At 34.4% G+C, this 188,339-nt stretch carries 180 protein-coding genes, 1 tRNA gene and 3 pseudogenes; 107 read left to right on the top strand and 77 right to left on the bottom strand.

The genetic code is table 11. The features are described 5' to 3' along the window. Nucleotides 1-581: 581 nt before the first annotated feature. Entirely contained in the window at nucleotides 582-1,970 is a 1,389-nt protein-coding gene (locus JJQ98_RS04650; protein WP_210670783.1) for a pentapeptide repeat-containing protein, read from the top strand. A gap of 51 nt (nucleotides 1,971-2,021) precedes the next feature. On the opposite strand, the gene moaC is transcribed toward JJQ98_RS04650, so the two are convergent. Beyond that, on the bottom strand, nucleotides 2,022-2,492 hold the full coding sequence (gene moaC / locus JJQ98_RS04645) for a cyclic pyranopterin monophosphate synthase MoaC (RefSeq protein WP_151104764.1): 471 nt from the start codon (nucleotides 2,490-2,492) through the stop codon (nucleotides 2,022-2,024). Between the two features lie 10 nt (nucleotides 2,493-2,502). Then, nucleotides 2,503-4,506, bottom strand: coding sequence for an STT3 domain-containing protein (locus tag JJQ98_RS04640; RefSeq protein ID WP_151104765.1), 2,004 nt, complete (start codon nucleotides 4,504-4,506; stop codon nucleotides 2,503-2,505). Between the two features lie 133 nt (nucleotides 4,507-4,639). On the opposite strand from JJQ98_RS04640, the gene JJQ98_RS04635 reads away from it, so the two are divergent. The 3 genes from JJQ98_RS04635 to JJQ98_RS04625 are packed head-to-tail and all read left to right on the top strand — an operon-like array spanning nucleotide 4,640 to nucleotide 10,079. Beyond that, nucleotides 4,640-5,704, top strand: coding sequence for an efflux RND transporter periplasmic adaptor subunit (locus JJQ98_RS04635; protein ID WP_151104766.1), 1,065 nt, complete (start codon nucleotides 4,640-4,642; stop codon nucleotides 5,702-5,704). Continuing rightward, nucleotides 5,705-8,830 (top strand): efflux RND transporter permease subunit, encoded by a 3,126-nt coding sequence (locus JJQ98_RS04630; RefSeq protein ID WP_151104767.1) that lies wholly within the window; start codon nucleotides 5,705-5,707, stop codon nucleotides 8,828-8,830. It abuts the gene before it with no gap. After that, nucleotides 8,820-10,079, top strand: a complete 1,260-nt coding sequence (locus JJQ98_RS04625) for a TolC family protein (RefSeq protein WP_005022901.1) — start codon at nucleotides 8,820-8,822, stop codon at nucleotides 10,077-10,079. The genes JJQ98_RS04630 and JJQ98_RS04625 overlap by 11 nt, the downstream gene beginning before the upstream one ends. Before the next feature lie 44 nt (nucleotides 10,080-10,123). Here JJQ98_RS04625 and kcuS read toward each other — a convergent pair whose 3' ends face one another. The 3 genes from kcuS to hemE form a co-directional block, all read right to left on the bottom strand. Then, nucleotides 10,124-10,330, bottom strand: coding sequence for a KCU-star family selenoprotein (gene kcuS / locus JJQ98_RS04620; RefSeq protein ID WP_005022896.1), 207 nt, complete (start codon nucleotides 10,328-10,330; stop codon nucleotides 10,124-10,126). Further along, a complete protein-coding gene (locus tag JJQ98_RS04615; RefSeq protein WP_151104768.1) occupies nucleotides 10,327-12,504 on the bottom strand; it encodes a carbon starvation CstA family protein in 2,178 nt (725 codons plus the stop codon). Before JJQ98_RS04615 ends, kcuS begins: the two co-directional genes overlap by 4 nt. A 236-nt stretch (nucleotides 12,505-12,740) precedes the next feature. After that, nucleotides 12,741-13,760, bottom strand: coding sequence for a uroporphyrinogen decarboxylase (hemE, locus tag JJQ98_RS04610; RefSeq protein WP_151104769.1), 1,020 nt, complete (start codon nucleotides 13,758-13,760; stop codon nucleotides 12,741-12,743). Nucleotides 13,761-13,879: 119 nt separating this feature from the next. Between hemE and secA the strand changes: the two genes are divergently transcribed. The 3 genes from secA to JJQ98_RS04595 are packed head-to-tail and all read left to right on the top strand — an operon-like array spanning nucleotide 13,880 to nucleotide 18,551. Next, a complete protein-coding gene (gene secA, locus JJQ98_RS04605; RefSeq protein WP_104719378.1) occupies nucleotides 13,880-16,444 on the top strand; it encodes a preprotein translocase subunit SecA in 2,565 nt (854 codons plus the stop codon). Then, complete coding sequence (locus tag JJQ98_RS04600) at nucleotides 16,441-17,676, top strand: ABC transporter permease (protein WP_151104770.1); 1,236 nt, start codon at nucleotides 16,441-16,443, stop codon at nucleotides 17,674-17,676. The genes secA and JJQ98_RS04600 overlap by 4 nt, the downstream gene beginning before the upstream one ends. A 2-nt stretch (nucleotides 17,677-17,678) precedes the next feature. Beyond that, the gene (locus JJQ98_RS04595; RefSeq protein ID WP_210670780.1) at nucleotides 17,679-18,551 is read left to right on the top strand and encodes a radical SAM/SPASM domain-containing protein; all 873 of its coding nucleotides are present in this window, start codon (nucleotides 17,679-17,681) and stop codon (nucleotides 18,549-18,551) included. Here the strand turns inward: JJQ98_RS04595 and purH are convergent. The 7 genes from purH to ppsA form a co-directional block, all read right to left on the bottom strand. Then, nucleotides 18,523-20,055 carry a bifunctional phosphoribosylaminoimidazolecarboxamide formyltransferase/IMP cyclohydrolase gene (purH, locus tag JJQ98_RS04590; protein ID WP_151104772.1) on the bottom strand — a complete coding sequence of 511 codons (1,533 nt, stop codon included), beginning with the start codon at nucleotides 20,053-20,055 and terminating at the stop codon, nucleotides 18,523-18,525. The two genes, JJQ98_RS04595 and purH, sit on opposite strands and share 29 nt — an antisense overlap. A 20-nt stretch (nucleotides 20,056-20,075) precedes the next feature. After that, nucleotides 20,076-21,143, bottom strand: coding sequence for an LptF/LptG family permease (locus tag JJQ98_RS04585; protein WP_065826509.1), 1,068 nt, complete (start codon nucleotides 21,141-21,143; stop codon nucleotides 20,076-20,078). Beyond that, complete coding sequence (pth, locus tag JJQ98_RS04580) at nucleotides 21,143-21,727, bottom strand: aminoacyl-tRNA hydrolase (protein ID WP_054198483.1); 585 nt, start codon at nucleotides 21,725-21,727, stop codon at nucleotides 21,143-21,145. Before pth ends, JJQ98_RS04585 begins: the two co-directional genes overlap by 1 nt. Nucleotides 21,728-21,731: 4 nt before the next feature. Then, nucleotides 21,732-22,268, bottom strand: a complete 537-nt coding sequence (locus JJQ98_RS04575; RefSeq protein WP_005022879.1) for a 50S ribosomal protein L25/general stress protein Ctc — start codon at nucleotides 22,266-22,268, stop codon at nucleotides 21,732-21,734. A gap of 67 nt (nucleotides 22,269-22,335) precedes the next feature. After that, the gene (locus JJQ98_RS04570) at nucleotides 22,336-23,340 is read right to left on the bottom strand and encodes a transaldolase (protein ID WP_065836689.1); all 1,005 of its coding nucleotides are present in this window, start codon (nucleotides 23,338-23,340) and stop codon (nucleotides 22,336-22,338) included. 11 nt (nucleotides 23,341-23,351) lie between these two features. After that, complete coding sequence (gene serB, locus JJQ98_RS04565; RefSeq protein ID WP_005022876.1) at nucleotides 23,352-23,972, bottom strand: phosphoserine phosphatase SerB; 621 nt, start codon at nucleotides 23,970-23,972, stop codon at nucleotides 23,352-23,354. Between the two features lie 138 nt (nucleotides 23,973-24,110). After that, nucleotides 24,111-26,534 carry a pyruvate, water dikinase gene (gene ppsA / locus JJQ98_RS04560; RefSeq protein ID WP_054195768.1) on the bottom strand — a complete coding sequence of 808 codons (2,424 nt, stop codon included), beginning with the start codon at nucleotides 26,532-26,534 and terminating at the stop codon, nucleotides 24,111-24,113. Nucleotides 26,535-26,714: 180 nt separating this feature from the next. Between ppsA and purL the strand changes: the two genes are divergently transcribed. Both purL and JJQ98_RS04550 read left to right on the top strand, forming a co-directional pair. Next, nucleotides 26,715-28,925, top strand: coding sequence for a phosphoribosylformylglycinamidine synthase subunit PurL (gene purL / locus JJQ98_RS04555; protein WP_151104773.1), 2,211 nt, complete (start codon nucleotides 26,715-26,717; stop codon nucleotides 28,923-28,925). After that, entirely contained in the window at nucleotides 28,891-29,313 is a 423-nt protein-coding gene (locus JJQ98_RS04550; protein ID WP_247596687.1) for a hypothetical protein, read from the top strand. Before purL ends, JJQ98_RS04550 begins: the two co-directional genes overlap by 35 nt. On the opposite strand, the gene JJQ98_RS04545 is transcribed toward JJQ98_RS04550, so the two are convergent. Further along, nucleotides 29,310-30,533, bottom strand: a complete 1,224-nt coding sequence (locus JJQ98_RS04545; RefSeq protein ID WP_151104774.1) for a glycosyltransferase — start codon at nucleotides 30,531-30,533, stop codon at nucleotides 29,310-29,312. The genes JJQ98_RS04550 and JJQ98_RS04545 overlap by 4 nt on opposite strands. Before the next feature lie 152 nt (nucleotides 30,534-30,685). Between JJQ98_RS04545 and JJQ98_RS04540 the strand changes: the two genes are divergently transcribed. The 9 genes from JJQ98_RS04540 (at nucleotide 30,686) to JJQ98_RS04500 (ending at nucleotide 37,122) form a co-directional block, all read left to right on the top strand. Beyond that, nucleotides 30,686-31,369, top strand: a complete 684-nt coding sequence (locus JJQ98_RS04540) for an AzlC family ABC transporter permease (protein ID WP_060663313.1) — start codon at nucleotides 30,686-30,688, stop codon at nucleotides 31,367-31,369. Next, complete coding sequence (locus tag JJQ98_RS04535; RefSeq protein ID WP_054195765.1) at nucleotides 31,359-31,688, top strand: AzlD domain-containing protein; 330 nt, start codon at nucleotides 31,359-31,361, stop codon at nucleotides 31,686-31,688. The genes JJQ98_RS04540 and JJQ98_RS04535 overlap by 11 nt, the downstream gene beginning before the upstream one ends. Further along, on the top strand, nucleotides 31,688-32,029 hold the full coding sequence (locus JJQ98_RS04530) for an arsenate reductase family protein (protein ID WP_151104775.1): 342 nt from the start codon (nucleotides 31,688-31,690) through the stop codon (nucleotides 32,027-32,029). The genes JJQ98_RS04535 and JJQ98_RS04530 overlap by 1 nt, the downstream gene beginning before the upstream one ends. Next, nucleotides 32,023-33,357, top strand: a complete 1,335-nt coding sequence (locus tag JJQ98_RS04525; protein WP_151104776.1) for an SH3 domain-containing C40 family peptidase — start codon at nucleotides 32,023-32,025, stop codon at nucleotides 33,355-33,357. Before JJQ98_RS04530 ends, JJQ98_RS04525 begins: the two co-directional genes overlap by 7 nt. Continuing rightward, nucleotides 33,344-34,075: a metal ABC transporter ATP-binding protein gene (locus tag JJQ98_RS04520; RefSeq protein ID WP_005022860.1), complete on the top strand. Its 732-nt coding sequence runs from the start codon at nucleotides 33,344-33,346 to the stop codon at nucleotides 34,073-34,075. The genes JJQ98_RS04525 and JJQ98_RS04520 overlap by 14 nt, the downstream gene beginning before the upstream one ends. A 10-nt stretch (nucleotides 34,076-34,085) precedes the next feature. Then, nucleotides 34,086-35,441, top strand: coding sequence for an FAD-dependent oxidoreductase (locus tag JJQ98_RS04515; RefSeq protein WP_151104777.1), 1,356 nt, complete (start codon nucleotides 34,086-34,088; stop codon nucleotides 35,439-35,441). After that, nucleotides 35,434-36,261: a metal ABC transporter permease gene (locus JJQ98_RS04510; RefSeq protein WP_151104845.1), complete on the top strand. Its 828-nt coding sequence runs from the start codon at nucleotides 35,434-35,436 to the stop codon at nucleotides 36,259-36,261. The genes JJQ98_RS04515 and JJQ98_RS04510 overlap by 8 nt, the downstream gene beginning before the upstream one ends. Continuing rightward, nucleotides 36,261-36,482, top strand: a complete 222-nt coding sequence (locus JJQ98_RS04505) for a DUF5408 family protein (protein WP_060661790.1) — start codon at nucleotides 36,261-36,263, stop codon at nucleotides 36,480-36,482. The genes JJQ98_RS04510 and JJQ98_RS04505 overlap by 1 nt, the downstream gene beginning before the upstream one ends. Nucleotides 36,483-36,549: 67 nt before the next feature. After that, nucleotides 36,550-37,122, top strand: coding sequence for a flagellar FLiS export co-chaperone (locus JJQ98_RS04500; RefSeq protein ID WP_060661789.1), 573 nt, complete (start codon nucleotides 36,550-36,552; stop codon nucleotides 37,120-37,122). 24 nt (nucleotides 37,123-37,146) lie between these two features. Here JJQ98_RS04500 and JJQ98_RS08965 read toward each other — a convergent pair whose 3' ends face one another. The 5 genes and pseudogenes from JJQ98_RS08965 to dnaG all read right to left on the bottom strand — a co-directional run bounded on the left by JJQ98_RS08965 (nucleotide 37,147) and on the right by dnaG (nucleotide 41,565). After that, nucleotides 37,147-37,575, bottom strand: a complete 429-nt coding sequence (locus JJQ98_RS08965; protein ID WP_224757591.1) for a CZB domain-containing protein — start codon at nucleotides 37,573-37,575, stop codon at nucleotides 37,147-37,149. A 66-nt stretch (nucleotides 37,576-37,641) separates the two neighbouring features. Beyond that, nucleotides 37,642-38,007 (bottom strand): annotated as a pseudogene (locus tag JJQ98_RS08960) (methyl-accepting chemotaxis protein); the annotation flags it as partial. A 315-nt stretch (nucleotides 38,008-38,322) separates the two neighbouring features. Next, nucleotides 38,323-38,937, bottom strand: a complete 615-nt coding sequence (locus JJQ98_RS04490; protein WP_151104779.1) for an NAD(P)H-dependent oxidoreductase — start codon at nucleotides 38,935-38,937, stop codon at nucleotides 38,323-38,325. A 14-nt stretch (nucleotides 38,938-38,951) separates the two neighbouring features. Continuing rightward, entirely contained in the window at nucleotides 38,952-39,929 is a 978-nt protein-coding gene (locus tag JJQ98_RS04485) for a 7-cyano-7-deazaguanine synthase (RefSeq protein WP_060661786.1), read from the bottom strand. Beyond that, a complete protein-coding gene (gene dnaG, locus JJQ98_RS04480) occupies nucleotides 39,907-41,565 on the bottom strand; it encodes a DNA primase (protein ID WP_151104780.1) in 1,659 nt (552 codons plus the stop codon). Before dnaG ends, JJQ98_RS04485 begins: the two co-directional genes overlap by 23 nt. Nucleotides 41,566-41,692: 127 nt before the next feature. Between dnaG and JJQ98_RS04475 the strand changes: the two genes are divergently transcribed. The 6 genes from JJQ98_RS04475 (at nucleotide 41,693) to JJQ98_RS04450 (ending at nucleotide 47,269) form a co-directional block, all read left to right on the top strand. Then, complete coding sequence (locus tag JJQ98_RS04475) at nucleotides 41,693-42,745, top strand: tetratricopeptide repeat protein (protein ID WP_060663322.1); 1,053 nt, start codon at nucleotides 41,693-41,695, stop codon at nucleotides 42,743-42,745. Then, the gene (gene rnhA, locus JJQ98_RS04470; RefSeq protein ID WP_054195755.1) at nucleotides 42,720-43,151 is read left to right on the top strand and encodes a ribonuclease HI; all 432 of its coding nucleotides are present in this window, start codon (nucleotides 42,720-42,722) and stop codon (nucleotides 43,149-43,151) included. The genes JJQ98_RS04475 and rnhA overlap by 26 nt, the downstream gene beginning before the upstream one ends. Nucleotides 43,152-43,153: 2 nt before the next feature. After that, a complete protein-coding gene (gene rnc, locus JJQ98_RS04465) occupies nucleotides 43,154-43,828 on the top strand; it encodes a ribonuclease III (protein WP_005022846.1) in 675 nt (224 codons plus the stop codon). Continuing rightward, the gene (gene aroC, locus JJQ98_RS04460) at nucleotides 43,825-44,898 is read left to right on the top strand and encodes a chorismate synthase (RefSeq protein ID WP_151104781.1); all 1,074 of its coding nucleotides are present in this window, start codon (nucleotides 43,825-43,827) and stop codon (nucleotides 44,896-44,898) included. The genes rnc and aroC overlap by 4 nt, the downstream gene beginning before the upstream one ends. Beyond that, nucleotides 44,899-45,825, top strand: coding sequence for a hypothetical protein (locus JJQ98_RS04455; protein ID WP_151104782.1), 927 nt, complete (start codon nucleotides 44,899-44,901; stop codon nucleotides 45,823-45,825). It abuts the gene before it with no gap. A gap of 73 nt (nucleotides 45,826-45,898) precedes the next feature. Continuing rightward, the gene (locus JJQ98_RS04450; protein WP_151104783.1) at nucleotides 45,899-47,269 is read left to right on the top strand and encodes a sodium-dependent transporter; all 1,371 of its coding nucleotides are present in this window, start codon (nucleotides 45,899-45,901) and stop codon (nucleotides 47,267-47,269) included. 13 nt (nucleotides 47,270-47,282) lie between these two features. Here the strand turns inward: JJQ98_RS04450 and fdhD are convergent, their stop codons facing one another. From fdhD to mltG, 13 genes are all read right to left on the bottom strand, one after another. Then, nucleotides 47,283-48,065 carry a formate dehydrogenase accessory sulfurtransferase FdhD gene (gene fdhD, locus JJQ98_RS04445; RefSeq protein WP_151104784.1) on the bottom strand — a complete coding sequence of 261 codons (783 nt, stop codon included), beginning with the start codon at nucleotides 48,063-48,065 and terminating at the stop codon, nucleotides 47,283-47,285. Then, nucleotides 48,065-49,012 carry a formate dehydrogenase subunit gamma gene (locus JJQ98_RS04440; protein ID WP_151104785.1) on the bottom strand — a complete coding sequence of 316 codons (948 nt, stop codon included), beginning with the start codon at nucleotides 49,010-49,012 and terminating at the stop codon, nucleotides 48,065-48,067. The genes fdhD and JJQ98_RS04440 overlap by 1 nt, the downstream gene beginning before the upstream one ends. Before the next feature lie 10 nt (nucleotides 49,013-49,022). Further along, nucleotides 49,023-49,652, bottom strand: a complete 630-nt coding sequence (gene fdh3B / locus JJQ98_RS04435; protein ID WP_005022840.1) for a formate dehydrogenase FDH3 subunit beta — start codon at nucleotides 49,650-49,652, stop codon at nucleotides 49,023-49,025. 10 nt (nucleotides 49,653-49,662) lie between these two features. After that, the gene (locus JJQ98_RS04430; RefSeq protein WP_077246836.1) at nucleotides 49,663-52,488 is read right to left on the bottom strand and encodes a molybdopterin-dependent oxidoreductase; all 2,826 of its coding nucleotides are present in this window, start codon (nucleotides 52,486-52,488) and stop codon (nucleotides 49,663-49,665) included. 18 nt (nucleotides 52,489-52,506) lie between these two features. Continuing rightward, nucleotides 52,507-52,701: a twin-arginine translocation signal domain-containing protein gene (locus tag JJQ98_RS04420; protein ID WP_005022838.1), complete on the bottom strand. Its 195-nt coding sequence runs from the start codon at nucleotides 52,699-52,701 to the stop codon at nucleotides 52,507-52,509. An 80-nt stretch (nucleotides 52,702-52,781) separates the two neighbouring features. Continuing rightward, entirely contained in the window at nucleotides 52,782-53,384 is a 603-nt protein-coding gene (locus JJQ98_RS04415; RefSeq protein ID WP_151104786.1) for a TorD/DmsD family molecular chaperone, read from the bottom strand. Nucleotide 53,385: 1 nt separating this feature from the next. Continuing rightward, nucleotides 53,386-54,924: a 4Fe-4S binding protein gene (locus JJQ98_RS04410; protein WP_151104787.1), complete on the bottom strand. Its 1,539-nt coding sequence runs from the start codon at nucleotides 54,922-54,924 to the stop codon at nucleotides 53,386-53,388. A 273-nt stretch (nucleotides 54,925-55,197) separates the two neighbouring features. Then, nucleotides 55,198-55,764: a 2-oxoglutarate:acceptor oxidoreductase subunit OorC gene (locus JJQ98_RS04405; RefSeq protein WP_005022835.1), complete on the bottom strand. Its 567-nt coding sequence runs from the start codon at nucleotides 55,762-55,764 to the stop codon at nucleotides 55,198-55,200. Continuing rightward, nucleotides 55,761-56,594, bottom strand: coding sequence for a 2-oxoglutarate ferredoxin oxidoreductase subunit beta (locus tag JJQ98_RS04400; protein ID WP_054195747.1), 834 nt, complete (start codon nucleotides 56,592-56,594; stop codon nucleotides 55,761-55,763). The genes JJQ98_RS04405 and JJQ98_RS04400 overlap by 4 nt, the downstream gene beginning before the upstream one ends. A gap of 1 nt (nucleotide 56,595) precedes the next feature. After that, the gene (locus tag JJQ98_RS04395) at nucleotides 56,596-57,723 is read right to left on the bottom strand and encodes a 2-oxoglutarate synthase subunit alpha (protein WP_115056703.1); all 1,128 of its coding nucleotides are present in this window, start codon (nucleotides 57,721-57,723) and stop codon (nucleotides 56,596-56,598) included. A 15-nt stretch (nucleotides 57,724-57,738) separates the two neighbouring features. Next, the gene (locus JJQ98_RS04390) at nucleotides 57,739-58,050 is read right to left on the bottom strand and encodes a 4Fe-4S binding protein (protein ID WP_005022832.1); all 312 of its coding nucleotides are present in this window, start codon (nucleotides 58,048-58,050) and stop codon (nucleotides 57,739-57,741) included. Nucleotides 58,051-58,133: 83 nt separating this feature from the next. Further along, complete coding sequence (locus tag JJQ98_RS04385) at nucleotides 58,134-59,075, bottom strand: malate dehydrogenase (RefSeq protein WP_005022831.1); 942 nt, start codon at nucleotides 59,073-59,075, stop codon at nucleotides 58,134-58,136. A gap of 157 nt (nucleotides 59,076-59,232) precedes the next feature. Beyond that, a complete protein-coding gene (mltG, locus tag JJQ98_RS04380; protein WP_005022830.1) occupies nucleotides 59,233-60,183 on the bottom strand; it encodes an endolytic transglycosylase MltG in 951 nt (316 codons plus the stop codon). Between the two features lies 1 nt (nucleotide 60,184). On the opposite strand from mltG, the gene JJQ98_RS04375 reads away from it, so the two are divergent. Continuing rightward, nucleotides 60,185-62,701, top strand: a complete 2,517-nt coding sequence (locus JJQ98_RS04375; RefSeq protein WP_151104788.1) for a YhdP family protein — start codon at nucleotides 60,185-60,187, stop codon at nucleotides 62,699-62,701. Between the two features lie 11 nt (nucleotides 62,702-62,712). Continuing rightward, the gene (nth, locus tag JJQ98_RS04370; protein ID WP_060663331.1) at nucleotides 62,713-63,357 is read left to right on the top strand and encodes an endonuclease III; all 645 of its coding nucleotides are present in this window, start codon (nucleotides 62,713-62,715) and stop codon (nucleotides 63,355-63,357) included. Nucleotide 63,358: 1 nt separating this feature from the next. Here the strand turns inward: nth and JJQ98_RS04365 are convergent, their stop codons facing one another. From JJQ98_RS04365 to JJQ98_RS04350, 4 genes are all read right to left on the bottom strand, one after another. Beyond that, a complete protein-coding gene (locus JJQ98_RS04365; RefSeq protein ID WP_005022826.1) occupies nucleotides 63,359-64,180 on the bottom strand; it encodes a cysteine ABC transporter substrate-binding protein in 822 nt (273 codons plus the stop codon). 173 nt (nucleotides 64,181-64,353) lie between these two features. Next, entirely contained in the window at nucleotides 64,354-65,106 is a 753-nt protein-coding gene (locus JJQ98_RS04360; RefSeq protein WP_065826530.1) for an amino acid ABC transporter ATP-binding protein, read from the bottom strand. A gap of 13 nt (nucleotides 65,107-65,119) precedes the next feature. Further along, complete coding sequence (locus JJQ98_RS04355; RefSeq protein ID WP_151104789.1) at nucleotides 65,120-65,773, bottom strand: amino acid ABC transporter permease; 654 nt, start codon at nucleotides 65,771-65,773, stop codon at nucleotides 65,120-65,122. After that, complete coding sequence (locus JJQ98_RS04350; RefSeq protein ID WP_005022822.1) at nucleotides 65,773-66,447, bottom strand: amino acid ABC transporter permease; 675 nt, start codon at nucleotides 66,445-66,447, stop codon at nucleotides 65,773-65,775. The genes JJQ98_RS04355 and JJQ98_RS04350 overlap by 1 nt, the downstream gene beginning before the upstream one ends. A 147-nt stretch (nucleotides 66,448-66,594) precedes the next feature. On the opposite strand from JJQ98_RS04350, the gene hemJ reads away from it, so the two are divergent. From hemJ to ubiE, 3 genes are read left to right on the top strand one after another with little or no spacing between them, the layout of a single operon-like run. Next, the gene (gene hemJ, locus JJQ98_RS04345; protein ID WP_005022820.1) at nucleotides 66,595-67,026 is read left to right on the top strand and encodes a protoporphyrinogen oxidase HemJ; all 432 of its coding nucleotides are present in this window, start codon (nucleotides 66,595-66,597) and stop codon (nucleotides 67,024-67,026) included. A 16-nt stretch (nucleotides 67,027-67,042) separates the two neighbouring features. Continuing rightward, complete coding sequence (gene argH, locus JJQ98_RS04340; protein ID WP_151104790.1) at nucleotides 67,043-68,461, top strand: argininosuccinate lyase; 1,419 nt, start codon at nucleotides 67,043-67,045, stop codon at nucleotides 68,459-68,461. Continuing rightward, entirely contained in the window at nucleotides 68,451-69,167 is a 717-nt protein-coding gene (gene ubiE / locus JJQ98_RS04335; protein ID WP_054198455.1) for a bifunctional demethylmenaquinone methyltransferase/2-methoxy-6-polyprenyl-1,4-benzoquinol methylase UbiE, read from the top strand. Before argH ends, ubiE begins: the two co-directional genes overlap by 11 nt. A gap of 18 nt (nucleotides 69,168-69,185) precedes the next feature. On the opposite strand, the gene JJQ98_RS04330 is transcribed toward ubiE, so the two are convergent. From JJQ98_RS04330 to JJQ98_RS04315, 4 genes are read right to left on the bottom strand one after another with little or no spacing between them, the layout of a single operon-like run. Continuing rightward, a complete protein-coding gene (locus JJQ98_RS04330; protein WP_345719228.1) occupies nucleotides 69,186-70,031 on the bottom strand; it encodes an ATP-grasp fold amidoligase family protein in 846 nt (281 codons plus the stop codon). Continuing rightward, nucleotides 70,012-70,344: a hypothetical protein gene (locus JJQ98_RS04325; RefSeq protein WP_247596686.1), complete on the bottom strand. Its 333-nt coding sequence runs from the start codon at nucleotides 70,342-70,344 to the stop codon at nucleotides 70,012-70,014. The genes JJQ98_RS04330 and JJQ98_RS04325 overlap by 20 nt, the downstream gene beginning before the upstream one ends. Nucleotides 70,345-70,359: 15 nt before the next feature. Beyond that, nucleotides 70,360-72,204, bottom strand: coding sequence for an excinuclease ABC subunit UvrC (gene uvrC / locus JJQ98_RS04320; RefSeq protein WP_151104791.1), 1,845 nt, complete (start codon nucleotides 72,202-72,204; stop codon nucleotides 70,360-70,362). Next, complete coding sequence (locus JJQ98_RS04315; RefSeq protein WP_151104792.1) at nucleotides 72,204-72,647, bottom strand: hypothetical protein; 444 nt, start codon at nucleotides 72,645-72,647, stop codon at nucleotides 72,204-72,206. The genes uvrC and JJQ98_RS04315 overlap by 1 nt, the downstream gene beginning before the upstream one ends. 101 nt (nucleotides 72,648-72,748) lie before the next feature. Between JJQ98_RS04315 and JJQ98_RS04310 the strand changes: the two genes are divergently transcribed. After that, nucleotides 72,749-74,215: an L-aspartate oxidase gene (locus JJQ98_RS04310; RefSeq protein WP_054195739.1), complete on the top strand. Its 1,467-nt coding sequence runs from the start codon at nucleotides 72,749-72,751 to the stop codon at nucleotides 74,213-74,215. Nucleotides 74,216-74,379: 164 nt separating this feature from the next. Next, nucleotides 74,380-75,228, top strand: coding sequence for an HpcH/HpaI aldolase/citrate lyase family protein (locus JJQ98_RS04305; RefSeq protein WP_151104793.1), 849 nt, complete (start codon nucleotides 74,380-74,382; stop codon nucleotides 75,226-75,228). A 23-nt stretch (nucleotides 75,229-75,251) separates the two neighbouring features. Here the strand turns inward: JJQ98_RS04305 and rrpB are convergent, their stop codons facing one another. Then, entirely contained in the window at nucleotides 75,252-75,593 is a 342-nt protein-coding gene (gene rrpB / locus JJQ98_RS04300; RefSeq protein WP_151104794.1) for a MarR family transcription factor RrpB, read from the bottom strand. Between the two features lie 226 nt (nucleotides 75,594-75,819). Between rrpB and JJQ98_RS04295 the strand changes: the two genes are divergently transcribed. Further along, entirely contained in the window at nucleotides 75,820-76,452 is a 633-nt protein-coding gene (locus tag JJQ98_RS04295; RefSeq protein ID WP_151104795.1) for an SDR family oxidoreductase, read from the top strand. 53 nt (nucleotides 76,453-76,505) lie between these two features. Here the strand turns inward: JJQ98_RS04295 and JJQ98_RS04290 are convergent, their stop codons facing one another. The 3 genes and pseudogenes from JJQ98_RS04290 to JJQ98_RS04280 form a co-directional block, all read right to left on the bottom strand. Further along, nucleotides 76,506-78,296 carry a sodium:solute symporter family transporter gene (locus tag JJQ98_RS04290; protein WP_151104796.1) on the bottom strand — a complete coding sequence of 597 codons (1,791 nt, stop codon included), beginning with the start codon at nucleotides 78,294-78,296 and terminating at the stop codon, nucleotides 76,506-76,508. 384 nt (nucleotides 78,297-78,680) lie between these two features. After that, nucleotides 78,681-79,205 carry a methylated-DNA--[protein]-cysteine S-methyltransferase gene (locus JJQ98_RS04285; RefSeq protein ID WP_151104797.1) on the bottom strand — a complete coding sequence of 175 codons (525 nt, stop codon included), beginning with the start codon at nucleotides 79,203-79,205 and terminating at the stop codon, nucleotides 78,681-78,683. Nucleotides 79,206-79,297: 92 nt separating this feature from the next. After that, nucleotides 79,298-79,537 (bottom strand): annotated as a pseudogene (locus tag JJQ98_RS04280) (hypothetical protein); the annotation flags it as partial. 174 nt (nucleotides 79,538-79,711) lie between these two features. Between JJQ98_RS04280 and JJQ98_RS04275 the strand changes: the two are divergent. Next, entirely contained in the window at nucleotides 79,712-79,936 is a 225-nt protein-coding gene (locus JJQ98_RS04275) for a FeoA family protein (RefSeq protein ID WP_005023158.1), read from the top strand. After that, nucleotides 79,936-82,047: a ferrous iron transport protein B gene (gene feoB / locus JJQ98_RS04270; RefSeq protein ID WP_151104798.1), complete on the top strand. Its 2,112-nt coding sequence runs from the start codon at nucleotides 79,936-79,938 to the stop codon at nucleotides 82,045-82,047. Before JJQ98_RS04275 ends, feoB begins: the two co-directional genes overlap by 1 nt. A 207-nt stretch (nucleotides 82,048-82,254) precedes the next feature. On the opposite strand, the gene JJQ98_RS04265 is transcribed toward feoB, so the two are convergent. Both JJQ98_RS04265 and JJQ98_RS04260 read right to left on the bottom strand, forming a co-directional pair. Further along, entirely contained in the window at nucleotides 82,255-83,883 is a 1,629-nt protein-coding gene (locus JJQ98_RS04265) for an N-6 DNA methylase (RefSeq protein ID WP_151104799.1), read from the bottom strand. Continuing rightward, on the bottom strand, nucleotides 83,883-85,127 hold the full coding sequence (locus tag JJQ98_RS04260; protein ID WP_151104800.1) for an aromatic amino acid transport family protein: 1,245 nt from the start codon (nucleotides 85,125-85,127) through the stop codon (nucleotides 83,883-83,885). Before JJQ98_RS04260 ends, JJQ98_RS04265 begins: the two co-directional genes overlap by 1 nt. A 115-nt stretch (nucleotides 85,128-85,242) precedes the next feature. Between JJQ98_RS04260 and JJQ98_RS04255 the strand changes: the two genes are divergently transcribed. The 13 genes from JJQ98_RS04255 (at nucleotide 85,243) to JJQ98_RS04195 (ending at nucleotide 95,300) form a co-directional block, all read left to right on the top strand. After that, entirely contained in the window at nucleotides 85,243-86,154 is a 912-nt protein-coding gene (locus JJQ98_RS04255) for a methylenetetrahydrofolate reductase (protein WP_151104801.1), read from the top strand. Continuing rightward, nucleotides 86,144-87,307 (top strand): FtsW/RodA/SpoVE family cell cycle protein, encoded by a 1,164-nt coding sequence (locus JJQ98_RS04250; RefSeq protein WP_040500136.1) that lies wholly within the window; start codon nucleotides 86,144-86,146, stop codon nucleotides 87,305-87,307. The genes JJQ98_RS04255 and JJQ98_RS04250 overlap by 11 nt, the downstream gene beginning before the upstream one ends. A 116-nt stretch (nucleotides 87,308-87,423) precedes the next feature. Then, nucleotides 87,424-88,626, top strand: coding sequence for a diaminopimelate decarboxylase (gene lysA / locus JJQ98_RS04245; protein WP_151104848.1), 1,203 nt, complete (start codon nucleotides 87,424-87,426; stop codon nucleotides 88,624-88,626). Then, nucleotides 88,626-89,690: a prephenate dehydratase gene (pheA, locus tag JJQ98_RS04240; protein ID WP_040500137.1), complete on the top strand. Its 1,065-nt coding sequence runs from the start codon at nucleotides 88,626-88,628 to the stop codon at nucleotides 89,688-89,690. Before lysA ends, pheA begins: the two co-directional genes overlap by 1 nt. A gap of 44 nt (nucleotides 89,691-89,734) precedes the next feature. Next, complete coding sequence (fliL, locus tag JJQ98_RS04235; protein ID WP_005023181.1) at nucleotides 89,735-90,268, top strand: flagellar basal body-associated protein FliL; 534 nt, start codon at nucleotides 89,735-89,737, stop codon at nucleotides 90,266-90,268. A 2-nt stretch (nucleotides 90,269-90,270) separates the two neighbouring features. Then, entirely contained in the window at nucleotides 90,271-90,630 is a 360-nt protein-coding gene (gene acpS / locus JJQ98_RS04230) for a holo-ACP synthase (RefSeq protein ID WP_065830601.1), read from the top strand. Between the two features lie 70 nt (nucleotides 90,631-90,700). Further along, nucleotides 90,701-91,252 (top strand): septum formation inhibitor Maf, encoded by a 552-nt coding sequence (gene maf / locus JJQ98_RS04225; protein WP_065827843.1) that lies wholly within the window; start codon nucleotides 90,701-90,703, stop codon nucleotides 91,250-91,252. Further along, complete coding sequence (gene ccoS / locus JJQ98_RS04220) at nucleotides 91,252-91,449, top strand: cbb3-type cytochrome oxidase assembly protein CcoS (protein ID WP_054195724.1); 198 nt, start codon at nucleotides 91,252-91,254, stop codon at nucleotides 91,447-91,449. The genes maf and ccoS overlap by 1 nt, the downstream gene beginning before the upstream one ends. Continuing rightward, complete coding sequence (locus JJQ98_RS04215; RefSeq protein WP_005023189.1) at nucleotides 91,446-92,402, top strand: NAD(P)-binding domain-containing protein; 957 nt, start codon at nucleotides 91,446-91,448, stop codon at nucleotides 92,400-92,402. Before ccoS ends, JJQ98_RS04215 begins: the two co-directional genes overlap by 4 nt. Nucleotides 92,403-92,479: 77 nt before the next feature. Next, nucleotides 92,480-92,668: a 50S ribosomal protein L28 gene (rpmB, locus tag JJQ98_RS04210; RefSeq protein WP_005023191.1), complete on the top strand. Its 189-nt coding sequence runs from the start codon at nucleotides 92,480-92,482 to the stop codon at nucleotides 92,666-92,668. Nucleotides 92,669-92,689: 21 nt separating this feature from the next. Then, entirely contained in the window at nucleotides 92,690-93,820 is a 1,131-nt protein-coding gene (locus JJQ98_RS04205) for a potassium channel family protein (protein ID WP_005023193.1), read from the top strand. Further along, complete coding sequence (argJ, locus tag JJQ98_RS04200; protein ID WP_054198554.1) at nucleotides 93,813-95,003, top strand: bifunctional glutamate N-acetyltransferase/amino-acid acetyltransferase ArgJ; 1,191 nt, start codon at nucleotides 93,813-93,815, stop codon at nucleotides 95,001-95,003. Before JJQ98_RS04205 ends, argJ begins: the two co-directional genes overlap by 8 nt. Nucleotides 95,004-95,075: 72 nt before the next feature. After that, nucleotides 95,076-95,300, top strand: coding sequence for an HP1242/YdcH family protein (locus JJQ98_RS04195; RefSeq protein WP_005023197.1), 225 nt, complete (start codon nucleotides 95,076-95,078; stop codon nucleotides 95,298-95,300). On the opposite strand, the gene cutA is transcribed toward JJQ98_RS04195, so the two are convergent. The 8 genes from cutA to groES all read right to left on the bottom strand — a co-directional run bounded on the left by cutA (nucleotide 95,301) and on the right by groES (nucleotide 101,755). Further along, on the bottom strand, nucleotides 95,301-95,618 hold the full coding sequence (cutA, locus tag JJQ98_RS04190; RefSeq protein WP_233711740.1) for a divalent cation tolerance protein CutA: 318 nt from the start codon (nucleotides 95,616-95,618) through the stop codon (nucleotides 95,301-95,303). A gap of 12 nt (nucleotides 95,619-95,630) precedes the next feature. Then, complete coding sequence (locus JJQ98_RS04185; RefSeq protein ID WP_060661838.1) at nucleotides 95,631-95,903, bottom strand: hypothetical protein; 273 nt, start codon at nucleotides 95,901-95,903, stop codon at nucleotides 95,631-95,633. Between the two features lies 1 nt (nucleotide 95,904). Continuing rightward, the gene (locus JJQ98_RS04180) at nucleotides 95,905-96,720 is read right to left on the bottom strand and encodes an HdrB C-terminal domain-containing protein (RefSeq protein WP_151104802.1); all 816 of its coding nucleotides are present in this window, start codon (nucleotides 96,718-96,720) and stop codon (nucleotides 95,905-95,907) included. Between the two features lie 9 nt (nucleotides 96,721-96,729). Next, nucleotides 96,730-97,395 (bottom strand): DUF5644 domain-containing protein, encoded by a 666-nt coding sequence (locus tag JJQ98_RS04175; protein WP_104719337.1) that lies wholly within the window; start codon nucleotides 97,393-97,395, stop codon nucleotides 96,730-96,732. Between the two features lie 31 nt (nucleotides 97,396-97,426). After that, nucleotides 97,427-97,906, bottom strand: coding sequence for a hypothetical protein (locus tag JJQ98_RS04170; protein WP_005023207.1), 480 nt, complete (start codon nucleotides 97,904-97,906; stop codon nucleotides 97,427-97,429). Between the two features lie 10 nt (nucleotides 97,907-97,916). Beyond that, on the bottom strand, nucleotides 97,917-99,635 hold the full coding sequence (locus JJQ98_RS04165; RefSeq protein ID WP_151104803.1) for a M3 family oligoendopeptidase: 1,719 nt from the start codon (nucleotides 99,633-99,635) through the stop codon (nucleotides 97,917-97,919). Nucleotides 99,636-99,827: 192 nt separating this feature from the next. Next, nucleotides 99,828-101,468: a chaperonin GroEL gene (gene groL / locus JJQ98_RS04160; protein ID WP_005023211.1), complete on the bottom strand. Its 1,641-nt coding sequence runs from the start codon at nucleotides 101,466-101,468 to the stop codon at nucleotides 99,828-99,830. Nucleotides 101,469-101,494: 26 nt separating this feature from the next. Then, nucleotides 101,495-101,755 (bottom strand): co-chaperone GroES, encoded by a 261-nt coding sequence (gene groES / locus JJQ98_RS04155; protein WP_005023213.1) that lies wholly within the window; start codon nucleotides 101,753-101,755, stop codon nucleotides 101,495-101,497. Between the two features lie 279 nt (nucleotides 101,756-102,034). On the opposite strand from groES, the gene JJQ98_RS04150 reads away from it, so the two are divergent. After that, the gene (locus JJQ98_RS04150; RefSeq protein WP_060663357.1) at nucleotides 102,035-103,213 is read left to right on the top strand and encodes a pyridoxal phosphate-dependent aminotransferase; all 1,179 of its coding nucleotides are present in this window, start codon (nucleotides 102,035-102,037) and stop codon (nucleotides 103,211-103,213) included. A gap of 185 nt (nucleotides 103,214-103,398) precedes the next feature. On the opposite strand, the gene JJQ98_RS04145 is transcribed toward JJQ98_RS04150, so the two are convergent. Together JJQ98_RS04145 and JJQ98_RS04140 are read right to left on the bottom strand one after the other, a co-directional pair. Next, the gene (locus JJQ98_RS04145) at nucleotides 103,399-103,713 is read right to left on the bottom strand and encodes an SMR family transporter (protein ID WP_345719230.1); all 315 of its coding nucleotides are present in this window, start codon (nucleotides 103,711-103,713) and stop codon (nucleotides 103,399-103,401) included. Nucleotide 103,714: 1 nt separating this feature from the next. Continuing rightward, on the bottom strand, nucleotides 103,715-104,074 hold the full coding sequence (locus tag JJQ98_RS04140; RefSeq protein ID WP_151104805.1) for a DMT family transporter: 360 nt from the start codon (nucleotides 104,072-104,074) through the stop codon (nucleotides 103,715-103,717). 212 nt (nucleotides 104,075-104,286) lie between these two features. Here JJQ98_RS04140 and aroB point away from each other — a divergent pair, with 212 nt between their 5' ends. From aroB to JJQ98_RS04115, 5 genes are read left to right on the top strand one after another with little or no spacing between them, the layout of a single operon-like run. Beyond that, a complete protein-coding gene (gene aroB / locus JJQ98_RS04135; RefSeq protein ID WP_065826883.1) occupies nucleotides 104,287-105,312 on the top strand; it encodes a 3-dehydroquinate synthase in 1,026 nt (341 codons plus the stop codon). Further along, complete coding sequence (locus JJQ98_RS04130) at nucleotides 105,309-106,967, top strand: mechanosensitive ion channel domain-containing protein (RefSeq protein WP_151104806.1); 1,659 nt, start codon at nucleotides 105,309-105,311, stop codon at nucleotides 106,965-106,967. Before aroB ends, JJQ98_RS04130 begins: the two co-directional genes overlap by 4 nt. Nucleotides 106,968-106,979: 12 nt before the next feature. After that, entirely contained in the window at nucleotides 106,980-108,254 is a 1,275-nt protein-coding gene (gene mtaB, locus JJQ98_RS04125) for a tRNA (N(6)-L-threonylcarbamoyladenosine(37)-C(2))-methylthiotransferase MtaB (RefSeq protein WP_210670782.1), read from the top strand. After that, nucleotides 108,241-109,926, top strand: a complete 1,686-nt coding sequence (locus JJQ98_RS04120; RefSeq protein WP_151104808.1) for an AAA family ATPase — start codon at nucleotides 108,241-108,243, stop codon at nucleotides 109,924-109,926. Before mtaB ends, JJQ98_RS04120 begins: the two co-directional genes overlap by 14 nt. Further along, nucleotides 109,913-110,221: a hypothetical protein gene (locus JJQ98_RS04115; RefSeq protein WP_151104809.1), complete on the top strand. Its 309-nt coding sequence runs from the start codon at nucleotides 109,913-109,915 to the stop codon at nucleotides 110,219-110,221. The genes JJQ98_RS04120 and JJQ98_RS04115 overlap by 14 nt, the downstream gene beginning before the upstream one ends. On the opposite strand, the gene JJQ98_RS04110 is transcribed toward JJQ98_RS04115, so the two are convergent. Next, nucleotides 110,222-110,557 (bottom strand): DUF5666 domain-containing protein, encoded by a 336-nt coding sequence (locus JJQ98_RS04110; RefSeq protein ID WP_005023236.1) that lies wholly within the window; start codon nucleotides 110,555-110,557, stop codon nucleotides 110,222-110,224. Between the two features lie 203 nt (nucleotides 110,558-110,760). Here JJQ98_RS04110 and JJQ98_RS04105 point away from each other — a divergent pair, with 203 nt between their 5' ends. Next, on the top strand, nucleotides 110,761-111,681 hold the full coding sequence (locus JJQ98_RS04105) for a tRNA dihydrouridine synthase (RefSeq protein ID WP_230845618.1): 921 nt from the start codon (nucleotides 110,761-110,763) through the stop codon (nucleotides 111,679-111,681). Here the strand turns inward: JJQ98_RS04105 and JJQ98_RS04100 are convergent. Together JJQ98_RS04100 and JJQ98_RS04095 are read right to left on the bottom strand one after the other, a co-directional pair. Beyond that, entirely contained in the window at nucleotides 111,678-113,267 is a 1,590-nt protein-coding gene (locus JJQ98_RS04100) for a methyl-accepting chemotaxis protein (protein ID WP_151104810.1), read from the bottom strand. The genes JJQ98_RS04105 and JJQ98_RS04100 overlap by 4 nt on opposite strands. Before the next feature lie 126 nt (nucleotides 113,268-113,393). Continuing rightward, nucleotides 113,394-114,596, bottom strand: coding sequence for an ATP-binding protein (locus JJQ98_RS04095; RefSeq protein ID WP_151104811.1), 1,203 nt, complete (start codon nucleotides 114,594-114,596; stop codon nucleotides 113,394-113,396). A 192-nt stretch (nucleotides 114,597-114,788) separates the two neighbouring features. On the opposite strand from JJQ98_RS04095, the gene glyS reads away from it, so the two are divergent. From glyS to JJQ98_RS04015, 16 genes are all read left to right on the top strand, one after another. Next, nucleotides 114,789-116,837, top strand: coding sequence for a glycine--tRNA ligase subunit beta (gene glyS, locus JJQ98_RS04090; protein WP_151104812.1), 2,049 nt, complete (start codon nucleotides 114,789-114,791; stop codon nucleotides 116,835-116,837). A gap of 9 nt (nucleotides 116,838-116,846) precedes the next feature. Next, on the top strand, nucleotides 116,847-117,449 hold the full coding sequence (locus JJQ98_RS04085) for a beta/alpha barrel domain-containing protein (protein ID WP_060661851.1): 603 nt from the start codon (nucleotides 116,847-116,849) through the stop codon (nucleotides 117,447-117,449). A gap of 88 nt (nucleotides 117,450-117,537) precedes the next feature. Beyond that, nucleotides 117,538-117,789 (top strand): YfhL family 4Fe-4S dicluster ferredoxin, encoded by a 252-nt coding sequence (locus JJQ98_RS04080; protein WP_054195704.1) that lies wholly within the window; start codon nucleotides 117,538-117,540, stop codon nucleotides 117,787-117,789. Continuing rightward, complete coding sequence (locus tag JJQ98_RS04075) at nucleotides 117,789-119,246, top strand: Ppx/GppA phosphatase family protein (RefSeq protein ID WP_151104813.1); 1,458 nt, start codon at nucleotides 117,789-117,791, stop codon at nucleotides 119,244-119,246. The genes JJQ98_RS04080 and JJQ98_RS04075 overlap by 1 nt, the downstream gene beginning before the upstream one ends. Next, complete coding sequence (waaC, locus tag JJQ98_RS04070) at nucleotides 119,240-120,253, top strand: lipopolysaccharide heptosyltransferase I (RefSeq protein WP_151104814.1); 1,014 nt, start codon at nucleotides 119,240-119,242, stop codon at nucleotides 120,251-120,253. Before JJQ98_RS04075 ends, waaC begins: the two co-directional genes overlap by 7 nt. Then, the gene (locus JJQ98_RS04065; protein ID WP_065829387.1) at nucleotides 120,250-121,164 is read left to right on the top strand and encodes a lipid A biosynthesis lauroyl acyltransferase; all 915 of its coding nucleotides are present in this window, start codon (nucleotides 120,250-120,252) and stop codon (nucleotides 121,162-121,164) included. Before waaC ends, JJQ98_RS04065 begins: the two co-directional genes overlap by 4 nt. Further along, a complete protein-coding gene (locus JJQ98_RS04060; protein ID WP_247596684.1) occupies nucleotides 121,157-121,930 on the top strand; it encodes a glycosyltransferase family 2 protein in 774 nt (257 codons plus the stop codon). The genes JJQ98_RS04065 and JJQ98_RS04060 overlap by 8 nt, the downstream gene beginning before the upstream one ends. Then, nucleotides 121,911-122,975 (top strand): glycosyltransferase family 9 protein, encoded by a 1,065-nt coding sequence (locus JJQ98_RS04055; protein WP_151104816.1) that lies wholly within the window; start codon nucleotides 121,911-121,913, stop codon nucleotides 122,973-122,975. Before JJQ98_RS04060 ends, JJQ98_RS04055 begins: the two co-directional genes overlap by 20 nt. A gap of 182 nt (nucleotides 122,976-123,157) precedes the next feature. Next, nucleotides 123,158-124,360 (top strand): amidohydrolase family protein, encoded by a 1,203-nt coding sequence (locus JJQ98_RS04050; protein ID WP_151104817.1) that lies wholly within the window; start codon nucleotides 123,158-123,160, stop codon nucleotides 124,358-124,360. A 9-nt stretch (nucleotides 124,361-124,369) separates the two neighbouring features. Next, the gene (locus JJQ98_RS04045; protein ID WP_151104818.1) at nucleotides 124,370-125,227 is read left to right on the top strand and encodes a mechanosensitive ion channel family protein; all 858 of its coding nucleotides are present in this window, start codon (nucleotides 124,370-124,372) and stop codon (nucleotides 125,225-125,227) included. Further along, nucleotides 125,227-126,450: an aminofutalosine deaminase family hydrolase gene (gene mqnF / locus JJQ98_RS04040; RefSeq protein WP_151104819.1), complete on the top strand. Its 1,224-nt coding sequence runs from the start codon at nucleotides 125,227-125,229 to the stop codon at nucleotides 126,448-126,450. The genes JJQ98_RS04045 and mqnF overlap by 1 nt, the downstream gene beginning before the upstream one ends. Nucleotides 126,451-126,458: 8 nt before the next feature. Continuing rightward, entirely contained in the window at nucleotides 126,459-127,826 is a 1,368-nt protein-coding gene (locus tag JJQ98_RS04035) for a phosphomannomutase/phosphoglucomutase (protein WP_151104820.1), read from the top strand. 3 nt (nucleotides 127,827-127,829) lie between these two features. Then, the gene (gene pyrC / locus JJQ98_RS04030) at nucleotides 127,830-128,834 is read left to right on the top strand and encodes a dihydroorotase (RefSeq protein WP_151104821.1); all 1,005 of its coding nucleotides are present in this window, start codon (nucleotides 127,830-127,832) and stop codon (nucleotides 128,832-128,834) included. Then, complete coding sequence (gene coaD, locus JJQ98_RS04025) at nucleotides 128,834-129,334, top strand: pantetheine-phosphate adenylyltransferase (RefSeq protein ID WP_005023275.1); 501 nt, start codon at nucleotides 128,834-128,836, stop codon at nucleotides 129,332-129,334. The genes pyrC and coaD overlap by 1 nt, the downstream gene beginning before the upstream one ends. After that, entirely contained in the window at nucleotides 129,318-129,887 is a 570-nt protein-coding gene (gene tmk, locus JJQ98_RS04020; protein ID WP_054195694.1) for a dTMP kinase, read from the top strand. Before coaD ends, tmk begins: the two co-directional genes overlap by 17 nt. A gap of 3 nt (nucleotides 129,888-129,890) precedes the next feature. Beyond that, the gene (locus tag JJQ98_RS04015; RefSeq protein ID WP_005023278.1) at nucleotides 129,891-130,463 is read left to right on the top strand and encodes a transformation protein; all 573 of its coding nucleotides are present in this window, start codon (nucleotides 129,891-129,893) and stop codon (nucleotides 130,461-130,463) included. On the opposite strand, the gene JJQ98_RS04010 is transcribed toward JJQ98_RS04015, so the two are convergent. The 3 genes from JJQ98_RS04010 to JJQ98_RS04000 all read right to left on the bottom strand — a co-directional run bounded on the left by JJQ98_RS04010 (nucleotide 130,460) and on the right by JJQ98_RS04000 (nucleotide 131,620). Beyond that, complete coding sequence (locus JJQ98_RS04010) at nucleotides 130,460-131,164, bottom strand: SIMPL domain-containing protein (protein WP_151104822.1); 705 nt, start codon at nucleotides 131,162-131,164, stop codon at nucleotides 130,460-130,462. The two genes, JJQ98_RS04015 and JJQ98_RS04010, sit on opposite strands and share 4 nt — an antisense overlap. A gap of 38 nt (nucleotides 131,165-131,202) precedes the next feature. Then, a tRNA-Arg gene (locus tag JJQ98_RS04005) sits at nucleotides 131,203-131,279 on the bottom strand. A 50-nt stretch (nucleotides 131,280-131,329) separates the two neighbouring features. Further along, on the bottom strand, nucleotides 131,330-131,620 hold the full coding sequence (locus tag JJQ98_RS04000; protein ID WP_005023280.1) for an HU family DNA-binding protein: 291 nt from the start codon (nucleotides 131,618-131,620) through the stop codon (nucleotides 131,330-131,332). A gap of 313 nt (nucleotides 131,621-131,933) precedes the next feature. Here JJQ98_RS04000 and gap point away from each other — a divergent pair, with 313 nt between their 5' ends. From gap to JJQ98_RS03980, 4 genes are all read left to right on the top strand, one after another. Further along, entirely contained in the window at nucleotides 131,934-132,932 is a 999-nt protein-coding gene (gene gap / locus JJQ98_RS03995) for a type I glyceraldehyde-3-phosphate dehydrogenase (RefSeq protein ID WP_151104823.1), read from the top strand. After that, nucleotides 132,929-134,197: a glucose-6-phosphate isomerase gene (locus tag JJQ98_RS03990; protein WP_151104824.1), complete on the top strand. Its 1,269-nt coding sequence runs from the start codon at nucleotides 132,929-132,931 to the stop codon at nucleotides 134,195-134,197. Before gap ends, JJQ98_RS03990 begins: the two co-directional genes overlap by 4 nt. Before the next feature lie 81 nt (nucleotides 134,198-134,278). Continuing rightward, entirely contained in the window at nucleotides 134,279-135,298 is a 1,020-nt protein-coding gene (gene pta / locus JJQ98_RS03985) for a phosphate acetyltransferase (RefSeq protein ID WP_060663379.1), read from the top strand. Beyond that, entirely contained in the window at nucleotides 135,299-136,510 is a 1,212-nt protein-coding gene (locus JJQ98_RS03980; protein ID WP_005023287.1) for an acetate/propionate family kinase, read from the top strand. It abuts the gene before it with no gap. A gap of 7 nt (nucleotides 136,511-136,517) precedes the next feature. On the opposite strand, the gene JJQ98_RS03975 is transcribed toward JJQ98_RS03980, so the two are convergent. Next, a complete protein-coding gene (locus JJQ98_RS03975) occupies nucleotides 136,518-137,285 on the bottom strand; it encodes a tRNA 2-thiocytidine biosynthesis TtcA family protein (RefSeq protein WP_115056667.1) in 768 nt (255 codons plus the stop codon). 5 nt (nucleotides 137,286-137,290) lie between these two features. Beyond that, a complete protein-coding gene (locus JJQ98_RS03970; RefSeq protein WP_065837163.1) occupies nucleotides 137,291-138,658 on the bottom strand; it encodes an MFS transporter in 1,368 nt (455 codons plus the stop codon). Between the two features lie 75 nt (nucleotides 138,659-138,733). Between JJQ98_RS03970 and rdgB the strand changes: the two genes are divergently transcribed. After that, on the top strand, nucleotides 138,734-139,360 hold the full coding sequence (rdgB, locus tag JJQ98_RS03965; protein ID WP_054195690.1) for an RdgB/HAM1 family non-canonical purine NTP pyrophosphatase: 627 nt from the start codon (nucleotides 138,734-138,736) through the stop codon (nucleotides 139,358-139,360). 8 nt (nucleotides 139,361-139,368) lie between these two features. Here the strand turns inward: rdgB and JJQ98_RS03960 are convergent, their stop codons facing one another. The 5 genes from JJQ98_RS03960 to rplI are packed head-to-tail and all read right to left on the bottom strand — an operon-like array spanning nucleotide 139,369 to nucleotide 143,609. Next, nucleotides 139,369-140,364 (bottom strand): L,D-transpeptidase family protein, encoded by a 996-nt coding sequence (locus JJQ98_RS03960; RefSeq protein ID WP_054195689.1) that lies wholly within the window; start codon nucleotides 140,362-140,364, stop codon nucleotides 139,369-139,371. A 14-nt stretch (nucleotides 140,365-140,378) separates the two neighbouring features. Continuing rightward, the gene (gene era, locus JJQ98_RS03955) at nucleotides 140,379-141,263 is read right to left on the bottom strand and encodes a GTPase Era (RefSeq protein WP_151104825.1); all 885 of its coding nucleotides are present in this window, start codon (nucleotides 141,261-141,263) and stop codon (nucleotides 140,379-140,381) included. A gap of 8 nt (nucleotides 141,264-141,271) precedes the next feature. Further along, nucleotides 141,272-142,594 (bottom strand): ATP-dependent protease ATPase subunit HslU, encoded by a 1,323-nt coding sequence (hslU, locus tag JJQ98_RS03950; RefSeq protein ID WP_151104849.1) that lies wholly within the window; start codon nucleotides 142,592-142,594, stop codon nucleotides 141,272-141,274. Between the two features lie 32 nt (nucleotides 142,595-142,626). Then, nucleotides 142,627-143,163, bottom strand: coding sequence for an ATP-dependent protease subunit HslV (gene hslV, locus JJQ98_RS03945; protein ID WP_005023302.1), 537 nt, complete (start codon nucleotides 143,161-143,163; stop codon nucleotides 142,627-142,629). Continuing rightward, nucleotides 143,163-143,609 carry a 50S ribosomal protein L9 gene (rplI, locus tag JJQ98_RS03940; protein WP_005023303.1) on the bottom strand — a complete coding sequence of 149 codons (447 nt, stop codon included), beginning with the start codon at nucleotides 143,607-143,609 and terminating at the stop codon, nucleotides 143,163-143,165. Before rplI ends, hslV begins: the two co-directional genes overlap by 1 nt. 196 nt (nucleotides 143,610-143,805) lie before the next feature. On the opposite strand from rplI, the gene JJQ98_RS03935 reads away from it, so the two are divergent. From JJQ98_RS03935 to JJQ98_RS03885, 11 genes are all read left to right on the top strand, one after another. Continuing rightward, nucleotides 143,806-144,951 (top strand): MFS transporter, encoded by a 1,146-nt coding sequence (locus JJQ98_RS03935; RefSeq protein ID WP_151104826.1) that lies wholly within the window; start codon nucleotides 143,806-143,808, stop codon nucleotides 144,949-144,951. Nucleotides 144,952-144,954: 3 nt separating this feature from the next. After that, complete coding sequence (locus tag JJQ98_RS03930; protein ID WP_151104827.1) at nucleotides 144,955-147,246, top strand: dynamin family protein; 2,292 nt, start codon at nucleotides 144,955-144,957, stop codon at nucleotides 147,244-147,246. Then, nucleotides 147,239-149,260: a dynamin family protein gene (locus tag JJQ98_RS03925; RefSeq protein ID WP_151104828.1), complete on the top strand. Its 2,022-nt coding sequence runs from the start codon at nucleotides 147,239-147,241 to the stop codon at nucleotides 149,258-149,260. Before JJQ98_RS03930 ends, JJQ98_RS03925 begins: the two co-directional genes overlap by 8 nt. Nucleotides 149,261-149,329: 69 nt before the next feature. Continuing rightward, the gene (locus JJQ98_RS03920; RefSeq protein ID WP_054195682.1) at nucleotides 149,330-150,145 is read left to right on the top strand and encodes a J domain-containing protein; all 816 of its coding nucleotides are present in this window, start codon (nucleotides 149,330-149,332) and stop codon (nucleotides 150,143-150,145) included. A 2-nt stretch (nucleotides 150,146-150,147) separates the two neighbouring features. Beyond that, the gene (locus tag JJQ98_RS03915; RefSeq protein ID WP_054198590.1) at nucleotides 150,148-150,864 is read left to right on the top strand and encodes a hypothetical protein; all 717 of its coding nucleotides are present in this window, start codon (nucleotides 150,148-150,150) and stop codon (nucleotides 150,862-150,864) included. Nucleotides 150,865-150,867: 3 nt separating this feature from the next. Further along, entirely contained in the window at nucleotides 150,868-151,722 is an 855-nt protein-coding gene (locus JJQ98_RS03910) for an NAD(+)/NADH kinase (RefSeq protein ID WP_151104829.1), read from the top strand. Continuing rightward, nucleotides 151,722-153,275: a DNA repair protein RecN gene (locus JJQ98_RS03905; RefSeq protein ID WP_151104830.1), complete on the top strand. Its 1,554-nt coding sequence runs from the start codon at nucleotides 151,722-151,724 to the stop codon at nucleotides 153,273-153,275. The genes JJQ98_RS03910 and JJQ98_RS03905 overlap by 1 nt, the downstream gene beginning before the upstream one ends. Then, nucleotides 153,254-154,588: an NFACT family protein gene (locus tag JJQ98_RS03900; RefSeq protein ID WP_065826906.1), complete on the top strand. Its 1,335-nt coding sequence runs from the start codon at nucleotides 153,254-153,256 to the stop codon at nucleotides 154,586-154,588. Before JJQ98_RS03905 ends, JJQ98_RS03900 begins: the two co-directional genes overlap by 22 nt. Before the next feature lie 9 nt (nucleotides 154,589-154,597). Then, nucleotides 154,598-154,918 (top strand): hypothetical protein, encoded by a 321-nt coding sequence (locus JJQ98_RS03895; protein WP_005023321.1) that lies wholly within the window; start codon nucleotides 154,598-154,600, stop codon nucleotides 154,916-154,918. Nucleotides 154,919-154,991: 73 nt separating this feature from the next. After that, the gene (locus JJQ98_RS03890; protein WP_151104831.1) at nucleotides 154,992-155,618 is read left to right on the top strand and encodes a superoxide dismutase; all 627 of its coding nucleotides are present in this window, start codon (nucleotides 154,992-154,994) and stop codon (nucleotides 155,616-155,618) included. A 238-nt stretch (nucleotides 155,619-155,856) separates the two neighbouring features. Beyond that, nucleotides 155,857-158,517 carry a calcium-translocating P-type ATPase, PMCA-type gene (locus JJQ98_RS03885; protein WP_060663391.1) on the top strand — a complete coding sequence of 887 codons (2,661 nt, stop codon included), beginning with the start codon at nucleotides 155,857-155,859 and terminating at the stop codon, nucleotides 158,515-158,517. A 120-nt stretch (nucleotides 158,518-158,637) separates the two neighbouring features. Here JJQ98_RS03885 and JJQ98_RS03880 read toward each other — a convergent pair whose 3' ends face one another. Both JJQ98_RS03880 and JJQ98_RS03875 read right to left on the bottom strand, forming a co-directional pair. Continuing rightward, nucleotides 158,638-159,333, bottom strand: coding sequence for a metallophosphoesterase family protein (locus JJQ98_RS03880; RefSeq protein WP_054195674.1), 696 nt, complete (start codon nucleotides 159,331-159,333; stop codon nucleotides 158,638-158,640). Beyond that, a complete protein-coding gene (locus JJQ98_RS03875; RefSeq protein WP_054195673.1) occupies nucleotides 159,334-160,917 on the bottom strand; it encodes an inorganic phosphate transporter in 1,584 nt (527 codons plus the stop codon). 143 nt (nucleotides 160,918-161,060) lie between these two features. On the opposite strand from JJQ98_RS03875, the gene flgH reads away from it, so the two are divergent. From flgH to pdxA, 12 genes are all read left to right on the top strand, one after another. Continuing rightward, complete coding sequence (flgH, locus tag JJQ98_RS03870; RefSeq protein WP_151104832.1) at nucleotides 161,061-161,795, top strand: flagellar basal body L-ring protein FlgH; 735 nt, start codon at nucleotides 161,061-161,063, stop codon at nucleotides 161,793-161,795. 57 nt (nucleotides 161,796-161,852) lie between these two features. Then, nucleotides 161,853-163,313 carry a threonine synthase gene (gene thrC, locus JJQ98_RS03865; protein ID WP_151104833.1) on the top strand — a complete coding sequence of 487 codons (1,461 nt, stop codon included), beginning with the start codon at nucleotides 161,853-161,855 and terminating at the stop codon, nucleotides 163,311-163,313. A gap of 10 nt (nucleotides 163,314-163,323) precedes the next feature. Further along, entirely contained in the window at nucleotides 163,324-164,208 is an 885-nt protein-coding gene (gene glyQ / locus JJQ98_RS03860) for a glycine--tRNA ligase subunit alpha (protein WP_005023336.1), read from the top strand. Beyond that, on the top strand, nucleotides 164,189-164,932 hold the full coding sequence (locus JJQ98_RS03855) for a Nif3-like dinuclear metal center hexameric protein (RefSeq protein ID WP_151104834.1): 744 nt from the start codon (nucleotides 164,189-164,191) through the stop codon (nucleotides 164,930-164,932). The genes glyQ and JJQ98_RS03855 overlap by 20 nt, the downstream gene beginning before the upstream one ends. A 25-nt stretch (nucleotides 164,933-164,957) precedes the next feature. After that, nucleotides 164,958-165,671, top strand: a complete 714-nt coding sequence (locus tag JJQ98_RS03850; RefSeq protein WP_151104835.1) for a zinc ribbon domain-containing protein — start codon at nucleotides 164,958-164,960, stop codon at nucleotides 165,669-165,671. Nucleotides 165,672-165,677: 6 nt separating this feature from the next. Further along, the gene (waaA, locus tag JJQ98_RS03845) at nucleotides 165,678-166,904 is read left to right on the top strand and encodes a lipid IV(A) 3-deoxy-D-manno-octulosonic acid transferase (RefSeq protein ID WP_151104836.1); all 1,227 of its coding nucleotides are present in this window, start codon (nucleotides 165,678-165,680) and stop codon (nucleotides 166,902-166,904) included. Continuing rightward, nucleotides 166,901-167,674, top strand: a complete 774-nt coding sequence (locus JJQ98_RS03840) for a pseudouridine synthase (RefSeq protein WP_005023346.1) — start codon at nucleotides 166,901-166,903, stop codon at nucleotides 167,672-167,674. Before waaA ends, JJQ98_RS03840 begins: the two co-directional genes overlap by 4 nt. Nucleotides 167,675-167,742: 68 nt before the next feature. Continuing rightward, nucleotides 167,743-168,660, top strand: a complete 918-nt coding sequence (locus JJQ98_RS03835) for a branched-chain amino acid transaminase (RefSeq protein ID WP_005023349.1) — start codon at nucleotides 167,743-167,745, stop codon at nucleotides 168,658-168,660. A 9-nt stretch (nucleotides 168,661-168,669) separates the two neighbouring features. Next, the gene (locus JJQ98_RS03830) at nucleotides 168,670-169,755 is read left to right on the top strand and encodes an SPFH domain-containing protein (protein WP_104719302.1); all 1,086 of its coding nucleotides are present in this window, start codon (nucleotides 168,670-168,672) and stop codon (nucleotides 169,753-169,755) included. After that, entirely contained in the window at nucleotides 169,755-170,450 is a 696-nt protein-coding gene (gene hisIE, locus JJQ98_RS03825; protein ID WP_151104837.1) for a bifunctional phosphoribosyl-AMP cyclohydrolase/phosphoribosyl-ATP diphosphatase HisIE, read from the top strand. Before JJQ98_RS03830 ends, hisIE begins: the two co-directional genes overlap by 1 nt. Beyond that, entirely contained in the window at nucleotides 170,450-170,998 is a 549-nt protein-coding gene (locus JJQ98_RS03820; RefSeq protein WP_065831089.1) for a DUF2393 family protein, read from the top strand. The genes hisIE and JJQ98_RS03820 overlap by 1 nt, the downstream gene beginning before the upstream one ends. Further along, the gene (gene pdxA, locus JJQ98_RS03815; protein WP_151104838.1) at nucleotides 170,998-171,906 is read left to right on the top strand and encodes a 4-hydroxythreonine-4-phosphate dehydrogenase; all 909 of its coding nucleotides are present in this window, start codon (nucleotides 170,998-171,000) and stop codon (nucleotides 171,904-171,906) included. Before JJQ98_RS03820 ends, pdxA begins: the two co-directional genes overlap by 1 nt. A gap of 3 nt (nucleotides 171,907-171,909) precedes the next feature. Here the strand turns inward: pdxA and trpB are convergent, their stop codons facing one another. After that, entirely contained in the window at nucleotides 171,910-173,112 is a 1,203-nt protein-coding gene (gene trpB, locus JJQ98_RS03810; RefSeq protein WP_151104839.1) for a tryptophan synthase subunit beta, read from the bottom strand. A 99-nt stretch (nucleotides 173,113-173,211) separates the two neighbouring features. Then, nucleotides 173,212-174,657: a glycosyltransferase gene (locus tag JJQ98_RS03805; RefSeq protein ID WP_151104840.1), complete on the bottom strand. Its 1,446-nt coding sequence runs from the start codon at nucleotides 174,655-174,657 to the stop codon at nucleotides 173,212-173,214. 234 nt (nucleotides 174,658-174,891) lie between these two features. Here JJQ98_RS03805 and purM point away from each other — a divergent pair, with 234 nt between their 5' ends. The 5 genes from purM to JJQ98_RS03780 are packed head-to-tail and all read left to right on the top strand — an operon-like array spanning nucleotide 174,892 to nucleotide 179,235. Beyond that, entirely contained in the window at nucleotides 174,892-175,884 is a 993-nt protein-coding gene (purM, locus tag JJQ98_RS03800; RefSeq protein WP_151104841.1) for a phosphoribosylformylglycinamidine cyclo-ligase, read from the top strand. A 58-nt stretch (nucleotides 175,885-175,942) separates the two neighbouring features. Then, the gene (locus JJQ98_RS03795) at nucleotides 175,943-176,659 is read left to right on the top strand and encodes an SH3 domain-containing protein (RefSeq protein WP_065827001.1); all 717 of its coding nucleotides are present in this window, start codon (nucleotides 175,943-175,945) and stop codon (nucleotides 176,657-176,659) included. Nucleotides 176,660-176,661: 2 nt separating this feature from the next. Beyond that, nucleotides 176,662-177,450 (top strand): shikimate dehydrogenase, encoded by a 789-nt coding sequence (locus tag JJQ98_RS03790; protein ID WP_065827643.1) that lies wholly within the window; start codon nucleotides 176,662-176,664, stop codon nucleotides 177,448-177,450. A gap of 38 nt (nucleotides 177,451-177,488) precedes the next feature. Continuing rightward, the gene (gene hpf / locus JJQ98_RS03785; protein WP_005023372.1) at nucleotides 177,489-178,037 is read left to right on the top strand and encodes a ribosome hibernation-promoting factor, HPF/YfiA family; all 549 of its coding nucleotides are present in this window, start codon (nucleotides 177,489-177,491) and stop codon (nucleotides 178,035-178,037) included. After that, the gene (locus JJQ98_RS03780) at nucleotides 178,015-179,235 is read left to right on the top strand and encodes a tRNA nucleotidyltransferase/poly(A) polymerase-related protein (protein WP_151104842.1); all 1,221 of its coding nucleotides are present in this window, start codon (nucleotides 178,015-178,017) and stop codon (nucleotides 179,233-179,235) included. Before hpf ends, JJQ98_RS03780 begins: the two co-directional genes overlap by 23 nt. A gap of 6 nt (nucleotides 179,236-179,241) precedes the next feature. Here the strand turns inward: JJQ98_RS03780 and JJQ98_RS03775 are convergent, their stop codons facing one another. Together JJQ98_RS03775 and JJQ98_RS03770 are read right to left on the bottom strand one after the other, a co-directional pair. Beyond that, on the bottom strand, nucleotides 179,242-180,519 hold the full coding sequence (locus JJQ98_RS03775; protein ID WP_005023377.1) for an ammonium transporter: 1,278 nt from the start codon (nucleotides 180,517-180,519) through the stop codon (nucleotides 179,242-179,244). Between the two features lie 26 nt (nucleotides 180,520-180,545). Continuing rightward, nucleotides 180,546-180,893 carry a P-II family nitrogen regulator gene (locus JJQ98_RS03770; RefSeq protein WP_005023379.1) on the bottom strand — a complete coding sequence of 116 codons (348 nt, stop codon included), beginning with the start codon at nucleotides 180,891-180,893 and terminating at the stop codon, nucleotides 180,546-180,548. A gap of 148 nt (nucleotides 180,894-181,041) precedes the next feature. On the opposite strand from JJQ98_RS03770, the gene mnmH reads away from it, so the two are divergent. Further along, nucleotides 181,042-182,049 carry a tRNA 2-selenouridine(34) synthase MnmH gene (gene mnmH / locus JJQ98_RS03765; RefSeq protein ID WP_151104843.1) on the top strand — a complete coding sequence of 336 codons (1,008 nt, stop codon included), beginning with the start codon at nucleotides 181,042-181,044 and terminating at the stop codon, nucleotides 182,047-182,049. Nucleotides 182,050-182,052: 3 nt separating this feature from the next. Then, complete coding sequence (gene prfB / locus JJQ98_RS03760) at nucleotides 182,053-183,147, top strand: peptide chain release factor 2 (RefSeq protein WP_065828554.1); 1,095 nt, start codon at nucleotides 182,053-182,055, stop codon at nucleotides 183,145-183,147. Nucleotides 183,148-183,170: 23 nt separating this feature from the next. On the opposite strand, the gene JJQ98_RS03755 is transcribed toward prfB, so the two are convergent. Then, on the bottom strand, nucleotides 183,171-183,665 hold the full coding sequence (locus JJQ98_RS03755) for a flavodoxin (RefSeq protein WP_005023386.1): 495 nt from the start codon (nucleotides 183,663-183,665) through the stop codon (nucleotides 183,171-183,173). Nucleotides 183,666-183,918: 253 nt separating this feature from the next. Between JJQ98_RS03755 and JJQ98_RS03750 the strand changes: the two genes are divergently transcribed. Next, entirely contained in the window at nucleotides 183,919-185,616 is a 1,698-nt protein-coding gene (locus JJQ98_RS03750; RefSeq protein ID WP_040500157.1) for a cation:proton antiporter domain-containing protein, read from the top strand. Here the strand turns inward: JJQ98_RS03750 and JJQ98_RS03745 are convergent. After that, on the bottom strand, nucleotides 185,613-186,335 hold the full coding sequence (locus JJQ98_RS03745; protein WP_345719227.1) for a sulfite exporter TauE/SafE family protein: 723 nt from the start codon (nucleotides 186,333-186,335) through the stop codon (nucleotides 185,613-185,615). The two genes, JJQ98_RS03750 and JJQ98_RS03745, sit on opposite strands and share 4 nt — an antisense overlap. Before the next feature lie 202 nt (nucleotides 186,336-186,537). Between JJQ98_RS03745 and selD the strand changes: the two are divergent. Beyond that, nucleotides 186,538-187,527: pseudogene (gene selD, locus JJQ98_RS03740) on the top strand (selenide, water dikinase SelD); the annotation flags it as partial. A 624-nt stretch (nucleotides 187,528-188,151) separates the two neighbouring features. On the opposite strand, the gene JJQ98_RS03735 reads toward selD, so the two are convergent. Continuing rightward, nucleotides 188,152-188,339 (bottom strand): hypothetical protein (locus JJQ98_RS03735; RefSeq protein ID WP_210670779.1); only part of this gene is annotated, 188 nt, incomplete at its 5' end.

Here is a 188,339-nt window from a genome sequence, read left to right as displayed (position 1 = left end):
ATGAGAAAAATATAGATGAGAAAAATATAGATGAGAAAAATATAGATGAGAAAAATATAGATGAGAAAAATATAGATGAGAAAAATATAGATATAACTGGTTTCCATATAGAAATAATTAAATTTAATATCCTACAGAAAAAAGGTGTAGAAAAGTTACATATCAAAAAAAGCCGTATTAAAAAAATTATTTTTTTAAAAGAGAATGATATAGATATGTGCTTTGATGAATGTTCAATTACAGATCCCATTGATGCTAAAGGATTATCATTTAAAAATAGCCTTAGTTTTATAACATGCACTTTTAATCAAAAGGTAGATTTTTCAAATAGTATTTTTAATGCAACATGTATTGAAAAGAATGTAGCATTTGAAAAAAGTACCTTTAAATCCTATGTTTCTTTCAATGAAGTGTGTTTTAAAACTCATGTAGATTTTTCAGAAACTACTTTTGAAAAAGGGGTTGTTTTTAATCGAGCTTCTTTTTTAATCGAAGAAACAGAAACAAATTATATAGAAGTAAATTTTATAGGTACAATATTTAAAGATAAAGCTAGATTTCCAAATATTACATTTGAAGCAATGGTTGATTTTTCATATGCTGTCTTTGAAAATGAGGTATATTTTTGGAATACTACATTTGCCTCAGTAGTGCATTTTTCTAAAGTAAATTTTAAAAATACATGCGACTTTTCAACAGCAAAATTTTTAGTAATCCAAAAAAAAGAAGAACCAGAAAGGATACTGTTTGAAGATATAACATTTGAAGGTGTTGTTAATTTTAATGATGTTGAATTCGAATCATGTATATTTATTCGTAATTCAGTATTTAAAAATAAAGTTGATTTTAATAATGCTAAATTTTCAGCATCGCCATATGCAAATAATTTTTACAATGTTGTTTTTGAAAGCGATATTTGGTTTAGTGATACCATTTTTGAAACTGTAGCGTTGTTTGAAAAATGCAAATACAAGGGGAAAGCTTACATGCAGAATACTATTTCAAAACAAAAAATTACTTTTTGTGAATCTCGATTTTTAGATAATGCATATTTTAACAACTCTACTTTTAAAGATTTTGTAAACTTTTTTCAATGTGAGTTTGAAAAAACTGCATGTTTTTATGGAGTGACATTTGACAAGACTCCAAACTTTTCTCAAGTTATGTTCAAAGGCAATTTAAATATAGTCAATGCAAATTTAAAGTTTGATTTTAATGATTTGAAATCCAAAATTAAACAAGAATATGAAGACTATAATCAAGATAGCGAGAAAAGCCAAAAATCCTTAGATAATTTTGCAAACGACTTTAGAGATTCATTTAGGATTTTTAAAAACGCTTTGATAAAAGACAATAATTTACTAGACGCTTCAGAATTCCATAGATTCGAACTCTATTGCAAAGAACTAGAGCTAGATTCTAAAGAAACCAAAACACTAAGAGATAAAGTAGATAAATTGCAATTATGGTTTTATCGCAACCTTTGTGATCATCACACAGATATTTTAAAAAGCTTTCATTCGCTAATGCTAGTCATAGGGCTTTTTGGCTTAGTGAGTTTGGGAGTGATTGTAGGCTTTGACTATTGCTTGGGATATAAACCGATATTGTCTCATCTCTATATGATAAAAGAGATTTATGACGCACATATACAATCCTTTATAAAGACTCATACTCTATACACATTCGCATTTAATATTTTCATACTAGCTTTTTATTTAGTCATTTTGGTTTGCCTAATAAGTGTAAAATATCTAAGAGAAGTCTTTATAGGCGTATCGTATTTTATCGTTATTAGTATCTTACTCATCTCACCCAAGATTCTTATACCAGCAATGGGAATCTTCACAGACAAAAGAGTGCTTTTAGACCCGCTAAGCACTCTTGGCGGAATCTACACGATAGTATTTGGTTTTGTTTTGTTTTCTTTCATAAAAACGATTAGAAAAAACTCCATAGTGCCAAGCTAACCCTCTCACTATAATCTTTTAGAATCGCACAAAATCAACAAATCCATACAATCATCGGACAAAATGTCCGCTTTTGCCCCCTTGTTTTTCTAGCAAACACACTTCGCTAATCACCATTCTTTTATCAATTGCCTTTACCATATCATAAATCGTCAAGAGTCCTATATTTACCCCCATTAATGCTTCCATTTCCACCCCTGTTTGTCCATTGCTTTTTGCCCTCACCTGCAACACAAAGGCATTTTCATTTTCGATTTCTTGAATCTCACATTTTACAGAACTAAGAAAAATCATATGGCACATTGGAATCAACTCTGAAGTTTTCTTTGCTCCCATAATCGCAGCAGTAATTGCAGTTTGAATCACCGCCCCTTTTTTGCCATTTTCATTGATTACAGCCAAAAATGCCTCCCTAGACATCGTAATTTTACCCATAGCTATTGCTTCTCTATTTGTCATTTCTTTGTTTGAAACATCTACCATAGTAGGATTTTTCTTTTCATCTAAATGTGTAAATTGCATTCTTTTTCCTTTATTGTTTGAGTTTATAAATCGCTATTTTCTCATTTTTTAGCACTTTTTCAAATAAATTTGAATCTAAATTATCCAAAAACATACCCCGAAAATAAAAAGTCTCCAAATATTCTTTATCGCACAAAATATAATCGCCACCACCAAGCATTAATACCACCAAAGAGCTATTTTTATCAAATTCTAAACTCTTGCTAGAATCTTTTAAATCAATCATTTTTGCAATATTCAAAGAAATCTCTTGATTCAAAATCCCAACTTTCCCCTTTTTGATATCCACAAATACATTATCTTGAAATATTATTTTATCTTTGCTTTTTGTTTTAGAAACCATCAATAAACCTTGATTTATTTCGCCTTTTGGCTGGCTAAACTGCATTATCGTAGAAAAGATTCTAACCATTCTTAAAGGCAAAATAATATACAAATCCTCGCTTCTTTTTCCTACACAATCAATGTCCCCTTTTAATGCCTCTAAAGCTTTGCTTTGTGAATACTGATGACTTTTAGCAAAATCTTCAAATTCAATGTGATTAAAAGTGAGCTTTGCCATATTGTAACTTTGCTTTTGGTTTTTAGCACTCAAAACAAAACTAATGGGATAATTTTGTTTCCCACTATGAATCCCACCATCTACAAAAGTATTTAATCGTGCAAAATAACGCACAAAATAGCCATAATCCCACCAAGCAAGCGCGTAATCTCCATATTTTGCAGGAATTTCTTGCAATGCTTTGGCTTCAGAATTTTCTAATATAGGGGGAATTATATAGTTTTTAATATGCCACAAATGCGGGAATACGCTACCACACACAAAAACAACACCAAAAATCACAGCCCATTTTATTTTTCTTTTAAAAATATCTAGCAAAAAGCACAGCAAATACCCTATTCCCAAAGCATAAACCACAACGGCATAAAAAGTAAATCGCAATCCACCAAAATAGCCAAAAAATCCCATTATCAAAAAAGGCAAAAATATCCAAAATTCCCTCTTTTTCAAAAACAAAAGAATAATCCCCACACTTCCCAAAACAAACCACAAAAGATTCCCGCTAATCCGATAAACAAAATTCCAAAAATCTATTTTTGATACTTCAGAAATTGTTCCCATTACAGAAGCATACCCAAATCCCACAATTTCTTTTGAATCTTGTGCCACATAAACACTTGCAAAAATTTCTGGCACTACCCTAAAGGCTAATATCCCACAAAAGATGACTAAAAGCAAACAATAAACAAAATCAAAGATTCTTCTATCAAGCCTTTGAATAAATTTTATCATTACACCACAAAAACATAAAAATAGCCAAAAAACAAAATGGGTAGAAAACAACAAAAATCCCAAAAGCACCGACAATAAACACCCATTAACCATCCTAATATTTCTATCAAAAATGCCAAATATTGTTAAAATCCCAACATACCCAACAAAAATATAACGCATTGAAGGATAATAAACAAGCCCAAACCCACTTAATAAAATCAGCAAAACTAGCCCAAAAAAGCTAATTTTACGCATTAATTCTACAATCACAACCCCCACACCAAAAGCCAAAACAATCACTAGCATATCTGTATCATAATACCCAAACATGGTGCGATTATAATAACTCACACTAATGGCACTTAAAATTCCACACAAAAAACTCGGAATACCTCCAAAATCCCTTGAAACAAAAACGACAAAAAATACAATCAAACTCCCAAAAAATCCGGGCATATAAAAAATAATTTGCTCCAAGCTAAAAGGCAAAATCAAAGCCAAAAAAGCACTTATTTGCGAAAGTATCTCATGCGTTGGAGAATAAAAAGTGGATTTAACCCCCGCTAAAATATCCCTTGCACCCTGCGCATAAAAATATCCATCATTAGTATTTAACAATAAAGCATTATGATAAAAATATTCCTCAAATTCACCCAACACAAAAGGATAATAAAAACGCAACAATATCGCTATTAAATAAACAAATACCGCTATCAACAACCAATTTTTATTTTGCAATCAATGCCCTTATTTTTTATCAAATTGTATCCAAAATCTTCTCTAAGCAAAAAATCCATAGCCATCAATTCACAAAAACTTAACACATTTATGCTACTATTTTGGGAATTATTTTCAAATTTTAAGGTTTGTTATGTATCGATTTCTATGCTTGCTTTTTATGCCTTTATTGGCTTTTTCTCAAAATCCAACTCTTGTTGTCTCACAACCTATCAAAAGTGGAATTTTAAATCAAAATCACACCTATGTTGGCTCACTTTATTTTAGCGAACGCGCTTCGCTTGCCTCTGAAGTTTCTGGAGTGATTGATGAAATTTATGTTTATGAGGGCGATAAAGTCAAGCAAGGGCAAGCTCTTGCCAAACTCAATGATGACTTGCTTACAAAAGAAATCAAAGCCAAAGATTCTCTCCTCAAACAAGCCAAAGCACTTTTGCAAAAAAGCACCAAAGATTTTGAAAGATACAAAAATCTTTATCAAAGCGATTCTATTGCTTACAAAGAATACGAAGATGCACTTTTTGATTTGCAAGCCCAAAAGGGCAATACAGATTCGATTGCAGCAGATTTAGAATACCTCAAAACGCAGCAAAAGAAAAAAACTCTCATTGCACCTTATGATGGCGTAATTTTGCAAAGACTACTCAAACAAGGCGAATGGGTGAGTAGCGGAGCGAGTATTTTTAACATCGCCAAACTTAGCCCCCTTGAAGCCAATATTGAAGTGCCTTTTGAGATTTTGCGTTCTTTGGAAATCGGTGAAGTTGTGCAAGTTGTGATTGCCAATAAAAACTATCCAGCCAAGATTCTAGCACTCATTCCATTAGGTGATGCAAAAGCTAGGACTTTCCCCATTAAACTGTCTATTGAAGACAAAAAGGGAGAATTAATCGAAGGGCTAGAAGTGCGAGCTAATCTCAATATCACTAAATCCAAAGAAAGCCTTTTGGTGCCAAGAGATTCTATTTTGCCTACCCAAAAAGGGGATTGTATTTTTATTATTGAAGATAATAAAGCCAAACAAATCTTCATCAAAGTCAATGGTTATAATGGTTTTGATGCTTCTATCACTCCGCTTAATAGCAAGCTCTCTAGTCAAGATAAAGTTATCACTCAAGGGCATGAACGGCTAAGAGATGGACAGCTTATCACAGAATCCGCAGATTCTACAAACCCCAAAGATTCTAAGGCAAAATAAATGATTGAAAAACTCATTAATCGCCCTGTTGTTATCATTGTGGGTATGATTCTTGTAACTTTGTTTGGAATTTTAAGTCTTTTAAGTATGCCCTATCAACTTACACCAAAAGTTACGCGTCCTGTGATTTCAATCTCAACTACATGGGATGGTGCAACCCCTTATGAAATTGAACGCGAAATTATCGAAAGACAAGAACAAGTCCTAAAAGGCATTGATAATCTCATTTCTTTGGAATCTCGTTCAAGAAACAATCGAGGTAATATTACTTTAGAGTTTAATATCGGCACAAATCTCACTGAAGCCCTCTTAGATGTCAGCAATAAGCTTGATGAAGTCAAAGGCTATCCTGATGATATGGATAGACCTATTATCCGAGCCACTGGAGATGATACTTCCCCTAGTGTGCGAATGGCACTTGTGAGCGATAGCAAAAATGTGCGAGAATATCGGACTTTTTTCAATGAAAAGGTGATTCAATATTTTGAACGAATCGAGGGCGTAGCAGAAGTAAATTTCCCAAGCGGCGATGATAGGCAAATGCACATTATTTTGGATTACCAAAAATTAGCCGCTTATGATTTGAGTATTGATACTATTATTAATGCACTTGAGAGAGAAAATATCAATATTTCTGCTGGAACAATGAATTATGGTAGAAAATCCTATCGTGTCCGCACTACCGCAGAATACAAAACTCCCCAAATGGTAGCAGAAACAATTATTTGGAGCGATGGAGTAAAACGAGTAAAAATCAAAGATATTGCACAAGTTAAGGAAGGATTTGAAAATAAAACCACTGCTTCTACTTATAATGGTCAAGAAGCACTCAATATTTTCATCAAGCCAACTGCTGATGCCAATGTGCTTGAATTAACCGATAAGGTAGAGCTTGTATTCCAAGAATTAAATGAAGGAATCCTCAAAAAAGAGGGTTTAAAATTAGAATGGGTTAATGATCAAAGAGGCTATATTACGCAAGCTATTGATTTGGTCAAAGGCAATATTATTGTTGGTGCATTTTTGGCTTGTGGGATTTTATTTATTTTTTTACGCTCACTGACTTCTACGCTAATTATTGCAGTTTCTATGCCTCTTAGCGTGTTTGGAACTTTCATTATTATGGCAGGACTTGATAGAACGCTAAATGTAGTTTCATTAGCAGGTATTTCCTTTGCAGTGGGTATGCTTGTGGATTCTGCAATTGTCGTTTTAGAAAACATTGACAGACATTTAAAAATGAAAAAATCTCCAATACAAGCTGTAAAAGATGGCACAACAGAAGTCATCGGGGGGCTTATTGCTTCGGTTTTAACCACTGTGGCAATCTTTATCCCTATTATCAATATGCAAGAAGAAGCGGGGCAACTCTTTAGAGATATTGCACTAGCTTCAAGTAGTGCTGTTGGGCTTTCTTTGTTTGTTTCTTTGATTGTTATTCCAACTCTTAGCTACCAAGTCCATAAAATCACTCCAAATCTCAAAATCAAACCCATTCCCATTTTCTCAAAAATTTCACAAAAAATGGTAGATTTAGGGAATCTTTGCGTCCAGTGGATAATGTATTTTGTCCAACTTTCTATGCAAAACACCAAAAACAAGATTCTAACTATTACTAGCCTAACTTGCATATCTATTGCTTTTAGTTATTTTTTATTCCCCAAAATGGAATACCTCCCACAAGGCAATCAAAATTTTGTTTTTAGCTCTCTTAATCCCCCACCGGGGCTTTCTTATAATGAACGCAAAAAAATCGGTGAAGAAATCTTTACTTGTCTTAGCCCATACTTTGCCTCTAATGGCTATAATGGAAGCTCTACTCTACCCCCAATTGACAATATGTTTTATCTAGGAAGTGAAACTGCTATGCAATTTGGTATGCGTTCCACGCAAGACACTCGCGCAAGTGAGTTAATCCCGCTTGCTAAGGAATGTATTTCCAAAATACCCGGAATCACAGGCAACTCTTCCCAACAAGGCATTTTTGAAAGACGCGGAGGGCAAGGAAGAAGCATAGATGTAGATGTTAGCGGGCAGGATTTAGAGAAAATTATCGTTACTGCATTAGAACTCCAACGCATCATCTTTGAAACCTTTGGCAATGGAGTGCAAATCTCCCCTCGCCCAAGCTTAGAAATGCTTTATCCAGAACTCAACTTATACCCCAATGCAGAACGGCTAAAAGCGGTGGGATTAGATGCAAAAAGCTTTGGAATCGCTGTTGATGTGCTAATGGATGGGCGAAAAATCTCCGAATACAAAGAAGAAGGAAGGGAAAAAATTGACTTGATTTTAAAAGCTCAAGAATCTCAAATTACCTCCCCAGAAGAACTTTATTTTGCCTCTATTTATACCCCAGATGGAGGGATTTTGCCTATCTCTTCCCTAGCTATCCAAAAACTCGAATATGGAATCAATGAAATCCGCCATTTAGAAAGAGATAGGACAATCTCTTTGCAAGTCAATCCCCCAAAAGATATTACTATCCAAGAAGCAATGGAAAAAATAGAGGGTGAAATCCTAGAAAAATTAAAAAGCAGTGGAGCTTTGGGAGAAAACAAAATCACATTAAGTGGGACTGCTGACCAGCTTACCAAGATTCGCACTGCCTTGCAAGGCGGATTTATCTTAGCAATTTTTATCACTTATCTTTTAATGGCTGCTTTATATGAGGATTTTATCTACCCTTTAATTATCCTTTTCACCATTCCTTTGGCTGTTGGAGGAGGAGTTTTGGGGCTGTGGCTAGTTGATACCCTTTTGACAGATCAACCCCTTGATGTTCTTACAATGTTGGGATTTATTATTTTAGTAGGAACGGTGGTAAATAATGCTATTTTGATTGTTTATCAATCATTACACAATATTCGTTTGTATAGAATGGATTATCATAATGCTATCATCAATGCCGTAGAAGTAAGAATCCGCCCTATTTATATGAGCACACTCACTTCTCTTTTTGGTATGTTGCCACTTGTCATAGCACCCGGAGCTGGAAGTGAAATTTATCGTGGGCTTGGGGCGGTTATTTTAGGGGGATTAGGATTATCAACTTTTTTAACCATTTTTCTAATCCCTTGTCTCTTATCATTTTTCATCAAAAAAGAGGTAAAAAATGCTGCGTAAATATTTTATTACATTATCATTAACTTTGGGCTTTGGCTATACACTTAGTTTGCAAGAGGCAATCAATCTAACCTTAAATGCAAATCACACCATTAAAGAACAAGAATTTTTACTCCAAGAAAGTCAATACATTCAAAAAACCTACCAAAGCCCATTTTACCCTTCACTTAATGCGGTTTATTCCACAGATAGAACCAATAGAATCTCTTCCCAAAGAAGCAAAAAAACTTCCGGAAACATAGGTGCAAATATACAATACAATCTTTTTAATGGTATGAGCGATTATTTTAATCTTGCTAGTTACAAATCACTCACCAAAGCCCAAGAACATCAATTGCAATCCACCAAAGAAGATATTATTTTGCTTGTAAAAACAGCTTATATTAATATCTTGCGTCAAAAACAAAATGTAATAGTTGCCGAACAATCTAAAGCACTTTTGGAAGAACAAAGAAGAGAGAGTGCAGAATTCTACAAAGTTGGCTTAATACCCAAAAATGACTTGCTAGAGGTTGAAGTTAATCTCAACAATGCTATTCAATCTCTACTTAGTGCCAAAAGCAACCTAGCCTACTACATAAGAAATCTCGAGCGTTACACAAGGACAAAGATTTCGGCTGAAAATCTAATAGAACTTGCCTTGCATAGACCTCTTTTAGAAGAGCAAAAACTCCGAACACTTATGCACCAAAAACGCTCTGAATTGCTTTATTTGGATTCTATTATCAAAAGCAAAGAATATCTCATACAAAGTGCCAAAGGAAATTTTTTGCCCAATGTCGATATTATAGGCGATTATACTTATTATGGAGAAGACTATAAACTCTCCAAAAGGGCAAATTCTTATTCTGATGAAACAACTTTGACCCTACAAGTCAATCTCAATTTATTCAATGGTTTTAGCGATAAATACACCTTAGAATCCACAAAGGTTAATAAGCTATCCTTTGAAAGTCAAAGAATAGATTTGATTGAAGAGCTTGATTTGCAACTTTTTGAAGCATTAGAAACTTATAATCTCTCGCTAAATGCCTACAAAGTCGCTCTTACCGCACTTAATCAAGCAGAAGAGAACTATCGTATCTCACAAAATAGATACAAAGAAAGGATTCAAAGCACCAGTGATTTTTTAGACGCAGAATATCTCTTAACCCAAGCAAGAAGCAATGTTGTCCTAAACCGCTATGCAATCTTACAAGCATTAGCAGAAATTGAAAGAATCACGCAAACACAGCAGGTTAATTATTAGCTTAAAGAAGTTTTGTATTCATAAACCTTATGATTGCCTTCTTATCAGCATTTGGTTCTTCCAGCCCCATATTTACTTTCCATTGCCTCTTTGAAAAATTCTTTTTGGCTTTTGGGAATTTTATCGGGGTGATTTTTGTGCATATGCTCCAAATACTTATCATAGCTTGGCATACCTACAAGCAAGTGCAAGAATCTATCAGAGCGTTGATAGATTCTCCGCACCTCTCTCCAAAATTTAGAAAATATCATTGATGCGTAGCGACTTTGTTATCAAAATCACTTGCTTTTACATAAGGAGTTTCGGCAAGTGGTATAGTTGGTTCTCCATTCACGCATTTTAAACATATTCTTACACATTGCACAAGGATTAAGAATGTAACAAACATAAAAAATCCACACAAGATAGCATTCAATAAGTTATTGCTTGCAATTAAGCTTAATTTTTCTGCTTGTGCTGTGAGATTTGCAATAATTTGAGGATCTGTTTGTGCTGCTGCCTCGGCAAGTTTAGAAGCGGCGGCTGCTTTGTTATTTTGCCATGTAGCAATATGGCTTACAGAATCATGAAGTTTATCGCCATTGGCAGGAAGTAGTTTTAAAATCCCCGCATACAATGTGCTTACAAGTACCCAAACAGCAGGCAAAATTGCGATCCACGCTTGTTTGCCTTTGCCCATTTTGAAAAGCACCACAATCACAGTGAGCAGAGCCATACCCGCTAGCATTTGGTTAGATACCCCAAAGAGTGTCCAAAGTGATTTTACCCCACCTTGTGGATCGGTAACACCTTGATAAAGGATATAGCCCCAGCCAATCACACATAGCAAAGTCGCCAAGATTCCATAAAAAATCGAGTGGATATTGCCAAATGGTTTATACACATTACCTAGCACATCTTGCACCATAAATCGCCCCGCTCTAGTCCCCGCATCGACAGCTGTAAGTATGAATAATGCTTCAAACAAAATCGCAAAATGATACCAAAATGCGATCGAGCCTTGTGAGAATAGCGGCACCTGTGAAATGATAGTCGCTAACCCAATAGCAAAGGTAGGCGCACCACCGGTTTTACTCAAAATACTATTTTCGCCAATCTCATTAGCTGTGTTTAGAATCTGCTCAGGTGTGATGACAAATCCCCAAGAGCTAATCGTCTGTGCCGCTGCTTGTGCTGCACCAATTGCATCTTTTAGCACACCACCTTCATAAAATGCCGCTGTTCCTAGTGCAGCAGGTGCGACATTGACAGAAAAATACAAGCCCGGCGTGAGGATCACTGCTGCGATAAGTGCCATAATCGCCACTGCAGATTCCATAAGCATCGAGCCATAACCTACCATTTGAGCATGAGATTCACGCTCCAGCATTTTGGGTGTCGTGCCACTTGAGATAAGCGCATGGAATCCGCTTATCGCACCACAAGCGATGGTTATAAACAAAAATGGAAAGAGCTTACCGCTAAATACAGGTCCGCTACCATCGATAAATTTCGTTACACTCTCAAACTGCACATCAGGTGCGACGATGAGGATTCCAGCTGCCATAAGCACAATCACACCGATTTTTAAGAATGTACTCAAATAATCCCTAGGTGCGAGCAAAAACCACACTGGCAAAATCGCTGCCACAAAGCCATAGCCAATCATCACATAAGTAAGCGTAACAGGGCTTAGCGTAAAAAGTGGTGCGAGTGTCTCACTCTCTGCCACAGCACGCCCATAATACAACGCCAAAATCAAAAGCACAAAGCCAATGATACTCGCCTCCCCGATCTTACCCGGACGCAAAAACCGCATATGAATCCCCATATAAATCGCAATAGGAATAGTCATCGCAATCGTGAAAAGCCCCCAAGGAGATTCTGCAAGGGCATTGACCACCACAAGTGCCAAAATAGCGATGATAAGCATCATAATGCCTAGTATCCCAAGCATTGCGATACTTCCCACGCCTTTGCCAAGCTCAAGTTTGATAATCTCTCCTAGACTTTTACCATCTCTACGCATAGAGATAAAAAGCACGGTAAAATCATGCACTGCACCCGCGAGCACCACGCCCACGACAATCCAAATCATACTGGGCAGATATCCCATTTGTGCTGCAAGGATAGGACCTACAAGAGGACCAGCTCCAGCGATAGCAGCGAAGTGATGCCCAAAAAGCACGATTTTGTTGGTAGGCACGAAATCATGCCCGTCATTATTAGCCACTGCTGGAGTGGCGCGATTGTCATCAAGTCCTAAGACCTTGTATGCGATGTATTTGGAATAATAGCGATAGGCAATAGCATAGATACACACTGCCGCTACGACGATCCAAATCGCACTAATACTCTCTCCTGTATGAAGCGCAAGCACTCCAAAACAATATGCACCTATAAAGGCCACCACTATCCACAACAAATGAATAAGCCACTTATTCAAAATAACCTCCTTCTCTTTAAGCATTACCAAATGGATTACTTCACATTATAAATCATTTATCCAAGAAATTAACTTTTCTACTTTATTTTATAAGGATATTTTATAATTTTGAGTTACTTTTTGAAATATTTTAGATGAATATTGCACATTATCCATACTCCACAAGCCCTTCCCCCTAATTATATCTCTAAGGCTTGTTAGTTGTGGTTGGTGTATTCTATAAAGAAAATATTTACTTATTTGCTACTATAATCATGGATGAATTTTACAAGCTTGATAGCATTTTCACGCGGTAAATCTGGAAGCATTCCATGCCCTAAATTAAAAATATGTCTCTCTCCTTGCATTAAATCCAAAATCTCTTTAGCCCCTTTAATCATTGAATCTTCATCATAGATTCTACAAGGCTCCAAATTCCCTTGTAACACATATTTTTTGCCTAATTTCTCTTTAGCAATTCTCAATGGAGTGCTCCAATCTACCCCAAAAACATCAAATTCCCCATCAATCCTATCTAAATAACCCGAAATTCCTTTGGGAAACAATATTACTGGAATGTGTGGATATTTTGCCTTAATCTTTGAAGCAATCTTTTTGCAATAGGCAAATCCAAATTCCAAATACGCCTCTTCTTCCAAAGCAGTAGCCCAAGAATCAAAAATCATCACTGCATTTACCCCTGCTTTGATTTGCTCTTCTAAATAATTCTCCAAATTATGTGCAATCAGTTCTAACAATGAATGCAAAAAAGCTGGATTGCTATAAAGAATTTTCTTAGTTTGTTGATAAGTTTTACTCCCTTCACCCTCCACCATATAAGTTGCCAAAGTCCAAGGTGCTCCACAAAAACCAATCAATGCTTTATCTTTGTGTAATTTTTCCCTTGTCAGAGAGATTGTATCATAGACATATTGAAGGGATTTATGCGAATCTTCCCTTAAGCCTTTTAAATCATTTTGTGTTTCTATCCTCTTTGCAAATTTAGGTCCTTCTCCTGCAAAAAATCCAAGCTCCATTCCCATTTCCATAGGAACTACCAAAATATCGCTAAAAAGTATCGCTGCATCAACATCCAAAATATCAACTGGTTGCAAAGTAACTTCTGAAGCCAACTTAGGATTCTTACAAAGGGACAAAAAATCCCCTGCTTGCGCCCTAACTTCCCTATATTCTTGCAAATATCTCCCTGCTTGCCTCATAAACCATACTGGCGTATAGGGGGTTTTTTTACCAAAACATGCATCCACAAAAAGCATTCTCTTTCCTTGTAATTTTCTATTTTTTAAAATATTTGCGACATTTTATCTAAGTAAAATAGCATTTATGCTAAAATTCGCTAATCTTTTTTAAAACTTTATATTTTAAGGCTTAAAGAATGCTAGTAAATTTTGTCAAAAAAATCTTTAGAAATAAAAATGATCGCCTAATTGGTCACTACAAAAAAGAAATTAAAAAAATTAACGCTCTTGAAGCCAAATATCAAGCCTTAAGCGATGAGAATCTTCAAAAAGTCTTTAATTCTATTAAGCAACAAGTTCAAGAAGCTAAGAATCCAGAAAGCGCTCTAATAAAAGCTCTTCCACATTCTTTTGCCATCACACGAGAAGCAAGCAAAAGAGTGCTTGGAATGCGTCATTTTGATGTGCAACTCATTGGTGGAATTGCCCTACATGAGGGGAAAATTGCCGAAATGAAAACCGGTGAAGGAAAAACTCTTGTCGCAACTCTACCTGTTTGCCTCAATGCAATGCTAGGAAAGGGAGTGCATATCGTTACAGTCAATGATTATCTTGCCCAAAGAGATGCTGAAACTATGCGTCCTTTGTATGAATTTTTGGGTTATAGTGTAGGAATTATTATTGGCGGAAATTATGATGATTCCAATAGATTAGCTCAATATTCTTGTGATATTGTGTATGGGACAAATAACGAATTTGGTTTTGATTATTTGCGTGACAATATGAAATACGATTACAATCAAAAAGTGCAAAAAAATCATCATTTTGCAATCGTTGATGAAGTGGATTCTATTTTGATTGATGAAGCAAGAACTCCGCTTATTATTTCAGGTCCTGCAAATAAAGTATTAGAAAACTACAAAATTGCTAATGAAGTAGCCCTCAAACTCAAAGAAGAAAAAGATTATACTATTGATGAAAAGAATCGTGTTATTTTGCTAACCGAAGAAGGTATCAGCCATGCCGAAAAGCTTTTTAACATTGACAATTTATATAGCATTGAAAATGCAATTTTAGCCCACCATTTAGATCAAGCCCTAAAGGCAAATAATCTCTTCAAAAAAGATAAAGATTATGTTTTGCGTGATGGAGAAGTGGTTATTGTTGATGAATTTACAGGGAGATTAAGCGAAGGAAGGCGATTTAGTGAAGGATTGCACCAAGCCTTAGAAGCCAAAGAGGGTGTCAAAATCAAAGAAGAATCCCAAACGCTAGCAGATATTACTTATCAAAACTATTTTAGACTTTATGATAAACTCGCAGGAATGACGGGAACAGCCCAAACAGAAGCAAGCGAATTCTTACAAATTTACAATTTGGAAGTTGTATCAATCCCGACTAATCTTCCCATTCAAAGAAAAGACTTAAACGACTTAATCTATAAAACCGAAAAAGAAAAATTTAAAGCCTTAGTAGAAAAAATCGTAGAACTCCACAAAAAAGGACAGCCTATTCTTGTAGGAACTGCCTCTATTGAAAAAAGTGAAAAAATCCACGAACTATTAAAATCACAAAGGATTCCGCATTCTGTTCTTAATGCCAAACATCACGCACAAGAAGCAGAAATCATCAAAGATGCAGGCAATAAAGGTGCTGTAACCATTGCTACAAATATGGCTGGACGCGGAGTGGATATTAAAATCAATGATGAAGTAAGGCAATTAGGCGGATTATATATCATTGGTACTGAAAGACACGAATCTCGCAGAATCGATAATCAATTAAGAGGAAGAAGTGGAAGACAAGGTGATCCCGGAACTAGTCAATTTTATTTAAGCTTAGAAGATCCTTTATTAAGAATCTTTGGAAGCGACAAAATCAAAAACATCATGGATAAACTGGGACTTGATGAGGGAGAACATATAGAATCCAAGCTTGTAACCCGCTCTGTAGAAAATGCCCAAAAGAAAGTCGAAAATATGCACTTTGAAGCAAGAAAGCATCTATTAGAATATGATGATGTTGCCAACGAACAAAGGAAGGCTATTTATCGCTTAAGAGATGAATTATTAAACCCTAATCAAGATATTTCTCATCGCATCATTGAAAATCGCCACGATTGCATTACTATGCTCTTGCAAAAGGCTGAAGTATTTAATGATGGAGATGACTTAGAATCTCTATGTGCTATGGCTGCAGAAGATTTCAATATAAGTTTAGACAAACAAGCTCTCAAAGATTCCTATAAAGAAAAAAATGAATTTGAAAGCTATATTGATGAAATTCTCACAAAAAGTTATGAAGAAAAAATGTCCATACTTGATAAACCCACTCGCATTGAGATAGAAAAGCTCGTTTATTTACAAACACTAGATAATCTTTGGAGAGATCATCTTTATATAATGGATAATCTAAAAACCGGGATTGGTCTTAGAGGATACAATCAAAAAGATCCTCTTGTGGAATACAAAAAAGAAAGTTACAATCTTTTCTTAGAGCTTGTAGAGCAAATCAAATACACCGCCATTAAAATGCTACACAAGGTGCAACTAAAAAATGCTACACAAGAAAATGAAGAGGAAGCTAGATTAACCCGCTTAAGACTCAATGAAGTAAATAAAAATGCACATACTAATCATCAAAACACTTCCCTTATCAAAAAAAAGCCCGTTAGAAATGAACCCTGCCCTTGTGGAAGTGGAAAAAAATATAAAAATTGTTGTGGTATGAGCGGTCCCAAAAAAGGTATCTTTGCAAAATGACACACAAAGGAATCATTCCTTTTTTAATCCGCCGCTATCTGCGTTTTAATAAGCACCAACCCTTCATTTCTATTACTGCTATTTTGGCTTTTTTGGGGGTTTGCATTGGTGTTATGGTTTTAATCGTTGCTATGGCACTAATGAATGGATTTGACAAAGAATTTGAACGCAAACTTTTTATTATGAACTATCCTCTCACAATGATTTCAGAAACTTTTGAAAAATTAGATAAAACAATTTTAGAAGATTTGCAAAAAAACTTCCCACACCTCAAATTTAGCCCTTTTATCCAAACTCAAGCCATTTCTAAAATGGGAAATCGCATGGAAGGCGCAATGGTTTTTGGAGTAGATTTTACACTTGAATCACAGATTAATCCTGTTTTTCATCAAGCTTACCAACAAATGCAAAATTTCTATATCCAAAACAATCAAACTTATACGCCAAACACCTTTGATATAATCATCGGAGAAAGTCTGCAAAATCTCTATGGATTAAAATACAATTCTAATTTGCTTCTCATTTTCACCCACATTACTCCAAATGCTACTAATTTAAGTCCAACCATTAAACGCTTTAATGTCAATGGCTTTTTTCATTCAGGATTAATTGCTTATGACAAAGGCTATATCTACACCTCTCTTGAAGCAATGCAAATCATCAAAAATATGCCAAAAAACACCTATGATGGAATCCACATCTACTCTAGCAATCCTCAAAAAGATATTCTTGCACTTCAAGAATCTTATCCCCAAATGCGAATAATTGGCTGGTGGGAGCAAAATGGTAATTTCTTTGCCGCACTTGCATTAGAAAAACGCGCGCTTTTTATTGTTTTAATGCTCATTATTTTAGTCGCTTCTTTGAATATTATTAGCTCTCTTTTGATGACTGTGATGAATAGACGCCGAGAAATTGCACTTTTATTGACTATGGGGGCTAGTCCAAAAGAAATCAAAAAAACCTTCCTCTATTTAGGAAACTTTATCGGCATTAGTGGAATTATCTGTGGAAGTGTTTTAGCGGCTATCATTCTTTTTGTGCTTGCTAACTTCCCTATTATTTCATTGCCTGCTGATGTGTATGGTAGCTCTAAACTTCCTTTAGAATTATCACTCAATGATTTGCTTGCCATTTTGATTGGTTCTTTTATGATTGTTTTTTTATCCTCATACTATCCCGCCAAAAAAGCCACACAAATTAACCCATTGGAAGTTTTGCGAAATGAATAATAATGAAATTTAATAAAATTTTTATTGAAGTTACAAATACTTGCGGACTTTCTTGCTCCTTTTGCACACCGCAAAAACTTCCAAAAAATATCATCGACACAGAAAATTTCTCCACAATATGCCAAAAAATCACCTCACATACCCATTTATGCGCTCTGCATATTTTGGGAGATCCACTAACTTTGGACAATTTGCTAGATTATCTCAATATCGCAACAGCTCACAATATCAAACTCGACATTACTACTAGCGGATTTTATCTAAACCCAACCAACATTACCCTTCTTTTAAAACACCCTAGCATTCATCAAATCAATATTTCTTTAACCAGCGTTCTTTATCAAAAAAATTATCAGAATTTAGAACAGTATTTAGAGAATGTATTCTTGCTTTGTTCCAAGCATCAGATTCTAAAAAGTCAGAAATTTATCAATCTTCGTTTATGGAATCTCGATAAAAATTTCAATCCCCCCTCTATCAATCAACCCATTTATCAGCTTTTAACGCAATATTTTAATACCCCTCTTAAAATACCTAAAACCCGCCTATCTTATAAAATCCATCTCATACAACAGCCCTTTTTTGAATGGCCAAATATAGATTCTACAAACTCCTATACACAAGGCTTTTGCTATGGAGGAAGCAAACAATTAGGAATTTTAAACAATGGCGATATTGTGCCTTGTTGTTTTGATACCAAAGGGGAAATAAAATTAGGAAATATTTTCAAACAATCGCTAGAAGAAATCTATAACACCCAACGCTACAAAATGCTACTCAAAAATTTTCAAAAAGGGGTATTAGCAGAGGAACTTTGCAAGCATTGTAGCTACCCCCTTTATCTTTCTAATGCAAGAAATGTCGAATCCCTGTAAAATACAACGCTATGCCATTTTGATTAGCACATTCAATCACTTCATCATCGCGAATACTTCCACCCGGCTCTATTACCGCACTCACTCCCACTTTATGTGCCTCCTCTATGCTATCTTTAAAAGGAAAAAACGCCTCACTAGCCAATACACTTCCTTTCAAATCCAAGCCCATTTCTTCTGCTTTTCTTAAAGCTGCCTTTGTAGCATCTACACGACTTGTCATTCCCATTCCAACAGCCACCATTGCACTATTTTTCACATAAACCACACAATTTGATTTTACCAAACTTGCTATTTTATAAGCAATCTCCAAATCCTGCATTTGCTCCATGGTAGCCTTTTTATTACTCACGCATTTTGCATTTCTCACTTCGTCTTCTTGCACCTTATCACTATCTTGCAAAACAAAGCCACCCTCAATATGCCTAAAATCCTGCATATCTCTTGGAAACTTCAACACTTTGCCACCACATACAAAAATTTTAATTTTTTTCTTATTTTCAAAAACCTTTAACGCCTCACTTGTAATACTTGGTGCCACTAAAACTTCAATAAAAATTTTATTAATTTCTTGTGCCAACTCAATATCTACTTCTCCATTTACTGCCACAACTCCACCATAAGCAGAAACATTATCGCACTTTAAAGCCTCGATATATGATTCTAAAACATTGTTTTTGATTGCAAATCCACATGGGTTTGCATGTTTTACAATACAAACACAAGGTTGCTCTCCAAAGCTTGAAGCAATTTTCACTGCATTATTAATATCAGTTAGATTATTAAAACTAATCTCGCCCTTTAGAGTTTTAAAATTATTTGAATAAAAATCCCCAAACTCATAATACGCACCTTTTTGGTGAGGATTCTCGCCATATCTAGTGGGCTTTACAATTTTCCCCGCTATAAAATGCTGCTCTCCAAATCCTCCATTAAAACGCCCATTCATATAATTTGCAATCATACAATCATAATTTGCTGTATGCTCAAATGCCTTAATCATCATTGTTTGGCGAAATTCTATTGTATTTTGATTGTTTTTTAGAGCCTCTAAAACCCGCATATAATCATTAGGGTTAGTTACAATCAAAACTGATTCAAAGTTCTTTGCTGCTGCCCTCACCATTGAAGGACCACCAATATCAATATTTTCTACAATCTCATCAAAATCATCTGTTCTTGCGATTGTTTCTTTAAAAGGATAAAGATTCACACACACCAAAGAAATATCCCTAATACCAAATTCTTTGGCTTTTTGCAAATCATCTAAATTCTTACGGCGATGCAAAATACCCCCATGAATCTTAGGGTGTAGAGTTTTCACTCTCCCATCAAACATTTCTGGGCTTTGTGTGTATTCACTCACTTCTATTGCCCTTATTCCTTCCTCTCTAAGCGTTTTTAATGTGCCACCCGTAGATAAAATCTCATAACCAAGCTCTATAAGCCCCCTAGCAAATTCCACAATATTAGTCTTATCACTTACACTCAAAAGTGCTGTCATTTTATCTCCTTTTTTAAATTTTAAGCCTTAAGCAAACGCACAAATAGCCAAGCACTTATCAAAGCCAATATTCCAATAGGCATAATAACGCTAAATTCTGGTTGCAAAAATCCACTCATAGAGAGCCTAGAAAAACTAAATAATATGCCCCAAACTACCAAGATTCCCAAAATCATTCCCAAAGTAATACCTCCTAAATTAGCATAGCGATTTGAATTTGGAGTAAAGCCCGATAAACAAACCATCATCAAAGGTGCAAAAAATGGAAAAAGCAGCAAAACATACAAGGAAGCTCGCAATTTTTGCGTATTAATATTTTGCCCCTCTAAAAGATTCATTGCCTCAAAAGCATCAACAATAGAAATGCTCCCTTGTTTTTCATAAATATTATCCAATATTTTTGGTTTAAAGCCCACTAGTGTTTTATAAACTTTCTGTTCCTCCACCCAAAGAGGATTCTTGCCAACTTCAAGTTGGGGTTGGATTGTCGTAATTTTTGCATTCTCCAAAATCCATTCCCCCTCATTAAAAGTTGCCTTTGGTGCCTCTATAATTCGCAAAACCTCTTCATCTTCTACCTCAAATACTTGAATCCCTTCTGCACTCTGTAACAAAGGAAAAATCTTAGCAAAATAAATATAATTATTATCGTATTTGATAAATAAATCACTTTTATAACTTCCCAAATAACCTCTCTCTACAATCAAATCAACCTTTTCCTTTGCGTAAGCAAAAGGTGTAGCATTCAACAACACAAATGCACTTGAAATCAAAAACGCAATAGAAAAAATAGGCAAAAAGATTCTAGATTTTGAATACCCAAGTGCCAAAAAGGCTGTAAATTGAGAATTTCTAAGCATAGAAATAACCAATACAATTTGAGCCAAAATCAAAGAAAGAGGCAAAATAAAATTACTTGCATAAATAAAATCATAAAATACCAGCAAAACCACCAAATTTGCAGAATTTGGCAATTCATCAAGGTATTTTACCAAATCAATTGCAACAAAAAAACATTCCAAAGAAACAAATAAAACAAACAAATATTTAAGATACAAACCTCCGATATATCGTGCAAACAAACTCATTATTTTTCTTTTGTCTCTCTTTTGAGATTTAATGTATAAAGGCTTGAAATTTTGCTAGATAATTCATCTGGATTCTGCAACTTTGCAATTTCCAAAGCCACTCTCATGCAATATTCAATCAGCTCTATATTATCGTTTTCTTCTTCTTTGCTAAAATCCCCCAAAACCCAATCAATCACTTGTTCTTTGGCAGAGGGCTTACCAATCCCATAACGCATACGATAGTATTCATTGCCACATAAATTATCGATAGATTTCAATCCATTATGCCCTCCACTTCCTCCGCCAAATTTAAATTTGATTACACCAAATGGCAAATCAAGCTCATCATGAATCACAAGCATATCTTTGATTTTATAAAAGTTTTTGACAGCACTAACAGATTTTCCAGATAAATTCATATAAGTAGAAGGTTTAAGAAGTAAAATTTGGGAAGACTTATAGAGTTCCCCTTCAAAATTTTTATCAGATTGCTTGATTGCATTAAGGTTGGAAATTAGAGCATCTACAACTCTAAATCCGATATTATGTCGATTATTTTTGTATTTATCCCCTATATTTCCTAACCCTACAATCAAAAACATTTTATTAACGTGATTTAATTACACCCACAATAGCTACATCATCTCTTTCTACAATTTTTACACCTTCATTTTGAGGTAAATCACGTACTAATACAACATCTCCTACATCCAAATCAGTTACATTGATTTCATAATCTTTGGGCAGTTTTTCAGGTGCTGCTTTTACTTTAATTCTCTTTTTAGAAACCATCAAAACACCCTTATTTTTAAGTCCTTTTGCGATTCCAACAATTCTAACTTTCACAGAATACTTTGCTTCTACTCCATTTTGTGCCAACATCAAATCTACATGGATAATTTCACTTGTAATAGGGTCTTTTTGATATTCTTGAATAACAACTGGATATTTTTGAGAACCCACTTCCACTTCAAAAATTAAGTCAGTTTTATTTTTAACTTCTCTAATGAAATCATTGCGTTTAAAAGCACAATGAATATTTTCTCTGCCTTTTCCATAAATATTGGCAATTAGATAACCATTTTTTCTTAAAGACTTAGTATCAGCCTTTGAAATACTCTCTCTAATTATTCCACTTAACATTTAAAATCCTTAAAAAATAAAATAAGAAACTGCAATTATAGCCTTTTTTCTTAAAACTTAATTTAAATTAAACCAAACTTTCCAAAATTTTTGCAAAAGCATTTTTAAAATCTTCTAAGCCTTGTGCTAATAATTCATCAGAAACTTTTTGAATATCAATACCAGCTTCTTTAACTGCATTAAAATATTCTTCTAATTCTTCAAAGCTTGGTAAATAGGATTCTTGCAACTCATCTACTTGCATAAAAGCTTCAATCGTTGCTAGAGGTGCGGTATTGATTGCATATTGATGGTATAACTCTTTGATATAATAAGTAGCTTCCAAACTATCATCTTTCACCCCTGTACTCGCAAAAAGAGCCCTCACGCAAGGCAAAGAATAATCATTGATGATACGATAAAGATATTGAGCATTTTTCACTCCCAAAGTTGCCGCTGGTATCCCATTTTCTTTTAAAATCGCATCACATTTTCTATCAAAGCGTGAAACAAAAATACTTACAACCGCTCGAGGATAATCTTTGGATTCTTTTTTGGTGTTTTTCTTTAAAACCTCATATCCCCTCTTAAACGCTTCCATACAACCAATAGTTTGTTCTTTTGTAAAGACCAAAGTTGCATTCACCGAGATTCCTTGAGAAATTAATTCTTCCATTGCAGAAAATCCTGCCTTAGTAGCCGGTATTTTAATCATCACATTAGGATAGCCAATCTCTTTAAACAACCGCACACCCTCTTCAATAGTTGCCTTTGCATCATCACACAAGTTAGGATCAACTTCGATACTCACATAACCATCATTAGGATTATTGCTATAAATAGGCATAAGCAATTCTGCAGCTCTTTGAATATCGCTTTTGGCTAGAGATTCGTAAATTTCTTTTGGCTTTTTATCTCTTAGAGTATCTTTTTGTTCTTGATAACTTTCCTCCATAAAAGATTTTTGAAAAATTGCTGGATTACTCGTAGCACCTTGAATGATCCCACCTTCAATCATTTTTATAAATTCATTCTCCAAAAAATCTCTTTCAATTAAATCACACCACAAAGAAAAAGAAATATTATTTGGCATGCTTTTCCTCCTTAAAGATAATTTTTAATCAACGACAAATCTTTGGTATCAATCACAATATTTGCTGCTTTTTTTAAAATTTCTTTTGCACAAAATGCTACTTTTTTTTGTGCGTATTGAAACATAGAAATATCATTTGCACCATCACCAACTACTATTGTATTTTCATAACTAACGCCTAATAAAGTTTGGATTTTTTCAAGCATTCTACCTTTTGAATAAGCAAACATCATCTCACCACCTACTTTTCCTGTTAATAAGCCATCTTTATGGTGCAAAGTATTGCTAAAATGGACATCATATCCAAGTGCCTTTTTCCCAGCACTTACACCTTCATCAAATCCTCCGCTAAATACCACAACTTTATAATCTTTTTCTTTTAAAATTTCAATGATTTCTTTTGCACCTTTATTGTAAGTTAGTCCCTCACAAACTTCACAAACCTGTTGCAAAGGCATTCCTTTTAGAGTTTTCACGCGTTTCTTTAAACTATGATAAAAATCAAGTTTTCCAGCCATCGCTTCTTTGGTAATATCGCTTACCTCTTGCGTGCTCCCATGTGCTCTTGCCAATAAATCTATCGTTTCCCCATCCATCAAAGTAGAATCAAAATCAAAAACAGCAAGCTTCAAAATAATCCTTCTTAAAAACTAATTTTGTCAAATTATACCTCTAAAAAAATATAAGAAAATTTCAATTAAAAATTTGATTTTATTTTTTTATATTTCTTTAAAGAAAGGAAAAATTTCCCATTCTTTAAAGGAAGCTATTTAGGAGATTCCAAGTCTTTTTTCGAGTTTTACAATTTTGTCCCAAGTCTCAATCACAGAATCAGGATTCAAAGAAATAGAAGTAATGCCATTTTCTACCAAAAATTCTGCAATTTCTGGATAATCACTAGGTGCTTGACCGCAGATTCCACAATATTTGTTATGTCTCTTACAAGCTTCAATTGACATTTTAAACATTTTAAGCAACGCAGGGTTTCTTTCATCAAATACATGGCTAACAAGCTCTCCATCTCTATCAACCCCCAAAGTAAGCTGCGTAAGATCATTAGAGCCGATAGAAAATCCATCAAAAAGTTGCAAAAATTCATCTGCCAAAATTACATTCACTGGCAATTCACACATTACATAAATTTCCAACCCATTCTCGCCCTGCACAAGCCCATTTTTACGCATAATCTCCAAGACTCTTCTTCCTTCTTCTGGAGTCCTAAGAAATGGAATCATAATTTTCATATTGCTAAAGCCCATTTCATTTCTTACCATTGCCAAAGCTTGACATTCCCACTCAAAGGCTTGTCGGTATTGCTCAGAATAATAACGGCTAGCCCCGCGATATCCTATCATAGGATTTTCTTCGTGTGGTTCATAATCCTTTCCACCAACCATTCGACAATATTCATTAGATTTAAAATCACTAGTTCTTACAATCACGGGCTTAGGATAAAATGCTGCCGCAATCATTCCCACACCTTCTGCAATTTTTTTAATAAAAAAATCTTTGGGATTAGCATACCCCGACATAATCTCTTTTACACCTTCAATTCCGTCAAATTCTTTATTTCCATTGTGTAAATCAATCAGTGCTAGAGGGTGTGCTTTAATATAATTATTGATAATAAACTCCATTCTAGCAAGCCCAACTCCATTATTTGGAATCATAGAAAACGCAAAAGCTTTTTCGGGATTTCCAATATTCATATAAATTTTTGTTTTGGGTTGTTCCAATGAATCCAAATCTACTTTTTCTACTTCAAATTCATAAATCCCATTATAAACAAATCCATCTTCCCCCTCTGCACAAGAAACTGTTACTTCCATTCCTGTTTCTAATTTTTCTGTTGCCCCAACAGCTCCAACAATTGCAGGCACTCCAATCTCTCTAGCGACAATTGCCGCATGACAAGTCCTACCGCCACGATTAGTGATGACAGCAGCAGCCTTTTTCATCGCAGGTTCCCAATCTGGGTCTGTATTGTCTGTTACGAGAATCTCACCCTTTTTAAGCTCTCCCATATTAGCAATATTATCAATTACGCGAATCTTTCCTATGCCTATTTTTCCACCTACTGCCTTTCCACTTAGAAGAATCTCTTTTTGACCTTTATCTTTAAAAAAGTATTTTTCTAAAGTATTGCTTTGTTTTTTCATTTTTTGACTTTGCACAGTTTCTGGGCGTGCTTGGACAATAAAAATCTCTCCACTATTCCCATCTTTTGCCCATTCCATATCCATAGGGCGATATTCACCAGCCTCTTTAGAATAATGCTTTTCAATCAAAATCGCATAACGCGCTAGAGTCAAAACTTCATCATCACTCAAAGAAAAACTCTTTAATTCCTCTTCAGTGGTTTCTATATTTTTGGTAGGATGCTTTGCTCCGGGTGCTGCATACACCATTTTGATATTTTTATATCCCAACTGCCTTTTTAGTATAGGACGCTTACCCAATTCCAAAGCCGGTTTAAAAACATAAAATTCATCAGGATTTACAGTGCCACCTACAACATTTTCACCAAGCCCCCACGCAGAAGTAATAAAAACCGCATCTTTAAAGCCGGTTTCTGTATCAATACTAAACATAACTCCAGAACTTCCCTTATCAGAACGCACCATTTTTTGCACCCCCACAGAAAGGGCTACTTTAAAATGATCAAAACCTCTTGATGCACGATAACTTACTGCCCTATCTGTGAAAAGTGAAGCCATACAAGATTTAATATAATGTATTAGCTCTGTTTGCCCTTGCACACTCAAATAAGTATCTTGCTGTCCTGCAAAAGAAGCATCCGGTAAATCCTCAGCAGTTGCAGAACTTCTCACTGCTACATCCGCTTCTTCCATATTATATTCTTGACTTAAAATCCTATAAGCTTCCAAAATCTCTTCGCGTAAATCAGTCGGCAAAGGTGTCCCAAAAATCATATCTCTAATCTTTTTAGAACGCACATTTAATACATCAATTTCAGTTACATCAATCCCTTCAAGCAATTCTTTAATTTTTTCTCGAATTCCTCCGCTATCTAATAAATACCAATATGCTTCACTTGTAATTGCAAAACCATTTGGCACCTTGATACCCATTGGCACAAGCTCTTGAAACATTTCTCCAATACTTGCATTTTTTCCACCCACAACGGGCACATCTTTATTATTTAATTCCTTGAAAAACTTGATGTATTTCATTTTTCTTTTTCTCCTTAGTAAAGCACATAGACTTAAATCTGTATTCTATTTAAAATAAGTTTATCTAAATCTTAAGTTTATAATACTTTCAAATGCAGTTTGCTAAACTTTCAAAAAAGAAAGTAATTTTTTGTAAAATTTACTCAAAAAATGAAGCTAAAAGTTGTAAGGAAAAATAAAATGCAAAACCTAGAACAAATACTCAAACAACACAAACTCACGACAGAGGATTATCAAAACATTCTCAAGATTCTAAAAAGAGAGCCAAATTTAGTAGAAATTGGTATTTTTTCTGCTATGTGGAGTGAGCATTGTAGCTACAAATCTAGTAAAATTTATCTTAATGGATTCCCCACTAGAGCACCTTGGGTTATTCAAGGACCCGGAGAAAATGCGGGAATTATTGATATTGGTGGAGGATATGGAGCGGTTTTTAAAATGGAATCCCATAATCACCCAAGCTTCATAGAACCTTATGCTGGAGCTGCCACTGGAGTAGGTGGAATTATGCGTGATGTTTTTACTATGGGAGCAAGACCGGTTGCAAGCCTCAATTCTATCCGCTTTGGCAATATAGCCAAAAAAGATTCTATGGGTGCAAAACACCGCTATTTATTGCGTGGAGTTGTAGCAGGAATCGGCGGCTATGGAAATTGTATGGGAGTGCCAACTATCGGTGGTGAGATGAGTTTTGAAGATTGCTATGAAGGCAATATTTTAGTCAATGCTTTTACCCTAGGAATTGTTAAAAATGATGAAATTTTTTATGGCAAAGCCGAAGGAATCGGAAATCCGGTAATCTATGTAGGCTCCAAAACTGGACGCGATGGATTGGGTGGTGCTGTAATGAGTTCTGATAGCTTTAATGAGGATTCTAAATCTTTGCGTCCAACCGTGCAAGTGGGGGATCCTTTTACAGAAAAATTGCTTTTGGAAGCTTGCTTGGAATTATTCAAAAAAGATTTAATTGTTGGAATTCAAGATATGGGTGCAGCAGGACTTACAAGCTCAAGCTTTGAGATGGCTGGACGCAGTGGAAGCGGTATGATTATGCATCTTGATAAAGTCCCTACCCGTGAAGCAAATATGACCCCTTATGAATTAATGCTTAGCGAATCGCAAGAAAGAATGTTGATTTGTGCCAAAAAAGGATGCGAAGAGGAAATTATTGAAATATTCAAAAAATGGGAGCTTGATTGTGCAGTAGTGGGAGAAGTTACAAATAGTGGAAAAATGGAGCTATTTTGGCACAATGAAAAATGTGCAGAGATTCCCATCGCACCTCTAAGTGAAAATTCCCCTATCTTAAAACGCCCTGTAAGTGATAATCCGCAATATCTCAATAAAGTTGAATCTCTAAATACAAAAACTTTAGAGCAACTAAACCCCAATGAAATCTTCACCACCCTTCTAAAAACTCCCGATATTAGCGATAAAGCATGGGTATATGAGCAATATGATAGCACGGTGCAAACCAACACTCTAATTAAAGCTGGAAGTGGTGGGGCAAGCGTGATACGCGTAAAAGAAAATGGAAAAGGATTGGCTATGAGTGTAGCCTGCCCTATTCGCTTATGCTATCTCAACCCAAAAGAAGGGGCTAAACAAGCTGTGGCAAAAGTAGGTAGAGATATTGCCCTAAGAGGCGGTAGAGCTTTGGCAATCACGGATTGTTTGAATTTTGGAAATCCTGAAAATCCTGAAGTAATGTGGCAATTCAAAGAATCTTGTGAAGGTATCAAAGAATCTTGCAAAGCCCTCAATACTCCTGTTGTAAGCGGAAATGTTAGCCTTTATAACCAAACCAATCAAAGTGATATTTACCCTACACCAAGCATTGCTGGAGTGGGCATTGTAGATGATATTTATAATATTTTATCTAATGATTTTAAAGAAAATAATCTTGAAATCTATCTTCTTAAATCCAAACATTCTACACCACAATTTGGCGGCAGTCTTGTTGCAAAATATTTTGGCAATAGCATCAAAGATGATATTTCAAAAATTGCTTTAGAAGATGAATTATTTTTGTGGAATGTTTTAGCGGTTGCAAATGAAAGAAAACTCATTGAAGGGGCGAGTGATATCTATCAAGGCGGATTAGCTATTTCACTCGCAAAAGCTTGCATTAGAGGTAATATCGGATGCAAAAGCGTGGAAAATCTCGATAACAAATCACTCTTTGGTGAAGCTCCAACACAAGTTCTTATTGCAATTAAACCACAACACATTCAAGATTTACACAATCTAATAACAAATTCTAATCTGCAACTAGAAAAAGTTGCCACACTTGGTGGAGAAAACATAGAAATTGGCAATATTTCAATCCCGCTACAAGAAGCAAAGAGAATCTACTTTGATAGTTTTAGAGAAATTATCCAAACACTTTAGAATTATCCTCTTTTTGGGGATTATTCCCCTCTATTCTATGGACTTAGATAGTTTTTATCAGCAAGTTCATAAGCAAAGCCTACAAAAAAATTACATACACTTTCGCCATCGCAAACTGCTAAGTTTGGAAGCTTACCACCTCCTAACTCCACAAGAAAAACTCTCTTTAAAATATTCTTTGATTCTTATTTCTAGCCAAATTGAAAGTTTTATTTATCTAAATACACTAAGCGGCGTTGGAATCTCCACGCAAAAAGGTTCTCATCTACAATTTGACATAAAATACTATGAAACCCTAAAAGATATAGGAATTGGAGGAAAATTTCACGCAATGTGCGTCCTACCCTATTTTGATAAATGTATTTTGCTTGGCTTTGAGGCATTTTAATTTTTAAATCTTAGTTGAGCTTCCTTTTTGATTGCGTTAATTTTCCTATATAATCTAAAAATATCAAATTTCCACCACTCCCTATAAAACTCCAATATCGCCTCCCCAAGCCTATAAGGAATGCTTTGCTTTTCTTGCAAAATCTGATTGTAATCATATGCACTAAGGGGAGGTAATTTCAAATGCGGAAATTCTTGAATCTTTTTGTGATACTCTCTAAGCTTCCTTTTGTGTTTGAGGGTAATTTTTATCATTATTAAAGGCAGCTTCAAATACTCCCATTTACTTTTAAGATTCCTTTGAATCTCGATAACTGCATATCCAATTTTATAAGTCAAATGAAACCGCACCCTTTCATAGCCATAAGTCGTATTTGCCACAAACCCACCTTTGTATGGGGAACCGCCAGCTTTTAGCCAAACATTATAATACTCTTCCCATTCTCTCCAAACTTGATGACAAAGGCGATTATTCCAAAAACGATTATCTCTTCCATAAGCATGGACAAAATACACTTCATCATTGCTTAGCCAATGCACACTGCCTACATATTCTTTCCCAAGATTTTGTGTTTTTAGATTTTTTTCATAAATCAGCAAAGATAAAATGCCTTGATCATTTAGCCCATAAGCTACATCCGCACTTTTTTGATACACAAAAGCATAGCATTCCTTAGGATCCAAAATTGTATCATTCACCAAAACACTTCCAGAACGATAGATTGGATTATTTGCAAACTCTCCATTATAGTGAGGATACACCTCATTTAAGCGTTTCTTGCCTCTCTCAGCAGCAATACTAATTCCTTGCTCTTTTAATTTTGCTAAATGCTCCATTCCTTTTAGTATTAAAATATCAAAATCCAAATACAAAATACTTTCGCATTCTTCCAAAAATCTAAACACCTCAAAGCAAGCATACACCATATGTGTCCAACGCCCCAAAAAGCCACTAGAAAAATTAAATTTTAAAGCATTGCCTCCAAACTTCCTAAAATTCCCCATAAAAGTCTCTTGTGTAAATTCAGAAAAAACAATCTCGCTATTTTTAGAAAGCTTTTTCATCGCTTCCATATCTTCTAAACTAAATCCATCATGAATAATATAAAAAATATCTACAAAATCCCCCATTTTGTCTTTGATATTTGCAATCATAGTCCCAAGTGTGAAACTTGAATCTTTTGTGGCGGCTAATAAAATACCAAATTTATACTTCTTCAATTTATTCTCCAAATGGATTTATGAACTCTTAAGAGTGGATTTTACTATATTTTAAGGACATTTTCAATGCAAAATTGTCGGTTTTACACCGCTTAATCCACATTAATTTTTCACATATTTTGTTATAATTGCAAATTTTAAAAGGATTTTAATTGTTCAAAAGAAGCTTTATCCAATCATTACCGGTTTTAATGGGATATTTACCCCTTGGAATGGCATTTGGAATCCTTTTTTCTAAACTCCAACTTGACTGGTTTTATGGGATTTTAATTTCTATTTTAATCTTTACAGGTGCAGGACAATTTTTGCTTGTCTCTCTCATTTCTACTTACACTGGATTCTTAGAGATTGCCATTGCTTCTTTTATTTTAAATATCCGACACATTTTTTATTCCCTTGCCATCACTGATGAAATTAAGAAATTTGGGATTGTTAAATATTATATTCTTTTTGGACTAACTGATGAAACTTTTGCTGTGCTAAAGGCTAATCATGCTTCATTGAATCTCAATCAAAAAGATTTAGAAAAAAACTATTTTTATATTACTTTTTTCAATCATTGTTACTGGGTTTTGGGTAGTGGTATTGGAATCTTTTTGGGAAGCGGTATAGGATTCCAACCAGATGGGGTAGAATTTGCCCTAACAGCCCTTTTTAGCGTACTTACCCTTTCTCTTTTGCAAAACTCTATCAATAAAAAGCCATTCTATATCGGCTTAGTATTAGGGGTGATAGGATTGATTATTTTTCCTAGCAAATATTTTTTGCTCCTTAGCATTTTTGTGGGAATTTTAATTTTATTATTTGGCAAAAAATGGATAGATTATGCAAAATAATTTTGATACCTTTTATCTCATAGGGGCAATTTTAGCTGCCTCATTTGGCACAGCAATGACAAGATTATTGCCCTTTTTTGTTTTCAAAAACATAGCTAACAACAATTTTCTAAAATATCTCCAAGAAACAATGCCACTTTTAATTATGACACTTTTAATCTTTTTTAGCCTATTAGGAACACCTTGGCATGAAACTTATGGAATCTATGAAATTAGCGGAATCTTTGCTGCAACTTTGTGTTTTTTATGGTTTAAAAATTCAGTTTTTAGTATATTTATAGGGATTATTTTTTATATTTTTATGATAAGGATATTTTAATGATAAAAGTTTATGGTATCAAAAATTGCGGGAGCGTCAAAAAAGCACTTAATTTTTTAGAAGAACACAAAATTCAATATGAATTCATTGATTTCAAAAAAACTCCCCCAAGTCAAGAAGAATTAGAATTATGGCTCAAAACAATTCCCCTTGCAACTCTTTGTAATAGCAAGGGAACAACTTACAAAAAATTAGGCTTAAAAGATAAAAACCTCTCCCAAGAAGAAATTAAAGACTATCTTTTAAAAGAACCCACCTTGATTAAAAGACCGGTAATTAGCACACCAAATGAAACTATTGTGGGATTTGATTTAGAAAAATATGAGAAAATGCAATGGTAAAATATTGCTTTTTTATACTTTATCTTATCCTTTTTTGTGCCTGCTCACAAAAACCCTCACAAATCCCAATCCATTTGCCAAACCAAAACCCAAAAGATTATATTTCCATTAATGCAACCCTCAAAACTTCCTCCACAAAAGCCTTAAAACAAGAATATCTCAAGCATTTTTTTGCCCCTTTTTCTAAAAATCCAAAACACACTTCCACAGAAGTCAAATGGGGATTACAACAAGCTTTAAGAAATTATGGTTTTGGCGAGAATCTCCAACCCTACACACTCCAAGAAATCCAATTCTTAGAAAAAGAAGCGGATTTTGATAATTTTCCAAATGCAAAAAAACCTGCTATTATCACACGCTCTTGTGATATTAGAGTTTTGCCAACCAATAAACCACGATTTTTAAATCCAAAACAAGCAGGCGAAGGCTATCCTTTTGATTATTGGCAAAATTCCTCCATCTATCTAGGCACACCTGTGCTTATCACACATTATTCCAAATCAAAAAAATGGGTTTTTATAGAAAGCGGCTTTGTTAGTGGATGGGTAGAATCTCTTAATGTGGCGATTTTGGACAATCATCAAATCCAAAAACTAAAAAATACAAAAGATTTCTTAGTTGTCAAAAAAGACTATACACCTCTTAGAAATACCCATAATGAATTTTTAGAATCTGCACGCATTGGTATGCTTTTGCCCCTCATTGGTAGCACCAAAAATCTTTATGAGAGCTTTATTTTTACTCGCACCCAAAGAGGCTTTGCAAAAGAAGTTCAAGTTCATCTATCTACAAAAAACTTTACAAAATTCCCTATGCGTTTTTCTAGCCAAAATTATGCCTCCCTTGCACAAAATATCATCGGAGAAAAATATGGCTGGGGAGGAATGCTTGGAAATAGAGATTGTTCTATGTTTTTGCGGGATACTTTAGGAAATTTTGGCTTTTATCTCCCTAGAAACTCTCAAGCACAAATTGGCAAAAATCAAGCCACTTTTATAGATTTAAGCCACCTAAATCCGCCAGAAAAGATTCTAGCTATCAAAAACCATGCCATTCCCTTTGCAACTTTGCTTGGAATGAAAGGACATATTATGCTTTATATTGGGGAGATAAATGGAGAAATTTTTGCTCTTCATGATATATGGGGACTAAAAACGCTACAAAATGAAACACAAGAAGGGAGAAAAATCATTGGAAAAATCGCCATAACTCCATTGAATATTGGAGAGAATATTCAAGGAATCAATCAAGATACCCTGCTAATTAAAGGCATTTATGGAATGCGAAATCTTTTTAATATAGATGAGTTAGAATATGCAAAACAATAATCCTAAAAAAATAATTGAATGTAAAAATGTTAATTTTTATTTTACCAAAGAACGAATTTTGTATAATGTGGATTGGACAATTTATGAAAATGATTTTTGGGCAATCATTGGACCAAATGGGGGCGGAAAAAGCACTCTAGCACGCCTATTAGTTGGACTATTAAAGCCAAGTAGCGGGAAGATTCTAAAAAGCCAAAACTTACGCATCGGCTATGTGCCACAAAACACTTTCTTAAATCGCCATTTTCCTATCTCTACACTTGAAGTTGTGATGATGGGATTCTTAAAACCAAAACTTTTTGGAGGTTTCTTGCCTAAAAATGCAAAAAAAAATGCTATGGAACTTTTAGAGCAGTTTCATCTTGAATCTTATGCCGATAAAAAAATTGGAAGTCTTTCAGGAGGACAAAGACAAAGGGTTCTAATTGCAAGAGCATTGTGTGGGAATCCAAATCTATTAATCTTAGATGAACCAACAGCAAGTATTGACCAAAAAAACCAAAAAGAAATTTACGATTTATTACAAACTTTAAATAAAGAAAAGACTATAATTATGATTAGCCATGATATTTCAGTGTTATTAGGCTATGCAAAAAAAGTTTTATATGTCAATCAGGAAGCAAAAGAACATGAACTTCCTCAAATCAATAATCAAATTGCTAAAGAACATTTTTGCGAAGTTGAAATGTTAATGCAATCGCAATATTTTAAAAATTAGGAGGTAATTTATGAATAATTCTTATGATGTAGCAATCATTGGGGCAGGTATTTCTGGAAGTGCGCTATTTTATGCACTAACACATTACACAGATATTAAAAAAGTTGCCTTACTAGAAAAGTATTCTCAACCTGCCACATTAAGCTCTAGTGGCAACAACAATTCACAAACAATTCATTCTGGCGATATAGAAACAAACTATACTTTTGAGAAAGCCAAAAAGGTCTCAAGAGCAGCCAAACTTCTTGTTTCTTATGCTTTTTACCACAATCTACAAAATAAAAGTATTTTTGAATACCAAAAAATGGCAATTGGTGTGGGGGAAAAAGAAGTAGATTTTATGACAAAACGCCATGAAGAGTTTAAAGAAATTTATCCTAATTTAGAATTTTTTGACAAAGAAACATTAAAGCAAATTGAACCAAATGTTGTAAAAATGTTGGATGGTAGCGACAGACCTGAAGCGATTATAGGTTCTGGAATGAGAAAAAGTTTCTGTGCGATGAATTTTTGTTCAACTGCAAACCATATGATAGAACAAAGTATTTTTGGGGAACACAAAGTATTTTTCAACCATAAAGTAACTAATATTATCCAACAAGGCGATGGTGGCTATACAATCCAATCTCAAGGGCAAGAGCCCATTAGTGCTTCTTTTGTTTTGGTAAATGCAGGAGCACATTCTCTACTTTTAGCACAAAATATGGGGTATGGGCTAGATTTAGGGTGTTTGCCTGTTTCTGGTAGTTTTTATTTTATTCCCGGGAATAAATTGCAAGGCAAAGTTTATACTGTGCAAAATCCAAAACTTCCATTTGCTGCTATCCATGGTGATCCTGATGTTGTCGCACAAGGCAAAACTAGACTAGGACCAACCGCACTTGCTTTGCCTAAATTAGAACGCTTCAAAAATGGGACTTATGCAGATTTTATGAAATCATTTGGATTTGGCAGTGCAACAACCAAAATTATGTGGGATTTGCTTTCTGATAGCGAAATTAGAAACTATATCTTTAGAAATTTTATTTATGAGATTCCAAGCATTGGCAAAAAATATTTTTGGGAAGAAGCCAAAAAAATTATTCCTTCAATACAACTCAATGAACTATCCTATGCCGATGGATTTGGCGGAATCCGCCCTCAAGTGCTAGATAAAACACAAAAAAAACTTATCTTAGGAGAGAAAAAAATCAAAAGCAACAAAGGAATTACCTTCAATATGACGCCAAGTCCGGGTGCTACAAGCTGTATGAAAAATGCCCTTGTGGATATGCTAGAAATCACTGAATATCTACAAGCAGATATCAAAATGGACAAAATCAAAGAGGAGCTAAACGAAGAAGATTTGGAGTGGCTTGTTGATTGAGATTTTAGAATACACCTTTGTCCAAAATGCCATTATTGGTGCTTTTTTTACAAGCATTATTTGCGGTATCATTGGCACCATTGCAGTTACCAACAGAATGGTTTTCATCGCTGGAGGGATTGCTCATAGCGTATATGGAGGAGTAGGGATTGCCGCCTTTTTTGGTCTCCCCATTATGCTTGGTTCAACAATTTTTAGCATTTTGTGTGCGATTATCTTAGCTTATATGCTTCTTTATGGCAAAGAGCGTTTAGATTCTCTAGTAGGATCGCTTTGGGCTTTTGGAATGGCATTGGGAATTATTTTAGTAGAACTCACGCCAGGATATAACAAAGATTTTATGGGATATTTGTTTGGAAGTATTCTTAGTATCACAGAAAACGATATTTATTATATGATTGTCTTCTCTATTTTATTAATTCTTTTTATAATTTTTAATTACCGCATTATTCTTGGAATCTCTTATGATAGCGAATTTACACAACTTCAAGGAATACGAACAAACTTTTTTAGTATGGCTCTAATGATACTCATTGCACTTGGAATTGTTATTTCTATGCGTTCAGTGGGAATAATTTTAATTGTCGCACTCTTAAGCATTCCCGCTTATTGCAGTGAAATTTTTACCAACTCTTTAGCCAAAATGATGTTTGCCTCTAGCCTTATTTCCTTTATCTGTATGCTTGGAGGGATTCTCGTTGCTTATTTTTATGACTTACAAGCAGGTGCTAGCATTGTTATCTTGCTTTCAATTTTTTCTTTTATATTGGCACTTATACATCATTTCACAACAACAAAATACTTTTCAAAGGACTATTAATGGAAAACTTACGCAAAGAACTCAAACAACAGCAAAAAACTTCCCTAAAAGCCATTAAAATAGCACTGATTTGTTGTGTAATTACTATTCTTTTCGCTGCCCTTAGCCTGTGGATTCTACTCAATCAAATCACTGCTACTGCCAATCTTAGCAAAAATCAAAAGAATCTCGAACAAAAAATAATGCAACTTGAACAAAATCAAAAAATGCCAACCCATTAAATCGCCCTAGTTTTCCAAAATGGAACACAAAATGCTTTAACTCTTTAAAAAATTAAAAGGAGTTTTTATGCTGTCATCAGTAAATCCCTATGGATTAGGAAATATTTATACACAAAATATACAACCCAACACCAAAGAATCGCAACCCTCTACCACACAAAATATTCAAGATTCTCAAGAACTGCCCAATCTCTCCAAAGAAACTTTAGAGATTCGCAAATTTAGCGATGGAGTTAAAGGCGCAAATGAAATGGTAGGAGCAATGCAAATTGCCGATATTACGCTTAATGCACTAAGCACTCAAGCAAAGGATATGGGAGAAATAAATCCAGAAAATCTTAATATCCTTGATAAAACTGCTAAAGCTGCACAATTCCGAAATGAAGCTTTATTTGGAAGAGAATTAAGTTTAAATTTAGCAGGAGAAAATGTTTCTTTATCTTTGCCACTTCCAAGCCAAATGGCACAAGATAATTCATCGCTAATAGAATCTTTATCACAAAAACACAATGAAATTAGTGACAAAATGAGCACAATAAGCACACTTATTGAAAAAGCTAGTTTGCCACTTAGCAACAACACTCAAAATTATGATTTTGAAAATTTTGATACAAATTCTTTTAAAAATCTATTCCAATAATTCATCTAAATAGAGCTTTAAGCTCTATTTATTTGCACTATTTTGTCTTTCAGATATTTTTTCTTTGAGTAGATTGTCCAATATAGCAACCACTCCATCTGAAGCTATCTCGCCTTGTTTGATATATTCTACAATTTCATCACCTTTTTGTATTCCTGTTTCTTTAAAAACTTCTAGCGCTCCTCTAAATGAATCATGCACCAAAGAATGTGGCGTTTCTAAGCCCGCATAGCTACTCAATTGACTAAAATGCTCCTTACCTATCCCAGAATCATACCATTTACCCAAACGACATTCATGGTGAGTAGCAAGCTGCATTTCTTTATTGTCTTCTATAATTGCTTTATAACTATTAATCTTAAACAATAAATGATCCAACTTTACCAATGCAATAAAAGTAGTATCCAGCACATTTGCCGAATCATTTCTAACAGATATAGAGGTTTGCCCCATTTCCATAAATTTCGCAACTTCATCATTTACGCTATCCATATCACCCACAATTTCTTCTGTGGAAGTTTGCACTTCAGAGAAATTTTGACGCAATACTTGAATATTCATCTCAATCTCTCTTGTAGCTTTTTGCGCTCTTTCAGCAAGCTTTCTTACCTCATCTGCAACAACAGCAAACCCCCTGCCATGCTCCCCCGCCCTTGCTGCTTCAATAGCCGCATTAAGAGCAAGTAGATTTGTCTGATCACTAACATCGGTAATAAGCTTAATAACATTTGTAATAGAATCCAAATCCTGATAAACCTGTGCAATCATGCCCTGAAAGCTAATCAACTTTTCTGTTACATTTGCTACAGTTCCCCCAATAGAAGTCTCTAAAGCCTGTATTTGCTCATAATTCTTTAAAGAAGTTTTCTTAGATTCTTGAAGCATATTTACAGAATTAGAAAAATCATCTTGCAATATTTTCAAATTCTTTGCACAAGATTGAGTCATCATCTCAAGCATACTATTAAATACACCTGTTTGTTTTTGGTGTAATTCAATCTGTGCAAAAGATTTTTGATAATCCTCATTTTGGACACTACAACTCTTTAGAGCATTTTCAAGCTGCTCAACCTTTTTCTTTAATTCCCTATTTTCAACGATAAGTTCCTCTTCTCTTTTGGAATTACGAAACACAATTCACCCCTCATAAATCAAAAATTAAAGGGCTTATCATAGCATAACTTTATTTAATTTTATAAATTAATTAATAAAAGTTATAATACTCTCTTTATCAAACCTCGCCTTTTTGGGAATATCTACCTCATTTCTTTCCCCAACTACCAACATTACAGAGCTTCTTTCTTTGGAGGTATCCAAGTTCAAATAATCATCTAATTTCTCTGCATTAAAACCGCCAATAATACAAGAACCAAGCCCGATTGCACAAGCAGCATTAGCAAGATTACCCAAAGCTAAGTAAGTCTGCTCTCTTGCATAATGCAATTTCTCTTGCCCATTCATCCCATCAATAAAAGGCTTATAAACATCTATCCGCTTTTGCATTTCCTCTTGACTTAAACCGCGTCCTTGCAATTTTGGGATAAAATACTCACCAAAATCCAATCTTGCAACCACCACAATAATTGCTCCACATTTTTCAACATGTTTTTGTCCATTAGCAATTTTAGCAATTTCGGCTTTTTTATTAGAATCTTGCACCACCAAAAATTTCCATGGCTCTAGCCCCAAAGAGCTAGGGGATAATCTCCCTGCTTCCAAAATATAATCCATCTCTTCTTGTGTGAGCATTCTTTCTTTAAAATTTCTACAAGAATAACGCTCACAAATAATTTCACTAAAAATCTCTTTTTTCATCACAACTCCTTATTTTATGAATTAAGCAAAAACTCTCTTGCTTTTTCTTTTGAGACAAAAGGCTTCATTTCTACCTCCCTCCCTTCAAAATGCACTTTATAAGATTTATCCATTTCGGTTTTACCATAAGTTAGAGTTAAAGCAATCGCCATTTCTTTATCCTCTTGACTTGAATCTTTTTCAACCAACCCCAAAGGTCCTAGACAATTTAACAACTCAATCTTGCTCATCTTAGGGTGTTTAAAAGAAAGCTTTTGATTTTCTTCTTCATTTCTTGCAATCACACATCTTCCACCATTTGGCAAAATAAAATATCTCCCATATTTCACCATTTCCATATCTTCAAACACAATTTCTCTATGAGATTGCAAATCTTTGATTTTATTTGCAATAGAAGTATCTGTCAAAAGGCAACCTCCACCGGGCTTGGCATAATTTTTGATTCCATATTCTTCCACCATTTTTAGCTGCCTCTCTCTACCCCTACCATGAATATCTAGCAATCTCTCTCTATCAATCCACCCCTTTTGTTCTGGGATAGTAATAGGAAGTAGTTTTGCACTCATAGGACGCACTACCAAACCTTGTGCGTTGCATAACTTTTCCACTTGCAAAAGTGCTTCTGCCCTTTGACTTTTTGGACGCTGTCCCAAAACTTCTCCACTAATTACAAAGCTAGCTCCCTCACTCTCTAGGAGCGAAAAAGCGTGTGAAAACATATTCCCATGACAATCAATGCAAGGGTTAAAATATTTTCCATAACCATATTTTGGTGCAAATAACACTTCATCAAAAAACTGCTTTCTAATATCAATAACTTTCAAAGGAACATCAATTTGTGCCAAAATTTCTTTTAGGGCTTCACTCTTATCATTTTTACCAACAAATCCAATATTAAAATGCAAAGCCAAAACATCAATTCCCATATCTTTGATAATTTTAATAGCAAGCAGACTATCTAAACCTCCACTAAAAAGCGCTAAAGCTTTCATAAATAATCAAATCTCCTTTTTTTAGATTTTCCAAATACTTTTGATATTTTCTTAATAAAAATGCTTTTTCTCTCAAAGAAAGATTCTTATCTTGAATAATTTTATTTTTTTGTTCTTCATAAAATTTGTGCAAAATCATAATCATTTGTTGCTTTAACTTCTCTTTGTTTTGCGGTTTTATCTTGCTATCCAACAAAATCCCAATCAAACTTTTATCTTGCAAATCTCCTTTTATGAGTTTCAAAAAAGATTCTTGTTGAGCAAAAAACATTGAAGGCTCCAAAAAATCCATAACATATTCCAAAAGGCTTGAATCTTCTAAAACACTTTTAATAATAATCTTTTCTGCTAAGTCATAAATATCACCTTGATTTTTTACAATCTTAGCTTCATTGTATTTTTGAGTTTTAATTAAATGCGAAGGAAGTTTTAACTTTTGTGCCAAAAATCCTTTGTATTCCTCTTGAATTACAGCAGAAAACTGATGAAGATATTCTAAGACTTCTTGCAAGCATTTATCTTTTTGGACTGGATTAGTTATATCATATTTTTTAATCATTTCCTCCAACACAAAATCAATGAGTGGAATAGGACTAACAAAAAGCTCTTTTAACCTCTCAATTTCTCCATTTTTCACCATATCAGCTGGATCCAATCCACCATCAAAAAGCACGACTCCACCCTCTTTTTTTGCCAATGACAATAGACTTGCTGCTTTAAAAGCCGCATTCATTCCTGCATTATCACCATCATATGCAACAATGATTTTTGGATTCCCTTTAGAGAGCAAGGGCAAATGTTCTTTTGTCAAAGCAGTGCCAAGAGTTGCAACAGCATTTGTAAATCCTGCTTGATGAAGCATAATTACATCTAAATACCCTTCAGTAATGATAATTTCTTCTTTTTTATAAATACTTTCTTTTGCCTGTGGATAACCATAAAGTATTTGGGATTTATTAAATAATTTTGTTTGGGGAGAATTGATATATTTTGCAGGGTGATTCCCAAGCGTCCTTCCACCAAAACCGATAATTTTATTTTGTGGAGAACGGATAGGAAAAATCAATCTTTGTGTTAATCTTGCATAATATCTTTTGACACCATTTTCATTATCTACACCCAAAATACCCAAATTTAACGCTTCTTGCATATCAACAGAATTTTTTTGCAAATATGCCATAATCTCATAGTTATGCCCTGCATAACCCAGCTCAAATTTCTCTTTTGTTGCATTTGAAATGCCGCGTGAGTGAATATAAGATTCTACTTCTTTGGTGATTCCATTTTGATAATAATCATTCATAAAATCCATAATTTTAGAATCTATATTTTGCTGTTTTTGATTATCATACACCAATGTTACATTATAAAATTGCGCTAATTTTTCCAAAGCTTCTTTGTAATTAATCTTTTCATATTCCATTACAAAAGTGATACTATCTCCACTTGCACCACACCCAAAACAATGATAAAAACCTTTGGAAGAATTCACCACAAAACTAGGAGTATTTTCCTGATGAAAAGGACAACAAGCCTTAAAGGTTGAGCCCATTTTTTTTAATTCTATATAATGCGAAACCACTTCTACAACATCAAGTTGATTTTTGAGTGCATCAATACTTTCTTGAGTTATCAAACTTTGAACTCCATTGATTGATATTTGGTAAATTATCAAATTTTACAAAAGTTTCTTATAAAATCCTCTTAGAAATTTTGCTATAATCTTTTAGAATAAATATCCATAAAAAATTACAAGGTTTATTTTGAATTTTTTAGAAAATATAGACTACCGCGATCCTCTTTTTGGGATTATGATTTTTATTTTTCTTGTGGGAATTATTAGCCTATTTGCTTATTATTGGAATTATATTGTAAGCAAAAAACGCCATCAATCTTTTATAAAATTTATGGAAAGCTTTGATTATATTGGTTTTGACAAAGAAATCAAAGAATTTTTAGCCCTAAGCCCAAATCCAACTCCCTCGATTCTTTTTATGGCAAATATGTATCAAAAAGGTGCAAACTACGAAAAGGCTATTCGCCTTTATGCAACCTTGCTTGATTATATCAAAAACCCGATTGATAAAATTCCTATTTTAGAATCTCTAGGCAATGTTTATTACAAGGCTGGTTTTCCATTGCGTTCAAAAGAAATCTATTTAGAAATTCTCCACCATTATCCCCGCTCTTGCAAAGTTTTAAAATCCCTCATTAGCATTTATGAGGAACTCAAACTCTATCAAGATGCCTTAAACGCTCTAGATTGTCTAGAAGAAATTGAAGGTGGGACGATTCTCCATCGCCACTATTTACAAACCAAAATCCTTATTTCCAATGCCGATAACAACCAAGAAAAATCAAAAAAGCTTTTAATGCTTTTACAAAAAGAGGTAAAATTATCCCGCATTATTCTTAAATACTTTAAGGATTTTTATCCTAGTTTATTTTGGGAATCTATTCAAAATCTCCACAAAGAACAAATCTTGAATGTTTTAGATATTTTATGGAATCTAAATCCCAATGAACTCCCAAATACTCCCCCAAACAACAAACTCTTGCAAGATATTTTTCAAGCCAAAGGCTTTTACAATCTTACTCCTGATTCAAAATCTACTTTTGAACTTGAAGTGCTTACACTCTTACACAAAAACCAAAATTACAAAGGTGATTTAAAATTTCAATACCTTTGCACCTCTTGCAAAGCAAATACTCCACTTCCCTTTGAAACTTGCCCTCATTGCAAAGAATTACTCACACTACAAACCCTTGTGTTTTTAAAGGAAAAACAAGATGAAACGCGTTACTCTCTTTTGTGATGGTTCATCTCTTGGGAATCCCGGATATGGCGGATGGTGTGGAATCTTGCGTTACAAAAATTATGAAAAAATTTTAAAAGGAAGTGCCAAAAATGTAACAAACAATCAAATGGAGCTCTCTGCATTGATTTTTAGCCTTGAAGCACTCAAAGAGCCTTGTGAAGTGCTAGTAGTTAGCGATTCAAAATATGTCTTAGATGGACTTTCTAAATGGCTTCCAAATTGGATTGCAAAAGATTTTAAAAATATCAAGAATCCAGATCTTTGGAAACATTATCTACAAGTATCCAAAAAACACCATATCACAACAGAATGGGTTAGAGGTCATAATGGTCACAAAGAAAATGAACTCTGTGATAAAATTGCCAAAGAAGAGGCATTAAAACTTAAAGAACAAAAGGAATAAAGGTGGATTTCAATCATTTTCAACAAACCTTAGGTTATCACTTCAAAAATCAAAATTTACTCAAAGAGGCACTTACGCATAAAAGTGCCAAAAAATCAACACACAATGAACGATTGGAGTTTTTAGGTGATGCTGTTTTGGATTTAATCATTGGAGAATTTTTATACAAAAAATTTCCCTCCTCGCCAGAAGGTGAGCTTTCAAAAATGCGAGCCTCTATGGTCAATGAAAAAGCTTTTGCAAAAATTGCGCGTTATTTGGGTATTGGAGAATATTTATTTATCTCTCATTCTGAAGAACAAAATCACGGAAGAGACAAAGATTCTATTCTCTCTAATGCTTTTGAAGCCATCATTGGTGCAATTTATTTAGAAAGTGGGCTTGAAAAGGTGCAAAAAATTGTCCTAAAAATCCTTGAGATTCTTTATCCCAAAATTGACATTCAACATCTTTTTTATGATCACAAAACTAGCCTGCAAGAACTCACTCAAGCTCTCTTTGGGGTAATCCCTGAATATGTGGTTTTGGATTCTAAAGGACCTGACCACAATAAAGAATTTCTAATTGGAGTTTTTATTCAAGGCAAAGAATACGCACATGCAAGCGGCAAAAGCAAAAAAGAAGCCCAACAAAATTGTGCAAAAATTGCACTTGAGATTCTAAAGGAGACAAAATGAATACTTTTGGCACACGGCTTAAACTCACGACTTTTGGGGAAAGTCATGGAGCTGGCATTGGTGGAGTGCTAGATGGACTTCCTGCTGGATTAGAAATTGATACAAATTTTCTTAATTTAGAAATGCAAAGAAGGCAAGGTGGCAGGAATCTTTTTTCCACACAAAGAAAAGAAGCCGATGAAGTAGAGATTCTAAGTGGAGTATTTGAGGGCAAAAGCACAGGAACTCCTTTGGGGTTTTTCATCCGCAATCATGCAACCAAAAGCAGTGATTATAACAATATCAAAGACATTTTTCGCCCCGGTCATTCAGATTTTACTTATTTTCACAAATATGGCATTAGGGATTATCGCGGAGGCGGAAGGTCAAGCGCTAGAGAAAGTGCAGCAAGAGTTGCTGCTGGAGCAATTGCAAAAATGCTATTAAAACATTTCAAAATTACCCTAAGAAGTGGAATCTTTAGTGTAGGTGGGATTGATTGTCAAGAGATTGATTTCAATTTCGCCAAAGAAAGTGAAATTTTTTCATTGGATAAAAGCACCGAACAAGCCCAAAAAAACAAAATAATGGAAGCTAGAAACTCACACAATAGTGTGGGTGGAACTGCTCTAATTAGTGCGATAAATATCCCCATTGGGCTTGGGGAGCCACTTTATTATAAGCTAGATTCGGCAATTGGGGAATTGATGCTTGGCTTAAATGGAGTAAAGGCAGTAGAAATCGGGAGTGGCATTGAATCGACAAAAATGTTTGGCTCAGAACATAACGATTCTATTACCCAAAAGGGTTTTCTAAGTAATCATAGTGGTGGGATTTTGGGCGGAATTAGCAATGGAGAGGAAATTTATTTCAAAGTGCATTTTAAGCCTACCCCGAGCATTTTTATCCCACAATCCACAATCACAACAAACAATCAAGAATGCACTTGTGAAATCAAAGGTCGCCATGATCCTTGTATTGCAATTCGAGGAAGCGTTGTGTGTGAATCTATGTTGGCTTTAATTTTGGCAGATATGCTCTTATTAAATGCCACTTCCAAACTAGAAAAACTCAAAAAAATCTACTCTTAGATGCACAAAAAAGCATTCATTTTTGCTGATATTCAAACAGGGGTTGGGCTTGGACATTTTAGTCGCTGCACAGCTCTTTTGCATATTTTAGAGCAAAACAATATTCAAGCCACACTTTTAGATTCAAGCTTATTGCTCTCTTCTTATATGGATATTGAACTCAAAAAATGTAATCTTGCTGTCATTGACTCTTATGTTTTAGAACTTGAATCTTACCAAAAAGTTGCAAACCTAGCTCCACATTGTATTTTTTTTGATGATACCTTGCGCCTTCCCTATCCCAAAGGAATCTTATTAAATAATTCACCAAGTGCCTCCAAAGCAATTTATCAAAAGCATTATCCAAACCACACTCTTTTTTTGGGTAGCAATTACCGATTATTGCAAAAACCTTTTTTGGAGCAATTAAAAACAAAACAAAAATTTATCCCAAAAACTATCTCAAAAATCCTTATCACATTAGGTGGAGAAGATATTTTAAATCTCACAAAATGGATTATTACTTTGCTCTTAATGCAAAATCCAAATTACCAAATCCACTACATTCACAAAGATACAAACCTCCATTCTAATGCAAAGGGATATTATGGATTAAACCCCAAACAAATGGCAAATTTATTCACACAAATGGATTTGTGTATTTGTGCTTGCGGGCAAACCCTAATAGAGATTCTATCCTGTAAGATTCCTTGTATTGCTCTTGAAATCGCCCCTAATCAACACGAAAATCTAAAAAGCTATCAAGAAGCTATTTTGGCTATCAAGGAAGTATGGAATATAGATAAAAATACACTTCAATCTTATCTCCTCCAACACCTCAATAACATCAAAAATCCAAACACACAAAATCAATTGATTCAAAAAGGGATAGAGATTTTAAACCAACCGCTAAAATGGGAAGAATCTCTGCAAAAATTACTTTTTTAAAGAGATTCTTTAAATTAAGCAAAAAACTATACAATTTCAAACAATAATTTCACAAAAGAGGCTTATTAGATTTATGCAAAGACAAACTTGGAGCAATCAAATTACTTATATTCTCACTGTTGCTGGGGCTACTATTGGTTTTGGAGCAACTTGGAGATTCCCTTATCTTGTTGGTGAAAATGGTGGTGGAGCTTATGTTTTGGTGTTTATTATTGCAATGCTTTTAGTTGGGATTCCTATTATTTTGGTAGAAAATGTTATTGGCAGAATGGCGCATAAAAACTCTATTGACGCCTTTGATACTCACTCTAAATACAATCTATGGAAAATAGTAGGTTATATGGGGGTTATTGGAGCATTTGGAATCTTAGCTTATTATATGGTGCTTGGGGGTTGGGTTATCTCATATATCATCAATATTTTTTTATCCCTTTTTTCATCGCTAGGGCTTGATCTCTCTAGCCCAATCACCAAAGAAATTACTTCTAACTTTTATACACAAAATATCGAAAATTCTCCTTTGTTGATTGGATTTTATACTTTTATTTTTGTTGTTATTAATTGGATTATTCTCAAAAAAGGTATCATTGAAGGTATCGAAAAATCCGTTAAATGGCTTATGCCTCTTTTGTTTTTATGTCTTATTGGAATGATTATTCGCAACCTTACATTAGATAATGCAATAGAGGGTATTAAATTTTATCTTATACCCGATTTTTCTGCTATCACGCCAAAATTATTTTTATATGTTCTAGGACAGGTGTTTTTTGCACTCTCACTTGGTTTTGGGGTGATGATTACCCTTTCTTCCCATCTCAAAAAAGAAGAAAATCTTGTAAAAACAGCCTATATCACAGGCGTCATCAACACGCTTGTAGCAATTTTGGCAGGCTTTATCATATTCCCTTCCCTTTTTAGCGTGGGATTAGCCCCAGATTCTGGTCCTTCTTTGGTATTCAAAAGCCTACCTATTGCATTTTCACATATGTTTTTTGGAAGCTTTTTTGCTATTGTCTTTTTTATTTTGCTATTAATTGCGGCTTTAACTACTTCTTTGACTATCTATCAAGTGATTATTAGCATTTTGGAAGAAAAATTTAAATTCTCTCACAACAAGGCAGTTAGCTTCACTCTCATTGTTGTCTTTATTTTTGGGAATCTCCCCTGCATCCTTACTTATGGACCTTGGAGAGAGATTATTTTTTGGGGAAGAAATATTTTTGATAATTTTGATTTTATTAGTGGCAATATTTTCTTTGTTCTAACTGCTTTAGGTTCTGTATTGTTTGTAGGGTGGGTTTTGGGAGAAAAATCCATCAAAGAAATCAATAACTACTCCCAAAAAACCTCTACTTTTAGTATTGTTTGGTTTTACTATATCAAATACATTGTTCCATTGATTATTATTGCAATCTTTATTGGAGGTTTTGTAATAAAAGTCTAATTTTATTTCCAACTTATCCTAAGATTCTACCACTATGCGTATAAACATTTGCCTTCTCTCCACGTGCAAAACCAATCAATGTAACTCCGGTTTCTTGTGCAGCTTTAATCCCCATAAAAGTTGCTGCTGCCTTAGAAACCACAATAGGGATATTATGCATCACTGCTTTTACAATCATCTCCAAAGATAATCTCCCACTTACAAAAAGCATAGAATCTTCAGTATCAAACCCTTGCATTCTTGCTTTACCCATCACTTTATCAATAGCATTATGTCTCCCAATATCTTCTGAAATGAGAGTTTTTTCTTTTAAGACCAACATTGCTTTATGAACGCAACCTGTTTTAGAAAACAATAGGCTATTTTCTTCAAACTCCCTCAAATGTTCAAAAATCTTTTTTGTTGTAACCTTATAAGGATTTGCAATAAACTTTTTAATCACATTTCCTTCTAAATTCCCAGCAACTCCGACACAACAACCCGAAGTAAGCGTTTTTTCTCTAAAAAGATTTTTGAGCATTTCTTGATGAATCTGTGCTTCCAACCATACAGATTTTCCATTTTCTGCAATTTTAATAGAATCAATCTGTGAGATATTGCTAATCACACCCTCACTCATCAAAAATCCAACAATATGATAATCTTGCTCCACAGGGACACTCATCACAGAAAGCAACTTCTCCCCATTAAGATAAAAGGCAATTCTCTCCTCATTAATGACAAAATCCTCTCTAGTAGAAATAAATCCACTAGGAGAAATTTGTTCAATCTGTAAATTTTGGCAGAATCTTTCCATTATGCTTTATTCAATTCTTGATAATAATAGCTATGCAAAATCGCAAGTTCTTCTTCACCCATATTGCCATCAATAATAGAGTTCAAAGCACCCTCAATCGCAAAAACAGCCATATAAATATGAGTAATCAGAAGTGCCACAATCAAAAATCCAATCACATTATGAGCTAATGCCATAATCCTCAAGGTTTCAATATCGCTAAATTGGAAAAACATAAATGCACCAGAGATAACCATCATAAAACCACCTATAGTGCAAACCCAAAACCACATTTTTTGACCGGCATTAAATTTGCCTGCAGGAATTGGACGCTTTTCTTTGCTCAAATATCCACCCATGATCATTAACCATTTAATATCATAGAGTTTAAAGAGAGCAGGTTTTACCCACATCAAAAACATTAAAACTCCAAAAATCGCAAAAAGTATCGTTGCAATTCCATGCACATCTCTAGCAAATCTAACAAAACCACCTCCACCAAGCTTATCACCAAAGATCATTATTAATCCACTCAAACACAAGATGACAAAGGGTATAGCAGCACACCAATGCACAACAATATTATAAGTAGAAAAAACCTTGATTTTCTTTCCATGGGAGAATTTCTTTTGTCCTACTATAACAAAATGTCCCAAAAACGCTAATGGCACCAACACAATGATAATAGCAAAAATTGTTGCAAAATAATGCCCTTGCAAAAGTGTAAAAATCTCACCCCAACCCACTGCATTTGGAGAATTTACTCCCCACGCCTTGATAGCCTCCACTTCAGGACCACCATAGAGTTTAGGATTCATAGGATTTTGCATCAGAGCATTATTGCCTTCTATCACTTCTGCATATTGTTTGCCACCTTCTTGTGGAACGCTAGGATTAGCTGCCCACAAAACAGCAGCAACCCCAAAGAAAATTACAAAGATTCTAAAGAAATTTTTACAAGTTTTCATAGAATCCCCCTTAATTTCCATAAGCAGTTTTCCACACATTTGGCACAGCATTTGGGATATTTTCACCTCTCACAGTCGCACGATGCGTAATGATATTAGATACTTCCTCGCTACTTCCAGCCAAAAGTGCTTTTGTAGAACACATACTTGCACACATTGGCACTTTCCCTTCAGCGATTCGATTTTGTCCATAAAGTCTATATTCTTCATCGCTATTAGTCTCTTCAGGACCGCCTGCACAAAATGTGCATTTATCCATTGCACCACGACTTTCAAAAACACCATTTTTAGGGAATTGTGGAGCACCAAAAGGACAAGCATACAAACAATATCCACAACCAATGCAAGTTTTCTTATCATGCAAAACAATCCCATCAGCACGGATATAGAAACAATCTACCGGACAAACTTGCGCACAAGGTGCATCAGCACAATGCATGCAAGCCACAGAAACAGCACTTTCTTTGCCTACTTGTCCTTCATTTAATACAACTACTCTACGGCGATTCACGCCCACAGGCAAATGATGAGCTTCTTTGCAAGCTACATCGCACCCATGGCATTCAATACAACGATTAGTATCGCAATAAAATTTGATTCTTGAAAAATTCGCTAAGATCTCTTGATTAGTATCACTCATTTTTCACTCCTTATTGCGCTTTTTCAATTCGGCATAAGCCGCATTTTGTTTCTGGACAAGCAGAGTTATAATCAAACCCATAGCTTGAAATCATATTAGCCGATTCTCCGATAGCATAAGGCTTAGTACCTTCTGGATAATTTTCAAGTCTAGATTCTCCTTGATCCATTCCTGAAAAATTCTGTGGCAACCAAATACTATTATAATCCACTCTAGTAGAAATTTTTGCAGGCACCAAGATTCTTGCTCCATTTGTCCCATAAATCCACAATTGATCACCATTGCGGATATTCATCTCTGCAGCTTTATCTGGGTGAATCTCTACAAACATTTCGCCTTCTACTTCAGCAAGGTATTTTGCGCTTCTAGTTTCAGCTCCCGTTCCCATATGTGCTACAAGCCTTCCACTTAGCATATTGACTGGATATTCTTTTACCCAATCTTTTTCATTTTGACGAGAAATATACTTAATATTTGCCCTAAAATGATTTTTCTTATCAGGGAAGTTTGGATATTTGCTAACCAAATCTCCACGAATGGAATGCAAAGGCTCTCTATGAAGCGGGATTTGATCATACCAATTCCACACTCTTGCCCTTGCCTTACCATTTCCATAAGGACAAAGTCCAGCTTCCAAAGCTTTTTCAACCAAAATATTATTTCCAATTCCCATTGCAAAAGTTGTTCCTGCTATTGCTTGCTTTTCTTCTTCAGTAAGTTTAATACCCAAAGATTCTGCATTTGCAGCACTAATAGGGGCATGTCCTCCTTGATATTTTGCATTTGGCAAAGTTCTATTTGTTAGCATGCTTTGTCCATCAGGGCTTGTTACTCCCCAATTTACACGGAATCCCATACCACCACGCATAACAGGAATGCTATCATTATACATTACAGGCGTTCCAGGGTGCTTATCACTCCAACAAGGCCATGGCAATCCATAATAATCGCCTTTAAAAGGTCCGCTCCCCTCTAAAGTCACCTTATCAAACATATGCCAATTCTCTTGATGTGCTTTTAGTCTCTCTGGGCTCATTCCTTGTAATCCGATACTTCGTATGCTCTGTGTCAATTCCGTAGTTGCATCATCTGGCCAAATAAATTTATCTCTACCTTTAGATTTTGCAATATCATATAATCTCCATTGATACTCTTTTAAAAAGCCCAATCTATCTGCCAAACCAAACAAGAACTCTTCATCAGGACGGCATTCAAAAAGTGGCTCCATTACTTTACTTCTCCACTGGTAGCTTCTATTAGTTGCAGCAACAGAACCTGCTGTTTCCATTTGTGAAGCTGCTGGGAGCATAAAGAGATTATCCTTTCTATCGCTATAAATAGCCAAATCATTCACATAAGGATCTACAAAAACCACTAAATCCAATGCATCCATTGCCTTTTTTTGCAAATCAAGCAAAGAAACTGTTGTCATACCAGAGCCAATAACAACTAATGCACGGAGTTTTGTCCCACCATTATTAGCCATATTTTCATCATCTAATACACCAAATTTCCAAGTAGAGTGTGCAAAACCGGTAGCTTCCATCATTTCTTTATTCTTAAAGCGTCCAAGCATCCATTCATATTCTACACCCCAATGCTTACAAAAATGCTTCCAAGCAGGCTCTCCTAGTCCATAATAACCCGGCAATGAATCTGCTAGGTTATTCATATCTGAAGCACCTTGCACATTATCATGCCCTCTTAGGATATTTACACCACCACCATTTTTACCAATATTTCCTAAAAACATTTGCAAAATAGGCATAATCCTTGTATTAGAAGTCCCTACTGTATGTTGCGTCAATCCTTGATTCCAAATTAAACTTGCAGGTTTAGCCGCAGCCATTTCCTCTGCAATATGTCTAATCTCATCAGCTGGGATTCCACAAATATCAGCTGCCACTTCTGGAGGGAATTTTTGTGCTTCTTTGATGATTTCTTCATAACCATATACACGCTCTTTTAGGTATTTTTCATCATAAAGGTTTTTTGCGATAATATGATTTAATAACCCATATGCAAATGCAATATCTGTCCCACTTCTAATTCTATGAAATTCATCACATTTTGCTGCAGTTTTGGTAAATCTCGGATCAATACAAACAAGTTTTGCCCCTTTTTCTTTAGCTCTTAAAATATGCACCATAGAAACAGGGTGATTAACCGCAGGATTTGCCCCAATGATTAAAATATATTTTGAAAACATCATATCGCCAAGATGGTTTGTCATTCCACCATACCCAAATGTATTTGCCACACCGGCAACTGTTGGTGAATGTCAAACTCTAGCGCAGTGATCTATGTTGTTTGTCCCAAAAAATGCTGCAAATTTTCTAATATAATAACTTTGCTCATTCGAACATTTTGCACTCCCCAAAAACATTACTGCATCAGGACCGCTTTCCTCTCGAATCTGCTTAAGTTGTGCGGCAATTTTGTCCATTGCTTCGTCATATTTTAATCTTGTCCATTTGCCATCTTTTTTTTCTAATGGATAACGCAGTCTAGTCTCACTTCTTGCTCTATCTATCAAGTCAGCACCCTTACAGCAATGCCCACCTTGAGATACTGGATGATCTTGTGCCACTTCTTGACGCACCCAAACACCATCAACAACTTCTGCAACAATACCGCAACCAACAGAACAATGGGTGCAAATTGTTTTGATTTTTTGAGAATTTGGATACTTTTCTTGTAATTCTTGTGCAGTTGCAGGACGCATTGTCTTTTGACTATCAGCACCAAGTGCTACACTAGCTCCTGCCAAACTTCCTAACGCAGTCATTTTCAAAAATGCACGCCTTGTTTGACGCCTTTTAATAGCTTCACTCATACTTTAACCTCCTTTCTTTTATTTAGCCACAGAATAATACATATCCCATTGCTTAGTTTTTTGATAAAGAATCTCTGTTTTGGGAGATTTCCCACGAACTAGATTCTCACTACTTCCTTTTTTGCTACAACCTGCTAGCGCAACACTAACACCAGCAACCGCTATTGAAGTTTTAGTAGCGTTTTTCAAAAATTCACGCCTACTTTTCTCCATTTAAGCTCCTTAAATTGAGATTTGGGATAATCCCAAAAAGACTCTCTAATCTTAGAAAGCCTTTGTGGAATCATTTCTCTTTAAGCATAAACCTCCCCTTCAAATTTCAAAAAACTCTCCAAAATTCTTGCTAATGCCAAATAATACTTAGAATCTCTCCTTTCTTTAATCTCGCTAACAAGCCCCAAAAAAGCCTTATTAGCATACAAAAACACTTCTTTTGCTAATTCTTCATTGTTTGTTTCTATTAAATATCTCATAAACCCAAACAAAAACCCCAAATGCTCTTCTGTTTCCTTAAAATCCTTGGAATTAATACGAATATCACTTTTTTTAACCAAAGCTTTGATTTGCAGCAAACTATTTCCACCTACGCAATTTTCATAAAAATGCGATAAATGGCTCCCAACTTGCTTTTCTCCAAAAGGCAATGCAAAAAGCCTTGAAAACTCATCTTTAATATTTACAATACCATTGTGAGAGATTTCATTTTCCAAAAGCAAAAAATCCGCTTCCACTTCTTCGCTCAAAGGTGCGTTTTTAAGAATTGCTAATTGTTTTTGAAAAATCTCTACTCTATCATCAAGCAGCTCAAAAACAAAAAAGCCATTAAAAAAATCATAATACAAAATTCTTGCATTGTTAAGATTCATTAATTCCTCTTTAGAAAGCTTCTCTAGCATTTTACACCCCGACTTTTTGATTGATTTGATCTTGAAACATTACTTTTACTTTACAATCTGGACAACATTGAATGGTTCTTAATTTTTTAGAATCTGCACTAAAAGATGGGCTTAATAAAGCAAAGATTTTGTCAATAGATTTTTTGGTAGAAAATGGCTTCCCACACTCTACACACAAAAAGGGCGTATCTTTGGCAATCTCTCTACTTTTAAAATAGCTCGCCTCCAATCTCATACCCTCGCGACTAACTTCCATTACCTTTTCAGGACAGGATTCCACGCAATATCCACAAGTGGTGCATAAAGAAGGATTAAACCGCAAAGAAAAATCATCGCTTTTTGCAAAAATTGCATTCACATTGCAAGCCCCCACACAAGAGAGACACAAAGTGCATTTTGAAGAATCCACCTTCAAATCTCCATAAAAAATAGGCGCAACACTCTTTGCAATGCCAAATTCTTTATCTTTTATCATATATTGTATTCTTTGTGCCAAAGATTCTCTATGAGGGCGGGAGTAGCGATTTTTATACAAATACGATTCAAATCCTTTTACCTCCAAAGCACACTTTTCAATCTCATCTAAAGAATCAGCAATCAAAATACACTCCCTTTGATAAATCTGCTTTGTGATATTATTTACAAATTCAATTTGCGAACTTTTATCGCCAAAAACTACAATATCATTTTGACTAACTTGCAACATCATCAGCCAATCATTTTCATTAAGCATTTTTAAATTAGGCAAAACAAGCGGAATAAGATTTGTAGGCAAAATAATATTTTTTTCAATCAACTGCTGGTAGCTAACTTCATCACACAAAAAGATTTGGCGATTCTTATAAATCTCAACAATCTCTTCCAAACCCTCTTTTGGAAGTTCACTATATTCCAAACAGCTTGTAGGGCAAACCCCAACACAAGCTCCACAGGAAATACAATCTATCGGAGAAAATACTAGCTCCATCAAGCTATCATTTGCCCCAACTCCGAAAGTAGGACAAGATTCCACGCATTTGGTGCAATGTTTCTCGCGTCTATGATGGTATTGACAAAAATCCTCTTTATAAGCAATCATCTCTTTATAAGAATACTCTCCAAGATTTGCTTCCAATGCTTTTAACAAATCTAATGGACTATCAAAATCTGCCACACTAAAAAATCCTTTGAATCTCAAAAGATTCTCATCATATACAAACATAACCGCTTGTGAAAAACCTACTTTTTTGCCATTCTCAGATTCTGCCTCAAAAGCACCAAATTTCCCATTGACCCTTTGGATATTATCTACATCTAAAATCTCTACTTCAAATTTGTCTTTTGCTTGTTGGCTAAAGCCACGCACTGCATTAGGGATTTCACCATTTTGGGCTTGATAGAAAATCGCAATTTTATTATCAATTTCTAGGCTTTTTTGAATATCAAGCCTAAAATCATCAAAAATTTCTTGCACTTGGTTTAAAATTTCTAATTTTTCATTATAAACTGCGTCTTTTTGGTCTAAAAGTAAATTTCCTAAAGGTAAATGTTCTAATTTCATTTCTTTTGATTCCACTTTTTTAGAGGTAAAATATTGTTTTAATTTTACTCTTATATCTCAAGCAAAGTCAATATTTTTTTAACATTTACGATATATATATTTATATATAAATATTATTATTTGTTATATTTTAGAAGTTACACAAAAACTTAAAAAATAATTTTAAAATATTTTTATACCCCATTTGCAAGAAAAACACAAGAAATTAAAAGATATTTTTTATGAAGATTGTCAGTAGATTTCATTCAATAAGCCTTTGTGGCTTATTGAAGTTTATTGCAATGCACCTTTTTCTAGGGCTTCTTTGGCGTATTTCTCACCCAGCTCAAAAGCCTTTTTATTTAGCTCAACCACTTTTGCAGGAACTTTGCTAATCATCGTTTCAAACACCAAATCCCTATCCACACATTTTGTTAAAGTAACTGTAATAGCTAATGCCACCACAGATTGTGTAACTACATTTCCCACTTCTTCTTTAGCGATGGTAATGATGGGAATAGGAAAGATTTGATATTTTTTCTTATCTTCTTGACTTGGAATCACCAAATTTGGCTCAACCACTATAGTAGCTCCTTCTTTTAATCCGCTTTTGAATTGATCATAGCTTATTTGTGCGGTTGAAAGCATAAATTCCACTTCCCCATCATTAGCATAAGGATACAAAATCTCCTCATTATCCAGCAAAATATCCACCTTTGTAGGTCCTCCACGCACTTGTGAAGTGTAAGTAGCAGCTTTTACACCATAGCCACCATTACGAATTTGTGCTTCAGCTAATATCTCTCCAGCCAACAAAACGCCCTGTCCTCCTACACCTGTGAAACGGAGTTGTCTTCTCATCGAATACCTCCTTTTTTTGCTTGAGCTTTTTCTTGCACTTCCCTATAAGCCTTGCAATACTCCACTTTATTTGTATCATGCAATAAAATACCAGTTGGGAATTTGCCTTTTCTTTCTTCCTCATTTAGTTCATCGTATTTTTTCTTAGGCACAATCATACTTTCAATCCATTTAAGCGTATCAACTGCTTCACCCATTTTATTTTTTCTACCCAAATTAACATGGCAATTACTAAAAATATCAAAAAAGCTAAAGCCTTCATTTTGAAACCCTTCCACTAAAACTTTTTCAATTTTTTTAGGATCAAGCACGGATTCTCTTGCCACAAAACTAGCCCCTGCTGCACTTGCTAATTTACAAGCATCGAAATTTGGATCAATATTTCCATATTGTGCAGTTACAGTCCACATTCCTTTGGGCGTTGTGGGAGAAGTTTGTGAGTTGGTTAATCCATAAATAAAATTATTTATCAAAATATAATTAATATCAATATTTCTTCTACAAGCGTGGATTGTATGATTCCCACCAATTGCCAATCCATCACCATCACCACCTACTACAATGACTTTCTTTGTAGGATTTGCAAGTTTAATACCTGTGGCATAAGCGAGCGTTCTACCATGTGTAGTATGCACTGTATTGCAATTCACATAAGAAGAAACGCGTCCGCTACAACCAATTCCGCTCACCAAACAAACATCATCCATATTCCAACCAAGCTTATCAATGGCTCTTACAATTGCTTTTAAAATCACCCCATCGCCACAACCCCAACACCAAAGCGTTGGCATTTTATCAACACGCAAATACTCATCATAATTAAAAGCCATTTTATAACTCCTTAATTTTATTCATAATCTCAATTGGGGAAAGAGGTCGCCCATTTGCTTTTGTCAATAAATTAACAGACTTTTTCATAGAATGTTCAATCTCTGAAACATATTGCCCCTTATTAAGCTCTGCAACAAGAATCTTATTAAATCTTTTTCCTAATTTTTCTAACTCTTCTTTTGGAGATGGCCATAGAGTGATAGGGCGAAATAATCCCACCTTAATCCCCTCGCCTCTTAAACGATCAATCGCTTCTTTTGCACTTCTTGAGGTAGAACCATAAGCAATTAATAAAATTTCCGCATCTTCTAATTGATATTCCTCATAAGAAATAATTTCATTTTTCTTGCTTAGAATCTTGTTAAATAGCCTGTCAATTAAATTTTGAGAAAGTGTTGCATCTTCTGTTGGGAATCCTGTTGGTCCATGGTGCAATCCCGTGATGTGATAGCGATAACCCCCAAAAAATGGATTAAGAATTGCTGGTTCATCTTGAGGCACACCATAAGGTTTATAATCTTTTTTGTCTCCATTATAAATACGGCGATTAATAATATTTTTTTGTATCTCTTCCAAATCTGGCACGATAGCCTTTCCATGCATATGTCCCAAAGTTTCATCCAAAAGCAAAAAAACAGGAGTCATAAACTTTTCTGCCAAATTGAAAGCCCGGATTGTTTCCATATAAGCTTCTTCCAAACTTCCCGGACACAATGCAATAGATTGATAATCCCCATGCGTTGGATGTGCGGCTTGAGCTACATCACCTTGTGCTACACGCGTTGGTAATCCCGTAGAAGGTCCTCCACGCATTACATTAACAATCACCAAAGGAATCTCTGCCATAAATCCATAGCCTATTTGTTCAGCCTTTAGAGAAATTCCCGGTCCAGAAGTAGCAGTCATCGCTTTTGTTCCACTCATAGAAGCACCAAGAGCTACTGAGATTCCGCCAATTTCATCTTCCATTTGAATAAAAGCTCCATTTTCTCTTGGCAAAAATACACTCATCTCGTGTGCAACTTCACTAGAAGGCGTGATAGGATAACCACCAAAAAACTTACAGCCTACATCAATTGCCGCATGAGCAACCAATTCATTTCCATTTGCAATAAATTCTCTACTCACTTTTTCTCCTTGAATTTATAACGCCATAAAACCATTACTTTTAATGGATTCTGCTCTCTGTCTTGCTTCATCTGTCAATTTTGCAAACTTAAACTCTTTTCTATCTGCAACCGCAATCGCAAAATCAGGACAATGCAACTCACACTCTCCACAACCAATACAAGATTCTGGATTAATTACCTTTACCATTTTCCCTAAAACCTTGTGTTCATCTAAGCACATAGCAAGTGTTCCACTTGGACAAACACTCACACACAAATCGCATGCTTTACAGCGACTTTCATTAACCCAAACGGGTGTATTATCAGGGGCTTTTAGTAATCCCATTTTATACTCCTCTTATAAATTTATTTTCTAACAATTTTTACCTAAATTATTGTTTGCGATAATGCTGCCTCCTTGATTGCGATTTAAAAATAACTAGTCTTTAATTCATCAATCAATCCTTTTACAGATTGAATAGATTTATCAAATTGTAGCTTTTCTTCTTCATTAAGTTTAAGCTCTACTATCCTCTCAACTCCATGAATCCCAAGCTCTACTGGAACTCCACCTACAACATCGCTATACCCATACTCACCTTGCAATAACACGGAGCAAGGTAAAATTTTATGGCTATCGCTCATAATAGCACGCACCATTTCTGCAGTGGCTCTTGCTGGTGCAAAATATGCCGATCCTTTTTTAAGGCAAGAAACAATTTCTGCTCCAGCATTTCTTGTTTTTTTGACAACCTCATCAATTTCCTTCTGCTCTAAAAGCTCACTTAGAGGCACTCCATTAACCATAGAAAATCGAGGAAGAGGTACCATATCATCACCATGACCGCCCATTACAGGTGCTACAATCTGACCGGGCGCACATTGCAATCTTTCATAAATAAAACTTGCCATTCTCGCACTATCCAAAATCCCCGCCATTCCCAAAACCTGCTTAGAATCAAATCCCGTTTCTCTAAGCATTGTATAAACCATAGCATCCAGTGGATTAGTTACTAAAATTACAATAGATTCTGGTGCATTTTCTCTAATATCTTTTGCAATTTCGCTAATCACCTTAGCATTAGCAAAAAGCAAATCATTTCTACTCATACCCGGCAACCTTGGAGAACCTGCTGCAATCACAATTACATCACAACCGCTTAAATCTTTTGGCGATGCAATTACATCAAGTTTGGCAAAATTCTCTCCCACACATGAAGCTTGAAACATATCTAATAGCATTCCTCTTGCTCTATCTTTATCTTTATCACGCAATACAATTTGATAAGGAGTTGTTGCAGATAGGATATAAGCCAAAGTAGAACCTACATTTCCAGCACCAATAATGCCTACTCTCTTTACTCTTTCCATATTTTTCCTTAGAATTAATCTCTCTTAAAAAACCATACATTATACACAAAATATTCTCAAATGTTAAAAAGCAAAATTTTATTTAACTTTTTATGTATATTTTTAATTATTTTTTCTTAAATAAATCTTATTTTAAATCTTTTTCTAATATTTTTTGCTATTTTGAAAAATTCCTTAAATGTTCTTGGTAATTTTTTGAAAAAGAATGCACGCCATTTTTGTTTCTTACAAAATACAAATAATCAACATTTGCGGGAAATACAGCTGCTTGAATTGCCTTAAAGCTTACACTCCCAACAGGTGCTTTTGGTATCCCACTATAACGATAGGTATTATAAGAGGTTGTATCATTTCGTATCATTTCTGGAGTAATCTTGGTGTGAGAATATTTACCATAATTCAAAGAACCATCCATTTGAAGACGCATTTTGAGCTTGAGGCGATTGTGTATCACTGCTGAAACTAATGGCATTTCTTCTTCATTAGCCGATTCTTTTTGAATAATTGAAGCAATCACAACATATTTAAACCATTGTTTTTGATCATATTCACCCAAAAATTTAATCGCCCACTTCCTATGTTCTTTCAAAGATGTATTTACCAAATAATACATCAAATGCGTCTCGCTAATTCCTTTTGGAATCTTATAAGTATTTGCCAAAATCACACCATCTTCATAAGGTGCATATTTCCTATAAGCAAAATACAATTTCTCTTCATCAAGATTCAACTTCAATGCTATCTCTTGAATGAAAAAATATAGTGTTTCTCCGGGTATTAGGATAATATCTTCTAAAGCCGCTTTTGAAGTCATCAACGCATATAGAAAATCTCCCTTTGCAAGATTAGTTTTTCCAATATCCAACCAACCACTTTGCAAATAGCCAAAAAAATGCAATAAATAGCCATCAATTTTATTCACATCAAAATTATTTTTCTTAAGGTATGCTATAATTTCATTAGTACCACCTTGAGGGATATACACAATCCTGCTAGAATGAATGGGTGTTTGCAGATAAAAACACAAGACAATTAATAATATGAAAAAACCATCAACTAAATTACTTAAAATTACTTTCTTTTTATCGTTTTTTATAGGAGCATTCATTTTGCTCTATACCTTTCTTTATAACGGAATTAGGATTCATCAATTCCAAATTGCTGGAATACAATTCCAAGAATTTTATCTAAGATTAGATAAAAAACTCATTTTAGAAATACAATCCCTTAATTTATCCAATCTAGAATATTCAACTTCATCTAGCAATATGGACATTCAAAGTCAAATCCAATATGCTAAAAATATCCATTTATTACTGCAATATTTTCAAAAAATCCAAATCCACCAAATTATTCTTGATGATTACAATGCTTCACTCAATTATGATGGAGATAATTTTACTATCAATTTACCATGGCTTTATACAAAACTCAATTTGATAGAAAAATCATCTCAAGTGCTTATCACAATCCATGATTTTTATCTAAAAGAAATGGGAATTTACTATCGTGGCGAAGGAAAATACAATCTCAAAAAACAAAATTTAGAAATGAATGGGAGGATAGATTTTTTAGATATCAAAGATTATAAGATTCTAACAAGCCTTCATCTCCAAATGAATGGAAACTCCGAAAATATTTATCTCAAAGGCTCTAGCAACACCTTTGAAAACATTAACTTTCTTCGCCCTCTTTTGCCTCCTTTTCACAACAAAATATTAGAAAGCTGGATTTTTGATAATTACACTCTTAGCTCTGCAAAAATCAACGACTTCTCTCTTACAATCCCTCTTAAATCCGATGATATCCTCGCAGAATCTCTTAATTCACTTTATGTATCAGGGGAAGTCAAAAACGCAAATGTTACTTTCAAAGAAAATTTACCGCCCATTTTCTCCCCCAATGTAAAAATGATTTTTGCAAAAAATGCTCTAGAATTCTACCCAGATACACCAAACTACCAAAATCATATTCTCTCAGGCAGTCAAGTTTCTATTGAAAATATTTTCACTAATCCTTCTTTAGAAATATTTATCAATACAAATTCCCCTTTAGATGATGAGATTGAAACTTTGCTAGAATCCTATCATATAACCCTCCCCATTCAAGCCCCAAATGCCAAAATAGAAACCAAACTACATCTCAAAGTTGATTTGCAAAACCATTCCATTGACTACAAAGGCATCTTTAAAAGCCATAATGCAGACATAATGGTAAATTCTATCCCTTTTTATTCAGAATATATTTCTGTCAATATGGATAACCATCTCATTAATGTAAATACCAAAAATTCTAGTTACAAAAACTATCTAAAGGGAGATTCTAACTTTATCCTTGATACTACTTCTAAAACTTTAAGTGGAGATTTACTCATTCATTCTTTTCTTATTTCTTCAGATTCTACAGAGATTCTCTCTATCCAAAATCACCTTTTGCCCTTTAAAGTAAATTTTCAAGAACACAATCAAACTTTGATTGAATTTCCTACACTCCAGCTCCTTAGCACTCTCAAAGACGATTACTATTTTGAATTTAATGACCTCAATGCTCTTTTGCCTTTTTCACAACTTCTCCAAGAATACAAAATCCAACAAGGTTATGCCAAAATAACCACTAAAGATTTTAATGAATTTTATGGGAATCTCTCTGTGCAAAGCACACAAAATATCCTTCTTGACAAAAGCAACAACCAACCTCTAAATTCCTTTGAATTGCAATTACACTACAATCCGACTTATTTTTCAATCCAATCTCAAGATGAAAACTTTATTTTTAGACAAAATGAACAATCCAAACAACTCACACTCAACAATCTTGGAATCTTAATTGATTTAGAACAATTAAAAACTTCTTCCAAACAAAATACCCCTTTTATTATCCAAGGCAAAAATAGTAATCTACATACCAAAAAATACACCATCTTAAGCGATTCTTTTTCTCTCTCACTCATCAATGATGAACTAAAAGCCACACTCACCCACAAAAATGGACGAGCAGATATCTACAAAAAGGGCGATTCTATAACTATTGATGCAAAAGAATTTGGAGATTTATTTTTTAATACCCTTATTGGACAAAATGCCTTCAGCAATGGGAGATTCTTTCTTAATGCCAACACCAATGAAAAAGGTGTCCTCATAGGCAAAATCAATCTCTTAAACACTTCCATTAACCAGCTCAATACTCTACAAAACCTTATGGCATTTATCGATACTATTCCTTCTTTGCTTAGCTTAAAAATGCCCGGTTTCAATGATCAAGGGTATTATCTCAAAGAAGGCAATATTATTTTTGGTTTAAACCAAGATTTTTTAGCCATTGAAAATTTAGATTTTATCGGTTCATCTATTGATATTAAAGGCAAAGGAATTATTGACATAAAAAACCAAAATATTGACTTTTATGCCCAACTTATCACCGCAAAATCATTAGGGGAAATTATCAATAAAATTCCTCTTGTCAATTATATTTTATTGGGCAAAGAAGGCACTATTTCTACTAGTTTTTCTATCAAGGGACCTCTAAAAGATCCAAATATCACAACTCAAACCACACAAGATATTTTACTTTCTCCCTTTAATATCTTAAAGCGAATTGTTACATCACCTCTTGAAATTTTCAATTAAAAGGAACAATAATGCCAAAAAAAGCAACCAAAAAAGAGATTCAAGAAATCAAAAATCTTTTTTTAAAACATTACAAAAATGCCAAAACAGAATTGATTTACAAAAACGATTATGAATTACTTATTGCTGTTATGCTATCTGCTCAATGCACAGATAAGCGTGTAAATCTCATCACACCTGCACTTTTTAAGCAATACCCAAATCCAAAAGCCTTACAAAATGCACCTTTAGATGAAATCAAAGAGTTCATCAAAACTTGCTCATTTTTCAACAACAAAGCAACAAACCTCAAAGCTATGGCACAAGTCGTTTGTGAAAAATTTAATGGAGAGATTCCATTAGATAGAGAAATATTAAAAACACTTCCGGGAGTTGGACAAAAAACAGCTAATGTAGTTTTAATAGAATCCAAAGAAGCCAACTTCATCGCAGTAGATACACATGTTTTTAGAGTTTCGCATCGACTTGGTTTAAGTAATGCAAAAACTCCTTTGCAAACAGAAGAAGAGCTAACTAAAATCTTTGTGGATAATCTAGCAACCCTTCATCAAGCAATGGTTTTATTTGGAAGATACACTTGCAAAGCACTCAATCCGCAATGCCAAGAATGCTTTTTAAGTCATCTTTGCAAGAGCAAAACTTCCTATAAATGCTAAATTATTTTACAAACAATACAGATTTTAGATTATCCTCTCCATAAATAGGAGCCAATGTTTCTTGATAGGCTTTATTCATAAATCCATTTTCTGTTAATGTTTGGATTTCTTGATTTAGCCATTCTAATAACTCTTTATCACCCTTTTTTACAGCAGGAGCAATCACATCTTCATTGCCCATTTTAGTAATTCCAACTTCAAACCCCGGATTTTCTTTTGCCCATGCAAAAACCAAGAGATTATCATGTGCCAATGCCACTCCTCTACCATCTTTGAGTGCCAAAAAACTTTCTGTATTTTGATCATATTTCAAAAGCTCAATTTCTGGATGATTTTTGCTAAAATAAAAGTCCGCTGTTGTGCCTTTATTGACAATTAGTTTTTTTCCTTTTAAATCCTCTATTGTCTTAATTTCTCCATTTTTAGAAACAACTCCTAATGCCACTTTCATATATGGTGCTGCAAAATCCACCACAGCTTCCCTCTCTGGAGTTTTTGTAAAATTTGCCATAATGATATCTACTTTTCCACTCTTAAGAAACTCAACTCGACTAGCAGCTTCCACAAGTTCAAATTTTACTTTATTTTCATCGCCCAATAAATCTTTTGCAATTTGTTTGGACAAATACACATCAAAACCATCATTTTTGCCATCTTTATTGATAAAACCAAAAGGTGGTTTATCGCTAAAAACTCCGATAGTAACAACTCCTTTTTGCTTAATAGCCTCAAGAGTATTATTTGAATTTGTTTGTGTCTGACCACAACCAACAAACCATAAACTCAATATTCCCAAAAACATAATAAACAATATTTTTCGCATGATTTTTCCTTAAAAATATTTATCATTTGATTTTTCTTAAATAAATATTAAGAAAGCCCTATTCTATTTAAGAAAAACTTTAATCCATATTTATAATGAAAAAATTTTATTCTATTTTTAACAAAGAGTATAAAAAAGTAACTTTCAAGTCCAACAATAAAATGGCAAAACCATCAAAATTCAAAAATGTTCAAAAACTTCTTTGCCCTTTGGCTTTTGGGATTAGTAAAAAATTCCTGTGGAGTTGCAATTTCTACAATTTTACCTTTATCAAAAAACACTATTTTATCAGCCACCTTTTGTGCAAATTTCATTTCATGGGTAACCAAAATCATCGTCATTCCTTGCATAGCCAATTCTTTGATTACTTCCAAAACCTCTTTTACCATCTCTGGATCTAAAGAAGCAGTAACCTCATCAAAAAGCATAATTTCTGGATTCATACACAAAGCCCTTACAATTGCCACCCTTTGTTTTTGTCCTCCACTAAGTTCTTTGGGATAAGCATCTTTTTTGTGTTCCAACCCCACACGATTTAAAAGCTTAATAGCCTGTGATATAGCTTCATCTTTGCTTCGTTTTTGCACCTTTGTAGGTGCCAAAATGATATTTTCTAACACACTTAAATGAGGGAAAAGCTCATAATTTTGAAATACCATTCCAATTTTTTGGCGAATATTCCTCCAATCTGTTTTATTTTGGTGAATATCCTTTTGCTTAAAAATAATTTTGCCTTCATTGATATTCTCTAATCCATTAATACAACGCAAAAAAGTGCTTTTTCCACAACCACTAGGACCCAAAATTGCACACACTTCCCCCTTTTTTATTTCCAAAGAAACGCCATCTAAAACCAAAGTATTACCAAACTTTTTTACAATCTCTTTAACTTCCAATAAAACTTCATTTTCAATATGATTTGACATAATATTTCCTTTTTTATGCAAGCTTTCTTTCTAAATGCTGACTAAAAAGTGATAAGGGATAACACAACATAAAATACAAAGCAAAAATTCCACCATAAACCCAAAAACTTGCTTGCGGGTAGCTAATGAGATTAACTTCTATGATTTGCTGCCCAACTTTCAACATATCACTTACCCCTATAAGTGCTGCTAGAGAGGTTGTTTTGATCATTCTTGTAAAAAGATTCACCAAAGGAGGCAATAAACGCCTAAAACTTTGTGGCAAAATAATAAAAATCTGTATTTGCATTTCACTCAACCCCAAAGCCCTTCCACTCTCGCTTTGATGCCTAGGCAAGCTTGAAATCGCTCCTCTTACCAAATCGCCCATTTCTGCAATACCCCACAAACTAAAAACCAAAATACATGCCCAGATTCCATTGAGATTCAAAAAAGATGAAAATCCAAAATACACAATAAAAAGCCAAGCCAAAATAGGAATAATGCGAATAGTCTCCAAATAAAAACGGCATATAAAATTTAAAATTTTATTTGGCAAAGTCATCAAATATCCCAAAACAAATCCAAAAATACAAGAGAAAAAAATCGCAATAAACGCGATTTGAAAAGTTACCAAAACCCCTTGTAATAAACGCATAATATTTTGCGTATCAAAGAGAATTTCCATTATACTATTTTCCTTTTATAGTATTTTTCCAAAAATAAAAAAAACAATGAAAGCGGCAAAAGCACCACCAAATAACACAAAACAAGCAACAAAAGAGTTTCACTTGTTTTATAATAGCTCCCAATTAAATCTTTAGTTACATACAAAATATCTGCCAATGCAATTGCACTTACTACTGAAGTTTCTTTTAATAAAAAAATAACATTTGCACCAATATAAGGAAGGCTTATCACCAAACTTTGTGGCAAAATCACATAAAATACCAATTGCATTTCGCTCAATCCCAAGCTTCTCCCTGATTCTAATTGAATCTTCCCCACAGATTCTAACCCTGCACGAAAAGATTCCGCCATATAACTTCCACCCAAAAACACCACTCCAATTAACGCACAAGTATAGCTCTCAAGGTGCAATCCCACTTGCGGTAATCCATAATATAAAAAAAAGAGTTGTATAAGCAAAGGGGTATTTCTGGATAACTCTATATAAGCTTGACACAAAGTGCTTAAAAATCGCAGTTTATAAAACTGCACCACCGCTATGCAAAACCCAAGCACGATAGAAAATAAGATTCCAAAAAAAGACAAATGCAAAGTTAGCCATAAAGCATCTATAAAAGTTGGGATAGCATTTTTAATAAATTCAATATCTAAACCAAAAAATAAAGAAGTCAATAAAATCCTTAAAAAATAACAAAATAAAATTTATTTCAATCAAAGATTATACAAAAAAGATAATTAATTTTTTCACATATTTAAGTCTGTTTTGCTACAATTTCACATTTAATTTTACATTCTATGAAATTTTTAGGGAGTGTTCTTATGGTTTATTATTATGTCAAGATTTTTCACATCATTTCTTTTGTAAGCTGGATGGCAATGCTTTTTTATCTACCACGTCTTTTTGTATATCATGCAGAACATAAGGATAATAAAGGCTTTTGCGAGGTTGTTAAGATTCAAGAAGAAAAGCTTTATAATTTTATTGGCTATCCTGCAATTATTTGCACTCTACTCTCAGGAATTTGGCTAATAGCTCTCCAACCAAGTTTGCTTACAGAAGGTGGCTGGTTACATGCTAAAATCTTATTAGTGATTATTTTAATAGCTTACCATTTTAGCCTTTTTTATTATCTAAAAGCTTTTAAAAATGATAATTGCCACAAAAATGGGAAATTCTTTAGAATCTACAATGAAGTTCCTACAATTGCTTTAATTCTCATTAGCATTTTAGTAATTCTAAAACCATTCTAATCCAAAGGTTTTCACAATGAAAAATAAAAAATTATGGGGTGGCAGATTCCAAGAAAATGCCTCTGAAATTTTAGAGCGTTTTAACGCCTCTTTGCCATTTGACAAAAAACTTTACAAACAAGATATTCTAGGCTCCAAAACTCACGCCAAAATGCTTAGCCATTGTGGTATCTTAACTCAAGAAGAATCCCAAAAAATCTGTGAAGGATTAGAGCAAATTCAAGAAGAAATAGAAAATGAAAAATTCATCTTTGATATTAGCGATGAAGATATTCATATGGCAATAGAAAAAAGACTAATAGAAATTATCGGAGAAGTAGGCAAAAAACTCCACACAGCAAGAAGCCGAAATGATCAAGTTGCATTAGATTTTAGACTTTTTGTGCTCAATTCAAACCAAAAAATTCGCTCCTTGCTTTTGACGCTTATCCAAACTCTACTTGAAATTGCGAAACTTCACACAAAAACAATATTACCCGGAATGACTCATCTCCAACATGCACAACCTGTGAATTTTGGATTTTTAATGTGTGCGTATATCTGTATGTTTATGCGCGATTTTGAACGCCTTGAAAGCTCTTTTAAGAGGAATAATTATTGCCCCCTAGGAAGTGCAGCATTAGCCGGAACACCTTATCAAACAGATAGGTTTTATACTTCAAAGGCTTTGGGATTCACTGCCCCCACACTCAATGCCACAGATAGCGTCAGTGATAGGGATTTTGCATTGGACTTTCTCTATGATTCAAGCCTCATTGCTATGCACATTTCAAGAATGGCAGAAGAGCTTGTTTTGTGGAGTAGCTATGAGTTTAGGTTTATTACTCTAAGTGATGCATATTCCACAGGAAGCTCTATTATGCCCCAAAAGAAAAATCCAGATGTCCCAGAACTACTTAGAGGCAAAAGCGGTAGAGTTTATGGGAATCTTTTTAGTCTTCTAACGACAATGAAGGGCTTACCTCTTGCTTACAATAAAGATACACAAGAGGATAAAGAGGGCGTTTTTGACAGCTTTGAGACTTTGGAGATTTCACTAAGAATCTTAAATGACTTGCTAAAAACCATGCAAATAAATCCCAAAGAAATGCAAAAAGCTTGCCAAAAAGGGCATTTAACTGCTACGGATTTGGCGGATTTTTTGGTGCAAAACTGCAATATTCCTTTTAGAGAAGCACACCATATTACCGGCAAAGCTGTCGCTTATGCAGAAAGCCTCAATAAAGACTTAAGTCAATTAAGCACACAAGAGCTTTGCAGTGTGGATTCCAAAATTCCACAAGAAGCCCATAAATCCCTTGATTTAATGGCTTCGATGAATAGTCGCAATTCCTATGGAGGCACTTCTACACAAGCTACACAAGCCCAGATTGAAAGCTTAGAAGCGTGGCTAGAACTTGCAAAATTATCCCTAAAGAGACAAAATGAACAATAAACAACAAAAAATCATCTCAATGTTTGATGAAATTGCTAGCAGTTATGATTTGGCAAATCGCGTAATGAGTTGTGGAATTGATATTTCTTGGCGAAAAAAAGCTTGCAATCTTGCATTCAAAAATCTACCAAAAGATTCTTTAAATTCCCTCAATATCCTTGATGTCGCTTGTGGGACAGGCGATATGATAAGCCATTGGCAAAAAAATGCTAATGGAGTTAAGATTCACAAAATCATTGGTGCAGACCCAAGCAGCGGAATGCTAGAAGTGGCTCAAAAAAAATTCCCCCATATCCATTTTATGCAATGTGAAGCAACCAACTTGCCATTCCAAAACAAAGAATTTGATATTCTCTCTATTGCCTATGGAATCCGCAATGTGGTAGAACGCAAAAAAGCACTAGAAGAGTTTGCAAGAGTGTTAAAAAAAGATGGGATTTTAGTAATTTTGGAATTTACAAAGTGTGAAAATCCCGGAATCTTAGAGCAATTTATGGGATTTTACACCAAAAACATTTTGCCCTTTGTGGGCGGAATCATCTCCAAAAACTATCGCGCTTACAAATATTTGCCCGATTCTATTGAAGAATTTTTGACTGCAAAGAAGCTCAATTTAGAACTTCAAGAAAGCGGCTTTGAACCCCTCTATACAAAATCTTTTTCGGCAAATGTCTGCACGCTTTTTGTGGCAAAATGCCTCAATTAAAAATTAAGATAAATCTTCTTATCTTAATTTCCACAAATCTCCAAATTTCTTATCCCATTCCCTAGGTGTAAAAATTCCTTTTCCAGCCTCTGGAGCAAAAGTCAATTCACCAATGATAAAACATTCTCTAAAATGATACATATCAATACGAATCATTGCGAAATCTTCACTCAATATTCTTGCAACCTCTTTCATTTCCTCAAAATGCTTTGGCTTTGGTATTTCCTCCAAACAATTTCTATAACAATAAGAAAAAGGCATTTTCTCCCACTTATCATTAAATATCGTTCGTGTATGATTAGTAAATCTATCCTTATCCACCTGCACAAAAATTTCTTTTCCAAAACAATGGAATTTATAATCATCAGGGATTTCAAAACTTTGCAATGTTTGTTTAAAATTATTCTTGCTACTCTTACTTGCATTATCTTTAAATCTACCCAACAATTCTTCTGCAAATAACCAAGGCTCTATATCTTTATAATGGTATTCCCTAAAACGGGAGTAATAATTTGTTTTTAAATGCTTGGTAAGTTTTTCCATAGCTTTTTTAAATACTTTGCTATCTTTCAAAAACTCATTTTTGTCTGGAACAATCACTACCCCACCACTATCATGATTAGTTTTCAATACAAAAGAATCAGGCAAAACACTAAAATCTATCTCATCAACATTTTTATAAATAGCATAAAGTTTTGGCAAAAAAGGGCAAGAACTTGTTTCAAAAAGCAATTGTTTCAAAGAATTAAGAGGTTGAAATAAAAGCGACGGATAAGCTTCTAAAAATATCTTAGATTGTGTTAAAACTTGAGGGACTTGTGAAAATGGATTATTATTTATAGAATTATTGCCCCCCCCCCCCACCAATTAAAGCTTTAGCTAGAGAATAATTGTGAAGTTTCATTGCAATATAAATTCTTGCTTTAAGTTTATCTGCCAATGCGGTATAGATAGGATTTCTATCATAAAGGATTCTATGAATCATTTTCTCATTGAAAGTTTGAGGATTTTTAAAATCTGGAGTATAGCCAAAAATGCGTTTATGTTGTTGCTTGAAAAACTCCTCATCTGATAACTTCGCATCTTTATACCTTCTATAATGCTTCAAAAAAAGATTATAATAAACTTTTCTATATAACCTTGCTTTCAAATGACTAAAAAATTCATCAAAAAACATCTTTATTTTTCTCCTTCATTCTAAATTGTGTTGCATTTTATCATAAACACTCTTTGCCAAGTCTTTAGATAAAACCTTCTCTAGCTCATCTAAACTTGCTTTTTTAATCCCTTCAAAACTCCCAAAATAAGCCAATAATCTTTTTTGTATTGCCTTGCCTACGCCCTTGACTTCCAAAACTTTACTTTGCTGCATTGTTTTTTGCTTTTGTTTTTGATGGAATGTGATAGCAAATCTATGGGCTTCATCTCTCAATTTCTGCAAAAACTGCAATCGCTTATCACTGCTCTTTAAGCGATATTCCTGCCCTTTTTCATCACGCAAAATATCTAATGCCGCTCCTTTTGCCCTATGGGCTTTAGAATCTAGCTTCTCTTTAGAGATTCCCACCACCTCCAAATTCACTCCCGCACTATTTAGCAAATCTTTTGCAAGATTAATTTGCCCAACTCCCCCATCAAGCACCCACAAATCCGGTGGAACTTCTTCTTTGAACTTCTCAATGCGTCTTTGCAGCATTTCCTTCATTTGCGAATATTCATCGCTCCCCTCTAGCAAATAATGCCGATAAGATTCTTTGATAAACCTCTCATCATAAACAACCATAGCCCCTACACACTGCTTGCCTCTATGGTGTGAAGTATCAAAAATCTCGATTCTATAAGGCATATTTTGTAGCCCAAAAAGTTTTTGAATATCAAGCAGTATTTCCTCGCTAGCAGTAAGGTTTAGATTCAAGCTTTCTTTAGCATTTTTCAAAGCAAGGTTACAAAGCTGCTTTTTATCTCCGCTTTTTGGACAATGAATTGGAATCTTTTTGTGCAATTTCTGATACAAAAATTGCTCCAACTCGTCTTTTTTTTCTTTTAAATCATAAGGAATAAGAATCTGTTTTGGTTTAATTAAAATTTCACCACTATAATAATTAATCAAACTTTGCGTATAAATTTCCTCAATATTTAATTCATATTGACTCTTAATCACATTACTTGCACTAGAAACCACCCTACCCCCACGCACAAAAAACTTAACCAAAACGCCCTTATTTCCCTCAATCTCCAATGCAAAAATATCCAAGTCCTCCATTCTTGCAAAATCCACGCCCGATAAAGGGCTAATTTGCTTGATTTTTGCGATTCTATCGCGTAGCACCATTGCTTCCTCAAACCGCAAATTTTCTGATAAAAATTGCATTTTTTTATCCAAAATGGCTAAAATTTTTTTGGGATTTTGGATACATTCTAGGGCTTGTTCTAAAATTTTCCTATAATCCTCTTTGCTTATTTTGCCCTCACAAGGAGCTAAACATCGTTTAATTTGATAAAAAAGACAAGCTTTTTTGCCTTTGAGACAACTTTCTTTTTGTGCTAAAGGAAAAGTTTCATAAAGAGAATCTAGCAAATCTCTTCCTCCACTTGAATAAGGTCCAAAATAATGAATACTTTGACTTTTAAAAACCTTCCTAGTCAATAAAATACGCGGGTAATCCTCTGAAATATCCACACACAAATAAGGATAAGTCTTATCATCACGCAAAAGAATATTGTATTTTGGCTTTAATTGCTTAATCAAAGAATTTTCCAAAATGAGTGCGTCATTTTCGTTTTCTACCACAATATAACGCATAGAAGCAATTTGCGAAACCATTTGCGAGATTCTAGCACTCAAATTTGGAGCCACACTAAGATTTGGAGTAAATCTAAAATAACTTTTTATGCGATTTTTGAGATTCTTAGCTTTGCCGATATAAAGCAATCTTCCTTCGCTATCAAAATAATGATACACACCACTTTTATTAGGAAGTTTTTTTAGCGTTGCTGCCAAAGCTTCATTTAATGGCAAAGGTTTGGCTTCTGTCATTATTGATTGCTTTTAATGAGCTTTTTAATTCTCTCAAAGATTCCATAAATCTCTTGATTCTTTGCTAGATTGATAAAATCTCCACTAGAAAGCTCCCCATACGAATACTGGGGAATCTCTTGTGAAATCTCTAAAGATTTTTCATAAATATTATGCCCCACAAAAGCCTTTAAATTTTGTATTTCTAAGAGTTTTTCTTTTTCTTTTTGGTATTGCTTTAATAACTGCTTTATAATTGTTAGTTTATAATCAAATTCTTGCTTAAAGCAGGGGTGTTTCAAAACAAAAAAAAGCGTGTGGTTTTTAAAATAAAAAAACTTAATCCCATTACGCACACTCAAAGGCAACATTGTGATAAAATGCTGAATTTGTTGATTTAAGTAAATTTTTTCATAACAAGGATCACTAAAGAGATGAGACAAAACTTCAGATACTTTTTTCATTTGGCAATTATAGCATATCTTGGAATTTTTACACTAACTGGCTGCGGATTTAAAGATGGCCCTTTCAATCCCAAAAGCGAGCAAACACAATAAGGATTCTTATGCAATATGATGTTATTATTGTAGGGGCTGGGATTGCTGGTTTGTATGCAGCATTGAATCTCCCCAAAAATCTCAAAGTTCTTATTCTTTGCAAAGATCAACCTTGGGAATGCAATACCTTCTATGCACAAGGCGGAATCGCTGTTGCAAAAGACAAAGCAGATATCCCTCTGCACATCAAAGATACACTAAAAGCTGGTGCAGGAATGTGTGATGAAAATGCTGTAACGACACTTAGCCAAGAAAGTTTAGAGGTTTTGGAAGATTTGATTGCCAAAAATACGCCTTTTGATAGAGACGAAAGCGGAAATTTGCTCTTCACCAAAGAAGCCGCACATAGCACTTCAAGAATAATTCATGCTGGTGGAGATTGCACAGGAAGAGTAATCCATAGCCACCTCATCTCGCAAATCACTCATACTTTGTGGAAAAATGCAACCGTTACAGAATTGTTAATCGATGATGATCATTGTTGCGGTGTAAGTGTGCTAACCAAAAGAGGAAATTACAACCTTTATGCAAAAAATGTTATTTTGGCAAGTGGCGGAGTAGGAGCACTTTTTGAATACCACACAAATGCTTATACCATCTCTAGTGAATTACATGGAATGATTTTAGAAAATGGGCTAAAACTCAAAGATATGGAAATGCTGCAATTTCATCCAACTGTATTTGTCAAAACTCCTCATGCTAGAAAAATGCTTCTTAGTGAGGCATTAAGGGGCGAAGGGGCTTATATTGTAGATTTTTGGGGGAAAAGATTTTTATTTGATTATGACGACAAAGGCGAGCTTGCACCTAGAGATAAGGTAGCGCGTTCTATTTTTGATTATAAACTCAAACTCCAAAAACAATACCCTAATGCAAAATCTGAAGAATTAGAAGTTTATTTGGATTTAAGTAATTTTTCAAAAGATTTTTTCTACCAAAGATTCCCAAATATCGCTAGGAATCTCAATCTTGTAGGCTATGAAGTTCCAAACAACAAAATCCCTATTTCTCCCGCTTTTCATTATTGTATGGGAGGAATTGAAACCAACAAAGATGGCAAAGTTTTGGGTATGCAAAACCTCTATGCTGTTGGCGAATGTGCTTGCACTGGCGTCCATGGAGCCAATCGACTTGCTTCTAATTCACTCTTAGAAGGGCTTGTATTCTCGCGTCGGGCTACACAAGATATTTTAAATAAAAACTTTGATTTTAAAGCAAGAGAATTTCCCCTCCACACACAACCTCTACACAAAGAACAAGATGAAAATCTCAAAGCACTTTTACGCAATCTTATGTGGAATAAAGTAGGCATTATCCGCAAAAAAAGTGGCTTAAATGAAGCTTTAGGCGGAGTAGAAGTAATGCTACAAAGTGGGATAGGCAGACTTTTGAAACTCCGCCTTTTAACCGCAAAAAACATCATACAATCTGCACTCAAAAGAGAAGAATCCATAGGGGCTCATTTCATCCAATGACCCCACTTTTCAAACTTGCAATATGATTTATTTCATTTTCACACTTTCACTTCAAAAATCAAAATAAAAACATCTAAATTTTTCAAAAACTCTAATTATTTTTTGTATTTTTGTTATAATCTTAGCTACTTTTAAACAAAATCTTTACTTCAAAGGAATACAAAATGCCTCATTCTACTTTGCCACATGACTTCCCAAGAGCCAAAAGCTTCCTCTTTGTCTCTGCCTCTAAAATCGAAAATTTTGAATCAGCTTTTCAAAGTGGTGCTGAAGCAATCATTTTTGACTTAGAAGATTCTGTTACTCCAGAACAAAAACCCACAGGACGCAAAAATATACTTTCATTTAGCAAAGCAAATCCAGACAAAAAATTCTTTATCCGCATTAATGATGCACAAAGCGATTTTTTTACAGAAGATATGGCTTTTTTAAACCAAATGGGGTTAGCCAATCTTTATGGGATAATGCTCCCAAAAGCCGAGCAAAAGGCACATATTGAAGCTGTGCTAAATGCTATTGGAGAAATCCCTTTGATACTTCTTATTGAAAGTGCTTGGGGAGTTCAAAATATCAATCTCACAGCTTCTATGCCTTGCGTAAAACAACTTGCATTTGGTGCATTTGATATGATTTTGGATTTGGGACTTCAAGATGGGGAAGGCAAAGATTTTGCACTCAACTATGTTCGCGTGCAAATCGCTCTAGCAAGTAGAATCTATAATCTTTTGTCTCCAATCAACCGAGTTTTTCCCAACACACGCGATATTTCCAAGCTAAAAGCAAATATGGAATCTGCTTATTCTATGGGTTTTGGAGGCTCTTTGACCTTTTATCCCAATCAAATTGCCACCATCAATGCAATCTTTGCACAAGGGGAAGAAAAAATTGAATGGGCAAAAGAAATTTTAAGATTAGCCAAAATTCACAAGGGAGAGCCTTTTAATTTCGAAGGAAATGTAATTGATCTCTCTATGGTTAAAAAAGCACAAGGAATCTTAGGGAGAAAATACTAATTTGCAATAAAATTCATTTTACTTTAGGCTAGATTTTCTTTATTTTTGTATTTTTCGCCCCACATAGCAAGAGATTCTAAAATCTCTTTCAAGCTCTCCCCTAGTGACGTTAGGGCATATTCCACCCTTGGTGGGACTTCTGCATAGACTTTGCGCGTGAGGATCTTTGCTTCCTCTAGCTCTCGCAAGTTCTGTGTCAAAACCGCTTGTGAAATGGTTTGATTTTTGGTTGCTGAAATACTTTTCTTTAATTCTCCAAAGCGTTTTGTCCCGCTTAATAAATCGCGGATAATGAGGAATTTCCATTTATTGCCGATGAGATTAAGCGTAGTCTCAACCGGACAGGACGAATGATATTTTGTCATAATGATTCCTTTATGAAGTTATGCTTAGATTCTAGCAAATTTTCGTAAAATCTCTACATAACACTCTAAAATTTTGAAAAATTTTTATCAACAAAACTCCATATTTACACAATAGTATTAAAAATACTACTACATTACAAAATTATTCCTACTTGAATTTTACAACTTACTCTATTATCATTCCAATGTGCTTTTTGAAAGCAAAATTTATTATAAAGGATAGACTATGAAAATAGCAGTTTTGTGCGCAAATGGCAAAGCAGGGAAGTTAATCGTAGAGGAAGCCATAAATAAGGGCTTAGAGGTTAGTGCCTTTGTGCGAGATTCTAGTAAAGCACGATTTGATAGCAAAGTGTGCGTGGTGCAAAAAGATATTTTTACCTTAGAATCTAGCGATTTGCAAGGCTTTGATGTGATAATCGATGCCTTTGGTGAATGGCAAAATCTTAGCTTACACAAAGCCCATATGGAGCATTTGGTGCAGATTCTATCAGGCAATAGTGCGAAATTCTTAGTAGTGGGCGGTGCAGGTAGTCTGTATATGGATACAAGTCATACCACAATGCTTATGGATACGCCAGATTTCCCAAAAGAATATCTGCCTGTGGCGAGGGCTACCACAGAGGCTTTTGATGTGATAAAAGCATCAAAGGGCATAAATTGGGTGTATGTCAGCCCACCAGAGGTATTTATCCCAGATGCACTAAAAAGTGGCAAATACAAAATCATCGGCGAAGAATTTGAGCTAAATAGCAAGGGCGAATCTAAAATAAGCTATGCAGATTATGCAATAGCGATGATAGAAATCGCACTAGATTCTACATACTCTAAGCAGAGGGTTGGCGTGATAGGGCTGTGATAGCCCTACTCAAAGCTAACAAGTGAGATTCTATAGCAAACTTACTCCAAATCTTAGAGATTTTCTAACATTTTGTTATAGGCAGCTTTGGTGCCATCTCGCACTTTGCTTGCAAGACTAAAAATAATAATCGCCAAAGATGCCACCACAAATCCCGGAATAATCTCATACACACCTGTATCGGCAAAAAGCTGTTTCCAAGCCACCACAACAACCGCACCGCTAATCATTCCAGCAATCGCACCTATTCTTGTCATTCTACTCCAAAAGAGCGAGAAAAGCATTACTGAACCAAAACTTGCTCCAAACCCAGCCCACGCATAAGCCACAATGCTTAGCACACTAGAATTTTTGTCCGTGGAGATAACAAAGGCAATAAGTGCCACTACAAGCACTCCGACTTTGCCCAGCCTTAACACCATTGCTTCTGAGGCTTCTTGCTTGAAAATCTTTTTGTAAAAATCTTCTGCAATCGTTGAGCTAGAGACAAGCAACTGCGAACTAGCCGTGCTCATAATCGCCGCCAAAATCGCACTAAGCAAGATTCCAGCAATCCAAGGGTTAAATAGCAGTTGGGACATCACGATAAAAATGCGCTCGGGATCTTGCAAAGAAAGATTAAATTTATTGACATACGCCACGCCAAGCATACCAATAAAACAAGCAGCAATAAGACAAATCGCCATCCAAGCTATGCCGATAAAAGTCGCTGCGGGAATATCTTTAGTCGAGCGAATTGACATAAATCGCACCAGAATATGAGGCTGCCCAAAATACCCAAGCCCCCACGCAAGTGCCGAAATAATCCCCGCAAGTGAAACGCCACTAAACCAACTTAAACGATCCTTTGCCACAAAAGGAATGTGTTGCCAAGCAGCAAGAAGATTTTCAAGCCTAGCAAAGTCATTAGCCCCCAAAGCCTCACTAAGCCTTTTTGCAAAATCCCTTGAAAATATTGCTGTGCTTAAATCATTGTTGAAAAATGCTTGAATCTGCAAATCCATTTTGAGCTTTTCATCAAGTTTAGCAGAGCTAATGCTTCTATCTTGTGTTTCATTAAGGCTTTCAATTAGCACTTGTATCTTTGCTTGAGATTCTACGCTTTTGATATTTTTTAAAATATTTGGAATATCATTTTGAATTTGAACGATTTTTTTGCTAGATTCATCAGAATGTGCAATATAAGAAGCCACTTCCTTAAAACTCCCAAGCTGCAAAAACATCACAATTGGCACCACCACAAGTGCCAATATCATCAACAAGCCTTGAATCATATCCGTCCAACAAACCGCCTTATATCCACCCAAAAAGGTGTAAGCCACAATGATAAAAGTCCCAGTAGTAAGGGCATAATCATACCTTATGCCAAAAACTTCTTCAAAAAGTTTCGCCCCACTCACAAGCCCAGATGAAACATAAAAGGTAAAGAAAATGAGAATAACTGCAGCACAAACCACACGCAAAATATGTTTATCATCACTAAATCGCGTCTCAAAATAATCTGGAATAGTTAGCGAATTTGACACCACGCTTGTGTAGATTCTAAGCCTCTTAGCGACAAAAATCCAATTCAAACTCGCCCCAATTGTCAATCCTATGGCAATATAGCTATCCATAAACCCACTCACATACAACGCCCCGGGCAAACCCATAAGTAGCCACCCACTCATATCCGAAGCTCCAGCACTTAGGGCAGAAACCACAGGACCCATAGAGCGACCACCAAGGAAATAATCCTCAGTGCTTTTATTTTGCCTATAAAAATAAAAACCAATAAATAGCATTAATGCAGAATAAGCAATAAACATCACAGCAATAGGTATATTTATACTCACAACTTCCATCTTTTACTCCTTTTAAGCCCTCTTGAATATATTTTTAGATTTCAATCTTTCTTGCAAATACACCAAGAAACTCAAACATTTTCCAAAGCAATTTCTTTCAACCTTCAAACCCCCTCTAAATTTCTTTTATCCTTTATTTCTTAAATCTTGCACCACAAAATCTTCTACATTTACAAAATCAATACAGCCTTTTTCTATCAAAACTAAAGCTTTATATATCCTGCAATCCTACGCAATGCCTTATTGCATAAATTTATCTTTTTATTTGCAAATTTTATCTCTAAAATAATACCCAAATATCTTAAAATTATTATTTTAAATTAGCCCAAAGTCTGATTTTACTCGCCAAACATTTATAAATTCTCAAAAATTATGCAAAATGGGTTATCTTTTGGTTTGCAGGGATTTAAGATTCACGCCTTCGTGTTGCAATAACTGTATTTTTCTCTCTATTCCTCCTGCATAACCCGTCATACTCCCATTTGTGCCTACAACCCTATGACAAGGGATAATAATAGAAATAGGATTATGCCCCACTGCCCCACCAACAGCTTGGGCTGACATTGTATCTTTGTGTGCTATTTGTGCTACTTTTTTTGCTATGTCTCCATATGTGATAACTTCTCCATAAGGAATTTGACGTAGTATATTCCACACATTTGTAGCAAATACACTTCCATTAGGTGCCAAGTCTAATTCAAAAGTATGAGGCTGTTCTCCATTAAAATACCTGTCTAACCATATTTTAGTTTGTAATAAGATAGGTTCATCGTCTTTTTCTTGTGGAGATTCCTTAAGATTTCCTAAATAATATTTCTGCCCTTCTATCCAAGAACCTATAAGCTTATTATCTTTGCTTGCTAAAAGTATTGTACCAATAGGACTTTTGTAAAAAGTAGTGTATACCATGATTTTTCCTTCAAATCTTAAAAAATATGTTTGAATCTTGTAGTGTGTTATACTCGCTTTTTATAGTCCATAAATAAAAATTATATGAGATAATAGCATAGCCTCCACTCTTTTGCAAGAAATCTTTTTGACATCTCTAGCCTACTTTTGCGTCTTGAAAGTCGCTTGCGAGTGCTTCTTGCCTCTCTACGCGGGAGGGCTAGAGAATCTCCTGTTTTGGGATTTTCTGCTTTGGTAAATATCCGCACCCCACAATCTTTTAATTCCCCATTTTCTACAAATGCCCAGCCAATTGAGGCAATCCCAATATCAAAGCCTAGAATCTTCATAATTTAAATAATCCTTTTTTATTTTTGATTTATTATACTTAAAAACACAAAGAATTTCGCCTAAATATCCAAAAAGTATCATAGAATCATTATTTTATAAATGATAATAAATTTTAATATTATTTCAAGCATACTAATCTTACAATACCAGATAAAATAATTCATAAAAGGATTTTTATGACCATTAATGACTTAAAAGATGGAGAATCTGCAATCATCAAGAGTTTAAAAGTGGATAAACAATTAAAAGATAGATTTTTTAGCTTTGGAATTGCAAAATCCAAGCCGATTAAAAAACTAGAAACTTCTTTGGGAGGCTCTACAATCCTCGTAGAATTAGATAGAAGTTGCATAATCTTAAGAACAGAAGAAGCAAAAGCAATTGAAGTGGAGAAACAATAATGGAAAAAATTATCAAAATTGCACTTGTGGGACAGCCAAATGTCGGCAAAAGTTTGCTTGTCAATGCACTTTGCCACTCCAATATGAAAGTAGGAAACTTCACAGGAGTAACCATAGAAAAGGCACAAGCAAAAACAATTTATAAAGGTTACGAATTTCAAATCATAGATCTTCCGGGGACTTATTCTTTGTATGGATATTCAGAAGAAGAAAAAATCACAAAAAACTTCATTGAAAGCGATGAGTATGATATTATTATCAATGTAGCGGATTCTACTAATTTAGAACGCAATCTACTTCTTAGTGCGCAACTTTTGGAATTACCCAAAAAAATAATCTTAGCTCTCAATATGAGCGATGAAGCCGAAAATGAAGGGGTGCATATCAACCAAAAAGAACTCAAAAATCTCATTGGCATTCCTTGTATTCAAATTTCAGCAAAAACCAAACAAAATCTCAATGAATTGCTAGATTTAGTCATACAAACACACAAACAAAATCTACTTCCAAACAAACGAATTTATAGCAATGAAATCGAAACAGAAATACTAAAACTTGAAGATTTCTTGAAATCCAAAAATGACAGAAATCTACAATCCCTCAACCTCTCTTACCGCAATATTGCTATTTTGCTACTCAAACAAGATGAAAAGCTATTTAGTTTCTTGCACGAAAAGCCCATTTGGATGGAACTCTCACCCATTTTGCAAGAATCCCTAAACAATCTCTATATCATCTACAATACAAAATCTAGTGAAGATATTTTCTTAGAAGATTTAAATGCCTTTGTAAATGGTCTAACCACCGAAACATTGCGTTATGAAAACAAAAAAAGAAACCACACACAAACCATAGATAAAATCCTCATCAACAAATACGCAGGAATCCCTATCTTTTTATTCCTTATGTGGCTTCTCTTTCAGCTTACTTTTACGCTCGGCGATATTCCAATGGGGTATATTGAGGAATTTTTTGCTTTTATCGGGGATGGAATCAAAGCCAATGTCTCTAATGAGCTCATTGCCTCGCTCTTAGCAGATGGAATCATCGGTGGTGTAGGTGCAGTTATTTTGTTTTTGCCTAATATTATTATTTTGTTTTTTGGTATTGCGCTTTTAGAAACTACCGGCTATATGTCTCGCGTGGCATTCTTGCTTGATGGCTTTTTTCACAAATTTGGCTTACATGGCAAAAGCTTTATTCCGCTTGTTACAGGATTTGGTTGCTCTGTGCCTGCATTTATGGCGACAAGAACCCTAAGAAGTCGCAAAGATAGATTATTAACACTTTTTATTATTAATTTTATGAGCTGTGGTGCTAGATTGCCTGTATATGTGCTTTTTGTTGGTGCGTTTTTTCCTGCAGAACAAGCAGGAAATTGGCTTTTTGGTATTTATATTTTGGGGGCTATTTTGGGACTTATTATGGCAAAAATATTACGCATAAGCGTTTTTAGAGGTGCTGATGAACCCTTTGTAATGGAAATGCCAAAATATCGTATTCCAAATTGGAATCTTGTATGGTTTTCTATCTACACAAAAGCAAAAATGTATCTCAAAAAAGCAGGGACTTTTATCTTGGCTGCCACGATTCTCATTTGGTTTGCAAGCACTTTTCCACTCCAAAAAGATTTACAAGAATCTTATGCACAAAAAATAGAATCCGCCACCACACAAGAAGCCAAAGAAAGCTTAGAATTTGAACTTCAAGAGCAATTAATAGAAAATAGCTACCTTGGCAAAACCGGACAATTCATAGAGCCGCTTTTCGCTCCACTTGGTTTTGACTGGAAAATGAGTGTAGCATTAGCGAGCGGACTTGCTGCTAAGGAAGTCGTCATATCCACAATGGGAGTTTTATATTCACTTGGTGGTGAAGTCGATGAAACAAGCTCGGCATTAATGGAAACTATCAAAAACACCATTCCTTTAAAAGTAGCTATCGGCTATATTTTGTTTATTATGATTTATAATCCTTGTCTTGCCGCCACTGTCGTATTTGGCAAAGAAGCTGGAGGGTTTAAATATATCGTATATCTTTTCTTGATGACAACTTTTGTTGCCTACATTGTCGCTTATATCGGGACTTTAATTGCTGATATGCTTCTTTAATCCATAAAGAGTCTTTTAGGCTCTTTATGGGATTTCTGTATTTTATAAACTCTTTTTTTAAGATTCTTATTTTAGGATTGTTTTATTTAGCCAAAAATCTTAAATTAATAGATTACAAGAAAAGCTGAGCTTTATTATTGCAACTAAATACAATAAACATATTCAATAAATACGATAATCATCCTCGCTTTAACCACATTTATTGCCCTAAAATCCTAATATTTTTCTAATCATCTGCCTATGTTTTCTAATCTGCTCCCCTTCTAACAATAATTTATTAAATTTTTCTTGATACTCCAAAAAATTTTGAGGAAGCAAAAAACTAGCAATTTCTCTCTCCCCTATTCTTTCTTGATTGTCCTGATAAATCTTACTCAATGCCAAAAATCCCTCTTTGGAGAGAAAATACACATACAAAGATTTTGCAATCTCTTTATTTTTGGGGCGTAACACCAAAATCCCTGCATTAGGCAAAATATTTTTATCCCCTATCCCCTCCCCTATAATTGCAACCTTTGGAGAGATTCCACGCATGGAGAGCAAAATATCATAGGGCTTGATTTTTAATTGTTCAATTCGTTTTTGATTGGATTTTGGAGAAAATTCATCAAATTCTTCACTCAAACCATATTCCAAAAAATCTTTAATTCCCGCATTATAGCAATCAATCAAAACCTCATCTTTTTTCACCTCAACCCTCTGTCCTCTATAAACACATTCCACAAACTCCGCAAGATTCAATGTTTTTTTATCATTTTGCCCTTTGATATAATAAGAGGTTTTAAAGTTTTCTAAATGGATATTTTCATATGCCACAAGCCTAGAAATATCTGTATTTTGCTTACTAAAGTACAAATCACAAATCATTTCTATATCAATTAATTTATTATATTTGCCTTCTTTGACAAAAAGATTCTGCGCATTGATAAAAAGGACTTTTTTGTTTTCTTGTTTGGACAAAATAAGCAAAGAAAAATCTTCCATCTGATGAGGAAAAATATTTCTAGGAAATTCTATAATTGCCTCTAGCAATTTTTGTTTTATAAGATACTTCCGCAAACGCTCTCCACAAGCCTTATACAACAACAAAGAACGAACAATAAAAACGGCTTTTTGATGAAAGTGCTTTAGGGTATAAGCCAAAAAAGGCACTTCTGAAAAACTCTTGATAAAAGGCTCTAGTGCTTCATCTCTAAATCCCCAAAGATTCAAATTTGCCTCTATGGGAAAATAACAAAAAGCTTTATTTGCTTCTAATTTACCAAAAGCAGAATCTTTAAAAATATCAGCCACTTCTAAATGAACATTTTTAAACCCCATAAAAACAGCCAATATCCTAGCAATATCAATTAATTTGCTATGAATATCCTCCCCATAATATTGAAAATTTTTACCCTTTAAACTAAAAAGCCAGCTCCCAAGACCACAACAAGGATTATACACACTCTCCCCATTTTTCAAATCCAAAAGCAAAGCAACAAGCCTATTAACCTCCATAGGCGTAGCATAATCATAAAGTTTCAAAATCGTTTTATGGAGTGTAATGGCTTGAATAAATCTCTCAACTTCTTCAATTGAAACTTCAATTTCCAATAAAGCTCTTAAAATCTTTTTGCGATTCATTTTGGCTTCAATTCTAGTCGCTTTTAGTCCATAGCTCAAAAGATGAGATTGTATTCTCTCATCTATTTGCTCTTTATCTTTAGCCAAAATCTCTTTGAGGTGATTTTTGTTTCTACCTATTAGCAAAAACTCCAATGTAATTTTCAAAGCCTCAAAATTATCTTTATGGAATTTTTGAATATATTGAAAAATCTGTAATATTTCTTTTAGCATTATTGATACATCGGCAAAAGTTCAAATACAAATAAAATATGGCATATTCCCACTACACAACCAAAGACTAAAAGCCCATAAACTGTAAAATTACCTCCCCATACTCGATAATTTTGCACTTGTTTATCATTTCTTTGACGAGCAGCCCTAAGCAACAATGCAGGAATAATAACAGACCATATTGTAGCAGCAAGTCCAGCCCACCCAATAGCCAATAAAAATCCATCAGGGTAGATCATTCCCGCTACAATAGGTGGTGCAAAAGTTACAAGCATTGTTTTGGTGCGTCCAAGCCTGCTATCATCAAAACCGCATAAATCTGCCATATAATCAAACAATCCAAGTCCAGCTCCCAAAAACGAAGTAGCTACTGCCAAAAAAGCAAATGCGTCCAACATTCTTAATAAAAAAGAACCATTTAAATTGCTACTTGCTGCCTCTATCAAGTCGCTCACATTACCACCTGCTGCAATAACTGATTTAAAATCACTACGCATAATATTGCCATCACAAGCAACAATCCATATAATATACGCAAAAAGCGCAATCAATGTCCCATACACAAGGCATTTATTAATTGACAAGGGATCTTTACCAAAATATTTTACCAAACTTGGGACAGAAGCATGAAAACAAAAGGAAGTGAGATAAGTCGAAAGTGCCACAAACACAAAGATTCCATAACTACTCCCATCATTTTGCACATCAAGAATAAAAGCACTCTTTATCTCCCCTAGCATCCCACTCATAGCAAAAACAAAAGTTATGACCATCCCTCCAATCATAATCACTGAAAATCTATCCACCAAATAAGTGCTCCACCAAACACAACCACTCAAAAACAAAGCAAATAGCAATCCTGATAGAAACTTTGGCGGCTCATAGCCAAAAACAGCATTAAAGGTATGCACCACCATAGAACCACCACCACTAACATAAGCATAAAGCAAAATATACAGCACAAAAGCTACACTCAATCCATTCACAAGATTCCAAAATTTACCCAAATTATCACGCACAAGGGTATGGAAACTCGCACCGGGCTTATAATTAAGATTTACTTCCAAAATTGCTTGTGAAGAAAACAACATCATCAGCCAAGTAAGCACCATAAGTGCCAATGACCACCAAATCCACATACCAGCTGAAATTGTCGGCAAAGCAAGCATACCAGCTCCAATTGCTGTCCCTGCAATAATCATTGTCCCACCTAAAACACTAGGCTTGTTACCAATCCCAAACATATCTACCTACCTAAAATAATCTCTAAAAACTCCTAAGATTATAGCAAAATTTAATACCAAAAAAATATGAATATGCTATAATTCTAAGCAAAAATAAGGGCGAAAATCACACAAAATGAATAAAATTGAAAATTTTATACAAATCCTAAAAAGCAATGAAAAATGTTTTACATATGAATTTTCTGCACCACCTAGCTTTTCTTTAGACTCTTTTTTTGATGCATTACAGCAAGAAAATCTTGTTTCAAAAATTCACGCTTTTATTTGCACCGATTCACCCCTTGCCAAACTCAAGCACAATGCAATTTTAGCAAGCCTTAAACTACAAAATGCTTTTAATATCCCAAGTATTGCTACAATCTCTATGCGTGATAGAAACACTCTTGCCATTCAAAGTGAGCTTATTGGCATGAATAGTCTTGATTTGCGACTTATTTTGGCACTCACAGGCGATCCAATAAGGCATGGCAACCAACCACAAGCAAAAGGTGTTTTTGAAGGAAATAGTCTTTTATTGCTCAAAATTATTCAACAATTAAATCAAGCAAAAGATATCAACAATCACCCCATACAAGGCGATTTTAAACCTTTTTATGCTTTTAGTGTTTTAAATTCCTACTCTAATAAAAAAGAAAATCTTTATAAAAAAATGCAAGAAAAGATTCAAAATGGTGCTTCTGCGATTATCACGCAGCCCATTTATGATTTGGACATTGCACAAGAATTATTACAATGGTGCGATAAAATCAATCAAGAATCTTCTACAAACTGCACTTTGATTTTTGGCTTTTTTCCTATCACTTCTTACAAAACCGCTCTTTTTTTACACAATAAACTTCCGGGAGTTTTTATCCCGCAATCTTGGCTAGAAACTATGGAAAAAGCCTCCCACAACAACACTGAGTTAGAAATAGGATTAGAAAAGAGTCAAAGGCTTTTTGAAAATCTATGTAAGATTCAAGCAAAAATTCACCTAATGAGTTCTAATAAAGTCGATATTATCGGAAAAATTCTCAATGGTCGATAAACCTTTATTTTTATTAAGTGCTAGCCTCATTACAATTAGCATTATCTTTTCTTATTCTCTTTCTTCTTTTGCTATTCTTTATTATGATTACAATGAATTTCATTTTATGTTAAGGCAGCTTATTGCTGGAATATTAGGCATTTTACTCATGTGGGGAATCTCAAGATGCAACCCCGATGATTTTATTTTGAAACTTGGATTTTTTCTATTTTTTGGTGGAATTGTTATTATGTTTATTATGCATTTCTTGCCAGAAAGTCTCGCAACAAGTGCTGGAGGTGCGAAACGCTGGATTCGATTGCCTTTTTTCTCATTAGCACCTGTGGAATTTTTCAAAATAGGTTTTATTGTATTTTTGGCTTGGAGTTTCTCTCGCAAATTCTCTCTCATTGAAACTAAATCCCTAAAAGAAGAATTCATTACCTTTTTGCCCTATGCTTTTGTATTTTTAATTGCAGTTTATTTAATTGCCATTTTACAAAACGATTTGGGACAAATTGTCTTACTTGGAGCCACTTTGGCATTAATGATGATTTTTGCTGGCTCTTCTTTTAAGCTCTTTGTAAATCTTTTAGCTATTGCTTTTGTTTTGTTTATTTCTGTTATTATCACAAGTGCGCACCGAATAACACGCATTAAAGCGTGGTGGGCTGGAACACAAGATATGATACTTTCCTTTTTTCCACAATCTATTGCCAATTCTTTACGCATCGAAAATCTCCCTGAACCTTATCAAATCCAACATTCCCTTAATGCTATTTCAAATGGTGGAATCTTTGGGGAAGGTTTAGGGAATGGTTTAATCAAACTCGGATTTTTAAGTGAAGTGCATACAGATGTGATTCTAGCGGGAATTACCGAAGAAATAGGATTTATTGGTTTATTTTGCATAAGCCTTTTGTTTATGGCAATGATTTTTAGAATCCTAAAAATTGCCAACCGCTGCCAAAATACAATGTATTATCTTTTTTGTTCTGGAGCGGGAATTATTTTGGGCTTTTCATTTTTAATCAATGCCTTTGGGATTTCTGGCTTAATTCCCATTAAAGGAATTGCCGTCCCATTTCTAAGCTATGGAGGAAGCTCTATACTTGCCTCAAGCATTTTAGTAGGTATGGTATTATCCATTAGCAAAAGAGCAAAAATGTCCTAATTTAAGATTTTTTTTATTACAATTCCTAAAAATTTTTACCAAAAGTGAGTATTATGAAAAATATCTTAACACCCAATATTCCAGCCCTTCAAGGAAACTTTGATAAAAATATCCTATTGCAGATAACCAAAGAATACCAAACCCCTATTTTTGCTTACGATTTTGACAAAATTGAAGAATATTATCATCAATTCAAAAGTGCATTTAGTGGCAGAAAAACACTCATTTGTTACGCGCTAAAGGCTAATTCCAACTTAAGCGTTGTCAAAAAACTTGCTTCTTTAGAAAGCGGTGCAGATTGTGTCTCTTTGGGAGAAATTAAGCGTGCAATTTTAGCAGGAATCCCACCTTATAAAATCATTTATAGTGGCGTAGGCAAACAAGAAGAAGAAATCAAAGAAGCTATCAAACTTGGGATTCTCTTTATCAATATCGAAAGCAAAGCAGAGCTTTTTAAAGTCGAATCTATCGCAAAAAGCTTAAATACAAAGGCAAGAATCTCTATACGCGTCAATCCAGATATTGACCCACAAACACACCCTTACATTTCTACTGGCTTAAAAGAAAATAAGTTTGGTATTGAAATCCAAGAAGCAAAAAGCCTGTATTTACACGCTCATAAATCTGAATTTTTAGAGCCAATAGGAATCCATTTTCACATTGGAAGTCAGCTTACCAAACTCCAACCCATTTATGAATCAGCACAAAAAATTGCCAAACTTGTGCATAGCCTTTTGGCTTTAAAAATTGATATTAAATTTTTTGATATTGGGGGAGGATTAGGCATTACTTATAGTGATGAAACTACTATTAATCCCTATGATTATGCACAAAGTATCTTAGAATGTCTTAGAGGCTTAGATTTGACTATTATCTGTGAGCCCGGTAGATTTATTATCGGAAATGCCGGTGTTTTTTTAGTCAAAGTCCTTTATGAAAAAATTTCTCAAAATAAGCGTTTTGTCATCGTTGATGGTGCCATGAATGACTTAATACGCCCTAGTCTTTATAATGCCTACCACCAAATTATTCCTCTAATCCAATCACAAGGTGAAAAAAGTCCTGCAGATATCGTAGGTCCAATTTGTGAGAGTGGAGATTATTTAGGCAAAAACATAGAGCTTCCTCCACTTAAAGAAGGTGATATTTTGGCTATCTTAAGCAGCGGTGCTTATGGATTTAGTATGTCAAGTAATTATAATACGCGTCCAAGATGTGCTGAAGTAGCTATCTCACAAGGCAAAATAAAACTCATTAGAAAAAGAGAGACTTTCGAAGATTTAATTGCATTAGAAAAAGATTTAATGGGAGATTTTTGATGAAACTGCAACAATTTCGCGAAGAAATCAACAAAATTGATGATAAAATTTTAGAACTTTTAGAAAAACGCATGGAAATTGTCAAACAAATAGGCAAAATCAAAATGCAGGGCAATACCCCAATTTACCGCCCAGAAAGAGAAAAAGAAATTATTGATAGACTAATAAGCAAAAAACCCCTACTTCTTACCAAAAATGCCATTGAATCTATTTATTTAGAAATTTTTGCGGTTAGTCGCAACCTTGAATTACCCGAACGCGTAGCCTATCTTGGTCCTATTGGAAGCTACACACACCAAGCAGCAGAAAGCCGTTTTGGGGCAATGTGTGAGTATTTTTCTCACAATACTATCACTTCTGCTATTAAAAGCGTAGAAGAATCTAGAGCAAGTTATGCTGTTATCCCTATTGAAAACAATCAAAATGGAGCCGTTGGCGAAACACTAGATTTATTGAAAGATACTAATCTCAAAATAGTAGCAGAAATTTATATGCCAATCCATCACTGCTTTGCAAGCATTTCCCAAAAACTTCAAGATATAAAAATTATCTATTCTAAAGATATCGCTTTTGGGCAATGTTATAATTTCTTAAACGAGCACAGCCTAGATCATATCCAAAGAATCCCCGTAGATTCTACTGCAAAAGCAGCACAACTTGCATCACAAAACCCACAATGTGCGGCAATTTGTTCTCATATTGCAGCAAAACTTTATAATGTCCCTGTTTTATTTGAAAATATCGAAGATAGTGCTGGAAATAAAACGCGTTTTATCATCGTGAGCAATTTTAAAAACCAAAGTTGTGGAAAAGATAAAACTTCTATCTTTGCAAATCTTACCAACACAGGCAAACCCGGAGCGCTTTATAATTTACTTTATGATATTAGAGATTTAAATATCAATATGACTTCAATCCAATCTCGTCCAACTCACACCGATGATGATTTTAGATATTGTTTTTTTATTGACATTGATGGGCATATTGATGATAATAATGTAAGCGAATTATTCAAACGCTACCCCAATGAATTAAAATGGCTGGGTAGCTACTTGAAAAATTAATTCAATAAATAATATAATAAAACTTTAAAAACCAAGGAGTAAAAATGGCTGAAGAAGCACAAAAAGATTCTAAATTATCTAATCTCAAACAAAATAAAATGATTTTATTTATTATTATTGGCGTTGTTGCACTACTTCTGATTATTCTTATAATCGTTGGAATTTTAATCTTTAGTGGCGACAAAGAAGAATCTCAACCACAATCCAATCAACCACTTCAAAGTGCAGCCTCCAAAAGTAGCACAGCAAATCCAAATAGCTCACTTTTAAGCGTTGGACCAATGTATCCACTTGAGCAATTCATTGTTAATTTAGTCTCAACAGGCGGAGGGAAACGCTATCTTAAAACTTCCATTGCTTTAGAAATGAGTATCGCAGAAATGCAACCCGAATTAGATAGCAAGGTAGATATTTTACGCGATACGATTATTACTATTTTAAGCGATAAAACTTTTGAAGAAATTCAAACCACTAGAGGCAAACAAAAACTAAAAGAAGAGATTCTAGCTCGCATTAATGAATTTTTAGTGGATGGTAGAATCGTTAATGTATTTTTCACTGACTTTGTGGTGCAATAGGCTTGATTGAAATTGGCATAGATTTAGTCGCGATTGCTCGCTTTGAATCTTTTATTCAAAAATTTGGAGAAAAAGGGCTTTTAAAATTTCTCAATCCCCAAGAAATTACATTTATCAAAACCGCTCAAAATGCCGCTGGCTTTTGGGCTGCCAAAGAAGCTTGCTCAAAAGCCCTCAAATGCGGTATTTCCAAAGAACTCGGCTTCCATGATATTCTTATTTCCAAATCCCCAAAAGGTGCCCCTCTTTTAACCCTCAAAGAAGAAAAAATGCTTTATTTTAATGTTTCTTATTTAAGCCTCTCCATTTCCCATGATAGCGGATTTGCAATCGCAGCAGTGGTTGCAAATTTTAATAACTAATCAAAACTTATATTTTTATAATCTTTAAAATACTATAATTAAAAGTTTAATCAAAATTTTAAGGATTTTTGTGCTTAGGTTATGTTCCTCTTCTCTTAGCAGACAGCAGATTCTAAAAGAACATAAAATACCTTTTATACAATGCGATAATAACTTTGATGAAGAGACTTTAACACACACTAATCCAAAAAATTTTGTTTATAATGCAACACTCAAAAAGTATAAAAACGCCCTCCATTCCTATGGACTTGAAATGCCGCTTTTGGTTGCAGATACCGTCATTGATTGTATGGGAAACCTGCAAAGGAAAGCAAAAAATAAAGATGAAGCGAGACTTTTTTTGCATGCACAAAGTGGCAATTCCATCGAGATTCTTACCTGTATGATTCTCCACTCTAGGGATTTTTATTTTCTCAATCTTAGTCAAACTCACTATGATTTTGTAGCATTTGATGCTCAAGATGTAGAAAATTACCTCCAAAGCAATCAATGGCAAAATAAAGCCGGTGCTGTAATGGTAGAAGGATTCCATCAAAAATACATCAAAAAGCAAATCGGAAATACTTCTAATGCCATGGGATTGCATTTTGAAGCACTTAAGCCTTTTTTGGAGAATCTTTGATGAATATTACAATGGTTGGAGTTATGCTGGCTACTTCACTTGTTATAGGGCTTTTAGGACTTATTGCATTTCTTTGGGGTCTCAAAAATGGACAATTTGATGATGAAAAGAAAATGATGCAAGGCGTTTTGTTTGATAGTGAAGAAGATTTACGCCATGCTGCAAATAATAAACCAAACAAAAAGGATAAAAAATGAAAGAAATTTATGATATAGCAATTATTGGAGGTGGTCCCGGTGGTATCGCCTCTGCAGTAGAATCAGTGATTTTAGGAATCAATAATGTTGTATTGTTTGAAAAAGGAGAAAACCATTCAACAACTATTCGCAAATTTTATAAAGATAATAAACGCGTAGATAAAGATTATAAAGGACAAAAAGTTGAACTTAATGGCAATATTTATTTTTGCGATGGAACAAAAGAAAGCACATTAGATTTATTTAGCAAAATTATTCAAGAAAACGCCTTTGAAGCACACTTTCAAACAGAAGTAGAATCCATTAAGCAAGAAAAAGAATATTTTGTAATCCAAACCACACAAAATACTTCAATCAAGGCAAAATTTATCATTATCTCTATTGGGAAAATGGGACAACCAAACAAACCTTCCTACCCTATCCCAAGCTCTATTAGAAGCCTTGTAAATTTTAATGCTAATAGTTGTCAAGATGGCGAAAAAATCCTTGTTGTTGGCGGTGGAAACTCTGCTGTAGAATATGCCTGCATTTTAAGTGAAACTAATCCCACAACACTTAATTACAGACGCACAGAATTCTCACGCATCAATGAAGTCAATAAAGAAAACTTAGAATCTTGCATAAAAGCCAACAAAATCTCCCCAAAATTAGGCATAGATATCCAAAGCCTTGAAGATGATAATGGAAAGCCCAAAGTCAATTTTACTGATGGCACAAGTGAAACTTATGATAGAATCATCTATGCAATCGGTGGAATGGCTCCTGTTGATTTTCTCAAAAAATGCAATCTAAAGCTAGATGAAAATGGAATCCCACTCATCGATGAAAATCACCAAAGTTCAATTGACAAAATTTATATCGCAGGGGATATTTTATTTAAAAATGGAGGCTCGATTGCAGCTGCATTAAATCATGGTTTTCATATTGTGCAAGAAATTAAAAAAAGGCTTTAATTTTTAAATCTTAAAGTTTATTTTACATAGATTCTGCTAGAATCCATACTTTATTTTTTAATTTCCAAGGATTAAATATGGCAAAAAGATGCTTTTTTAGTGGCAAAGGTCCAATGGTCGGCAATAATGTAAGTCACGCAAACAATAAAACAAAAAAACGCTCACTACCAAATTTAAGAGTAGTTAGAATTAAACTAGAAGATGGAACTAGTGCAAAAGTAAGAATTGCTGCTTCCACTTTAAGAACTATGAAAAAACGCTCTTAATCCTAAATTTAGGATTAAGCAGTGGCATTTGAAAAACTCAAAAAACTTCTTCATTGGGAAGGAACGCAAAAGCCAGATATTGATTTATCCGGTTTATTATACGAACAACTCAAACCTTTTCGACTGCCTTTTATTTTACTTTTTTTAGGATTATTACTTAGCACACTTGGTTACATTGTCATCACTGATTACACACTTATTGAGGCTTTCTTTCAAAGTTCTTATACTTTTACTACAACAGGATTTGGGGCTTTAAAAGAAAGTGAATTTGATGCTTTAGATATTATTTACACTGCCATTGTAATGCTTGCAGGTTCTGCTGTTTTAAGTTTTTGCGTCATTGGTGTAATCGATATTTTAAATCGAGGAAAACTTATTTCTGTTATTAAGGAACGCAGTATGATTTACAAAATAGCGCGTCTAAAAAATCACTTCATCATTTGTTATCACAACGAATACACAATCCAACTCTCACAGCAATTTAGGGAAGCACATATTCCCTTTGTTGTCGTGGATAACAACAATTCTTTAGAGGATATTGCCCTAAAATACCGCTATCCCTTTTTTATCAATGAGGACCCCTTAGAAGAAATTGCGATGCTCAAATGCCATTTATCTAGTGCTAGAGGGGTTATTGCACTTTCAAATAATATTGCAGATAATATAGCTCAAATTGTTTCTGTAAGATTATATGAAAAAGAACTGGGAAGAAAACCTTACTTCATTATTGCTAATGCTAATAACAACGAAGAAGAAGAAAAGCTCAAAAAATTAGGTGCAGATTGCGTTGTTTCCCCTTCTAAGCTTTTTGCACAAAGAGTGAATGCTATGGCAACTCGCCCTGATATGGAAAATCTCTTAGAGCGTTTTGCATACCAAAAAGACACTCCACTTGACTTAGAAGAAATCGTTGTCCCTCGCTATTCTTGGTTAGTTCTAAAAAAACTCAAAGAATCTCACTTAAGAGAAATCACACAAACTTCTATTGTAGGCATTACCCAAAAAGATGGCAAATTTATCTCCATGCCTAATGGAGATACGCTTGTAACAAGTGAATGCAAATTGCTTGTCATTGGCACTTCACATGGAATACGCCTAACCAAACAACTTGTATCCAAAAAAGACAAACCAGAGGAGTTAAAATATGTTTAATCTTTTCCCTATTGACAATGGAGTTTGTGCTCCAGAAGGCTTTTATTGCGATGGTGTTAGTGCTGGATTGAAAGCAAATTCTCAATTAGATCTTGCTTTTATTTACGCTGATTCTTTATGCGATGTTGAGGCAATCTTCACTCAAAATAAATTTTGTGCTGCACCCATTATGCACTACAAAGAATATCAAGAGGGATTTAAAACGAATTTCATTTTGATAAATTCCAAAAATGCCAATGCACTAACCGGCAATGAAGGTATCAATAACATCAAAGAAGTTTTATCCACTCTCCAACAAATGTTCCCTAATGTTACAAATCCAATAATGAGTTCTACTGGCACCATTGGCGTCCAACTCCCAAAAGAAAAAATCATCTCCGCTTTTCCTTTATTCAAACTTGATACAAAAAACAATCAAAATGCCGCTAACGCAATTATGACCACTGATAGATTTAATAAAACTATTGCTTTTGAAGTTTTTTTAGATGATGGTAAGAGTTTTAGAATCGGTGCTATATGCAAAGGTGCTGGTATGATTAATCCAAGTTTGGCTACTATGCTTTGTTTTATCACCACTGATGCTGCAATTCCAAAAGAAGATATGCGCCCACTTCTCTTAAAAGCCTCAAAAACTACTTTTAACGCCATTAGTGTAGATGGCGATACTTCGACAAATGATACTATTCTTTTGCTAACTAACCACAAAAGTGGAGTTTATCACAAGGAAGCATTTTTATTTGCATTAGAAAAACTAATGCACAAACTCGCCACAGATATAGTTCGCGATGGGGAAGGAGCAACCAAATTAGTTGCATTTGAAATCAAAGGGGCTAAAACACAACAAGAAGCAGAAAAATGTGCCAAAGCCCTTAGTCAATCCCTTCTTGTAAAAACTGCACTTTTTGGTTGTGATCCAAATTGGGGAAGAATCGCATCTACAATTGGAGCAAGTGGAATTGAATGCAGTCCTGAAACCTTAGAAATTTATTTTGATGATATTTGTGTTTATTCCAAAGGAAAAATACTATTTGATGATATCAACGAAGAAAAAGCCACAAGAATCCTCAAACAAGATTCTTTTAAAATATTATGCGATATTGGTTTAGGCAAAGAATCTTTTATCGCTTATGGTTGTGATTTGGGGTATGATTATGTCAAAATTAATGCAGATTATCGCACTTAAAAGAATCTCAATGTATTCTTGAATTCTTAAGGCAATTTTGTTTATAATATAATTTTAAAACAAGGAGAACAAATGCTACACGAATATAGAGATGAGATTAGTGTCCTCAAACAAGAAAATGCACATTTTGCAAAGATTTTTGACGAGCATAATGAATTAGACCAAAAAATTCAAGACATTAGCGAAGGTAGAGAGTATGCTACAGATACACAATTAGCAGAACTCAAAAAAAGAAAGCTTAGCTTGAAAGATGAAGCTTTAGCGATGATTATGGACTACAAAGAATCAAAGAAATAATTACAAGCCCTTTTTGTGGGCTTTTATCACCTTTTTATGCCATTTTTTATAACTTTTTGAAACATCTCTCAAAGAAATCCCTATAATCTCTGGAATCTCATAAATATGATTTTTCGCTATTAATACCTTTAGATTCTTAAAATTTTTTCTATCTACTTTAAAACTAAGTAAAATTTCCTCTTCGCAATTAAGTTTTTCTTCCCAAAAATAATAACTTTCTATTGCCATTCTCTGCACACATGAGACAAATCCACTCTCCATTGCCCTAGATATTAAAATCTTAGCATTTTCACTTGTTGTTGTCGTTTGCAATAACATCAATCCCAAACTTTATTCCTTCGATCTTTTCTTATCTCTTTCTTCTTGCGCCTTTTTCTTTTCTTCTCTACGCAATTGCTCAATATTCATCTGTCTTTCTTTGGATTTTCTGAATTTATCTAAATATTCCTGCCTTTCAGTTGGGCTTTGATAGGAAATAGGACGGATGAAAAATATCACCAACATCAAAATAAAAAAGAATATCGCAGTTTCCTGATTTGAAGTTAGCTTGTACCAAACCATTGCAATAATAAGCGAGGTAATAACCTTAAATAATACAACCATCTTAAAGCATCTTTGGGGAAATATTATGTTTAAAAAACATCAAATCTTGAGCATTGCATTCTTTAAATAAAGCCAAAAAAACTTGAGGAATGTATAAAATTGGCACTTCCAAATCATCACGACCTGCATTTTTTTTGATTTTCTTAGAATGCCCATCTAAAAGCTCGAAATTTCCAATATTAGGCGTCATAATAAAATCAACTCCACAATCAACCATTTCATAATAATCCTTCCCACCCATTTTGTAAGCCATATCCTTATTAATATGCAGCAAATAATCATAGCTATCTTTATAAAAAGGATAGATTTTTGCACCCAAAAGATTCTCAAATTTTTCTACAATATAAGTCTCTTTAACCATACTCTCTAATTCTCTATCTAGCAAAAAGGCGCACTTAAATCCCTCCCAAGTTCTTTTTTGATTATCCCTCACAAAAGCTTGCAAAACAATCTCTGGTGCAAAGACAAAAGCATCTTCTAGCTCCAAAATATCGATTTCCCCCATTTTTTTATTCAATTCTTCCTTAAAATTAGAATGCATAAAATATTTTTTAAAAACCTTTTTAATAGCCAACAAACTTTGACTATCGCACACTAATAATTTCATTTTTTGCTTTTTTGCATTATTTAGTGCTTGCAGAATCTTTCCATAATACTCCACTTCATTTACAAGAGGTAATAAACGATTTTCACAGGCTATCTCCCATATCTCTGCGATTGGAATCTGCAATTTTTCAAAAAGCTTTTTCACATTCTCCTTTAAAATAGAGGCACTTTGATTATAAAAATGATTATGCCACAATATTAACTTATCCATTTTCTTCCCTTATGCAATGTGTTCCAAAAGTCGTTTTTTTATCGTTTGAATCTCTCTAGTTTGACATTTATTTAGCACAATCTTTTTTAATTCCCATAAATAATGATTGATTGTATCATATTTTGGAAATATATAAATCTCAAGATTCAATGCCATCAAAACATTCTGATAATCCTTGGAGATAAATTCCAATATTTCCGCATTTTCCTCTTCTTGATAGAGAAAATAAGCCAATATAAAAAACACTTCACCACAATACTCTTCACACTCTACACTCAAAGGCGTTGCATAAGCAAACGGCAAGAAGGAAATCAAAAACTCTCTTTCACGCTTCAGCCCAAATTCCTCCAAATCTTCCATTTTTTTCAAAAAAGGCTCTTCATTGATTACCAAATCATAAAGAGCCAACGAAGAATTTAATGGTTCAATTTTCCACTCCAGCCCAAACTTCCTTACCAATTCTCCAATAGTTAATTTAAAATCAAATACAACAACGCCATTAATTTTAAATCCATAGGCTTTATAAGAATACTCCAAAATATTCTTTTGGACAATCTCCAACAGACAAGCAAGAGAATCTTCTTCATCAATCTTGACTTGCATTTTTGCAAAATAAGGCAGATAATCCCTCTCTACATTAAAACGAAATAGCTTTAATTTTAATCTTTTCTCCATAAACCACCTCCAAATCTCGCCATACAACGCACTATTTTTTAAACTTATGATTTTTAGGGTTTGACAATAAAGCCCTCATTGAGCTATTTACCCCATCATCTTCCTTTTCTATTCCCTCTTTGGCTTCAATAAAAGTTGCCAAAAGATTAATATAAATGCAAAAATCTGAGCGGATATCTTCATCATTAGGCAATAAAATTTGCACAATGGATTCCAATGGAGTTGTTACAAAACTACCCAAATTTTCTTCTCCAAAACCGGCTTCAAAATAAAGATTCTTTTCATCCATCTCCAAACTCTCAAAAGTATAACCCGCCAAAATAAACACTGTCAAATCACTAAAAGCCTCCCGAATCTCGCGTGGAAGTTCTGGTTCAAATTTCACGCACGATACATTACACACTATCGAAAAATTCACCTTTTTTTGAATGAGATATTTCAATATTTCATAGCAATGCGTTTTTTGCATTCCCCTAAACTTCTTATCATACAATAAATTTTCTAACCCCATCATCCAACCTTTATAAAATCTCTTTTAAACCCTGCATTAATCTCTTAACCTCACAAATACCAATCTTCCAAAAATCATCATCTTCGATATCCAAGCCAAAGATTCCCACCAATTCTCTTGGTGATTGACTACCGCCAAGACTTAAAAATTTCTCATATTTATTTACAAAATCTTGCCCTTCTTTCCTATATACTCCAAAAAGAGCCATTACTAAAAGTTGCCCATAACTATACGCATAACAATAAAAAGGCGTGTGAATAAAATGTGGAATATAAGACCACCAACAACTATAATTTTGTGTCAAAACTACGCTTTTGCCAAACATTTTTTGATTTTCTTCTTGCCATATTTGACTAAATTCATCTACGCTTAATTCACCTTCTTTTTGATGCACTCTTCTTTCAAAATTAGTAAAAACATTCTGTCTAAAAAGTGTCGCAAAAATATCTTCTAACTTACTTGCATAAAGGGCGATTTTTTCCTCCCTTGAAAGCATATTTTTCATTTTTTCAAACAAAAGCATCTCAGCAAAAACAGATGCAGTTTCGGCTGTTGTCAAAGGGGTATCTGCATTGAGATAACCTACCCCATAAGATAAATATTGATGGATTGTGTGTCCAAGTTCATGTGCCATTGTAAAAACATCTCGACGCCTATTAGTGTGATTTAACATCAAATAAGGATGCACACTTGGCACTGCACCATGGCTAAAAGCTCCTCCACGCTTATTTTCTCTAGGGTGAGAATCTATCCAGCCCTCATCAAAAGCACGTTTTGCAATCTCATAAAATCTAGGTGAAAACTCCAAAAAAGTTTCCAAGACAAGCTTTTTTGATTCTTCATAAGAAAACTCCGAATCTTCACTGCACAAAAGAGGTGCATAGCGATCATAATCATACAAAGTCTCTAGCCCCAAAAGCTGTATTTTGAGCTTATAATATTCCTCTACCACCCCCACAGAATCATTGATGGTTTGCACCATAATATCTACACTTTTTTGTGTAATTTGGTTATCAATATGCCGAGATTCTTCTAAATTGCTATAACCTCTAAGTTCTGCTGAAATTTTCAAATCTTTACGCACCACATTATAAATATAAGCCAACAATTCGAGATTTTTACTCAAAGTTTCACTTAGAGATTGTGCGGCTTCTTTCCGCGTTTCTCTATTTTTATCATAAAGTAAGCTCAATACTTCTTCTTCACTCACTTCCTTATCTTGAAACTTAAATCTCAAAGCACTCAAATGCTCATCAAATAGCCTCTTAAAGCTATCTACCCCCACAGGTTGCATTTTAAGCAAAACTTTTTCTTCGGGCAAAGTGAGCTGATGTTTTGCATTTTTAGCCAATAATTCCAAGAAATAACTATACTTTTTACATTGCTTAATAAAAGCACTTTGAATATTATTTGGCAAAGCATTAAATTCAATTTCAAAAAATAATAATTTTTCTTGAGCTTTATTGACTTCCATTTCGCATTTAGAGAGAAATGCTCCCTCTTTTGTATTAGCAGCAAAGCATAAATAAGCATAAGTCATAACACAAGAAAGATTCTCGCAAATCCCTTCATACTCTCTGAGCATTTTTTCAAATTCCAAAGGTTGCAAACTAGCCATTTGATTTTTATACTTATCTTCAAACTTTTGAGAATTTTTTATATTTTCTTGAATATTATTCTCCAAGATTTCTTTACTTTCAAAAAGCGGTTTTAAATTCCATTTATCCATACCAATAACCTTAAAAATCCATAATATTTTTTACATTTGTAATCTACACAAATACACTTTTATTGCTTAGTATTATACCTTAACTCTAGTAAAAAATATGATAAATTTTGATTTGGGGAAGTTTTGCAAAAAGCAGCCTTGTGAAAGAATGAGCCAAAATCCATTTAGGATTTTAGCTAAGTGGAGGGGGGATTACATCATTCCACCCATACCTCCCATTCCACCCATACCGCTCATATCTGGCATTGCTGGTTTGTCTTCTTTGATTTCATGAACAGTTGCTTCTGTTGTAAGAAGTAAGCTTGAAACAGAAACAGCATTTTGCAATGCAATTCTTGCAACTTTCAATGGGTCAATGATTCCTGCCTCAAACATATCTACATATTTTCCACTAGAAGCATCAAATCCATTATTTACATTAGAATCTTGCTCTACATTATTTACCACTACGCCATCATCAAATCCAGCATTAGTAGCGATTTGTTTGATTGGAGCAGAAATTGCACGCTTAATGATTTCATAACCGATTTTCTCATCACCTTCCAAACTTAAATTCACTTTTGCTGCTGCACGGATAAGGGCTGCACCACCACCGATGATAATGCCTTCTTCTACCGCTGCTTTTGTCGCTGAAAGTGCATCATCTACTCTATCTTTTTTCTCTTTCATTTCTACTTCGCTTGCTGCACCTACTTTAATAACAGCAACCCCACCACTAAGTTTTGCTAATCTTTCTTGGAGTTTCTCTCTATCATAATCACTTGTAGTAGATTCAATTTGTGTTTTAATCTGTGCGATTCTAGCATTCACTCCATCTTTGCTTCCTGCACCATCTACAATTGTTGTATTATCTTTGTCAATTACGATTCTAGCAGCTTGCCCCAAATCTTCAATGCTTGCATTTTCCAAAGTCTTACCAAGCTCTTCACTGATTACTTCTCCGCCTGTTAAAGTCGCAATGTCTTTTAGCATTTCTTTTCTTCTATCACCAAATCCCGGTGCTTTGACTGCTGCTACATTTAAAACACCTCTTAGTTTATTCACAACCAAAGTCGTCAAAGCTTCTCCCTCAATATCTTCAGCAATAATCAATAGAGGCTTTCCGCTTTTCATTGTGGATTCTAAAAGTGGTAAAATATCTTTCATTGAAGTGATTTTTTTATCTGTTAATAGAATATAAGGGTGCTCTAATTCAGCTTCCATTTTATCGCTATTAGTCACAAAATATGGGCTTAGATAACCTCTATCAAATTGCATACCTTCAACGACGCTCAATTCATCATTGATACCCTTTGCTTCTTCAACAGTAATAACACCATCTTTGCCTACTTTTTCCATAGCTTCAGCGATTAATTCACCTACTTTAGCATCAGAATTTGCAGAAATTGTTGCAACTTGTGCAATTTCTTTTTTGCCAGCAACAGGCTTAGAGATTTTTTTCAATTCTTCTGTAATTGCTTCTGCTGCTTTATCCATACCTCTTTTTACTTCAATTGGATTTGCACCAGCAGTAATATTTCTCAAACCTTCTTTAAAAATACTATAAGCCAAAACAGTCGCTGTTGTAGTTCCATCACCTGCTGCATCTGCAGTTTTGCTTGCAACTTCTTTTACAAGTTGTGCTCCCATATTTGCAATAGGATCTGCAAGCTCAATTTCTTTTGCCACAGACACACCATCTTTTGTAATACTTGGGGCACCAAAGCTTTTTTGAATCAAAACATTTCTTCCTCTAGGTCCCATTGTTACTTTTACTGCATCACTTAATTGTTTTACACCTTCAAATAATCTATTTCTTGCACTATCTGAAAAATTAATTTCTTTACTTGCCATTTTATACTCCTTTATTTTATCTTATATTAAGCAATTACGCCCAAAACATCTTCTAATTTCAAAATCAAATACTCTGTTCCTTCAAGCTTTACTTCTGTTCCAGAATATTTACCAAACACAACTTTATCATTAACTTTTACATCTTTTACTTCACTTCCAATAGCTTTTACTACACCCATTAAAGGCTTTTCTTTTGCATTATCAGGGATAATAATACCAGAAGCGGTTTTTGTATCTTCTTCAAGTCTTTCTACAAGAACTCTCTCTCCAAGTGGTTTGAAATTCATAGGATTACCTCCATATTTAAAAATTAATTTAAAACGACGAAATTATAATCACTTTTTCAATGCTTGTCAATATCTTTAGTAAAAAAACTCATTAATTCTTAGTCAATAAGACTAAATATTAATTAGTTTTAAATGCTTAAGATTTATAATATCTATTCTCTTGCATTTTATTCTTTGTACCCTCAAATTTCACTCATTAACAATGATAATTTCTTTTAAGATTTCAATAAACAAAACAAAGTTATAATCATAAAATTTTGATTTGTTTGGAGATAAACCATGTATGCAACAAGAGTTACAAATCTTTCAGAATCTATCACTATTGCTATTAGCACACTAGCAAGAGAGCTAAAAGCACAAGGCAAAGATATTCTTTCATTTTCGGCTGGAGAACCTGATTTTGATACCCCACAAATCATCAAAGATGAAGCTATCAAAGCCCTCCAAAATGGTTTTACAAAATACACAGCAGTTGCTGGGATTCCAGAATTGTTACAAGCTATCAGCGATAAATTGCTAAGAGAAAATCATCTCAACTATACACCACAAGAAATCGTTGTCAATAGCGGCGCTAAACACTCTTTGTTTAATATTTTTCAAGCCCTTATTGACAAGGATGATGAAGTAATTATCCCTAGCCCTTATTGGGTAACCTACCCAGAGCTTGTAACTTACAGCGGTGGAAAAAATGTCTTTATAGAAACTACACAAGAAAACAACTTCAAAATCACGCCCAAACAACTCAAAGCAGCAATCACACCCAAAACCAAAATGCTTGTCCTTACCACCCCTTCCAATCCCACTGGAATGGTATATTCTAAAAGCGAATTAGAATCCATAGCCGAGATTCTAAAAAATACTAACATTTGGGTAATTAGTGATGAAATTTATGAAAAACTTGTGTATGATGGCGATTTCACTTCTTGTGGTAGCATTAGTCAAGATATGCTAGAACGCACAATCACAATTAATGGTTTAAGCAAGGCTGTAGCAATGACAGGTTGGCGTATGGGATATCTAGCCACCAAAGACAAAAAACTCCGCCAACTTATCATTAATCTCCAAAGTCAGTGCATTTCCAATATCAACTCTATCACACAAAAAGCCTCTATCCCCGCACTTGATGGCAGAGCAGAAACAGAGATTCTAAAAATGCAAAAAGCCTTCAAAGAAAGAAGAGATATAGCCTGCAAACTTTTTAATGAAATTGAAGGTTTAAATGTTAGCATTCCAGATGGTGCTTTCTATCTTTTTGTGAATTGCTCCACTATCAATCCAGATTCTATGGCTTTTTCCAAAGCATTACTAGAAAAAGAAGGAGTGGCAGTTGTACCGGGAATTGGCTTTGGTATGGATGGATATTTTAGATTCTCATTTGCCACAGATTTGCAAAGCATCAAAGCAGGTATTCAAAGAATTTCTAATTTCTGCAAAACCAATAAACCCAAGCAAGATTAAAGAAGGCAGTTGTCTTGCTTGTGGCAAAAACACTCAAAATACCTCAAATAGAGCATATTTTCTTTTAAAATAATCAACAAAATTTACAATATACACTCTCAAAAACTTCAAAGTCTTTTGAGATATCCTACATAATCAAGCCAACATTAATAAAGCTTTGTTTTTGCAACAACTCTTATCAGCTTTTATGCGGTTTTCAAAACTATCACTGCGATAATAACCACAAAAATTCCAATCCAGCCGATAGGTTTTAACTTTTGCCCAAAAAAATACCAACCCCCCAAAGTTGTCCCAAGTATCCCAACACTTCCCCAAAGCGTATAGGCAATTGCCAAACGCATTCCATTTTCCACGCTCAAAGCCAGCAAATAAAATGCCAACCAAACAAGTCCGATAGAAAACAACGCCCATTTTAAATTTCTAAAACCATTAGACTTATTTAACGCTAAATTTGCCACAATATCCAAAAATGCCGCTAAAACAACATAGACAAAGTAAATATTAAACATTTCTTTCCTCCTTAGCATTTTGGCTAGAGTGCTCTTCTCCCAAATTTACAAGTATAATCCCCAGCAATGCCAATCCAAGCCCAATATATTCTTGCAAATTTAAATGATTTTCAAAAATAAACACCGAAATAATGGTAATTAGCGACAATCCCAAAATCTCCCAAATTGCATACGCCGTCCCCACACTAATACGCAAAATTGCCAAAGACATAAAATAATAAGAAACACCAAGCATAAGAAACATTACACTATAAATTAATATCTTATTCTCTCCGCCTGCATAATTCATGACAGATACACCAAAAACTTCACAAAAAATCGCCAACAATAAAAATACCCTTGCTTTTAACATAATAATATCCTTTAAACAAAATGTTTTATGATGATTGATACTTACGAATCTATTCTACTAGTAGTTACAGCTAAAGAGGACAAGGAGGATCAATTGTTTGGCAAATTTTCCAAAATATTTTATAAACTTTCATACAAGGCATTATAGCATAAAGATTACATAAAACAAAATAATGCTAAAATATAAAACTTGACTTTAATAAAGGTGAATTTGTGAAAATAACACTACCTAATTATACTATCTCATTTGGAAAATTGCCAAAAATCCAATGCGACAAAAAAATCCTTATTGTTACTAATCCCAAAATTGCAGGATTGCACCTACAAACACTTCTAAAAAATATCCATGCCAAAGAAGTCTATTGTATTTGCATACAAGATGGAGAATCTTATAAAAATTTTCAAAGTATAGAGTTAATTTTGGAAGCTGCCTTTAACCATCGTTTAGATAGAAATTCACTCATGATTGCTTTTGGTGGCGGAGTAATTGGGGATATGGTTGGATTTGCAGCTGGTATTTTTATGCGAGGCATTGATTTCATTCAAATCCCAACAACGCTCTTAGCTCAAGTAGATTCTAGTGTTGGAGGCAAAACAGGCATTAATAATCACTTTGGCAAAAATCTCATTGGATTATTCCATCAGCCAAAAGCTGTTTATATTGACACAGATTTTTTACAAACACTTCCTTCAAGAGAATTTCACGCTGGAATTGCTGAAATCATTAAAATGGCTGTTTGCTTTGATAAAAATTTATTGAAAGAACTGCAAAATGCCAACACTCTTGATTATGATACACTACTTCAAATCATCTATCAAGCAGTATCTATTAAAGCAAAAGTGGTTGCAGAAGATGAAAAAGAAAAAGGGATTCGAGCGGCACTTAATTATGGGCATACTTTTGGGCATATTATCGAAAGAGAAAGTGGCTATGGATATTATTTGCACGGAGAAGCTGTCAGTATAGGGATAGTGATGGCAAACACCTTAGCACTCAAATTAAAACTCATCACCAAACAAGAATTTGACTTGATTTTGGAGATTTTACATAAATTCAAACTCCCAACAACTTATACAATCCAAAATACAGAATCCTTTTACCAAGCATTTTTCTTGGACAAAAAAAGCCAAAATGATAAAATTACATTTATCTTACCAAATGGAATTGGAAATTTTATTTTCAAAAATGATATTCCAAAATCTACTTTAATGGAAGTTTTAGAGGAATTTAGACAATGAGATTTGTCCATCTTTTGCTATTTTTCATTCTATTTCAAAATATTTTATTAGCAGATATTACATCAGAAATCAAGCAAATCAAACAGCTTGAATCCCAGATTCAAAATATCAATAACTTTCTTAATAATCCCAACAATCTTTGGATTAAAAAGTATTCTAACTACAAATCTTACCAGCAAATTAGCTTTAATATCTCAAAAGCTCAAGAAGAGATTCAAAAATTGCAAAATCTACCAAAAACTATTGAAAACCAAACGCAACTCAATAATCTACAACGCAACCTCATTGTGCTACAAAATCAAATCAATTTATTAGGAAACTACAAAGATACACCCTTTATAGAGCTTATAGAGCCCAAAAAACTAGAAGAAGCCCCTAATGTTACCAATGCACTTTTAATCATCAATGCTCTATCCTACCTCAAAAAAAACAATGAAGAACTCAAGATTCTCCAACGCAATTATGAAAATCTCCAAAACAACCTCGACAAACTCCAACAAAAAGAAAAACTCTTACAAGAACTTCTCAACCTCTATCAAAATTCCAATAATAAAAATAAATTATCACAAATTTGCAATACAGATTATTGCCTCTTTAGTAGCACAGAAGCGATTTCTCAAGAACTCAAAAACAATTCTGAAATGCTAAGAGTATTAGAAAATACAAAAAATATTTTTACCACCACACTTGAAATTTTCTCCAAAGAAGTCGAAGAAATTAATACTCGCCTAACTACACAAATTAAAGCACAAATTATCAAAAGCGTTTATATTGTTGTTGCTATTTTAATCCTTTTAGGGGTTGCTTTTTTTATCAAACTTGGGGTAAGAAAGTATATCCACGACAATGAAAGAATCTACACAACCAATAAAATCATCAATTTCTTAAATATCACACTCATTATTCTTATTTTATTATTTGCCTATTTAGATAATGTTAGCTATCTAGTTACCGTGCTTGGTTTTGCCTCTGCTGGTTTGGCAATTGCTATGAAAGATTTATTTATGTCAATTCTAGGCTGGATTGTAATCGTTGTTGGCGGCGCTGTGCATGCTGGAGATAGAATCAAAGTCATCAAAGAAGGTGCTGTATATGTGGGTGATGTGCTAGATATTTCTATCTTGCGAATTACCCTCTATGAAGATATTACGCTTACTACCTACACAGAAAATCGCCGAGCTGGAAGGGTGATATTTATCCCCAATAATTTTGTCTTTACCACTATGTTTTCAAACTACACACATGGGGGTATTAAAACCGTTTGGGATGGTATTGACTTCACTATCACTTTTGATTCTGACCATTCAAGAGCTTGCCATATTGCTAGAGAATGTGCCAAAAAATATGCCAAAGGCTATACTGAATCTACAAGAAAACAATTCAACAAACTAAGAGACCGCTATACTCTTAAAAATACCAATGTTGAACCGCGTGTTTTTAGCCTTTTGGAGCAAAATGGGATTCGTATTTCTGTATGGTATCTCACAAACGCCTATGCGACTTTAGCACTTAGAAGCACTATTAGTGCCGAAATTATCGATTTAATCCTCAAAGAGCCAAATATCAAAATTGCTTATCCAAGCACCACTGTTTATGAAGGAAGCAAACTTCCAAACACAATGCCAAAAACTGATGGCTCAATTCCAATAACTTAGAGATTCCAAATGATGCAAAATAAACCTAGAGTATTTTTTAAAACTTTTGGCTGTAGAACTAATCTATTTGATACGCAAGTTATGATTAATTCTCTAATAGATTTTATTCAAACGCCCTATGAAGAAGATTCTGATATTATTGTAATTAATTCTTGCACCGTTACTAATGGTGCAGATAGCGGGGTTAGAAATTATGTTAATCGCCTCCAAAATGAAGGAAAAAAAATCTTTTTTACAGGCTGTGGAGTAAAAACTCAAGGGAAAGATTTATTGCAAAAAGGACTAATTTTTGGAGCTTTTGGACATTCCTACAAAGAAGATATTAACAAGATTCTCAAACAATCACAAAGCTTTTATTTAGAAGGGGATTTAGAAAGCCTAGATAAAAATATTATCACCGATTTTATTGGCAAAAGTCGTGCTTTCATCAAGATTCAAGAAGGCTGTGATTTTGCTTGCTCATATTGCATTATCCCAAGTGTTAGAGGCAAAGCAAGAAGTTTCCCCAAAGAAAAAATCATCAATCAAATCAAAAAACTCACACAAAATGGCTTTAGCGAGTTTATTTTAACAGGCACAAATATGGGAAGCTGGGGAAAAGATTTGGGAGAAAATATCACCAAACTCTTAGAATCTATTTGCGCTATTCCACAAGTAAAACGCTTGCGATTAGGCAGCCTAGAACCATCGCAAATCACTCAAGATTTTTTAGATTTTTTAGACAACCCAAAAATCGAAAAACATTTACATATCGCCTTGCAACATACATCACCCTTTATGCTAAAGCTTATGAATCGCCAAAATACTTTTGAGAAAGACTTAGAGCTTTTTCATACAATCGCACAAAAGGGATTTGCGCTAGGAAGCGATTTCATCGTAGGACATCCACAAGAAAACCAAAAAATCTGGGAAGAGGCTTTTAAAAACTTTGAAATGTTGCCACTTACTCATTTGCATAGTTTTATTTATAGCCCTCGCTCTAACACCCTTTCTGCCACCCTCAAAGAAACTATCCCCGGTAATATAGCAAGGGAACGCAAAAAAAACATAGAAGAAAAAATAGCACAAAATAATTTTACTTTTAGACAAAACCTAGCTCACACCAAAACTCCCCTCAACATTCTCATAGAGGATTGCAAATTTGAAAATAACACTTATACTAGCCTAGGCTTTGATGAATATTACAACAAAATTCAAATAAGCTCAAAAAATCCGATACAAAAAGATTCTTGGATTGAAATTAATAATTTTATCCCAAAAATGGACAAAAACTATGCAGAAATCTAAAACCCTTTATTTTGGAATCTTCGCCTTATTGCTTTGTGCGATTGTTTTTAGCGTTTTAATCTTTAAAGATTCTGCCACACTCATCAGCACTACTCATTTAGAAAAAATCACACAAAACTCTCTCCCAAACAATGCAAAAATCAAAGGAGAATACCTCTATTTTGACATCAATGGACAATCCTATAAAATCGCCAAAGACGCCATAGACTTGAAACAATTCGCCCAAAAAATACCTTTGGAAATCAAACAAGAGAGTGGATTTATAACCGACCTTATAATCAATATTTTTGCAATCTTTTTGGTTGTTATGTTATTGTTTTTGTTTTTAGTGCTTTTTAATCGAACAAAACTTCAACAATCCCTCACACAAGAAACCAAAAAAACACCAAATTACCAACAACAAGCCAAAATGATTGCTAATGAAGCTTTTATGCTGCACAATATAAAACCCATTCATTCTAACTTAACTTTTGATGATGTTGCTGGAATTGATGAAGCCAAAGAAGAATTAAAAGAAATCGTTGATTACCTAAAATTCCCAAAAAAATATCAAGATTTTGGAATCAAACTCCCTAGAGGAGTGCTTTTAGTCGGTCCTCCCGGTGTTGGAAAAACCCTTATTGCCAAAGCTCTTGCAGGGGAAGCTAAGGTTCCCTTTTTTTATCAAAGTGGAGCAAGTTTTGTGCAAATTTATGCGGGTATGGGAGCAAAAAGAGTGCATGATTTATTTACCAAAGCCAAACTCAATGTCCCTGCAATTATTTTTATTGATGAAATTGATGCTGTGGGGAAAGCACGAGGTGGAATGCGAAATGATGAGAGAGAAACTACACTCAATCAGCTTCTAACAGAAATGGACGGCTTTGAAGATAGTAATGGAATCATCGTTATTGGTGCCACAAATAATATTGAATCAATGGATAAAGCCCTTCTTAGAAGTGGGAGGTTTGATAGAAGAATCTTCGTTGAATTGCCAAACCTGCAAGAAAGAATCAAAATCTTAAAAGTACATACAAAAAACAAAAAGTGCGATTTTGATTATGAAGAAGTAGCTAGGCTTTGTATAGGTTTTAGTGGTGCAGCAATTGCTTCTTTGATTAATGAAGCAGCCCTTTGTGCAATCAAGCGAGATTCTAAAATCATTCAAAAAGAAGATATTTTAAATGTGCGTGATAAAGTGATGATTGGGATTAGAAAAAAACTAAGCTTTAGCGAAAAAGAAAAAGAGATTTTGGCTTATTATCAAGCCGCAAAAGCATTTAGTGCTTATTGGTTTGAAGTCCCTTTTGAAAAAATTACTTTAATGAGTGATGGCTTAAAGCAATTAGACAAAGAATTTCTCAGCAAGAATGAATTAGAAAATCAAATCAAAATTTATCTTTCTGGAATTGCTGCATTAGAGCTTCTTTATTCAGAGCATTATTCACATTCCAAAAACGATTTAAACGAAGCCAAAAATCTTGCATACAAAATGGTAGAAACTTATGGAATGGGAGAATTTTTATTGGGCAGGGAAGAAGATATTGTCAAAATATTAGAAACTTGCAAAAACGAACGATTTAATTTCTTCAAAAACTATCGCAACCATTTAGAAAAAATCCAAAAACAACTTTTAATCAATGAGAGATTAGAATACAATGAAATAGGTAGTTTAATCCATGGGGAATTTTAAAGTTTTTGGAGAATGTGAAATCCCTTCATTTATCCCAAAGTCCCTTTTATGTAATTTTAGCGTTGTAGGTATGCAACAAGATTCCAAATACGCCATTAATTACACACTCTCTTCACTCAAACAGCACAAAAGAATCCAAAGATTAATTTTAATCTTCCCACACTCTTTGCCAACATCTTGCCTTGCTGAAATACAAAAATTCCATTGCAAAATCTATTTTTTCTTGCAAAAAGATTCCAAATCTTTTTGTAATTGCAAATCACTAAGTCAATTTGGCTTAGTGATTGCATTGTGATTAGTAAGCCTTTCTACCACATTGCCACTCTATTTCTTTTGCACCTAATATGCCTTGCGCTTGTGGAATCGCATCAATTTTTACAAACATTCCAACTTTAAGTGCTGTAAATTTCTCATGAGTATCCCAAGCACCAAAAACACCACAATCATCGCCTTTTAATTCTGTATAAGGAAACACTTGAATCTCAACATTTCCGCTAGGTCCTGCTATTGTAATTGTTTTTTTAGCATCATTCACACTTACAATTTGCCCATTAATATCCATATCTGCTAGAGCTGGAACACTCAATAAACCTGCCATTATGACACCCATTAGACTTTTTCTTAATTTCATTTTTTATCCTTTGTATTGAATTGCAAACAAAATTCTAATGTATCTTTGTGTATTTTTTGTCAAGATTCTAACAAGTTTTATCACTTTAAACTTCCATACGCTAATAATTACCATCCAAAATCCCAAAAAATATATGCTAGAATTCCAAAAATACTATATAAGAGGTTCTTTTGAAAAAAAATATTATCCAACCAAACACCTTAATGTTAGCCCCTCTTGCAGGATATAGCGATTTGCCCTTTAGGGAGGTTGTCAAAAAATTTGGTGCTGATATTACTGTTAGCGAGATGATAAGTGTTCATGCCCTCGCTTTTAAAAACAAAAAAACTATCAAAATGATAGAAAAATCACCGCTTGAGAATCCTTTCGCACTCCAAATTGCAGGAAATGATTTTGGAATCATCCAAAAAGCTGTAGAATTCCTCAATGAATTCAAAAATGAAATCCAAATCCTAGATTTAAACTGCGGCTGCCCTGCCCCAAAAGTCTCTAGCCATGGGAGTGGCAGTTCTTTATTGAAAGATTTAAACAAACTTGTAAAGATTCTGCAGCTTTTAAGAGAAACAAGCATATTCCCTTATTTAAGCGTCAAAGTTCGTTTAGGTTTTGACAAAAAAATTCCATTAGAAATTGCAAATGCTCTTAATGATTCCCCTATTGATTATGTAGTTGTGCATGGACGGACAAAAAGCGATGGATACAAAAAGGATAAGATTGATTATGATTCTATTAGACTTATCAAACAAAATATCCAACACCCTCTAATTGCTAATGGAGAAATTACCTCCCCACAAATTGCCAAAAAAGTGCAAGAATTAACAGGGGCTGAAGGTGTTATGATAGGTAGAGCAGCCATTGAAAAACCTTGGATTTTTACTCAAATTAAAAACAATTTAGAAGAATCCATTGAGCTAAGAAAACAAGTTGCGTTAGAACATTTTGATAGAACTATTAGCTTTAGGGGGGATTATGGTGCTATTATGTTTAGGAAAAACCTCCACGCTTATTCTAAGGGATTAAAAGGGGCGAGTGATTTTAGAAACAAAGTCAATGCCATAACCAATCCTGCACTTATGCGAGAAGAGATTTTTAACTTCTTTACGCATAGCAGTTTTGAAACCTAACATTTAAAAGAATCTAATTGCTGATTTAAATTATTTGCTTTTTGTGAAATTTCATTAGTAATTTCATTGATAGAATCAACACTTTTGCTGTTTTCTTGTGTGAGATTCTCGACTTTGCCAACTTGTTCTAATATCTCATTAACCGCCGAGAAAAGCTCATTCATTTTTTGTAAAATCTCCAAAGAATCCTGCACAGAGATTTCTAACATTTTCACATTATTTTCAAGAATCTTAGTGCTCTCCATAGAAGAATCCGAAACTTTTGTAATATTTTGCACATTATCATTCATCGCGCTATTAGAATCATTGATTGATTGTATCATCATATTGACGACTGCATTAATTTCACCCAAACTTTTTTGTGTCCTCTCTGCAAGTTTCCTCACCTCATCAGCCACCACAGCAAACCCCCTTCCAGCTTCCCCTGCCCTAGCAGCTTCAATATTTGCATTCAACGCCAAAAGGCTTGTTTGATCTGCAATTTCTGAAATAATCGTCAAAACACCCTTAATTTTATCTGTTTCTTGCGCACTCACAGAAAGTTTATCGGCTATTTCATGCTCAACACTCACATTTTCTTGGACATCATTTGCTACTTTAATAAGCAATTCTTTGGTTTGCAAAAGCTCCTTAGTGGTTACTTGAATATTTTTTGTGCTTTTTTGAACAAGCTCCATTGATTCATTTAATAACAATTCGATATTTTTCCCTAATTTTGTGCTTTCTTCAATCACTTCAGCAGATTTTCCAACCCTTTCATTAATCTCTTTAGAAGCGATAAATAAACGATTTGCTTGTACAATATTTTGATGGCTTAAATCTTTGGCATTTAACACCATATTTGCAATCTTTTGAATAAAATCATTGATATAAGAATTAGCCTTAGAAATTTCATTTCTATTTCTTGTTGGCAATCTTTTTGTCAAATCTCCATCACCTTGGGATAAGTCATAAGCAATATTAGATAAACGAGAAATAGGATTAAAAACCCAGCGATTAATCAACAACAAAAGCAACGCTAATGCTATCACACCCACAACCGCCATCCAAATAACGATTTTTGCTTTGATTGTGTTAGCATTTTTTATCAAACTTTGGCTAGAAATTTGCATTTCAGCAACACCCAAAACATCTCCTAATTGAGAAGTTGCATGACACATCAAACAATTCTCTTCTGCAATGATAGGTTTTGCCATCAAATAGCCTCTATCTTTTTCATTATTATAAACACGAATATCCTCTTGCTTGGATTCAAAGACTTTTAAAATCTCATCTTTTTGGGTAAAAGTTTTATTAAGCCCCATAAGCTCTATCACTTCTTTTGAAGGAAAAACCTCCATATTGACAATCCCCGGAACTTTCTTAGCTCCTTCAATAAAACCACCAATTACCAAAGGATCACCCGTATTCATTGCCACTTTTAACCCTTCAAAAAGCATTGCATTAAGCTTATTTAACTCCCCAGTAGAGCTACTTTTTGCAATATCATCAAAGCCTTTTTCCAAATTAAAATACACCAACCCCAAAAGCATTGCTAAGAAAACTACAATTATGGCAATAATTCTTGAGCGTATAGTCCTAAACATTTTCCCCTCTCCTCATCTTCACATTCCATTTTTAAGTTATCAATCATACATTACCAAAAATTACAAACATCTTATTTATATTTTAATTATTTATAGTTTGCAATCCTCACTTACCCACCATTATATTTACCCTCTATGCAATGGTATCTTTACTTCAAACTCTACTCCCTCTTTATGATTTGCAAAAGTAATGTCGCCTCTCATTTTCTCTAAAATCATTTTGACCATAGATAGCCCAATTCCATTTCCATTTTCCTTAGTTGTGAAATAAGTTTCAAAAATCCTATTGGCGACTTCTGCACAAATTCCTCCTCCATTATCCCCTACCTTTATGATACACATTCCTTGTTTATTTTGACAAGTAATCTTGATATTTCCCTCTTTGATTTCTCCTTTTTGGATTCTAGCTTTGATAGCCTCAAGAGCATTATCAATCAACACAATAATAATTTGCCAAAATTCATTTTTGCTAGCAAAAATCTGCATTTTTTCATCTTTAGATGACAGCTCAATAGAGATTCTTTTATCCACAAGTCGATAAAACAATTCCAAAATATTTTTAATCTCTTGATACACATAAACTTCTTCTTTTGCTTTTGAAGGATTATAAAATTCTCTAAATTCCTCAATAGTTTTAGACATAAATTGAATCTGCCCCAACATTATATTGATATATTTTTCAATATTTTCTGCATTGATTTCATCAAATTTATTCATTTCTTTGAAATTTTGACAAAGCAGATACAAAGCATTCAAAGGTTGCTTCCACTGATGGGCGATATTTCCCAACATTTTCCCCATTTCCTCCATTTTGCTCTTTTGTGCCAGCATAGCCCGCTTATCATTCAACTCTTTCTCAAGATTTACAATATCTGAAATATCCACAAAAGTAAAACACAAATCCACTTTTTGCATATAATAAAAAAGCGAAATACTCACAATAACCGACAAACTTTGATTGTTTTTCCCTATCAATTGCATTTTAAAACTTTGACGCTTTTTGCTTTCTCTGGCCTTGTAGATTCCCTCTAAAATACTTTCTTTATTCTTTTTATCGCTAAACAACTCTATGAAATCCAATCCCACAATCTCTTTGCCAAAAATCTCCAACGCACCTGAATTGCTTTTAATAACCTTAAAATCCTCATCGCGAATAATTACAATGGGATTCAAACTACTCTCAAATAGATAGTTAGAAAAATAATCACTAAACATTCTTTGTGCGATTTCATATTCAACTTGTTTTGCTAATTCCTGATTGAAACCTTGAATCCTTTCTTGATTATCAACCATCAATTCTTCATCTTGTATCTTTTTATTTCTTTGCATTGGACAACCTCCTTATCATCACAAAACATTAATCACAAAAACAATATCAAAAAATTAATATTCCATTTCCTTTTATTATAATTTTCAAAATTCCCTTATGTTATATTTTATCGTAATAATTTATCTAATTAAAGCTTTTTATTGTATTGGTTTTGCTAAAATTCTCAAATTTTATTTGTTAAGGCAATTGTAATGACAACTTCTTTTTTACTTGAAATAGGAACGCAAGAGCTTCCTGCTATCCCACTTTTGGCAGAGATTCCAAACATCAAACAAAAATTAAGCAAAATTTTGCAAAATCATCGCTTATTGTGTGATTTTGATTTCTACTATACACCACGACGCTTAGTCATCATTGCAAATCAATTTCCAACTTCACAAAGCCCTCAAGTGCTTGAATTTTTTGGTCCGCCAACCACCATTGCTTATAAAGATGGCAATCCAACTCAAGCTGCCCTAAGCTTCTTCAAAAAATGCGGTATCACTCAAAAAGAAGCAAGCACAATCACAAAAGACAACAAAGAAATTCTTTATTTCAAAAAAGAATCCCCAAAAGCACCTGCACAAGACTTATTGCAAACTATCACAAAAGAATTTCTAGAATCACTCAATTTTGGCAAGACTATGCGTTGGGGAGACCAAAAAGAATCTTTTATCCGCCCTATCTCTTGGATTTTATGCTTGCTAAATAACACACCAATTAGCCTAAATCTCTATGGAGTAGTATCCCAAAACCAAACTTTCATTCATAGAAATATTAGCTTTGCACCACAAGAAGTTACAAGCATTGATAATTATTTTGAAATCTTAAAAAGGGGTATGGTTATCCTTAATCAAGAAGATAGACGCACTAAAATATTACAAGAAATTCAAGAGATTCAATCCCAAAAAAATATCAAAGTAGAAATTGATGAAAATCTTTTAGAAGAAATTGTTTGCATTACAGAATATCCAACCGCTCTATTTGGTGAATTTAGCGAGCGTTTCTTAGAACTACCAGCTCCTTGCATTATTACTTCTATGAAAGTTAATCAACGCTACTTTGCAACCTACAAAGACAAGAATCTCTACAATGGTTTTATTGTGGTTTCAAATAGTCTAGCTCAAGATTCTAATGCCATTATCCAAGGCAATATCAAAGTTTTGCGTGCTAGATTAGAAGATGCACTTTTCTTTTATCACAATGATCTCAAAAATGGATTTATGCCAAAAAAACTCAAAAATGTAACCTTTGTAGAAGGCTTAGGCTCTATGTGGGATAAAACCCAAAGAGAAAGGCAAATCATCAAGCTAATTGCCCCACTTTTCACAAAAAACCTTGAAAAAGAAAATCAAGATATTGGGCTAACTTTGGAGATTCTTGACCAAGCTAGCATGTTTTCAAAAGCTGACTTAATGAGTGAAATGGTTTATGAATTCACCGAATTACAAGGAATTATGGGATATTATTATGCGAATGCTTTAGGCTATGATAGCAAAGTAGCCCTTGCTATCAAAGAGCAATATTTACCAAATTCCGAAGAAAGCCCTCTCCCTAGCAATCTTATTAGTGCATTTGTAGCACTTGCTTACAAACTCGATAATCTCTTTGCACTCTTTAGTATCCACAAAATCCCAAGTGGTTCTAGAGATCCATTTGCCTTAAGACGCGCTGCTATAGGAATTATCAAAATTATTTTGCATTTTGATTTATCTTTTGATTTACAAAAAATATCCTCACTTTTAAGCCCTCTTTATAAGCCTTTTGATTTGCAACAATTAGAAAATTTTATCTTAGAGAGAATGGATTCTATGTTTGATTACAATCCTTCTTTATTGCGAGCAATTTTGGCAACCAATGAGAAAAATATATTGCAAATCTACCAAAAACTTGATGCATTAAATTCAGTCCTCAAAAATGCAGATAAAAATCTTTTAATGCAAACCTTCAAAAGAGTGGCTAATATCACAAAAGAAGTAAATCTCTCTTCTAGCTTAGCTATCAAACAAAATAAGCTACTAGCCACAGAAGAAATAGAGCTTCACAAAGCATTTTGCCTCTATGAAGAAAAATCCCCAACGCTTAATTATCAAGAGCAGCTACAAATGCTTTTAGACCTCAATCCTCTGCTTAGCAGATTCTTTGATAAAGTCCTAGTAAATGCCCCTGATGAAGATTTTAGAAATAATCGCAAGAATCTTATTGCAAAAATCTATCAAGCCTTTTTAAATATTGCTGATATTAGAGAAATTAGCTTTTAGAGTCTTCTCTTGGATTTAACACAACTCAAAAAACAAATTGAACTCAAAAAACAAAATTACCCCCAAGAATGGCTTGGCAGAAGCCTTGCCTATACACCTTATCAACCGCGTCCCATTAAAGAAATTCTTACCAAAACAAAACAATATTACCCCAAAAATATCTACTCTATCCCAAATACAAAAGATTTTTTAGAATTCTCACAAAATAAAGAAAAGGAAGCCTCTTGCTTTTTGTTAGATATTCTTGAAAACCTTACATTTGTTAGACGCTATGTCAATGTGCCTCTTATTTTTAATTATCCCATCATCGATACTTATCAAATCCTAGAATCTTTAGTTTTTGGGGCAGATTGCATTATTCTAACTCCATCAATTTTATCTCAAAAAAACCTCAAAGAATTGAGTGATTTTGCTATCAAAATCGGATTAGAAAGAATCTTCACTATCAATTCCAAAGAAGACTTAAGCAAAGCCATTTTTGCAAAAGCTGATATCTTAAATCTCCAAAACAATTCAAATCTTATTCCCCTAATCCCACAAAACAAAATCATCTTAGCCCAAAAAAATCTACAAAAAATTCAAGGAATTGATGCCTATATAGAGGACTTTTAGCAAAAGAAAATTAAATTATTACACTTTTTAAGTATTCTTTTAGTTTCTTTTGGTTAAAAACTTTGCTTATTTTTATTGAGGAGTTTTTATGTCATTAATGATTAATGAAGAATGTATTGCCTGTGATGCATGCAGGGAAGAATGCCCAAATGAAGCAATAGAAGAGGGAGATCCATATTATATTATTGACCCAGAGCGTTGCACAGAATGCTATGGTTTTTATGATGAGCCTGCTTGTTTATCTGTTTGCCCTGTTGATGCGATTGTTTCTGACCCGGACAATATTGAATCACTTGAAGAATTGAAATTCAAATATTCTCAACTCCACAAAGAAGATTAATGGCAAAAATCACCGCAATTATTGATATTGGCTCTAATTCTGCTAGAATGGCGATTTTTGAAAAAACCAGCCATTTTGGATTTCATCTACTTTATGAAACAAAAAGCAAAGTAAGAATCTCAGAATCCACCTATGAAAACAATGGTTTTTTACAGCCAGAACCTATGCAAAGAGCCATCAATGCATTGCAAGATTTTTTGTGGATAGCCAAACTTCACAAAGCAAGAAAAATCATTTGTGTAGCAACTTCAGCCCTAAGAGATGCCCCTAACAAAAATATTTTTTTACAAGAAGCTAGGAAAATTGGCTTAAACATTAAGGTTATTAGTGGAGAAGAAGAGGCTTATTTTGGAGCATTAGCAGCTCTTAATCTCCTTCCTTACAAAGAAGGAATCACCATTGACATTGGCGGAGGTAGCACAGAATGTGCTTTGATACAAAACCACAAAATTATCGATAAAATCTCACTCAACCTTGGCACAATTCGCCTTAAAGAACTCTTTTTTGACAAAGGTGATTATCAAGGCGCACATGCTTTTGTTCTAGCAAATCTAAACACCCTCCCAAACCACTTCAAAAATCCAAAAATTTTTGGAATTGGCGGAACAGCTAGAGCCTTAAGCAAAGCCATACAAAAACAAATCAATTATCCCTTAAATACACTCCATGCTTTTGAATATCCTTTTAAAGATTATTGCGGTTTTTTCAAAACCATTTATACAAGCGAGCAAAAAGATTTATTAAAATTAAATATCAAAGAAGAGCGTTTAGATTCTATTCAAGGTGGGGCTCTAATTTTCCATTTAGCACTCAATCTTTTTGAAGCAAAAACAATCGTAACAAGCGGCGTTGGAGTAAGAGAAGGGGTATTTTTGCATGATCTTTTGCGTCATCACAACCAGCACTTTCCACCAAACTTTAACCCTAGTGTTAGAAATCTCAAAGATAGATTCATCAAATATCCTAGGCATTCTAAAATTATCAAAAAACTCGCTAACCAGCTCTTTGAAATTCAAGATTCTTTGAAACTCTTAGACTTTGCTTACAAAAAACATCTCAATATCGCCGCAGAACTTTGCAACATCGGAATAGCACTTAACTTTTATGAAAAAAACCACCATGGAAATTATCTTTTATTTAATGCACTAAATTATGCCTTAACGCACAAAGATAGGCTAATTATCGCCACTCTTATCCGCTACAACAATAAAAAAATCCCAGAAGATTTGCCCTACAAACAACTTCTCCCTCCAATAGAAGTTTTGCAAATCCTGAGTTTTTTTGTTGCACTTGCAGAGATTCTAAGCTACAATCCACAACCAGAATCTTTTGTTTTTAATTTCCTAAAAGATGAAAATTACACATTAGAAATTCGCCACACAAATTTTTCTTACCTCACAAAAGAAAAACTAAAAAAACTCACTCTTCCAAAATTCTTTCGGTTGAAATTATGCTAAAGCCCATAAAAGTCGCTTTTATTCGTCTTACCGCTATGGGTGATATTATTCATAGTGCAAGCATTTTGCCTCTTTTGCACCAACAACTTTCACAAACCCACAATCCTACTTTTCATTGGTATGTTGATAGCTCTTTTAAAGAAATACTAGAATCTTCCCCCTTTGTCGATAAACTCATTGCCATTCCACTCAAGCAAAGCATCCAGCAAAAAAGCTTCAAAAATCTCTATTTGATTTACAAAACCCTAAAATCCGAATCTTATGATATTGTCATTGATTTACAAGGGCTTATTAAATCTGCTATTGTTGGGAAGATTCTCCACTCCAAAAAATATGTTGGCTTTGACTTTAAAAGCACAAAGGAATCTCTAGCCACCCTTTTTTATACTCAAAAAATCCATATCCCCTATCATGAACACATTCTTTTACGCAATGCCACCTTAGCTTTTAATGCATTCAATCTACCCACCCCAAATTTACAAACACTTTTTAATCCCAAACCCTTTTTAAGCTTCAATCCCGCACTCACTCCACAACTACCCAAAAATTCTAAAAATATCCTTTTTGTGCTAGAAACCTCAAAACCAAATAAAACCTATCCAAAAGCCCTATTTTTGGAGCTAGTCAAACTCTTTAATGCCATTGGAATATCCCCTATTCTTCTTACCCATAAAACTACTATTAATGATTCTTCATTGCATTTTTATCATTTCACAAATCTAAGTCTCAACGCCATCAAGGCACTCTTAGCACAAATGGATTTAATTATTGGAGGGGATACAGGAATCACTCATTTAGCATGGGCATTACAAAAACCCTCTATCACGCTTTTTGGAGCAACACCACCAAAAAGATTCCACCTGCAAACTCCAATCAATCTTTATCTTGTAGCCACTCCAGATAACACCAACAAAAAAAGCTATGATAAAAAAAACTTTAGCATTCAAACTATCCCTCCACAAGAAATTTTCAATCTTGCAAAATCCCTATTAGAGAGCAAAATATGAAAAAACTGCTACTTTTTTCTTTTTTAAACCTTTTGGGCTATTTCTTTTTGTATATGCCACATTTTTTGCGTTTAGGATTTGCAAAATTAATTGCTTTACTTTTGTTTCTTTTGGACAAAAGACGCAAATTTGATTTGCTTACAAACCTAGATTTTGCTTATAACAATACACTTTCAAAAGAGCAAAAAAAAGAAATTTTAAAGACAAATTATTTGAATTTAGTTTATAACTCCATTAGTTTTTTTATGCTCGCTGTTAGCACAAAAGAAAGAATCCTAAAAACCATTCACATTGACAAACCAGAAATTATCCAAAATTTACTTGATAATCACACAAATATTGTTTTTGTAACTGCCCATTTTGGAAATTGGGAATACACAACTCCCGCATTTTCTTGTTATTTCAATCATCGCATTACAGCAGTTGCACGCATGACTCCCTATCCCCTTATTAACGAGTACCTCATTCAAGTGCGCTCCAAATTCAATATCCACATTCTTGATAAAAAAGGTGCTGCCATTCCTCTTGCTAAAGCACTCAAAAAAGATAGAGTAGTAGGGATTGTTACTGACCAAAATACAGCCAACAAAGAAGGGGAGCTTGTCAATTTCTTTGGCAAAAAAGTCCGCCACACACCCATTGCTTCTCTTTTGGCAAGAAAATTTGATGCCAAAATCATACATTTTATTGCGTATTATTCCAAAGATTACAAAAAGATTCTCATCAAGATTCTACCTCCCATAGAATTCCAAAAAACACAAAATGCACAAGAAGATATCCACAACCTTACACAAATTCAAAGCGATATTTTAGAGCAAATTATCAAAGAAAATCCAAAAGAATGGCTATGGTTCCATAAAAAATTCAAAAATCAATATGAAGAAATCTACAAAGGGCACTCTAATGAATAAAATTTCTGCTGTCATTCTTACCAAAAATTCCCAAAGACTTCTTTTTGAAGTTTTAAAATCCCTTAAAGAACTTGATGAAGTCATAATTTTGGATAATGGCTCTAATGATGATACTCTAAAAATTGCACAAAGTTTTGCAAATGTAAAGATTCACAAACATGATTTTATAGGTTTTGGCAAACTCAAACAACTTGGTAGCAAACTTGCAAAAAATGATTGGATTCTTTCTATTGATAGTGATGAAATTGCCTCAAAAGACCTCATTGATGAAATTCTCCATTATCCGCTAAAAAATGATTTTTGTTATAGCTATGATGTTAAAAACTACTTTAATGGGCGGCATATTAGAAGTTGTGGTTGGTATCCAGATAGGTTTTGTGGTATTTATAATAGAAAAAATGCTGATTTTGATGATAGTGAAGTCCATGAAAAAATTGTCGCTTTAGATTCTGAATTGAAGGTGATTCCACTAAAAGGCTATATTTCCCACTTTCCCTATGCCAACACAAATGATTTTCTCAATAAAATGCAAAAATACACAACCCTCTATGCCAAAGATTTCTGCAACAAAAAACAAAGTTCCCCCCTTAAAGCATTAGTGCATTCGCTATGGTGTTTTATTAAAAACTATTTCTTTCAAAAGGGATTTTTGGAGGGTTATGAAGGTTTTGTTATTGCTAGCTATAACGCACAAACTGCGTTTTGGAAATACATCAAACTCTATGAAGCCAACAAAAAGGTAAAATATGAAAATTCTAATCATTAAACTACGCAATATAGGCGATGTTTTACTTATTAGCCCACTCTTTTACAATCTCAAAAAATATTATGGCGATTCTTGTATTTTAGATGTTTTAGTCAATGCTGGCACAGAAAAGATTCTGCAAACACAATATCTCAACCAAATCCACACCCTAAAAAGAAATCCAAATAAACTTCAAAGAATCTATGATGAATTAGCATTGCTAAAAGCCATTAAAAAAGAAAAATACGATATGGTAATTGGACTTACAAGCGGAGAAAGAAGTGCTTTTTTGGCATTTTGGAGTGGTGCTAAAATACGCGTTGGTTTTCCGCCCAACTCTTTTTGGTCAAAAAATCTCTACACCCACAAACTCACACCAAAACACCAACACAATCTTGAAGATAATCTTGAAGCACTAAGAATCTTAAATATCCCCATTCTTTCAAAAAAAGTCCTTGCCCCCATACCGCAAAAAACCACAAATCTTAATAATCTGCCCCCACATTTCATTCATCTTCATCTCTTTAGTCGTTGGTTTTTTAAATGCCTTAATGACTCCTTTTGTGCTAAAATCATTGACACTATCACACAAACCTATCATATCCCTTGTGTATTGACTGCTGCAAAAGATTCTAGAGAATCCAAAAAACTACAAAACATTCTTAAACTTTGCCATAGCAAGCCTCTTTATTTTGATGGCACACTCACTCTCCCTGAAGTTTCTTTGCTCAATTCAAAAGCCCTCGCATTTGTTGGAGTAGATACTGCCATTATGCACTTATCAGCAGCCAACAATATCCCCACTTTTGCCTTTTTTGGTCCTAGCGGAGTGGTAAGTTGGGGTCCTTGGGATAATGACTTAGATTCTAGCACCTACAACAAACAAAATGGAATCCAACAAATGGGCAAACATTTTGTTTATCAAGAAGATTTTGATTGTATTCCCTGTGGAAGGGCTGGTTGCAATGATACTAAAATAAGCGATTGCTTACTCTCAAAACTTAATCAACAAAAAGCCCTCTCATATCTTTTGGATTTTTTAAACAATATAATCCGCCACCATTGATTTATTTTGCTCTTTTTGTCCTCTTGTGATATTTTTATTTCTTATAGCTAATTCAAAACGATTCTATCCATGCAACTTTGCAAAATTTCAAGCATTTTAAACATAGAAACCCTCATTATTTTATTCCTTTTTAGTTTTATTTGTGCCATAATTTCAAAATTTTTATAATAAGTGAGTTTTGTATGCTAATTAAAGGTGCGATGATTTGTGATGCAAATGGTGAATACAAAGGCGATATTCGTATAGAAAATGAGAAAATTACAGAAGTTGAACGCAATATTCTACCCCAAGAAAATGAGGAAATTTTCCAAGCAGAGGGAATGACAATCTTACCAAGCGCTATTGATTTAAACACGCGTATTCAAAATTTCAACAAAGAAAATCTACTTAAACTTTCCTCTAAAGCTGCCCTAGGAGGTATTGGATTAGCTACTTTGATACCAGAGAGTGAAGATTCTACCAATACAGAACTTGCCATAGAATTGCTTGATGCACTAAAAGATACTTTTCAAGCACAGATTCTAGGGCTTGTGCAAAATACAAATAAAAATATCTCAACACTTCACAAAAAAGGTGCAAAAGGGATTTATACAAAATCCAATGAAAATGGCAATTCACTCCGTATGGCTTGTGAATTTGCATTAATGCTTGATGTGCCGATATTTTTTGATTGTGAAGATGAATCATTGAGTGCTAATGGTGTGATGAACGAAAGCGAGCTTAGTGGAAAATTAGGATTATCAGGCATCACAGAACTTAGCGAGACAAAAGAAGTCGCTATGATTAGCGAATTAGTACATTTTATGAAAATAAAGGCTGTTTTTAATGCTATTGCCTCCACTAGAAGCATTGAAATTTTACAAACTACCAAAAAAACTCACCCCGATATTTTCATACAAACCTCTATTCACCATTTAATGCTTACAGAAAATTTATGCAATCACTACAACACCTTAGCCAAAATCAAGCCCCCTTTAAAATCCGAAAAAACTCGCACAAAACTTCTTAGCCACCTTAAAGCTATGGAAATTGATTTATTGACTTCTTTGCAATCTCCCTACTCTCTCTCCCAAAAAGATTTACCCTTTGATGAAGCAGCCTTTGGGATTGATATGATAGATTATTTCGTGCCAATGTGCTATACACTTTTGGTAAAAAACTCCCATATGTCTTTAACAGAACTAAGCAAAATACTCTCTTTAAATCCTGCACAAATTTTGGGATTAAAAGATTATGGTCTCATACAAAAAGGCTATTATGCAAATTTGATTGTATTAGATACCAAAGAAAACCAAGTCATTGATAACAAAGAATCCCCCTATTATGACTGGATTTTCACAGGGAAAATCAAAGGGCATTTTATTAAAGGCAAAAAAATCTTTTAAGGACTAATGATGAATGCAAAAATAGAAGAAAAACTTTTATTATTGATGGATAAATTTTTTGAATGGGCAATCAATTTTACCCCTCATCTAATCAGTGCTATCTTAATCCTACTTTTTGGATACTATCTTGCTAGAATCCTCTCTAAATACACCTCAAAAGCAATCATCAAAGCAACCAAAGATGAAACTTTGGGAGTTTTTTTAAAAAATGTTGTTTTTGCTGGAATCTTGCTTTTAACCTTTATCACCGCCTTAAGCAATCTTGGCGTTAAAACAACCTCAATTATAGCTGTCTTAGGAACTGCTGGTTTGGCAATTGCTTTGTCACTAAAGGATTCTTTATCTAATCTTGCAAGCGGAATTATTTTGGTTGTTTTAAGAAGATTTAATCGCGGGGATGTCATTAGCGTAAATTCTATGGTAGGCAAAGTTGATTCTATCAACCTTTTTGAAACCAAACTCACAACACTAGACAATCAAGTCATCATTATGCCAAATTCCCTTCTTGTTTCTACACCCATTATCAATATCAATATCAATCCAACACGAAGAATGGATTTAATCTTTGGAATTGATTATGGTAGCGACATTGCCAAAGCAAAGGAAATTTTAGAAGAAATTTTCAACGAAGATTCTTTGGTACTAAAAGATCCCGCACCTGTTATAGGTGTAAATGCACTAAATACTAGCAGTGTGGATTTGCTTGTGAGGTTTTGGGTTAATACAGCAGATTATTTTCAAGCCAACATTACTCTTCCCCAAAAAGTTAAAGCAACCTTTGAACAAAAGGGCATTGAAATACCTTACAACAAGCTTGATATTAATATCAATCCCACCCAAACTCCATTGCTTAGGGGAGATAAATAATGTATCTTATTGGGGCTGATTATTTATTGCTTTGCAATGAGGATTTTTCTATCATTAAAAATGGTGGAATCTACTTCAATGAAAATGAAATTTTAGAAATTGATACCTATGAAAATCTCCAAAACAAGCCTGCAAAATCCCAAAAATATTACCAAAACTGCGTAATTACCCCTGCACTAACAAACTTACATATTCATTTAGAATTTAGCCAAAATGAAGGAAGTTTGAAGTTTGGCAATTTTGGAAAATGGCTTGATAGTGTGATAGAAAATCGAGAATCCCTCATGGATTCTTCACTTCAATTACAAATGCAAAATACTATCCAAACTCTTTTGCAAAGTGGCGTAGGTTTTGTAGGGGCAATCTCTAGCTATGGGTATGATTTAGAAGCTTTAGCAAATAGCCCTTTACGCGTTTTGTATTTCAATGAAGCCATCGGTTCTAAAGTAGAAGCTTTGGATATGCTCTACCAAAATCTACTTACAAGATTGCAAGATTCACAGCAATTCTCTTCTCATCATTTCTTCCCCGCATTAGCCATTCACTCGCCCTATTCTGTGCATTCTAAAATGCTACAAAAAGTTTTAAATCTTGCCAAAACTCAATCTCTGCCCCTTAGTGTGCATTTTTTAGAATCCAAAGAAGAAAGAGAGTGGCTAGAAACCAAAAAGGGCTATTTTCAAGGCTTTTTTGAAAGATTTTTCCACACAAAAATGCAACCCTTTTATACCATTTCTGACTTTTTAAATTCTTTTAGAGGGCTAAAACCTTATTTTGTCCATTGTTTAGAAGCCACACACAAAGACTTAGAAATGATTGCAAAAATGCAAGGGAAAATTATCTCTTGCCCCAAATCAAATCGCTTATTAAACAACAAAATTTTAGATTTAAATCTCTGCAAACAATCTCAAATCCACCCTATTTTTGCAACCGATGGCAAAAGTTCTAATGATTCGCTCTCTTTGCTTGATGAATTACGCACTGCCTTGTATGCCTATATGGATTATGATCTTGAATCTTTGGCAAAAGATTTGTTGCTTGGAGTTACCTACTATGCCCACAAAGATAATCCCCTAGGCATCAAAGCAGGAAGCTTAAAAAAGGGATTTTTGCCAGACTTTGCAGTTTTCAAAACCAAAGCCAAAGAGCAACTTGCACTCATGTTGCTATTATACACCAAAAAAGCCGAAGCTCTTTATATTGGCGGAAAACAAATTATTTAAGGATTTTTATGGAAAAACTAGCAATTTTTAGAGAATATGATATACGCGGAATCTACAATCAAGATCTCACAGAAGAAAATGTAATCAAAATTGGTTTTCTAATCGGAGAAGAACTCAAAAAACGAGGGGGCAAAACGCTTGGGATTGGTTATGATGCAAGAGTGCATTCAGAAATCATCTTCCAGTGGCTTTGTAGCGGAATTGAAGCAAGTGGAATCATCACTTACAATTTAGGACAGATTCCAACCCCTGTAGGATATTTTGCTCTTTTTACAGATTTTGATGGATTAAAGCTTGATGGTAGCATTATGATTACAGGCTCACACAATCCACCACAATACAATGGTTTTAAAATTACACTTCTAAAAGAACCTTTTTTTGGCAAGGATATTTACCAGCTAGAGCAAAAATTTTATGCTTTAGATTCTATCAACACCAAACCTGCTAACCCCAAAAAACTCAATGTGTTAGAAAAATATATTGAATTTTTAACCAAAGAATTTCAAAGTTTAAAAGGCTTGAAAATTCCTATTAACATTGATTGTGGCAATGGCATAGCAGGAGTTGGGATTACAGAAATCCTAAAAAGACTAGAATTGCACTTTGAGGGCTTGTATCTTAATCCTGATGGGACTTTCCCAAACCATCATCCAGATCCAAGCGAAGAAAAAAATCTAAAAGATATTAAAGCTTTGGTAACAAAAAATGGCGGTATTGGATTTGCCTTTGATGGAGATGGTGATAGATTAGCAGTCATCAAAGAAAATAAAGTCTATAAAGGTGATGAATTAGCTATTATTTTTGCACAAAAGATTCCAAATCCTATCATCATCGGCGAAGTAAAATGCTCTTTAAATATGTTTGAATCTATCAACAAAATCGGTAAAGCCATTATGTATAAAACAGGGCATAGCAATCTCAAAGTCAAACTCAAAGAAACCAATGCTCATCTTGCATTTGAAGTGAGTGGGCATATTTTCTTTAATGATAGATATTTTGGTTTTGATGATGCTATTTATGCAGCTTTACGTGTTTTAGAACTCATCAAAGAAGATGGATTAGAATTTGATAGAATCCTACAAACTCTACCCAAACTCTACTCCACAGATGAAATCAAGATTCCAACTACTGAAAATCAAAAGTTTGCAATTATCCAAGAATTACAACAAATCCTAAAAAATCCACCTGCAAACTTCCCTAAAATTGTAGAAATTATTGATATTGATGGTTTGAGAGTTATTTTTGAAGAGGGTTGGGGATTGATTAGAGCTAGCAACACTACCCCAATGCTTGTAACTCGCTTTGAAGCCAAAAGCGAATATGCCAAAGAAACTTACCAAAAAGCACTCTTAGATTTACTTAATTTTAAAGGATAGAGAATGGAAGAAATCACCCTACAATCCCCTTTTGATATGCACTTGCATCTACGCGATGGAGAGATACTGCAAAATGTCGCACAACATACCGCTAAAAGCTTTTCTTATGCACTTATTATGCCAAATCTTAATCCACCCATCTTAGATACAAAATCTGCCTTAGCTTACCAACAAAGAATCCTACAAGCCACACAAGGAAACAATTTCACTCCAATAATGTCGTTATATCTCAATGAAAATTTAGGGCTTGATGACTTGCAAGAAGCCAAAGATAATGGAATCTTTATACTAAAACTCTACCCAAAAGGTGCAACCACAGGAAGCGAAAATGGTGTAAGCGAAATCTTAAGCGATAAAATTTTAGAAATTTTAGAAATTGCACAAAATTTGGGAATGATTCTAAGCATTCATGGAGAAACAAATGGCTTTGTTTTGGATAGAGAAGTAGAATTTCATTCCATTTTTGAATACCTTGCCAAAAATTTTCCTAAGCTAAAAATCATCTTTGAACACTTAAGCGATAGACGCTCTATTCCTTTGGTAGAAAAATATGATAACCTCTTTGCAACTTTGACTTTGCACCACATTTTATTAAGCTTAGATGATGTGATTGGGGGAATGCTAAATCCACATTATTTTTGCAAGCCTATTTTAAAAACAAAAAAGGACCAAGAATCTCTATTACAAACTGCATTGCAAGCACATCAAAAATTCTCTTTTGGTAGCGATTCTGCTCCACACTTAAAAAGCAACAAAGAATCCCAAAAAGGCTCTGCTGGAATCTTTAGTGCCCCTATTTTGCTTCAAGCACTCACACAAACTTTTGAAGCCCATAACGCATTAGAAAGCCTTGAATCTTTTATTAGCATTAATGCTAGCAAAATTTATGGTTTAACTCGCACAAGCAAACAAATCATGCTCACAAAAAAGCCTTTTCAAGTCCCACAAGAATACGCAGGCATTGTCCCGATGTTTGCTGGACAAACACTGCAATGGAGTTTAGCATAATGTCAAAAATCGCAATTTATCCCGGGACTTTTGACCCTATCACAAATGGGCATCTTGATATTGTCCAAAGAGCTTGCAAACTTTTTGATGGGCTAATCATTGCTGTGGCAAAAAGTGAAAATAAAAAACCTCTTTTTAGTCAAGAACAACGCATAGAAATGGCAAAACTTGCTATCAAAGAACTTCAATTGAGTTTCCCCTCCCTTTATGTCTATGGCTTTGACAATTTGGTAGCTGATTTTGCCAAAGAGCAAAATTCCAATATTCTTATAAGAGGACTTAGAGCGGTGAGTGATTTTGAATATGAATTGCAAATGGGCTATGCCAATGCCTCTTTAAATCCAAAGCTAGAAACCATTTATCTTATGCCTTCTTTGCAAAATGCGTTTATTAGCTCAAGTGTTGTTCGCTCTATCTTATCCCATGGAGGAGAAATCAAGCATTTAACCCCAAAAAGTGTAAGCAATTTCATAAAGGAAAGCAATGTATGTAGTCATTGAAGGAATTGATACTAGCGGCAAAAGCACACAGATTCAAGAACTTAAACTTGCCCTCCAAGAAGCAATCTTTACTTTTGAGCCGGGTGCTACCCCTCTTGGAAAAAAGCTCCGAAAAATCTTATTAGAAGATTCCATTGAATTAGATTCAAGGGCAGAAATGTTGCTATTTTTGGCAGATAGGGCACAACACACCCATGAAATACTCAAAGCCAACCCCGATAAATTAATCATTTCTGATAGAAGTTTAATTTCTGGAATGGCTTATGCAAAAGACTTTGATTTTGAAACTCTTAAAGCCTTTAATCTCTTTGCTACACAGGGAATATTGCCGCAAAAAGTTATATTTTTGGAATTGCAAAAAGAAGATTTACAACAACGCCTCCAATCAAAAAATGAAGACAAAATAGAACAAAGAGGGCTAGAGTATCTTTTGGAACTCCAACAAAGAACAAAAGCCATTATAAAAAAGCTACAACTTCCTTACATTTCTATCAATGCCAATCTTCCAAAAACAACAATCACTCAACAAATTATCAACTTTATCAAAGAGTAAAATTTGCGGTGTTTGCTATGTGGAAACCTTACTTTTTTTACTCTTTGCAAAGCATGCTTTGAAGATATTAAAATCCAGCCAAAGATTAGAAAAATAGATAATCTTAAAGTTTATAGCTTTTATGATTATCAAGATATCGAATATTTACTCCATGCTAAATACCATATTATCGGTAGCAAAATTTATAAAATTTTAACCTCCAAAATCAATCTTTATCTAAAAGAGATTCTAAACCAACCACTGCAAGCTTATGGGATTGGGATTGATGATAAAATCAGCCAAAAAGGTTATGCCCATAATGCTATTTTTCTTAAGAATCTAAAAAGTTTGGGTATTACGCCACTCTACCACACACTATTAGCCAAAAATCCGGTATCTTATGCGGGCAAAGATTTGAAATTTCGCCAAAACAATCCCCGAAATTTTTACCTCACTCAAAATGTAGAGAAAAAAGAAATTATTTTAATAGATGACATCATCACTACAGGCTCCACGCTCAAAGAGGCACAAAAATACCTCTATGCAAATGGCGCTAATGTTTTAATGGCATTTGTCTTAAGCGATGCGAAATATTAATCTTTCAAATAATATTCAATAGTAGAAACTACACGCACTTTTTTAATATGTGAAGTATTCCTATCTCGATTAGAAATGCTAAACTGCCCTTGAGAAGCCTTTTTGATTTTACCTAAACTGCTTTGAGAATCTTGTGCAAATTTCTTCGCCACTTCCCTTGCATTAAAAGTCGCTTCCTCTATCATTTGAGGCTTTATATCATTTAGCTTTGTATAAAGATATTCAATCTCATAATCCTCAACCTTGACAATCAAACCATCTTTGCCAAGTTCTGCGATTTTCTCTAATATTTTTCGCCCCAAATCCACTTCTTTTGTATAAACCAACACTTCACCTTGCCCATTATAGCGATAAGCAATATTTTGAACTTCGCTATAAGAATTTCCCACTTTGTCAGTAATCCTTAGAGCTTTTAATGTAATTTCCTCTTTTTTAATTCCCTCTTTCTCCAAAAACATCAAAATCTTTTTAGAATCTTCTGCCAAATCTCTATACAAAAGATTCAAATCATTATTAGCTCGCGTAAAACTTACTGGAAAAATCATCACATCAGCTTGCACTTCTCTTTCGCTCAATCCTTTGACTACAACACTTCTATCCATTGATTTAAAAGCCATGATTCCTTGCATAAACCCATAACCCAAAACTATACTACATACCACAAAAAATATCCCCAAAATGGTTACACTTATTTTGCTCATCACTTTACCTCATATTTAAAATTCTACATTTTTTGGAGTGGTGTCCACGATGCGATTCGAACGCATGGCCTCACGATTAGGAATCGTGTGCTCTATCCAGCTGAGCTACGAGGACAAAAAGTTATTGAATTTACACAAGAAGGCTCCCCAAAGGGAGCAAAGAAGTTATTTTTTTGCAGCTGCAACAGCGTCTTTAAGACCTTTACCTGCTTTAAATTTAGGAACAAATTTATCTTTTGTTTTATATTTTTTATTTGTTCCTGGAACTGTTCCTTCTTTTCCTTTTTGAAGCACAGTTTCAAATTTACCAAAACCTACAAGTTCAACACTACCATCTTTTTTGGAAAGAGCTTTTTCAATTGCAGCAACGAATGCACTAATTGCTTTTTCAGCTTCTTTTTTTGTTTCATACTCACCGACTTGTTTTACTAAGTCAACAAATTCTGATTTGTTCATCTTTGGAAACCTCCATATTTTTATTTTGAACAACATATTTTAGCATAAAATATTTACTTTTCAAGACTTTTAATGCAAAAAATAGGGAATTTCTGAAGTTTTATTGAATATTTTTGCTTCATCACTTAAATTCTCACCTCCCTTTAAACAATAAAACTAACATTTGCCATTAACACACCTCAAGCCTTTTATATTTGTTTTTTAAGGTTTTTTTTAATAATATAGCAACATTTCATAAAAATTAAAGAATAAAATTCACTCAAAAATATTGATAAATAATTTAAAAATTTTGGTATAGTAAGGAGAGAATAAAATGTCCATAAAAGTAGCAATCAATGGAACAGGTAGAATTGGTTTATGTGTTTGCAAGATTCTTGGAGAAAGAGATGATTTGGAGCTAGTTGCCATCAACACCACAATGCCTATTGATACTTTAATCCATTTACTAAAATACGATTCTATTCACAAAAAAAGCGAAATTACCAAGATTAGCGAAAACCAAATCCGTATTGGAAAACAACAAAATATCCAAATCATCAGCACTAGAAACATTCAAGAAATCAATTTTGGAAATTATGGTGCAGAAATTGTAATAGAATGCACAGGGGCTTTTAATGATATTCACAAAGCCTCTGCACATCTTTATGGTGGAATCAAGCGTGTAGTTATCTCTGCTCCAGCCACAGATACACCCACTTTTGTTTATGGTGTCAATCATTTAACCTATAATGGCGAATCTATTATTTCTAATGCGAGTTGCACCACCAATGCTTTAGCCCCCCTCACAAAAGTATTGCATGAAAATTTCAAAATCTTAAGCGGTTTGATGACTACTATCCACAGCTATACAAATGACCAAAATCTTTTAGATTCCAAACACAAAGATTTGCGTCGTGCAAGAGCAGCTGCACTCAATATGATACCCACATCAACGGGTGCTGCAAAAGCAATCGGACTGGTTATGCCAGAACTCAAAGGCAAACTCAATGGATTTGCAGTGCGTGTCCCAACACCAGATGTTAGCCTAGTAGATCTTACTTGTGTGGTAGAAAAAAATGTTACAAAAGAACTCATTAATGAAACCTTCAAAAAAGCTTCAGAAGAATCAATGAAAAATCTTATTTTCATCGATGAAGAAAAGCTTGTATCTAGCGATTTTATTGGCTCTTCGTATAGTTCAATTTTCATTCCTGATTGCACCAATGTAGTCAATAATAATCAAGTTAAAATTGTAGCTTGGTATGACAATGAATGGGGATATTCTACCCGTTTAGTTGATATGACAGCATTTGTAGGTAGAAGTCTTATATGATACACCTCAGCAATACTTATGAAAAATTTATTCCAAAAGATTCTCATCTTTTCTCTAAAGAAAATATAGAATCTTGCTTTCAAAAAATTCTAACCGAAAAAGCAAATGGCACAAGCGGTTATTACAATTTACCCTATGAAGATAACCGGGCTATATTTGATTATATTCACACCAATCAAGCTTTTCTACAAAACATTAAAACCCTAGTTATTATCGGAATTGGTGGAAGTTCCCTTGGGACAAAAGCTATTGATGCCCTCCTCTCTCACCAAAACAATCGCAAAAATATCAAAATACGCTTTTTAGAGCACACAGATCCTATTATGATACACAAAGATTTACAACGCGTAAAATGTGAAGAATCGCTTTTTATTGTCATTTCAAAATCTGGATTAACCATCGAAACCACTTCACTTTTTAAATATGTCCTCAAACGCTTTTGTTTATTAGAAACAAAAAACAAAAAACGCCTCATCACAATTACCGATGAAGACTCTCCACTCTTCCAATGGAGCAAGACAGAAAATATTCAATCTTTTACCATTAAACCAAATATCGGCGGTAGATTCTCTGTCTTGAGTGCAGTTGGACTGCTACCCCTTGCAATTTTAGGCTATGATATTTGCAATATTCTAAAAGGTGCACAAAACATCGCTACTCAGTTTTTCATAGAAAAGAAAAGTGAAATTCTCAAAAAAGCAATTTTCCTAGCCAAAAATGAAACAACCTACCCTATTAATGTGCTTTTTTCTTATAGCAGCGTTTTTAGGCATTTTAATTCTTGGTATGTGCAGCTTTGGGGAGAATCTCTTGGAAAACTCGATTATCAACAAAACAAAAGAGGCTTAACACCCATTGCCTTAATTGGCAGCATTGACCAACATTCTTTTTTGCAGCTCATTATGCAAGGTCCTCAAAATAAAAGTGTAACTTTTTTGAGCGTTGAAAAACTTTCACAAAAATCACTTTACATACCAAATATTAGTCTAAAAGGACTTGAAGCTACCGATTTTGTCAATAACACTTCATTTAATAATCTTCTTAAATTGCAATGTGTAGCTACCAAAGCAAGCATTATTGCCCAAAATGTGCCTGTGGATTCCTTGGTTTTAGCTTCCTTATGCGAAGAAAGTGTTGGAGAATTGATTTTTTATTATGAGCTACTCACTTCTTGTGTGGGGGTTTTGTTACAAATAGATACATATAATCAACCCGGGGTTGAATTTGGCAAAAAAATCTTGAGAGAAAAATTTACACATATTTAATTTTTTTTTCACTTTTTTTTCTATTTTATACTTTTATATTTCAAAAAGTCTTATAATATTTCTAAAAAGCAAGGAGTATCTATGAGTCTTATTGAAAACATCAAAGAAAAAGCAAAGTCTTTTTTGCAAACCATTGTTTTGCCTGAAACCAATGATATGCGAACCCTAGAAGCCGCACACACTATCTTAAAAGAAGGCATTGCGAATCTTATTTTAATCGGGGATGAGCTAAGTATCCAAAAACAAGCCAAAAAAGCCAATCTTGACCTTCAAAAAGCAACTTTTATTAATCCTGCATCATGTGATGAATTAGAAGATTATGTAGAACTTTTTGTTAAGCTTAGAGCGCACAAAGGCTTGAGTGAAAAATCCGCTAGAACTTTACTTTTGGAAAATCCTCTTTATTTTGGAGTAGCCCTAGTAAAATCCAAAAAAGCCGATGGAATGGTAGCAGGCGCTATCAACTCTACTGCTGATGTCTTAAGAGCTTCTTTGCAAATTTTGGGCACAAAGCAAGATTCTAAACTCGTATCTGCATTTTTCTTAATGGTAGTCCCTAATTGCGAATATGGAGAAAATGGAACTTTTATCTTTGCAGATAGTGGCTTAGTGCAAAACCCAAATGCACAAGAGCTTGCTTCCATAGCTATTGATTCTGCTAAAAGCTTCCAAACTCTAGTGGGCAAAGAACCCATTGTTGCTATGCTTTCACATTCTACCAAAGGAAGTGCTAAACACCCTGATGTAGATAAAGTTATAGAAGCTACCAAAATCGCACAAAGTCTAGCACCGCAAATAGCCATAGATGGAGAATTTCAATTAGATGCCGCTATTGTCCCAAGTGTAGGAAAGTCCAAAGCCCCAGATAGCAAAATAGCAGGGTATGCTAATGTGCTTGTTTTTCCTGATTTAGATTCTGGAAATATCGGATACAAGCTCACTCAAAGACTTGCAAAAGCTGAAGCTTATGGGCCTATTACCCAAGGCATTGCTGCACCTATTAATGATTTATCAAGAGGTTGTAGCAGTGAAGATATTGTTGGTGTTGTTGCCATTACAGCCCTCCAAGCACAACAACAAAAAGAAACAAAAGGAGCATAAATGGACATTTTAGTTATTAATTGCGGAAGTTCATCTCTCAAATATCAACTTATCAATACTGATACCGAGGAGGTTTTAGCTTCTGGGATTTGCGATAGAATAGGTATTGATGGAGGACAATTTAGTTACAAACCAAAAGATGGAGAAAAATCCACACAAAATATTGAAATCAAAGACCATGAGGTTGCAATCAAGCTTGTTTTAGGCGCACTCACAAACCCTTTTAATGGTGCAGTGAAATCCCTTGAAACCATCAAAGCCATCGGACATAGAATTGTTCATGGTGGAGAGCATTTTACCCATTCAGCAATTATCACAGAAGAGGTAATTTATAATATTGAGGAATGTGCAGATTTAGCCCCTCTACACAATCCTGCGCATTTACTTGGAATCCGAGCCTGTCAGCATTTAATGCCAAATACCCCAATGGTAGCTGTTTTTGATACTGCATTCCACCAAACAATGCCACCAAAGGCTTTCATCTATGGCTTACCCTATGAATATTACACAAAATATAAAATTCGTCGGTATGGATTCCATGGCACAAGTCATAGCTATGTTTCCAAACGCACAGCGGAGTTTTTGGGTATTCCATTAGAAAATTCAAAAATTATCACTTGTCATTTGGGAAATGGTTCTAGTATTTGTGCTGTTGAAAATGGCAAAAGCATTGATACAAGTATGGGATTAACTCCACTTGAAGGCTTGGTAATGGGGACAAGAAGCGGAGATATTGATCCTGCTGTAATTGATTATATAGCCCAAAAAGAAAATTTAAGTACCAAAGAAATTATGAATATTTTAAATAAAAAATCTGGAGTCTTAGGAATCTCTGGCTTATCAAGTGATTTTAGGGATTTATTAGCAGCTGATGAGAAGGGAGACTTAAAGGCGCGTTTTGCAAGAGAAGTTTTTGCTTATCGTGTGGCAAAATACATCGGCTCTTATACAGCCGCATTAACCGGTGTTGATGCAATTTCATTCTGTGCTGGAGTAGGCGAAAATGCGAAATTTATCCGCGGTAAAATTGTCTCTCACTTACAATTCCTAGGTATCACACTTGATGAAAAAGCAAACTTAGAAACCATAGGAAGAGAAGGTATTATTTCCACTTCTGATTCCAAAGTCAAAGTGTGTGTAATCCCAACCAATGAAGAATTAATGATAGCAAGGGATACAAAAGCCCTCGTAAGCAAAGCCTATAATCTTTAGATATAGGCTACTTATCCAAATACCTTTTGTCAAAAAGGCTGTTTAAATGCACATTTCCAAGTGCTACTTTCAAAGAAGTAAAAAAATCAGGATTATTCATTTCCATTTCCTTTAGCATTTGCTTTGTTTTTTCTCTAGCAAAAGGTCGCTTATCATCGCTTTGCCACATAATTGGACAATTACAATCTGGTGCAATATAAATATCGTTTTTTGCAATAAAATCAATAATTTGCCTCTCCCGCACAAAAATCAATGGACGAATCACATACAAACCATTTTCTGCTTTATAAATTGGAGGCATAGAACGCAAAGCACCATTATAAGTGAGATTCATCATAAAGCTTTCAGCTGCATCATCCAAATGATGTGCTAATGCAATTTTATTAAATCCACCCTCTAAAGCCTTAGAATACAAAGCCCCTCGTCTCATACGCGAACAAAAACTACAATACACCGTCCCTTCTCTACGATTTTCTTCTAAAATCTTATAAATGTCTGTGCGATAAAGTTCATAAGGTATCCCTAATTTTTCACAATACTCAAAAATATACTCATATTCACCACCCCTCCCATAATCCACTGTCAAAGCTTTAAATTCAAAATCAAAAGGTGCGTATTTTTTCAATCTTGCCAATAAAGTCGCTAGCAAAATAGAATCTTTCCCTCCACTCAATCCCAAAAGTATTTTATCGCCCTCTTTGATTAGCCCAAACTCTGCATTTGTGCTTCCTGTGATTCTTAGAATCTTTTTGCTAATTTCTATTTTCTCTTCCATTTTTCTCACTTTAATTCTTCAAATTTATCTGCCAAATTTTCTTTCAAAAATTCCTTCACTTCTTGTTCTAATACTAAATGTTTATCATATTTAATAACCACAACTCTTTCATTCTCATTAATAAACCACTCCAAAATTCCTCTAAGCTCCACCAATTTTTCTAAATCCTCATTTACAATGTTTTCTCTAAGTGGCAAATAAAGATTCTTTTGAAAAGTTGGATTTGCCAAAAACCCTAAAGCCAAAATCCACAAAAATGAAACAACCACAACAAAAAGGCTAATAGAAAGCATTCCAAAATATTCATACAAATGCCCACCTACAAGTGCTCCCACAAATGAACCAAAATATCCAAAAGCAGTAAAAACACCCAAAGCGCTTCCTTTTTGATGCGCCTTGCAATAGCGACTAGCAAGACTTTGCATAATAGGCTCATGCACAGAAAAACCGACAAAAAACACCAAAATTCCAGCGACAAACACCCACAAATTTTGACTAAGCATCAAAAGATATGCCACAACAAAAAACAATATTCCCACCACCAATACACTTTTAAACTTGCCCTTTTTCTCTGCAAAAATCGCCGCAGGTGCTATTGCGATAAGCCCAAGCAAACTTGCAGGAACATACACTTGATACAAATTCTCTTTAGGCATCTCAAAGCCCTTTACAAGTGCAATAGGAATAATCAAAAATGTCAAAGTCATAAAACCTTTTTGCAAGAAATTTGTAAGATTCATAATTTGAAGATTTTTATTTTTTAAAATAAAACTATATTTATCAGAACTAGAAATAAAACTATACTGTATCTTTGGTGCTTCAGGGACAAATAAAAGCAAAATCCCTAAGCTAAGCACCCCCAAAAAACAGGTAATCCAAAATAAACTTGCCACTCCAAAATAAGCACTCAAAATAGGTCCCAAAATCAAAGCTGTTGTAAAACTAAGAGAAATGGTAGCCCCCATTAATGCCATTGCTTTTGTGCGTTTCTCTTCTTTTACCAAATCAGCTATCATCGCGCTAACCACTCCTCCAATAGCTCCTGCCCCTTGCAAAAATCTACCCAAAATTAGCATATAAATATCATCACTCATCGCACACACAGCTGAACCAATAATAAAAATAATAAGTCCAAGGGCAATAATGCTTTTGCGTCCAAATTTATCACTTAAAAAACCAAAAGGAATTTGAAACAATACTTGAGTGAGTGCATATCCCCCTATGGCAATCCCAACCAAAATCGGACTCATACCCTCCATAGATAAGGCATATAAGGATAAAACAGGCATAACAACAAACAAACCAAAAAATCGCCCAGCCAAAATAAGGCTTAGTGGAATAGTTTGTTTGATTAAGGATTCTTTTTTTATCATAGATTCTCCAATTTTTGCTAAAATTCCAAACAAGAAGTTAATTTTATCCAAAATACATTCAACAAGGCAATAATAATGCGTCTAATTTTAGCAACTTCAAACCAAGATAAAATCATAGAAATCCAAGAAATCTACAAACCATTTGAGCAAAATGCTTTAGAAATACTAGCATGGAGCGATTTGTGCGATCCTTTTGAAATCGATGAAAATGGCAAAACATTTCAAGAAAATGCACTAATTAAATCTAAAGCTGTTTTTAATACCCTCCATGCAAAAAATCTACTCTCACAAAATGATATTATACTTTCTGATGATAGTGGAATATGCGTTGATGCACTCAATGGAAAACCCGGAATCCATAGCGCTAGATATAGCGGTGGAGATTCTAAGGCAAATTTAGAAAAGCTTTTATGTGAAGTAGCCAAACTTCCAAACCAAACTTCCAAAGCACATTATTGTGCAAGTATAGGAATTAGTAGTTTTTATGGAGATTTTAGCACACATGGATTTATGTATGGCAAGGTGATTGCCAATCAACGCGGCAAAAATGGCTTTGGCTATGATCCAATGTTTATTCCACAAGGTTTCACACAAACACTTGCAGAGCTTACCAAAGAAGAGAAAAATGCCATTTCTCATAGATATATTGCACTCAATAGAGCCAAATATATTTTAAGGGCTTTATTTAAGGCTTTTAAATAATCCTATCCTTATTGCTCTACTAAAATCTGCATTTTGCCATTTTTTAATTCTACATAAAGCTCTTTGTTTCCATTAGAATAATAGTTTAATGTGCCTTTCAAAAAGGCTTTATAATCTTGATGATAACCAATTTTAAATAATTTCTTATTTTCTTCATTAGGATAAGGGGAGACATTGATTTTTGTAAATTTAATCTCTTTCTCTTCGCCTTTTTGGAAAATTCTGCGTTTGGTATCCTCAAATGCCTCAAACTTTTGCCCATCATAGCGTATAAAATCCTTATCATAAAACGCTAAATAAGCCTCAATATCATTTTTTGCCCAAGCTTCTTTCCATTGAAATAAATCTGCCAAAATCGTTGCTAAATCTTCCTTTTTGGTTTGTTCCACATCATCAGCAAAAGTAATTAAAAGCGTATTACGATAATCAATTATCCTATCCACCGAAGTTAAAAGATTATTTTCAATTGCAATACAGCCACGCGTATTTAACTCTTCTCTATTTCCATTAAGCGGCATACCATGAATCCAAATTCCATAGCCTGTTCTTTTTTGCAATTTATCATAAAGATTAGGATAAGAAGTGCTAAAAGCCAAAGGTCCATAATATTGATCTAGATTGCTCAATCTCGCTTGAAGCGAATAAACACCAATAGGGGTTGCCAAATCACCCTCTTTTTGCTTATGACCCCCTTTAGACCCCACTAAACTTTTTGTATTTAGCTTTTCTACCCACTGATTATTTTCTAGGGCATAAAGTTTAAGATTTGGGGATTCCAAAGTAGGCGCATCTTTTGTCGCCACAAAGAGGTATTTAAGATTCTCATAATACCCAAAACGCGTATCTTGATTTTTTAAAACCTCTTGCCAATAATTTTTTGTTTGCAAAACTTCATTGATTTTTTGCTCTAATGCCTGCACTCCACCGCTACGATAAATTCCAATCCATTCATATTCATTAGCATAACTAAAAATCGCAATTAACAATAACCAAATAATTTTCATCTTTTCTCCATTTTTTAATCTTCGAAATTATAACCGATTTTCTTTAAGCTTTCTTTGTCTTTACTCCAGCTAGAAACCACTTTCACCAAAATTTCCAAATATACTTTTTTTCTCACAAACTGCTCGATTCTCTCTCTTGCATTCTTGCCAATTCGCTTCAATGTTTTGCCCTCTTTGCCAATCACCATAGCCTTTTGACTTTCTTTTTGCACAATAATAGATGCCTTAATATAATCAAGCATAGCCTTTTCTTTATAAACATTGATCACCACATCACTTTCATAAGGTAGCTCATCGCTTAAATTTTCAAAACAAGATTCCCTTATCATTTCTTTTACAATTTCTTTGGTGCTATTTGGGCTTAAAATCTCTGGATCATAATAGTAAGGATTCTTAGGCATTATTTTTGCAAGCTCTTTTGCTACATATTCCAAACTCTTAATATCTTTGCAAGAAATCGGAATGAGTGCTTGATAAGAATCTTGAAATTTTTCATATTCTTTGATTTTTTGGAATAATTTTTCTTTGCTCACACAATCTATTTTAGTGAGCAATAAAAAATGAGGCTTTCCCTTAGCACTCTCCAAAAAATCTATATAAAAATCTATTTTATCGCTTGCTGGTGCTAAAAAGAGTAGAAAATCACAATCTTGCATTGCCTTCATTGCTTCTTTTAGCATATACTGGTTTAAAAGCTTTTCTTGCTTGTGAATGCCGGGCGTATCTACAAAAACAATTTGCGTTTCCTCAACCATCACAACGAGATTCATACGCTTCCTAGTAGCATTAGCTTTATGCGAAATAAGTGCCAACCTCTCGCCCAAAAGCGTATTTAAAAATGTGCTCTTTCCTGCATTTGGTCTGCCTAAAACCGCTACAAATCCTGCTTTACTTTCCAAAAAACTACCTACAAAATATATCGTGCGACATCGCTATCAGCTACCAAAGTTTCCAGCTTTTCTTTTACTAGAGATTCTGTAATCTCTACTTCTTGTCCCTTATAGTTTTCTGCCTCAAAGCTAATCTCTTCAATCACCTGCTCCACAACCGTATGCAATCGCCTCGCACCAATATCCTCTGTTTTTTCATTAGCTAATTGCGAATAATGTGCCAAAGCCCTAATTGCCTCATCGCTAAACTTCAAAGAAACTTCTTCTACTGCCATTAATGCTTCATATTGCTTTAAAATCGAATTTTTAGTTTGTGTTAATATCTTATAAAGCACTTCTTCATCAAGGCTATTAAGCTCCACACGCAAAGGGAATCTACCCTGCAATTCCGCAATCAAATCACTAGGCTTGCTCAAGCTAAATGCCCCTGCTGCGATAAATAAAATATGGTCTGTCTTAATGCTTCCATATTTTGTATTGACAATACTTCCCTCTACAATAGGCAATAAATCCCTCTGCACTCCTTCTTTGCTAGGATCTTGCCTACCTTGCGAGTTTGAACTAACAGCGACCTTATCTATCTCATCAATAAAGATAATCCCGCTATTCTCTGCCCTCTTTAAACCTTCTTGCTTGATGCTTTCCAAATCCAATAAAACTTCGCTTGCCTCCACTTTTAAAATCTCTTTTGCTTCCTTAATTGTTACTTCTTTTTTGGGATTATCTTTTGGAGATGCAATAAACACTCTTGCAATTGTCTCTTGCACCTTAGCAAATTCTGCTGGCATATTGCCATCTTCTATTTCAAAAGTGCGTTTTGGAATTTCAATCTCGATTTTAAGATGATCCATTTCTCCATTTTTAACTTTTTGACGCATTTTTTCTGCTGCGTTTTCATATTCTTCTATTTTCTGCTCACTTGCACCTTTAGGGAGTGGAGGGATTAGCTTTTCTACAATTTTATCCAACACATATTTCTCAATCCCTGCTCTATTTTTTTGTCTATGTTCTTCTTTGACTAGATTAATTGAAGCTATTACCAAATCACGCACCATAGATTCTACATCTCTTCCTACAAAACCCACTTCTGTATATTTACTTGCTTCTACTTTGACAAAAGGCAATCCCATCATCTTTGCCATACGCCTTGCAATTTCGGTTTTCCCAACTCCAGTAGAACCAATCATTAAAATATTTTTTGGCATTACCTCTTCTTGAATCTCTTTTGGCAACTGCAAACGACGATAGCGATTCCTAAGTGCAATAGCAACAATCTTTTTTGCATCATTTTGTCCAATAATATATTCATCTAAGTAAGCAACAATTTCTTTTGGTGTCATCGCAATATAATTTTCCATTGTCTTCCTATTTTTTAAAGTTCTAAAATTTTGATATTTTGATTAGTATAAATACAAAGCTCGCCAGCAATTTTAAGAGATTCTAGCACCAAATCTCGTGGCTCCATATCTCCCTTGCCAAATCTATCCAAAGCCCTTGCAGCAGATAACGCATAATTCCCACCGCTACCAATAGCAGCAATTTTGCCATCTTCAGGCTCTACCACATCTCCTGTTCCACTTAAAATAAAAATTTTTTCTTTATCCAAAACAATCATCATTGCTTCTAAACGCCTCAAATACTTATCTTTACGCCATTCTTTAGAAAACTCCATAACCGACTTTAACAAATCGCCCTTTTTGTTCTCTAAAATCCCCTCAAACATATCAAAAAGCGTAAAAGCATCAGCTGTGCTTCCTGCAAATCCACTTAGAATCTTGCCATGATAAAGCGTCCGAATCTTAGTTGCATTACCCTTTAATACGCAATTTCCAAAGGTTACCTGCCCATCTCCTCCAATCACCGCCCCTTTTTCTGTCTTATAAGCCAAAATTGTAGTTGCTTCAAACATCACAATGCCTCCACATCAATCTTCAAAATAGCATGGATTCCATGTCCAAGTTTCACTTCTACTTCATACATTCCTGTTGATTTAATAGGGTTTTTTAGCTCAATAGTTTTTTTATCAATTTCCAAACGATGCTTCTGTGCCAACTCTTTTGCAATATCCTCTTTTGTGATTGCACCATAAAGTGAGCCATTTGCACCAACCTTTTGTTGAATCTTTAGAGTAATTGCTTCTATTTTTTTAGCTGCCATTTCCATCAATGCTTGATTTTCAGCGGCTTGTTCAGCTGCTCTTTTTTGTTCGGCCTTATAACGATTGATAACTTCATTAGTAGCAAAATCTGCCATTTTCTTTGCAATTAAAAAATTTTTTCCATATCCATCTTTTACTTCGCAGATTTCACCCTTTTTGCCTAGTCCTTTTACATCTTGTAGCAATAATACTTTCATTAAAATACTCCTATTAATTTTTGGAATTTTAGCATTTTTTGGCAAACATTAAAATAACAACCTTTAATCAAAAATATAATTTTACAAATTTTTGAAAATCAACTTTAAAAATAAAAAAATTTATTAACTTTTAAAGTTTCTAAGAATAAGATAATTTTATAAAAGCTCTAAATCCAAAATCAAAGATAATTTTATAATGCAGCAAAAATACAATTTAACAACTATTATGTTTAGTGCGATTGTTATCATCTCTACACTTTATATAACCCAGCCCATACAGCCTTTATTGATTAATGAATTCCAAATCTCAACCACACAAGTCACGCTTTTTACTTCCGTGATTCTTTTTGCATTAGCCATTGCCCCTATTTTTTATGGATATTTATTAGAAAAATTTGATACAAAGCTTATCTTAATTGCCTCTTTGATGCTACTTGGCGTATTTCAATGCCTTTTAAGTTTTACCCAACAATACAGCACCTTTTTAATCCTTAGAATCTGCGAAGCTTTGATGATTCCAGCAGCTCTTACAGCCACAATGACTTCACTAACACGCATTGATAGCAAAAACAAATACATAGGGCTTTATGTTGCCTCTACCGTTTTTGGAGGGGTTTTATCACGCGTTGGCGGTGGATTTCTCACGACTCTTTTTTCTTGGCGTTTTACTTTCATAGCACTTGGAATCTCAACACTTCTTATTGCCTTTCTTGCATTCAAACTCCCTCACACCAACACCAAAATCCAAAGCAGCAAAATCACTTTTGCCATCATTTTGGATTTCTTAAAAGATAAACGCTTTTTATTGCTTTATAGTGGTGCTTTTTTGATACTCTTTTGTTTTCAAGGCGTACTAAACTTTATGCCCCACTACATTACCTCGCTCAACCCCCAAATTACACCTGCACAAATTGGTTTTATGTATTTTGGCTATATTGTGGGAATTATCACTGCAATCCTATCTAAAAAAATCACAAGATTCTTCAAAGGCGAAATCAAAACGATTGCCTTAGGATTCTTTATCTTTGGTGCATCTTGTTGGATGATGCTTTTTGGGGACTTTTGGCAACTTTTCTTTGCGATTTTCACACTCTGTTTTGGAATGTTTATTATCAATTCTGTGCTTTCCTCTTTTATCAACACTATCTCAAAAAACAAAAAAGGGATCACTAATGGTTTGTATTTAGCTTTTTATTACGCTGGAGGCACACTAGGAACGACATTACCCACTTATATTTACCATCCATTTGGCTGGAACACTCTTTGCCTACTTTTGGGCGGAATCTTATTTGTAAGTGCGTTGGTTTTTTATCAATCACAAAAACTTTTTTGGCAAGGATAACTAATGGAATGGTTTAAAGAGACTTTCAAAGATATTTTACCTTTAGAGAGCTTTCATATTGCAGATTTGCCAAAAGATTCTTGCAATGAAATTTTAGCCATCCTTCTAAGTCTTACACCCAAAACTTTTAATCTCTTTTGGCAATCCCAAACACTTAAAAATATCTGCAAAGAATACCTCTATAATACCACCTATTTTAAAACTATCCAACAAGCACAATACCAAATCCTCTTAACCCTACAAAACCAAAAAGATTCTCAAAAATTACAAGAAATTTTGCAAAATCTTGATTTTATGCGTCATCATAATTTATTAGAAGAATCCCACTACAATAACCTCAAATCATTTCTAACCTCGCACTTTCAAAACCACCCAAACCACCCAACAACCCACCTAGAAAAAACCACTCAATTACCCAAAAATCTTTTAGAAAATTTTTTTGATGAAAGCCTCAAAATTCTTACCAAAGAATTAAATTCCCTCTCTTCTATTGCCCCAAAAAACATCTTTGAAAATCTCCAAAATCTCATTACCAAAGCACAATCCCAACATTTCTCTATCGGAATCACGGGCGTTTTAAGCTCAGGCAAAAGCACACTTTTAAATGCACTCTTAGGGCAAGAAATCTTAGGTAGCTCAACTATACCAGAAACAGCAAGCCTAACAATTCTCAAATACAGCCCCAAATCTTATGCAAAAATTATTTTTTGGAATCAAGAACAATGGCAAGAATTAAAAAGCACTCTAGATTCAAAATTGCTTGAAAATCTATTAGAAAATCAAGAATTTTCAGATTTTCTTAAAAACTATATTCAAAAGTCAGAACAAAGCCTAGAAATACCGCTACAAGACTTACCAAAATTCACTTCAGCAAACCACCCAAGCAAACTTTGCAATCTTGTCCAAAAAACCATTCTTTTTACTCCCTTAAATTTCCTCAAAAACAAAGTAGAAATCGTCGATACTCCCGGGCTTGATGACCCAATCATCCAAAGAGAAGAAATCACTAAAAACTATCTTACAAAATGTGATTTACTAATCCATGCAATGAATGCTTCCCAAAGTGCCACACAAATTGATTTAGAATTTTTATTAGAAACACTGCAAACTTCCAATATTTCAAGACTTCTTATTATCCTCACCCATGCAGATTTACTCACCCAAGAAGAACTCCACCAAGCCCTAAATTACACAAAAGAAAGCATACAAGCCAAGTTCCAACAAAACCTACCTCCAAGCCAAGCAAAACTTTTCTTAGAGCGTTTAGATTTTATCCACATTGCTAGCTACCCAGCACTTTTGTGCCAAAATAATCCCAAGCAGGCAAAAGAATTAGGCTATACCCTAGAATCTTCTAATTTCAACACCTTTTTAGAATATTTACAAAAAACTTTATTAGGAAATAATAGCACCAAGGCAAAAGACATCATCTACCTTACCGCTCAAGGATTTCATAAAAATATCGAGATTCTCAAAGAATATTTGGATTTGGAGCTAAAATTACTCTTTAGCACACAAGAAGAAATTGCAATGCTTATCCAAAAAAACAAACAAGAAATCAATGAAGCAAACAAAGAATTTGAAACCCTAAAATTCAACCTCCAAAACACCCAAACACATTTCCAAGAATACCTAAAAAGCACAAAAAACACATTAACGCAAAAACTCAATGAAGCTCAAAATATCCTTATCCAAAGAATCTTTGAAGATATTCTCTATGATTACCAAAAACACTCTTCCCCAAGCAAAGAGAGGATAGAAAGGATTCTCACTCAAGGATTAGAAGATTTTCTAATCGATATTTTAAGGACATATCGTCAAAATCTTGCCCAAAAAATCTCCCAACTCCAAAATACCCTTTTACCCACATTAAAAACGCCACAAATGCAACTCCACAAAAGCACTATTACAAAAACCAAAATACAAATTCTAAATCACCTAAACTCGCTTTCTTTGCATTCTTATAAAAATCAAGAAAACAAACTCAAAGAAGCTTTGCAACAAGCTTTTCAAAATGGTTTTGCTAATTTTGACAATACCATTTATCACCAAAGCCAAGAAATAGCTTCCGCATTTCTCAATGATCTTAAAACCAGCTTTGAAGAAATGATGCAACAATCTAGTCAAAACCTAGAAACCAAAAAACAAATCCTCCAAAAAAGCCTAGATAAATCCAATTCCACACAAAAACAGCAAAAAGAATCGCAAATTATGCACTCTATCTCCTCCCTAAAAGAAATTCAAATCTTATTGCAAGAACTCCAAGAATACGCTACAAGGAACAACGATGCTTAAACAATATCTCCAAGAATGCTTAGAAATTTTGGACAAAAATTCCCAAAAAACAGAGCTGCAAAAATTCATTATAGACTGCCAAAACAATCTCAATCCCAATGATTATTCCCAAGATTTTTTTGAATCTCTCCAAAACAAAACCAAAGAACCCATGCAAATTGCAATTATCGGACAATTCTCTAGCGGGAAAAGCACCTTTTTAAACGCTCTTTTGGGGCAAGATATCCTTCCAACAGGCATCACACCCATCACTTCTAAAGTATGCAAAATTTGCTATGGAGAAGATTTTATCTTAGAAGTCCTCTACAAAGATGGGAACAAAGTTTTGCAAAATATTCATTTTTTAAAACAGCTCACCCGTCAAAACTCAAAAAACATCGATTCTTTATGCCTATATGCCCCCATTTTAATGCTAAAAGAAATCAATTTTTTAGACACGCCGGGCTTTAATTCTCAAAATCACGATGATACCAAAACCACTCTTGATATCCTTAAAAATGTTGATGGCATTATTTGGCTTACACTCATTGATAATGCAGGAAAAAACAGCGAAAAAAAACTATTGCAAGATTTCATCAAACATTACTCCCAAAAAACACTTTGTATCCTCAATCAAAAAGACCGCCTCAAAAATGAAGAAGAAATCCAAACTAGCCTCCAATATGCCAATGAATCTTTTAAAGAAATCTTTAGTCAAATTATCCCCATCTCTGCAAAAATGGCACTCCAAGCACAACTTAATACCCCACAAAAAATAATTGAAACTTTGTTTTCAAATTTCTCTTTTGAAGTCCAAAACTTCATTCACCAAACCTCCACCACCAAAACCGATGAGAATAGTTTTTTGCAAACCCTTGAATCTTCTTACCAAAACTTTAAAAATACCCTAAACACTCAGCTAAACAATTCTCAAAATAGCTATTATAATGATTTAATGCAAAAATCAGGTATGCCTTTGATATTTGATTTTCTCAATCATTCTATCAAACCAAAGGCTAAACTCTCCAAAGAATATTCCGCCCTCAAAAAACTCAAAGAAATGCACATTTTGCTCCATTATCAATACCACAAGATTTATCAATGCTACACACAGCTTATTCAAATTTTCAAAAACCACCTCACAGACATTACCCTACAACACCACAAACACCAAGAAAATGAACAAAAAAAATTCAATGAACTTTATACCAACCTTGACTTGCTTTTAGATTCATTAGCACAATTTATTTTTAATTCCCTAGAACAAACCCCCACAAATTTCCCCAAACAACAAAAAAGGCTCTTTATACCAAAAACAACCACGCACACAAAAAATATCACCACCCTTCCTTTAGAGAAAATCAAAATTTCTCTACAAAACCCAGATTCACCTATTATTAAAGACTTCAAATCCCTTAGTGCTCAAATCAAAAATTTCTGCAACTTATTTGCAAATACCATGGAAGAATTTTCTACTCTATTACATTTGCAAATCAAGCAATGGCAAAATACCCAAATAGAAAAACAAGAATTTTACAAATACGCACCCAACAATCAAAGCCTAAAAGAACTGCAAAATTTTTCCCAGCAATATTATGAAAACCTCTTTGTTGATTTCAATACCACCAATCAAAAAATCATCTCAAACTTGCAAAGCGAATTAATTTTCCTTAGTAATTTTATTGTCTTTTATTATGACAACGCCATTGAATCCACTCTCAATAAAATTGATTTAAAAATCAAAAATTCCCTAGCAAAACACAGAGAAAATCCAGATTTTCCAATTTTCATTCCAAGCTTAGAAAATATACGCGATTCTTTAAATGAAACTTTTTGTTTTGAACATTTCCAAACCAAACTCTTTGGACCTATGAATCTTCTCAAAAAATCTTATTCGCAATTTCTCACTCAACTAGAAAAAACCACTCAAGCAAAAATTTCATTAATTAATTCCAAAATTGCAACTCTTAAGATAGAAATAGATAAAATTACAAAAAATTTACACAATATCAAACAATTCAAAAAATGGAACTAAAGTTGCTTTAATATTTAAAATTCAAATATTTAAGCAATCAAAACACCATTAAACAAGGAAGTTTAAAAGATGAAAGTTGAGCTCTTAGAGCCATACATTCAAATTAGCATTGAAAAAGAATCTCGCTTTTTAAAGCGTGCTGTTGATTTTGCCTATAAGCATTTTTCCAAAGCTTATCGCCTTTCAAGCTCTGTTTTAATTTTAGATGATGGAGAACGCTACAAAAAAGACTATTTTCTAAACTGGGCTTATCATGTTGCGATGCAAGAAGAAAACAAAAAACATACTCCAAACTTCCAAACCATCATTGATAGCAGCCACCTTCCAATCCGCATCAAAATGGTAGAAAATAAGGCGGTTTTGGAGCATATTATCGTTTCTTTGCAAATCCTTCATACTAGTAGCTTAAACACCCAAGTTTGTTTGCGTCTCAATCGTCCAAATCGACTTGCAAAACGCTATTTGCAATCCCTTTTTCAAAATTTTCTTATTAGCTACACCAAACAAGAAATTTTTCTTGATTCTAGTAGCCCATATTTTTGGGAAAAACTCGTCTCTATGCTATCCCAAAAAATCATCTACAACATCGTTTTAGATTTTGATTATGAAACATTTAAAACCAATAATACCTTTGAATGTTTTGGAGAATATACAACCAAAGAAGAAAGATTGCTTAAAAAAAGCTATAAGATTCTTGGTTGCAATGATGATGACGACTTTGAAAATGTCAAAAATCGCTATATCGAACTTGCTAAAATTTACCACCCCGATAATGTCTATGGACAAGATCAAAAAATCATTGAAGGCTATGCTGAAAAATTTCGTATTATTAAAGAAGCCTATGAAAATATCAAATCCAACTTTAAATGTTACATAAGGAGTTAAAAATGGAAGAAAACAACAAAAACACGCAATCCCCAGAAGAACCTATTATCCAACTCAATTTTGATGAGGAGACAAAAAAAAGTCATTTTTGGCTCTTTTTAAGTATTCTTATCACCCTTATCATCGTTATCTTTGGGGTAGGATACTATTTTTTAAACCACAAAAATAGCCAATCTGCAATCCAAAGCTTACAAAACACCTTAGGAATTACCCAAGAAACCACCAGCACAGAATACGCCAAAGAAGAAGAAATTAGACGCTTGCAAGAAGCATTAATGCAAAAAGAAAAAGAACTTCTAAATCTTGCACAATCTGTGGAAGGATTAAATATATCTATGCAAGAAATACAGCAAACCAACACCACTAATTTACGCTACACCATAAAACCCAAAAAACAAATTATTGCTGAATGCTTTTCAATGCAAATAGGCAAATGGGATATTCCTCAAGGCTGCCTACTTTCTCTTGCTACTAAAATCGGAAATGAATTAGAAAAAGACAAAAAAGTCGTCGCATTTGAAATACAAGGGATTGTAGATAATAATCCCTACAAAGGACTCTCTCCAGAACTCAAGCAAGAAGGATTAGCGAGTTTTAGAGCATGGAGTGCTATTAGAGAAATTAACAAAAAAATTCCTAATGCCACTGCCTTTGAAGGTCCAAGCCTCCAACTCAAAGATAAACGCGGTTATAGAATTAAGGCATATTTTGTAGAGTGAGTTATGAAAAATCCAGCCATTAACACCCTAGGCGTTATTTTACGCCCCTCTACCCCAGCACTAAAAGAATATTTTTTAGATTTCCAAAGTCTTGCACATTCTTTGGGCTTTGAAGTGATTTTAGATTCTATTAGTGCAGGTATGATTAATATGAATGGGCTAAACTTCGAAGAACTCTGCAAACAATGTGATGCACTTATATCAATAGGCGGTGATGGCACACTTATCTCCACAGCTAGACGCTCTTTTTCACACCAAAAGCCCATTTTAGGAATCAATATGGGGCATTTAGGTTTTTTAACTGATTTGCAAAAAGATGAAGTAAGCTCTTTTCTCCCCAATCTCAAAAATGGAGATTATAATATTACCAATCATATGATGCTAGAAGGCAAAATTGACAACCAAACAAGCTTTTTTGCCCTCAATGACATCATCTTAACTCGTCCTCATAATACTTCTATGATACACCTTAAGGCTTATATTGATGAAAATTATTTTAATTCATATTATGGGGATGGGCTAATTATTGCCACACCAACAGGCTCTACTGCTTACAATATTAGCGCAGGCGGTGCTGTTGTTTATCCTTTCTCCCACAATTTACTTCTAACACCAATTTGTGCGCATTCACTCACACAAAGACCCTTGATTTTGCCTTCTACTTTTACTATCAAAGTCGAACTCGGAGAACAAGGGCTTTGCAATATCATCATAGATGGACAAGAAAACAAAACCCTTAAATTCAAACAACAAATTTCTATCGTTGCTCAAAAAAATGGTGCAAAACTAATTCACAATCCTCATTGGGATTATTTCAAAATCCTCAAACAAAAATTCCACTGGGGGGATTACGAATAATGCAAAAAATCCTACTCCAAAAAGTCGTTATCAAAAACTCTCCTGCCTTCAAAGAAGCTTCCTTTGAACCTACTCCTAATTTCAATGTTTTTAGTGGTGCAAGTGGTGCAGGAAAATCCGTTTTGATGGAATCTATTCTTGCGCTTTTTGGATTAAAAGAAAGCAATGCAGAGATTTTAGAAGCCACTTTAGAATTATATGGGATTCCAGAAGAATTAAAAGGATTAATAGATGAAGGCGAGGTAACTTTAACCCTTACTAAAAAGGATAAAATCCGCTATTTTCTCAACGCACAAAATATTCCAAAAAAGAAAATTACAGAAATTTTTGCCCCCTTTTTAAAATACCTAGGCACCAAAACCTATGCTTCTTTCAAAGAAGAAAATCTCTTTTTTGCACTTGATAATTTCTGTGTTACGCAAAATTCTCAGCATCAAAATCTCTTAACTTCCTACCAAAAGGCTTTCAATACCTATCAAAATGCCAAATCCAACCTCAACAAACTCCAAGAAGAATCCCTAAAAGTCAATGAGCTAAAAGAATTCTTACAATTTGAAATCCAAAAATTAGAAACTCTCAACCCAAAAAAAGGCGAATATGAAGAGCTTTTGGCGCTCAAAAAAGAAATCTCCAAAAAAGAAAAAATCTCCCAAAGCCTCCAAGAAGTCCAAGAGATTCTTAATCACTCTCATAAAATTTCCAATTTTTTAAACCTTATCAATTACGAAAACGATTCTATACTCAACGCTTTTAGTGAATTAGAATCGCTATGCCAACAAGAAAGCGAGCACTTAAACGAGATAGACAACCTAAATCCCGAAGAAATCTTAAATCGTATCGAGGCTTTAAGCAGTCTAAAACATAGATATGGAGGAATCGATGAAGCCATAGAGGCTTTAAAAAACAAAAAAGAAGAGTTACAAAAATACGAAAATCTTGAAACATTCCTAAAAGAAGCCAAAAACGCTTTTAATCAAAGCCAAAATTCCCTCCAACAAACCGCCAAAGCCCTTTTGGATTCTCGAAATTCACATTTGCAAGCCTTCCAGCAATCCCTCAACGCCACTTTAAAAAAACTCAAAATGCCTCCAGCTACTATTACACTCCAAGAATTACCTTTAGATTCTTACAATATTTTAGGCAATGCAAATTTTATTATCACCCTAAATACCGAATTAAAAAATCTTAGTGCTGGTGAATTTAACCGCTTTTTACTAGCCCTACTTCTCACCCAAAGCACGCAAGAAAAAAACCAAGCTATTATTATTTTAGATGAAATTGATGCTAATTTAAGTGGTGAAGAATCTCAAGGGGTAGCAGAAATTCTAAACCAACTCTCTACCAACTATCAAATTTTTGCCATTTCACACCAACCCCATATGCCAAGCCTCTCAAACTCTCATTTTCTAGTCCAAAAACACCTTGAAGGCTCACAAATCATACCGCTTGATAAAAATGGCAGGATTCAAGAAATTGCACGCATGATAAGCGGAAACAAAATCACAAAAGAGGCATTAGACTTTGCCGCTAAATGTATAGAAAATTTACAATGAATCTTAGCACACTCAAACAATTCTCCACATTTTTAAATGCCACACCCAAGAAACTTCGCTCTATCAAACGCATAGGGGACAATCTCTTTAGGCTTGACATCAATGCAGAGATTTTTTATTTTGATTTAACCAAATCCAAAAGCACTATTTACATTACTGATGAATTGCTCATTTCTCCCAAAATTTACAATGCACCTTTTGATAAAAGTTTGCAAAAGCTTTGTTATAACGCACAAATCAAAGATTCAAAAATTGATGGCGATAACCGAATCTTGCAGCTTTTTTTGGAAACACAAAATAGTTACAAAACCAATCAAGTTATCTTACAAGCTGAATTTACAGGTTGTTATACCAATCTTATTTTGCTTACCACAAATTTTATTGTTCTTGATGCACTAAGGCATATTACCCAAGAACAATCTTTCCGCGAAGTAAAAATCGGAAAACCACTACTTCCCCTACCCCAACCAACAAAAAAACCTCTTTTGAAAGAACAAGGGGATTTATTTGAGATTCTCAAAACAAACTTCTTAGACCTCAAAACAAAGACGCTCCAACAAAAAATCATCAAATCAAGCACACAAATTAACCACAAAATCAAACAATTACAACATTTCTTAGAATCACTAGAAGACAAAAAGGTATTAGAAACCAACGCCAAACAAGAATCCTTATTTGGCAAACTCATTTTGCAAAATCTCTATCTTCACCCAAACTTCAAAGGCAAAGAAATTACACTAGAAAATACCACAATTACTCTGCCTAGCAAAGCAACTTCTCTAAGCCACGCCGCACAAATCTTTTTTGAAAACTCCAAAAAACTTAGCAAAAAAGCACAAAATATTCACCTCCAAGAAGAAAACTTGCAAGAAAGAATTGCATTTTATACCAGCCTCTTAAAAATGGTTCAAAATGTAACAAATCTAAACGATTTGCAAATTTTAGATTCACACTCCCAAAAAGAAAACAAAAACAAAACCTCTAAAAGCTTTGAAAACTTCTTTATTGAAGGCTTCAAAGTTTCTATCGGGAAAAACCAAAGAGAAAATATCGCTTTACTCAAAGAAGCAAAAGCCGATGATATATGGATGCATATCCGCAATATTCCAAGCTCACATTTAATCATTCATTGTGGAAAAAATAAAATTCCAGAAATAATTTTACAAAAAGCTGCTAAGATTCTTGTAGGCTTTCTTAAAAGCTTTAATGGAAATTATGAAGTGGATTATACAAAAAGGAAATTTGTAAAAATCACGCAAGGCGCTAATGTTACTTATGCTAAGGAACAAACGCTACAAATAGCAAAAAATTAAGGGGATAAAATGGCAGTTTCTCCAATTAGCAATGTTAATTACATCAATCAAAACTCGCAAGTTAGCTCTGTCCAACAAGCCAATGCGCAAGTTAAGCTCGACTTTCAAACTATGGTTAATCTCCAAGAAATGCAAGATAGACAAGAAGAGATTCAAGAAGTGCGACCAACAGAAGAAACACTCAAAACAGATGAGGATAAAGAAGGCAATGGCAAACGCGACCAAGAAGGAAATCAAAACCAAAATCAAAAAAAATCCCAAAAAGATTCACAAGATGAAATACAACTAGGGGAAGATGGGACAATCCAACATTTAAATATTTCTGTTTAATCCATTTTTTTATTTTTATAATGTAAAATTGTCGCGTGACTTTTTAAGTCCAAAATATCAAAAAAGGAAAAATATGTTTAAACTACGAGAATTACCATTTAATGAAATCCAAGACTTTATTAGCAAAGAAACCTGTGAATTCCATTATGGAAAACATCATCAAACTTATGTTAATAACCTAAACAATCTCATTAAAGGCACAGAATTTGAAAATTCATCTTTATTTGAAATTGTGACCAAATCTCAAGGTGGAATCTTCAATAACGCTGCTCAAGTTTATAATCACGATTTTTATTGGGATTGCATTGCACCAAAAGAAACTCCATTGAGTACTGAATTGCAAGAAGCCATCAATGATAGCTTTGGAAGTTTTGAAAAATTCAAAGAATCTTATTTGCAAGCTGCTACTACACTTTTTGGCTCTGGTTGGTGCTGGGTTGTTTATAATCCAAACTCCAAAAAACTAGAAATCACTCAAACAAGCAACGCACAAACTCCGATTACTCAAGGATTAATTCCTGTATTGGTTGTTGATGTTTGGGAACATGCTTATTATGTAGATTACAGAAATGCTAGACCTAGCTATTTAGAAAAATTCTTTAATCATATCCATTGGGATTTTGTTTCAAAATCTCTTGAATGGGCAAAAAAAGAAGGTTTAAATTCTGTTAATTTTTATATGAATTCCCTTCATTCATAGAACAAGCAGCCTTTTTGGCTGTTTTCTACCACTTTAAAATAATTTTCAACTTCTTTTCATTATAATTTTGATTTTATGAGGGAGTAGTAAGCAAGGCAACTTGTGGCAAACCAACATACTGATGAATTTTCATCTGGTTTTGTCTTAAATTATGAGACTCATATATAACTAAATATAGCTATATATGAATCTCTTTTTGTCTTAAATTTAGCTTCATGTATAGCACAAAGGAGCTAAATTGTTTCACAATACACCCTTAGAAGAACTTATTTCAAAATATCATAGCAATCAAGAGCTAGGATTAACCTCCCAACAAGTTTTAGAAAATCAAGCCAACTTTGGTGCGAATGTTTTTGAAAAATCCCCTCCTCCACCTTTTTTAAAACAACTCATTGAAGCACTCAAAGAACCTATGGTTTTACTTTTGATTTTTGCAGCCTTTTTGGCTTTGGGTATCAATACCTATGAATACCTCTATCACCAAAAAGCTAATTTTTTGGAATGCGTTGGTATATTTATTGCAATTTTTCTCTCTGTGGCTATCACTCTTATAATGGAAAATCGTAGCCAAAAGGCTTTTGAAGCCCTCAATGCCATCACACAAGACAATAAAATAAAGGTCTTAAGAAATGGAGAGATTCAACTCATTACGCAAGAAAATATCGTTGCAGGCGATATTGTATTTTTAGAAACAGGCAATAAAATCCCCTGTGATTGCAGGATTCTAAACTCTCAAAGTCTAATGTGCAATGAATCAAGCTTGACTGGCGAAAGTATGCCAAATACCAAAAGTGCTATTTTATCCCATCAAGATTCTAGCAACACTTATGAAAATATGCTTTATAGCGGCTGTTTTATCACACAAGGCAATGCAAAGGCGCTTTGTGTCGCTACTGGCAACAATACAGAGTTTGGAAAAATCGCCAAAGCCCTTGATAGCTCCATAAAAACCACAACCCCACTACAAGAAAAACTTCAAAAATTAAGCAGTAAAATTACTATTTTTGGAGCAAGTGCTGCCTTTTTGGCTTTTATTATTCAAGTGTGTTTTTTTATTTTTAGGGATAATGCAGGCTTTGAAAACATTGCTCAAGCCTTTATTTCTAGCATTGTATTAATTGTAGCTTCCGTACCAGAAGGTTTGCCAACTATTGTAGCAATTTCTCTAGCACTCAATATCATCAAAATGTCCAAACAAAATGCGTTAGTCAAAAAACTTATCGCTTGTGAAACCATTGGTTGTGTTAATATTATCTGTTCGGATAAAACTGGGACACTCACACAAAATCAAATGAGTGTGGAATATTCTTTTATTCAAGATAGGATCATTGAGGTTAAAGAATCCTATACAGCCCTGCAATCTAGCCCTATCAAAGATTCATCATTCTTTTTACTCCACAATGCCGCATTAAATTCCACAGCAGATATTACAAAAAAGGATAATTCTTACAATTTCATTGGAAATCCAACAGAATGTGCGCTTCTAGTATGGGGCGATAAAATAGGATTTGACTACCACAAAATAAGAAAAAATTTCCAAATTCTCCATTCTTTCCCCTTTTCATCACAAACCAAAAATATGACAAGTATCGCACAAATCCAAGATAAGATGATTTGCTTTAGCAAAGGATCTCCTGAAAAAATCCTTGATATTTGCTCTATGATGCCCTGCCAAGATGTGCAAAAAATCCACAAACAAATTCTCTATTATCAAAGTTTAGCTTATCGCGTGATTGCATTTGCACACAAAGAATTGCCTAGCAATACAAACCTGCAAGATAGAGATTTCTTAGAGAGCCAAATGGTTTTTGATGGTTTTGTGGCTATTGCTGATCCATTAAGAGAAGAAGTCTATGAGGCGATTCAAGATTGCAAAAATGCGGGCATTGATATTAAAATCTTAACTGGCGACAATCTAACAACTGCCAAAGCTATTGGCAATCAACTCCATTTATTAGATGATCATTCAATCATACTTGAAGCAAGCCAACTAGAAAATTTAAGCCAACAAGAGCTATTAAAAATACTACCAAAAGTCAAAATCATTGCCCGCTCTACTCCGCATACCAAAATGCAAATTGTCAATGCCCTAAAATCTCAAGGGAATGTTGTAGCTCTAACAGGAGATGGCATCAATGATGCTCCAGCACTCAAAAATGCAGATGTTGGAATAGCTATGGGAATTAGCGGGACAGAAGTCTCCAAAGAAGCTAGCGATATTGTGCTATTAAATGATAGCTTTGCAACCATTGTCAAAGCCATTGAATGGGGGCGAGGAATCTACCAAAATTTTCAAAGATTCATACAATTCCAACTCACCGTCAATCTCTCTTCTGTTATTATCGTCTTAAGTGCTGTCATTATGGGATTTACTGCTCCATTTAGTGCCTTACAACTTTTATGGGTGAATCTCATTATGGATGGACCACCTGCCCTAACTTTAGGTTTAGAGCCGATTTCTAAAAATCTTTTAAAGCAAAAGCCTATCCAAAGAAATGCAAATATCATTACCAAAAATATGCTAAGCCTTATCATTATCAATGGTATTTTTATAGCCTTTATGTGCCTTTTGCAATATTTTACGAACTTTTTGGGTGCAAAAGAAGAAGAAAAAACCTCTGTGCTTTTCACTTTATTTGTTGTTTTTCAGCTTTTCAATGCCTTTAATGCAAGAGAGTTAAACAACCAAAGTATTTTCAAAAATTTTGCAAGCAATCATCTTATGCTTGGAGTTTTTATTATCACTTTTGCCTTGCAAGTTTTAATTGTAGAATTTGGGGGCGAAGCATTCCAAACAACACCGCTAAGCCTTGAAATGTGGGGAAAAATATTGTTTGTTGGCTTTAGTGTTATTATTATCGGAGAGCTAATGCGTTTTATTTTAAATAAGATAAAATGACGCTTTAAATACAAAATCCCTCAAGCAACTTCCAAAGAAAATCAATCAAATTTCTTTGGAACTGCTCTTAAATCCCTAAAAACAGAGTCTCTCAAAATAACCTCATCAGATATTTTTAAATCACTCACTTTCACAATAGCTTTGCTGATAGATTCTTTTGCTAGGCCATTCTAATGCAGTCAAAACCGCACTTTTGGAATCATCATTGATATACACACAACCTGTATCAATTGCTGCAAAATTATCCATAATCATAGGCACCAGCCGCACATCATGCCCAAAAACATTAAAAACCCCATATTTTTTCTTTGTTTCCTTTTCCCAGTTATGCGATTTTAGCCTACTCCAAGTAATCATCTCCGCCTTTTTTTCTTTCTCTTTGTAATAAGGCAATCCAAAACCATGTGTTACAAAAAGCCTCTGTCCTTTTTCATCATAAATAGGTATTTCCAAAAATCTAGGCAATCCCAAAAACCATTCTAAATGCTCGTGTATCTTTTCAAATCCACCATTTTTTTGGTAGCTCTCCATTGCCTCATAACCACCATTGTTAATCCACACTTTATTATAGCCTCTTGGAGGAATTGCATGGTAATATTCAAGCATTAACTCCTCATGATTCCCCAAAACACAAGCATAATTATGCTCCTTTACCAAATCCACCACTTCACAAGATTTACTACCCCTATCTATCAAATCCCCGGTAAAAATAATCTGTGAATCCCATTTTTGTGGCAACTTTTCAATCAATGCACACAAGGTATCCAAACACCCATGCACATCACCGATAATATAAAGAGGTTTTGAATAATCCACTTAAATTCCCAACCATTTCAAAATAAAAAAACTCAATGCCCCCAATGCCGCAGAGAAAGGCACAGTTATCAACCATGCTGCCACAATCTTATTAATAGCCGAGCGTTTTACTAGCTCCTCTTGATAAACTTTTTTAAGCTGTTTTTGCCCTTTTTTCTTAAGCTCTGGAATCCCTTCTTGTTTTTTTGCTTTTTTTCTATCAATGCTTTTTAGAATCGCAGCTTTTTTCTTAATAGAGGCTTTTCTAAAATATTCCAAAAACTTTTTAATCTGCTCACTATCTCTATCTTTATGAGTTTCTAAAATCTTTAACTCCATTTCTTTGTATCGTTTTTTAAGATACTCTCGCAAAAATCCTACCCCAAAAACCGCTCCCACTGCAATATGCGTAGAACTAACAGGCATTCCAAGCTCACTAGCAACAAGCACAGTCAAAGCCGCACTCATTGCGATACAAAATGCACGAATCTGATCAAGCTCTGTAATCTCACTTCCCACCGTTTTAATCAATTTTGGTCCAAACAATGCCAAACCAATAGAGATTCCAAGCCCACCTAGCAACATAATCCAAAAAGGCACAGCTGCTTCAGCCCCTCCGCTAAATCCACTCTTAAGCGCATCATAAATTGCCGCTAATGGACCAATAGCATTCGCCACATCATTTGCCCCATGTGCAAAACTCAAAAGTGCTGCTGAAAAAATAAGGGGGATTGTAAAAAGCTTATTAATTTCTTCTTTTTTGTTCTCCATATTTTCCAAAGCTTCAGCAATCATCGGTTTAACAGCCAAAAACACCACCACCGCAATCACCAGGCTAATCCCAAAAACTATCATATTATCCAATACAATAATCTTCTTAAGTCCTTTATTAATAAGATACAAGCTAAAAGCCCAAGTCATAAAGGCAATCAAATAAGGTACCACTCGTCTAGCGGCTTGTTTTTTATTTTGCTTATAAGTAATAGCATTTTTAATAAAATACAACAAAAGTGCGGCTATCACGCCTCCAGCTAATGGGGAAATAACCCAGCTCATAGCAATATTTCCAAGCTCCCTCCAATTTGCAACCCCAAAGCCACCTGCTGCTATCCCAGCTCCCAAGATTCCACCCACAATAGCATGAGTTGTTGAAACAGGTGCTCCAATAGCCGTTGCAAAATGTAACCAAATAGCACCAGATAATAATGCTGCCAACATTAAAGTAATAAAAGCCTTAGAATCCCCAATAGCTTCCATTGAAATAATCCCAGAACGTACTGTATCTACTACTTCCCCTCCAGCAATCAAAGCTCCAGAAATCTCACAGACTGCTGCAATACTAATTGCTCCAAACATACTAAGCGCCTTAGAGCCAACAGCAGGACCAACATTGTTTGCCACATCATTTGCCCCGATATTTAGTGCCATATATCCACCAACAATGGCTGCAAATCCGAGCAATAATGAGTTTTCAATCCCATCATTATTCCACACAACCATCGCAATAATCAACAACACAAATAAAGTAATTACACCTACTTTTTGCACATCCCCATAATTAAGACGCAACGCATTCTCATATCGTAAAAAATCCTTAATATTCACCAGCAATCCCTTATTTTAATTTCTAAAATAAAGTATTCTACAAAAATTTTTTATAAGCCTTCCTTTAACTTCATAGAGTTTGATTAAAAATATGGAATGAAGTTTGCTTCATCACAATCAAAATCAGTGCAAAGGATATGCAGATGAAAAAACTTAGAGTTTTTGCAAAAATAGCAATATTAGGAAGCTTTATTAGTGGTGGATTTTTATTCAATGGTTGTGCAAATACTGACCCACAAATCTCTTTTAAACCACCAGCTTATGTAGAAGAATTACCCCCAAAAGAAGAAGAAGATAACTTTGGGAATCCCGGCAGTATCTTTGGTAGAGGTGATAACCTGCTCTTTTCTGATAGACGTGCTATGCAACTCAATGATCTTGTTACAGTAATTATCAACCAAACAGCTCAAGCAAGCTCTAGTGCCAACAAAAATCTTAATGAAAATTCTAGCGGAACTTTTGGAGGACCAAGCCTAACTTACGCAGGCTCCAGCTCTAGCATAAATAGCATCGTAAATGGTATCAATAATGCCACAGGTTTTGGAATTAATTTAGGTAATAATACTTCCACTTACACAGGCACAGGAACACAAAACCGCCAAGAAACTTTCACGACTACTATTGCAGCTAGAATCATCAAAGTTTTACAAAATGGCAATTATTTCATTGAAGGTAGTCGCGAAGTGCTTATCAATGGCGAAAAGCAAATTATTCATCTAAGCGGAGTTGTGCGTCCAACAGATATTGCAAGAAACAATACTATAGAATCTCAATACATTGCAGATGCGAAAATCATGTATGATACACAAGGGGAGCTCAAAAAGAATACAGAAAAAGGTTGGGGAACAAAACTTATTGAATCAATTTGGCCATTTTAAAGACTACTTTATGAAACTCTAAGGTAAAATACACAAATTTCTTTACAAAGGATTTGTGTGCAAAAACAATATTTTATAGGGACAAGGGGTGGAGATTCCGCTTCTATCGCTTTTAAAGATGCGGTTTTAAATCCTAATGCTGCTTATGGTGGGCTTTATACTTTAGAAAATATACCTCATTTTTCTAAAGAACAAATAGAATCTCTTAGCCATTTTGATTATGCGACTTTAACCAAAACTATTTTTGATGCTTTGGGATTAGGGATTGAAGAATCTACTTTGCAAAAAGCTTTAAATCTTTATCAAGATTTTGATGATTCTACAACCCCAGCACCGCTTGTAAAAATCAATCAAAATCTTTTTCTCCAAAAGCTTTATTGCGGTCCTACTCGTGCTTTCAAAGATATGGCATTGCAACCTTTTGGAATGATTTTTAGCAAATTTGTAGAAGATTCTTCTAAAGAATATCTTATTTTAACCGCAACAAGCGGAGATACAGGACCTGCCACACTCCAAAGTTTTGCTAATAAACCCAATATCAAAGTTGTTTGCATTTATCCAAAAGGTGGCACAAGTGATGTCCAACGCCTCCAAATGACCACTCTAAATGCCAAAAATCTCAAAGTTATAGGGATTAATGGGGATTTTGATGATGCACAAAGCCTTTTAAAACAGCTCCTCAAAGATAAAACCTTCAGCCAAAAATTACAAGAAAAAAACATCTCCCTAAGTGCTGCTAACTCTGTAAATTTTGGAAGAATAGCCTTTCAAATTATTTATCATATTTATTCTAGTTTGCAAATTTATCAGACAACCAAAGAGCCTATCAATATCATCGTCCCAAGTGGAAACTTTGGTAATGCACTAGGGGCATTTTATGCCAAACTTATGGGATTCCCTATCCAAAAAATTTGGATTGCCTCCAATCAAAACAATATCCTAACAGAATTTATCCAAACTGGAATCTATGATATCTCCCAAAAGAGATTACAAAAAACTTATTCTCCAGCAATGGATATTCTAAAAAGCTCCAATGTCGAACGCGTACTTTTTGCACTTTTTGGCAGCAACCGCACTAAAGAGTTAATGGAAAGCTTAGAAAAAGACAAAAAATATTCTCTCACCCAAATGGAACTTCAAAAGATTCAAGAATATTTTAATGCAACTTTTTGTGATGATTCATACTGCCTAGAAACTATCAATCAAAACGCATTAAATGGGCTAATCATAGACCCACATACCGCTTGTGGTTTCAAAGCCTATGAAGAAATCCAAAAAGAAACGCCAAATACCCCTTGTGTATTATGTTCCACCGCAGAATGGACAAAATTTGCTCCCACATTAGCCAAAGCCCTAAATCTAGGCAACTTAAGTGATGAACAAGCCTTGCAAACCTTAGCCAAAAATTTCTCACTCAAAATCCCAGAACAAATCTTGAATTTATTTACACAAAAGGAAATCCATACACAAACAATGGATAAAGACAAAATTTATCAAGCCATTTTAGAATGGTTATAAAGGAAGTTTAATGCTATATTTTTCAGAACTTTTATTGAAACTCCAACAATTTTGGAAAGAGCAAGGTTGCTTAATTATCCAGCCTTATGATATTCCAGCAGGTGCAGGGACATTCCACCCCGCAACATTGCTTAGAAGCCTAGATTCTAAACCTTGGAGTGTCGCTTATGTCGCACCCTCTCGCCGCCCAACTGATGGAAGATATGGAGAAAATCCAAATCGCTTGGGAAGCTACTATCAATTTCAAGTTTTAATCAAACCAAACCCTAATAATATTCAAGAACTCTATCTTAAAAGCTTGGAATTTCTAGGGCTTGATTTGAAAAATCATGATGTAAGATTCATTGAAGACAACTGGGAATCTCCAACACTTGGAGCGTGGGGACTTGGCTGGGAAGTTTGGCTAGATGGAATGGAGGTTACACAATTTACCTATTTTCAACAAGTAGGCGGGATCCCTTGTGATCCTGTGGCAGTAGAAATCACCTATGGCACAGAAAGATTAGCAATGTATTTACAAGGTGTAGAGAATGTTTTTGATATTGCTTGGAATGAAAACTACACCTATGCAGATGTGCATTTAGAAGGTGAGTATGAATTCTCAAAATATCACTTTGAAATTGCTGATACTAAAATGCTTTTTGATTTTTTTACAAAAATGCAAGAAGAAGGTTATCGTGCTTTAGAGGCTGGATTGCCACTCCCTGCTTATGATTGTGCAATGCTCTCTAGCCATCTTTTTAATATCCTTGATGCAAGGAAGGCAATTTCAGCAACTGAGAGACAAAACTATATTTTAAAGATTCGAGAACTTTCAAAAGCTTGTGCAACACTCTACAAAGAACAAGAATCCACACGCATTCAAAGATTAGAAAATGTCAAATCCAAAAAATAACATTGCTGAAATCTTAGAAAAATTAGACACTCTAAGCCCTTTTGCCTTGCAAGAATCATGGGATAACTCTGGATTAATTTTAGGTAGCAAATCAAGAAATTTTCAAAAAATCTACCTTGCTTTAGAAGTTACTCAAAGCATTTTAGAGCAAATGGAAGAAAATTCACTTCTTATTACTCACCACCCTTTGATTTTCTCTCCACTTAAAACCCTTATTGATGAGACCTATCCAACTGCCCTATTAAATCTTGCTATTTGCAAAAATATCCAACTTATTGCTATGCACACAAATTTTGATAAGACACATTTTGGGAAATATCTTGTAGAAAAAATTTTAGGAATCAAAACTTACATTCAAGAAGATTTTGCCATTAAATTCCAATGGGATAGCGATTTTGCCTCCCTTTGTGAATTAATAAAAACCAAAATGAATCTCCAAAATCTAAAAATCACTCACTCTCCCAACCCAAAATGCAAAAATATCGCACTTATAACCGGCAGCGGGGGAGACTTTATCCGCACACTTCAAGACATTGATTGTTTAATTACTGGGGATATTAAATACCACCAAGCAATGGAATCTTTGCAAAAAAATATACATTTAATTGATTGTGGGCATTATGAATTAGAACGCTATTTTGGGGAAATCCTCTCACCTCTTTTGACAAATCTCGGCTATAAAGCTATAATTTTGGATTCACAAAATCCCTTTTGTTTTGTTTGAGAATATTAAACTTTTGGAGAAAAATATGAATAAACACTTAACCCAACTTATAGAAATTGCAAATCTTGACAAAGAAATCGATTCTTTTGAACCAAGAATCAAAGAAGCAAACAAAGAATTAGACGCAATCTTATCACAAGAAAAAGCCCTACAAAGCGAAGTTGAAGAAATCAAAGGCGTTGCAAAGGATATTTCACTCTCAATTCAAAAAAATGAAAATCACCTAGAAGATTTATCCTTAAAGCTAGAAGAAATTGCCAAAAAAACCAAACTCATAAAAACCGAAAAAGAAAGCAAAGCGTTAAGTTTGGAAGAAGAATTAGCCAAAGAGCAAATTACTTTTGCCAATGAAGAAATTGCTAGATTAAACACGCTTTTAGAGGCAAAAAATGTAAATATTAAAGAATTAGAAGACAAGATTAATTCCTTAAAAGAATCACAAAAAGAAATTAGCCAAGAAACCGAAATAGAAGTCCAAAAAATCAAAAAAGAACAACAAGAAATTTTTACCAAAAAAGAATCTTTGGTAGCAAAAATGGACCAAAAAATTATTTCTTTTTATGAAAAGATTCGAAAATGGGCTAAAAACACTAGCGTTGTGCCGGTTACAAGACAGGCTTGTGGTGGTTGCTTTATCCGCATTAATGACAAAATCTATTCTGATGTTATTCGCTCTGATGATATTATTACTTGCCCACATTGTGGTAGAATCCTTTATAATCAAGAAGAAAATGCTTAAGATTCTATGACTTTTTTTATAAGCTTTTATTATTTGCTTATTTGCATTGCACATCTTTGTGCGATGCCTTTTTTATTAGCCTTAAGCTTCAAACAAAAATACAAAACCTCAATCAAAAAACGCTTCTTTTTCCCAACCTTTTTTCAAGAATCTGCCACTTTATATTGGTTTCATGCCTGCTCTTATGGGGAGATAAAATCTTTGCAAAACATTCTTTTATCTCTTCAAGAGCAACTTACAAATGATGAAAAAATCCTCATTACAACCACCACTCAAACAGGATACAATCTCGCAAAAACAAGCTTTCCAAATGCGATTGTTTGTTTTTTGCCTTTTGAAAGTTTTATTCCTTTTTGGATAAAATCTCTCAAACTCAAAAACTTCACACTCACAGAAGCAGAACTTTGGTTAATGCCCCTAGTATGTGCCAAGAAAAAGGGTGCGACCACTCTTTTAATCAATGCACGAATCTCATCAAATTCCTATCCAAAATATCTAAAATTTGCTTTTTTTTACAAAAGGCTTTTTAGCTTTATTGACAAAATCTTTTGCCAACGAAAAATTGACAAAAAACACCTCAAAACTTTGGGAGCAAAAAATATCAAAGTCTTTGGAAATCTCAAGCTCAATGAGATTCCACAAATCACAAAACATTACCAAAAACCAAACCAAGAGTTATGGCTAGTTGCCAGCACCCACCAAAAAAATTCTCAATATGAAGAAATTTTAATTTTAGAACAAATTTTAAAAATCCTTCCAAAAGATTTATCAAAATCCCCTAGAATCTTATTTGCTCCACGGCATCCAGAAAGATTCCATTCCATTGCAATATTGCTTAATCAAACTTTAAAAGCACACAAACTGCCACCACTAGCCATTGCGTCTAAAAGCAGTATCCAAGAAACCATCAATGCACCATTTGGACTAATTGATACTCTAGGGGAACTGAATAATCTTTATTCAATTTCTTCTTTGGTGATTTTAGGGGGAAGTTTCTTGCCTAATATAGGCGGACATAACCCAATAGAACCAGCGTTTTTTGGAGTAAAACTTATTAGCGGACCTTATATTTTTAATCAAAAATCGCTTTTTATGGCGTTACAAAATTATACAATCAGTGATTTAAAGAATCTTGCAGAGATTCTTGCCAAAAGCGACCTTTTAGAACCTACTAAAATTACAAAAAAGCTTGATATTTCAAAAATTATTAACACTATTAAAGGAACAAAATGAAAACAAAACCTCAAAACCCTTCAAACAAAATCCCACCTAATGCTCAAAAAGCCTATAAACTCTTAGCACTGCAAGAAAATATTTCCAACAATGAAGCAAAAAGCCTTATTGATAGGGGCTTAGTTAGCATACAGGGCAAAAAGCTCAAAATCGCGCGCGCATTGCTTAGTCCGCACACAAAATTCAACATTCAAAAAATACCAGAGATTAAAATTTTATTTCAAGATGACAATATTCTAGCACTCTCCAAACCCGCTTTTCTTACTTCAGAAGAAATAGCAAAACTCTATCCCAACTGGGCTTTATTGCATCGCCTTGATAAAGAAACAAGCGGGATTTTGCTACTCATTAAAGAAAATAGCCCTTTCCACCTAAAAGCAAAAGAAGCATTCAAAAAAGAACAAGTCTTTAAACAATACATTGCCATTGTTGAGGGCATCATAGAAGAAGAGCAAGAAATCACAGCGCCATTGATTATTCAAAAAGGGAATTTTGCCAAAGTATTAGTTAGCAAAAAAGAAGGCATTAGAGCCTATACGAAAATTACTCCCATAGAGATTATTGGCAAAAAAACCAAATTAGAAATCATCATCAAAACCGGAAAAACTCATCAAATAAGAGCTCATCTAGCCCACATCAAACACCCTATTATCGGAGATACTTTCTATGGAGGAAAACCCGCTAATCGTATTTTGCTTCACGCACAAAAAATCTCTCTTTTAGGCTATGAATTTCAAGATTCTCCCCCAAAAGATTTTATTTTTCAATAAAATACAAAAAATTTTAAGTAACATTTTGGTATATTCTAGCCTCAATATTTTAATTGGAGTTTATTAAAATGAATGAAGCAAAATCAATTTGGATGGATGGGAAACTAGTCCCTTGGCATGAAGCAAATGTCCATATCCTAACACATACTCTACACTATGGAAATGGAGTTTTTGAAGGAACAAGAGCCTATAAAACCGACAAAGGTATGGCTATTTTTAGACTTAAAGAACACACCAAAAGACTTCTTAATTCCGCAAAAATCGTCGCCATAGAATGCCCTTTCTCTCAAGAAGAACTAGAAAAAGCACAAATTGAAGTGATTAAAGACAATAATTTCTCCAGCAATGCTTACCTTCGTCCTCTTATTTACCTTGGTTATGGAGCAATGGGCGTTTATCATAAAAACTCTCCTGTGAAAGTTGCTATTGCTGCTTGGGAATGGGGAGCTTATTTGGGTGATGAAGGCTTAGAAAAAGGAATTAGAGTCAAAACTTCCTCTTTTGTTAGAAATTCTACCAAATCACTCTTTGGCAAAGCAAAGGCAGCTGCAAATTATCTCAACTCCCAAATGGCAAAATACGAAGCAATCGAATGTGGATACGAGGAAGCTTTACTTTTGGATGATTGCGGAATGGTTGCTGAAGGTAGCGGAGAATGCTTTTTTATTGTAAGAAATGGCAAACTCATCACCCCCCCTAATGATAGCTCATTAGAATCTATTACTCAAGATTCTGTAATCACTCTTGCAAATGATCTAGGAATTGAAGTAATAAGACGCAATATTACACGCGATGAAGTTTATATTGCCGATGAAGCCTTTTTTACAGGGACTGCAGCTGAAATTACCCCTATTTATGATTTAGATGCAAGAATTATCGGAAATGGCAAGAGAGGGGAGCTTACCCATAAACTCCAAAATGCGTTTTTTGATATTGTCTATGGACGCAATCCAAAATACAGCCACTGGCTAACTTATATCCAATAAAGGTGATTTATGCCCATTGATTTAAATGAACATTTAAGACAAAAGAATAAAAACTATAAACCACAAAATGAAAACAACAATGATAGTGGTGGGAATAATGGAAATAACCGCAATAAAGGTTTTCAAAATTATCCCAAAATGCCTTCTTTAAATATGCCAAGTGGCAAAAAAATGGCTGCAATTTATATTTTAATTATCCTCATTGCACTTTTATTTTTACTCAAACCTTTTACCATTATCAATAGCGGTGAAGTTGGAGTAAAAATCACAACCGGGGAATTTGACCCAACCCCACTTCAACCGGGTATCCATTTCTTTATCCCCGGAATCCAAAAGATTATCCCCGTCAATACCAAAGTTAGAATTGCTGAATTCACGAGTGCGGACAATCAAAACTATCGCAATAGAGATGAAGGAAGTATCCGCGATAAAGCTATTAGTGTTTTAGATTCTAGAGGTTTATCTGTTTCTGTGGAATTAGCAGTTCAATACCGCCTTGACCCACTAGGTGTCCCCCAAACTATTGCCACTTGGGGACAAAACTGGGAAGAGAGAATCATCATCCCTGTTATAAGAGAAATTGTCCGCAATGTCGTTGGGAGTTTCCCCGCTGAAGAATTGCCCACAAAACGCAATGAAATTGCCACACTTATTGACCAAAGATTCCGCGAAAACATCAATAGTTTAGAAAATCGTCCCGTACAGCTAGAATCCATTCAGCTTACAGAAATTGTTTTACCTATTGCCATTAAAGAACAAATTGAACGCGTACAAGTTGCAAGACAAGAGGCAGAAAGAGCAAGATATGAGGTAGAAAGAGCCAAGCAAGAAGCAGAAAAACAAGCTGCACTCGCAAAAGGAACAGCAGATGCCACTATCATTCAAGCCGATGCACAAGCTAAAGCCAATCGCATTATTAGCCAAAGCTTAAGCAGTCATCTCTTGCAACTCCGCCAAATAGAAGTGCAAGGTAAATTTAATGAAGCACTCCAAAACAACAAAGATGCAAAGATATTCCTAACACCCGGTGGCTCTACACCAAATATTTGGCTTGATTCTAAAGATTTACAAAGATCCACTTCAGCGAGTAATTAATGCAAATTTTAGAACAAATTGCTTGGGATAAACTCCAAAATGGACTTATCCCAGCTATTGCACAAGATTATCAAACAAACGAAGTTTTAATGCTTGCTTTTATGGACAAAGAAGCTTTAAAAGTTAGTTTGCAAACTGGCTATGCACATTATTTTTCACGCACCAAAAATCGCCTATGGAAGAAAGGCGAACAAAGTGGGCATACTCAAGAAATTATCGAATTTCTTTTGGATTGCGACAAAGATACTTTGCTTCTAAAAGTCAAACAAAAAGGGGTAGCCTGCCACACGGGCAATCAAACTTGTTTTTTTAATAAACTCACAAAAGATTCCCTTAATACAGATTCATCAAATACATTAGATACTTCTGCAATTTATGGAGTAATAGATACACTCTACCATACATTGCTAGAACGCAAAAATGCCAATCCAGATACTTCTTATACAGCCTCTTTATACCACAAAGGCGAAAATACCATTGCCAAAAAAATCGTAGAAGAAGCAGCAGAATTAGGTTTTGCTATCAAAGATAAAAACCCCAAAGAAATCATCTATGAAGCAGCAGATTTGCTCTATCACAGCCTTGTTGGTCTTGCCTTTAGCAATATTAATCCAGATTTAATCAAACAAGAAATCGCTAGACGCTTTGGTTTAAGCGGAATTGATGAAAAAAACTCCAGAAAAAAAGCCAAATAATGGACATTACCTCATTTCAAAATTATTTTCTCTTTCTCAATAAAATCACTCAATATTTTTCACTTCCAGATTATCTTATCCTTATTTCAATTTTTCTAGTTATTTTACTCTTTTTTCTCTTGAGTATCATATTGCGTTTTAACCTTATTCTAGGCTTTTTAATGCTTTTTATTAGTGGGGCTTTCTTTGTGGCTTCCCCCTTTATTTATCAATATATTATGGAATCTCATCTCAAAAAAATCGAGCTTACTCTCTCTAATAATGACAAACTTCAATATGATGATACTTATTACATTAAAGGCACCATTAAAAACATCGGCTATTTTGATTTAAAAGGCTGTATTATTTCTACCAATTTTATCCCACAAAATACAGATAAATTCAAGCTTATTAAATACAAAATTAAGCCTATTTTTACCCATAGAGAAACCTATAAACAACCTCTCAAAAAACAAGAAACTCTTGATTTTGAAATTTTATTCCAAGCACCAAGCACCATTAATACCAACACAAAATACATACTTGAAACTAAAGGTTCTTGTTATTAATGAAAATTGCCATTAGCGTTGGAGACATCAATGGAGTGGGATTAGAAATCTTGCTAAAAAATCACAAAAAAATTTCTAAGCTTTGCACCCCCATTTATTGCATTGACAAACCCTTGCTCCAAAAAGCCGCTAAACTTCTTTGCTTAAAAATGCCAAAAGATATTCTTTGCATTTCCCCAAATGTTGAGATTCCAAAAATCACTCCTGCACAGATTACCCCACAAAGCGGTGCTTACTCTTATGCAAGCTTTCTTTTAGCCATCAAACTCACCCAAGAAAAAAATTCAAAAGCACTTGTTACCCTCCCTATCCACAAAAAAGCATGGCAGCTTGCAAATATCCCTTATGCTGGGCATACTGAAGCCTTTAGGGATATTTTCAAAAAAGAAGCCATTATGATGCTAGGCTCACCCAAACTCTATGTAGCACTTTTTACAGATCATATACCGCTCAAAAAAGTTCCCCCAAAAATCTCCCAAGAATCTCTAGCCTCTTTTCTTTTGGCTCTTGCTCCACATATTCACAAAACACCTTGTGGAGTTTTAGGGCTTAATCCACATGCTGGAGATTTTGGGGTTTTAGGCAATGAAGAGAAAATGATAAAAAATGCCATAGATTCTGCCAATTCTAATTTCAAAAAACAAATTTTTATAGGACCACTTGTCCCTGATACTGCCTTTATAGGAAAACACTTAAAATATTATGTCGCGATGTATCATGACCAAGGATTAATCCCGCTCAAAACACTTTATTTCAAAGAAAGCATTAACCTAACTCTAAACCTCCCAATTATACGCACCTCTGTGGATCATGGAACCGCCTTTGATATTGCTTATCAAAACAAAGCCAATTCCAAAAGTTATATGAATGCCATTAAAGAAGCGATTTTTCGCGCCAAAGAAAAATAATAATCACTCCCCATATCCATATTTTTCTACCACAAAATCAATATCTTTATCACCCCGTCCGCTAAGATTGACAAGGATTTTTTTGCCCTTTAGCTCTGGGGCAATTTTGAGTGCATAAGCTAGGGCATGGCTAGATTCAATAGCTGGGATTATGCCCTCTTTTTTGCTAAGTTCAAAAAACGCATTAATCGCCTCTTTATCATTTATAGCTGCGACTTTGGTGCGTCCGATACTATGCAAATACGCATGTTCTGGTCCTACACTCGGATAGTCAAGCCCACTTGCCACGCTATGTACCGCTGCAGGCTCTCCACTAGAATCTTTTAGCATAATGCTATTAAACCCATGCATTACACCTTCACTCCCATAGCTAAGGCTTGCAGCATGCTCTCCTAAGCTACTTCCACGCCCCAAAGGCTCCACTCCCACAAGCTCCACCGCATCATCGATAAATCCGCTAAAAATCCCCATCGCATTGCTTCCACCGCCTACACACGCGGCGACAATATCGGGCAGCTCTCCTGTCATCTCCAAAAACTGCTCTTTAGATTCAACGCCCACAACAGCCTGAAAATCCCGCACCATCTTAGGAAAGGGGTGAGGTCCCACCACCGAACCAATGGCGTAAATACTATTAACCGGGTCACTCAAATACGCCTCAAATGCTGAATCTACCGCTTCTTTAAGCGTCTTTGCTCCCGCACTCACACTCACGACTTTTGCACCCAAAATCTTCATTCTCACGACATTTGGACGCTCTTTGGCAATATCTACTTCCCCCATATGAATCTCACATTCCAATCCAAAATAAGCTGCTGCAGTCGCCAAAGCCACTCCATGCTGTCCCGCACCCGTCTCGGCAATTAATTTCTTTTTGCCCATAAATTTTGCTAGTAGTGCCTCACCCATACAATGATTGAGCTTGTGTGCTCCCGTGTGGTTTAAATCTTCGCGTTTGAGGTAGATTCCCGCTCCGCCGTATTCTTTAGTGAGATTGTGTGCGAAATAAATAGGCGTGGGGCGACCTTGGAAGTGCTTGCGAATCTTGCGTAGCTCGGCGATAAAATCACTATTTTGTGCGATTAAATTATATGCTTGCTCAATCTCTTTCATAGCCTTTGCTATCGGCTCTGGGACAAAGCTCCCGCCAAACTTGCCAAAATATCCATTGCTATCTGGGAATTGCTTAAGATAGGGTTTTTGCATACTATATCCTTTGTGGCTAAATTTTATATTAGATTATACCCTAACCTTGCCAAAATATCCATGCAAATCAAAAATAAACCCATCACAAAACCTGCCACCTTATAACTTAAACTCTAAATCCTTAATCCGTTTTGGCAAATCATTTTGCACACAATTCCCATGACTCTTAGCCTCTAAAACTTGTTGAGCACTATAAGGATTAATAAGAATTTTTTCATTGCAAAAAGCATTTAAAACGCTTGCTATTTCACTAAGGAAGGCATTGTACTGATTTTGTTCATAAGTTTTTTGCAAGATATTATTCGTAATGAAAAATCCATATTGCTCTAATAAATTCTGAAGCTTATAGGATATTTGCATGGGTTTTGTGGGGCTTATTTCAAAAATCAATCTACTAAATATTTGGGGAAATATTACTCCAAAGTTTATGTGATCGCATAAGATTATAAACATTGTCTCTTTGTATTCGATTCTAAATCTTAAATTTAAATTATAAAAAAGCAAAACCAATGCGTTTGCAATTTGCTGTTTTACTTCAAAAGTATTGAGAAAATGCCACACTTGACCTTTATTTTTCAATTTCTGAAAGGAAATATTTTGCAGATTTATCGTATCTTTTCCACCATATTTCTTAATCCAAATTTTGTGATTCAACTCCCATTCACCAAAAACATGCAAACTAGCAGGATTACTCCAAAATTTCGTATTTTCGCATGTATGGACAAGTTTAAGCGGTATTGCATCACATGTATCATGCCAAGGGATAACATTATAGCCCAAATCCCTAGCGTCCCTAAAAGAAAAATCATAAAATGTGGCTATCATTCCAATGACTGCCTCATCAATTGATAATTTCCCTCCTTTTGCACAAAAGTCAATCAACATTTCAAAACATTCTTGAGTGAGATTTGCTGGGGCTTTGTCAAAGATTCTTTTAAAAACACAATAAACGCCTGCATTATGCCCTTGCACTCCATCAACCTTTTTGCCTCTATATTTTTCCAAATACTCCTTAGTGAAAGCTCTCTCAAACAAATAAGCCCCCAAATAATCCACATCATCTTGCTTAATTAGCTCTTGCAAAGAATCCAAACAAAGCATATCAACATCAAGGAAAACAGCACTATTGGTTCTGGCTCTCCTTAAAATATCAAAAATATGGTATTTACAATAGATAAGTTTGGAATATCTTTTGGTAAAAACAGCATTCTTAACTACTTCATTATCTTGAATATCCCTCAAAAAATCCTCATTGCTATATCTTTCAAAGATGATTTTATCTTGCCAAATACTTTGTATTTTTCCTCTAGTTTCCTCATCAATCCCATCATACATTACATAGATTTTATCGATTAAATCCTCATTGTATCGTTTAAGCCCAATAATCATATTTGCCAAAGCAAAATCATATTTCTCATCGCAAACCATAAAAATAGTAGTTTTATTGGGAATGGTTACTTCTACAATGCTTGTAATATCTAATGGGCTATTTTGCCCCCCCCCCCCGCTAATTTGTCTATCATTTACTTGCCTTTTAAGTTTCATTTCAAATTTGGAAATTATAGTAAATCGTTACTTAAAAATATTAAATCAAGCCACTTTTCTCATTGCAAACACAACAACTTTGAAATACCGCAAAACAAATCTATAATCACAGAATCATTAGCAAAATCTCCACTGTATTATTGCAAGATTTTTCAATAACACATCATTATTTTATTTAAAGCTTTAAGTTATATTTTTGTATGATTTCAAATTATTTTAACTTGGGAAGTTTTTATGCAAAAGCTTAATTACAAAGATTCGGGCGTAGATATTGCAGAGGGAAATGCACTAGTTGAAAACCTCAAAGGACTTGTTAAATCCACTTTTAATGCTAATGTATTAGGTGGGATTGGCTCCTTTAGTGGTGCTTATGCACTTCCTAGTGGATATAAAGAACCAGTGATTTTAGCTGCTACTGATGGTGTAGGGACAAAACTTCGCTTAGCTATTGATTATGGAATCTTAAATGGTGTAGGGATTGATTTAGTTGCTATGTGTGTCAATGACCTTATTTGCAACTTCGCTACTCCATTATTTTTCTTAGATTATTATGCCACAGGCAAGCTAGATAAAACAAAAGCTTTAGAAGTTATCAAAGGAATCACTCAAGGTTGCCTAGAAGCACAATGTGCTCTCATTGGCGGAGAAACTGCAGAAATGCCGGGAATGTATGAAAAAGAAGATTTTGACCTTGCGGGATTTGCAGTTGGAATTGGAGAAAAAGAAATCATCCAAAGAGGAAGTCAAGCTAAAGTTGGAGATGTCCTCATTGCACTTCCAAGTAGCGGAATCCACTCTAATGGCTATTCTTTAGTCCGCAAGATTCTTACCCAAAATAATATCGACTTAGAAAGTATTTTTGAAGGAAAACCACTCATTGAAACACTTTTAACACCTACAAAAATCTATGTTCAAACCTTCAAAAAACTTCAAGACAAAATCAATGCCTTAGCTCATATTACAGGTGGTGGGCTTATTGAAAACCTCCCTAGATGTTTGCCAAACAACATTGATGCAATAATAGAAGAACGCAAGATTCAAACTCCACCTATTTTTAATCTACTTTCCAAATACACCGAAGAATCCGATAAATACAGAACTTTCAATATGGGTGTAGGAATGGTGCTTGTTTGCTCTCAAGAAAATGCAGATTTAGTAGCAAAAGAATCAGGTGGTTATATTTTTGGGGAATTAAAAGAAGGGAATAACAAAGTAATTTTTGTTTAATGCTATTTTTTTGGTATAATTAAACATTATTTATAAATTATCAAAAGGATTTGATTATATGCTAGATAGCATAAAACGCTTTTTCAAAATTTACCCCATTCCTATCTTTGTGCTTTTGTTGGTATTTATCATTTATTATTCTGTATTTGAAATATTAAGAAAGCAAGAAATTGTTTCTACCCAACCTATCACAGAAGCAGAATCTATGCAAAATGAATTTGTTGCACCATTGCAACCACAGCAAAATACTCAAACACAAAAAAATGAAAACCCTATTCCCCAAAAACCTATTCCCACCAAACAAGAAACGCCTACACAAAATACAAAAACTTATATTACAACAAAAGTGAGAGCCCTCAATATTCGTCAAGAACCAAATACAACCTCACCTATAATAGGCAAATTAACCTCTAATATGCAAGCTGTAATCTTAGAAGACAATGGGGAATGGCTCTTAATTGGTGCTGCTCAAAACAATAATACTTTGGGTTGGGTCCTAAAAAATTATACAAAAATCCTCCCCAAAACACCGATAATTCACGATATGGAAGAGATTACACTAGATATTCATATACCTCAATACTACACTTCCAAAGTCCCTCGCCTCAATATTCGTCAAGAACCAAATACAACCAGCAATGTTTTAGGCACTTTAACTCCCGATGATAGCATAGAAATTTTAGAGACAAAGGGCGATTGGGTGAGATTCCAAGATATTAATCCCTCCTCTCAAAAAAATGGTTGGGTTATGCGTAGATTCCTCAAAGAGATTTGATAATGCAATTTGCAGTCATAGGTAATCCAATCTCCCATTCCCTCTCACCTATTTTGCACAACACTGCTTTTAAAGCACTAAAAATCAATGGTTTTTATGGGCGTTACTGCTTAGAAGATTCAAAAGATTTTCTTTGCCTCAAAGCCCTTCATCTAAAAGGGGCAAATATCACAATTCCTTTCAAAGAGACAGCTTTCTTGCACTGCACAAAGGTTTTTGGAATAGCACAACAAATCAAAGCAGTAAATACTATCCTTTTTAAAGATAATCAAATTTTTGGCTACAACACCGATGCACTCGGATTTTATCAATGTATAGAAAAATACCCTTTAAAAAATGCTTTGATTTTGGGTGCTGGCGGTTCTGCAAAAGCGGTTGCTTGTATTTTGCAAGAAAAAGGAATCCACACTACCATTCTAAACCGCTCACAAGCTAGACTTGATACCTTTATCGAGCTTGGTTTTCACACTTCAACTTATGAAAATTTCACCCAAAAAGAATCCTATGACATCATTATCAACACAACTCCTTCTGGGCTAACTAATGACTCTCTACCATTAGATAAAACAAAACTTACTTCCATTTTAGAAAGCTCTCAACTTGCATTTGATTTAGTTTATGGTATCCAAACGCCTTTTTTGCAACTTGCTAAGAATCTACACATTCCATTCCAAGATGGCAAAAATATGCTTATCAACCAAGCAATCCTTGCTTTTGAAATTTTTATGGAATCGCTGGATATTTCTTTTGATAAAAATCTCCTCATTAAAAGCATGCAAAATGCTCTTTAAAAACTTATTTATGCTACAATAAAAGAAAAGGAGAGACAATGAATGTTACAATCACTTCACGCCATCTTGAATTAACAGATTCTATCAAAGATTACATTTTACGCCTTAGTCAAAGTTTAGAAAAATACAACTTAGACATTTTAAGCACACGAGTGGTTATCTCATACCAAGAAAAAAAGGGCAAAGAAAAGAAAAAACGCTCTTATATGATTGATATTACTATCTCCATTGCAAAAGCAAACACCGTAGTTATTAGCCAAAAAGACAAAGATTTATATGCAGCAGCTGATTTGGCTTTTTCTCGTATGCACAAGATTTTGCGTCGATACCATGATAAAATAAACTACAAACAAGCCATACCAAGTGAAGAAATTATGGCAGCAGAGATTTTACGCAATGAAGCAACTGCTTCTAATCAAGAAGATGAAATTGTCCCAATGGATTTAGACTTGCATAAACCACTAGATATAGAAGACGCACTAGAAAGGTTAAAAAGCAGCTCCCAGCAATTCTTTGTTTTTAATGATAAAGATTCCAAAATGCGTGTTATTTACAAAAGAATTGATGGCAAATACGGACTCTATTAAAAAAATTTATTTAGTAGGTGGGGCAATAAGAGATTATCTACTAGGTTTCCCCACAAAAGATAAAGATTATGTTGCAGTAGGCTCTGATGAAGACGATTTCATCAATTATCCAAAAGTTGGAAAAATATTTCCTGTTTTTTTAATAGATTCTCACACTCAAATCGCCCTTGCAAGGACAGAAACCAAAACCACAAATGGCTATAATGGCTTTAGTTATCAAACCAAAAATATCACCCTCACACAAGATCTAAAAAGGCGTGATTTAACCATTAATTCTATGGCATTAGATTTACAAACCCATCATATCATTGATCCCTTTAATGGCAAAAAAGATTTACAAAACAAAATCCTACGCCATACCTCACAAGCTTTCTGCGAAGACCCTTTGAGAGTTTTAAGAATTGCAAGGTTTAGAGCCAAATTAGGCATTAAATGGAAAATCCACCCAAGCACAAAAGCCCTCATCTACACCATGAAAAAAGAATTGAAATTTTTAGAACCCAATCGAATCTACCAAGAAACCATAACCGCCCTTTCTTACAAAAACTCTCATTTGTTTTTTGAAACCCTTTTTGAACTCGGTGTTTTAGAGGAAATTTTTCCTTCTATTTATGCACTTACAACACTCAAAGAAGGTAGCCTCTATCATCTTGAATCCTCAGTTTTTGTCCATACAATGGAGGTTTTAAAATTGCTTTGTTCAAATTCAACACTTCTCAAACTCGCAGCCCTCTATCATGATATTGCAAAACCCTATACTTATCGTCATTTTGGTAACTCCAATGGGCATGATAACCCAAAAATCGTAGAATCCTTAATCGATATGCAAATTCCAAAAAACATCAAAAAACAAATGCTAATATTAATCGCCAATCACATTAAAATTTCCCATTTGTCCCAAATGCGTCCAAACAAGATTCTTCATTTCTTTGAAAGTTTTAATAAAGATAAAATGCTCCTAAAAGCACAAATTAAGCTTTTTTATGCCGACCAAAAAGGAAGAATCAGCGATTATCAAATCCCCTCTCTCCCTCTTAAACTCATATTCAAAATCTTTTATGCACTCCAAGATTACTCACCACAAGAGTGGATAATCTCCCAAGCTAATAAGCCATCAGGAAATACCATCAAAAACTATGTTTTGAACTCCAAAATAAAGCTTATCAAAAGCATTCTCCAAAAAGAAAATTGCCTATAACTTTTATTATCTATAAGCAATTTCTCCATGCAAAGATTGATCCAAGCCATTAACTTCTTGCACTTCCTCCACTCTAAGCGGACTAAAAAATGAAATAACTTTCAAAATCACAAAACTTGTTATAGCCGATAAAACAAAACAAGCCAAAATTGCCACTATCTGCACTCCAAGCAAAGCAAAGTCTCCACTATAAAACAATCCTTCACTTGCTGCTTCTTTGCTTACAATGCCATTAACTGAACTTGTAGCAAAAAGCCCTGTGGCAATTCCTCCCCAAATTCCGCCTACTCCATGCAATCCAAAAGCATCCAAAGTATCATCATAGCCAAATTTAGACTTCAAATAACTAATCGCAAAAAAGCAAATAGGGGAAGCCAAAAACCCAATCAACACCGCCACAAATGGAGTAACAAAGCCCGCTGATGGCGTGATAGAAACAAGCCCAGCAACAATCCCTGTAATGCTACCAAGCAATGTTGGTTTTCCAAATTTCACCCATTCAATCATCATCCAAGATAACATTGCCCCAACAACAGCAAAGTTAGTTGTCAAAAACGCATTAACCGCAACAGAATTAACACTCAAAGCACTACCTGTGTTAAATCCAAGCCAACCAATCCAAAGAAAAACTGCACCAATAAATGAAAGGGGCAAATTATGTGGCACAATCCCTTTTGCATACTTTCTTTTTCCAAGCATTATGCACCCTACAAGCCCAGCCACTCCTGCTGCAATATGCACAACTCCACCGCCTGCAAAATCCAAAGAGCCTATTTTCATAAGCCAGCCTCCACCCCATACCCAATGTGCCAAAATATCATACACAAAAGTACTCCAACACAAAATAAAAATCAACAACACCCCAAAACGCATTCTCTCCGCAAAAGAACCCGTAATAATCGCTGCTCCAATCACTGCAAAAAGCATTTGAAAAAATACAAAAAGATTCTCACTAATCATTCCAATACTTTCTCCCTCAATACCTACCAAAAATATATGATTCAAATTTCCAATGACCAATCCAATATCATCACCAAAAGCCAAAGTATAGCCCACAATCACCCATTGAATCGCTACAAGTGCATAAAGCATAATGCTATTAATTGTCGTGCTTAGCACATTGTTTCTATTGACCATTCCAGAATAAAACATACCCAAAGCAGGTGTCATCAACAAAACCAATCCACTACAAGCAATCAAAAACAAAGTATCTACTGCGGATACTTCATTTTCAGCACCAAATCCAAAAACACAAAAAAACAAAAATAACAAAACTTTTTTCATCTTCTCTCCCTATACATTTTAATGCTTTAAATAGCCTCTGTCCCCTCTTCATTAGTGCGAATCCTAATCACATTAGACACAGGCAAAATAATAATCTTTCCATCTCCAACATTTCCGGTATTAAGGCACTTTTTAGCCACTTCTACAATCTCATTTACCATACTTTCTTTGCTCAAAATCTCCACTCTTACTTTTGGCAGCAAATCAATCGTCATTTCATTCCCCCGATACACTTCAGTTTTGCCTTTTTGATTCCCTGCTCCCATTACATTGCTAACTGTCATTCCCTTGATTCCTTTTTGTGAAAGCGAATCTTTTAAAATATTCAGCTTTTCAGAACGCGTAATAATCTCTACCTTATAAATTTTTTCCATATTTATCCTTTTTGCTGTTAAAATTGCAGTTGGAATTATACAAACTTAAATATTAACTTAATTTTAAAAACTATATTTTTTTTTTAAAATTATAATTATAAACTATTTTTGTACAATACTCTAATTTATTTTATGAAGGATATTAACTTTGAATCAAACCCTACCCATTGATGACTTTCTTGCACAAAAATTTTCCACTATCATTGATGTTCGCTCACCCAAAGAATACGAACACTCTCATATCCCCAATGCTATAAACTTCCCTGTTTTAAATGATGAGGAATTCCAACAAATTGGCACACTTTACAAAAAAGATTCTTTTAATGCCAAAATCCTTGGAGCAAGTTTTGTTTGCAAAAATATCTCTCACCACCTCTTAAATTTAAAACATCAAATCACTCCAGCCCGCCCTTTTGGCATTTATTGTGCTAGAGGCGGAATGCGAAGCAACTCTTTTGGAATCGTCCTAAAAAATATCGGTTATCGTGTAGTTGTTTTAAAAGGTGGCTACAAATCCTATCGCACAGAAGTAACCCAAACACTGCAAGATAAGCCAAACCACAATTTCATCACACTCATAGGACCAACAGGCAGCGGCAAAAGTGAAATAATCCACGCCTTTGATGATTCTTTGGATATTGAGGGGATTGCTAGACATTTAGGTTCAAGCTTTGGTGGGATTTATGGAATGCAACCCAGTGTTAAAATGTTTCAAAACCTATTATTTGAACGCCTAAAATCCCTCACAAATTCCCCTTTTGTTTTAGTAGAGGGAGAAAGCAAAAAACTTGGAAATTTAATTTTGCCAAGCCCACTTTATCAATCCTACCACAATGCACCCAAAATCCTAATACTCTCGCCTCTAGAACAAAGAATCCAAAGAATCGTTGCACAATATGGTAAAATTTCACAAGATTTTTTCAAAAATTCTATGCAAAAAATAGCACCTTTTATGAAAAAACAATTTTGGCAAGAAGCACAAGAAGCCTTTTTGCGAAGAGATTTACAAAAAGTTGCAGAAATTTTGCTTGTAGAATATTATGATAAAGTGTATAAAAAAGAATCTTTTAAAAGTGTGATTTACTACCAAAATACCACACAAGTTATCGAAGAAATCAAGGCATTTGCAAAAGAATTTTATAAAATAAAGGAATAAAACTTGGATAGTTATGAATATGGAGAATTACTCAAAGAGCTAGAAATAAAGCGACAAAATATTGAAAAAATTATGCAACCAAGCAAACTTGAATCTAGAATAAAAGAGATTGAAACCCTAGAGCAACAAAAAGAATTTTGGGAAGATTCCAAAAAAGCAGGGGAATATCAAAAAGAAAAAAAACGCTGTGAGAGGCAACTAGAAAAATTCCAAGAAGCTAATCTTGCATTAAATGACGCAAAAGAGCTTTTTGAGATTTCAAGCGATGATGAACAAACCCTAAATGAGCTTTTTAGTGAAGCAAATTCCCTAGAAGAGCAGATTAAAAAAGCTGAAATTGAAGTTATGTTGAGCGATGAGCTAGATTCTAATAATGCAATTTTTACCATCACTCCCGGAGCTGGGGGGACAGAATCTCAAGATTGGGCAAGTATGCTTTATCGTATGTATCTAAGATGGGCAGAAAGAAGAGGTTTTAAAGTAGAGCTTTTGGATTATCAAGAAGGCGATGAAGCAGGAATCAAAGATGCAAGCTTTATTATCAAGGGCGAAAACGCTTATGGTTATGCTAAAGTCGAAAATGGAATACACAGGCTTGTGCGAATCTCGCCTTTTGATTCTAATGCCAAAAGGCACACAAGCTTTGCATCCGTGCAAGTAACACCCGAAATTGACGATAATATTGAAATTGAAATTGAAGAAAAAGATTTACGCATTGATACTTATCGTGCTAGCGGTGCTGGGGGACAGCATATCAACAAAACAGAATCTGCAATCCGTATTACCCATATCCCAACAGGAATAGTAGTGCAATGCCAAAATGATAGAAGCCAGCACAAAAACAAAGCAACTGCATTAAAAATGCTAAAATCCAAACTCTATGAACTTGAAGCACAAAAACGCAATGAGCAAACCTCTAATGATGACAAAAGTGAGATTGGCTGGGGACATCAAATCCGCTCTTATGTGCTTGCACCTTATCAGCAAATTAAAGATTTACGCTCCAATATCGCTTATAGCAATGTTGAAGCGATTTTGGATGGAGATATTGATGCGATTTTAGAAGGTGTGCTTATCCATATTAATTCCAAACAATAAGCCTAAGAGGGCATTTGCCTCAATTAAGCAAATTGCCCTTTGATTTCCTCGCACCATTCTTGAATCCTTTGCTCTGTCAAATCCTCTTGATTATCCTCATCTAAGATCAATCCCACAAATTTACCATCTACCACAGAATCCGAATCTTCATATTCATAGCCCTTTGTGCTAGTTTGCCCAATGATTTTTGCATTTTTTAGTAATTTATAAATCTCATAAAGCCCATTGCAAAATGTATCACCATAGGTATCTTGATCACCAAGCCCCACTAATGCAACTACTTTCCCATCAAAATCTTCTTCTTTTAGAGAGCTTAGAAAATCCTCCCAATCTCCCTGTATATCTCCACTTCCATAAGTAGGTGTAGCCAAAATAAGATTTTTAAACCCTTTTAATTCCTCTTTATTTGCCTTAGCTACATCAAAAATTTCTACATTCTGCAATTTTTGTGCAATCTTTTCTGCCACTTTTTGAGTATTTCCACTATCACTACCATAAAATAAACCGATTTTTTCCATAATCTAAACTCCTATTAAACTAATTTTTGCGAGAGTTTAAAATAAAAATTCTTAAAAAATAATTATAATAATGCTTATTATTAATATAATTAAATATTAATTTCCCCAAATCATTAAAACCTGCCATAATTTCTACAATAAAACCGCCAAAAACCTTGCAACTTCACTATACTTTTTATATAATTCAAAAATTTAATTTTCACATAAGGGATATTCCATCGATACTTTATTTGTTATTGTTTGCGTTCTTGCAATGGCTGTTGTTTCTGGCATTATTTTAAATAAACTCAAAATACCTACCATTATTGGTTATATTGTTACAGGGGTTCTAACCGCCTATGTATTCCACTTCCGCGTTGAAGATTCTGCGGATTTAAATGGTATTGCAGAATTAGGAATTGTTTTTTTGATGTTTATGATAGGGCTTGATTTTAGTTTCAAAAAAATGTCCTCTATCAAGCAGGAAGTTTTCTTATTTGGTGGTTTGCAAATCGGGCTTTCTATGCTTACCTTTTTTTCAATTTGCTATTTTATTTTTGGTTTCAATTTTGATACTTCTATCATCGTAGCAAGTGCAGTTAGCCTCTCCTCTACTGCTATTGTCCTAAAGCATCTCAATGAAATCAACCAAACCAAAACTTCTTATGGGGTGGCTTCTGTTGGTATCTTGATTTTCCAAGATTTAGCTGTTATTCCTATTCTTTTGATGATTAAGCTTCTAAGCAGCAAAAATCTTGCTTTAAGCGACCTTATGATTACCACTGGTATCTCTGCTGTTATTGTTGTTATCTTGCTTTTATTGCCGGGTAGATTCTTAGCAAAACTCATCTTAAGATATTCTGCCAAAATGAAAACTGATGAAATTTTCGTAGGAACTGTGTTTCTTATCGTCTTAGGTTCTGCTTATCTTAGTCAATATTTTGGTTTTTCTTTGACTTTGGGTGCATTTTTATCTGGTATGATTATCTCAAGCACTCCTTATAAATACCAAGTTGCTTCTGTTTTGGTGTATTTCCGAGACCTTTTGTTGGGGATATTTTTCATCACTATTGGAATGCAAGTTGATATTGCATTTTTGGTAAAATATTTTGCAATTATTCTTATCTTAGTTGCCCTAACCCTATTTGCCAAAACCCTCATTATGTTTATTTTCCTAAGCTTCTTTAGAGGTGCAAAAATCGCTATGAAAATCGCCCTTTCTCTTTCACAAATCGGGGAATTTTCTTTTGCTATTTTCTTGCTTGCAAGTCAGCACAAAATCCTCAATCTACAATTAGATGGCGGAATCTTAAAATATATTTTTGGCGCAGAATTTTTTGCCTCTATCACCTCCACTGAGATTCATCAATTCTTAACCCTTATGGTGATTTTCTCTATGATAGCCACGCCTTTTATTTTGGATAATCTTGATAAATGCACCGCATTTGCCCTAAAATTAATGCGTATTCCACAAAAATTTACCAAAAAACAAACCGAAGACAATCAAGAACAAGAAGAAAATCCAAAAAAACGCATTGTAGTTTGCGGTTATGGACTTGTGGGACAAAAAATCTTTCAATTTTTCAAAGATTATGATATAGAAATTTTTGGGGTAGATTCTAATTATGAACGAGTAGAAAAAGGCATTATTCAAGGTGATAAAATCATTTATGGGAACATTACAGATAAGATGATTTTTAGGGAAATTGAGATTGAAAAAGTGACTGCTATTATTCTTTGCATTGAATCCCCTGTGGAAATAGAAAAAGCTTGCAGGCACATCATCTCTCTATCCCGCTATACCAAAATCATCGTCCAAACAAGAGATAATGCACTAGAAGCCGAGCTTAAAGCAATGGGGCTTTATGGAGTGATTAATTCCACACGAGAAATCGCTACAACCCTTTCAAATCTTGCCCTTGAAGCAATCAAAGAAGAGGAAGAAAAGCAAGAAGAGAAGCCAGAAAGCTAAACAATCATTTTCTCAAGCATGATTGCTAGCACAAATACATACATCGCCAAAAGTGCGTATTTGTGCTTTTTTGCATCAATTACACTCAAAATCCAAATCCCAATCCTAACTCCAATCAAAGAGGCAATCCCCACAAGAAAGCCTTGCTTATAATCCACATACCCATGCATTGCCAAAGAAGTGAAGCCAGATACAGAAGAGAAAATCACAAAAAACAAAGATATAGGAACGATTTTTTTGGAACTATATCCCAAATAATACGCCAAAAGTGGTGCTAGCATCATTCCACCACCAATTCCCAAAGAAATCGCAAAGATTCCAACCACACAACCCCCAGCAATCAAAAATAACGCAGAATTTCTCCCCTCATCAATCCTCCGCTCTCCCCCATAAGCATTTGCTCTAAAAAACTTTATAATACTATAAACAATAAAACAAGTAAAAACAATTTCCAAAATATTTGAAGGCACATTATCAACAATCACTCCGCTAAAAGAAGCACCTATTAATCCCCCTATCCCCACAAAAACCCCATCTTTAAAATCAAGATTTTTCTTTTTGTAATTCACATAAGAACCATAAATGGAGGAAAAAATCATTTGCATAATTGAAATTCCAATAGCGATTTTAATATCATTCCCAAACAAAATCATCATAGGCACAATAATCGCTCCACCCCCGATTCCAAAAAACCCAGCCAAGATTCCAGAGTATTCCAACCCCCAAAAGTCCGAGAATATTCAAAGGCTCTAATGCCAAAAATTCCATAAAATAACCTTTAATTTTGAATTGCTATATTTTATTATAAAAATAAGTCAAAAATTGCTAAAATATTCAAAAATTATGGAGAATCTAAAAAGCTAAATGGAAAATATAAAAATCACCCATTTTGTCCAGTCCGCTGGTTGAGCTGCAAAAGTAGGTCTGGAAGACCTATCACATCTCTCTTGCAAACTCAAAAACAACAAAGATTCAAATATCCTTGTTGGTTTCAGCGGAAACGAAGATGCCGGAATCTATAAAATCAGCGATGAACTTGCAATTGTACAAAGTGCAGATTTCATTACGCCACTTGTCAATGATCCTTACACTTATGGACAAATTGCAGCAGCAAATTCCCTAAGCGACATTTATGCAATGGGGGGAGAAGTCAAAACCGCTCTAAATCTCTTAATGTGGGATAATTGCCATTTGGATTCTCAAATGATAGAAGCTATTTTAGAAGGGGGATTATCCAAAATCAAAGAAGCTGGCGGTGTCTTACTTGGCGGGCACACAATTGCTGATAAAGAACAAAAATATGGTTTAAGCGTTACAGGCATCATTCACCCTCAAAAAATTTGGCACAACAATACCGCTCAAATAGGCGATGTGCTAATCTTGACTAAACCCATTGGAATGGGTATTTTGACAACTGCCCTCAAAGCAGATATGCTAGATTCTCCAACTCAAGTCAAAATTTCAGAGATTATGGCAACACTCAACCAAAAAGCCGCCAAAATCGCCTCCAAATACACCATTCACGCTTGCACCGATATTACAGGCTATGGACTTTTGGGGCATTTATACGAAATGACAAACCCCTCTATTTCACTTCATCTTTATTCTAATCAAATTCCCCTCTTACAAGAAGCCATAGAGTTTGCACAAATGGGGATTATCCCCGGCGGCAGCCATTCTAACCAAAAAGCCATTGCCAAACACTGCCATTTTAAACTCACTCCTAATTCAATCTACCAAAATTTAGAAATTCTACTTTTTGATGCACAAACTTCCGGCGGTTTAGTGTTTGCCACTCCACAAAATCAAGCCCAAGAATTGCTTAATGAACTCAAAAATGAGGGTGTTACCTATGCACAAATCATCGGAGAAGTTCTACCAGCTGACAACTTCCCACTAAACATTTCCTAACCTCCCATTGAATAGATTAAAGATTCTTGATTCAATCCCCAAAGTTTAGATAAATCTTCTAATGATTAGATTCAAGAATTGCAAAGATTCAAATTTCAACGATAATAATTCAATCCCCAAATCCTAGAATCAAATCTCTACACTGATTCATTACATTAGCGATATTGATTATTGATTATATTGTTTGCATTAATTATTTATTATAGTAGTTAGATATTAGTTATAATCAAACTAAGCCAAGCAAAAAATAATGCCTAGCTTATTATTCAATTCAATATTAAAGAGAAGCAAAGATTCTATAAAAGAATCTTTGATAAATGAAAGTTTATCTTGTAAGAGATTTAGTATAAAGCCTATCTATAAAAGTATCTTGAATAAATTAATTCTCATCTATTACAAGAACTTTATAGATTAAGGTTTTATCTTGTAAAAGAATCTTCAAGAAATCAAATCTCATCTTTTACAAGAAATTAAAAAATCTAAGAAATTAAAGTTTAGCTTTATTAATTCTAAGTCTATCTTGCAAAAGATTTAGCATAAAGTTTATCTATAAAAATATCTTGAATAGATTAATCTCGTTTCTAAAGTCTTTTACAAGAATTTCTCACTTTAAGAGTGAGTGTTCTACCACCACACTCCTAATCTAATATACCCTGCATGAGATTGAACTCCATTTGCAAAGATACCACTATAATTTAAAGCAATGTTAGCATTCTCTCCTAAAGCATAGCTTATTCCTACTTGAGTAGTTCCATAGAGTTCTTCTACATTAATATCTGCAGATTGTTTTAATCCAGCAATAACACCACTTC

It is taken from the genome of Helicobacter pullorum NCTC 12824 (assembly GCF_017979475.1).
Classification (GTDB): domain Bacteria; phylum Campylobacterota; class Campylobacteria; order Campylobacterales; family Helicobacteraceae; genus Helicobacter_D; species Helicobacter_D pullorum.
The sequence above is the reverse complement of the archived record's forward strand: the minus strand, read 5'-3'. Positions and strand labels throughout refer to the sequence as shown.

Coding starts and splice junctions, on each gene's coding strand:
- JJQ98_RS04390 (WP_005022832.1), bottom strand. CDS start 58,050: ATGGGATTACTAAAAGCCCCTGATAATACACCCGTTTGGGTTAATGAA.
- JJQ98_RS03925 (WP_151104828.1), top strand. CDS start 147,239: ATGCTTAAACAATATCTCCAAGAATGCTTAGAAATTTTGGACAAAAAT.
- JJQ98_RS04170 (WP_005023207.1), bottom strand. CDS start 97,906: ATGGGGTTAGAAAATTTATTGTATGATAAGAAGTTTAGGGGAATGCAA.
- JJQ98_RS03850 (WP_151104835.1), top strand. CDS start 164,958: ATGAATAAACACTTAACCCAACTTATAGAAATTGCAAATCTTGACAAA.
- mltG (WP_005022830.1), bottom strand. CDS start 60,183: ATGAATGCTCCTATAAAAAACGATAAAAAGAAAGTAATTTTAAGTAAT.
- JJQ98_RS04410 (WP_151104787.1), bottom strand. CDS start 54,924: ATGAAATTAGAACATTTACCTTTAGGAAATTTACTTTTAGACCAAAAA.
- waaA (WP_151104836.1), top strand. CDS start 165,678: ATGACTTTTTTTATAAGCTTTTATTATTTGCTTATTTGCATTGCACAT.
- JJQ98_RS03990 (WP_151104824.1), top strand. CDS start 132,929: ATGATACACCTCAGCAATACTTATGAAAAATTTATTCCAAAAGATTCT.
- gap (WP_151104823.1), top strand. CDS start 131,934: ATGTCCATAAAAGTAGCAATCAATGGAACAGGTAGAATTGGTTTATGT.
- JJQ98_RS04630 (WP_151104767.1), top strand. CDS start 5,705: ATGATTGAAAAACTCATTAATCGCCCTGTTGTTATCATTGTGGGTATG.
- pdxA (WP_151104838.1), top strand. CDS start 170,998: ATGAAAATTGCCATTAGCGTTGGAGACATCAATGGAGTGGGATTAGAA.
- moaC (WP_151104764.1), bottom strand. CDS start 2,492: ATGCAATTTACACATTTAGATGAAAAGAAAAATCCTACTATGGTAGAT.
- JJQ98_RS04065 (WP_065829387.1), top strand. CDS start 120,250: ATGAAAAAACTGCTACTTTTTTCTTTTTTAAACCTTTTGGGCTATTTC.
- JJQ98_RS04075 (WP_151104813.1), top strand. CDS start 117,789: ATGGCAAAAATCACCGCAATTATTGATATTGGCTCTAATTCTGCTAGA.
- JJQ98_RS04265 (WP_151104799.1), bottom strand. CDS start 83,883: ATGCTAAAAGAAATATTACAGATTTTTCAATATATTCAAAAATTCCAT.
- argJ (WP_054198554.1), top strand. CDS start 93,813: ATGTTTAATCTTTTCCCTATTGACAATGGAGTTTGTGCTCCAGAAGGC.
- JJQ98_RS03775 (WP_005023377.1), bottom strand. CDS start 180,519: ATGAAAAAAGTTTTGTTATTTTTGTTTTTTTGTGTTTTTGGATTTGGT.
- JJQ98_RS04525 (WP_151104776.1), top strand. CDS start 32,023: ATGGTAAAATATTGCTTTTTTATACTTTATCTTATCCTTTTTTGTGCC.
- JJQ98_RS04295 (WP_151104795.1), top strand. CDS start 75,820: ATGAAAATAGCAGTTTTGTGCGCAAATGGCAAAGCAGGGAAGTTAATC.
- JJQ98_RS04285 (WP_151104797.1), bottom strand. CDS start 79,205: ATGGTATACACTACTTTTTACAAAAGTCCTATTGGTACAATACTTTTA.
- flgH (WP_151104832.1), top strand. CDS start 161,061: ATGAAAAAACTTAGAGTTTTTGCAAAAATAGCAATATTAGGAAGCTTT.
- purH (WP_151104772.1), bottom strand. CDS start 20,055: ATGACAGCACTTTTGAGTGTAAGTGATAAGACTAATATTGTGGAATTT.
- uvrC (WP_151104791.1), bottom strand. CDS start 72,204: ATGACAGAAGCCAAACCTTTGCCATTAAATGAAGCTTTGGCAGCAACG.
- JJQ98_RS04385 (WP_005022831.1), bottom strand. CDS start 59,075: ATGGAAAGAGTAAAGAGAGTAGGCATTATTGGTGCTGGAAATGTAGGT.
- JJQ98_RS04595 (WP_210670780.1), top strand. CDS start 17,679: ATGAAATTTAATAAAATTTTTATTGAAGTTACAAATACTTGCGGACTT.
- JJQ98_RS04250 (WP_040500136.1), top strand. CDS start 86,144: ATGGTCGATAAACCTTTATTTTTATTAAGTGCTAGCCTCATTACAATT.
- groL (WP_005023211.1), bottom strand. CDS start 101,468: ATGGCAAGTAAAGAAATTAATTTTTCAGATAGTGCAAGAAATAGATTA.
- rdgB (WP_054195690.1), top strand. CDS start 138,734: ATGCGTCTAATTTTAGCAACTTCAAACCAAGATAAAATCATAGAAATC.
- ccoS (WP_054195724.1), top strand. CDS start 91,252: ATGAATATTACAATGGTTGGAGTTATGCTGGCTACTTCACTTGTTATA.
- JJQ98_RS04195 (WP_005023197.1), top strand. CDS start 95,076: ATGCTACACGAATATAGAGATGAGATTAGTGTCCTCAAACAAGAAAAT.
- JJQ98_RS04110 (WP_005023236.1), bottom strand. CDS start 110,557: ATGAAATTAAGAAAAAGTCTAATGGGTGTCATAATGGCAGGTTTATTG.
- JJQ98_RS03970 (WP_065837163.1), bottom strand. CDS start 138,658: ATGATAAAAAAAGAATCCTTAATCAAACAAACTATTCCACTAAGCCTT.
- JJQ98_RS04180 (WP_151104802.1), bottom strand. CDS start 96,720: ATGGATAAGTTAATATTGTGGCATAATCATTTTTATAATCAAAGTGCC.
- kcuS (WP_005022896.1), bottom strand. CDS start 10,330: ATGATATTTTCTAAATTTTGGAGAGAGGTGCGGAGAATCTATCAACGC.
- aroC (WP_151104781.1), top strand. CDS start 43,825: ATGAATACTTTTGGCACACGGCTTAAACTCACGACTTTTGGGGAAAGT.
- JJQ98_RS03755 (WP_005023386.1), bottom strand. CDS start 183,665: ATGGAAAAAATCGGTTTATTTTATGGTAGTGATAGTGGAAATACTCAA.
- JJQ98_RS04635 (WP_151104766.1), top strand. CDS start 4,640: ATGTATCGATTTCTATGCTTGCTTTTTATGCCTTTATTGGCTTTTTCT.
- rplI (WP_005023303.1), bottom strand. CDS start 143,609: ATGAAAGTATTATTGCTACAAGATGTAAAAGGACTAGGCAAAAAGGGT.
- JJQ98_RS04625 (WP_005022901.1), top strand. CDS start 8,820: ATGCTGCGTAAATATTTTATTACATTATCATTAACTTTGGGCTTTGGC.
- JJQ98_RS04150 (WP_060663357.1), top strand. CDS start 102,035: ATGTATGCAACAAGAGTTACAAATCTTTCAGAATCTATCACTATTGCT.
- hemJ (WP_005022820.1), top strand. CDS start 66,595: ATGGTTTATTATTATGTCAAGATTTTTCACATCATTTCTTTTGTAAGC.
- JJQ98_RS03915 (WP_054198590.1), top strand. CDS start 150,148: ATGGAAGAAAACAACAAAAACACGCAATCCCCAGAAGAACCTATTATC.
- JJQ98_RS03790 (WP_065827643.1), top strand. CDS start 176,662: ATGCAATTTGCAGTCATAGGTAATCCAATCTCCCATTCCCTCTCACCT.
- JJQ98_RS04310 (WP_054195739.1), top strand. CDS start 72,749: ATGCAATATGATGTTATTATTGTAGGGGCTGGGATTGCTGGTTTGTAT.
- JJQ98_RS04355 (WP_151104789.1), bottom strand. CDS start 65,773: ATGGAAATTCTCTTTGATACGCAAAATATTATGCGTTTATTACAAGGG.
- hisIE (WP_151104837.1), top strand. CDS start 169,755: ATGCAAATTTTAGAACAAATTGCTTGGGATAAACTCCAAAATGGACTT.
- purM (WP_151104841.1), top strand. CDS start 174,892: ATGCAAAAGCTTAATTACAAAGATTCGGGCGTAGATATTGCAGAGGGA.
- JJQ98_RS04130 (WP_151104806.1), top strand. CDS start 105,309: ATGAGATTTGTCCATCTTTTGCTATTTTTCATTCTATTTCAAAATATT.
- JJQ98_RS04520 (WP_005022860.1), top strand. CDS start 33,344: ATGCAAAACAATAATCCTAAAAAAATAATTGAATGTAAAAATGTTAAT.
- JJQ98_RS04115 (WP_151104809.1), top strand. CDS start 109,913: ATGGGGAATTTTAAAGTTTTTGGAGAATGTGAAATCCCTTCATTTATC.
- JJQ98_RS04120 (WP_151104808.1), top strand. CDS start 108,241: ATGCAGAAATCTAAAACCCTTTATTTTGGAATCTTCGCCTTATTGCTT.
- JJQ98_RS03930 (WP_151104827.1), top strand. CDS start 144,955: ATGGAATGGTTTAAAGAGACTTTCAAAGATATTTTACCTTTAGAGAGC.
- JJQ98_RS03830 (WP_104719302.1), top strand. CDS start 168,670: ATGCCCATTGATTTAAATGAACATTTAAGACAAAAGAATAAAAACTAT.
- JJQ98_RS04255 (WP_151104801.1), top strand. CDS start 85,243: ATGAATAAAATTGAAAATTTTATACAAATCCTAAAAAGCAATGAAAAA.
- JJQ98_RS04105 (WP_230845618.1), top strand. CDS start 110,761: ATGTTAGCCCCTCTTGCAGGATATAGCGATTTGCCCTTTAGGGAGGTT.
- JJQ98_RS04185 (WP_060661838.1), bottom strand. CDS start 95,903: ATGGTTGTATTATTTAAGGTTATTACCTCGCTTATTATTGCAATGGTT.
- fdhD (WP_151104784.1), bottom strand. CDS start 48,065: ATGGAAAGATTCTGCCAAAATTTACAGATTGAACAAATTTCTCCTAGT.
- JJQ98_RS04305 (WP_151104793.1), top strand. CDS start 74,380: ATGCCTCATTCTACTTTGCCACATGACTTCCCAAGAGCCAAAAGCTTC.
- JJQ98_RS04215 (WP_005023189.1), top strand. CDS start 91,446: ATGAAAGAAATTTATGATATAGCAATTATTGGAGGTGGTCCCGGTGGT.
- JJQ98_RS04450 (WP_151104783.1), top strand. CDS start 45,899: ATGCAAAGACAAACTTGGAGCAATCAAATTACTTATATTCTCACTGTT.
- JJQ98_RS04010 (WP_151104822.1), bottom strand. CDS start 131,164: ATGAGCAAAATAAGTGTAACCATTTTGGGGATATTTTTTGTGGTATGT.
- JJQ98_RS04440 (WP_151104785.1), bottom strand. CDS start 49,012: ATGAAAACTTGTAAAAATTTCTTTAGAATCTTTGTAATTTTCTTTGGG.
- cutA (WP_233711740.1), bottom strand. CDS start 95,618: ATGTTATTGCAAACGACAACAACAAGTGAAAATGCTAAGATTTTAATA.
- JJQ98_RS08965 (WP_224757591.1), bottom strand. CDS start 37,575: ATGGGGCAAACCTCTATATCTGTTAGAAATGATTCGGCAAATGTGCTG.
- JJQ98_RS04405 (WP_005022835.1), bottom strand. CDS start 55,764: ATGAGAAGACAACTCCGTTTCACAGGTGTAGGAGGACAGGGCGTTTTG.
- JJQ98_RS03835 (WP_005023349.1), top strand. CDS start 167,743: ATGAATGAAGCAAAATCAATTTGGATGGATGGGAAACTAGTCCCTTGG.
- ubiE (WP_054198455.1), top strand. CDS start 68,451: ATGAACAATAAACAACAAAAAATCATCTCAATGTTTGATGAAATTGCT.
- JJQ98_RS04095 (WP_151104811.1), bottom strand. CDS start 114,596: ATGCAAAGAAATAAAAAGATACAAGATGAAGAATTGATGGTTGATAAT.
- tmk (WP_054195694.1), top strand. CDS start 129,318: ATGTATGTAGTCATTGAAGGAATTGATACTAGCGGCAAAAGCACACAG.
- rnhA (WP_054195755.1), top strand. CDS start 42,720: ATGAAACGCGTTACTCTCTTTTGTGATGGTTCATCTCTTGGGAATCCC.
- hemE (WP_151104769.1), bottom strand. CDS start 13,760: ATGCTTTTTGTGGATGCATGTTTTGGTAAAAAAACCCCCTATACGCCA.
- JJQ98_RS03900 (WP_065826906.1), top strand. CDS start 153,254: ATGTATAGAAAATTTACAATGAATCTTAGCACACTCAAACAATTCTCC.
- JJQ98_RS04165 (WP_151104803.1), bottom strand. CDS start 99,635: ATGGATAAATGGAATTTAAAACCGCTTTTTGAAAGTAAAGAAATCTTG.
- fliL (WP_005023181.1), top strand. CDS start 89,735: ATGGCTGAAGAAGCACAAAAAGATTCTAAATTATCTAATCTCAAACAA.
- JJQ98_RS04365 (WP_005022826.1), bottom strand. CDS start 64,180: ATGCGAAAAATATTGTTTATTATGTTTTTGGGAATATTGAGTTTATGG.
- glyS (WP_151104812.1), top strand. CDS start 114,789: ATGACAACTTCTTTTTTACTTGAAATAGGAACGCAAGAGCTTCCTGCT.
- rrpB (WP_151104794.1), bottom strand. CDS start 75,593: ATGACAAAATATCATTCGTCCTGTCCGGTTGAGACTACGCTTAATCTC.
- JJQ98_RS04325 (WP_247596686.1), bottom strand. CDS start 70,344: ATGTTTTTTGATGAATTTTTTAGTCATTTGAAAGCAAGGTTATATAGA.
- JJQ98_RS04650 (WP_210670783.1), top strand. CDS start 582: ATGGTTGATTTTTCATATGCTGTCTTTGAAAATGAGGTATATTTTTGG.
- JJQ98_RS04045 (WP_151104818.1), top strand. CDS start 124,370: ATGAATGCAAAAATAGAAGAAAAACTTTTATTATTGATGGATAAATTT.
- JJQ98_RS03820 (WP_065831089.1), top strand. CDS start 170,450: ATGGACATTACCTCATTTCAAAATTATTTTCTCTTTCTCAATAAAATC.
- JJQ98_RS03980 (WP_005023287.1), top strand. CDS start 135,299: ATGGACATTTTAGTTATTAATTGCGGAAGTTCATCTCTCAAATATCAA.
- JJQ98_RS04535 (WP_054195765.1), top strand. CDS start 31,359: ATGCAAAATAATTTTGATACCTTTTATCTCATAGGGGCAATTTTAGCT.
- JJQ98_RS04420 (WP_005022838.1), bottom strand. CDS start 52,701: ATGGAGAAAAGTAGGCGTGAATTTTTGAAAAACGCTACTAAAACTTCA.
- coaD (WP_005023275.1), top strand. CDS start 128,834: ATGTCAAAAATCGCAATTTATCCCGGGACTTTTGACCCTATCACAAAT.
- JJQ98_RS03795 (WP_065827001.1), top strand. CDS start 175,943: ATGCTAGATAGCATAAAACGCTTTTTCAAAATTTACCCCATTCCTATC.
- JJQ98_RS03805 (WP_151104840.1), bottom strand. CDS start 174,657: ATGAAACTTAAAAGGCAAGTAAATGATAGACAAATTAGCGGGGGGGGG.
- hpf (WP_005023372.1), top strand. CDS start 177,489: ATGAATGTTACAATCACTTCACGCCATCTTGAATTAACAGATTCTATC.
- JJQ98_RS03910 (WP_151104829.1), top strand. CDS start 150,868: ATGAAAAATCCAGCCATTAACACCCTAGGCGTTATTTTACGCCCCTCT.
- JJQ98_RS04575 (WP_005022879.1), bottom strand. CDS start 22,268: ATGTTAAGTGGAATAATTAGAGAGAGTATTTCAAAGGCTGATACTAAG.
- JJQ98_RS04000 (WP_005023280.1), bottom strand. CDS start 131,620: ATGAACAAATCAGAATTTGTTGACTTAGTAAAACAAGTCGGTGAGTAT.
- JJQ98_RS03840 (WP_005023346.1), top strand. CDS start 166,901: ATGAAAACAAAACCTCAAAACCCTTCAAACAAAATCCCACCTAATGCT.
- JJQ98_RS04260 (WP_151104800.1), bottom strand. CDS start 85,127: ATGTTTGGGATTGGTAACAAGCCTAGTGTTTTAGGTGGGACAATGATT.
- JJQ98_RS04505 (WP_060661790.1), top strand. CDS start 36,261: ATGGAAAACTTACGCAAAGAACTCAAACAACAGCAAAAAACTTCCCTA.
- JJQ98_RS03890 (WP_151104831.1), top strand. CDS start 154,992: ATGTTTAAACTACGAGAATTACCATTTAATGAAATCCAAGACTTTATT.
- JJQ98_RS03750 (WP_040500157.1), top strand. CDS start 183,919: ATGGCTGTTGTTTCTGGCATTATTTTAAATAAACTCAAAATACCTACC.
- pyrC (WP_151104821.1), top strand. CDS start 127,830: ATGGAAGAAATCACCCTACAATCCCCTTTTGATATGCACTTGCATCTA.
- pta (WP_060663379.1), top strand. CDS start 134,279: ATGAGTCTTATTGAAAACATCAAAGAAAAAGCAAAGTCTTTTTTGCAA.
- JJQ98_RS04275 (WP_005023158.1), top strand. CDS start 79,712: ATGACCATTAATGACTTAAAAGATGGAGAATCTGCAATCATCAAGAGT.
- JJQ98_RS03855 (WP_151104834.1), top strand. CDS start 164,189: ATGTCAAATCCAAAAAATAACATTGCTGAAATCTTAGAAAAATTAGAC.
- JJQ98_RS04530 (WP_151104775.1), top strand. CDS start 31,688: ATGATAAAAGTTTATGGTATCAAAAATTGCGGGAGCGTCAAAAAAGCA.
- hslU (WP_151104849.1), bottom strand. CDS start 142,594: ATGACACCAAAAGAAATTGTTGCTTACTTAGATGAATATATTATTGGA.
- mtaB (WP_210670782.1), top strand. CDS start 106,980: ATGCAAAATAAACCTAGAGTATTTTTTAAAACTTTTGGCTGTAGAACT.
- JJQ98_RS04175 (WP_104719337.1), bottom strand. CDS start 97,395: ATGGAGAAAAGATTAAAATTAAAGCTATTTCGTTTTAATGTAGAGAGG.
- rpmB (WP_005023191.1), top strand. CDS start 92,480: ATGGCAAAAAGATGCTTTTTTAGTGGCAAAGGTCCAATGGTCGGCAAT.
- JJQ98_RS04315 (WP_151104792.1), bottom strand. CDS start 72,647: ATGAAAAAAGTATCTGAAGTTTTGTCTCATCTCTTTAGTGATCCTTGT.
- JJQ98_RS03780 (WP_151104842.1), top strand. CDS start 178,015: ATGGCAAATACGGACTCTATTAAAAAAATTTATTTAGTAGGTGGGGCA.
- JJQ98_RS04600 (WP_151104770.1), top strand. CDS start 16,441: ATGACACACAAAGGAATCATTCCTTTTTTAATCCGCCGCTATCTGCGT.
- purL (WP_151104773.1), top strand. CDS start 26,715: ATGCAAAACCTAGAACAAATACTCAAACAACACAAACTCACGACAGAG.
- trpB (WP_151104839.1), bottom strand. CDS start 173,112: ATGCAAAAACCCTATCTTAAGCAATTCCCAGATAGCAATGGATATTTT.
- JJQ98_RS03895 (WP_005023321.1), top strand. CDS start 154,598: ATGGCAGTTTCTCCAATTAGCAATGTTAATTACATCAATCAAAACTCG.
- JJQ98_RS03920 (WP_054195682.1), top strand. CDS start 149,330: ATGAAAGTTGAGCTCTTAGAGCCATACATTCAAATTAGCATTGAAAAA.
- JJQ98_RS03935 (WP_151104826.1), top strand. CDS start 143,806: ATGCAGCAAAAATACAATTTAACAACTATTATGTTTAGTGCGATTGTT.
- JJQ98_RS04455 (WP_151104782.1), top strand. CDS start 44,899: ATGCACAAAAAAGCATTCATTTTTGCTGATATTCAAACAGGGGTTGGG.
- groES (WP_005023213.1), bottom strand. CDS start 101,755: ATGAATTTCAAACCACTTGGAGAGAGAGTTCTTGTAGAAAGACTTGAA.
- pheA (WP_040500137.1), top strand. CDS start 88,626: ATGAAACTGCAACAATTTCGCGAAGAAATCAACAAAATTGATGATAAA.
- secA (WP_104719378.1), top strand. CDS start 13,880: ATGCTAGTAAATTTTGTCAAAAAAATCTTTAGAAATAAAAATGATCGC.
- JJQ98_RS04585 (WP_065826509.1), bottom strand. CDS start 21,143: ATGAGTTTGTTTGCACGATATATCGGAGGTTTGTATCTTAAATATTTG.
- JJQ98_RS04490 (WP_151104779.1), bottom strand. CDS start 38,937: ATGAAAAAAGAGATTTTTAGTGAAATTATTTGTGAGCGTTATTCTTGT.
- JJQ98_RS04400 (WP_054195747.1), bottom strand. CDS start 56,594: ATGGCTTTTAATTATGATGAGTATTTGCGTGTTGATAAAATGCCAACG.
- JJQ98_RS04515 (WP_151104777.1), top strand. CDS start 34,086: ATGAATAATTCTTATGATGTAGCAATCATTGGGGCAGGTATTTCTGGA.
- waaC (WP_151104814.1), top strand. CDS start 119,240: ATGCTAAAGCCCATAAAAGTCGCTTTTATTCGTCTTACCGCTATGGGT.
- glyQ (WP_005023336.1), top strand. CDS start 163,324: ATGCTATATTTTTCAGAACTTTTATTGAAACTCCAACAATTTTGGAAA.
- JJQ98_RS04500 (WP_060661789.1), top strand. CDS start 36,550: ATGCTGTCATCAGTAAATCCCTATGGATTAGGAAATATTTATACACAA.
- JJQ98_RS04140 (WP_151104805.1), bottom strand. CDS start 104,074: ATGTTAAAAGCAAGGGTATTTTTATTGTTGGCGATTTTTTGTGAAGTT.
- JJQ98_RS03960 (WP_054195689.1), bottom strand. CDS start 140,364: ATGAAAATTATTTGGTTATTGTTAATTGCGATTTTTAGTTATGCTAAT.
- JJQ98_RS04570 (WP_065836689.1), bottom strand. CDS start 23,340: ATGCCAAATAATATTTCTTTTTCTTTGTGGTGTGATTTAATTGAAAGA.
- argH (WP_151104790.1), top strand. CDS start 67,043: ATGAAAAATAAAAAATTATGGGGTGGCAGATTCCAAGAAAATGCCTCT.
- mqnF (WP_151104819.1), top strand. CDS start 125,227: ATGTATCTTATTGGGGCTGATTATTTATTGCTTTGCAATGAGGATTTT.
- JJQ98_RS04055 (WP_151104816.1), top strand. CDS start 121,911: ATGAAAATTCTAATCATTAAACTACGCAATATAGGCGATGTTTTACTT.
- feoB (WP_151104798.1), top strand. CDS start 79,936: ATGGAAAAAATTATCAAAATTGCACTTGTGGGACAGCCAAATGTCGGC.
- JJQ98_RS04290 (WP_151104796.1), bottom strand. CDS start 78,296: ATGGAAGTTGTGAGTATAAATATACCTATTGCTGTGATGTTTATTGCT.
- JJQ98_RS04060 (WP_247596684.1), top strand. CDS start 121,157: ATGAATAAAATTTCTGCTGTCATTCTTACCAAAAATTCCCAAAGACTT.
- JJQ98_RS04080 (WP_054195704.1), top strand. CDS start 117,538: ATGTCATTAATGATTAATGAAGAATGTATTGCCTGTGATGCATGCAGG.
- hslV (WP_005023302.1), bottom strand. CDS start 143,163: ATGTTTGAAGCAACTACAATTTTGGCTTATAAGACAGAAAAAGGGGCG.
- JJQ98_RS04415 (WP_151104786.1), bottom strand. CDS start 53,384: ATGCTAGAGAAGCTTTCTAAAGAGGAATTAATGAATCTTAACAATGCA.
- JJQ98_RS04360 (WP_065826530.1), bottom strand. CDS start 65,106: ATGTCAAATCATATTGAAAATGAAGTTTTATTGGAAGTTAAAGAGATT.
- ppsA (WP_054195768.1), bottom strand. CDS start 26,534: ATGAAATACATCAAGTTTTTCAAGGAATTAAATAATAAAGATGTGCCC.
- JJQ98_RS04485 (WP_060661786.1), bottom strand. CDS start 39,929: ATGAAAGCTTTAGCGCTTTTTAGTGGAGGTTTAGATAGTCTGCTTGCT.
- JJQ98_RS04035 (WP_151104820.1), top strand. CDS start 126,459: ATGGAAAAACTAGCAATTTTTAGAGAATATGATATACGCGGAATCTAC.
- JJQ98_RS03905 (WP_151104830.1), top strand. CDS start 151,722: ATGCAAAAAATCCTACTCCAAAAAGTCGTTATCAAAAACTCTCCTGCC.
- fdh3B (WP_005022840.1), bottom strand. CDS start 49,652: ATGAGTGATACTAATCAAGAGATCTTAGCGAATTTTTCAAGAATCAAA.
- JJQ98_RS04050 (WP_151104817.1), top strand. CDS start 123,158: ATGCTAATTAAAGGTGCGATGATTTGTGATGCAAATGGTGAATACAAA.
- JJQ98_RS04100 (WP_151104810.1), bottom strand. CDS start 113,267: ATGTTTAGGACTATACGCTCAAGAATTATTGCCATAATTGTAGTTTTC.
- JJQ98_RS03975 (WP_115056667.1), bottom strand. CDS start 137,285: ATGGAAGAGAAAATAGAAATTAGCAAAAAGATTCTAAGAATCACAGGA.
- nth (WP_060663331.1), top strand. CDS start 62,713: ATGCCAAAAAAAGCAACCAAAAAAGAGATTCAAGAAATCAAAAATCTT.
- pth (WP_054198483.1), bottom strand. CDS start 21,727: ATGTTTTTGATTGTAGGGTTAGGAAATATAGGGGATAAATACAAAAAT.
- JJQ98_RS03770 (WP_005023379.1), bottom strand. CDS start 180,893: ATGGAAAAAATTTATAAGGTAGAGATTATTACGCGTTCTGAAAAGCTG.